The 229,569-nt window shown below is 44.0% G+C and carries 231 protein-coding genes, 2 tRNA genes, 1 other RNA gene, 2 pseudogenes and 1 riboswitch (2 of these 237 cut by a window edge); of the genes and pseudogenes, 134 read left to right on the top strand and 102 right to left on the bottom strand.

All coding sequences use genetic code 11. The annotated features are described in order from the left end of the window. The 7 genes from ICE88_RS02850 to ICE88_RS02820 form a co-directional block, all read left to right on the top strand. Positions 1-1,043, top strand: the 3' portion of a protein-coding gene (locus tag ICE88_RS02850; RefSeq protein ID WP_216249113.1) for a glycosyltransferase. Its footprint begins 100 nt before the window's first position; the window shows 1,043 of its 1,143 coding nt (coding positions 101-1,143); the start codon falls outside the window, past its left edge; it ends in the stop codon at positions 1,041-1,043. A gap of 196 nt (positions 1,044-1,239) precedes the next feature. Next, complete coding sequence (rfbB, locus tag ICE88_RS02845; protein WP_216249111.1) at positions 1,240-2,298, top strand: dTDP-glucose 4,6-dehydratase; 1,059 nt, start codon at positions 1,240-1,242, stop codon at positions 2,296-2,298. 15 nt (positions 2,299-2,313) lie between these two features. After that, entirely contained in the window at positions 2,314-3,306 is a 993-nt protein-coding gene (rfbD, locus tag ICE88_RS02840) for a dTDP-4-dehydrorhamnose reductase (protein ID WP_216249110.1), read from the top strand. Between the two features lie 20 nt (positions 3,307-3,326). Beyond that, the gene (gene rfbA / locus ICE88_RS02835; protein WP_216249108.1) at positions 3,327-4,229 is read left to right on the top strand and encodes a glucose-1-phosphate thymidylyltransferase RfbA; all 903 of its coding nucleotides are present in this window, start codon (positions 3,327-3,329) and stop codon (positions 4,227-4,229) included. 5 nt (positions 4,230-4,234) lie between these two features. Continuing rightward, on the top strand, positions 4,235-4,783 hold the full coding sequence (gene rfbC / locus ICE88_RS02830; RefSeq protein ID WP_216249106.1) for a dTDP-4-dehydrorhamnose 3,5-epimerase: 549 nt from the start codon (positions 4,235-4,237) through the stop codon (positions 4,781-4,783). A gap of 464 nt (positions 4,784-5,247) precedes the next feature. Beyond that, a complete protein-coding gene (locus tag ICE88_RS02825) occupies positions 5,248-5,808 on the top strand; it encodes a sugar transferase (RefSeq protein WP_216249104.1) in 561 nt (186 codons plus the stop codon). Continuing rightward, positions 5,805-7,697 (top strand): nucleoside-diphosphate sugar epimerase/dehydratase, encoded by a 1,893-nt coding sequence (locus tag ICE88_RS02820; protein ID WP_255535180.1) that lies wholly within the window; start codon positions 5,805-5,807, stop codon positions 7,695-7,697. The genes ICE88_RS02825 and ICE88_RS02820 overlap by 4 nt, the downstream gene beginning before the upstream one ends. Here ICE88_RS02820 and ICE88_RS02815 read toward each other — a convergent pair. Genes ICE88_RS02815 through ICE88_RS02805 form a run of 3 tightly spaced genes read right to left on the bottom strand, consistent with a single transcriptional unit; the run spans position 7,662 to position 10,794 of the window. Beyond that, positions 7,662-8,837, bottom strand: coding sequence for a glycosyltransferase (locus ICE88_RS02815; RefSeq protein ID WP_216249102.1), 1,176 nt, complete (start codon positions 8,835-8,837; stop codon positions 7,662-7,664). The genes ICE88_RS02820 and ICE88_RS02815 overlap by 36 nt on opposite strands. Further along, the gene (locus ICE88_RS02810; RefSeq protein WP_216249100.1) at positions 8,834-10,045 is read right to left on the bottom strand and encodes an O-antigen ligase; all 1,212 of its coding nucleotides are present in this window, start codon (positions 10,043-10,045) and stop codon (positions 8,834-8,836) included. The genes ICE88_RS02815 and ICE88_RS02810 overlap by 4 nt, the downstream gene beginning before the upstream one ends. Beyond that, complete coding sequence (locus ICE88_RS02805; protein ID WP_216249099.1) at positions 10,042-10,794, bottom strand: glycosyltransferase family 25 protein; 753 nt, start codon at positions 10,792-10,794, stop codon at positions 10,042-10,044. The genes ICE88_RS02810 and ICE88_RS02805 overlap by 4 nt, the downstream gene beginning before the upstream one ends. A gap of 124 nt (positions 10,795-10,918) precedes the next feature. Here ICE88_RS02805 and galE point away from each other — a divergent pair, with 124 nt between their 5' ends. Further along, the gene (gene galE / locus ICE88_RS02800; RefSeq protein WP_216249097.1) at positions 10,919-11,926 is read left to right on the top strand and encodes a UDP-glucose 4-epimerase GalE; all 1,008 of its coding nucleotides are present in this window, start codon (positions 10,919-10,921) and stop codon (positions 11,924-11,926) included. Between the two features lie 9 nt (positions 11,927-11,935). On the opposite strand, the gene ICE88_RS02795 is transcribed toward galE, so the two are convergent. Continuing rightward, positions 11,936-12,280, bottom strand: a complete 345-nt coding sequence (locus ICE88_RS02795) for a zinc ribbon domain-containing protein YjdM (RefSeq protein WP_216249095.1) — start codon at positions 12,278-12,280, stop codon at positions 11,936-11,938. Positions 12,281-12,356: 76 nt separating this feature from the next. On the opposite strand from ICE88_RS02795, the gene waaC reads away from it, so the two are divergent. The 3 genes from waaC (at position 12,357) to ICE88_RS02780 (ending at position 16,307) form a co-directional block, all read left to right on the top strand. Next, a complete protein-coding gene (gene waaC / locus ICE88_RS02790; protein WP_216249093.1) occupies positions 12,357-13,454 on the top strand; it encodes a lipopolysaccharide heptosyltransferase I in 1,098 nt (365 codons plus the stop codon). Between the two features lie 38 nt (positions 13,455-13,492). Then, a complete protein-coding gene (locus ICE88_RS02785) occupies positions 13,493-15,973 on the top strand; it encodes a Tex family protein (RefSeq protein WP_216249091.1) in 2,481 nt (826 codons plus the stop codon). Positions 15,974-16,043: 70 nt separating this feature from the next. Further along, positions 16,044-16,307, top strand: a complete 264-nt coding sequence (locus ICE88_RS02780; protein ID WP_216249089.1) for a CCDC90 family protein — start codon at positions 16,044-16,046, stop codon at positions 16,305-16,307. 85 nt (positions 16,308-16,392) lie between these two features. Here the strand turns inward: ICE88_RS02780 and ICE88_RS02775 are convergent, their stop codons facing one another. Beyond that, positions 16,393-17,874 carry a TolC family protein gene (locus ICE88_RS02775; protein WP_255535179.1) on the bottom strand — a complete coding sequence of 494 codons (1,482 nt, stop codon included), beginning with the start codon at positions 17,872-17,874 and terminating at the stop codon, positions 16,393-16,395. Between the two features lie 308 nt (positions 17,875-18,182). Between ICE88_RS02775 and ICE88_RS02770 the strand changes: the two genes are divergently transcribed. Genes ICE88_RS02770 through ICE88_RS02755 form a run of 4 tightly spaced genes read left to right on the top strand, consistent with a single transcriptional unit; the run spans position 18,183 to position 22,240 of the window. Then, on the top strand, positions 18,183-19,325 hold the full coding sequence (locus ICE88_RS02770; RefSeq protein ID WP_216249087.1) for an efflux RND transporter periplasmic adaptor subunit: 1,143 nt from the start codon (positions 18,183-18,185) through the stop codon (positions 19,323-19,325). 21 nt (positions 19,326-19,346) lie between these two features. Further along, positions 19,347-20,093: an ABC transporter ATP-binding protein gene (locus ICE88_RS02765; RefSeq protein WP_304608742.1), complete on the top strand. Its 747-nt coding sequence runs from the start codon at positions 19,347-19,349 to the stop codon at positions 20,091-20,093. Then, positions 20,090-21,310, top strand: a complete 1,221-nt coding sequence (locus tag ICE88_RS02760) for an ABC transporter permease (RefSeq protein ID WP_216249085.1) — start codon at positions 20,090-20,092, stop codon at positions 21,308-21,310. Before ICE88_RS02765 ends, ICE88_RS02760 begins: the two co-directional genes overlap by 4 nt. 60 nt (positions 21,311-21,370) lie before the next feature. Beyond that, the gene (locus ICE88_RS02755) at positions 21,371-22,240 is read left to right on the top strand and encodes an undecaprenyl-diphosphate phosphatase (RefSeq protein ID WP_216249083.1); all 870 of its coding nucleotides are present in this window, start codon (positions 21,371-21,373) and stop codon (positions 22,238-22,240) included. Here ICE88_RS02755 and ICE88_RS02750 read toward each other — a convergent pair. Next, positions 22,237-22,677 carry a polymer-forming cytoskeletal protein gene (locus ICE88_RS02750; RefSeq protein WP_216249081.1) on the bottom strand — a complete coding sequence of 147 codons (441 nt, stop codon included), beginning with the start codon at positions 22,675-22,677 and terminating at the stop codon, positions 22,237-22,239. The genes ICE88_RS02755 and ICE88_RS02750 overlap by 4 nt on opposite strands. 116 nt (positions 22,678-22,793) lie before the next feature. Here ICE88_RS02750 and trmB point away from each other — a divergent pair, with 116 nt between their 5' ends. Next, a complete protein-coding gene (gene trmB / locus ICE88_RS02745; RefSeq protein ID WP_216249079.1) occupies positions 22,794-23,594 on the top strand; it encodes a tRNA (guanosine(46)-N7)-methyltransferase TrmB in 801 nt (266 codons plus the stop codon). 45 nt (positions 23,595-23,639) lie between these two features. Here trmB and ICE88_RS02740 read toward each other — a convergent pair whose 3' ends face one another. Then, positions 23,640-25,031 (bottom strand): NAD-dependent succinate-semialdehyde dehydrogenase, encoded by a 1,392-nt coding sequence (locus ICE88_RS02740; RefSeq protein WP_216249076.1) that lies wholly within the window; start codon positions 25,029-25,031, stop codon positions 23,640-23,642. Positions 25,032-25,490: 459 nt separating this feature from the next. Here ICE88_RS02740 and ICE88_RS02735 point away from each other — a divergent pair, with 459 nt between their 5' ends. Continuing rightward, positions 25,491-26,288: a transglycosylase SLT domain-containing protein gene (locus ICE88_RS02735; RefSeq protein WP_216249074.1), complete on the top strand. Its 798-nt coding sequence runs from the start codon at positions 25,491-25,493 to the stop codon at positions 26,286-26,288. A gap of 47 nt (positions 26,289-26,335) precedes the next feature. Here the strand turns inward: ICE88_RS02735 and nusB are convergent, their stop codons facing one another. The 9 genes from nusB to ICE88_RS02690 form a co-directional block, all read right to left on the bottom strand. After that, positions 26,336-26,830 carry a transcription antitermination factor NusB gene (gene nusB, locus ICE88_RS02730; protein ID WP_216249072.1) on the bottom strand — a complete coding sequence of 165 codons (495 nt, stop codon included), beginning with the start codon at positions 26,828-26,830 and terminating at the stop codon, positions 26,336-26,338. A gap of 30 nt (positions 26,831-26,860) precedes the next feature. Beyond that, positions 26,861-27,352, bottom strand: a complete 492-nt coding sequence (gene ribH / locus ICE88_RS02725; RefSeq protein ID WP_216249070.1) for a 6,7-dimethyl-8-ribityllumazine synthase — start codon at positions 27,350-27,352, stop codon at positions 26,861-26,863. A 49-nt stretch (positions 27,353-27,401) separates the two neighbouring features. Further along, complete coding sequence (gene ribBA, locus ICE88_RS02720) at positions 27,402-28,535, bottom strand: bifunctional 3,4-dihydroxy-2-butanone-4-phosphate synthase/GTP cyclohydrolase II (RefSeq protein WP_216249069.1); 1,134 nt, start codon at positions 28,533-28,535, stop codon at positions 27,402-27,404. 98 nt (positions 28,536-28,633) lie between these two features. After that, the gene (locus ICE88_RS02715; protein WP_216249067.1) at positions 28,634-29,266 is read right to left on the bottom strand and encodes a riboflavin synthase; all 633 of its coding nucleotides are present in this window, start codon (positions 29,264-29,266) and stop codon (positions 28,634-28,636) included. Between the two features lie 16 nt (positions 29,267-29,282). Continuing rightward, positions 29,283-30,419: a bifunctional diaminohydroxyphosphoribosylaminopyrimidine deaminase/5-amino-6-(5-phosphoribosylamino)uracil reductase RibD gene (gene ribD / locus ICE88_RS02710; protein WP_216249065.1), complete on the bottom strand. Its 1,137-nt coding sequence runs from the start codon at positions 30,417-30,419 to the stop codon at positions 29,283-29,285. Positions 30,420-30,476: 57 nt separating this feature from the next. Further along, entirely contained in the window at positions 30,477-31,067 is a 591-nt protein-coding gene (locus ICE88_RS02705; protein ID WP_216249064.1) for a Tfp pilus assembly protein FimT/FimU, read from the bottom strand. Continuing rightward, positions 31,064-31,429 carry a hypothetical protein gene (locus ICE88_RS02700; RefSeq protein ID WP_216249062.1) on the bottom strand — a complete coding sequence of 122 codons (366 nt, stop codon included), beginning with the start codon at positions 31,427-31,429 and terminating at the stop codon, positions 31,064-31,066. The genes ICE88_RS02705 and ICE88_RS02700 overlap by 4 nt, the downstream gene beginning before the upstream one ends. Positions 31,430-31,517: 88 nt before the next feature. Next, positions 31,518-32,171: a hypothetical protein gene (locus ICE88_RS02695; RefSeq protein WP_216249060.1), complete on the bottom strand. Its 654-nt coding sequence runs from the start codon at positions 32,169-32,171 to the stop codon at positions 31,518-31,520. Then, the gene (locus tag ICE88_RS02690; RefSeq protein ID WP_216249058.1) at positions 32,168-32,383 is read right to left on the bottom strand and encodes a prepilin-type N-terminal cleavage/methylation domain-containing protein; all 216 of its coding nucleotides are present in this window, start codon (positions 32,381-32,383) and stop codon (positions 32,168-32,170) included. The genes ICE88_RS02695 and ICE88_RS02690 overlap by 4 nt, the downstream gene beginning before the upstream one ends. A 138-nt stretch (positions 32,384-32,521) precedes the next feature. Here ICE88_RS02690 and ICE88_RS02685 point away from each other — a divergent pair, with 138 nt between their 5' ends. Further along, the gene (locus tag ICE88_RS02685; protein WP_216249057.1) at positions 32,522-32,803 is read left to right on the top strand and encodes a BrnT family toxin; all 282 of its coding nucleotides are present in this window, start codon (positions 32,522-32,524) and stop codon (positions 32,801-32,803) included. 10 nt (positions 32,804-32,813) lie between these two features. After that, positions 32,814-33,023: a BrnA antitoxin family protein gene (locus tag ICE88_RS02680; protein WP_089515263.1), complete on the top strand. Its 210-nt coding sequence runs from the start codon at positions 32,814-32,816 to the stop codon at positions 33,021-33,023. Here ICE88_RS02680 and nrdR read toward each other — a convergent pair whose 3' ends face one another. Together nrdR and glyA are read right to left on the bottom strand one after the other, a co-directional pair. Then, positions 33,024-33,470 carry a transcriptional regulator NrdR gene (nrdR, locus tag ICE88_RS02675; protein WP_089515264.1) on the bottom strand — a complete coding sequence of 149 codons (447 nt, stop codon included), beginning with the start codon at positions 33,468-33,470 and terminating at the stop codon, positions 33,024-33,026. 21 nt (positions 33,471-33,491) lie between these two features. Further along, a complete protein-coding gene (glyA, locus tag ICE88_RS02670; protein ID WP_216249056.1) occupies positions 33,492-34,739 on the bottom strand; it encodes a serine hydroxymethyltransferase in 1,248 nt (415 codons plus the stop codon). Between the two features lie 106 nt (positions 34,740-34,845). On the opposite strand from glyA, the gene ICE88_RS02665 reads away from it, so the two are divergent. The 8 genes from ICE88_RS02665 (at position 34,846) to queC (ending at position 41,052) form a co-directional block, all read left to right on the top strand. After that, positions 34,846-35,604, top strand: coding sequence for an SDR family oxidoreductase (locus ICE88_RS02665; protein WP_216251795.1), 759 nt, complete (start codon positions 34,846-34,848; stop codon positions 35,602-35,604). 54 nt (positions 35,605-35,658) lie between these two features. Further along, a complete protein-coding gene (tolQ, locus tag ICE88_RS02660) occupies positions 35,659-36,315 on the top strand; it encodes a protein TolQ (protein ID WP_216249055.1) in 657 nt (218 codons plus the stop codon). 17 nt (positions 36,316-36,332) lie between these two features. Next, positions 36,333-36,755 (top strand): ExbD/TolR family protein, encoded by a 423-nt coding sequence (locus ICE88_RS02655; protein ID WP_215290924.1) that lies wholly within the window; start codon positions 36,333-36,335, stop codon positions 36,753-36,755. 40 nt (positions 36,756-36,795) lie between these two features. Next, on the top strand, positions 36,796-37,596 hold the full coding sequence (gene tolA / locus ICE88_RS02650; protein ID WP_216249054.1) for a cell envelope integrity protein TolA: 801 nt from the start codon (positions 36,796-36,798) through the stop codon (positions 37,594-37,596). 28 nt (positions 37,597-37,624) lie between these two features. After that, positions 37,625-38,911: a Tol-Pal system beta propeller repeat protein TolB gene (tolB, locus tag ICE88_RS02645; protein WP_370624420.1), complete on the top strand. Its 1,287-nt coding sequence runs from the start codon at positions 37,625-37,627 to the stop codon at positions 38,909-38,911. 148 nt (positions 38,912-39,059) lie between these two features. Continuing rightward, positions 39,060-39,536 (top strand): peptidoglycan-associated lipoprotein Pal, encoded by a 477-nt coding sequence (gene pal, locus ICE88_RS02640; RefSeq protein ID WP_216249053.1) that lies wholly within the window; start codon positions 39,060-39,062, stop codon positions 39,534-39,536. Between the two features lie 32 nt (positions 39,537-39,568). After that, entirely contained in the window at positions 39,569-40,312 is a 744-nt protein-coding gene (ybgF, locus tag ICE88_RS02635; protein ID WP_216249052.1) for a tol-pal system protein YbgF, read from the top strand. A gap of 11 nt (positions 40,313-40,323) precedes the next feature. After that, a complete protein-coding gene (queC, locus tag ICE88_RS02630) occupies positions 40,324-41,052 on the top strand; it encodes a 7-cyano-7-deazaguanine synthase QueC (protein WP_255535177.1) in 729 nt (242 codons plus the stop codon). A gap of 67 nt (positions 41,053-41,119) precedes the next feature. On the opposite strand, the gene adk is transcribed toward queC, so the two are convergent. From adk to ICE88_RS02600, 6 genes are all read right to left on the bottom strand, one after another. After that, entirely contained in the window at positions 41,120-41,785 is a 666-nt protein-coding gene (adk, locus tag ICE88_RS02625) for an adenylate kinase (protein WP_216249051.1), read from the bottom strand. A gap of 144 nt (positions 41,786-41,929) precedes the next feature. Next, a complete protein-coding gene (gene kdsB, locus ICE88_RS02620) occupies positions 41,930-42,691 on the bottom strand; it encodes a 3-deoxy-manno-octulosonate cytidylyltransferase (protein ID WP_216249050.1) in 762 nt (253 codons plus the stop codon). 21 nt (positions 42,692-42,712) lie between these two features. Further along, positions 42,713-42,886 carry a Trm112 family protein gene (locus tag ICE88_RS02615; protein WP_216249048.1) on the bottom strand — a complete coding sequence of 58 codons (174 nt, stop codon included), beginning with the start codon at positions 42,884-42,886 and terminating at the stop codon, positions 42,713-42,715. 72 nt (positions 42,887-42,958) lie between these two features. Next, positions 42,959-44,083 (bottom strand): tetraacyldisaccharide 4'-kinase, encoded by a 1,125-nt coding sequence (gene lpxK, locus ICE88_RS02610; protein ID WP_216249045.1) that lies wholly within the window; start codon positions 44,081-44,083, stop codon positions 42,959-42,961. A 10-nt stretch (positions 44,084-44,093) separates the two neighbouring features. After that, positions 44,094-44,555 (bottom strand): biopolymer transporter ExbD, encoded by a 462-nt coding sequence (locus ICE88_RS02605; protein ID WP_216249043.1) that lies wholly within the window; start codon positions 44,553-44,555, stop codon positions 44,094-44,096. A gap of 9 nt (positions 44,556-44,564) precedes the next feature. After that, a complete protein-coding gene (locus tag ICE88_RS02600; protein WP_216249041.1) occupies positions 44,565-45,185 on the bottom strand; it encodes a MotA/TolQ/ExbB proton channel family protein in 621 nt (206 codons plus the stop codon). Between the two features lie 295 nt (positions 45,186-45,480). Here ICE88_RS02600 and xseA point away from each other — a divergent pair, with 295 nt between their 5' ends. Further along, positions 45,481-46,713, top strand: a complete 1,233-nt coding sequence (gene xseA, locus ICE88_RS02595) for an exodeoxyribonuclease VII large subunit (protein WP_216249039.1) — start codon at positions 45,481-45,483, stop codon at positions 46,711-46,713. 49 nt (positions 46,714-46,762) lie between these two features. After that, positions 46,763-47,341 carry a superoxide dismutase [Fe] gene (gene sodB, locus ICE88_RS02590; RefSeq protein ID WP_089515277.1) on the top strand — a complete coding sequence of 193 codons (579 nt, stop codon included), beginning with the start codon at positions 46,763-46,765 and terminating at the stop codon, positions 47,339-47,341. 97 nt (positions 47,342-47,438) lie between these two features. Here sodB and ICE88_RS02585 read toward each other — a convergent pair whose 3' ends face one another. Then, positions 47,439-47,924, bottom strand: coding sequence for a YajQ family cyclic di-GMP-binding protein (locus ICE88_RS02585; RefSeq protein ID WP_089515278.1), 486 nt, complete (start codon positions 47,922-47,924; stop codon positions 47,439-47,441). A 49-nt stretch (positions 47,925-47,973) separates the two neighbouring features. Between ICE88_RS02585 and murB the strand changes: the two genes are divergently transcribed. After that, the gene (gene murB / locus ICE88_RS02580; RefSeq protein WP_216249037.1) at positions 47,974-48,996 is read left to right on the top strand and encodes a UDP-N-acetylmuramate dehydrogenase; all 1,023 of its coding nucleotides are present in this window, start codon (positions 47,974-47,976) and stop codon (positions 48,994-48,996) included. A gap of 77 nt (positions 48,997-49,073) precedes the next feature. Here the strand turns inward: murB and ICE88_RS02575 are convergent, their stop codons facing one another. Further along, positions 49,074-49,964 carry an AEC family transporter gene (locus ICE88_RS02575; protein WP_216249036.1) on the bottom strand — a complete coding sequence of 297 codons (891 nt, stop codon included), beginning with the start codon at positions 49,962-49,964 and terminating at the stop codon, positions 49,074-49,076. Positions 49,965-49,990: 26 nt separating this feature from the next. On the opposite strand from ICE88_RS02575, the gene xerD reads away from it, so the two are divergent. Both xerD and plsY read left to right on the top strand, forming a co-directional pair. Next, entirely contained in the window at positions 49,991-50,986 is a 996-nt protein-coding gene (gene xerD, locus ICE88_RS02570; RefSeq protein ID WP_216249034.1) for a site-specific tyrosine recombinase XerD, read from the top strand. Beyond that, positions 50,983-51,594 (top strand): glycerol-3-phosphate 1-O-acyltransferase PlsY, encoded by a 612-nt coding sequence (gene plsY / locus ICE88_RS02565; RefSeq protein WP_255535176.1) that lies wholly within the window; start codon positions 50,983-50,985, stop codon positions 51,592-51,594. Before xerD ends, plsY begins: the two co-directional genes overlap by 4 nt. Before the next feature lie 110 nt (positions 51,595-51,704). Here plsY and ICE88_RS02560 read toward each other — a convergent pair whose 3' ends face one another. Beyond that, positions 51,705-52,133, bottom strand: a complete 429-nt coding sequence (locus tag ICE88_RS02560; RefSeq protein ID WP_215290949.1) for a universal stress protein — start codon at positions 52,131-52,133, stop codon at positions 51,705-51,707. A 130-nt stretch (positions 52,134-52,263) separates the two neighbouring features. Next, positions 52,264-52,674, bottom strand: a complete 411-nt coding sequence (locus ICE88_RS02555) for a DUF2237 family protein (protein WP_216249032.1) — start codon at positions 52,672-52,674, stop codon at positions 52,264-52,266. Positions 52,675-52,810: 136 nt separating this feature from the next. Between ICE88_RS02555 and ICE88_RS02550 the strand changes: the two genes are divergently transcribed. Continuing rightward, positions 52,811-53,257, top strand: coding sequence for a thiol-disulfide oxidoreductase DCC family protein (locus tag ICE88_RS02550; RefSeq protein WP_216249030.1), 447 nt, complete (start codon positions 52,811-52,813; stop codon positions 53,255-53,257). Positions 53,258-53,404: 147 nt separating this feature from the next. On the opposite strand, the gene ICE88_RS02545 is transcribed toward ICE88_RS02550, so the two are convergent. From ICE88_RS02545 to tsaE, 5 genes are all read right to left on the bottom strand, one after another. After that, positions 53,405-54,085, bottom strand: a complete 681-nt coding sequence (locus tag ICE88_RS02545) for a glycosyltransferase (RefSeq protein ID WP_216862201.1) — start codon at positions 54,083-54,085, stop codon at positions 53,405-53,407. After that, the gene (locus tag ICE88_RS02540) at positions 54,069-55,946 is read right to left on the bottom strand and encodes a tetratricopeptide repeat protein (protein WP_216249028.1); all 1,878 of its coding nucleotides are present in this window, start codon (positions 55,944-55,946) and stop codon (positions 54,069-54,071) included. Before ICE88_RS02540 ends, ICE88_RS02545 begins: the two co-directional genes overlap by 17 nt. A gap of 91 nt (positions 55,947-56,037) precedes the next feature. Further along, positions 56,038-56,113 (bottom strand) — tRNA-Lys (locus ICE88_RS02535). Between the two features lie 43 nt (positions 56,114-56,156). Then, positions 56,157-57,491, bottom strand: coding sequence for an N-acetylmuramoyl-L-alanine amidase (locus ICE88_RS02530; RefSeq protein WP_216249026.1), 1,335 nt, complete (start codon positions 57,489-57,491; stop codon positions 56,157-56,159). Then, positions 57,488-58,045, bottom strand: a complete 558-nt coding sequence (tsaE, locus tag ICE88_RS02525; protein ID WP_255535175.1) for a tRNA (adenosine(37)-N6)-threonylcarbamoyltransferase complex ATPase subunit type 1 TsaE — start codon at positions 58,043-58,045, stop codon at positions 57,488-57,490. Before tsaE ends, ICE88_RS02530 begins: the two co-directional genes overlap by 4 nt. Here tsaE and queG point away from each other — a divergent pair. The 3 genes from queG to ICE88_RS02510 are packed head-to-tail and all read left to right on the top strand — an operon-like array spanning position 58,028 to position 60,322. Then, positions 58,028-59,209 (top strand): tRNA epoxyqueuosine(34) reductase QueG, encoded by a 1,182-nt coding sequence (gene queG / locus ICE88_RS02520; protein ID WP_216249024.1) that lies wholly within the window; start codon positions 58,028-58,030, stop codon positions 59,207-59,209. The two genes, tsaE and queG, sit on opposite strands and share 18 nt — an antisense overlap. Before the next feature lie 41 nt (positions 59,210-59,250). Further along, entirely contained in the window at positions 59,251-59,958 is a 708-nt protein-coding gene (locus ICE88_RS02515; protein WP_216249022.1) for an AzlC family ABC transporter permease, read from the top strand. Beyond that, positions 59,951-60,322 (top strand): AzlD domain-containing protein, encoded by a 372-nt coding sequence (locus tag ICE88_RS02510; RefSeq protein WP_255535174.1) that lies wholly within the window; start codon positions 59,951-59,953, stop codon positions 60,320-60,322. The genes ICE88_RS02515 and ICE88_RS02510 overlap by 8 nt, the downstream gene beginning before the upstream one ends. A gap of 38 nt (positions 60,323-60,360) precedes the next feature. Here the strand turns inward: ICE88_RS02510 and ICE88_RS02505 are convergent, their stop codons facing one another. Further along, on the bottom strand, positions 60,361-60,549 hold the full coding sequence (locus ICE88_RS02505) for a DUF2892 domain-containing protein (protein WP_215291014.1): 189 nt from the start codon (positions 60,547-60,549) through the stop codon (positions 60,361-60,363). Positions 60,550-60,559: 10 nt separating this feature from the next. Then, positions 60,560-60,898, bottom strand: a complete 339-nt coding sequence (locus ICE88_RS02500) for a helix-turn-helix transcriptional regulator (RefSeq protein WP_255535297.1) — start codon at positions 60,896-60,898, stop codon at positions 60,560-60,562. A 194-nt stretch (positions 60,899-61,092) separates the two neighbouring features. Here ICE88_RS02500 and ICE88_RS02495 point away from each other — a divergent pair, with 194 nt between their 5' ends. Both ICE88_RS02495 and ICE88_RS02490 read left to right on the top strand, forming a co-directional pair. Beyond that, positions 61,093-61,500, top strand: coding sequence for a heme-binding protein (locus tag ICE88_RS02495; RefSeq protein ID WP_216249020.1), 408 nt, complete (start codon positions 61,093-61,095; stop codon positions 61,498-61,500). A gap of 68 nt (positions 61,501-61,568) precedes the next feature. Continuing rightward, positions 61,569-62,942, top strand: coding sequence for a DEAD/DEAH box helicase (locus tag ICE88_RS02490; RefSeq protein ID WP_370624419.1), 1,374 nt, complete (start codon positions 61,569-61,571; stop codon positions 62,940-62,942). 61 nt (positions 62,943-63,003) lie between these two features. Here ICE88_RS02490 and gluQRS read toward each other — a convergent pair whose 3' ends face one another. Beyond that, entirely contained in the window at positions 63,004-63,903 is a 900-nt protein-coding gene (gene gluQRS, locus ICE88_RS02485) for a tRNA glutamyl-Q(34) synthetase GluQRS (protein ID WP_216249018.1), read from the bottom strand. A gap of 135 nt (positions 63,904-64,038) precedes the next feature. On the opposite strand from gluQRS, the gene ICE88_RS02480 reads away from it, so the two are divergent. Next, positions 64,039-64,722 carry an FkbM family methyltransferase gene (locus ICE88_RS02480; protein ID WP_216249016.1) on the top strand — a complete coding sequence of 228 codons (684 nt, stop codon included), beginning with the start codon at positions 64,039-64,041 and terminating at the stop codon, positions 64,720-64,722. A 56-nt stretch (positions 64,723-64,778) separates the two neighbouring features. Then, a complete protein-coding gene (gene dnaE / locus ICE88_RS02475) occupies positions 64,779-68,285 on the top strand; it encodes a DNA polymerase III subunit alpha (RefSeq protein WP_216249014.1) in 3,507 nt (1,168 codons plus the stop codon). Between the two features lie 30 nt (positions 68,286-68,315). On the opposite strand, the gene ICE88_RS02470 is transcribed toward dnaE, so the two are convergent. Genes ICE88_RS02470 through ICE88_RS02460 form a run of 3 tightly spaced genes read right to left on the bottom strand, consistent with a single transcriptional unit; the run spans position 68,316 to position 70,963 of the window. Then, positions 68,316-69,419, bottom strand: a complete 1,104-nt coding sequence (locus ICE88_RS02470; RefSeq protein ID WP_216249012.1) for a glycosyltransferase family 9 protein — start codon at positions 69,417-69,419, stop codon at positions 68,316-68,318. After that, on the bottom strand, positions 69,420-70,205 hold the full coding sequence (locus ICE88_RS02465; protein WP_216249009.1) for a glycosyltransferase family 2 protein: 786 nt from the start codon (positions 70,203-70,205) through the stop codon (positions 69,420-69,422). It lies immediately after the preceding gene. Continuing rightward, positions 70,202-70,963, bottom strand: coding sequence for a glycosyltransferase family 2 protein (locus ICE88_RS02460; RefSeq protein ID WP_216249006.1), 762 nt, complete (start codon positions 70,961-70,963; stop codon positions 70,202-70,204). Before ICE88_RS02460 ends, ICE88_RS02465 begins: the two co-directional genes overlap by 4 nt. Positions 70,964-71,002: 39 nt before the next feature. Between ICE88_RS02460 and msbA the strand changes: the two genes are divergently transcribed. After that, positions 71,003-72,805, top strand: coding sequence for a lipid A export permease/ATP-binding protein MsbA (gene msbA / locus ICE88_RS02455; RefSeq protein WP_216249005.1), 1,803 nt, complete (start codon positions 71,003-71,005; stop codon positions 72,803-72,805). A gap of 22 nt (positions 72,806-72,827) precedes the next feature. Here the strand turns inward: msbA and rng are convergent, their stop codons facing one another. The 8 genes from rng to ICE88_RS02415 form a co-directional block, all read right to left on the bottom strand. Next, positions 72,828-74,297 (bottom strand): ribonuclease G, encoded by a 1,470-nt coding sequence (gene rng / locus ICE88_RS02450; RefSeq protein WP_216249004.1) that lies wholly within the window; start codon positions 74,295-74,297, stop codon positions 72,828-72,830. A 52-nt stretch (positions 74,298-74,349) separates the two neighbouring features. Further along, positions 74,350-74,994 carry a nucleoside triphosphate pyrophosphatase gene (locus tag ICE88_RS02445; protein ID WP_216249003.1) on the bottom strand — a complete coding sequence of 215 codons (645 nt, stop codon included), beginning with the start codon at positions 74,992-74,994 and terminating at the stop codon, positions 74,350-74,352. Positions 74,995-75,020: 26 nt separating this feature from the next. Beyond that, positions 75,021-75,464: a 23S rRNA (pseudouridine(1915)-N(3))-methyltransferase RlmH gene (rlmH, locus tag ICE88_RS02440; RefSeq protein WP_216249002.1), complete on the bottom strand. Its 444-nt coding sequence runs from the start codon at positions 75,462-75,464 to the stop codon at positions 75,021-75,023. 29 nt (positions 75,465-75,493) lie between these two features. Continuing rightward, positions 75,494-75,895 (bottom strand): ribosome silencing factor, encoded by a 402-nt coding sequence (rsfS, locus tag ICE88_RS02435; RefSeq protein WP_089515318.1) that lies wholly within the window; start codon positions 75,893-75,895, stop codon positions 75,494-75,496. After that, the gene (locus ICE88_RS02430; RefSeq protein WP_216249001.1) at positions 75,895-76,611 is read right to left on the bottom strand and encodes a nicotinate-nucleotide adenylyltransferase; all 717 of its coding nucleotides are present in this window, start codon (positions 76,609-76,611) and stop codon (positions 75,895-75,897) included. The genes rsfS and ICE88_RS02430 overlap by 1 nt, the downstream gene beginning before the upstream one ends. An 8-nt stretch (positions 76,612-76,619) precedes the next feature. After that, on the bottom strand, positions 76,620-77,549 hold the full coding sequence (gene hemF / locus ICE88_RS02425; protein ID WP_216249000.1) for an oxygen-dependent coproporphyrinogen oxidase: 930 nt from the start codon (positions 77,547-77,549) through the stop codon (positions 76,620-76,622). A gap of 13 nt (positions 77,550-77,562) precedes the next feature. Then, positions 77,563-78,837 (bottom strand): phosphoribosylamine--glycine ligase, encoded by a 1,275-nt coding sequence (purD, locus tag ICE88_RS02420; protein WP_216248999.1) that lies wholly within the window; start codon positions 78,835-78,837, stop codon positions 77,563-77,565. 65 nt (positions 78,838-78,902) lie between these two features. Further along, complete coding sequence (locus ICE88_RS02415; protein WP_216248998.1) at positions 78,903-79,625, bottom strand: YebC/PmpR family DNA-binding transcriptional regulator; 723 nt, start codon at positions 79,623-79,625, stop codon at positions 78,903-78,905. 138 nt (positions 79,626-79,763) lie between these two features. Here ICE88_RS02415 and ICE88_RS02410 point away from each other — a divergent pair, with 138 nt between their 5' ends. From ICE88_RS02410 to ICE88_RS02400, 3 genes are all read left to right on the top strand, one after another. Further along, positions 79,764-80,753, top strand: a complete 990-nt coding sequence (locus ICE88_RS02410; protein ID WP_216248996.1) for a quinone oxidoreductase — start codon at positions 79,764-79,766, stop codon at positions 80,751-80,753. Between the two features lie 36 nt (positions 80,754-80,789). Next, positions 80,790-81,668 (top strand): NAD(P)-dependent oxidoreductase, encoded by an 879-nt coding sequence (locus ICE88_RS02405; protein WP_216248995.1) that lies wholly within the window; start codon positions 80,790-80,792, stop codon positions 81,666-81,668. Between the two features lie 50 nt (positions 81,669-81,718). Beyond that, positions 81,719-81,804: transfer RNA gene (locus ICE88_RS02400), tRNA-Leu, on the top strand. A 55-nt stretch (positions 81,805-81,859) separates the two neighbouring features. Here ICE88_RS02400 and ICE88_RS02395 read toward each other — a convergent pair. Beyond that, positions 81,860-82,081: a hypothetical protein gene (locus tag ICE88_RS02395; RefSeq protein ID WP_216248994.1), complete on the bottom strand. Its 222-nt coding sequence runs from the start codon at positions 82,079-82,081 to the stop codon at positions 81,860-81,862. Positions 82,082-82,191: 110 nt separating this feature from the next. Between ICE88_RS02395 and ICE88_RS02390 the strand changes: the two genes are divergently transcribed. Then, positions 82,192-82,530 carry a hypothetical protein gene (locus ICE88_RS02390; protein WP_215291059.1) on the top strand — a complete coding sequence of 113 codons (339 nt, stop codon included), beginning with the start codon at positions 82,192-82,194 and terminating at the stop codon, positions 82,528-82,530. Between the two features lie 36 nt (positions 82,531-82,566). After that, positions 82,567-83,394, top strand: a complete 828-nt coding sequence (locus tag ICE88_RS02385) for a 23S rRNA (adenine(2030)-N(6))-methyltransferase RlmJ (protein WP_216248992.1) — start codon at positions 82,567-82,569, stop codon at positions 83,392-83,394. Between the two features lie 18 nt (positions 83,395-83,412). On the opposite strand, the gene ICE88_RS02380 is transcribed toward ICE88_RS02385, so the two are convergent. From ICE88_RS02380 to lptF, 3 genes are all read right to left on the bottom strand, one after another. Then, positions 83,413-84,354 carry a CysB family HTH-type transcriptional regulator gene (locus ICE88_RS02380; protein WP_216248991.1) on the bottom strand — a complete coding sequence of 314 codons (942 nt, stop codon included), beginning with the start codon at positions 84,352-84,354 and terminating at the stop codon, positions 83,413-83,415. 123 nt (positions 84,355-84,477) lie between these two features. Further along, a complete protein-coding gene (gene lptG, locus ICE88_RS02375; RefSeq protein ID WP_216248988.1) occupies positions 84,478-85,638 on the bottom strand; it encodes an LPS export ABC transporter permease LptG in 1,161 nt (386 codons plus the stop codon). Between the two features lie 2 nt (positions 85,639-85,640). Then, complete coding sequence (gene lptF / locus ICE88_RS02370) at positions 85,641-86,768, bottom strand: LPS export ABC transporter permease LptF (protein ID WP_216248986.1); 1,128 nt, start codon at positions 86,766-86,768, stop codon at positions 85,641-85,643. Between the two features lie 74 nt (positions 86,769-86,842). On the opposite strand from lptF, the gene ICE88_RS02365 reads away from it, so the two are divergent. The 7 genes from ICE88_RS02365 to ICE88_RS02335 all read left to right on the top strand — a co-directional run bounded on the left by ICE88_RS02365 (position 86,843) and on the right by ICE88_RS02335 (position 94,366). Next, positions 86,843-88,393, top strand: a complete 1,551-nt coding sequence (locus ICE88_RS02365) for a leucyl aminopeptidase (RefSeq protein ID WP_370624418.1) — start codon at positions 86,843-86,845, stop codon at positions 88,391-88,393. Positions 88,394-88,396: 3 nt separating this feature from the next. After that, positions 88,397-88,861, top strand: coding sequence for a DNA polymerase III subunit chi (locus ICE88_RS02360; RefSeq protein ID WP_215291067.1), 465 nt, complete (start codon positions 88,397-88,399; stop codon positions 88,859-88,861). A gap of 58 nt (positions 88,862-88,919) precedes the next feature. Next, a complete protein-coding gene (gene lgt / locus ICE88_RS02355) occupies positions 88,920-89,699 on the top strand; it encodes a prolipoprotein diacylglyceryl transferase (protein ID WP_216248982.1) in 780 nt (259 codons plus the stop codon). Positions 89,700-89,792: 93 nt separating this feature from the next. After that, the gene (locus tag ICE88_RS02350; protein ID WP_216248979.1) at positions 89,793-90,461 is read left to right on the top strand and encodes a GntR family transcriptional regulator; all 669 of its coding nucleotides are present in this window, start codon (positions 89,793-89,795) and stop codon (positions 90,459-90,461) included. Next, the gene (locus tag ICE88_RS02345; protein ID WP_216862200.1) at positions 90,458-91,744 is read left to right on the top strand and encodes a malonyl-CoA decarboxylase; all 1,287 of its coding nucleotides are present in this window, start codon (positions 90,458-90,460) and stop codon (positions 91,742-91,744) included. Before ICE88_RS02350 ends, ICE88_RS02345 begins: the two co-directional genes overlap by 4 nt. 65 nt (positions 91,745-91,809) lie before the next feature. Continuing rightward, complete coding sequence (locus ICE88_RS02340; RefSeq protein ID WP_216248977.1) at positions 91,810-92,814, top strand: tripartite tricarboxylate transporter substrate binding protein; 1,005 nt, start codon at positions 91,810-91,812, stop codon at positions 92,812-92,814. Positions 92,815-92,845: 31 nt separating this feature from the next. Next, positions 92,846-94,366 carry a malonyl-CoA synthase gene (locus tag ICE88_RS02335; RefSeq protein ID WP_216862199.1) on the top strand — a complete coding sequence of 507 codons (1,521 nt, stop codon included), beginning with the start codon at positions 92,846-92,848 and terminating at the stop codon, positions 94,364-94,366. A gap of 80 nt (positions 94,367-94,446) precedes the next feature. Here the strand turns inward: ICE88_RS02335 and ICE88_RS02330 are convergent, their stop codons facing one another. From ICE88_RS02330 to ICE88_RS02315, 4 genes are all read right to left on the bottom strand, one after another. Next, entirely contained in the window at positions 94,447-95,268 is an 822-nt protein-coding gene (locus ICE88_RS02330; RefSeq protein ID WP_215291075.1) for a sulfite exporter TauE/SafE family protein, read from the bottom strand. 11 nt (positions 95,269-95,279) lie between these two features. Beyond that, positions 95,280-95,591, bottom strand: a complete 312-nt coding sequence (locus ICE88_RS02325) for a hypothetical protein (protein ID WP_216862198.1) — start codon at positions 95,589-95,591, stop codon at positions 95,280-95,282. Positions 95,592-95,800: 209 nt separating this feature from the next. After that, on the bottom strand, positions 95,801-96,151 hold the full coding sequence (locus tag ICE88_RS02320) for a cell division protein ZapA (RefSeq protein WP_216248976.1): 351 nt from the start codon (positions 96,149-96,151) through the stop codon (positions 95,801-95,803). After that, positions 96,148-96,384, bottom strand: a complete 237-nt coding sequence (locus ICE88_RS02315; protein ID WP_251370188.1) for a hypothetical protein — start codon at positions 96,382-96,384, stop codon at positions 96,148-96,150. Before ICE88_RS02315 ends, ICE88_RS02320 begins: the two co-directional genes overlap by 4 nt. A 13-nt stretch (positions 96,385-96,397) precedes the next feature. Beyond that, a riboswitch (cobalamin riboswitch) is annotated at positions 96,398-96,624 on the top strand. Positions 96,625-96,706: 82 nt separating this feature from the next. Here ICE88_RS02315 and ICE88_RS02310 point away from each other — a divergent pair. From ICE88_RS02310 to ICE88_RS02300, 3 genes are read left to right on the top strand one after another with little or no spacing between them, the layout of a single operon-like run. Then, positions 96,707-98,713, top strand: coding sequence for a TonB-dependent receptor (locus tag ICE88_RS02310; protein WP_216248974.1), 2,007 nt, complete (start codon positions 96,707-96,709; stop codon positions 98,711-98,713). Further along, entirely contained in the window at positions 98,713-99,672 is a 960-nt protein-coding gene (locus tag ICE88_RS02305) for an iron ABC transporter permease (protein ID WP_216248972.1), read from the top strand. Before ICE88_RS02310 ends, ICE88_RS02305 begins: the two co-directional genes overlap by 1 nt. Continuing rightward, a complete protein-coding gene (locus tag ICE88_RS02300; RefSeq protein ID WP_216248970.1) occupies positions 99,672-100,460 on the top strand; it encodes an ABC transporter ATP-binding protein in 789 nt (262 codons plus the stop codon). The genes ICE88_RS02305 and ICE88_RS02300 overlap by 1 nt, the downstream gene beginning before the upstream one ends. Before the next feature lie 16 nt (positions 100,461-100,476). Here ICE88_RS02300 and ICE88_RS02295 read toward each other — a convergent pair whose 3' ends face one another. From ICE88_RS02295 to metG, 6 genes are read right to left on the bottom strand one after another with little or no spacing between them, the layout of a single operon-like run. Then, a complete protein-coding gene (locus tag ICE88_RS02295; protein ID WP_216248968.1) occupies positions 100,477-101,385 on the bottom strand; it encodes a cobalamin-binding protein in 909 nt (302 codons plus the stop codon). Between the two features lie 5 nt (positions 101,386-101,390). Then, positions 101,391-102,239: a pantoate--beta-alanine ligase gene (panC, locus tag ICE88_RS02290; RefSeq protein ID WP_216248967.1), complete on the bottom strand. Its 849-nt coding sequence runs from the start codon at positions 102,237-102,239 to the stop codon at positions 101,391-101,393. Positions 102,240-102,264: 25 nt separating this feature from the next. Beyond that, positions 102,265-103,101, bottom strand: coding sequence for a ScpA family protein (locus tag ICE88_RS02285; protein ID WP_216248965.1), 837 nt, complete (start codon positions 103,099-103,101; stop codon positions 102,265-102,267). Further along, entirely contained in the window at positions 103,098-103,280 is a 183-nt protein-coding gene (locus ICE88_RS02280; protein ID WP_215291091.1) for a DUF3460 family protein, read from the bottom strand. The genes ICE88_RS02285 and ICE88_RS02280 overlap by 4 nt, the downstream gene beginning before the upstream one ends. Positions 103,281-103,309: 29 nt before the next feature. Beyond that, complete coding sequence (locus ICE88_RS02275) at positions 103,310-105,037, bottom strand: SulP family inorganic anion transporter (protein ID WP_216248963.1); 1,728 nt, start codon at positions 105,035-105,037, stop codon at positions 103,310-103,312. Continuing rightward, positions 105,034-106,701, bottom strand: a complete 1,668-nt coding sequence (gene metG, locus ICE88_RS02270) for a methionine--tRNA ligase (RefSeq protein WP_216248960.1) — start codon at positions 106,699-106,701, stop codon at positions 105,034-105,036. The genes ICE88_RS02275 and metG overlap by 4 nt, the downstream gene beginning before the upstream one ends. A gap of 62 nt (positions 106,702-106,763) precedes the next feature. On the opposite strand from metG, the gene apbC reads away from it, so the two are divergent. The 16 genes from apbC (at position 106,764) to ICE88_RS02190 (ending at position 122,630) form a co-directional block, all read left to right on the top strand. Next, positions 106,764-107,852, top strand: a complete 1,089-nt coding sequence (gene apbC / locus ICE88_RS02265; RefSeq protein WP_216248958.1) for an iron-sulfur cluster carrier protein ApbC — start codon at positions 106,764-106,766, stop codon at positions 107,850-107,852. A 3-nt stretch (positions 107,853-107,855) separates the two neighbouring features. Next, entirely contained in the window at positions 107,856-108,377 is a 522-nt protein-coding gene (locus tag ICE88_RS02260) for a DUF3305 domain-containing protein (RefSeq protein ID WP_216248956.1), read from the top strand. Continuing rightward, the gene (locus ICE88_RS02255) at positions 108,377-109,057 is read left to right on the top strand and encodes a DUF3306 domain-containing protein (protein WP_216248954.1); all 681 of its coding nucleotides are present in this window, start codon (positions 108,377-108,379) and stop codon (positions 109,055-109,057) included. The genes ICE88_RS02260 and ICE88_RS02255 overlap by 1 nt, the downstream gene beginning before the upstream one ends. Positions 109,058-109,137: 80 nt before the next feature. After that, positions 109,138-111,249 (top strand): 4Fe-4S dicluster domain-containing protein, encoded by a 2,112-nt coding sequence (locus ICE88_RS02250; protein WP_216248952.1) that lies wholly within the window; start codon positions 109,138-109,140, stop codon positions 111,247-111,249. A gap of 8 nt (positions 111,250-111,257) precedes the next feature. Beyond that, positions 111,258-111,905, top strand: a complete 648-nt coding sequence (locus tag ICE88_RS02245) for a molecular chaperone (RefSeq protein WP_255535296.1) — start codon at positions 111,258-111,260, stop codon at positions 111,903-111,905. A 215-nt stretch (positions 111,906-112,120) separates the two neighbouring features. After that, entirely contained in the window at positions 112,121-112,318 is a 198-nt protein-coding gene (locus tag ICE88_RS02240; RefSeq protein ID WP_215291104.1) for a formate dehydrogenase, read from the top strand. A 110-nt stretch (positions 112,319-112,428) separates the two neighbouring features. Beyond that, positions 112,429-115,350, top strand: a complete 2,922-nt coding sequence (locus tag ICE88_RS02235; RefSeq protein WP_255535295.1) for a formate dehydrogenase subunit alpha — start codon at positions 112,429-112,431, stop codon at positions 115,348-115,350. Positions 115,351-115,375: 25 nt separating this feature from the next. Further along, a complete protein-coding gene (fdh3B, locus tag ICE88_RS02230; protein ID WP_215291108.1) occupies positions 115,376-116,005 on the top strand; it encodes a formate dehydrogenase FDH3 subunit beta in 630 nt (209 codons plus the stop codon). Then, positions 116,002-116,235: a hypothetical protein gene (locus ICE88_RS02225; RefSeq protein ID WP_216248946.1), complete on the top strand. Its 234-nt coding sequence runs from the start codon at positions 116,002-116,004 to the stop codon at positions 116,233-116,235. The genes fdh3B and ICE88_RS02225 overlap by 4 nt, the downstream gene beginning before the upstream one ends. A gap of 26 nt (positions 116,236-116,261) precedes the next feature. Then, positions 116,262-117,305, top strand: a complete 1,044-nt coding sequence (locus ICE88_RS02220; protein ID WP_216248943.1) for a formate dehydrogenase subunit gamma — start codon at positions 116,262-116,264, stop codon at positions 117,303-117,305. A gap of 18 nt (positions 117,306-117,323) precedes the next feature. After that, positions 117,324-117,617 carry a hypothetical protein gene (locus ICE88_RS02215; RefSeq protein WP_216248934.1) on the top strand — a complete coding sequence of 98 codons (294 nt, stop codon included), beginning with the start codon at positions 117,324-117,326 and terminating at the stop codon, positions 117,615-117,617. A 69-nt stretch (positions 117,618-117,686) separates the two neighbouring features. Beyond that, on the top strand, positions 117,687-118,520 hold the full coding sequence (locus ICE88_RS02210) for a formate dehydrogenase accessory sulfurtransferase FdhD (protein ID WP_370624417.1): 834 nt from the start codon (positions 117,687-117,689) through the stop codon (positions 118,518-118,520). Continuing rightward, positions 118,504-119,100 (top strand): molybdenum cofactor guanylyltransferase MobA, encoded by a 597-nt coding sequence (gene mobA / locus ICE88_RS02205; protein WP_215291118.1) that lies wholly within the window; start codon positions 118,504-118,506, stop codon positions 119,098-119,100. Before ICE88_RS02210 ends, mobA begins: the two co-directional genes overlap by 17 nt. Before the next feature lie 3 nt (positions 119,101-119,103). Continuing rightward, positions 119,104-119,478 carry a DsrE family protein gene (locus ICE88_RS02200; RefSeq protein WP_216248932.1) on the top strand — a complete coding sequence of 125 codons (375 nt, stop codon included), beginning with the start codon at positions 119,104-119,106 and terminating at the stop codon, positions 119,476-119,478. An 88-nt stretch (positions 119,479-119,566) separates the two neighbouring features. Then, positions 119,567-120,136: a dCTP deaminase gene (gene dcd / locus ICE88_RS02195; protein WP_089515362.1), complete on the top strand. Its 570-nt coding sequence runs from the start codon at positions 119,567-119,569 to the stop codon at positions 120,134-120,136. A 244-nt stretch (positions 120,137-120,380) separates the two neighbouring features. Beyond that, positions 120,381-122,630: an arginine/lysine/ornithine decarboxylase gene (locus ICE88_RS02190; protein WP_216248930.1), complete on the top strand. Its 2,250-nt coding sequence runs from the start codon at positions 120,381-120,383 to the stop codon at positions 122,628-122,630. Positions 122,631-122,759: 129 nt separating this feature from the next. On the opposite strand, the gene argH is transcribed toward ICE88_RS02190, so the two are convergent. Next, positions 122,760-124,190: an argininosuccinate lyase gene (argH, locus tag ICE88_RS02185; protein WP_216248927.1), complete on the bottom strand. Its 1,431-nt coding sequence runs from the start codon at positions 124,188-124,190 to the stop codon at positions 122,760-122,762. Positions 124,191-124,231: 41 nt separating this feature from the next. On the opposite strand from argH, the gene hemC reads away from it, so the two are divergent. The 4 genes from hemC to ICE88_RS02165 are packed head-to-tail and all read left to right on the top strand — an operon-like array spanning position 124,232 to position 127,898. Beyond that, positions 124,232-125,176, top strand: a complete 945-nt coding sequence (gene hemC, locus ICE88_RS02180; RefSeq protein ID WP_255535169.1) for a hydroxymethylbilane synthase — start codon at positions 124,232-124,234, stop codon at positions 125,174-125,176. Positions 125,177-125,191: 15 nt separating this feature from the next. Further along, a complete protein-coding gene (locus tag ICE88_RS02175) occupies positions 125,192-125,986 on the top strand; it encodes a uroporphyrinogen-III synthase (RefSeq protein WP_216248924.1) in 795 nt (264 codons plus the stop codon). 8 nt (positions 125,987-125,994) lie between these two features. Then, positions 125,995-126,702, top strand: a complete 708-nt coding sequence (locus tag ICE88_RS02170) for a uroporphyrinogen-III C-methyltransferase (RefSeq protein ID WP_216248922.1) — start codon at positions 125,995-125,997, stop codon at positions 126,700-126,702. Continuing rightward, positions 126,702-127,898, top strand: coding sequence for a heme biosynthesis HemY N-terminal domain-containing protein (locus ICE88_RS02165; RefSeq protein ID WP_216248920.1), 1,197 nt, complete (start codon positions 126,702-126,704; stop codon positions 127,896-127,898). The genes ICE88_RS02170 and ICE88_RS02165 overlap by 1 nt, the downstream gene beginning before the upstream one ends. Before the next feature lie 5 nt (positions 127,899-127,903). Here ICE88_RS02165 and ICE88_RS02160 read toward each other — a convergent pair whose 3' ends face one another. After that, positions 127,904-129,295, bottom strand: coding sequence for an aldehyde dehydrogenase family protein (locus ICE88_RS02160; RefSeq protein ID WP_216248919.1), 1,392 nt, complete (start codon positions 129,293-129,295; stop codon positions 127,904-127,906). A 148-nt stretch (positions 129,296-129,443) separates the two neighbouring features. On the opposite strand from ICE88_RS02160, the gene msrA reads away from it, so the two are divergent. Next, positions 129,444-129,983, top strand: coding sequence for a peptide-methionine (S)-S-oxide reductase MsrA (msrA, locus tag ICE88_RS02155; protein ID WP_216248918.1), 540 nt, complete (start codon positions 129,444-129,446; stop codon positions 129,981-129,983). A 14-nt stretch (positions 129,984-129,997) separates the two neighbouring features. Here the strand turns inward: msrA and pdxH are convergent, their stop codons facing one another. Further along, the gene (gene pdxH, locus ICE88_RS02150; RefSeq protein WP_216248917.1) at positions 129,998-130,633 is read right to left on the bottom strand and encodes a pyridoxamine 5'-phosphate oxidase; all 636 of its coding nucleotides are present in this window, start codon (positions 130,631-130,633) and stop codon (positions 129,998-130,000) included. 65 nt (positions 130,634-130,698) lie between these two features. Between pdxH and ICE88_RS02145 the strand changes: the two genes are divergently transcribed. The 7 genes from ICE88_RS02145 (at position 130,699) to ICE88_RS02115 (ending at position 137,691) form a co-directional block, all read left to right on the top strand. After that, positions 130,699-132,603, top strand: a complete 1,905-nt coding sequence (locus tag ICE88_RS02145; RefSeq protein ID WP_216248916.1) for a DUF294 nucleotidyltransferase-like domain-containing protein — start codon at positions 130,699-130,701, stop codon at positions 132,601-132,603. Between the two features lies 1 nt (position 132,604). After that, a complete protein-coding gene (locus tag ICE88_RS02140) occupies positions 132,605-133,243 on the top strand; it encodes a PolC-type DNA polymerase III (protein ID WP_216248910.1) in 639 nt (212 codons plus the stop codon). 164 nt (positions 133,244-133,407) lie between these two features. Then, on the top strand, positions 133,408-133,704 hold the full coding sequence (locus tag ICE88_RS02135) for a hypothetical protein (protein WP_216248909.1): 297 nt from the start codon (positions 133,408-133,410) through the stop codon (positions 133,702-133,704). Next, a complete protein-coding gene (locus ICE88_RS02130; RefSeq protein WP_216248908.1) occupies positions 133,701-134,279 on the top strand; it encodes a tetratricopeptide repeat protein in 579 nt (192 codons plus the stop codon). The genes ICE88_RS02135 and ICE88_RS02130 overlap by 4 nt, the downstream gene beginning before the upstream one ends. Positions 134,280-134,378: 99 nt before the next feature. Further along, positions 134,379-134,642: a DUF4212 domain-containing protein gene (locus tag ICE88_RS02125; RefSeq protein ID WP_216248899.1), complete on the top strand. Its 264-nt coding sequence runs from the start codon at positions 134,379-134,381 to the stop codon at positions 134,640-134,642. Positions 134,643-134,644: 2 nt separating this feature from the next. After that, complete coding sequence (locus tag ICE88_RS02120) at positions 134,645-136,759, top strand: sodium:solute symporter family protein (RefSeq protein ID WP_216248897.1); 2,115 nt, start codon at positions 134,645-134,647, stop codon at positions 136,757-136,759. A 98-nt stretch (positions 136,760-136,857) separates the two neighbouring features. Continuing rightward, a complete protein-coding gene (locus ICE88_RS02115; RefSeq protein ID WP_370624416.1) occupies positions 136,858-137,691 on the top strand; it encodes a ThiF family adenylyltransferase in 834 nt (277 codons plus the stop codon). Between the two features lie 15 nt (positions 137,692-137,706). Here the strand turns inward: ICE88_RS02115 and cphA (ICE88_RS02110) are convergent, their stop codons facing one another. Then, complete coding sequence (gene cphA, locus ICE88_RS02110) at positions 137,707-140,271, bottom strand: cyanophycin synthetase (RefSeq protein WP_216248893.1); 2,565 nt, start codon at positions 140,269-140,271, stop codon at positions 137,707-137,709. Positions 140,272-140,283: 12 nt separating this feature from the next. Beyond that, positions 140,284-142,428 (bottom strand): annotated as a pseudogene (gene cphA, locus ICE88_RS02105) (cyanophycin synthetase); the annotation flags it as partial. 172 nt (positions 142,429-142,600) lie between these two features. Between cphA (ICE88_RS02105) and ICE88_RS02100 the strand changes: the two are divergent. The 5 genes from ICE88_RS02100 (at position 142,601) to ald (ending at position 149,262) form a co-directional block, all read left to right on the top strand. Continuing rightward, positions 142,601-144,874 carry an ABC transporter transmembrane domain-containing protein gene (locus tag ICE88_RS02100; protein ID WP_216251756.1) on the top strand — a complete coding sequence of 758 codons (2,274 nt, stop codon included), beginning with the start codon at positions 142,601-142,603 and terminating at the stop codon, positions 144,872-144,874. Between the two features lie 4 nt (positions 144,875-144,878). Beyond that, positions 144,879-145,343 (top strand): DUF1854 domain-containing protein, encoded by a 465-nt coding sequence (locus ICE88_RS02095; protein WP_255535167.1) that lies wholly within the window; start codon positions 144,879-144,881, stop codon positions 145,341-145,343. Between the two features lie 7 nt (positions 145,344-145,350). Continuing rightward, positions 145,351-146,496, top strand: coding sequence for a hypothetical protein (locus ICE88_RS02090; protein WP_216248888.1), 1,146 nt, complete (start codon positions 145,351-145,353; stop codon positions 146,494-146,496). 280 nt (positions 146,497-146,776) lie between these two features. After that, complete coding sequence (locus tag ICE88_RS02085) at positions 146,777-148,150, top strand: amino acid permease (RefSeq protein ID WP_216248886.1); 1,374 nt, start codon at positions 146,777-146,779, stop codon at positions 148,148-148,150. Continuing rightward, the gene (ald, locus tag ICE88_RS02080; protein WP_216248884.1) at positions 148,147-149,262 is read left to right on the top strand and encodes an alanine dehydrogenase; all 1,116 of its coding nucleotides are present in this window, start codon (positions 148,147-148,149) and stop codon (positions 149,260-149,262) included. Before ICE88_RS02085 ends, ald begins: the two co-directional genes overlap by 4 nt. 78 nt (positions 149,263-149,340) lie before the next feature. Here ald and ICE88_RS02075 read toward each other — a convergent pair whose 3' ends face one another. From ICE88_RS02075 to ICE88_RS02065, 3 genes are all read right to left on the bottom strand, one after another. Then, complete coding sequence (locus ICE88_RS02075; protein WP_216248883.1) at positions 149,341-150,327, bottom strand: class 1 fructose-bisphosphatase; 987 nt, start codon at positions 150,325-150,327, stop codon at positions 149,341-149,343. 13 nt (positions 150,328-150,340) lie between these two features. After that, positions 150,341-152,953 (bottom strand): aminopeptidase N, encoded by a 2,613-nt coding sequence (gene pepN, locus ICE88_RS02070; protein WP_216248880.1) that lies wholly within the window; start codon positions 152,951-152,953, stop codon positions 150,341-150,343. Positions 152,954-153,016: 63 nt separating this feature from the next. Continuing rightward, complete coding sequence (locus ICE88_RS02065; protein ID WP_216248879.1) at positions 153,017-153,595, bottom strand: TMEM165/GDT1 family protein; 579 nt, start codon at positions 153,593-153,595, stop codon at positions 153,017-153,019. A gap of 199 nt (positions 153,596-153,794) precedes the next feature. Here ICE88_RS02065 and ICE88_RS02060 point away from each other — a divergent pair, with 199 nt between their 5' ends. The 3 genes from ICE88_RS02060 (at position 153,795) to ICE88_RS02050 (ending at position 156,317) form a co-directional block, all read left to right on the top strand. Beyond that, positions 153,795-154,223: a rubrerythrin family protein gene (locus ICE88_RS02060; protein ID WP_089515387.1), complete on the top strand. Its 429-nt coding sequence runs from the start codon at positions 153,795-153,797 to the stop codon at positions 154,221-154,223. Positions 154,224-154,360: 137 nt separating this feature from the next. Then, on the top strand, positions 154,361-155,698 hold the full coding sequence (locus ICE88_RS02055; RefSeq protein WP_216248876.1) for a heterodisulfide reductase-related iron-sulfur binding cluster: 1,338 nt from the start codon (positions 154,361-154,363) through the stop codon (positions 155,696-155,698). A 22-nt stretch (positions 155,699-155,720) separates the two neighbouring features. After that, positions 155,721-156,317 carry a DUF3501 family protein gene (locus tag ICE88_RS02050; protein ID WP_216248874.1) on the top strand — a complete coding sequence of 199 codons (597 nt, stop codon included), beginning with the start codon at positions 155,721-155,723 and terminating at the stop codon, positions 156,315-156,317. 115 nt (positions 156,318-156,432) lie between these two features. Here the strand turns inward: ICE88_RS02050 and ICE88_RS02045 are convergent, their stop codons facing one another. The 3 genes from ICE88_RS02045 to ICE88_RS02035 all read right to left on the bottom strand — a co-directional run bounded on the left by ICE88_RS02045 (position 156,433) and on the right by ICE88_RS02035 (position 158,733). Next, a complete protein-coding gene (locus tag ICE88_RS02045) occupies positions 156,433-157,131 on the bottom strand; it encodes a metal ABC transporter ATP-binding protein (RefSeq protein ID WP_216248866.1) in 699 nt (232 codons plus the stop codon). Further along, on the bottom strand, positions 157,124-157,819 hold the full coding sequence (locus ICE88_RS02040; RefSeq protein WP_216248864.1) for an ABC transporter permease: 696 nt from the start codon (positions 157,817-157,819) through the stop codon (positions 157,124-157,126). Before ICE88_RS02040 ends, ICE88_RS02045 begins: the two co-directional genes overlap by 8 nt. Positions 157,820-157,914: 95 nt before the next feature. Next, positions 157,915-158,733 (bottom strand): extracellular solute-binding protein, encoded by an 819-nt coding sequence (locus ICE88_RS02035; protein WP_216248862.1) that lies wholly within the window; start codon positions 158,731-158,733, stop codon positions 157,915-157,917. 72 nt (positions 158,734-158,805) lie between these two features. On the opposite strand from ICE88_RS02035, the gene ICE88_RS02030 reads away from it, so the two are divergent. Further along, on the top strand, positions 158,806-159,828 hold the full coding sequence (locus ICE88_RS02030; protein WP_216248860.1) for a substrate-binding domain-containing protein: 1,023 nt from the start codon (positions 158,806-158,808) through the stop codon (positions 159,826-159,828). 28 nt (positions 159,829-159,856) lie between these two features. Here the strand turns inward: ICE88_RS02030 and ICE88_RS02025 are convergent, their stop codons facing one another. Continuing rightward, positions 159,857-161,281, bottom strand: a complete 1,425-nt coding sequence (locus ICE88_RS02025) for a bifunctional serine/threonine-protein kinase/universal stress protein (RefSeq protein WP_216248858.1) — start codon at positions 161,279-161,281, stop codon at positions 159,857-159,859. Between the two features lie 11 nt (positions 161,282-161,292). Further along, positions 161,293-162,051 carry a metallophosphoesterase gene (locus tag ICE88_RS02020; protein ID WP_216248856.1) on the bottom strand — a complete coding sequence of 253 codons (759 nt, stop codon included), beginning with the start codon at positions 162,049-162,051 and terminating at the stop codon, positions 161,293-161,295. A 99-nt stretch (positions 162,052-162,150) separates the two neighbouring features. On the opposite strand from ICE88_RS02020, the gene ICE88_RS02015 reads away from it, so the two are divergent. From ICE88_RS02015 to ICE88_RS02005, 3 genes are all read left to right on the top strand, one after another. After that, a complete protein-coding gene (locus ICE88_RS02015; RefSeq protein WP_255535165.1) occupies positions 162,151-162,528 on the top strand; it encodes a DUF2946 domain-containing protein in 378 nt (125 codons plus the stop codon). A gap of 82 nt (positions 162,529-162,610) precedes the next feature. Further along, entirely contained in the window at positions 162,611-164,650 is a 2,040-nt protein-coding gene (locus ICE88_RS02010) for a TonB-dependent copper receptor (RefSeq protein ID WP_216248852.1), read from the top strand. Positions 164,651-164,678: 28 nt separating this feature from the next. After that, a complete protein-coding gene (locus tag ICE88_RS02005) occupies positions 164,679-165,164 on the top strand; it encodes a copper chaperone PCu(A)C (RefSeq protein WP_216248850.1) in 486 nt (161 codons plus the stop codon). Between the two features lie 84 nt (positions 165,165-165,248). On the opposite strand, the gene ilvD is transcribed toward ICE88_RS02005, so the two are convergent. Beyond that, entirely contained in the window at positions 165,249-166,931 is a 1,683-nt protein-coding gene (gene ilvD, locus ICE88_RS02000; RefSeq protein WP_216251730.1) for a dihydroxy-acid dehydratase, read from the bottom strand. 185 nt (positions 166,932-167,116) lie between these two features. On the opposite strand from ilvD, the gene ICE88_RS01995 reads away from it, so the two are divergent. Beyond that, the gene (locus ICE88_RS01995; RefSeq protein ID WP_216248849.1) at positions 167,117-168,364 is read left to right on the top strand and encodes an aminoacetone oxidase family FAD-binding enzyme; all 1,248 of its coding nucleotides are present in this window, start codon (positions 167,117-167,119) and stop codon (positions 168,362-168,364) included. Here the strand turns inward: ICE88_RS01995 and ICE88_RS01990 are convergent. Together ICE88_RS01990 and ICE88_RS01985 are read right to left on the bottom strand one after the other, a co-directional pair. Beyond that, positions 168,350-169,762: an MBL fold metallo-hydrolase RNA specificity domain-containing protein gene (locus ICE88_RS01990; RefSeq protein ID WP_216248847.1), complete on the bottom strand. Its 1,413-nt coding sequence runs from the start codon at positions 169,760-169,762 to the stop codon at positions 168,350-168,352. The genes ICE88_RS01995 and ICE88_RS01990 overlap by 15 nt on opposite strands. Before the next feature lie 31 nt (positions 169,763-169,793). Next, on the bottom strand, positions 169,794-170,345 hold the full coding sequence (locus ICE88_RS01985) for a TIGR00730 family Rossman fold protein (RefSeq protein WP_216248845.1): 552 nt from the start codon (positions 170,343-170,345) through the stop codon (positions 169,794-169,796). Positions 170,346-170,449: 104 nt separating this feature from the next. Between ICE88_RS01985 and crcB the strand changes: the two genes are divergently transcribed. Both crcB and ICE88_RS01975 read left to right on the top strand, forming a co-directional pair. Then, positions 170,450-170,827: a fluoride efflux transporter CrcB gene (gene crcB / locus ICE88_RS01980; protein ID WP_216248844.1), complete on the top strand. Its 378-nt coding sequence runs from the start codon at positions 170,450-170,452 to the stop codon at positions 170,825-170,827. 30 nt (positions 170,828-170,857) lie between these two features. Beyond that, a complete protein-coding gene (locus ICE88_RS01975) occupies positions 170,858-171,157 on the top strand; it encodes an antibiotic biosynthesis monooxygenase (protein WP_216248841.1) in 300 nt (99 codons plus the stop codon). Between the two features lie 17 nt (positions 171,158-171,174). Here the strand turns inward: ICE88_RS01975 and ICE88_RS01970 are convergent, their stop codons facing one another. The 4 genes from ICE88_RS01970 to ICE88_RS01955 all read right to left on the bottom strand — a co-directional run bounded on the left by ICE88_RS01970 (position 171,175) and on the right by ICE88_RS01955 (position 176,201). After that, a complete protein-coding gene (locus ICE88_RS01970; protein ID WP_216248839.1) occupies positions 171,175-172,056 on the bottom strand; it encodes a transglutaminase family protein in 882 nt (293 codons plus the stop codon). Positions 172,057-172,161: 105 nt separating this feature from the next. Next, positions 172,162-173,463 carry a U32 family peptidase gene (locus ICE88_RS01965; protein WP_216248837.1) on the bottom strand — a complete coding sequence of 434 codons (1,302 nt, stop codon included), beginning with the start codon at positions 173,461-173,463 and terminating at the stop codon, positions 172,162-172,164. A 164-nt stretch (positions 173,464-173,627) separates the two neighbouring features. Then, entirely contained in the window at positions 173,628-174,362 is a 735-nt protein-coding gene (locus ICE88_RS01960; protein WP_216248835.1) for a pseudouridine synthase, read from the bottom strand. 60 nt (positions 174,363-174,422) lie between these two features. Continuing rightward, entirely contained in the window at positions 174,423-176,201 is a 1,779-nt protein-coding gene (locus tag ICE88_RS01955) for a cation:proton antiporter (protein ID WP_216248833.1), read from the bottom strand. Positions 176,202-176,242: 41 nt separating this feature from the next. On the opposite strand from ICE88_RS01955, the gene ICE88_RS01950 reads away from it, so the two are divergent. After that, positions 176,243-178,177 carry an ATP-binding cassette domain-containing protein gene (locus tag ICE88_RS01950; protein WP_216248831.1) on the top strand — a complete coding sequence of 645 codons (1,935 nt, stop codon included), beginning with the start codon at positions 176,243-176,245 and terminating at the stop codon, positions 178,175-178,177. Between the two features lie 11 nt (positions 178,178-178,188). On the opposite strand, the gene ICE88_RS01945 is transcribed toward ICE88_RS01950, so the two are convergent. Further along, positions 178,189-179,640 carry a ferric reductase-like transmembrane domain-containing protein gene (locus tag ICE88_RS01945; protein ID WP_216248829.1) on the bottom strand — a complete coding sequence of 484 codons (1,452 nt, stop codon included), beginning with the start codon at positions 179,638-179,640 and terminating at the stop codon, positions 178,189-178,191. 102 nt (positions 179,641-179,742) lie between these two features. On the opposite strand from ICE88_RS01945, the gene ICE88_RS01940 reads away from it, so the two are divergent. The 4 genes from ICE88_RS01940 (at position 179,743) to ICE88_RS01925 (ending at position 183,512) form a co-directional block, all read left to right on the top strand. Beyond that, the gene (locus tag ICE88_RS01940) at positions 179,743-180,711 is read left to right on the top strand and encodes an SLAC1 anion channel family protein (protein WP_216248827.1); all 969 of its coding nucleotides are present in this window, start codon (positions 179,743-179,745) and stop codon (positions 180,709-180,711) included. 43 nt (positions 180,712-180,754) lie between these two features. Beyond that, positions 180,755-181,834: a ChuX/HutX family heme-like substrate-binding protein gene (locus ICE88_RS01935; RefSeq protein WP_370624415.1), complete on the top strand. Its 1,080-nt coding sequence runs from the start codon at positions 180,755-180,757 to the stop codon at positions 181,832-181,834. Positions 181,835-181,888: 54 nt separating this feature from the next. Further along, positions 181,889-182,247, top strand: a transfer-messenger RNA (tmRNA) gene (ssrA, locus tag ICE88_RS01930). 77 nt (positions 182,248-182,324) lie between these two features. Further along, a complete protein-coding gene (locus tag ICE88_RS01925) occupies positions 182,325-183,512 on the top strand; it encodes a hypothetical protein (RefSeq protein ID WP_216248823.1) in 1,188 nt (395 codons plus the stop codon). A gap of 37 nt (positions 183,513-183,549) precedes the next feature. Here ICE88_RS01925 and ICE88_RS01920 read toward each other — a convergent pair whose 3' ends face one another. The 6 genes from ICE88_RS01920 to ompA form a co-directional block, all read right to left on the bottom strand. Further along, positions 183,550-184,764, bottom strand: a complete 1,215-nt coding sequence (locus ICE88_RS01920) for a class I SAM-dependent methyltransferase (RefSeq protein ID WP_216248821.1) — start codon at positions 184,762-184,764, stop codon at positions 183,550-183,552. Continuing rightward, positions 184,757-185,815 (bottom strand): tRNA 2-selenouridine(34) synthase MnmH, encoded by a 1,059-nt coding sequence (gene mnmH, locus ICE88_RS01915; RefSeq protein WP_216248819.1) that lies wholly within the window; start codon positions 185,813-185,815, stop codon positions 184,757-184,759. The genes ICE88_RS01920 and mnmH overlap by 8 nt, the downstream gene beginning before the upstream one ends. 81 nt (positions 185,816-185,896) lie before the next feature. After that, positions 185,897-187,216, bottom strand: coding sequence for a chromate efflux transporter (gene chrA / locus ICE88_RS01910; protein ID WP_216248817.1), 1,320 nt, complete (start codon positions 187,214-187,216; stop codon positions 185,897-185,899). Between the two features lie 6 nt (positions 187,217-187,222). Beyond that, complete coding sequence (locus ICE88_RS01905; protein WP_216248815.1) at positions 187,223-187,927, bottom strand: HAD family hydrolase; 705 nt, start codon at positions 187,925-187,927, stop codon at positions 187,223-187,225. Beyond that, positions 187,927-188,622 carry a bifunctional 2-polyprenyl-6-hydroxyphenol methylase/3-demethylubiquinol 3-O-methyltransferase UbiG gene (ubiG, locus tag ICE88_RS01900; protein ID WP_216248813.1) on the bottom strand — a complete coding sequence of 232 codons (696 nt, stop codon included), beginning with the start codon at positions 188,620-188,622 and terminating at the stop codon, positions 187,927-187,929. The genes ICE88_RS01905 and ubiG overlap by 1 nt, the downstream gene beginning before the upstream one ends. Positions 188,623-188,753: 131 nt before the next feature. Then, positions 188,754-189,323, bottom strand: coding sequence for an outer membrane protein OmpA (gene ompA / locus ICE88_RS01895; RefSeq protein ID WP_216248811.1), 570 nt, complete (start codon positions 189,321-189,323; stop codon positions 188,754-188,756). A gap of 106 nt (positions 189,324-189,429) precedes the next feature. Here ompA and gyrA point away from each other — a divergent pair, with 106 nt between their 5' ends. From gyrA to cysM, 16 genes and pseudogenes are all read left to right on the top strand, one after another. Then, positions 189,430-192,153 carry a DNA gyrase subunit A gene (gene gyrA, locus ICE88_RS01890; RefSeq protein ID WP_216248810.1) on the top strand — a complete coding sequence of 908 codons (2,724 nt, stop codon included), beginning with the start codon at positions 189,430-189,432 and terminating at the stop codon, positions 192,151-192,153. Next, on the top strand, positions 192,146-193,237 hold the full coding sequence (gene serC, locus ICE88_RS01885; RefSeq protein ID WP_216248804.1) for a 3-phosphoserine/phosphohydroxythreonine transaminase: 1,092 nt from the start codon (positions 192,146-192,148) through the stop codon (positions 193,235-193,237). Before gyrA ends, serC begins: the two co-directional genes overlap by 8 nt. Continuing rightward, positions 193,227-194,306 (top strand): prephenate dehydratase, encoded by a 1,080-nt coding sequence (pheA, locus tag ICE88_RS01880; RefSeq protein WP_216248802.1) that lies wholly within the window; start codon positions 193,227-193,229, stop codon positions 194,304-194,306. The genes serC and pheA overlap by 11 nt, the downstream gene beginning before the upstream one ends. A 16-nt stretch (positions 194,307-194,322) precedes the next feature. Next, positions 194,323-195,459 (top strand): histidinol-phosphate transaminase, encoded by a 1,137-nt coding sequence (hisC, locus tag ICE88_RS01875; protein ID WP_216248800.1) that lies wholly within the window; start codon positions 194,323-194,325, stop codon positions 195,457-195,459. A 2-nt stretch (positions 195,460-195,461) separates the two neighbouring features. Next, positions 195,462-196,343 (top strand): prephenate dehydrogenase/arogenate dehydrogenase family protein, encoded by an 882-nt coding sequence (locus ICE88_RS01870; RefSeq protein WP_255535163.1) that lies wholly within the window; start codon positions 195,462-195,464, stop codon positions 196,341-196,343. A 14-nt stretch (positions 196,344-196,357) separates the two neighbouring features. Next, positions 196,358-197,668, top strand: a complete 1,311-nt coding sequence (aroA, locus tag ICE88_RS01865) for a 3-phosphoshikimate 1-carboxyvinyltransferase (protein WP_216251726.1) — start codon at positions 196,358-196,360, stop codon at positions 197,666-197,668. Between the two features lie 11 nt (positions 197,669-197,679). Continuing rightward, the gene (locus tag ICE88_RS01860) at positions 197,680-198,795 is read left to right on the top strand and encodes an NAD(P)/FAD-dependent oxidoreductase (protein WP_216248797.1); all 1,116 of its coding nucleotides are present in this window, start codon (positions 197,680-197,682) and stop codon (positions 198,793-198,795) included. A 74-nt stretch (positions 198,796-198,869) separates the two neighbouring features. Continuing rightward, positions 198,870-199,541 (top strand): (d)CMP kinase, encoded by a 672-nt coding sequence (cmk, locus tag ICE88_RS01855; RefSeq protein WP_216248795.1) that lies wholly within the window; start codon positions 198,870-198,872, stop codon positions 199,539-199,541. A 109-nt stretch (positions 199,542-199,650) separates the two neighbouring features. Then, positions 199,651-201,327, top strand: coding sequence for a 30S ribosomal protein S1 (gene rpsA, locus ICE88_RS01850; protein WP_089515422.1), 1,677 nt, complete (start codon positions 199,651-199,653; stop codon positions 201,325-201,327). An 89-nt stretch (positions 201,328-201,416) separates the two neighbouring features. Continuing rightward, positions 201,417-201,722: pseudogene (locus ICE88_RS01845) on the top strand (integration host factor subunit beta); the annotation flags it as partial. A gap of 26 nt (positions 201,723-201,748) precedes the next feature. Continuing rightward, positions 201,749-201,988: a lipopolysaccharide assembly protein LapA domain-containing protein gene (locus ICE88_RS01840; RefSeq protein WP_216248793.1), complete on the top strand. Its 240-nt coding sequence runs from the start codon at positions 201,749-201,751 to the stop codon at positions 201,986-201,988. A gap of 6 nt (positions 201,989-201,994) precedes the next feature. Next, positions 201,995-203,206: a lipopolysaccharide assembly protein LapB gene (gene lapB, locus ICE88_RS01835; RefSeq protein WP_216251723.1), complete on the top strand. Its 1,212-nt coding sequence runs from the start codon at positions 201,995-201,997 to the stop codon at positions 203,204-203,206. A gap of 66 nt (positions 203,207-203,272) precedes the next feature. After that, on the top strand, positions 203,273-204,214 hold the full coding sequence (gene rfaE1, locus ICE88_RS01830) for a D-glycero-beta-D-manno-heptose-7-phosphate kinase (RefSeq protein ID WP_216248792.1): 942 nt from the start codon (positions 203,273-203,275) through the stop codon (positions 204,212-204,214). Continuing rightward, complete coding sequence (gene rfaD / locus ICE88_RS01825) at positions 204,211-205,230, top strand: ADP-glyceromanno-heptose 6-epimerase (protein WP_216248790.1); 1,020 nt, start codon at positions 204,211-204,213, stop codon at positions 205,228-205,230. The genes rfaE1 and rfaD overlap by 4 nt, the downstream gene beginning before the upstream one ends. 88 nt (positions 205,231-205,318) lie before the next feature. Then, positions 205,319-205,813 (top strand): ComEA family DNA-binding protein, encoded by a 495-nt coding sequence (locus tag ICE88_RS01820; protein WP_370624414.1) that lies wholly within the window; start codon positions 205,319-205,321, stop codon positions 205,811-205,813. Positions 205,814-205,876: 63 nt separating this feature from the next. Further along, on the top strand, positions 205,877-206,794 hold the full coding sequence (cysM, locus tag ICE88_RS01815) for a cysteine synthase CysM (RefSeq protein WP_216248788.1): 918 nt from the start codon (positions 205,877-205,879) through the stop codon (positions 206,792-206,794). Between the two features lie 31 nt (positions 206,795-206,825). Here cysM and mltB read toward each other — a convergent pair whose 3' ends face one another. Further along, positions 206,826-208,052 (bottom strand): lytic murein transglycosylase B, encoded by a 1,227-nt coding sequence (gene mltB, locus ICE88_RS01810; RefSeq protein WP_370624413.1) that lies wholly within the window; start codon positions 208,050-208,052, stop codon positions 206,826-206,828. On the opposite strand from mltB, the gene ICE88_RS08620 reads away from it, so the two are divergent. The 3 genes from ICE88_RS08620 to ICE88_RS01800 all read left to right on the top strand — a co-directional run bounded on the left by ICE88_RS08620 (position 207,988) and on the right by ICE88_RS01800 (position 210,117). Next, a complete protein-coding gene (locus ICE88_RS08620) occupies positions 207,988-208,158 on the top strand; it encodes a DUF3916 domain-containing protein (protein WP_223146537.1) in 171 nt (56 codons plus the stop codon). The two genes, mltB and ICE88_RS08620, sit on opposite strands and share 65 nt — an antisense overlap. Positions 208,159-208,425: 267 nt before the next feature. Continuing rightward, entirely contained in the window at positions 208,426-209,175 is a 750-nt protein-coding gene (locus tag ICE88_RS01805) for an electron transfer flavoprotein subunit beta/FixA family protein (RefSeq protein ID WP_216248783.1), read from the top strand. Then, the gene (locus ICE88_RS01800; protein WP_216248781.1) at positions 209,176-210,117 is read left to right on the top strand and encodes an electron transfer flavoprotein subunit alpha/FixB family protein; all 942 of its coding nucleotides are present in this window, start codon (positions 209,176-209,178) and stop codon (positions 210,115-210,117) included. A gap of 12 nt (positions 210,118-210,129) precedes the next feature. Here ICE88_RS01800 and ICE88_RS01795 read toward each other — a convergent pair whose 3' ends face one another. Together ICE88_RS01795 and ICE88_RS01790 are read right to left on the bottom strand one after the other, a co-directional pair. Next, entirely contained in the window at positions 210,130-210,573 is a 444-nt protein-coding gene (locus ICE88_RS01795; protein ID WP_216248779.1) for a hypothetical protein, read from the bottom strand. A 54-nt stretch (positions 210,574-210,627) separates the two neighbouring features. Then, positions 210,628-211,119 carry an META domain-containing protein gene (locus tag ICE88_RS01790; RefSeq protein WP_216248777.1) on the bottom strand — a complete coding sequence of 164 codons (492 nt, stop codon included), beginning with the start codon at positions 211,117-211,119 and terminating at the stop codon, positions 210,628-210,630. A 78-nt stretch (positions 211,120-211,197) separates the two neighbouring features. Between ICE88_RS01790 and rpsP the strand changes: the two genes are divergently transcribed. The 6 genes from rpsP (at position 211,198) to ICE88_RS01760 (ending at position 215,036) form a co-directional block, all read left to right on the top strand. Beyond that, a complete protein-coding gene (rpsP, locus tag ICE88_RS01785) occupies positions 211,198-211,443 on the top strand; it encodes a 30S ribosomal protein S16 (protein ID WP_216248775.1) in 246 nt (81 codons plus the stop codon). Positions 211,444-211,469: 26 nt separating this feature from the next. Then, entirely contained in the window at positions 211,470-212,036 is a 567-nt protein-coding gene (rimM, locus tag ICE88_RS01780) for a ribosome maturation factor RimM (protein WP_255535160.1), read from the top strand. A gap of 18 nt (positions 212,037-212,054) precedes the next feature. Next, positions 212,055-212,804 carry a tRNA (guanosine(37)-N1)-methyltransferase TrmD gene (gene trmD, locus ICE88_RS01775; RefSeq protein ID WP_216248767.1) on the top strand — a complete coding sequence of 250 codons (750 nt, stop codon included), beginning with the start codon at positions 212,055-212,057 and terminating at the stop codon, positions 212,802-212,804. A 78-nt stretch (positions 212,805-212,882) separates the two neighbouring features. Continuing rightward, positions 212,883-213,269, top strand: coding sequence for a 50S ribosomal protein L19 (gene rplS / locus ICE88_RS01770; RefSeq protein ID WP_089515436.1), 387 nt, complete (start codon positions 212,883-212,885; stop codon positions 213,267-213,269). A gap of 91 nt (positions 213,270-213,360) precedes the next feature. Beyond that, on the top strand, positions 213,361-214,095 hold the full coding sequence (locus ICE88_RS01765) for a CoA pyrophosphatase (protein WP_216248765.1): 735 nt from the start codon (positions 213,361-213,363) through the stop codon (positions 214,093-214,095). Continuing rightward, on the top strand, positions 214,092-215,036 hold the full coding sequence (locus ICE88_RS01760) for a CobD/CbiB family protein (RefSeq protein WP_216248764.1): 945 nt from the start codon (positions 214,092-214,094) through the stop codon (positions 215,034-215,036). The genes ICE88_RS01765 and ICE88_RS01760 overlap by 4 nt, the downstream gene beginning before the upstream one ends. Here the strand turns inward: ICE88_RS01760 and rsgA are convergent. Beyond that, entirely contained in the window at positions 215,014-215,973 is a 960-nt protein-coding gene (gene rsgA / locus ICE88_RS01755; protein ID WP_216248762.1) for a ribosome small subunit-dependent GTPase A, read from the bottom strand. The two genes, ICE88_RS01760 and rsgA, sit on opposite strands and share 23 nt — an antisense overlap. 4 nt (positions 215,974-215,977) lie before the next feature. After that, a complete protein-coding gene (locus tag ICE88_RS01750) occupies positions 215,978-217,234 on the bottom strand; it encodes a M48 family metallopeptidase (protein WP_216248760.1) in 1,257 nt (418 codons plus the stop codon). Between the two features lie 305 nt (positions 217,235-217,539). On the opposite strand from ICE88_RS01750, the gene orn reads away from it, so the two are divergent. Together orn and ICE88_RS01740 are read left to right on the top strand one after the other, a co-directional pair. Continuing rightward, positions 217,540-218,124 carry an oligoribonuclease gene (orn, locus tag ICE88_RS01745; protein ID WP_216248758.1) on the top strand — a complete coding sequence of 195 codons (585 nt, stop codon included), beginning with the start codon at positions 217,540-217,542 and terminating at the stop codon, positions 218,122-218,124. 53 nt (positions 218,125-218,177) lie between these two features. Next, positions 218,178-219,059 (top strand): AEC family transporter, encoded by an 882-nt coding sequence (locus ICE88_RS01740; protein ID WP_216251709.1) that lies wholly within the window; start codon positions 218,178-218,180, stop codon positions 219,057-219,059. 38 nt (positions 219,060-219,097) lie between these two features. On the opposite strand, the gene mog is transcribed toward ICE88_RS01740, so the two are convergent. Continuing rightward, on the bottom strand, positions 219,098-219,736 hold the full coding sequence (gene mog, locus ICE88_RS01735) for a molybdopterin adenylyltransferase (protein WP_216248757.1): 639 nt from the start codon (positions 219,734-219,736) through the stop codon (positions 219,098-219,100). Between the two features lie 26 nt (positions 219,737-219,762). Here mog and pmbA point away from each other — a divergent pair, with 26 nt between their 5' ends. Then, on the top strand, positions 219,763-221,115 hold the full coding sequence (gene pmbA / locus ICE88_RS01730; RefSeq protein WP_216248754.1) for a metalloprotease PmbA: 1,353 nt from the start codon (positions 219,763-219,765) through the stop codon (positions 221,113-221,115). 46 nt (positions 221,116-221,161) lie between these two features. Here the strand turns inward: pmbA and ICE88_RS01725 are convergent, their stop codons facing one another. The 3 genes from ICE88_RS01725 to ICE88_RS01715 are packed head-to-tail and all read right to left on the bottom strand — an operon-like array spanning position 221,162 to position 223,538. After that, positions 221,162-221,641 (bottom strand): dihydrofolate reductase, encoded by a 480-nt coding sequence (locus tag ICE88_RS01725; RefSeq protein ID WP_216248752.1) that lies wholly within the window; start codon positions 221,639-221,641, stop codon positions 221,162-221,164. A gap of 13 nt (positions 221,642-221,654) precedes the next feature. Further along, a complete protein-coding gene (locus tag ICE88_RS01720) occupies positions 221,655-222,449 on the bottom strand; it encodes a thymidylate synthase (protein WP_215291265.1) in 795 nt (264 codons plus the stop codon). Positions 222,450-222,461: 12 nt separating this feature from the next. After that, complete coding sequence (locus tag ICE88_RS01715; protein ID WP_216248750.1) at positions 222,462-223,538, bottom strand: ABC transporter ATP-binding protein; 1,077 nt, start codon at positions 223,536-223,538, stop codon at positions 222,462-222,464. An 18-nt stretch (positions 223,539-223,556) separates the two neighbouring features. Here ICE88_RS01715 and ICE88_RS01710 point away from each other — a divergent pair, with 18 nt between their 5' ends. Next, the gene (locus ICE88_RS01710; RefSeq protein ID WP_255535159.1) at positions 223,557-225,125 is read left to right on the top strand and encodes an iron ABC transporter permease; all 1,569 of its coding nucleotides are present in this window, start codon (positions 223,557-223,559) and stop codon (positions 225,123-225,125) included. On the opposite strand, the gene ICE88_RS01705 is transcribed toward ICE88_RS01710, so the two are convergent. Both ICE88_RS01705 and fdxA read right to left on the bottom strand, forming a co-directional pair. Beyond that, on the bottom strand, positions 225,122-226,165 hold the full coding sequence (locus ICE88_RS01705; protein ID WP_216248747.1) for an NAD(P)-binding domain-containing protein: 1,044 nt from the start codon (positions 226,163-226,165) through the stop codon (positions 225,122-225,124). The genes ICE88_RS01710 and ICE88_RS01705 overlap by 4 nt on opposite strands. A 20-nt stretch (positions 226,166-226,185) precedes the next feature. Further along, positions 226,186-226,509 (bottom strand): ferredoxin FdxA, encoded by a 324-nt coding sequence (gene fdxA / locus ICE88_RS01700; protein WP_216248746.1) that lies wholly within the window; start codon positions 226,507-226,509, stop codon positions 226,186-226,188. A 163-nt stretch (positions 226,510-226,672) separates the two neighbouring features. On the opposite strand from fdxA, the gene ICE88_RS01695 reads away from it, so the two are divergent. Then, entirely contained in the window at positions 226,673-227,653 is a 981-nt protein-coding gene (locus ICE88_RS01695) for a D-glycerate dehydrogenase (RefSeq protein ID WP_216248744.1), read from the top strand. Positions 227,654-227,686: 33 nt separating this feature from the next. On the opposite strand, the gene ICE88_RS01690 is transcribed toward ICE88_RS01695, so the two are convergent. From ICE88_RS01690 to moaA, 3 genes are all read right to left on the bottom strand, one after another. Further along, on the bottom strand, positions 227,687-228,004 hold the full coding sequence (locus tag ICE88_RS01690) for a hypothetical protein (RefSeq protein ID WP_216248742.1): 318 nt from the start codon (positions 228,002-228,004) through the stop codon (positions 227,687-227,689). A 120-nt stretch (positions 228,005-228,124) separates the two neighbouring features. Then, the gene (glp, locus tag ICE88_RS01685) at positions 228,125-229,420 is read right to left on the bottom strand and encodes a gephyrin-like molybdotransferase Glp (RefSeq protein ID WP_216248740.1); all 1,296 of its coding nucleotides are present in this window, start codon (positions 229,418-229,420) and stop codon (positions 228,125-228,127) included. 33 nt (positions 229,421-229,453) lie between these two features. Then, positions 229,454-229,569, bottom strand: partial view of a GTP 3',8-cyclase MoaA gene (gene moaA, locus ICE88_RS01680; RefSeq protein WP_216248738.1) — the final stretch only. The gene runs 1,000 nt beyond the window's last position; 116 of the gene's 1,116 nt are visible here — the last part of the coding sequence; the start codon falls outside the window, past its right edge; its stop codon occupies positions 229,454-229,456.

Raw genomic sequence — 229,569 nt, 5'->3', positions numbered from 1 at the left:
ATTTAACAGTAATTACTAATACTTCTGACCCTATTTTTTTAATAAAAAAAGGAGTAAATGTAAAAGTAATTCCTTTGAAAATTTCTAGACACATAAGTTTAGCTAGTGATTTATTTTGTCTACTTTATTTAATTTATCTTTTTTTAAAAAATAGACCGATGGCAGTCCATTCAATTACGCCTAAATCTGGATTGCTTGCCATGTTGGCCGCATTTCTCACTCGTATTCCTCTGAGAGTGCATAGTTTTACAGGCCAGATTTGGGTTAATGACAGTGGGATTCGAAGATATTTTTTAAAGACTGTTGATTTTTTAATTGGTAAGTTGACAACGATTAATATGATTGATAGTCCATCTCAAAAAGACTTTTTAGTTAAGCAGAATGTATTGTATGAAAAAAAATCAATTGTATTTGGCTCAGGCTCTGTGTCTGGTGTAAATATCAAGCGATTTTTGCCAAATGTCGATATTTTTAATGAGGTTAGGTTTGAGCTTTCAATTCCTCGTGATGCATTTGTATTTATTTATCTGGGAAGGCTTAATAAGAGTAAAGGTATACTTGATTTAGCTGAAGCTTTTTCAAGAATAAATAATAATCTGGCGTACATGCTTATTGTTGGTCCTGATGAGGGGTCCTTTAGGGAACAGGTTAAATCATTAAACCAAGCCCACCTTTTCCGTTTGCGATTTATTGACTTAACTCTTGAGCCTGAGCGATATTTGGCAGCCTCAAATGCATTGTGTTTGCCAAGCTATAGAGAGGGTTTTGGCAATGTTGTTATTGAAGCTGCAGCAACAGGGCTTCCCGCTATAGCATCTAATATTTACGGTATATCAGATGCCATTTTGAATCAAGAGACGGGGTTGTTGCATAAGGTTGGAGATATCGAAGATATTGTCTGCTGTTTAGAGAGATTTTTGAATAATCCGCAGGAAGTGGCTCGTTACTCTTATGCTGCTAGAAGTAGAGTTCTTGATAAATTTAATTCCGATATGCTAACTGAATATTGGCTAAATTTTTATAGGTGTCATTTATCAATTTAATTGGCAAGCAAAAAATATGTTCTGCGAACCATCTTTATATTGAGCCATATATTTTTATATTGTTTCAATAACTTTACCAAATTAACTCCTTGATTTTTTATTATAAAGCGGGATATCCTGAAAATCTAATTCAAATAAATCATTTCTTTATGATAAATTTCTAAATTTTATACACATTTAATCAAGCGTTAAAACTATGATTTTAGTTACTGGCGGTGCAGGTTTTATTGGCGGGAATTTTGTGTTGGATTGGTTGGCTAATCCAAGTGCAGAAGGCGTTGTAAATTTGGATAAGCTAACGTATGCCGGTAACTTGGCAACTCTTCAGTCTCTTGAGAAAGATGCTCGGCATATTTTTGTTCATGGTGATATTGCTGATTGCAATTTAGTCTTATCTTTATTAAATAAATATCAGATTCGAGCAATCATTAATTTTGCTGCTGAGTCTCATGTAGATCGGTCAATTCATGGGCCTGCTGACTTTATTCAGACTAATGTCTTGGCGACTTTTAATCTTCTTGAGGCTAGCCGTACTTATTGGTCTGAATTAGCTCAAAAGAATCAGCAAAATTTTCGGTTCTTACATGTCTCCACTGATGAGGTTTATGGGTCACTTTCTTCCACAGCTCGCCCTTTTTCGGAAAAAAATCCATATGAGCCGAATAGCCCTTATTCAGCCTCTAAGGCAGCTTCCGACCATCTTGTTCGTGCTTGGTATCACACCTATGGTTTGCCTGTATTAACAACCAATTGCTCTAATAACTATGGACCATATCATTTCCCGGAAAAGTTAATACCTTTAGTTATTATGAATGCCTTGGCGGGTAAATCTCTACCGATTTATGGTGATGGTCAGCAGATTCGTGATTGGTTGTATGTTAAGGATCATTGTGCAGCTATTCGTCGAGTCTTAGAAAATGGTAAAACTGGAGAGGTCTATAACGTAGGTGGTTGGAATGAGAAGTCAAACCTTGATGTAGTCAATACCATTTGTAGTATTTTGGATGAATTAAGACCTAAAACAGATGGTGCTCCCTATGCTGCACAAATTACATATGTGAAAGATCGCCCGGGGCATGATCGACGCTATGCCATCGATGCTAGAAAGATTGAGCAAGACTTGGGTTGGAGGCCTTCTGAATCTTTTGAAACTGGAATTCGTAAAACAGTCCAGTGGTACCTCGACAATCAAGATTGGACGGAGGGCGTTCTCAGTGGTGCTTATCGCGATTGGTTAAAAAAACAATACTCATGAGAGATATAAATTTATATGCTTTACTCATCTCTTAAACTGTTTAATTTAAATCAGCCAATACTAATTTTTGGTCGAGATGGCCAAATAGGTAAATCTTTGCAGGAATATTTTAATCATTTAAAGGTGCCTGTCATATTTTTAGGGAGATTAGACTGTGATTTATCTGATGAGCTAGCCATTAAAAAAATTCTTAATCATTATTCTCCAAGCATAATTATTAATGCTGCGGCTTATACAGAAGTTGATAAAGCTGAAAGTGAAATTCAGCTTGCTTTTGCCGTCAATGCCAAAGCTCCGGAGGTTATGGCGCGTTACATTGCAAATGTACCGCATGGAATTTTGGTGCATTATTCTACCGATTATGTTTTCGGAGATACAAAAAAAACAGCCTACTTTGAAACAGATTCAACAGGTCCGATAGAGAAATTAAGTATCTATGGGCAAAGTAAATTAGCTGGGGAAAAAGCTGTGGAGGAGGTATTTAATTTTGGCCAAGATTCTAGGTACGCAAGTGCTCAGGATAATCTTTCCAGATATTTCATCTTGCGAACTTCATGGGTATATGGTGATGGCGGTAATTTCATTCTAACAATGTTACGTTTGGCAGCTGAGAAAGATCAACTAAGAGTGGTGTGTGATCAATTGGGTGTACCTACTTCTGCTAAGTGGTTGGCTGAAATTGGAGTGCAAATAGCTAACTCAAAGAGTGAGTCAGGAATTTATCATGCAGTACCTGATGGCAAAACCTCTTGGTATGAATTAGCTATTTTTATCATTGAGGTGGCTGCTTCTGTTGGTAGGAGAGTTAAGGTCAATGAAAAGAACATCTTTCCTATACCTGCGATAGATTACCCATTGCCTGCCAAAAGACCTTATAACTCTAGTATTAATAACTCTAAGCTAAAGCGAGCTCTATCTAAGTTAGAATTTTCTAGACAATATCCTCATTGGCAAGAGCAAGTCGAAGATTATGTGAGACATCACGTTATTTTTAATATAAAAAATTGATGAATAAAAGATAAGAAATTATGATTACAACACTATCTAATAATAGTAAGCGCAAGGGGATTATTCTGGCTGGTGGCTCAGGTTCACGCTTATATCCAGCAACATTTGCAACTTCTAAGCAACTCATGCCTGTTTACGATAAACCGATGGTCTATTATCCGTTAACAACTTTGATGCTTGCTGGAATTAAAGATATTTTGTTAATTTCAACCCCACACGATACTCCACGTTTCATCGAGCTTTTAGGCGATGGTTCTCAATGGGGTATTCAGATTGGATATGCTGTGCAACTAGCTCCTGATGGCGTAGCCCAAGCTTTTATTATTGGAAAGGATTTTATTGGTAACAATCCCTCAGTTCTAGTGCTTGGCGACAATATTTTTTATGGACATGAGTTGGTTAAGCAGTTACATTTTGCAAACCATCAAACTGCCGGTGCTACGATATTTGCATATCAAGTCAATGATCCTTGGCGTTATGGCGTTGTTGAGTTTGACGAAAGATTTAAAGCAGTTTCTATTGAAGAAAAACCCTCAAAACCTAAAAGTAATTATGCGGTTACAGGTTTGTATTTTTACGATGAACAAGTTTGTGATATTGCCGCGAGTCTTCAGCCAAGTGCTCGTGGCGAACTGGAAATTACGGATATCAATAGTAAGTATATGGAATTAGGTCATTTGCACGTGGAGTTGATGGGGCGAGGTTATGCTTGGTTAGATACAGGCACCCATGATTCTCTTTTAGATGCATCGAGCTTTGTAGCGACTTTACAAAAAAGGCAAGGCTTGATAGTGGCTTGCCCTGAAGAAGTCTCATATCGCCAAGGTTGGATAAACGCAGAGCATGTTTTAAAGTTAGCGGCTTCACTTAAAAAAAATGATTATGGCCGTTATTTAGAAAAAATATTGATGGAGAAGATTTAATGCCAATGACTGTTACACCAACAGCAATACCCGATGTGCTTGTTATTGAACCTAAAGTCTTTAGTGATGGTCGTGGTTGGTTTTTTGAATCATTTAACGAAAGAGATTTTTCTGATGCAGTGGGTCGGCAAATTACTTTTGTCCAAGATAATCATTCCTTTTCAAAAAAGGATGTGCTCCGAGGTTTGCACTATCAAACACGACAAACACAAGGTAAGTTGGTAAGTGTTTATCGAGGGGTGGTCTTTGATGTGGCCGTCGATCTTCGTCAATCATCAAAAACTTATGGTCAATCGGTTGGAATTGAACTTACCTCTGACAATAAAAAAAAACTTTGGGTTCCTGAGGGTTTTGCTCATGGATTTTTGGTGTTATCTGATGAGGCTGAATTCTTATACAAAACAACTGATTATTGGGATCCTGGTAGTGAGCAATGCATTGCTTGGAATGATTCTGCATTGAATATTCAGTGGCCAAAGATTGATGGAGTTCCAATTATGAATATTAAGGACTTGCAAGGTTTGTCATGGAGCCGTGCGCCTAAATTTGATTAGGCTGAATTAATACTGTTTTTAGCTTTAAATCTTAGTATTTCACATAAAATTTGGTGGTATCTAGCCATATCAAACCAGTCGTATTATCAGGAGATTCTAAAACTTGTTTTAGGTCAACTTTGCGCGAGGCTTGTCTTAAGTCATTTGTGCGGCTAATTGAAGATAAAAATATTTTAGGGTTAACAATTGACAGGGTCAAAAAGCGGGGCCTTATCCGAATGTACTAAAAATGGTGATAATTCTTCGTATCTTGAGTATTTATTAGTTTTATCACTCAATGGTAAAATAAGTTTTGATGCTAATTTCTTTTGGAGCTAAATGGTCGTAACACAGCTGCTGGACTTGCTGGTGCAATTCTAACGCTAAGTGTTACTAGTTCTAATTTGCCACTCTTTGTGATTAGGTAATTTTATGCTAGATGTTGATGTATTTTTATCAACAATACAGTCTGACTTTGCTGCAATATGAAAAGACTGTTTGACTTATTTTTATTGCTACTGCTATTACCTTTGGTATTTTTGCCAGCTGTGATTGTTGCTTTGTTGATTTTGATGCAATCCGGATTCCCAATTTTGTATTGGTCAGACAGAGTGGGAAAGGCGAATCAAATATTCAGAATGCCGAAATTCAGAACAATGTTGCTCAATACCCCTGCTGTTTCAACTGATCAACTACATAATCCGACTAATTACTTAATTCCGATGGGTGGTTTAATCAGGAGATTGAGCTTAGATGAATTACCACAACTTTGGTCAATATATAAGGGTGAGATGTCATTTGTAGGACCAAGACCTGCGCTCTTCAATCAATATCATTTGATAGAGGATAGAACCAGGCTTCAAATAAATACTCTACTCCCCGGTTTAACTGGATGGGCTCAAGTCAACGGTCGTGATGACCTAACTGATCAGAAAAAAGTTGCTTATGATCATGAATATCTACAGCGCCAGTCGCTACTGTTTGATATCAAGATTATTGGATTAACTATATTAAAAGTTATGAAAAGTGATGGGGTGGCACATTGAGTAAAAAACAAATGCCAGCTTTTTTACAAAATCTATTTATTGAGATGCCTCGGCCACTAAAGAAGACTTTTGTTTTAGTTGTTGATAGCATGCTGATTTTATTAGCGACTTGGCTCGCTTTTTCGTTGCGACTTGATAGTTGGGAGATTCCAAAAAGCAATCATTATGGGGCCTATTACTTATCACTGTTATTTTCTTTACCAACTTTTATCACTTTTGGATTGTACAAGGCCATTTTCCGTTATGCAGGTCAATTTACAATTATTGCTATAGCAAAGTCCTCAGCTTTTTATGGTTTGATGCTATTTTTTGCACTAAATCTACTCTTCAAGCCTGAAGAAATTCCACGCAGTATTGGTATTATTCAACCATTATTAGCTTTTCTATTGGTTAGTACAAGTAGGTTCTCTGCTAGATTTTTATTAGGTCAGGTCTACCGTAATATTTTTGCGTATCAAGAGAGGCCTAAAGTCTTAATTTACGGGGCAGGTCAATCAGGAAGGCAGGCTGCTTATTCAATCCGGGCAGCGGAGACAATGAAGGTAGTCGGTTTTGTTGATGACAATAAAACATTGCAGGGGGGTACAATTGATGGCTTAAAAGTGTATGGAGCAGAGCAACTCTTGCAATTAAAAGAAGTAGCTGGCGTGAGTGACGTTTTATTGGCACTGCCTTCTACAAAAAGATCACGCAGGTGTGAAATTCTGGCTGAACTATCAAGACATCATGTGCACGTGAGATCTCTTCCTAATCTAGCAGATTTTGCCGATGGCACATTGCATCTCAGTGATTTAAAAGAAGTCGATATAGATGATTTGTTAGGTAGAGATGTGGCTCTTCAGGTAGACGTTAATGACACCCTTCATGAAGATAAAGTTGTTTTAGTTTCTGGTGCTGGCGGTTCGATTGGTAGTGAATTATGCCGACAAATTATTCTTTTGAAACCTCAAAAAATAGTTCTATTAGAACATAGTGAATTTAATTTATATGCCATTGAGCAAGAGCTATCTCACCTGATTAAACAACAAGATTTAAAAATTGACTTGATTCCTAAGTTGGGCAGTGTTTTGGATGTAAAGAATCTAACAGATCTTTTGAAGTCGGAAAAAGTTCAGATTATTTATCATGCCGCGGCTTATAAGCATGTACCCCTGGTTGAATCTAATATTGCTACATCAATTAATAATAATGTTTGGGGAACTCTCAATCTTGCTACGATTGCCCTTGAATTAGGTATTGAGAAGTTTATTCTGATTAGTACTGATAAGGCTGTTAGGCCAACCAATGTAATGGGAGCCAGTAAGCGTATCGCAGAAATGATTCTTCAATCTCTAACTGAGCGCAGCTCAAACACATGTTTTTCAATGGTTCGATTTGGCAATGTGTTGGGTTCATCTGGATCCGTGATTCCTCTATTTAGAAAGCAAATTCAAGATGGTGGCCCAGTCACTTTAACGGACCCTGAGGTCACTAGATACTTCATGACAATTCCCGAGGCGGCACAGCTAGTCTTGCAGGCAGCAAGAATGTCCCAGGGTGGGGAAGTATTTATTTTGGATATGGGTAAACCCGTAAAAATTATAGATTTAGCTAAGAAATTAATCGAATTATCTGGATTAAGTTTAAAAGATGAACTGAATCCTAATGGTGATATAAAAATTCAAATTACTGGATTGAGGCCTGGAGAAAAACTTTATGAAGAATTATTGATTGGAGATAATCCTGAGCCCACTAATCATCCTAGAATCATGAAGGCTAGAGAGAGTTTTATTGCCTGGAATCAATTAGAGTTGGTGCTAGCCGAACTGCATGAAGCTATCTCAATCAATGATGAGTCAGCAATAAAAGTTCATTTAAGACTTCTGGTTGCTGGCTATATCTCTCAATAGACTCATCATTTGCTCAGCTATTTTTGGTGATGAAAATTTTTCTACAAATAGCTTTGATTCTTCCGAATAATTTTTCCTGTGACCAGCATTATTACTCATTTCGAGCATCGCTTTGCCAATCTCATGGGGGTTATCTTCGGTGAACGCAATTAGTTTGCCTAATCTACCATGTTGAAGGATGTCGGTTGGACCAGTTGGGCACGCAAGAGAAATAATTGGGCAGCCTAATGCCATAGCCTCCAATAAGCTAACAGGAAAACCTTCTTCGCGCGAGCTCATTACAAAAGCCCCTGCTTTTGCCAAATATGGATGCGGATTAGTTTGATAACCCAAAAATAAAACATTTTCCATTATTGCTAAATCAGCACTTAGTTGAGTTAAGATATTTTTATCTTCGCCATCCCCAACAATCACTAGCGGCCATGTGCACCCAAGTTCCTTTGCTAATTTGTAAGACCTCAGTAGTAATGCAATATTTTTTTGGTGAGTCAATCTTGCAATTGATATAAAGTATTCGCCAGCGGTAATTTCAGCTGGCAGTTTGACTGGCTCTTCTGACTTTTTAATTAAGAGAGGCAGGTTAATGGGATTAGGTAAAACAATTAATTTATCTTTAAGGTGTGGCCATACATAGCATGCCTCTTGATACATTTCATCACATAAAACTACTAATTTTTGATAATGATGTAGGCGCTCTCCTATTCGACGAAGCTTATTGGCTCCTCCATTTCTGAAGCGTTTAGGCCTAAAATGAAAAACCCCAATTTTTGGTGCATTAATTAGGTGAGCTGATCTTAATAAAGATAAATCATAATCAACAACAATGTCAGCTTGGTGCCGATTGATATTTTCTGCAATTAGGCTATGTATCTTTAGTAATCCAATTGAATCAATTAGTTTATGGAAAATACTTTTTCTTCTGTTCATGTGTAGATTTCCCCAAAAACTTATTCGAGGTAAAGCGCAGTCATGAGTTACGATTGAGTTGATTTCATCTAGAAATTGACTTTTAAAATCAAGCTCATAAATTTGATGAAGAATGTACTGATTAACTGCTGGGGGTAACTCTAATAATATATTAGAAAGGGCACGCTCAATGCCATGTTTACCAAAAACACCGGTATTAAAAATTATCTTCATTTTTCAGGAGAAAGCATAGCGCCAAGCCAAAACCAAATGAAATGGCCTTCATGAAATGTTGAAAAATGTGAGTTAGCAAGGCTTGTGGCACACCAGCTTGTAAGCACTCCTAAACCAATTAATCCAAAAGGTTTCGACACATTTTTTGCAATGAACGCACTAAAAATAATACTTAAGAAAATTACAAGACCAAGAATACCTTGCTCCACAGTTATTTTTAGATATTGATTATGTGGGTCATTTGTTTTTGTAGCGGCAGGACCGGTTAGATTTTTAATTTCATTTTCTAAACCCTTCTCAAAGGAGCCTGTACCGATGCCGAAAATTGGATTTTTCTTAATCATATTTAAACTATGTTGCCACCAGTAGTGACGAACGCCCATTGAGCCAGCATCACCCTCGGTTTTGAGTTGGGTGAATTCATTGACGCCTAATTGAATACGCTCCCTAGAAGTTTTGGAGGACATGAACATTCCTAGTAGCATGGCTAAAACTAGGGTGATTATTATTGATTGCTTATAAAAACTAAATTCACGCACTCTTTGAAGGGTGTAAATCACAATGAGTGTGGCAACTACTAGATATCCACTTCTGCCAAAAGTGATGGTCATGATGTTGAATAGGGTTAGTCCAGTAAATATATAGAGTAAAACTTTGTTTTGACGAGATGTTGTGTTGCCATCTTGAAAAATTAATGCTACGAAAATGGCTATACCGAAAAACATACCTTGGGTTGCATGATTTTTTATAATAATTCCAGGAACATCCTTATGGTAGAAGAGTTCCGGTATAAAGTAACTAAAATACGACCATATTAGGCAAAGTGTTGAAGTTGCTAGAAATGTTTTTAGCAAAAAACTTTTATCTTTTGCTGTAGAAATTGCGCAAAAAACAAATGGAAGAATGATAATTTTTCTCCAGCCAAATACCATCCCCCAGGCTTCATTAATTGGCCCTATACTATACGTTGCACCTATAATAATAATTCCATAGAATGTTAAAGCCGCGACAATAAGTGGTGATTTTAAGTTTTGAACGAATCTAGCTCTCAAGTCCTTTGAGATAATTACTGTAATAATCAAGATGGACTCTAAGATGTTTACTGCCGGCGCTGAAAAAAATAGTGCCACTAAAAGAGCAGCGGAAATCCATGGTGATGCATCTAAGCATATTTTATTAACGGAGTGTGATTGAATAAAGATTTTCATGGCTGTTTGAAGATTTTTATAAAGTTATAGTAAGCCTGCGGAAAAGTTCTGCGTTTAAATTTTTTCCATTTAAAAATAAGATTGTTAATTATTGGACTTTTACGAGCTCTACTTTTATCTAAAGTTGTTCTAAAGAGACCAAAGACACTTCCTTGAGTAACTAAAGATTTTTTAGGCCAATAATGCGCAATAGAGCAATCTTGATCAATTTTTACAGTTGCATGATCGGCTGGAAGTGAAATTTTGTTGATATTTAACCATTCTAACCTGGCTTTTACTGCGTCTAAATCAGTTATGTACGCTTCGGCAGTTGGCATATTTAACTTAAAAAAATAATCATCATTTGAGAAAAAATTTTTAGGGACTTTAGTATCTGCTCCGCCTAAAAAAATTAAGTATTTCTGTGGTATTCCTCTAATTTTTTGTAATATTTCTATAACTTTCTTTGGGAAATCGGCATCTAAAACAACGTCATCTTCAAAAACTAAAATTTGTGGGTGATTTTTCTCTAGACATTTTCTCCATGCAGCAATGTGCTTGAGTGTGATTGATTTGGCAGCTTTAGAGAGCTTGGAGTTTTGTGAAAAATGTTGATAATCATCTGTGGGAGATATTTGATCGATGTCATATTCAAAAATGAATTCAAATTTTAGATCATGCTTTGCCATTTCTTTTTGAATATGGCTAATTCTATCTGTAAATGTTTTTACAGATAGAACATAAATGGGAGGTAGAGGCGGGGATAACACTTTTAAAGTATACGCTTGATGGTTGAAGTATTATAAGGCAAATGTTTTTTTGATTATTTAACTTTAACTCAACACTTATCTGCATTTTTCCTGAAATTTTATTGCCAAACTTTAAAGATTTTTCATGATTTTAATTACGGGTGCAACTGGCTATATTGGATCTCACACATGGGTTGAGCTTCTTAATGCTGGCTATGATGTGGTGGGGATTGACAACTTATGTAATTCTAATATTAAGGTTTTAGATCGCATTGAGGCTATAACGTCTGTTAAGCCCAAATTTATTGAAATGAATGTATGCAATTCGAATGCTTTGAAAAGCCTTTTTAATTTGTATTCAATTGATGCTGTAATACATTTTGCTGCATTAAAGGCTGTTGGTAAGTCTGTAAATAATCCGCTTGAATATTATAAAAATAATTTAGGTGGGATTTTGGAGTTGACTCAAGTGATGAGTGAGAAAAATTGTTTCACTCTTGTTTTTAGCTCTTCAGCAACTGTCTATGATGCAAATAATCCAATTCCTTATCAGGAGGGTATGCCGTTAGGTTCAACCAGTCCTTATGGCTGGACAAAGCTGATGAGTGAGCAAATGCTAAGAGATTTGGAAATTTCTAACCCCAACTTTTCAGTTGCCTACTTAAGGTACTTTAATCCTATTGGAGCCCATGAAAGCGGTTTTATTGGTGAGGATCCTCTTGGTATACCAAATAATTTGATGCCGTACATTACACAAGTTGCAATTGGTAAGAGGCCTCATTTATCTATATATGGCAATGATTGGTTAACTCATGATGGCACTGGTGTTCGTGACTATATTCACGTTGTTGATTTGGCGCGTGGTCACTTAAAAGCGCTCAATTATTTAATGTCTGGTAAGGGGTCTATCTTGGTTAATTTAGGTACCGGTAAAGGATTTAGTGTGCTTGATTTAGTTAAAGCTTTTGAAAAAGCCTCAAACCGTAAAATTCCATATCAGTTTGCTCCTCGTCGTATTGGCGATATTGCTGCTTTTTACTCCGACTCAGCTCGTGCCCAAAAAGATCTCAATTGGAGAGCTGAGTATGATCTATATCGCATGTGCGAGGATAGCTGGCGTTGGCAATCTATGAATCCCAATGGTTATGAATAGATGGCTGATTTAAGCCTTCTTCATAAATTCAGATTTAAGCAACATGCTTTGACCATCGACTTTGCAATCAATGTCATGGTCTCCATCCACCAAGCGGATGTTCTTGATTTTGGTGCCACCTTTGATAACTAAAGAAGAGCCTTTAACTTTTAGGTCCTTGATGAGGGTGACTGTATCGCCATCATTCAAGATGTTGCCATAGGCATCTTTATATATTCTTTTCTCTTCTGCCTCAACTGATGGGGTGTTTGCTGGCCACTCATACGAGCAATCTGGGCAAATGATGTTTTCACCATCAGGGTAAGTATTTTCCATGCCGCAAACAGGGCATGCTGGGATTGAGTTATTAGGCATTGGGTAATTTTAGTCTTTTCAGCTTGCTTATTTGAAAAAATCAATGTCCTTTGATATTTAAGCGAAAATAGACCCCATGAAGATTTTGATCGTTAAATTGTCCTCTTTGGGTGATGTTTTGCACAATTTGCCCATAGTTTGGGATCTGCGTGCCAAATATCCAGATGCCCAAATTGATTGGGTGGTTGAAGAAGGCTATGTGGGCTTATTGGAACCTCTTAAAACAACTGTATCACCTGTTTTTGCTGGCATTGACCGCATCATCCCTTTGTCATTCCGTCGCTGGAAAAAGGCATTGAAGCGCGGTGAATTCATCCGCAGCATTCAGGAGTACATTGCGTTCAAAGCAGATATTGCTGCTACCCAATATGATCTGATCATTGAAACCCAGGGCTTGCTCAAGTCTGCTTGGGTGACCCATTTAGCCAACCCCAAAAAGACTGCTTCAGTCTTTGGTTTGGCGAATCAAACTGAGTTTTCTGGTTATGAGCCTTGGGCTCGTCGTTTCTACACTGATCCAGTGCAAGTGCCGTTTCATTGTCATGCGGTTGATCGTTCGCGCTGGGTAACGGCCTCAGCACTTGATTTACCAGTGCCTGATCGCGTTGCTTCACCTCCTCAGTTTTATCCGCCAGCCTATGTTCAGTCTTTAGTCGATGCTGCTAAGCTAGGTTTTGCATCCACTAGAGTGGATTTGGGGTTTGATGTTTCTAAGCCTTACGTGATGTGTTTTCATGCGACGGCTGGTAAATCAAAGCGTTGGTCAGATGATGCCTGGGTGGCCGTTGGCAAAGAGCTCATCGGGCGGGGTATACAAATAGTTTTACCGTGGGGCAATGACAAAGAAAAAGAAGTCAGTCAGCAATTGGCTAAGAAAATGGCCGGTCAATACACATTGACTGGTTTGGTGGGTTCTAAAGCGATTGTGCCGAATGCGTTTTCAATTGCTGATGCCTTTGGTTTGGTGGCTGGTGCCAAGATAACCATCGGTGTTGATACAGGCTTGACCCATTTGTCTGCCATTTTAGGTGTGCCAACGATTGAGTTGTATTGTGATTCTCCTCGTTGGAAAACTGAAGGCTATTGGTCTTCAAATATTCATAACTTGGGTGATAAGGGTCAGCCACCGACTGCCCAAGAAGTGATCAATATCATCCAGTCTCACTTCCCTTAAATCATCTTTTAATTAATCCCAATCATTTGAGTAAGCCCATGGATTTAAATTTGCCTTCGGCAGAGCAGATTGCTTTGCGCATTAATAACCAAATCGCCACAGAAATGAAAGTGCGACCTCAGCAAATTGGGGTGGCTGTTGGTTTGATGGATGAGGGTGCTACGGTGCCCTTTATTGCGCGCTATCGAAAAGAGGTCACAGGTGGTTTGGATGACACACAATTGCGCAATATTGAAGAACGTTTACTGTATTTGCGTGAGCTTGAAGAGCGTCGTGTGGCGATTCTCAAATCAATTCATGAGCAAGGTAAGTTAACCGATGCTTTGATGACATCTATTGGCGCTGCCGATACCAAGCAGGCTTTAGAAGATCTTTATTTGCCTTATAAGCCAAAACGTCGTACCAAAGCGATGATTGCCCGTGAAGCAGGATTAGAGCCTTTGGCTCGAGCTTTGATGGCTGACCCTACCCTCGACCCTCAAGTTGAAGCCGTGAAATATATCAATATTGATCCTGCTGCCTATGCAGATCTCAGTGCTGAAGATATTAAAAAGTCTCAAGCGGGTGACGAGAGTATTCATGGTGGCAAGCCTTTGGTACCCGATGTAAAGACGGCTTTGGATGGTGCCAGAGATATCTTGGCCGAAGAGTTTTCTGAAATGGCGCCTTTACTAGCCAAGCTTCGTGACTTCTTGTGGTCACAGGGTTTGATGACATCCAAAGTTACTGATGGCAAAGAGATGGCAGAGGAGGAAAAGTTCCGAGATTACTACGCTTATTCTGAACCAGTTCGCTTAGTGCCCTCACACCGTGCTTTGGCTCTTTTTAGAGGACGTCAGTTAGGGGTATTGCAACTCAAGTTGTCTTTAGAAGACTCTCAAGAGGCATTAGTGCCTCATCCTTGCGAAGTGATGATCGCCAAGCATGTGGGCATTGAGTCATTGGGTCGCTCATCAGATAAGTGGTTGGCAGAGGTGTGCCGTTGGACATGGCGTGTAAAAACGTCTTTATCCTTAGAAATGGCATTGTTCACACAATTGCGTGAAGCGGCTGAGACAGAGGCAATCAAAGTTTTTGCACGCAACCTCCACGAACTTCTATTAGCTGCTCCTGCTGGCCCGAAAGTGGTGATGGGGGTTGACCCAGGAATTAGAACAGGCTGTAAAGTGGCTGTTGTTGATGCCACAGGAAAGTTATTAGAGACTTCCACGATTTATCCACATGAACCACGTAAAGACTGGGATGGTTCTTTGGCAGTTTTAGGTGCTTTGTGTGTGAAACATCAGGTGTCTTTGGTGGCTATTGGTAATGGCACTGCCAGTCGTGAGACTGATCGCTTGGTGAAAGACTTGATGAAGTTATTAAATAGTCAAAAGTCATCATCCGGTGATTTTGGTTTGCAAAAAATTGTTGTGTCTGAAGCTGGCGCTTCTGTGTACTCTGCCTCTGAATTGGCGGCCCTTGAGTTTCCGGAGTTAGATGTATCGCTTCGTGGTGCTGTATCGATTGCACGTCGTTTGCAAGATCCTTTGGCGGAATTGGTGAAGATTGAGCCCAAGGCCATTGGTGTGGGTCAGTATCAGCATGATGTGAACCAATTCCAGTTATCTAGAACTTTGGATGCTGTTGTGGAGGATTGTGTGAATGCTGTGGGTGTAGATCTGAATACGGCATCAGTGCCATTGCTGTCTAAAGTGTCTGGTCTGAATGCCGGCTTAGCCAGAAACATTGTTGCTTTTAGAGATAGCAAGGGACGCTTTAATAATCGTGAGGCTTTGAAAGAGGTGCCGCGTTTAGGTGACAAAGCCTTTGAGCAAGCCGCAGGATTTTTGCGTATCAGCGGGGGTGATAATCCGCTCGATCAATCTTCTGTGCATCCCGAGTCTTATCCGCTGGTTGAAAAGATGTTGAAGCAATTGGGTCAGCCCGTGACTGAAGTGATTGGTAACAAAGAATTGCTCAAAAAGGTGGCTGCCAATGATGTGATTCAAAAACTGGTGGATGACAAATTTGGTGTTGTGACCATCAAAGATATTTTGGCTGAGTTAGAAAAGCCTGGTCGTGATCCACGACCAGAATTTAAAACGGCGACCTTCGAAGACGGCGTGGAAGATATCAATCAATTGATTCCGGGCATGATTTTGGAAGGCGTTGTGACCAACGTGGCAGCCTTTGGAGCTTTCATAGACATTGGTGTTCATCAAGATGGTTTGGTGCACGTATCTGCGTTGGCTGATAAGTTCGTCAAAGATCCTCATGAGGTGGTGAAGGCTGGTCAAGTAGTTAAAGTGAAGGTGCTTGAAGTTGATGTAAAGCGTCGACGCATTGGCTTAACGATGAAGTTGAATGATTCTGCGCCGTCGAGTACTGCGGCTCGTTCACAGCCCGGCGAGAGATTTAGTAACAATGGAGCGAAGACTTCAGTAAAGTCCTCGAGTCAAAGACAGCAGACTTCGTCTGCACCATTAGGAAATACTGCTTTTGCTGAGGCGTTTGCGAAGTTGAAGGTAAAAAACTAATACTAGTTTTTATAAGAAGGTTATTGTTTACTTTATGATGAGATCTTAACAATCTCATCATAAATTTTCTATGACAACGTTGTTTGACACATTGAAGTTTAAAAAACAATTAACTGGTGTGGGTTTTTCTCAAACTCACGCAGAGGGGATGACTGAAGCAGTGAGAGACTCATTTGAAAATCTTGCCACTAAAACTGATTTGAATCTGTTGGAAGCAAAGCTACTTTTTTCTCAAGGTGAATTGAAAAACGATCTGATCAAGTGGATGGTGGGTTTATCGTTTATTCAAGTAGGTCTTTGTTTGAGCGTTGTACTAGCCTTCCATGCTGGTTAACTATTTGAAAAAGTGATTGCATCAAATTAAAAAAGCCAAGAATGTTCATCACATTCTTGGCTTTTAAATAACGGCGTTATAAGTTTTACTTTAATAAAGCATTGACAGCCTGTAGGTCTTCGTCGCTGAGCACTGCTGCTTGAGCTTTGAGCTTGAGACCATTCAAGATGGTGTCATAACGGGCCTTCGCCAAGTCTCTGCGAGTCGTGAACAAAGTGTCTTGAGCATTCAGCACATCGATGTTGATGCGCACACCCACTTCGTAGCCAAGCTTGTTAGATTCCAAGGCGCTCAGAGCTGAAATCTCCGCGGCTTCATAAGCTTTTACTTGAGCCAAACCATTGTTGAATCCTAAATACGCTTGGCGTGTGGTTTGCGCTACAGAGCGACGGGTGTTTTCTAAGTCGGCTAATGCTTTATTTGCCAAGGCAGATTTTTCTCGAACCACAGATTGGTTGTAACCACCTGAGAAGAGAGGCACCGTCAATTGAATGATGGCTTGAGTTGAATAAGACCGAGTATTGAGCATCGTGCCATCAGAGGAGAGTGTATTTTCACTATCGCTATAGCCACGCTGGCCAATAAAATCAACGTAGGGTGCATGACCTGCATAAGCGCGTTGCGTTTCTTTCGTAGCCACTTCATAAGTTAATTTGCTGGCTATGATGCTGTAGCTCACATCTTCAGCTTGTTTGACCCAATCCTGAATCGTCTGTCCAGGTTGAACTGCCACCACTTGTTGGACGTTCACAGGAGTAGGCTTTTCACCTTTTTTAAGCTTAACTTTTCTGTCCTTGGCGACCGCATCAATTTTGGCCGTATTGCTCAATGATTTGAGTTGGGCGATTTGTTTGCCAGTGATTTGTTCAAGTGCGCCACGTTTGATCGTTAAATCAGCTTCTGCAGCTAATTCTTGAGCAACAACCAAGTCATAACGAGATTGTGCTTCATGTGTGTCAGTGATGGTCGATGTGCCCACCTCAAAATTACGTTTCGCTTGTTCTAGTTGTTCAGCAATCAACGCTTTTTTATTTCTGGATAGATTTAAAGAGTCTTCGGCATTTAAAACATTGAAATAAGCTTCGGTGACTCGTATCACCAAATCTTGTTCTGCAGCGGCAAATTGAGCCTCTGAAATGTTGGCGTTTAAGTCACCTTGTCTGAACTGAGCCCATTTATCCCAGCTAAAAAGAGGTTGGGTGAGTTTGACAGTCCAAGCTCTGGACATCAAATCATTGCTACGAGTTCCAAGTCTGGCATTGAAGACATCACTTTTTGTTTCGCTACCAGTTGCAACCACCTGAGGAGCTAAAACAGATAAACCTTGCCAACGCTTTTCTTTACCGGCCATGTAACTGTATTTGGCAGCGTTGAATGTTGGGTCATTGAAAGCTGCTTCACGATACAAGCTGAGCAAATCCAACACTTCGGTGTTGAGGTTGTTTTGTTTGACTTGAGGGGGTGGATTGCTTGTGGTCACCGTGCTGGGTGGCACAGTAGACACTGAGCCTTGAGCTAAGACTGAAAGACTGGCCACTGATCCTGCGAAAGCTAATGCAAGCATCATTGCCAGCTTTTTCTGTGCAAGGTGCTGAGGAAGGCAAAGAGTATTTGATTTCATCCTGTCATTTTGCATCAAAAATGAGCTGTTTGCAGTTGAAAAACCCCACCCCAATGCCAAATTTGACCTTTGTCATATGGATTTTCTTATAAAACCCTATACTTGCTAATATGAAGATTCTACTGAGCCGCCTTGGCAGTCAATTGAAAGCAAGGCTAGAACAATTCAAAACCTTTTTGAAGGCCCATATATGGTTTCGCCGAGGGGTTTATTTCACTCTAGCCGTTTTGGTATTTTGGGTACTTTGGAAGATATTGAGTTCAGTTTTTGGTTGGAGTGATCCGGAATACAAAACTGCTCGAATTGAAGAGGGACCTTTGGCTGTAACAATCAGTGCCAGTGGCACACTGAATCCTGTGAAGTCGGTGCAAGTGGGCACGCAAGTATCTGGCATGGTCCAAGAAATTTATGTGGACTTTAATGATGTGGTGAAAAAGGACCAAGTCATTGCACGGATTGATCCACGTGAATGGCAGGCTCGATTTGAGCAGGCTGAAGCCAATTACATTTTGGCTAAACGCAATCACGATAACAATATCAAACTGATTGAGAAAAAATTCATTTCTCCTGCAGCATTTGATCAAACTCTCAGCGCTTATAAAAGTGCCAAAGCTTCTTTGACGATGGCCAAAAAAGCTTTGGATGACACAGTGATTCGTTCACCCGTCAATGGTGTGGTGGTCAAGCGCAGTGTTGAGCGAGGTCAAACCGTAGCAGCCAGTTTGCAGGCTCCAGAGTTATTCATCATTGCGCAAAACTTGGCGGACATGCAAGTTGAAACAGCCATTGATGAATCAGATGTGGGTCGCATTGTGGAAGGTATGGCCGCCACATTCACAGTCGATGCATTTCCTGGCAAGGTGTTTCAAAGTCAGGTCAAGCAAGTGCGCAAGGCACCCATCAATGTTCAAAACGTGATTACTTATACCGTTTTACTCAGTGCTCAAAATACTGATTTGAAACTGTTACCAGGAATGACGGCCAATACTTCGATCATCACAGAGCAAAAAGAAAAAGTTTTACGCATCTCGAATGCTGCTTTGAGATTCAAGATGCCTAATACCAGTGGTTCGGCAAAGAATGAATCAGTCAGCCCATCTAGAAGTTCAGGTGCGACAGGATCTACACCAGCATCTGCACCAATGACTGGTAAGCCATCTGCCATCAGGGATGTCAAAGTGACCACGCGTAAAGTTTGGGTGTTGGAAAAATCAGGCTTAAAAGACAAGCCAGTTCAAAAATCTATTCGGGTAGGTTTGAGTGACGGTAATGCCAGCGAGGTATTACCGGGCGAAGATGCGATAGCCACCCTGCAGGTTGGTGATCTGGTCATCATCGGCGTTTCTGGCGCAGGCAAAGCAGGTGCGAGTCGTCCTTCAGGCCCACGACTCTTCTAAAGACTGACAAAGACCAAGAGCATGACTTTGATCAAAACGCATCATTTGGTGAAAACCTATGGCGTGGGTGAGCAAACAGTTCACGCTTTGGATGATGTGTCGATCACCATTGATCAAGGCGAATTTGTTGCGATTGTTGGCGCATCTGGATCAGGCAAATCAACTTTTATGAACATGATTGGTTGTTTGGATCAGCCAAGCACTGGCTCTTATTTATTGGGTGGAGAAAATGTCGCCACCATGTCCAGTGATGAGTTGGCAGATTTACGCAATCGGCGCATTGGATTTGTGTTCCAACAGTTCAATCTCTTGGCCAGAACTTCTGCCATTGAGAACGTTGCCTTGCCTTTGCTGTATGCCCGTCTGGGTCCTTTGGCAGGACTCACCAAAGAGCAACGGTATGAGCATGCGAAACAACGTTTGGAACAAGTGGGTTTGGGCGAGCGTCTTCATAACACGCCGTCTCAGTTATCAGGTGGTCAGCAACAGCGAGTCGCTATTGCCAGAGCCTTGGTCAATGATCCTGATTTAATTCTGGCGGATGAGCCTACCGGGGCATTGGATTCTAAAACCAGTGCTGAAGTGATGGCGCTCTTAACGCAGCTTAATCAACAAGGGATGACTGTTGTGGTGGTCACTCACGAACCTGATGTGGCAGCTTATGCATCTCGCACCATCACATTCAAAGATGGCAAGGTCTTGAGTGATACTCATTCAAATGGCAAGACTGACGGATCGTCAGCGATCAATTTGGGTGCTCTGTCATGAACTTACCGATTGCTCTTCAGGCACTGCGTGTGAACAAACTGCGTTCTGGTTTGACGATGCTGGGCATCATCATCGGTGTGGCTGCAGTGATTGTGATGATTGCGGTGGGCAGTGGTGCGCAAGCACGGGTGAAAGAGCAAATTGCTGGCTTGGGTTCTAACTTGATGATCCTGTGGGCAGGCTCAGTGACAACCGCTGGTGTGCGAGGTGGAACTGGGACTGCTCAAACATTGGTCGAGGATGACGCTTGGGCTGTCATGCGAGAAATATCAGAAATACAAGTGGCTGCACCTACGCAACGTGGCAGTGGACAGATTGTGTGGGGGAATACGAACTGGTTGGCAGCAATTGTGGGAGCCACGCCCGAGTATTTTGAGGCGCGTGATTGGGCTCTTGTGAGTGGCCGCTTATTTGAAGCTGGTGAAATGTCTAGTGCCGGCAAAGTAGCCATCATTGGTCAAACGGTTGCCAGAGAGTTGTTTGGTGACAATGATCCAGTGGATCAAATCATCCGCGTGCGCGGCGTTCCTTTCACGGTGATTGGATTATTGGAGCGCAAAGGTCAAAGCATGATGGGGCAAGATCAAGATGACATCGTCATCATGCCTTTGTCCACCGCTCGCAACAAAATCTTCGGCGCATTACAAGGGCGCATTGGTCGAGTCAGTTCAATTTTCATTAAAGCGCGTGAGGGCGTTGATATGAAAGAGGCTGAAGAAAAAGTCAGAGATCTTTTACGCCAACGCCATCGTTTGAGTGGTAACACCCCAGATGATTTTTCTTTACGTAATTTGACAGAAATACTTCAAGCTCAAGAAGCTGCGAGCAAAGTGATGGCCATCTTATTAGCAGCAGTTGCATCAGTTAGTTTGTTGGTGGGTGGCATTGGTATCATGAACATCATGCTGGTCTCAGTCACAGAAAGAACCCGAGAAATTGGCTTACGCTTGGCTGTTGGTGCCAGGGGCAAAGATATCTTGTCGCAATTTTTGGTGGAAGCCATCACACTGTCAACGATTGGTGGTGTGCTTGGAATCTTATTGGGAGGCCTCGGAACTTGGTTGGTTGCTGAGTTGGCTGAATGGCCAGTGCAACTTTCAGTTCTGTCAGTGATCTTGGCGGTGGGCTTCTCTGCTGTGATTGGTATTTTCTTTGGCTACTATCCTGCTCGCAAAGCATCATCCATGCAGCCAATACAGGCGTTGCGATACGAATAAGTCTTTAAAACTTTCTAATTCACCGTTCTTGCTGGCAGATTAATTGTTTATCATCACGCCATGGATATCTATTTAATTCTTAAAGCTGTCATCTTGGGCTTGGTAGAGGGTTTTACTGAGTTTTTGCCGATTTCATCGACGGGTCATTTGATCTTGGTGGGTGACCTATTGGATTTTAATGACGACAAGGGTAAAGCTTTTGAGGTCATCATTCAATTTGGTGCGATCTTGGCAGTTTGTTGGGAGTACCGTCATAAACTCATCGGTGTGGTCACTGGTATTGCTTCAAGAAGAGCATCACAACGTTTTGCCGTGAATGTCATCATCGCCACGATTCCAGCCATTGTCTTGGCTTTGCTACTTGGCAAATATATTAAGAGCGCATTATTTTCTCCAATTCCTGTGGCCACAGCATTCATTGTGGGTGGCTTCATTATTTTTTGGGCAGAGGCTCGTCAAAAGAAGTTGGAGTCTGATGCGGGTGACGGCGTACTAATTTCTCGAGACATTGATAGTGTGGATGATCTCAATTGGCGAGATGCATTGAAAATTGGTTTGGCGCAATGCGCTGCTTTGATTCCAGGAACTTCTCGCTCTGGTGCAACCATCATTGGCGGCATGTTGTTTGGTTTACCAAGAAAGGTTGCCACAGAGTTCTCTTTCTTCTTGGCTATTCCAGTGATTGCAGGTGCAACACTCTATGAGTTAATCAAACTGCGTCATGTTTTAGGTGATGCTTCATGGAGTACTTTTGGTCCGACCTTGGGAATTGGCTTCGCAGTCTCTTTTGTGTCTGCCTTTGTGTGTATCCGTTGGTTGATCCGTTATGTGGCCACCCATGACTTCAGGATCTTTGCTTGGTACCGAATTATTTTTGGAGTTTTAGTTTTGCTGACTGCTTGGACGGGCGTCGTCCAGTGGTCACATTAATTTTGAACTGAGGTCATGCTGCTTGCGCTGATATTTGAGCGAAGCTGATTTGATTGTGGGTTTCTAACTTTACGATTAGCTTGAAGCATCGTGCCTTCAATCACTGCACCGGTTGCGATGGTGAATGCTTCAGCGCTGATATCTCCGTGAACCACGGCACACTCAGACAAGACGATTAATTCTTTGGCAAAAATATTGCCGATCACTTTGCCAGCGATATAAGCTTTATTGCAATGAATGTTGCCGGTGACAACTCCACTTGGACCAACCGCAATCGAGCAAGGGTACTTATCTGCTGGCTCTAGGTTGCCGAATACTTTGCCATCAATGCGCAGACTGTCGTGCACAGTCATACGACCATGAATCACTGAGCTTTTACCTAGCAAGGTATCAAAACTCTCCATTCCTTCAGCGCGCGGTTTTTTCTTTTTAAACAAAATATGACAAATCTCTAATAATTGTCATAAGTATAAATCATTAGCTCTATGGGGAATGAGATTGGCCTTGGGGTGAGGATGGAAGGCGATGCAGCTCAGGAGATTAAAATAAGCGCATGTCAGAAAAGAATTCAGAATCTCCGCGTTTACATCAATCCTTTGAGCAAGCCAAAGAAGCATTTGCTAAAGAGCCCAAGGACTCTGGGGACTCTGCGCATTACTTGCATCGCATCAAGTCTTTTGTTTTACGCACCGGCCGTTTGACTCCTGGCCAAGCTCGCGCTATTGAAACCTTGGGCCCTGAATTTTTATTGCCCTTCACTGGTCAAGCAATTGATTGGGATAAAAGTTTTAAATCTAATCCTGCTGATTTAAATAAGACACCAAGGCCAAAAATCCTTGAAATAGGTTTTGGCATGGGGGAGACCACCGCCAAGATCGCTGCCGCCAGACCGGCTGATGATTTTCTGGCCATTGAGGTTCATGAGCCAGGAGTGGGCGCATTACTTAAGTTAATAGGTGAGCAAGGACTCACTAATTTAAGACTCATGCGCCATGATGCAGTAGAAGTTGTTGAAAACATGATTCCAGAATCTTTTTTAGATGGCGTTCATGTTTACTTTCCAGACCCGTGGCATAAAAAACGCCACAACAAGCGTCGTTTGATCCAGCCAGAATTTGTATCACTATTAAGTAGCCGGATTAAACCAGGTGGCTATTGGCACTTGGCCACTGATTGGCAAGAATATGCTGAGCAGATGATGGAAGTTTTATCTGCAGAGCCTACCTTGGTCAATACGGGTGTCTTAGCAGGTGGGTATGCAGAGCGTCCAACTTACCGCCCAGTGACCAAGTTTGAGAATCGAGGTATTCGTCTTGGGCACGGAGTTTGGGATTTGGTGTTCAAGAAAGTATAAAAATTTTGTTTCTAATGATTTGCTTGGCTTGATATAGAGTTGGATTTAGAGCCCAAGGCAAACGTACTTCATTTCTAAGTACTCATCCATTCCCCAAACACTGCCTTCTCTGCCAAGACCAGATTGTTTAACACCGCCAAAAGGTGCCACTTCATTTGAGATCGTGCCGGTATTCACGCCGACCATCCCAAATTCCAAGGCTTCAGCAACTCTCCAAATACGACTGATATCTTTACTGTAAAAATACGAAGCTAAGCCGTACTCACTGTCATTGGCCATTTGAATCACTTCTGACTCTGATGTGAATGGAATCACGGCAGCCACTGGACCAAAGGTTTCCTCTTCAGTGATCAACATGCCTTTTTTAACGCCTGCTAATACAGTGGGTTCATAAAAGGTGCCACCCAAAGTGTGGCGCTTGCCACCAGTCATCACACGGGCGCCTTTTGCGACCGCATCTTGAACGTGTTGCTCAACCTTATCAATAGCTTGTTGATCAATCAATGGACCTAATTGAACGCCTTTATCTAATCCTGGACCAATGACCAAACGTTTGCTGGCTTGAGCTAATTTTTCCACGAATACATCGTGCAAGCTCGCATGTACGTAAAAACGATTGGTGCAAACGCAGGTTTGACCGGCATTACGGTATTTAGATTGCATGGCTCCACTGACCGCTGCGTCTAAGTCTGCATCCTCAAACACAATGAAGGGGGCATGGCCACCCAGTTCAAGGGCCACCTTCTTAATAGTAGGGGCACATTGCTCCATCAAGATTCTGCCAACCGGGGTTGAGCCTGTGAAAGACAGATGACGAACCATAGGAGAGTCGCAAAGGGCTTTGCCAATCGCTACAGAATTCTTTGCATCGGCTGTCACGATATTGATGACGCCATCAGGAATCCCGGCTTCTTTGGCCAGTTCTGCCAGTGCCAGGGCTGATAAAGGGGTTTGCTCCGCCGGTTTGATCACAATCGTGCAGCCAGCAGCAATGGCTGGGGCTACTTTGCGGGTGATCATGGCCAAAGGGAAGTTCCATGGGGTGATCGAAACGCAGACCCCAATGGCTTGCTTGAGGACCATCATGCGTTTATCAGACCAAGGGCTGGCAGGAATAGCGCCCATCACGCGCTTGGCTTCTTCGGCAAACCATTCAATGAATGAAGCCGCATAAGTAACCTCACCTTTGGCTTCCATCAATGCTTTGCCTTGTTCTTCAGTCATCAAGCGGGCCAAGCGATCAGCATCGCGGTTCATGAGTTCGAACCAGCGTCTTAATAGCTGTGCTCTGTCTTTGCCAGTTCTTGCTTTCCAGGCAGGAAGTGCTACGTTAGCCGTATCAACGGCTCGCAAGGCATCTGCTGGGGTCATATTGGGGACCTGAGCAATGATTTGTTGATTGGCCGGGTTGTTTACTTCAAAGAATTGGTTTGTCATAGCTTGAGATTTTGCCCTAAGTTATTGAGTCCTTCTGCATCGATTGAATTTTTTGGATCATTAAGATGCTCCAGTTCAAGAGCGGGCACTCCCTCTGAATACCAGAATGAAAGATCAGTTAAAACCCTGATATTTCAGGATGATTGAATCAATCTATGGTTTTTAATTCAAAAAAAACCACTAAATGTAGTTTTTTCAGAATATAAAATTAGTGCTTACTAACATAAAATTTACCCTTATACGTCAATGAGTCACCCACCTTATCCACAGGGGGTATGATTCTTTATACAGTCTTTTAATAACTAAAAATATTGTAAATAATTTTCTATATGCTTGACAGTGTATATAACCTTTCCTAATATGCATCAACTCAAAGAGATGTTGCAGTGCACAAATTTCAGGGCTTGGTTTGATCCTTGGTTTGAATCGGTGAACGAAACACTTTTTAAGAAGGTAGAAATGAATACAAACACTTTGAAGATGGTTAACACAGGCATACAGGACAGAGACAGCTCTGCGTCCGTTGACTTGCTTTCTATTGCCAAAGCAAAGTTCAAGGGCGTAATGAGCTCCTTGGGCGTTCTAGCTTCCTTCATGGTCTTGGCCATGTGGATGAACCAGCCTTTGCGTGTTGAATTGGCCTCTTGGCTGATCCCAGCTGAGGCTTATCAAATATTCCAGAACAGTTTTGACCCTGTTCCATCTGTGGCACCTCAAGCAGCCAAAATCCCAACAAGCTTGGTGGATGCTGAAGCCTTGGATGCAAAAATCCTAAAGTCTGGAGCAGAGCGTCAAGCCGTTGCTTCATACATATCTAATAAATATAAGATTGCCCATTCTGCGAGCTTAGAGTTTGTTGATAAAGCCATGACAGTGAGTCGTGAGGTGGGTCTAGACCCAACCTTGATTTTGGCTGTCACAGCGGTTGAATCAAGTTTTAATCCTTTGGCCGAGAGCAAAAAGGGTGCCCAGGGTCTGATGCAAGTGATGACCCGGGTTCACGTAGAAAAGTTTGAGTTATTTGGCGGCCATGAAGCAGCCTTGGATCCAGACGCTAATATGCGTGTGGGTTCTTTGATTCTCCGTGAGTACATCGCCAAAGGCGGTTCATTACACGCTGGATTACGTTTGTATGTGGGCGCCTCATCCATCTTTATCAATGATGGTGGTTATGGCGAGAAGGTTTTGGCTGAAAGAAATCGTTTAAGACAAGCTGCAGCTTTGAGAATTGCTAGCTTAGGCCAGAGCCTTAATTAATTTAGTTGTTTAGCTCTATCTCTAGAGCTCCTGGGCCCTTAGCGCTATTAGCGCGGCATCTCATGAGGTCTGAGTTCTTGGGCCAATTTATCTAGAACACCATTCACATACTTGTGGCCATCTGTGCCACCAAATACCTTAGCAAGTTCTACAGCTTCATTGATAGCGACCTTGAACGGTACGCTGATATCTTGGGCTAATTCAAAGGCAGCAATGAGTAAGGCACCATATTCAACCGGTGACAACTCTTCCATTGGGCGATCAATATGTTTCTTGATGTGGTTTTCAAGGATGTCATAGTGGTTCACCACCCCAGAAAACAAATGATCAAATAATTCTTTTTGGGCTTTTTTGAAGCCAGGGTCTTCGCCGAGTTGCTTGGCAATGGTGGCGTGATCTGCAAAGCCACCAGCTGCTTTGATCACCAACCATTGATAAACACCTTGTAGTGCGTATTCGCGTGCACGACGACGTGGCGTCAAAGACCGTTTCACCGTGACAGATGAAATCGGTTTATTGAGTTGTTGGGGATCAAAGTTCATAAGCTGCTAAATATTTATATTTGGTATTGATTAGTCTTCTTCAACTTCATCATCAGGTGTTAGGCCAATGGATAGGTTGGCCATTTCAACAGCAGTGCGCGCACAATCACGACCTTTTTCAAGAACGCGTGCTTGAGCCTGTGCATCTGTTTCACAAGTGAGAACGCCGTTTGCAATAGGAATGCCGTAATCAAGACCAACGCGTGAGATGCCAGCCCCTGATTCATTTGAAACAAGTTCAAAGTGATAAGTTTCACCACGAATCACTGCACCCAAAGCAATCAGCGCATCAAACTCGCCACTCTCAGTGAGTTTTTGAAGTGCCAAAGGAATCTCTAAAGCGCCTGGAACGGTTGTGATCACAATGTCGGGCTCTGCAACACCAAGAGCTAATAATTCTTTAACGCAAGCCTCTGTTAAAGCCTCACAGATAGGAGCATTAAAACGCGCTTGCACAATACCGATGCAAAGGTCTTGACCGTTTAAGTCTGCTTCAATTCGATCAATGTTAGTTAGTGGCATATGAACCTTTGTGTGTGGTGGTGATAAAACTAAAAATCGAGAAAACTAATTATGTTGCTTGATATGGCAAATGTCCGGTGACTTCTAAGTCGTAGCCGGCCATGGTTGGTAACTTGCCTGGCTTGGCCAACAATTTCATTTTGCGGATACCCAAATCTTTCAAAATTTGCGCGCCAATACCGTAGGTACGGAAATCAGTTTTTCTTTGAGGGTTCACTGGGGCAATGCCATCCAACTTACCTAACTGATTGAACCAAGCGTCTGTGTTCACAGCAGCTGTTCCGGCGCAATTCAATAAAACGATCGCGCCAGCTTCACTTTCAGCGATGGTTTTAATCGCCTGAGTCACAGGCCATGAATGACTGGCAGATTCTGTTTCAAGTAAATCAAGAATGGTGGCGGGTTCATGCACACGCACCAAGGTTTCTTGGCTTGGATTTGGTTGACCTTTGATCAAGGCCAAGTGCGCACAACCTGTTGGACTGTCTTTATAAGCAATGCCTTGTAAAGGTCCCCATGGGGTATTGAATACGCGAGTGCCTTGACGACTGATGATGCTCTCATTGCGACTGCGGTAATGGATCAAGTCAACGATGGTGCCAATTTTTAATTGGTGAGCTTTAGCGAATTCAACTAAGTCAGGTAAGCGAGCCATCTCGCCATCGTCTTTCATGATTTCGCAAATCACAGCGGCTGGACTGCATCCTGCTAGTTCTGCTAAATCACAGCCTGCTTCAGTGTGGCCGGAACGAACCAACACACCGCCAGCTTGTGCCATGAGAGGAAAAATGTGGCCAGGCATCACGATGTCACGCGGTTTGGCTGTTGGAGAAACCGCCACTTTGACTGTGTGAGAGCGATCGGCAGCAGAGATGCCGGTGGTAACACCTTCAGCTGCTTCAATCGATACCGTGAAATTAGTGCCTAGAGCTGCCGTGTTGTCACGCACCATCAAAGGTAAATTGAGTTGCTCGCATCGTTCGCGAGTCAGGGTCAAGCAAATCAAGCCTCGACCATGTTTGGCCATGAAGTTAATCGCTTCAGGTGTGACATGATCAGCGGCCAGCACCAAGTCGCCTTCGTTTTCACGATCTTCTTCATCGACTAAAACGACCATCTTGCCGGTACGCATGTCGGCAATGATTTCTTCAGTAGAGGAGAGGGAATAGCTTGTGCTTGGCATAGAGCGGTGATTTTAAAGCTTTTTTGAGTGAAGGCAGGGTTTTTAGCTATCTTTTAGCTAATGCATGAGCCTTTTAGTCGCTCAGGACTCATTCAGGCCTAATTGGGCGCGAGCATGCGCTCAACATATCGAGCAATCAAATCAACCTCTAAATTCACCAAAGAGCCTGCCTTGAGGTATTGAAGGGTGGTGTTTTGAAGTGTGTGAGGGATGAGGTTGATGTGCATCAGGCAGCCATCTTGAAGATCTTCAACTTTATTGACGGTCAACGATGTGCCATTAACCACGATCGAACCTTTGTAGGCCAAGTACTTGGCTAAAGACAGAGGAGCTTTGATGATCAAATGCCATGAGCCTTCATTGTTTTGAGATTCATTCGTTTTAATTTGTTCGACTTGTTCAAAAAGTGTCACCGTGCCCATGCCATCGACGTGACCGCTGACCAAGTGACCGCCCAAGCGATCATTGAAGCGCAATGCTTTTTCAAGATTGATGTGACCAGGTTTATCCAAGCCCGTGGTTTTATCCAAAGACTCTGCTGATATATCGATCGCAAAATGTGAGTCAGTCATTGAGACCACAGTCATGCATGCGCCTTGAAGCGCAATGCTGTCGCCCAATTGAACATCATCCATGTCTAATTTTCCGGCGTTGATGTGTAAGCGAAAGCCATCACCGAGTTTTTCAACGGTGTCGATGTGTCCGATTGCTTGAATGATTCCAGTGAACATAGGTTTTCTTTATAAGTTACTTTTTTATAAGGCGCAAGCGCAAATCATGACCAATGGTTTGATGATCCATCATATCCCAAGCATCAACGCCATCAAGGCTTGTGAGAGTAGGTAGATTGGCCATGCCTTGAGCATCGCCTAAAAGTTTTGGTGCCATGTAGATCAATAGCTCATCGACGCAATTTTCGCGAAGCAGTGAGCCATTGAGTTTGAAGCCCGCTTCAACGTGCACTTCATTGACGTGACATTTTTCTGCCAAGTAAGTGAATAAGGCGGATAAATCAACTTTGCCTTTTGGATTGGATGTGTCAGCCATTTTTATCAAGCGAACATTCTTGGCTTTTAAAGCAGTTTCTATTTGAGCAAAGTGCGCATCATCCACTTGTCCGCAAACAACCAAGGTTTGACCACCGATGGTCTCATCCAAAATTTTTGCGTTGAGCGGAACTTCCAAAAATGAATCAATCAAGACTCGCATTGGTTGTCTTGCAGAAATATCTTTTGGATGAACGTCTCTGACATTTAGTTGTGGATCATCTTCTTTGACGGTGCCGATGCCTGTGAGGATGCAGCAAGCTCTGGCGCGCCACAGGTGACCATCGTGTCTGGCCTCTGCACTGGTGATCCATTGGCTCACGCCATTGTGAAGAGCAGTTTTACCATCGAGACTCGCAGCAATTTTCATGCGCACCCAAGGTTTCTTTTGCGTCATGCGTTTGATGAAGCCAGGATTGAGTTCCGTGGATTCTTTTTCTAAAAGACCGCAACGCACTTCAATGCCTGAGGCTCTGAGTGTTTCTAATCCTTGTCCTGCTACCAAAGGATTGGGATCCGTCATAGCGGCAATCACGGTTGATACTTTGGCAGCGATCAAGCTATCAGTGCAAGGAGGCGTGCGCCCATGATGACAACAAGGTTCTAAAGTGACGTACACCGTTGCACCTGTGACATCTTTGCCTTTGGCTTTGGCATCTTTGAGTGCATTGATTTCTGCATGGTCTGAGCCGACCACTTGTGTATGACCTACTCCCAGAATTTCATTATTTTTAACAATGACACACCCAACCCGAGGATTTGGGTTACTCACGAACATGGATTTCTTGGCTTCTGCCAAGGCCATGGTCATGTAGTCATGATCACTGGGGGTGTACATAAATAGTTTTAATAGAAAGCTGAAGGGATGCTTTATTTTAGAGGTGATTCAAATACTTTACAGACATTTTTGATTATCCCTATTGGGATTGCAGCTTCGCCAACGTCCACCAGGACCGAGAATCACATGCATTTGTAGCTGGGGGTACTGTCGGTGTTGCCAAATGATGCGATTGGCCACAAAGCCTCCATTGCGCAGTTGTGCGATGTTTCCTGATTGAAAGCTGATGTGCCGAGCTTTATACGGTGCACTCATGTCGGTGAATTGCTGACTGTCTTTTAATGAATCCTGAGCTATCTGAATGCGACCTTTTAAATGGCCACCATGCAAAGGATATTGCTTGAGTGTTTTAAATGCTTCTTCTGAAGAAAATATATTTTGAGTGATTTCCCAACCATCAGACCAGTCTCTGAATTCACCATCTCCCAGTGGTTTGAGCGTCACAGTTTGATTGGATTGTCTTGATAGTTGTCGGGCTAATTGCGCATCTTGAATAAATGCTTGGCTGACTTCATCCAGTTGTAAAAGTGCTATTTGTTGACTGAATAAATGTGCGGCAATTGCCGACATAGCAGCCATCATTGCAAGACAGATCAATGCCTCGATCAATGTGAAGCCTTTAGTTGAAATGCCAGTCATTGTAATCATGGCTTTTTCCATTCAAGGCGTTGTACGGTTCTCTCATTTTTTCTCGGTGTTGCAGATGCTTTCTTAGAACTTGAAGAAGTTTCTTTTGGAACATCCACTCTGATGATGCTTTGGATTGTTGTTTTACTGTCAGTCCGCCTCTGCTGCTCTTGAGTGGTGGCCGTCAATTTGAAATGTTGACTATTAATACCAGCTTTGCTTCTAAAGTTCTTTGGTCGGAAGGTCTCTGTTTCAACCAGGTGATTGGCTTCAAGCCCCTGAGCTATCAATCTTTCAGCGCTGATTAACTTTTGCTCGGTTAACCTGAAATTCTCTAAATATGATTTTTCACTACCCAGTATTCTGATCTGAGTGACAGTCATATTGAGGATGGCTGCTATGGATAGGGTGGTCAGCAGAATAAAGCTCAGCACACTGATCAATATAAAACCAGTTGAGTGATTGATGGGCTTATGGATTGATGGCTGGATGACGCAAGGCGTAGATCTTTTCAAGTTCAAGTGAGTGACGTCCTTTCTGAAGTTTTAAATAAATTTTTACTGCTTTGACTTGTTTCCAATGCGGATTGTTTTTGCTCGAGCGCTCGCTGATTTGATAAGGCTCGTACCACTGAATCAAACCATTCTCTTTGATGCCTGCTTGTATTTGCATTGATTGAATATGACCAATCAATGCGTCGTTCTGTAGTTGAGATTTTTTATTTTTGGTTTGTAAATACAGCACGCCATCACGTTGCTGATGATGTCCTTGCATTTGTACAAAAAAGGCTCTGTAGTTCATCTCTTCTTCTTTGTTGGTGCTGAAGAACGCATCAGAGCTGTCCATGCTGGCTGAGCCTTTCCTGATCTGAAATTGACCTGCTTGAGCATTGCTCATCGATGCACTGTCTTTGATCATCAATCGTGGGATCTTCGATCCTTTGGGGCTGCTGGCCATCTGAATGGCTTCTCCCATCATTTGCAAGGCTTGCAGAGCTTCACTTTGTAGGATTGCTTTGGCCGCTTGCTGATCCAGTGATGCATAAATTTGGTGTCCTGATTGAGTCAAGCTCATCAGAATCAAGCTGCCCGCGAGGCTGCAGATCAATATTTCTAGAAGATTCATTGATGGTCCTCATCCATCAGCGCGATTTCTAATTCGTGATCATCACTAGCGCGCAGAATTTCTAGAAATTGGGTCTCCAATTTAAGTGACTGGCTTGCAAGAAATTGTTGTGTGGAAAAAATGACAAAGTAAGAGCCACTCAATAGGCTGAGTGCAATCAAAATCTCAATGAAGGTGAAGCCGAGTGGATTGAAAGAAGTAGTGGGTGACATCAATCAATGATGCCAAATCAGGACCTGCTTGAAAATCAGCTACGGATGATTGGCTTGTAAGAAATTTCTGAAAATATTTTTTTGTGTCGCCACATGTTTTTTTCTTGTATATAATTAAAAAATAACTACAATATAGTTATGAAAAACATAACCTTTGAGTGGGATGAGAAGAAAGCTTTGTTGAATCTTAAAAAACATAAAGTTTCGTTTGAGGAGGCTAAGTCGGCTTTTTATGATGACTGGGCCAGGCTGATGAGTGATCCCGATCACTCTGACCGAGAGCGAAGATATATTTTGTTGGGATTGAGCAAAATTGCCAGATTAATTATCGTGTGCCACTGCTATAGATCGTACGATAGTGTGATTAGAATCATTTCCGCTAGAAAGGCAACAACTTCGGAAGCAAACTTTTATCCATAAAGGTGAATATATGCGTAAGAACTACGACTTCTCTGGGGCTAAGAAAAATAGTTATGCAGCTGCGCTTAAAAAACAAATAACTATTCGACTTGATGAGGACTCAATTTCATACTTCAAAGGAATCTCTGAAGAGGTTGGAATACCTTATCAGAGCTTAATTAATTTGTATCTCAGAGATTGTGCAACGTCTAATCGAAAATTAAATCTTAAGTGGGCTTAATTATTTAAGCTCTTTGAGCGCACTTTCAAATGATTCGATGTCTGCAAAGCTCTTGTAGACAGAGGCAAAGCGGATGTAGGCGACTTTATCAAGGCGCTTGAGTTCGCGCATCACAAGTTCACCTACTCGATCGCTGGCAATTTCTTTTTCGCCAGTAGCTAGTAAGCGCTCTTCGATATTTCTGATCGCCTCTTCAACGGCTTCTGCGGAAACAGGGCGCTTACGCAGTGCAATGCCCATCGAGTCAACAATCTTGCTGCGATTGTATTCAACACGACTGGCATTCTTTTTAACAATCGCTGGAAGTGCTAACTCAGGACGCTCATACGTTGTAAAACGTTTATCGCACTTTTCGCAACGACGACGTCGTTTAATGACGTCACCTTCCTCCGATACGCGAGTGTCTAGAACTTGTGTATCAGAGTGTTTGCAAAAAGGACAATGCATGAGCTTCTTTTATTCCCTGAATTAATTGCTGTAAACAGGGAAGCGTTTAGTGAGAGCTGATACCTGCTCACGCACCTTAGCAATGTTGGCAGCGTCGTTAGGATTATCTAAAACGTCTGCAATCCAGTTAGCCACTTGAATGGCTTCAGCTTCTTTGAAACCGCGGGTGGTCATCGCTGGTGAGCCCAAACGAATACCGCTTGTCACAAATGGTTTCTCAGGATCGTTAGGGATCGCATTTTTATTACATGTGATGTGCGCTTCACCCAAAACACGTTCTGCTTCTTTGCCAGTGATTTTCTTAGCGCGAAGATCCACCAACATCACGTGTGATTGTGTTCCTGAAGAAACGATGCGCAAGCCGCGCTTGATCAATGTTTGTGCCATTGCATTGGCGTTCACCAATACTTGCTTTTGATACTCTTTAAAGCTTGGCTCTAAAGCTTCTTTGAAAGCAACTGCTTTGGCAGCAATCACGTGCATCAATGGACCGCCTTGCAAACCAGGGAAGATCGCTGAGTTAATGGCTTTCTCGTGTTCTGCTTTCATCAAAATGATGCCGCCACGAGGACCGCGCAAACTCTTGTGCGTTGTAGATGTCACGATGTCTGCGTGAGGCACTGGGTTTGGATAAACACCCGCAGCAATCAATCCAGAGTAGTGAGCCATGTCGACCATGAAAATCGCGCCCACTTCTTTAGCCACTTTGGCAAAACGCTCAAAGTCGATGTGCAATGAGTAAGCAGATGCACCAGCAATGATTAATTTTGGTTTGTGCTCACGCGCCAAACGCTCCATCGCGTCGTAGTCGATTTCTTCACGAGCGTTCAAACCATAAGAAATGGCATTGAACCACTTGCCGCTCATATTAAGAGCCATGCCGTGAGTCAAGTGACCACCTTCGGCCAAGCTCATGCCTAGAATCGTGTCACCAGGCTTTAAAAACGCCAAAAACACTGCTTCATTGGCAGATGCGCCACAGTGAGGCTGAACGTTGGCTGCGTCTGCGCCATAAATCTGTTTCAAACGATCAATCGCCAATTGCTCAGCAACGTCTACATACTCGCAGCCACCGTAATAACGCTTGCCAGGGTAGCCTTCGGCATACTTATTGGTTAATTGAGAGCCTTGAGCCTCTAAAACCGCTGGAGAGGTGTAATTTTCTGAGGCAATCAGTTCAATATGGTCTTCTTGACGCTTATTTTCAGCTTGGATGGCATCCCACAATGCGGGATCAGTTTTGGCCAATGTTTCACTACGTTTGAACATGATGTGGGCTTTCTATGGGAATCAAGTAATTTGTCGCAAGCATACGCTAAACTCTGCAGACCTAAATGATACAAAAAAACCAGTAAGGAGACCAAAAATGACTAAGTTGACAGTATTAGTGACAGGCGCCACTGCAGGCTTTGGCCAAGCGATCGCCAAGCGTTATTTGGCTGAAGGCCATAAAGTAGTGGCAGCAGGGCGTCGCGCAGACCGCCTAGAGGCCTTAAAAAAGTCTTTGCCAGCCGATCAGCAGGCCCGTTTACACACTGAAATTTTGGATGTGACCAATAAAGACATGGTTTTTGCCTTGCCAGCAAAACTGCCTAAGGAATTTGCAGGCGTGAATGTTTTGGTGAACAACGCTGGTTTAGCTCTTGGTTTAGAGCCAGCACACCGAGTTGATTTAGATGATTGGGAGCAAATGGTTGATACCAACATCAAGGGTTTGATGTACATGACACGAGCATTTTTGCCAGGCATGGTTGAGCGCGGTGCAGGCCATGTATTCAATTTGGGTTCGATTGCTGGTCGCTACCCATACCCAGGTGGCAACGTTTACGGTGGCACAAAAGCATTTGTGCGCCAATTCAGCTTGAACCTCAAGTCTGATTTATTGGGTACACCTGTGCGCGTGACTGATGTGTCACCAGGATTGTGTTCAGGCACAGAGTTTTCAAACGTGCGCTTCAAGGGCGATGATGAAAAAGCATCTAAGGTGTATGACGGCGTCCAAGCTTTGACTGCGACTGACATCGCTGAATCAGTTTATTGGGCATCAACATTGCCAGCGCATGTGAACATCAACGTCATTGAAATGATGCCAGCGTGTCAGGCATCTGGTCCTTTGGCTGTTCATCGCAAGTAATTAAACGAATCACCTCACTTAACCCTAAGCTCAACCCTACGGAAATTAACGCTCATGCAAGCCACTCAAGATTTATCAATTCTGTCCTTGATTCTGAACGCCAGTATTTTGGTGCAACTGGTCATGTTGTTATTGGTCGGTCTTTCAGTGGCCTCATGGACAATTATTTTTAGAAAAGGTTTGGCTCTTAAAGCGGTTCGTCAAGAGACAGAGCGTTTCGAAAGAGACTTTTGGTCGGGTGGTGATTTGAATACTTTGCTTCAAGGTGCTATGCGCAATAAAGACCAATCAGCGAGTCTTGAGCGTATCTTTGAAAGCGGCATGCAAGAGTTTTTAAAGGGTAAAGAGATTGATGGAGCCCGACGCGCCATGAAAGCTGCTTACCAGCGTGAGATGGATACCTTGGAGGCGAACTTGCCTTTCTTGGCTTCAGTTGGTTCTGTATCACCTTACATTGGTTTGTTCGGAACCGTGTGGGGCATCATGAATTCATTTCGAGGTTTGGCCAATGTGCAGCAAGCTACTTTGGCCAGTGTTGCTCCTGGTATTGCTGAAGCATTGGTAGCCACTGCGATTGGTTTGTTTGCGGCAATTCCTGCGGTGGTTGCATACAACCGCAATGCAGCTGACATTGATCGCTTAGCGATTCGCTTTGAAACTTTCATTGAAGAGTTTTCAAATATTTTGCAGCGTCAACAGCAAGTTCGTTAAACGGAGATTGCTCATTCATGGCTAGTATCTCTAGAAAATCTGGTGGTCGTCGGCGTGCAATGGCTGACATCAACGTGGTGCCATACATTGATGTGATGTTGGTGTTGTTGGTGATCTTCATGGTCACAACTCCAATGGTCAATCCAGGCATTGTCAGTTTGCCAACAGTGGGTGGTGCACAAGTGCAACCAATGCCACCGGTCCTGATCAATATTTCTGCTGAAGAAGTTATTTTGATCAAGAGTGAGGGCAAGGCAGATAAAACTGTCACAAGAGCTGAGCTTGGGGCGTTTGCTCGTGAGCGCGCTGAATTAACACCTGATCAACCGATGGTGATTGCTGCCGATAAATCCATCAAATATGAGATTGTGATGGACGTGATGGCGCGCTTAAAAGAGAACGGTATCAAGCGCGTAGGGTTGGCGGTTAAGAGCAACTGACACATCACTGAGAGATGAATTGAGCGCAGCAGCATTTCCAATGAATCCCCTTAGAAACCGAATTCAGGCAGAACCTGGAACCGGCAAAGCCTTTGTGTGGGCTTTGGGGATGCATCTTTTGTTGTTTGGATTTTTGACCTTTGGTTTGAGTTGGAAAAGCCAAACGCCTGCTGGTCTTGAGGCGGAGATTTGGGACAATGTTCCGGTCATCAAAAGCGCTCCAGCAAACATTGATCCAAAAATCGATGCGGATGAAAAAGCAGACATTGCTTTGAAAAAGAAAAAAGAAGCAGTGAAAAAGCCTGAGCCTAAAGAAGAGGTCAAGGCCGCTAAAAAAGTTGATCCAAAAGAACTACAAAAACAAAAAGCTGAACAAGAAAAACTAGCCAAACAAAAACAAGAGCAAGCCAAAGCGAAGGCCAAAGCCGATGCTGAGCGCAAAGAGGCTTTGGCACAAGAAAAAGCACGCTCTGATCAATTGGCTCGCTTGAGGTCTGCTGCAGGTAAAGAAGGTGCTGCGGGTGGTCGAGGTGGTGTGGTTGGAGACGGTGTGGGTGGCGGCGGTAATGCCAAGCCTGGCTATGCAGATAAAGTGCGTAAAAAGATCTTGCCTTTGATTGTGTTCAATCCATCTTTGGTGGCGGGCAATCCGGCGGTAGAGGTTGGCGTAGAGTTGGCCCCTGATGGCACAATCATGAATAGAAAAGTTTTAAAGAGCAGTGGTGATGCTGCTTGGGATCGTGCTGTTTTAAGAGCTGTTGATGATGCTCAAACTTTGCCTAAAGATGATGATGGCAAGGTGCCTAAACAAATACGATTGACCTTTAAACCCAAAGATTAAATTGATTGATGAGATTGGTGAAGCAAAGATGAAAACAACTCTGACCAAGAACTTTTTGATGATATTTGCTTTGATGGCATTTTCAGTCGGTGTCAAAGCGCAAATGAATATTGAAATCACGGGTGTGGGTCAGTCACTGTTCCCGGTGGCTGTGATGCGCTTTGTTGGTGAAAATCAATTGCCAGTCAAGGTAACGGATGTGGTTCGCTCTAACTTGACTCGCAGTGGAGCGATTCGAAATGTCGAGAGTGGCTCTGCTGAGTTGGGTTGGGACATCAACCCTGACTTCAAGTCATGGTCTGCGCGAGGTGCTGATGCTCTAGCAGTTGGTAATGTCACCAAGTTATCAGATGGTCGTTTTGAGATTCGCTATCGTTTATTTGATATCCGCAAAGGCGAAAGCTTGGGCGGTATTGTTGTCACTGTTGGTGTTGAAGATTTACGTTTAGCAGGACACAAGATTGCTGATGACATCATTCAAAAGATTTTAGGTGAGCGCGGCATTTTTTCAACGCGCTTATCTTATGTGATTCGCTCTGGCAAGAGTCATCGCTTGGTGATCTCGGACTCTGATGGTGAAAATGCTAAACCTGCATTAGCAAGTAATGAACCAATCATTTCGCCTAACTGGTCGCCTGATGGCAAAAAAGTTGCCTACGTTTCTTTTGAGGCGCGCAAGCCAGTGATTTACGTTCATGAGTTGGCAACTGGGCGCCGCACGATTCTTTCTAACCAGAAAGGCAATAACAGTGCGCCTTCTTGGTCAGTGGATGGCAGTCAACTCGCCATGGCTTTATCGAGGGATGGCAATACTCAGATTTATAAAATCAATGCCAATGCCACTGGACTCCAACGTTTGACCAGAGGCTCATCCATTGATACTGAGCCACAGTGGTCGCCAGATGGTAAGTCTATTTATTTCACGAGTGACCGTGGTGGTAGCCCACAGATTTATAGAATGTCGACTGCTGGCGAAGCGGCCGGTGCTGCGCAACGAGTGACTTTTAAACATTCTTTTGTGACAAGTCCGCGCTTATCGCCAGATGGTAAAAATTTAGCTTACATCGCTCGTGTGTCTGGAGCTTATCGCTTGCACCTTCAAGATTTGGCGACTGGTGATGTCACACCCTTGAGTGATGGCACCAGAGATGAAACTCCTACTTTTGCTGCCAATGGACGATACATTCTTTACGCTACTCGCTCAGCAGGCAAACCAGTATTGATGGCGGTATCGATTGACGGTAAAAATAAGCAAACCTTGAGTTTGCCAGGCGCTGATATTCGTGAGCCTGCCTGGGGCCCATTCATGGACTAGTTGTCCAAAAAGTAATACATTCATCTTAATTTGGTACGATAGGGCTTAATTCATCGAATTAAGCCTTTTTTGATGAAAATTAACCAATAGAAACAAGTAAATAATAAGTACACAGATTAATTAATAAATATTTTGACTGGAGAAAATCATGAAACAATTTTCAATCGCTCGTCGTGCAACATTATTGTTGTCAGTAGCTTTGTTAACAGCTTGCGCATCTGGCGTGAAGTTGGATGATGTGAATGGTAAGGGCGGTACGGATTACAGCTCACAACCATGGAACGATCCTAAGAGCCCATTGTTCAAGCGCAGTGTTTACTTTGACTTTGATAGCTACGCTGTTAAAGCTGAGTACCAAGCAACATTACAAGCTCATGCTAATTATTTGAAGGCCAACAAAGATCGCAAGATCAAAATTGAAGGCAACACAGATGAACGCGGTACAACTGAATACAACTTGGCATTGGGCCAACGTCGTTCAGAAGCTGTGCGTAAATCATTGTCATTGCTAGGAGTGCCTGATTCACAGATGGAAGCAGTGAGCTTTGGTAAAGAAAAACCAAAGGCACAGGGTAGCAACGAAGCAGCTTGGCAAGAAAATCGCCGTGCTGATATCGCTTATTAATCGATTTAAATTGATTTAAGAAAAGAATACTCATGCAGCAATCAAAGTGCTTTAGTTTTCTGCACAATTCAACAGCGGCTTTGGCCGCTGTTGTTTTTGTAGGCCTATCTTTCACATCTCCCTCTAGTTTTGCTTTCATAGAGGATGGTGAAGCGCGCCGCGCTATTTTAGATTTGCGAGCGCAACTCTCAGCCAGTCAAAAAGCCCAAGTTGAACTTCAGGGTCGTCTTGACGAACTCAATCAGGAAACCGCTAAATTGCGGGGTCGTTCAGAAGTCTTGGAAAAGCAAGTTGAAGAGTTAACTGCGCAACAAAAAACTTTTTATCAAGATCTCAATGATCGGATGAAAAAACATGAGCCTCAAGTGATGGAGATTGAGGGTGTTCAAGGCAAAGTTCAACCTGGTGAAAAAGAAGCTTATGACGCTGCTTTAAAGGCTTTTCAGGATGGCAATTTAAAGAGAGCTGATACAGGGTTTCAGTCTTTTGTTAAAAAATACCCAAACAGCCCATATTGGCCATTGGCTCAATTCTGGTTAGGTAATTCAGAGTACGCACAAAAAGACCATAAGTCAGCGATTGCAACGCTCCAATCAATGGTTAAACGCTATCCTTTGCATGGACGTGTGCCTGATGCACTGTTAACTTTGGCCAATAGTCAGATTGAAGCAGGTCAGAAACCTGCTGGCAAAAAGACATTGGAAAATTTAATTGCCAAGCATCCAGATACTGAGGCTGCTGATTTGGCTAAACAGGCCCTCAAACGCTTGAAGTAATCGAAGATCGTATGTCCGTTAATTTTGAGATGATGCATGCCAGGAAGCGGAATGCTCCCGCCGTTGTTTTGTTATCGGGTGGTTTGGATTCGGCAACTGTTTTGGCGATTGCAAAAAAACTTGGTTACGCTGTCTATGCCTTGTCGTTTCGTTACGGCCAGAGACATTCTTCTGAGTTAGATGCTGCGACAAGGGTCGCAAAATCTTTGGGTGCAGTTGAGCATCAAATCATTGATTTAGATCTGCGCCGGTTTGTGGGTGGCTCTGCTTTGACAGATGATGCCTACGATGTTCCAACCAGTCCGGGCGCCAACAATGAAATACCTATCACCTATGTGCCTGCACGCAACACCATCATGCTCTCAGTGGCCTTGGGTTGGGCCGAAGCTTTGGGTGGTTTAGATATTTTCTTTGGCGCTAATGCGGTTGATTACTCTGGCTACCCAGATTGTCGCCCTGATTATGTGAAGTCTTTTGAAGCAACGGCCAATTTGGCCACCAAGGTGGGCGTTGAGTCTCATCAAGAGTCCACGCGCTTCAGAGTTCACGCCCCCATCATTCAGATGAGCAAGGCACAAATCATTGAAATAGGTATGTCATTGGGTGTGGATTTCTCGCAAACGGTGTCTTGTTATCAGGCCAGTACCGAGGGTTTGGCTTGCGGCCAATGTGAATCTTGCCGCCTTCGCAAACAAGGCTTTAAAGCATCGGGTGTTCCTGATCCAACTCATTATCTTTAAATTATTAGATATGAAAAAAGCCGGTCAAGCTAATGCTTCACCGGCTTTTTTATTAAGGCTTTTTGATTTATTTCAAAGCAGCAAAAACGCTCGCTGTGATGACATCGACTGAACCAGTGCCTTCAATTTTCCGATAGGCGGGTGCTGAAACTTTGGCTGCTGGATCACCATTCTTAGACCAGCCAGAATAGTACTCAACCAATGGTCTAGTTTGAGCGTCATAAACATCTAAACGCTTTTTGACTGTTTCTTCTTTGTCATCTTCACGCTGAATTAATTCTTCACCAGTTTCATCATCCTTGCCAGCCACTTTTGGCGGGTTGAATGTGACATGGTAAGTACGGCCTGAAGCAACGTGTACGCGACGACCGCTCATGCGATCAATGATGGCGCTGAAAGGCACGTCAATTTCAAGAACGTAATCAATCGGCACGCCCGCATCTTTCATCGCTTGTGCTTGAGGAATGGTGCGTGGGAAACCATCAAATAGATAGCCCTTGGCGCAATCAGCTTGAGTCAGACGATCTTTGACAAGACCAATGATGATTTCATCCGAAACCAAACCACCAGAATCCATGACTTTTTTAGCTTCGATGCCAAGCGGAGTGCCAGCTTTAACAGCTGCACGTAGCATGTCACCAGTAGAAATTTGGGGGATACCAAACTTCTCACAAATAAATTTAGCCTGCGTGCCTTTTCCAGCGCCTGGTGCGCCCAATAGGATCAATCGCATGGTTAACTCCCTTTTTATTATTGAATCAGGTAATACAAAATTTAAAAAAGTATAAGAGTAGGCTGATTGTTTGACAGCTTGCTGACTCTTTCTAATATCTGGGAGATTTTCCCATTATTTGCCCTTGAAGGCTAATTTTTGAGCCTAGGATTTACCCAGGCTGTTAAAAACCTGGCGAACACGCTCTAAATCATCAGCTGTATCAACGCCTGGGGGCGGGGCCTCATCAGTTAGTAAAACTTGTATAAGGTGACCATGCCATAGGGCTCTGAGCTGTTCTAAAGCTTCGGCTTCCTCGATGGGGGCTGGGGGAAGTTGCGAGAATTTCTTCAAAAAACTGGCTCGATAGGCGTACATCCCAATATGTCGATAACACTGCGCTTGGTATTGCTCAGGATTGCGACTAAATGGGATGGCGGAGCGTGAAAAATAAAGTGCCTGTTGAGACTGGTTCATGACCACTTTCACCACATTGGGATTGTTTACTTCAGCAAGATCATGAATCGCTAAAGCTGTGGTCGCAATCGATGCTTGAGGGTGTTGTGAGAGTGTTTGCGCAACATCAGTGATCAAGTCAGGGGGTATCAATGGTTCGTCACCTTGAACGTTGACAATGATTTCATCATCATGCAAATTAAGTTTGGTGACCACTTCACTCAATCGATCAGTACCTGTTGGGTGATCTTTGCTGGTCAGCATCACATCTAAGCTATGAGCTTTACAGGCATCAAAAATACTTTGATCGTCAACCGCAATCACCACTCGTGAGGCCCCAGACATCAGTGCACGCTCCGCCACTCTGACCACCATGGGCTTGCCAGCAATATCAGCCAATGGTTTGTTGGGTAAACGAGTCGAGGCTAAGCGCGCAGGAATCACAACCAAGAATGGGGTGTTAGGCTTCATTAAGTTTTTGCTTATTTGGTTTTATTTAGAAGCGTTCAGTTCACGTGCTTCATTCACCAGCATCACTGGAATGTCGTCACGAATCGGGAAGGCCAGTTGATCGGCTTTGCAAATTAATTCATTGGTCTCAACATCGTGATGTAAAGGAGATTTGCAAATTGGGCAGACCAAAATATCAAGTAAACGTTTATCCATGATGTGTCAGCTAAAGAGTTATTGGATTATCTTAAGAGGCGGTGAATGAATCTAATGCTTTAAGTGTTTGTGTCAAGGTTGGGGTCTTTTTAATATCTCAACCATTTGGGCAACAAAGTCTTTTGGCAAATCCACCGTGATAGGCAAAATCCAGATACGCTCATCATCCTTATAGTCGTTGAGTTGTTTGCATTTTACGGCATCCTTCTCGGTGATGAGTATCACTTTTGCAGTATTTTCTTTGAATGGATTGGTGGAAAAGTCAAAATGATCTGGTAACGCCATTTCTTGAAACTTCAAACCAGTTGATCTTAATAAATCAAAGAATTTCTTCGGATTGCCCAAGCCTGCTGCAGCTAACAACTGTTTCTCGGTATCTTCGTTTGGATCGAGCAGTTGAGTGATTTCACTCAAAGCCATTCGATGACTTGGTGTTGCCAGCTGATAAAGCTGATCGGTCTTAACGGGCAGTACAAAATTTGGGGCATCCTGAAAGTAGGGCGGCAAAGCTTTGCTTGTGTCTTCGGCGCCAACAATGTTCAAGGTAAAGTCGCGTGCACGCTGAGGTTTTTCTCGTAGCGGTCCGGCAGGCATCAGCCATTGATTACCTTCTCCTCTGGCATCGCGAACGACCAGTTCAATGTCTCTGCCACCTTCTCGTGCAGGCCAACGTTTCAGCTTGTAATGCTGAAGGCCATCATCACTGATGATCACATTCACATCAGGATGTTTGATCATCAATGCTTTTGCTGCATTCACGCGATGGCTGTGAACCATCACCGGAATTTTTTGATCAGCTAATTCTTGGGCCATATAGCAAGGCTCATCACCGTGCTCGATTGGTGAAGATTCTGGAGTGACTTCTTCTGGAGCTGACTGAGCATTTGATGAATTGCTTTGATAGCCACGAGAAATGATGCCTGGCTTAAAACCATGAAGATGCAAAGCTTTTGCAATGGCTAAAACTGTGGGTGTTTTTCCGGTGCCACCAACCCGAATATTTCCAACAATCACTAGGGGTACAGAGATTGCTTCGCTTCTAAGTATGCCCACGACATACAGAGCTTTTCTGAGACCAGTGAGCCAGCCAAAAATAAGCGATGCGGGCCACAATAAAAGTGCTTTAAAACCTCTTTTTTCCCAAAAGTTAGGCGCTTGAAGAGCTTGTGTGTTTTGGGTAAGTTTTTGTTGGCTCATATTGCCAATGCTACTTTGACTTTGATTGGGTGGCAAACACGATGTTCGGCAAATTTGCATTGCGCGCAGCTTCCATCACTTGCATCACCGCTTGATGAGGCGCTTTACCGTCGGCAGCAATGATCACCATAGGACCATTGTCGCCACCAGTGTTTTTTGCTGATTGACTCAAGCTTTGGGTCAGTTGCTCCATCGCTACTCTTTTGCCATCAATCGCCACTCGACCATCTGAAGAGATTGCAACAGAGATATCTTTTGGTTTGCTTTTTGATGCAGCACCTTCTGCAGCTGGCAAGGTGATGGATAGTTCTTGATAGCGTGTGAAAGTTGTAGAGATCATCAAGAAAATCAATATCACCAACAGAACATCGATGAAAGCAATTAAATTGATTTCAGGAGCTTGTTGCTGACTATTGGGAGCGCTTGATTTTCCTAAGAAAAAAAGGCTGCGATGATTTTGACGAAAAAGCATGAGGGCTAATTAAATACTGTTCAAGTGAGCGAGTAATTTTTTTGCAGCAACATCACACTCACGTTGGCGCTTTTCAGCCATTGCTTTGAGACCTCTCCAACCAGCATATGCAGGAATCGCAATCAATAAGCCAAAGGCAGTGTTGTACAAAGCAATTGAAATACCGTTGGCCAATTGTTGAGGGTTGGCACCAACGCCTTGCTGGCTGCCAAAAATTTCAATCATGCCAACAACAGTACCAAACAAGCCTAAAAGAGGCGCAATCGTTGCAATCGTTGCCAGGGCACCTAAATAGCGTTCCAACAAAATAGTGACGAATTCGGCGGCATCTTGCATCGCTGCAATGATTTTGTCCTCTGAGCCACCGTTTGCTTTTTCCAATAAGGCTGCCGCCAAAATTTGTCCAAGGGGCGCAGCATCTGATAATGCTTTCGTAGCGTCTTGAGCGGTTTTAGGCTGTTTTAGAGCCCCAGAACTGGCTAATTGGATAGCGCCTTCTAATAATTGGGGTGGTGTGATCCGTTTGGTCTGTAAAAACCAGATTCTTTCCAAAAGAATCGCCAAAGCAAGAATGGATGTGATCAATAAGGGCCAAACTGGCCAGCCAGCGGCAATAAGAATTGTGTACATACCCTATACTTTAAACGATGGAGTTATGTGGGGCTCAAAGGTCTGTGGGAAAAAGCATCAAGCTTGTGGATAACTATGTGAAAAACTTTCTTTAAGATGCGTGCTAAGCCCTTGATTCTTGGTTGTGAGCTTAAATTTTCAAAATTTATAAATTGAATATTTATATTAAAATCAATAAGTTGCATGATGATGATTGATTCTGATCGGAATTATGGGAAGGCACCCTAGTTTTTAATTGGCCCTGTGGATAGTTATTAACCGCGAAGCCATATAGTTACTAATTTGACATGGACAAATGACAGAAATATCAAAAGAAATTATCGGTGTTGGAGATCTGAACCGCGCGATTGCCAGTGTTTTGGAAGAGGGTATCGGTAGCGTCTGGGTTCGAGGGGAGATTTCTAACTTCAAGGCTTATGACAGCGGACATTGGTATTTCTCTTTAAAGGATGCCGAAGGTCAAATTCGTTGCGTCATGTTCCGCGGCAGGAATGGTCAAGTTGGTTTTTTACCCAAAGAAGGGGATTTAGTTGAAGTGGCCGCTAACATTTCTATGTACGTTCCACGCGGAGACATTCAATTAAACGTTGGGATGATGCGTCGAGCCGGTCAGGGTGGTTTGTATGAGGCCTTCTTGAAGCTCAAAGATAAGTTGAGTAAAGAGGGTCTGTTTGATGAGGATGCCAAGCGTTCACTGCCCAAGCACCCTAGACGCATTGCAGTGATCACATCACCGCAAGCAGCCGCTCTGAAAGATGTACTCAGTACCTTGGCTCGAAGGGCGCCTCACATCCCCGTCACAATCTTTCCAAGCTTGGTCCAAGGGGTTGATGCACCCCCAGCTCTGATCAAAGCCCTGGAGGCCGCTTATGCGGTTGCTAAGGCGGATGAAATTGATGTCATCCTCTTGGTCAGAGGTGGTGGCAGTATTGAAGATTTATGGGCGTTCAATGATGAGGGCTTGGCCCGAGTGATTGCGCAATCGCCTGTTCCTTTAGTTTCTGGGGTCGGGCATGAGACAGATTTCACCATCGCAGATTTTGTGGCTGATTTGCGTGCCCCTACACCAACTGGTGCCGCAGAGTTAGTCACTCCTGATCGACAAGCTTTGTTGCAAGACTTGAGTGCGCTTAGTCAAAAAATGTCGACACGGGTCAGTCAAAGAATTGATAAGGAAGCACAACGTTTAGATCAACTGTCATTGAGACTTTCTCATGCCTTGCCCAATGCTGATCGGATGAAAGAAAAGATTGAACAATTGACAATGCGTTTAGATCAATCCTGGCAAGTCAGGATCAATACTTATTCAGAAAAACACCGCAGTTGGGCCAGTCATTTGGAACTTTTAAGCCCACAAAGAACCTTGGATCGTGGGTATGCAGTTCTTTTGAATAAGCAAGGTCAAGCTTTGCGGGATCCTAAAAGCATCGATCAAGGCGATCAAGTGGATGTTCATTTGGCCTTGGGCAGTGCTCAGATTGAAATATCAAAAGTGAGCCTTTCGGCAAAGATAATTTCAAAAGAATAGAATAGCGTTTTAGTTCAGTCACAACACTCAAAGATCAACAGGAGATTTTATGGAACATACATTACCGCAGTTACCTTATGCACTAGATGCATTAGCACCACACATTTCTAAAGAAACTTTGGAATTCCATTACGGTAAGCATCATCAAACCTATGCCACCAACTTGAATAACTTGATCAAGGGCACAGAATTTGAATCAATGAGCTTAGAAGACATCGTTAAAAAATCTTCAGGTGGTGTGTTCAATAACTCCGCTCAAGTGTGGAACCATACTTTTTACTGGATGGGTTTGAAGCCAAACGGTGGCGGTGCTCCAACAGGCGCATTGGCTGATGCCATCAATGCAAAGTTTGGTTCTTTTGATAAATTCAAAGAAGAGTTCACAAAGTGTGCGGTTGGCACATTTGGTTCAGGCTGGGCTTGGTTGGTAAAGAAGTCAGACGGTACTCTTGATTTGGTTTCAACCAGCAATGCTGCAACACCTTTGACAACAGATGCCAAGCCTTTGTTGACTTGTGACGTTTGGGAGCACGCTTACTACGTTGACTACCGCAATGCCCGTCCAAAATATGTTGAGGCATTCTGGAACTTGGTTAACTGGGACTTCGTAGCAAAGAACTTTGCTTAAGGTTTAAATCTTAAGTTTTAAGCACTAAAGAACATTAAGCAAAAAACCTCTTGGTTGAATAGACCAAGAGGTTTTTTATTGCTGAATTTTTTCTAAATTAGTCTCTAAAGTTATTAAAGTTCAGTGGAGCTTCCTCCACATCCTTGCGAAGCATCGCCATGGTTGTCTGAAGATCATCTCTCTTAGCGCCTGTGACACGCACAGCATCACCTTGAATACTCGCTTGGACTTTGATCTTGCTGTCTTTGATGATACGGACAATCTTCTTGGCAAGTTCCGTGCTGATACCTTTTTGAATTTCAACAATTTGCTTGAGCTTGTCGCCTGAAATCTTTTCAAGCTTGCCGTCTTTTAGAAAGCGCACATCAACATTGCGCTTGGCTAATTTGGCCAACAGCACATCACGCACTTGTCGTAACTTAAAGTCATCGTCACCAAAAAGAGTGAGTTCTTCACCTTTGTGTTCAATTCTGGCATCAGAGCCTTTGAAGTCAAAACGCGTAGAAATTTCTTTATTGGCTTGTTCCAGAGCATTTTTTACTTCAATCATGTCTGGTTCACATACAACGTCAAATGAGGGCATGGGTCACCTAAAAATCAATTGAAAAGTTAATCACAGTTAAGATTGTGGCATGAAGATTGAATTAAATGCCACATTACGCGAACACAACACCTTTGGTTTTGATGTGTCTGCCCAATATTTGGTGCATTTGACCGAAGTTGTGGATGTGCCTGAATTGATTCAAAAAGCTCAAAAAGACAATGTCCCTTGGCAAATCTTTGGGGGTGGCAGTAATTTGGTGCTCGCCAAAGATTTGGCTGGCTATACCGGTTTGATGGAAATCAAAGGGCGCCAACTGTTAAAAGAAACTGCCACGCATTTTTATATTGAAGCGATGGCTGGTGAATCTTGGCATGAGTTGGTATCTTGGTCTTTGGATAATAACTATGAGGGGCTTGAGAATCTAGCCCTGATTCCAGGAACAGTGGGTGCAGCACCGATTCAAAATATTGGCGCTTATGGTTTGGAGTTGGCCGAAGTGTTTGATAGTCTTTGCGCGTTTGATACTTTGAGCAATAAGTTCATCAAGCTATCTAAAGAGCAATGTGATTTTTCATACAGAAACAGTGTTTTTAAAAAGCAGCCGGGACGCTATGTAGTTGTTTCAGTTTGCTTTGCGCTTCCCAAAGAATGGAAGGCCAATCTTTCTTATGCAGAGTTGAACAAGGCTTTTCAAGATCAAGCAAAGGTTTGCGCCAAAGATATCTTCGAAAAAGTTTGCTCGATTCGTCAAGCGAAGTTGCCAGATCATCGAGTGATTGGTAACGCAGGTAGTTTTTTCCATAACCCTGTTGTGGGTTATCAGCAGCATCTTGAATTAAAGAAACAATTCCCATTGATGGTGAGCTACCCAACTGATGCAAGTAATCTTGAAGGTGATTGGAAATTAGCTGCGGGCTGGTTGATTGATCAGTGCGGCTTCAAAGGTCAGCGTCAGGGCCATGTGGGTGTGTATGAAAAGCAAGCTTTGGTCTTAGTCAATCATGGCGCTGGCACAGGACTTGAATTGCTTGGCTTGGCTGATGCGATCAAACAAAAAGTTAAAGAAACATTTGGTGTTTCTTTAACGATTGAGCCGATCATTTATCAATGATCTAAGATCTAAGATCTAAGATCTTGTTACTAAGTGCTAGATTGAAAAATCTGTTGATCAGAAAAAGATTTTGATGATTAAAGCAGTAGTAGCCACAGCGGTAGTGTGACTGCAGCAGCAATCGTCATGATTGAAATGCACACTGCCACTAAAGCTCCATCACCACCCATGCGGTTGGCTAAAACATAAGCTGTTGTCGCAGTTGGCATAGCGGCAAATAGCACTACACTGTTCAATTGCGCTTGAGACAAGCCCATATAACGACCCAGAATAAGTGCCACAGCTGGCATAGCCAATAATTTAATCGCGCTCCAATAAGCAATCAGAGCACCATCTTTTTTGCTCTGGATCCACATCAAGCCAGATCCAACGGTGAGTAGGCCCAAGCCAATCGATGCCGCTCCTAAGCGTGACATGCTAAGAGCGATGGGTTCTGGTAGTTTTAAGCCTAGAACGTTGCTGATCAATCCTAAAGTGGTTGCGATGATCAAAGGGTTCTTTAAGAGCTCTTTGAAAATGTGAGATTCGGAATTTTTCGCCAAGGCCCAAACGGCAAAACCATTCGCGACTGGTACAAAGCATCCAGTGGTGATCGCCATCAATGCCACACCTTCTTCACCGGCTAAGCGACCAGCCGCAGCAAAGGCGATGTAAGAATTAAAACGAAACGCTGTTTGAAAACCTGATGACCAACTCATAGAAGATGGTTTGAAAATCCATTTAGCTGCAAAGCTAAGACCCATGGCGCTGAAAAAAGCCACAGCAGCAACCAACAACATATTGCTGGTACCGCCCCAATCAAAATAGGTTTGATTGATGGAGTGGAATAAAAGGGCAGGGAAAAGCACGTAATAAACCAGCTTTTCAACACTCTCCCAGACTGTTTTGTCTAAAACTGTGTAGCGCACCAGCAAGAAACCCAGCAAAATGAGCAGGAAGTCTGGAAGCAGTAAAAATGCAGGATTCACAGTGTCTCTTTTAGAATAAAAGCTCAATGGTAGTCAAAAAAACAACTTCTGGCAGAAAAACTGATATTGGAGAGCAATTTCAGGATGATGCCCCCATGAGTAAAGTCTTGATCAGAAGCATGGAAGCTGTTGATATCTTTTGTGATGCTTGTTGGCTTGAAGATGGTTTATCTAAAAATACATTGAGCGCTTACCGACAAGATTTAAATATTTTTTCCAAGTGGCTGGATGCTGATCGCCAAAAGTTTATTTACGATGCCAACCCGGCTGATGTGATGGCCTACATTGCTCATAGACGATCTGACAAAGCAACCACGGCCAATCGTCGTTTGACTGTCTTAAGACGTTTTTATCGTTTAGGTATTCGCAAGAATTTAATCAAGGCAGATCCCTGTCTTAATTTAAGAGCAGCAAAACAAGCGCCACGTTTTCCGAAAACACTCAGTGAGTCTCAGGTCGAATCTTTATTGGCCGCACCTGATTTAAATACAGCCTTGGGGGTTCGCGACAGAACCATGCTCGAGTTGATGTATGCCAGTGGTTTGCGTGTTTCCGAAATAGTTTCTTTGAAAACCATTGAAGTTGGTTTGAATGAAGGTGTTGTGCGCGTCGTCAGCGGCAAGGGTGGTAAAGAGAGATTGGTGCCTTTTGGGATGGAAGCTGCCACATGGTTAAAGCGCTATCTTGATGAATCAAGACCACAGCTTCTCAGCGCATCAAAACAAAACTCTTCAAGTCAGTATTTGTTTTTGGCTCGTCATACGGGTGACGGCATGACTCGCCAAGCTTTTTGGCACATCATCAAGCGCTATGCCACGATTGCTAATGTCAATGTGCCTTTATCCCCTCATACGCTACGTCATGCCTTTGCCACTCATTTACTGAACCATGGTGCTGATTTGAGGGTGGTGCAATTATTATTAGGTCATGCAGATATTTCAACGACTCAGATATACACTCACGTGGCACGTGAACGTTTAAAAAGTATTCATCAACAGCATCATCCAAGGGCAAGCATATGAACCAATTCATGTTCAGTGGTTTAGTGGTTTTAATGGCGTATTTGATCGGTTCTATTTCTTTTGCAGTAGTTGTTAGCAAGCTCATGGGCTTGCCTGATCCGCACAGTTATGGCTCTGGTAATCCAGGGGCCACCAATGTATTGAGAACAGGTAGCAAGGCTGCGGCTGTGCTAACTCTTTTGGGTGATGCCGCCAAAGGATATATTGCTGTCGTTCTTGCCAGAGCTTTGGTGGGGGTGGATATTGATTCTTGGGTCTTACCAGCAGTGGCCGTGACAGCATTTATAGGCCATCTATTCCCAGTGTTTCATGGTTTCAAAGGTGGCAAGGGTGTTGCGACAGCCTTGGGTATTCTTCTGGCCATTAATTGGGTGTTGGGACTCACAACTCTATCAACTTGGTTGATCGTAGCAGTTTTCTTAAGATACTCATCTTTGGCAGCTTTGATCTCTGCTTTGTTTGCCCCAGTTTATTTTGTTTTCTTATTCGGCATCCAGCCAATGGCCATGGCTATTTTGTTGATGAGTACTTTATTGATTTGGCGTCATCGCTCAAACATTGCAAATTTACTGAATGGCACTGAGGGTCGTTTGGGTAAGAGGAAATAACAAAGTAGTGACAAAGAAGTAACAAAGAATTAACAATGCATTAAAAAAGCCACTTAGTTGACTAAGTGGCTTTTTGTTTACGAGCTTTGGTTCAGCTGTTTTGATTTTAATTATTTAATGATCAAAACTGGTTGCTTAGATTGAGCCAATACTTGAGATGTCACTGAGCCCATCACAAGACTCATCAAAGAGCTGCGGCCATGAGAACCCATCACAATCATTTCTGCTTTGGCTGTTTTAGTTTCAGCGAGGATGGTGTCAGCAACGTGACCAATTTTTTGAACTAATTTATAAGGTACTTTTGCCTTGTCTAATTTAGCTGTTGCTGCTTTGATGGCGGCTTTGCTCTGATCGGCGTACCAATCAGCGATATTTTTTTTGGAAATATATTGAGTAACTTCAGGTGGGATGACGTTTGGTTCAACGTGCAAAACGATCAAACCAGATCCTTTGCCTGAAAACATTGATGCATTTTGAATCAAATAATCAATTGCTTTGATGCTGTGCTTTGAGCCGTCAATCGATACAAGAACTTTCATTGAATCTCCTTTAGTTACTTTATTAATATTTCTACTATTCAATATTAAGCCATATTTATTCAATCTAATCAAAAGATTTGATTTTGATGCGGCTGATTCTTTTGGAGGCTTCTTTTATTGAAAAACTTGATTAAATCAATGCATCTTTCACTGCATATTGCTTGAGAGTTTCAAGGTCAACGTATTCAAGGGCATTGATGTGCGTGCTTTCTAGTTGTATGAGGGGTGCGCAGTTGGCTTTAAGAGCTTCTCTCCAGCGATTCAAACACAAGCACCATTGATCACCTGACACGAGACCAGGGAATGCCCATTCTGGCCGAGGGGTGATCAAATCATTGCCTCTTTGAAGACTGAATTGCAAAAACTCATCGGTAACAACTGCGCAAACTAAATGACTGCCTTTATCTTGAGCATCTGTTTTGCAACAGCCATCTCTAAAAAATCCTGTGAGTGGATCAAATGAGCAGGGAACGATGGGTTCACCAAACACATTGAGAGTGATCTCTTGGGATGCGTGATTGTGAGCTTGCTTCTGTGTCATGAAATTCAATCAATGTATTAACAATGTCACCAGTGTATTGGTTTTATTTTATTTGCGTGGTTGCGCACTAAATTCACTAAAAACCCCTAAAAGCCGCTAAAAGCGAAGGCTCTTAATAAAGATTACACTGATTCACATGAGCTCATCCCATCACTCATCTACTAACTTGCCCATCAATTCACTGAAGCCATTCACGCTTTTTTATGATGGTGCTTGCCCTTTGTGTTTGGCGGAAATCACTTTTTTAAAGTCACGCAATCAAGCTGGTTTGTTGAGTTTTGTGGATATCAATTCTGCGAACTATGATCCCCAAGCGGTGGGAGTATCGTGCAAAGATGCTTTGGCCAAGATGTACGGCCAAGTAGAGGGAGAAGCACCCATCAATGGTGTTGCTGTTTTTGGCGAAGCTTATCGCAGGGCTGATTTGAAAACATTGGCTTGGATTTTTACGAGAGCATGGATGATGCCCATCCTAAAGCCGAGTTATTGGTTCTTTGCCAAGTATCGGCACGGCATTTCTTCTTTATTGGGTCCATGCCTTTTGAGGTTCGTTAAAAAACGCTATTCCACTTTTTATGAGTAAAGTTTTATTTAAGAGAATATAGTTGGGGCCTTGAATCTGGGGTAAGAGGTCTCGTAAATATGTGTAGCATAAACAACTAATTCCAGCGTCATAATGAAGAGAAACTTATATTTTTTGATGGGCAAATTTAACCTCTCGATCAGGTAACTAAGTGCCCATTCCCTCTAATACTTTTTTGTAGGTTTCAAACCACTCTGATGACATGCTGGTTGACTCATATTCTTTAAAGCAGGGGGTTCCTAGGGTGTAGTGAATGAGTTTGGCTTTAGGGTTATCTTCATACTCAATAGCAAGCCAATTCCATTCAATACTTAGTTCGCCAATCTCATTATCTGCGAGCCATGAAAATCTATGAAGGAATGAACCTGACTGATTTTGGACAAATTTTGGAGTCAAAACTTGATGCTTGGGATGTTCGCAATTCCATAATATGACGCTAGACCAATTTTTTCTTGGGTAATTTTCATTTTTATTGCCAAGATATTTGGTTGTGGCTTTGGTTTTATAGTCATGTTTGATAACCTGAACAGCCTTATTGGGATCCCTGAGCTTCCAAAGGCATGCTAAATCCTCTTTGCATATCATGTCGCCATCTGCAAATATTGCCCACCCTTTAAAGTTCATAAGGTATGGAGTTAAGAATCTAGAGTAAATAAAGGTGTTGCTTCCATCTTTATGAGATTCAGCATAGCTGGTCATTAAATTAAGTGCCAAGGGCATAATTTGAACTGGCATTGTTGAGTGTTCGATAACACTCTGACAAAACACATGGTATGCAATTGCCTCTCTTTGGTCAAAGCCAACAACTAAATTAATTTTTTCTAGCAATTTCTTGCTCCAGTTCTTTAGTTATTTCTCTAATTGCATTATTCCACGTGAAGTCACTATCTTGAAAAAATTGCTTAATGCTGGGGTACCAGACGTTGATTTTATCGTAGTGCCAATACCAAATTCTTCCTCGAGAGTAAGGTGCAATAAGTAATGTTTTTTTTCCAATAGATCCAGCAAGATGAGCAGTTATGTTACAGGTGGTGATAATAATATTGCAGCTTTCGATGATTGATAATAGTTCATCAATGTCATTAAATAAGTCAATGCCATTTATCTGACGTATAGGATTTCTACTTAAGCTGGAAACTTTAGCAAGCTCATCTTGAACATTGCCATACTGCAGATTAATAAAATCGGATTCAGAATTATTAAAAATCTCTTTGAGGTCAATAAGATCAATGCTTTTTGCGTTACCAATTTCTTTGTTTGTACTTTTCCATGAAATGCCGCACTTGAATTGGGCGGTATTATTGAATTTATTAGTTGCAAGGGGAGTTGTAGTTAAAAATTGACCACTTAATTTTTCGACGTCAAGTAAATTTTTTATTGTCAATTTCGCGAGGCTTCCCATGGGGATTTGATAGTCAAATGAAGATTTCTCAAGATGAGAGCCTCTACTGAGAAATTTTACTTTTGGGAAAGATCTTGAAAAAATATTTACAAGCCTCTTGTCAACTAATGTGGTTATTTGATTGTCTGTAGCGTGATTGTTTAAAAACCGACTATAAAAAATTTCATCACCCAATCCCTGCTCACCTACTACCAGTATTTGGCTATTCTTTTTTAGCCCATTCCAAACTGGGACTTCATTCAAATCTAGTGGAAATGAAAAATTAATCTTTTTGAATCTGGATTCATAATCTTTAAACCCTGAATCAAAGTTTTTATTTGATAGGTTTATCAGTGATTTATTGTAGATAGTTTCATGGTGGGTTGAATCTATTTTGATGGCCGCGTTGCAACATTGAATAGCTTCTTCAAACCTCTTTAAGTCATTCAAAACTATGGCTTTATTTAGCCACGCTTCAACATATTGAGGATTTAGGGTAATGGCTTTTTCAATACACTCGATTGCTGTATCAAATTGTCTGAGGTTATTTAGTGTGAGGCCCTTATTTGACCAAGCTTCAACATAATCAGAATTTATTCTTAATGCTTCTTCGTAGCATTCAAGAGCTTCGCCATGCCTTTTCATCTCGTTAAGAGCGGCACCTTTATTTCCCCAAGCTTTGAAGTATTCTGGCTGAAGATTTATTGCATGGTCGAAGTGTAGGAGTGCTTCATCATATTTACCAATTTCTTTTAGGCTTACGCCTTTGTTTAGCCAAGCTTGATAATTAGATGAATCAAGTTTGATTGATTCATCATAATTTTTGATTGCGTCTTCATATTTTTCAAGTTGATCGTAAATTAATGCAATATTGAAATAAAGCTCCGGTGAATTTTTATTGCAATTAAATGCCGCCTTGTAATAATTTAGGGCGTCTTGTGTTTTTCCAAGGCGAGAGCAGGCAATTCCAGCGTCGTGCAAGCCTTCAAAAAAATCACCGGCCTTTTCAAGCGAATCTTTAAATGCCTGTAAGGCTTCTTCAAAGCTCTCAATTTTTAATAGGCATGAACCAAGGTAATAAAGAGATTCTGGCGAACAATTTTTTGACTTGGTAGCGTTTCTTAAAAGTTGTAGTGATGTCTCAAAGTCACCTTTTTTACCATAGATGTAAGCTAATAACTCATTAGCTTTTGAGTTTAGGCCATCTACTTTAATTAGGTTTTTTAAAACTTCTTCCGCAAAGGGGTAATTTCCCCTTAGATAATTTTCTTCAGCTAACCTTAGTAAATGCTCGTTGTTTGTGTCCATAAACTCATTTTTCGTAGATGTTTAGGAAGCATTAGATAGCCAACAGTCAAATTGCAGAAATAGCCAGTTTTTAGAATTTACTGTTTTATTCTGGTGGGTCGGGCGAGATTCGAACTCGCGACCAACGGATTAAAAGTCCGCTGCTCTACCGACTGAGCTACCGACCCAATCTTGCCAAAAAAAGATTATAGCGGACTTTTTAAATTAGAGCTAGATTTGTCTACTTTTAGCCACTGGTGGGTTCTTGGCAAAGTAGCTTCGAATGCCTCTCAGAATGGCTTGGGCAATCTGTTCTTGGTATTCATGATCATTTAAGCGAGCCTCTTCTTCAGGATTGCTGATGAATGCAGTTTCAATCAAAATTGATGGAACATCGGGTGCCTTAAGTACAGCAAAACTAGCTTGTTCAACTTGTGGTTTATGTAGTTTTGCGAAGCCACCAATTTGTTTTAGAACAGCATCACCTAACTTCAAGCTGTCTTTGATTTGAGCGGTTGTTGACATATCAAGCAGTAATTGAGCGACTTGCTTGTCTTGAGTTTTGATATTGAGGCCGCCAATCAAGTCAGCACTGTTTTCTTTATTGGCCAACCATCTGGCTGCAGTGCTGGTTGCTCCTTGTTGTGAAAGAGCAAATACCGAAGCACCGCGTGCATGAGGTTTGACAAACGCGTCCGCATGAATCGATACAAACAAATCTGCTTGAACACGACGCGCTTTATTGACGCGCACATGCAGTGGGACGAAGTAATCGCCATCGCGCGTTAAGTAGGAGCGCATATCAGGCTCAGCTTCAATCTTTTGCTTCAATCTGCGTGAGATGGCTAAGACGATATCTTTTTCTCGAGAGCCCCTCTTACCAATCGCGCCAGGATCTTCACCGCCATGCCCAGGGTCAATCGCAATGGTCAAAAGTCTGCGATGACTTGGCTTAGTTGCTTTGCTATCTGGCTTGCTATCAGATTGATTAGGTTTGATAGTTTCAGCTTTTTGAGATTCTCTTTTGGCAATTGCACCAATGGGATCATCTGCATCCAAAGCAGCTTCTTTTTTTGCACTCTGGCGTACCAGCTCCATCAAGGGATCATTTGCAACTGTTGGGTATAGATCAAACACCAAGCGATTTTGATAGCTGCCAACTGGATCTAAAGTAAACAGCTGAGGCTGAATACTTTCTTTGAGATCGAACACCAAGCGCACAACTTTTGGCTGAAATTGACCAACACGAACTTGAGCGATGTACGGGTCGTTGCTATTAACTTTTGCCACCAATTCTTTGATGGTGTTGTTGAGTTCTAGTCCCTCAACGTCTACAACCAGACGATGTGGATTGGTCAGAAGTTGATGGTTTACCTTGAGTACTTGGTCCGACTCTAAGGTCACGCGCGTGTAGTCTTCTGCCGGCCAGATGCGGACCGCCATTAATTTTGCACCCCAAGCAATTTGACTAGGGCCTAAAAAAATGAGTGCGCTGGTTTGAGCAATTCTTTTTAGAAGCTCGCGTCGCTTGAATCTATTTGCTCGATTGCCACCAATGAATTTCATGTTACTTGAAATCCTTTGGCCAGTTCGTCGCCAATAGCTGTTTGACTCGTGATCATGAGTGATCTGGTTTCATCATCATTGGTCGATAAAGTGATGATCCAGTCAGCCAAAGGCAAAGTACCTTCAGCTTTTTCTGGCCACTCAACCATGCAAATACCAGCTTCGCTGAAGACATCTCTAAAGCCAGCATCTATCCATTCTTTGGCATAACTCATGCGGTACAAATCAAAATGATGAAAGGGCAGGATTGTTTGCGCTATTTCATTTGGTTTGTTTTTTAAATTGAGGTTCACTTGGTAGGGCTCGCACAAACCATAGGTAGGGCTTTTGACTTTGCCCATGTGACCCAATGAGCGAAGAATGTGTCTTGTCAGTGTGGTTTTACCAACACCCAGATCACCCACCAAAGAAAAATGAAGAGCTTTACCCAAATGATTACTTTTAGCTTGGAAAAGATGTTGAATCTCTTGGGCAAGTTTTAAAGCAAACGCCTCCGTGTTTTGCTCAGAAGAAAGAGTTCTGGACGGAATCATCAGATGAGTATCTTTTGTCATTGGGCCCTACAATCTCATCATGGAGCAAAAATTGTGACTCAAACCCAAGCAGCCAAAGATGATTTCATCCAAGATATTTCTTGGTTGAGGCGCGAGGCCATCGACTTGGGATTTGGCGATATCAGAGTTTCTGACACAGATTTGAGTGTGGCAGGACCAAGATTGAAAGAGTGGTTGGATGCTGGACGTCACGGTGACATGAATTATATGAGGGAGCGCGCTCATTTGCGACTCAATCCTCAAGAATTGCAGCCAGGCACGGTTCGGATTTTAACGGTTCGGATGGATTACCTACCTGATACCTCTGAAATGCGCCAAGCAGTTGATTGGCGCAATAAAGAAATCGCCCGATGGGATGAGCCTTCCCAGGCGGTGGTGGCCATGTATGCCCGAGGTCGTGACTATCACAAGGTTCTGCGCCAGCGCTTGCAATCTCTGGCTGATGTGATTGAGAAAAAGATAGGCTCTTTTGGTTATCGGGTATTTGTTGATTCAGGCCCAGTCATGGAAGTTGAGTTGGCGAATAAGTCGGGTTTGGGTTGGCGAGGTAAACACACTTTGTTACTCAATCGTGAAGCCGGGTCGATGTTTTTCTTGGGTGAAATCCTCGTGGATGTGCCATTCCCTGTTGATGAACCTATCACCAGTCATTGCGGTGAATGTTCTGCTTGTATTAATATCTGTCCGACACAAGCCATCACAGCCCCTTACCAATTAGATGCGCGTCGTTGTATTTCATATTTGACGATTGAGCATCAAGGGTTTATTCCTGAAGAGCTAAGGCCGCTTATGGGTAACCGGGTTTACGGTTGCGATGATTGTCAGTTGGTTTGTCCTTGGAATAAATTTGCTCAACTAAGTTCAGTACCTGATTTTTTACCAAGGCATGGTTTAGAGCATGCTGATTTATTGAATTTATGGTCATGGTCAGAAGAGGACTTTTTGTCAAAGCACGAAGGCAGTCCGATCCGCAGAATTGGGTATGAAGCTTGGCGACGAAATCTTGCCGTGGGCATGGGAAATGCCCTCAGGTCAGAGACTCTTGATAGTGGTGCCAGAGAAAAAATCATTGGTGGTTTAAAGCAAGTGTTACCCAATGCCAGTGACATGCTGAAAGAGCACATTGAGTGGGCTTTGATGCAGGCAAGTAAAGTATCTAAATAGATCAAATAACCAAAAATTAAAAAACCAATAAACTGCATCCCATGAGTTTGAATAGAGACATCGTTTTTAAGGGCGCCAAAGACGCATTTGGTGCCCCTGCTGCTATTTTGTTTGCGGGGATGTTGGGTTTTGGCGCGATGGGGCAGGCCAATGGTCTAGATATTTGGCTAACCAGCGCCACCAGCTTTTTTATGTTCGCACTCCCTGGTCAGGTGGTACTCGTCGAGTTGCTCGTCTTGAGTGCCTCGGGTGTCACGATTGCGATTGCTGTGACACTCACGGCCACGAGATTCTTTACGATGTGTTTAACGCTCTTTCCACAATTCCCTGAAAAGCAGCGCAGTTCTTTTTATTACTTGGTGGTTCATTTTGTGGCGATGACGGCATGGGCTGTGTCCATGAGAGATTTTCCAAAAATGAAACCTGAAGATCGTCTTTCTTACTTCACCGGATTTGCTTTTGTATGTTGGGCCGTATCAACGCCAGCAACGGTCTTAGGTTACATGGTGGCAGGACAAGTGCCAAGCTATATCAATTTGGGTTTGGTGTTTATCAATCCACTCTTTTTCTTATTAACTTTCACTGAAGTAAAGCCACGAGCAAATCGTATCGCTATCTTGTTGGGTGCACCGATTGGTTTGCTCTCATATCTTTGGTTTCCTGATTACTCCTTATTGATCGCTGGAATTATGGGCGGCACGATTGCCTACATGATTGATAAACATTTTAGGAATAGACAACATGCTTGAGTCATCAGAACTAAGCACCATGTTCAACGATGCTGGTATGTGGGCTGCTTTGATTGCGGCTTGTGTCGGAACTTATTTTTGGCGAGGCTTGGGCGTTTACCTCTCTGGGAAAATAAGCCAAGACAGTGAATTATTTAAATGGTTGTCAGCAGTCACTTATGCGATGGTGGCAGCATTGACTGTCCGAATTATTTTGTTACCGGTTGGTTTGCTTGGTACGGTGCCAATTTATATTCGTTTGGCAGTGAGCATTGTGGCGCTCATCATCATGTATTCAAAGCCAGGTGAGCGCATGATTCCAGCATTGCTGGTGGGAACATTTAGTTTGGTGTTGTTCGGATTGGTGATGAACTTTTTAGGTTGATCACCAACCGTATTTAGCTATAAAGCAATTAATCAAAATCAATCTTTTTTACAAGTTTTAATACCTAGCAATGGGTAGGCCGGGCAAAAACGAAACACACCCGTTGCGATTGGCAATAAACCAATCCAGCCCCAGTTACCAATCACACCAATAATTGCCAAAACAACTAAGAGTGCGCCAATCACGATACGTAAAGTGCGGTCAATTCCGCCGACGTTGCATTGCATAGACTTCTCCTTATTTGCCACAGTAGCTGGCGTACAACAATTCCATCACGGACATCGCGATGGGGCTCGAAATCTTGTAATAAATATGTTTACCATCACGACGTGTTGATACAACGCCTTCTTCACGAAGCACGGCCAACTGTTGTGACAAAGTGGGCTGTTGAATATTGGTGACTTCTTCTAATTCTCCAACGCGCTTTTCACCTTGGCTTAATTGGCATAACAACATCAAGCGGTCACGATTAGCCAGTGTTTTCATCATGCGACAAGCTTTGTCTGCGTTATCTCTCATCGCAGCAATATCAAACTGCATGCCTTCGCTCATGGATAGTTTTTCTTTTGCGTCCATCAAGTTCACCAATTTATTAATTAATTATTTACATTATATATTAATATTAACTATTCATTGAGATTAATAGAGGGTGCTTGGTTACTGTTCTTAATGGCTTCTTGGCTAAATGCGATAGCAATTGGCGGACGAAAAGACCAATTTAAGGTATCGTACAAAGTCTTAAAAAACATAAATCTTCATAGGAGAGCACCATGCCAAGTCAAAAAGCTTATTTAAATCAATCAGATGTACAAAAAATATTGGCCGCAGCCAATGCTCATGCTGAGAAAAATAATTGGGCAGTATCAATCGCAGTGGTAGATGATGGCGGTCATTTATTGGGCTTCACGCGCCGTGACAATTGCCCACCAGTATCCGCTTATATTGCTCAAGAAAAAGGCCGTGCATCAGCTTTAGGACGTCGTGAGAGCAAAATCTATGAAGACGTGATCAATGGTGGTCGTTACTCATTTTTAAATGCCACAGCAGTTCTTCAGGGAACGCTTGAGGGTGGTGTGAACATCGTGGTCGATGGTCAAACCATCGGTGCTGTTGGTGTTTCAGGGGTTAAGTCAAACGAAGACGCTGAAATCGCCAAGGCTGGTATCGCAGCTCTTTAAGAAGCGGTCGACAAGCAGTTAAGCAATAAATCAGTGCTAAATACTCACAGGCCTCATAATAGAGCCCTGTGAGTACAGAACAAACCAATACCCCCCCAAGTTTTACCGATTTCGGATTTTCCGAACCAATCCTGCGCGCTGTTTTAGAGCAGGGCTATACAACGCCTACACCAATTCAAGCGCAAGCGATGCCGCATGTCTTGAAGGGTCAAGATGTGATGGGTGCTGCGCAAACTGGCACAGGCAAAACTGCCGCCTTTGTTTTGCCGATTTTGCAAAACATTTTGCCAATGGCCAGTAGCAGTGCGTCTCCTGCTAGACATCCAATACGTGCTTTGGTTTTAACCCCAACCCGTGAGTTGGCAGACCAGGTGGCTGATAACGCATTCAAATACGCCAAGTACACCGATATCAGAACAGCCGTGGTGTTTGGTGGTGTTGATATGTCGGCTCAAACAAGTTTATTGCGCTCTGGTGTTGAACTATTGATTGCAACACCAGGTCGCTTGCTAGATCACATTGGTCAAAAAACTGCGAATCTATCTCAAGTGCAATTTTTGATTTTGGATGAAGCAGACCGCATGTTGGACATGGGCTTCTTGCCAGATCTTCAACGCATCATTGGCTTGATCCCTGCGAAACGTCAGACACTTTTGTTCTCGGCCACTTTTTCACCGGAGATTAAAAAATTAGCGCAAAGCTATTTGCGTGATCCAGTGACCATTGAGGTCGCAAGACAAAATGCTGCTGCAGATACGGTTCGCCAAGTGATACACATGGTGCCATCTGAGCAAAAGAAAGATGCGGTCATCAAAGTTTTAAAAGCCCGTATTCAGCAAGGGTTGACTCGTCAAGCCATCGTGTTCACCAATAGCCGCATTGGTTGCGGCAAACTGGCCAGTGCTCTTGAGCGCAGCGGTATCAAAGCTGGTGCGATTCATGGAGACAAGAGTCAGATTGAACGCATGCAAATCTTGGAGTCTTTCAAAAAAGGCACGATGGATGTATTGGTTGCAACTGATGTGGCAGCGCGAGGCCTTGATATTGCAGACATGCCTTGCGTGATCAATCATGAGTTGCCATTTAATGCTGAGGATTATGTGCATCGCATCGGTCGTACTGGTCGCGCAGGTGCGCAGGGTGATGCAATTGCATTGGTCGATGCTTCTGAAGAAAGACTGTTGGCTGATATTGAAAAGTTAATGAACCGCAAGCTTTTGCGATTGCCAGTACCGGATCCTGCTAATGGTCCAGCTGGAGATCCATTCTTTTATATGCCTTATCAAGCATCCGCTGCAAAAGACGAAAAACAATCCACACCTGGTCAAGCTGAACCAAGTGCGCAGGCAACAACTCAAACTACCTCTCAGGTAGCTAGCAAGCCATCTATTCAGCCTGGCGGCAAGCCAAGAGCTGCTCTATTGGGCGGTTTTAAAAAATAAGTTGTGGTTAAAGCTGCAGTGAAAGCTGCAGTGAAAGCTGCAATTAAAGCCACATTTACATTTACAAGCGGGTTTTTCTGTAATACTCAACAGCGATTTCTAACCACTGTGTAATCGTTGATTCATGGATTGTTGATTCGCTGAATTGAGTGCTATCAGAGCCCTGTTTAAAAAGTTCTGGCTCATCTAATCCTAAATGTCGCGCAGCTGCTTGAAGAGCCTCTAATGCTTCTTCAGGGGTATTGCAAGCACTCGCAGTTGCATTGGTTTGTTTACTGAGCTTCTCATTGTTGTCATCTCGTACCAACGGCAGGTGAAGGTAATGAGGTTGAGGATAGTTCAATTGTTTTTGTAAATAAATTTGCCTTGCGGTGTTGTCCAATAAATCTTCACCTCTGACAATGTGTGTGATTCCTTGTAAGTAGTCATCCACGACAACCGCCAATTGATAGGTGAACACTCTGTCTGAGCGTTTTAAGACAAAATCACCCACGGATGATTCAACCTCAGAATCTGTGACCAATAAACGCCAAGCGCATGGTTCAGTGACCTCTTTTAAATTTCGGCAGCTTCCTGGGTAGACCAACTCACCATGACGGTCTTTCTTTTTGCCCAAACTCAGTAATTGATCTTCTATTTGTTTGCGCGTGCATCGACAGCCGTAAGCCTTTTTTTCTTGCAACAATTGATTCAGTGCTGATTCGTAGAAATGGCTTCGTTTGGATTGGTATTCAATCTCTCCATCCCAATGTAAACCGCAATTGAGCAGTTGTTGGATGATGATTTTGTCGGCGCCTGGAACGCACCTTGGTAAATCAAGGTCCTCGATCCGTAAAAGCCACTTTCCTTGATGTGCTCGGGCGTCGAGCCAACTGCCTAGGGCGGTTGCGAGCGACCCTGCGTGGAGAGCTCCTGTGGGTGAGGGTGCGAAGCGACCGCAATATTGGGGTTTTAAGCTCATAAATTTTGTAGGCGATGCTTGCGTAGATAAAGCTGGTGAAATGTATTCTTTTTTGAGTGAAATGAGTTAATTTTACTAAGTAGTGCAGGTATGTTTTGGATGTATCATTGAACCATCTTACACAACACAAACACAATGAAAACATTTATTTCGGCTTTTCGAAAGGCTGTTCTTTCCCCCGCAAAAGCTAAAACTTCTTATTCCCAATTTGCTGAAGATTTAATTATTCAATTCGAATTAAAAGATCAGCAATCTGAGCCAATTTATGTCGACGTTGGTTGCAATAATCCTCGCAGAGGGTCGAATACTTTTTTGCTTTACAAAAAAGGATGGAGAGGCTTGTTAATTGATTTAGAGTACGAAAAGATATTGGCTTGTAAATTGGCTCGACCTCGTGATAAAAGTATCCTTGCAGCAGTCAGTGATGTTAGGGAGTTAGTTGACATATACAGCCAAAAATCTTTTTCTACCAACACCACAATTGCGCCAGAGTGTATTTCTGACACAAGTACTTATAAAAAGATTGGCCAAATTGAAACTAAAACATTAAATGAAATTCTTAAGGAAAATCAGATTCCCAAGTGTTTTTCATTTTTGAATATTGATGTTGAGGGAGTTGATTTTAAAGTTTTAAAAAGTCTCAATTTTGATGAATACCAGCCGACTCTTATTTGTATAGAAAACTGGGATTCACGTGGGGGTATTGATAAGATAGTTGCTAGTGAAATACATCAATATATCGTCCAGAAAAATTACACGTTATGTGCTTGGTCTGGTCTTTCAACTATCTATAAAAAAGATCCTAAGTTGTGTATTTAGGATTGCCCGCATTGATTTTATTTTTTTGAAAGTATCTTTGAGTTTCTAGTTACCTAATGTCGCCTATCACTAACTTTGTTCATTTGCGTCTTCACTCCGAATATTCGATTGTGGATGGGGCTGTGCGCATAGATGATGCCATTGCTGCAGTGGTTAAAGATCAAATGGGTGCATTGGCTCTGACCGATTTGAGCAATGTGTTTGGTTTGGTTAAATTCTATCAAGCCGCACGCAAAGAGGGTATTAAACCTATTATTGGTAGTGATGTTTGGATTACCAATGCCGAAGATAGAGATAAACCATTCAGATTACAGTTGTTGGTAAAAAATCATCAGGGTTATTTGAATCTATGCGAGCTATTAACCAAGGCATCGTTAACCAATCAATTCAAAGGCAGATCTGAAATTGATGAAACTTGGTTCAAACAGCATGCTGAAGGTTTGATTGCATTATCAGGTGCAAGGTTGGGTGATGTTGGACAGTATTTATTGGCAGCTCAGCATGATGAAGCAACAGCTTGTGCCAAAAAGTGGGCAAACTACTTTAAAGATTCTTTTTATATTGAGATTCAGCGCGCAGGTCATCCTCAGGACGAAGCTCATCTTCATGAAGCCGTTCATTTGGCAAATGAACTTCAATTACCGGTAGTGGCAACGCATTCAATTCAGTTCATGAAGCCTTCTGACTTCAGAGCACATGAGGCGCGAGTGTGTATTGCTGAAGGAGAAGTGCTCGGTAATCCTAAGCGCGCAAAGAAATTTACTTCTGAGCAGTACTTTAAAACGCAAGAAGAGATGCAAAAACTTTTTGCAGACTTGCCAGCGGCCATCACCAACAGTGTAGAAATTGCCAAACGTTGTAATTTGTCATTGACCTTGGGTAAGCCTCAGTTGCCAGATTTTCCAGTGCCTAAAGGTATGACATTGGATGATTATTTGATGGAAAAAGCCATGGAAGGCTTATCCAAACATTTACTGCATTTATATCCTGATGAAACTGAAAGAGAAAAGCAGCGACCCAGTTATGAGGTGCGCTTAAAGTTTGAAGCAAGAACCATTTCTCAAATGGGTTTCCCAGGTTACTTTTTGATCGTTGCTGATTTTATTAACTGGGCAAAAAATAATGGTGTGCCAGTGGGCCCTGGTCGAGGCTCTGGGGCGGGCTCTCTAGTAGCTTACTCCTTAGGGATTACCGATCTAGATCCATTGAGATACAACTTGCTCTTTGAGCGATTCTTAAATCCTGAGCGCGTCTCGATGCCTGACTTTGATATTGACTTCTGTCAGCACGGTCGCGATCGTGTGATTGCCTATGTAAAAGAAAAGTACGGCAAAGATGCGGTCAGCCAAATTGCCACATTTGGCACGATGGCAGCGCGTGCGGCGATTCGAGATGTGGGACGTGTGCTAGAGCAACCATACGGATTTGTGGATGGCATCTCTAAACTGATTCCTAATAAACCAGGTCAGCAAGTCACGATTGAGCAAGCCAAAAAAGAAGAAAAGCTTTTGGCTGAGCGCGAGTCTCGCGAAGAAGAAGTTAAACAATTATTGGGTTTGGCTCAACAGTTAGAGGGCATGACCCGAAACGTAGGCATGCACGCTGGTGGCGTATTGATTGCTCCAGGCAAGCTCACAGATTTCTGCCCTCTGTATACCCAAGGCAGTAAAGATGGCAAAGAAGGTTCGGATTCTGGAGTGGTCAGTCAGTTTGATAAGGATGATGTTGAAGCAGTCGGCTTGGTCAAGTTTGACTTCTTGGGACTCACAACACTCACGATCTTGGATTGGGCTGAAAGATATATTCATCAGCTATACCCAGAGAAGAAAGATTGGCGTGTTGGTCAAGTGCCACTCGATGATCCTGCTGCATTTGAAATTTTAAAAAATGCCAATACGGTCGCAGTGTTCCAGTTAGAAAGCCGTGGCATGCAAGGCATGTTGCGTGAGGCAAAGCCCGACCGCTTTGAGGACATCATTGCCTTGGTGGCTTTGTATCGGCCAGGTCCGATGGATTTGATCCCATCGTTCATTGCGCGTAAACACGGCAAAGAACAAGTTCATTACCCAGATCCACGTGTTGAACCAGTTCTAAGAGAAACCTACGGCATCATGGTTTATCAAGAGCAGGTGATGCAGATGGCGCAAATCATTGGTGGTTACTCACTGGGTGGCGCTGACTTATTGCGTCGTGCCATGGGTAAGAAAAAGCCTGAAGAAATGGCTGAGCATCGTCAGTTATTCAGGGATGGTGCTGGTAAAAGTGGTCTCAAGGCTGATAAGGCTGATGAAACTTTTGACTTGATGGAAAAATTTGCAGGCTACGGTTTTAATAAATCGCATGCCGCAGCCTATGCTTTGTTGGCTTATCACACGGCTTGGTTAAAGGCACATTACCCAGCTGAATTTATTGCAGCCAATATGTCATTGGCAATGGATGACACCGATAAAGTAAAGATACTTTATGAAGATGCATTGGCCAATAAGATCAAGATACTTCCTCCAGATGTGAACACCAGTGTTTACCGCTTCATGCCATTGCGCGAAGATCCCCAAAATAAAGAGCAGGCTGCCACCATGATCCGTTATGGCTTGGGAGCTATCAGAGGTTCTGGAGAGGGTGCGATTGAGCAAATCATTCAGGCAAGAGCGGATGGTCCTTTCAAAGACTTGTTTGATTTCTGCTCTAGATTAGATCGTCGCGTGGTCAACCGTCGCACGATGGAAGCTTTGATTCGTGCGGGAGCGTTTGATTCTTTGTATGGCGGTTTTGACTCTCGAGCAACACTCTTAGCATCTTTGCCAAGAGCGATGGAAGCTGCTGATCAAGCAGATGCTTCTGCGCAGCAAGTGAGCTTATTTGATATGGCTGGGTCTTCAGATGAGCATAAGCCAGAGTTAATCAAGGAAGATGCTTGGTTCGAGAAGCGTCGCTTGCAAGAAGAAAAAGCTGCCTTGGGTTTGTATTTAACTGGCCACTTGTTTGATGCTTATCGTGATGAGGTTAGTCATTTTGTGAGAACCAAGCTAAATCAATTGACCGAAGGTAAGGACAGATTGATTGCCGGCATCATGACTTCCACCAGAAGCATGATGGGCCCACGGGGCAAATTAATGATTGCAACGATTGATGATGGATCAGCTCAAATAGAGATGACCATTTACAGCGAGCTATTTGAACCCAATAGACATTGGTTGAAAGAAGATGAATTGATCATCGCCAAGGTCGGTGTCACGCCTGATAAATTTTCAGGGGGCATGAGGGTCGTTGCCGAATCAATCATGGATGTGACTACGGCGCGTTTAAAGTTTGCCAGAAGTCTTCACGTTCAATTGCAGCAAGGCATTGATCTTTCTGGGTTCAAGCAGCAAGTCAGTACCTTTGCAGGTAAAAATCAACAAGGCTTGATGATGACTGCAGATGTTATTTCAAATGGAACTGCCTGTTTGGTTCAGTTCCCTGATACCTGGAAGATCTATCCTGATGATGAAAGTATCAGAAACTTGAGCGTGGCTTTGAATAAGTCAGGCGGTCAAGGGATGGTCGAAGTTAAGTACGCTTGATGGGTACACCTATTAGACGTACTTAATTTCTTATTTAAAAGTAATACCGTAAGTACTCACAGCTTCAAGAACCAATCTAACAGGTAAATTGATCAAGCAATCACTTCTGCTGTCAGGCTTATCTTCACAACCAGCTTTTCTGCACGGCACACAATCACCAGGACCTTGGAGTATGGTGATCTTGCCAACCTTTTGAGTGGTAGCTTTTAATGCATATGGTTGCTTACCAACAAATCCATTCGGCCATGGCCCAAAATTTGTGGGTGGTGTCGCACCAAACAGAGTAATGGTAGGGGCGTTGCATGCTGCTGCTAGATGAGTGACTGATGTATCAACTCCAATATAAAGCTTGGCTTGGCGCAACAAGGTGCCTAATTGATCTAACTTTAAGCGACCATCAAGATTCAAAATACTCTTTTTTGCAGAGTCACTCAATAAATCAATGATTGCTTGATTTAGTTCCCTATCTTGAGCAATTGGCGCGCCACTTAAAACAATTTGATGATTTTCGGATAGAGATTCAATCAGCTCCACCCAATTAGCCAGTGGCCAGCGTTTATAAGCTGTCAAAGGTGTTGGGTGAATGACCACGAATGATTCTGATAATTCAGTTTGAATTTCAGAAGGTAATTCTACGGGCTTTGGTGGCCTCACTGATATTGGGTGGCCAAATGAGTCGCCCTCACTGACGAATGGCTCTAAAAGTCGAAGTTTTTCTGTGATCACGTGCTGATGAAAATAGTCAACTTCAACGTTGTGAATTGATATCTTCTTTTTCCACCAATTTAATTTGGGTTCAACTGGAATTACACCCACGCGGTGTTTTGCAGCAATCAATCCATAGATATAAGCTCGGTCACTGGGTTGGGTGATGACGGCCAAGTCATATCTTTTGAATAATAGAAAGAACTGCTTGAGATAATCAATAAATGATAGTTTGGGTCGCGTTCCAATCAGTTGATGGATGTCTGTGTTTCCGCTGAGCATGGATAAACTATTTTCATAGCCAAAGAAGTCAATTTGAGCATCTGGCCAGATTCTTTTCGCTGCTGAAATGAGTGGCGTGGTTATCAGCGTATCGCCAATTTGGCGTGTGGCAATGATCAGGATTTTTTTAATATGTTTTTGACTCAATTAAGAATTCCCTTTTGCCAGAATTTTTGCTCTAACAATGGCTGCATTTTTTTCAGCATTTTCTTTGTTAGCCATTTTGTGCCATAAATGCAGCACTTCAGTACCCCAGGCACCTGATTTTCTGTTAATGCCATTTTGATACATTCTAAAAACAAAATCGGCGTCTTCATGACCCCAGCCAATCAGCGCTTCATCAAAGCCATTTATAAGCATGGCATCTGATTTCCAACATCCTAAGTTACATCCTTTAATTCGACGCCATTGAAATTTTTTATATTTTCTGAGGGGGTGATCTGGAAGCTTAATAAATAATGGTAAAAATTTGTTAATTTGCTTCTTGATTAGATATTTAAAAGAGTTTCTTTTAAATTCTGAAAAATTAAAAAATCTGTCTTTGCAAATTTTTTCTGTAATTTCTTTCTCTAATAGAATTCTACTGCCAGTGACAATAAAACCTTTTTCAGATAATCGTCGATGGCTTTCTATAAAATCTGGCTGAACAGCGCAATCACCATCTAGAAAAATAAGATAACTTCCCGTGGCGGACTGCATTGCTAGATTTCTAATTTTTGATAATCTAAAACCAAGATCTTCATGCCAAACATGCTTGATTAAATTCTTTGTATTTTGAATATGTATTTCTACAAGAGATCTTGTTTCATCATCAGAGCCATCATCGGCAACAATTATTTCAAAATCATTGTCTGTTTGACACTCAAGAGACTGTAAAACTACGTCAAGTGCATCCGGCCTGTTGTAGGTAGCAACAATTACACTGATTTTCATTTAGTATCTTTATCGTGCTCTTCAATAAGCCACATTTTGACGTATTTGTAATAGCTTCCTTCAGCATTCGATATTGCTAAGGCAAGACCTTGGGGGCCGTCTAAAAAGCCTAAGCGTAAGAAATAGGTTCTGATGAACGCCCACACGGCATGCCAAAAAGCTTTGCAAACTGATGATCTTTTACCTTTTTTAAATGCTTGCTCAGCTGAAGCGCTTGAATAGGCGTCAATCTTTCTTAAGACTTGTGAGAAATCTCTAAAACTGTAATGTAAAAAGTGGTTTTTTAGTCTCCCACTCAATCCAGTGGGGAGTAAACGTTCATGAACCAAGTGATCGGAAAATTTTGCAGTGCCTCGTTTAAATAGGCGATCAACGTAATCTGGGTACCAGCCTGAGTGCTTCATGAAGCGGCCGCAGTACCAAGAAGACCTTGGAATTGCATAACAATCTGCAGCACTCGGTGATGCCATGGTGGCCAGAATCTCTTGCTTTAGTTCAGGGGTGACCCTTTCATCGGCATCAATCGATAACACCCAATCTTGCGTGGCTAAATTGAGGGCGCGGTTCTTTTGTGGGCCAAATCCAGGCCAATCTGAGGTAATTTCAAGCTTTGCCCCAAAAGATTGGGCGATTTCTTGAGTTTTATCGCTACTTTGACTGTCTACAACGATAATCTCATCTGCAAAAGAAACACTCTCAAGGCAGTCCTTGAGGTTGGCTTCTTCATTTTTGGTAATTAAGATGACTGATAGGCTCATAGAGCGATGTTAGCACCGGTGTAGGTTACGATTGAGGTTATGGATTCAAATAGCATTGAAATTAAGACGCAAACTGCGCTAACCCGCATTTTAAGGTATGCCTTGCCTCATAAGGTGGCTGTTGTTTTGGCATTGCTGGGTTTGGCGATTGTTGCTGCCACTGAAACAGCCATTCCAGCTCTTCTCAAGCCTTTATTGGATCGTGGCTTCAGTGGAAAGTTGGATGATAAGTTGTGGCATGTACCAGCCTTTTTGGTAGGTTTGGCATTTATCCGAGGTTTTGCTCAATTTGGCTCGAATTACGCCTTAAGTCACATCACCAATTCTGTTTTGTTCAAATTGCGTGAACAAATGTTCAACCGCTTGCTACAGGCTCCTGCTGATCTATTCCAAAATCGCTCAGCAGCATCGCTCATCAATGCGGTGGTATTCGAGGTCAACGCAGTTCTTCAAGTGATCACCAGCATTGCGATGAACCTGGTCAGAGACAGTTTGACGGTCATCGGTCTGATGGCTTATTTGTTCTACCTCAACTGGCGCTTAACACTTTTAATTTTGATCATCTTTCCAATCATTGGTTTTATGGTGAAGTTGATCAATACGCGTTTGCGTAAATTGCACAAAGTCAGTCAAGATATGACCAATGAACTCTCCTATGTTGTTGAAGAGAGTGTTGGTGGTTATAAGGTTGTGAAGTTGCATGGCGGCCAGGCTTATGAAAAACAGCGTTTTGCGCTGATCGCTAACAAACTCAGACGTTATTCGATGAAGATCGCTGTGGCTGGTGGTTTGAATCAACCCATGACTCAATTTGTGGCCTCGATTGCTTTGTCAGGAGTGTTGTTGGTGGCCTTATTCCAATCATCCATGGCAGAAGTCACTGTGGGTGGTTTTGTGGCTTTTGTCACAGCTTTGATTTTGATCATTTCTCCTTTGAAGCATTTGGCTGATATCAATCAACCTTTGCAGCGAGGCATTGCTGCTGCAGACATGATTTTTAAATTGATGGATCAGCCAATTGAAGAAGATTCAGTGCGCAGAGGCGATGCAATTAAGTTAACAAAAGCCCGTGGTGAGCTTGAATTCAAAAAAGTTGGCTTTGGCTACTCTGGTGTGAGGGCTTTGGGCTCTGATGATGAGCAGGCTATCAAAGAAGTACTGAAAGAGATTGATTTAAAAATTCCGGCAGGCGAGGTGGTTGCATTTGTAGGACCGTCTGGCAGCGGTAAATCTACTTTGGTTAATTTATTGCCACGCTTTTTTAATCCAACCAATGGTGCCATTCATTTGGATGGATTAAATATTCAGGACATTGATTTGAAGGATCTACGTCGTCAAATGGCTTTTGTGAGTCAGGACGTGGTTTTATTCAATGACACCATTGCGGCCAACGTGGCGTATGGTGCTGCAAGCCCTGAAGAGATTGATCGCGGCAGAGTTCATGAGGCACTGCAGGCTGCAAACTTAACGGAGTTAATCAGAGAGTTGCCTGAAGGTATTGATTCTGAAGTTGGGGATAACGGTAATCGATTATCCGGTGGCCAAAGACAGCGTTTGGCGATTGCAAGAGCGATTTATAAAGATGCGCCTATATTGATTTTGGATGAGGCCACTTCTGCCTTGGATTCTGAATCAGAGCGTCAGGTTCAAGAGGCCCTTGAGAAGCTCATGGAAGGTAGAACCACCTTGGTCATTGCACACCGACTATCGACGATAGAAAATGCTGATCGCATTGTGGTCTTAGATCATGGAAGAATCGTTGAGAATGGATCGCACGCTGAGTTGATTGCTGAAAATGGTCTGTATGCCAGCTTGCACCGCTTACAGTTCTCGCACGCTTAAATCTAATGAAAGACAGTACGTTTTAACTTAAGACAATATCGTATTGCTCTTGATTGAAGCTTGATTCAGCTTGAAGGCGAATCGGTTTGCCGATGAATTCAATCAACTGCGCAAGGTGAGTGCTTTCTTCTTCTAAGAAGCGGTCAATCACATCAGCGCTGGCAATGATTCTGAATTCTTTCGGGTTGAACTGGCGATGCTCGCGCAATACTTCGCGCAAAACCTCATAGCAAATACTTTGGGCAGTTTTAACTTGACCTTTGCCCTGACAAACTTCACAAGGCTCGCATAAAAGGTGTGCCAATGACTCACGAGTTCTCTTTCGAGTCATTTCGACCAAGCCTAATGAAGAGAAGGGGTTGGCAGAAGTTCTGATTTTGTCTCTGGCTAAGTTTTTATTGAGTTCTTCTAGCACTGCATCTTGATGTTCTTTGCTGTGCATGTCGATGAAATCAATGATGATGATTCCGCCAAGATTGCGTAAACGCAATTGGCGTGCAATGGTTTGAGCAGCTTCTAAATTTGTTTTGTAAATGGTGTCATCAAATGTTCTGGCACCCACATAACTGCCAGTGTTGACATCAATGGTGGTCATTGATTCTGTTTGATCAATCATCAAGTAGCCGCCTGATTTAAGATCAACGCGACGACCCAGAGCGCGATTGATTTCTGATTCTGTGTCGTACAGATCAAACAGTGGGCGTTCCCCACGATAAAGAATCAATTTAGATTCTTGGTTGGGCATAAAGTCTTTGGCAAATGTTTTGAGTTTTTCAAAGTTTTCGGCAGAGTCAACGCGTATTTGGCCGATGGCATCCGACGCCAAATCTCTTAATACTCGCTCAGCAAGGCTTAAGTCTTGATGAAGCAAGCATGGAGCGGGTATCTGCTTGCTGCCATCCTGAATCTTTTTCCAAGTAGCGCTCAGATATCTCAAGTCATTGGATAACTCTTGATCATCTGCATCTTCGGCGCTGGTTCTTAAGATGTAGCTACCAGATTCGTTTTGGTGGTCAGTCAGTAAACCTTGAAATCTTTTCTTTAAAGCATCACGGTCTTCAAGATTTTCAATTTTTTGAGAGATGGCCACTTGTTGGCCATTGTCTTCTTGTGGCAAGAAAACTAAATTGCGACCAGCAATACTGATGTGCGTGCTCAAGCGAGCCCCTTTGGTGCCCAGTGGATCTTTGAGAACTTGAACCAAAATGGTTTGTCCATCGAACACTAGTTTTTCAATGGGGGTGTTATCGGGCTTGGAATTTTTTGGCATCCATAAATCAGCCACGTGAAGAAATGCTGCCTTATCTAAACCAATGTCCACAAATGCAGATTGCATACCTGGTAGCACGCGCGTTACCTTACCTAAATAGACATTACCAACAATGCCTCGACTTTGGCTTCTTTCAATATGAAGCTCTTGCACCACTCCCTGAGCAATGATGGCTACTCGGGTTTCTTGAGGGGTGATGTTTACGAGGATTTCTTCAATCATGGTTGAAACTTATCAATCTATTGAGTCAGTGCGCAGGGGTTTTAAATCAGTTTTAAGGCCTAAGAGAAAACTGTACACCAGTTTCATTTAAGAGTTGGGAGGTCTCAAAAAGAGGTAAGCCCATGATGCCGCTATAGCTGCCTGAGATACTGCTAATCAGACAGCCGCCAATGCCTTGTATGCCATAGGCACCGGCTTTGCCCATGGGCTCATTGCTGGAAATATAAGCATCAATTTCTGCATCACTGAGTGACTTAAAAGTTACTTGTGAGCTTGAGACAAGAAGTTTGGGTTGAGCGTCATTCATGTGAGGCGTTCCCAATACAGCAACCGCTGTGTGGACTTGATGTGTTTTGCCGCTCAAGAGCTGCAAGATTCTTTTGGCATCCTTGCGATCAGTAGGCTTACCCAAAATGATTTCTTTGCCATCTTCCAGCATAAGTGCCACAGTGGTATCAGCGCACAAGATGGGTGCTGAATCTAATCCTCTGGCATGAAGTCGTTGTTTGGCGGCTGATAGCTTTGCCAAAGTGACGCGCTTCACATAAACCAAAGCTGGTTCATTGGATAATTGAGCCTCTAATGATTCGGCATCTTCACTTGAATCGGCCAGGAGTAATTGAAACTTAACGCCTATTTGCTTGAGAAGTTCTTGGCGGCGAGGGCTTTGAGAGGCCAGATAAATCAATGAGTGCATCACACTTACTTTTTAATGAGGCGCTCTTAAACGCGATGATAGGGATGGCCTTGCAAGATGGTCCATGCGCGGTAAAGTTGTTCGACCAATAAAACTCTGGCCATGGCATGTGGAAGGGTCATGCTGGAGAGTCGAATCATCGATGCAGCTTCTTTTTTAAGCTCAGCATCCAAGCCATCCGCACCACCAATCAATAATGCAATGTCTTTGCCATCTTGGCGCCAAGTGCTGAGTTGGTTGGCTAGGTCTTGAGTGGAAAGATCTTTACCTCGCTCATCCAAAGCAATGATATGAACACCCTTTGGCAGGGCTTCACGTATTTTGATTGCCTCTTTGGCAGGGCTGATGTCTGGTTTGAGTTCTTTGATCTGAATCGCGCAATCTGCTGGCATGCGTTTCAAATAATCTTGGGTTGCAGTTTCAGCCCAGGCGGGCATCTTGTGACCCACTGTAATGACCCAAAGTTTCATGATTGAAAAAGGAGTCTTAAACCTGAGGTTTAGTCGTCCTCATCATCCTCAGGTTCGCTAGCGAAACGTTTTGACTTGTTAGCCTTGCTGCCTAATTTGACGCGCACAGGCTTATCACCCCAAATACCTTCGAGTTGGTAGTAAGAGCGCAACATCGGTTGCAAGATGTGAACAATGATGTCGCCACAATCGACCAACACCCATTCACCAGTTTCCATGCCTTCAACAGAAATAACGTCACCACCTTTTTCTTTGACTGATTCCTTGACGGACATCGCTAAAGATTTTGTTTGACGGTTGCTATTACCTGTAGCGATGATCACGCGATCAAATAGATCGCTGATCTTGGTTGTATCAAAAACACGAATGTCTTCTGCTTTGACATCTTCAAGAGCATCAATGATCACGCGTTGTAATTTTGGAATATCCATTATTTATTTCTATAAAGACCTTTGGTTTCGATGTATTCGAGTACCAAGGGTGGTATTGCATCTGCCAATTCATCCCATGATGCGTGGTTGTAAAACCCATCACGAAGTTCATTGGAGGCAAGATTAATCTGCAGGCTTTGATCAAACAAAACATGTCCCTGTGGGCTCAATTGTAACAACTGAGGGTCTTGTGTCTGTTTATCTGAAAAAACGCTGCCAATTGGGCTTTGATCTGCCTGATTAGCAGTCTTGGGACGGCTGGCAACCGCGATGTGCACGTAGTTAGGTAATTCTGGCCACTGATGCCAAGTTTTGATGTTTTCCCAGCTATCGGCACCCATGATCCAGGTGATTGACGCCTGTTCGCCATAAAGTGCACGCAGCTCTTTGGCAGTATCAATCGCATAACTAGGACCTTCTCTAGACATCTCTAGAGTACTGATGTCAATTTTTGTATAAATGTGGTGATCCACAAATAAATCATGCAAGGTTTCGATCGCATATTCGCTCATGGCCAAGCGATGCTTGGCGGAAGTGATGTCATTGCCTTTTTGCCATGGTTGTCCAGCAGGCATCCAGATGATGTGATCGAGTTGTAGCACTCTTGAAAAATGCTCAGCCAGACGCAAGTGACCCCAGTGAGGCGGATCAAACGTGCCGCCCAAGATTCCGACGGATAAACGTTTCTTGCTGGCCATGTTATCCATGTTGCTCATGTTGTCCATCAGCGAGCAATCCAATCAATCGGTTTTAAGAAATTGGTATATAGCAGAGCCTCTGGACTGTTGGCTTCTGGTTTCCAGTCATAGCCCCAGCGAACAATCGGTGGCATAGACATCAAGATTGATTCAGTGCGCCCACCAGATTGAAGGCCAAACAAAGTGCCTCTATCAAAGACCAAATTAAATTCAACGTAGCGACCTCGACGGAAGGCTTGGAATTCTCTTTGGCTTTCTGTGTAAGGGTCGTGTTGATGTTTCTTAACGATTGGCAAGTAGGCTTCTAAGAAAGCATCTCCAACTGAGCGAGTCATGGCGAAACTCTGCTCAAAGCCTAATTCGCTGAAATCATCATAAAAAATACCACCAATACCGCGTGGTTCATCACGGTGCTTGAGATAAAAGTATTCATCACACCATTTTTTAAAGCGTGGGTGTAGTTCTGGCTTGTATGGATCTAATGCGTTTTTACACGTTTGATGAAAATGTTTGCAATCAGCTTCATCACCATAGTAAGGAGTTAAGTCCATGCCGCCTCCAAACCACCAGACAGGATCCTTGCCTTCTGCTTGAGCAATAAAACAACGAACATTCAAGTGAACGGTTGGAATGTGTGGATTGCGTGGATGGAATACCAGTGATACGCCCATGGCTTCAAAGGCTCTGCCGGCAAGCTCTGGTCGGTGAGCTGTTGCTGAAGGTGGCATTGAATCGCCACGCACGTGAGAAAACCCAACGCCACCGCGCTCCAAGATATTGCCTTCTTCAAGAATCATTGAGCGACCATCGCCCTTGAGTTTGGCATCGGCTGGTTTTGTCCAAGAGTCCGTGGCAAAAGATTTGCCATCAAGCTCACTCATGCCTGCGGTGATGCGCTCTTGTAAACCTAAAAAGTATTGACGAATTTGATCGACGTTGATGCTTGTGTTTGACATAGGATTTAATTAATTAAAGTGCGCGATAACCAATGTCGCGACGGAACTGTGCGCCATCAAATTTAATATGATCTAAGTGTGCATAAGCTTTTTGTTGAGCACCTTTTGTGGTGTGGTCTAAGCCCACCACGCACAAGACTCGACCACCCGATGTTTTGAGTACGCCGTTATCCATTGTTGTGCCAGCATGGAATGTCACATGATCCACATCATCTGCAGGAATACCTGTGATCACATCACCTTTGCGCGGAGTCTCTGGATAATTGTGTGCGGCCATCACGACGCCTAAAGCGATTCTGGCATCCCAATCTAATTCCACTTGATCGAGTTTGCCGTCTACTGCGGCATCTAAAGCAATCAAAAAGTCGCTCTTCAGGCGAGCCATGATCGGTTGTGTTTCAGGGTCGCCCATGCGGCAATTAAATTCCAAAGTTTTGACTTGGCCTTTGCCATCAATCATCAATCCAGCATATAAGAAGCCTGTGAATGGAATGCCATCAGCTGCCATGCCTTTAACGGTTGGCATGATGATCTCTCTTAGAGCGCGTGCATGTATTTCTGGGGTGACCACGGGTGCTGGTGAATATGCACCCATGCCACCAGTGTTAGGACCTTGATCGGCATCCAGCAAACGCTTGTGGTCTTGGCTGGTTGCCAAGGTCAAAACATTTTTACCATCGACCATGACGATGAAGCTGGCTTCTTCGCCCTGTAAAAATTCTTCAATCACCACTCTTGCGCCAGCATCACCCAATTTGTTATCAGACAACATCATGTCGATCGCACCGTGAGCTTCTTCTAGGCTCATGGCAACGACCACGCCTTTGCCTGCAGCTAGGCCGTCTGCCTTGATCACAATTGGTGCACCTTTGGCATCAATGTAGGCATGAGCTTCTTGGATGTTTGAGAAGGTTTGATACTCGGCTGTTGGAATTTGATGGCGTTTCATGAACGCTTTTGCAAAATCTTTTGAAGACTCGAGTTGGGCGGCTTTTTGAGTTGGTCCAAAAATACGCAAACCTTGGTTTCTGAAAATATCCACAATGCCACCAGCCAATGGGGCTTCTGGGCCAACCACGGTCATATATATTTGCTCGTCTTTGGCAAAAGATGCCAAAGCATTTAGATCAGTGATGTTGAGGTTCTCAATTCCCATGTTTTTGGCGGCGGCTGTTGCTGTTCCACCATTGCCTGGAGCCACAAATACTTTTTGTACTTTTGGAGACTGAGCCAACTTCCATGCAAGAGCATGTTCACGACCACCAGAACCAATCACTAAAATTTTCATAAAAAACTTTCAAAATCTATTTAAATATTGACTCGATCAAGCTGAAGAGTTGTTGTTTGTTATTGCTATTCCATGGATGCGTTGGTGAACACTTCTTGCACGTCATCCAATGACTCAAGAGCATCCAATAGTTTTTGCATTTTGAGAGCATCCTCACCTGATAGATCAGTTTCAGTATCAGGGCGCATCGTTACCTCACCCATCTCTGGAGAAAAACCTTTGGCAATCAAGGCATCTTTGATTTGTGCGAATTCATAAGGAGGCGTCACCACTTCAATCGAGCCATCTTCCTGAGGAATCACGTCATCTGCACCTGCTTCTAGCGCAGCTTCCATCAAAGCATCTTCAGAAGTTCCTGGTGCAAAGAACATGCGACCGCAATGCTTGAATAAAAAAGCAACTGAGCCATCGCTGCCCAAATTACCACCATGTTTGGTAAACGCATGACGAACTTCGGCCACCGTTCTGGTTCTGTTGTCAGTCAAAGCATCCACGATCACGGCAGCACCATTGAGACCGTAGCCTTCATAACGAATTTCTTCGTAGTTAACACCTTCTAGTGATCCTGTGCCACGTTGAACAGCGCGCTGCACGTTGTCGTTGGGCATATTGGAGTCTTTGGCTTTATCAATCGCCAAGCGCAAGCGAGGGTTTGTTGCAATATCACCGCCACCCATTTTTGCAGCCACTGTGATTTCACGGATCAATTTTGTCCAAATTTTGCCGCGCTTCTCGTCTTGGCGTCCTTTGCGATGCTGAATATTGGCCCATTTGGAATGACCGGCCATAAAGACTCCCTGAATAACTTTTATTGAATAATTGCTATATATTTAGCTAAGATTGTAATTTTAGGCAAATTAGCGCCTGATTAGCCAAAAAACTCAAAAATTAAGCAAAAAACTACTAAATAAAAACAGGAGACAGTCATGAGTGTGATTCAGTCAAAAGCCATCAAAATGATGCAAGTGGGTGGCCCAGAGGTTTTGCAGTGGGTTGATATCGAGGTTGCAGCCCCAGGCCCAGATGAAGTCAGGGTGGTGCATGAAGCCATTGGCCTGAATTTCATTGATGTTTATTTCCGCAAAGGCGTTTATCCACAGCCATTGCCAGGTTGGCTTGGTATGGAAGCTTCGGGCGTGATTGAATCTGTTGGCTCCAATGTGAAACATGTCAAAGCTGGTGATCGCGTGGCTTACGCAGGTAAACCAGCCGGCGCCTATTCTCAAGTACGTGTGATGCCAGCCGAAATCGTGGTGAAGTTGCCGGATGCGATTTCTTTTGAAATGGGCGCTGCCATGATGTTGCAGGGCTTAACGGTTAATTACTTGTTGACTGATAGCTACAAAGTGCAAGCAGGCGATACAGTTTTATTCCACGCTGCTGCTGGTGGCGTTGGCTTGATTGCGATGCAGTGGTTGAAGCTATTGGGTGCCACAGTGATTGGTACAGTGGGCTCAGAAGAAAAAGCAGCCTTAGCAAAATCATATGGTTGTGATCACACGATTTTGTACACCAAAGAAGATTTTGTGGCGCGCACCAAAGAGTTGACCAATGGCAAAGGTGTGAATGTTGTGTATGACTCCATTGGTAAAGACACCTTCATGCAATCTTTGGACTGCATCAAGCCACGCGGCATGATGGTGACCTACGGCAATGCCTCTGGTCCTGTGCCACCGATTGATGTGGGTATTTTGGGTGTTAAAGGTTCATTGAAATTGACTCGTCCAACTGTGATGACTTATGCCCACGATCGAAGCTTGTTAGAACCGATGTCTGCTGATTTATTTGACAAGGTGATCAACGGCAAAATTAAGATCGAAATCAATCAACGCTATCAATTGCAAGATGCAGCTCAGGCTCATCGTGATTTGGAAGATCGTAAAACCACAGGGTCAACGATCTTTTTGCCTCGATAAAAATATCTTCATTCATCAACAAAGGTTTTAAATCAAATGAGCACGATTGCATTTATTGGATTAGGAAATATGGGACGTCCTATGGCCGGCTTTTTATTAAAAGCGGGTCATCAACTGCGTATTTACGCTAGACGTCCTGAGGTTTTTCAAAATGAAGCAAAACATTTGATTGAAGCCGGCGCTGTTGCTTGTTCAAGTCCTGCGGAAGCGGCGCAAGGTGCTGATTTCATCATCACCAATGTGATGGGCACCCAGGATGTGGCAGAAGTCTTACATGCTGGCGCTGATGCAGTTATTCAAACAGCAAAGCCTGGAGCCATTTGCATTGATCACAGCACGATTGACCCTCAGGGTGCCAAAGACATCGCTGCGGTGATGGCCAGCAAAGGCGTGACTTATGTGGATGCGCCTGTGAGTGGAGGCGTGAAAGCAGCCACAGAGGGCACTTTGGTGATGATGATGGGTGGCTCTGATCAGGATGTGGCCAAAGTAAAAGAAATTGTTAAGAACTATGCCAAGACCATCACGCACATTGGTGGCGTGGGTCATGGCCAGGTGGCAAAGTTATGTAATCAGATTGCTCAGGTGATCAATATTCAGGGCGTTGCTGAATCTTTACGTTTTGCCCAAGCGAATGGTGCAGACTTACAAAAAGTATTTGAGGCGATTTCTGGTGGCATGGCCGGTAGCCGAATGCTTGATTTGATGGGTCCTAAGATGGTGTCCAGAGACTTTAAAGCGGGCATTGAGGCAAGGCTTCATGCCAAGGATTTTTTCTTGGTAAAAGATGCTGCTACAAAAAGCCATTTAGACATGCCAGCCTTACAAACAGTGGCTGTGCAACTAGAAAAATTGATGGAGTCTGGGTGGGGCTACGATGACACTTCTTCACTTCTGAAGGTTCTTGAGGCATAATAGCGGTCTTGTTTGCAATTCATTGAAAATTGATGAGCAGCAACACACATGCCGCGGTGGTGAAATTGGTAGACACAGGAGACTCAAAATCTCCCGCCCAAAAGGTGTGACGGTTCGAGTCCGTCCCGCGGCACCAAACTTAAGTTACTTAAGTTGGCAATCTCAAAACACTCAAGCCACTCAAATCTTAATTACTCAAATAGTTTTTTGGCGTTAGCCATTGCCCATTCTTTTAAGTCGATATTTTCGGGCTTTGATAATTCGGCGTGCAATTGATCATGAAATTCAATTTCACCATCTTCACGGAATTTGAGAGGTAGTTCTTCGCCGTTATCAGGCAATTGGTCTGATACCCGACTGATCAAGTCGAGAAGACGCTCAGCTTTTGTATAAAAATCGTCCATCGCGTCCATTGATTTATATTTTATATAAATTGAAAGCCTAATACTAACATTCAGTTTGTTTATACAGGATGAGATTTTTTCTTTCAATTAGCTTCATGGGAGGGTTAGAATGAATAGCTATGAATCTCAATCAGAAAATTCGCCAATATTTGCTTTATCTAAAGCAATGTGACGAAGTAGATGCCAAATACAATTTGGATGCCACAGAGATCAAGCTCCTCAATGAAATTGCCACAGCTCTTTTAGCCGAGGACAGCTTAACCGTATCAGGAGCGCTGGCTTTAAAGAAAATTGCTTCTCCAGCGACTTTGCATGCTGCAATGAAGCGCTTGATTGTGAAAAATTTAATTGTGCAAGTTCCAGCGCAAGACTCGCGTACCAAATACCTTGATTTGAGCAAGTTGGGTTGGAAAAGATATTCTGAACTTTCTGCTATCTCGCCCACTGTTGCCAAGTAAGAAGTTCTTTCAAGCGATTTAATTTACAAATATCCAATGCTTGCATACCGTCACGCCTTCCATGCTGGTAACCATGCTGATGTTTTAAAGCACTGCGTGCTCCAGCAAATTTTGCTCTACATGAATCAAAAAGATAAACCCTATTGGGTGATCGATACTCATGCTGGAGCTGGCATGTATTCACTTGAGTCAGAGTATGCGAACACCAAAGGCGAATATCACAATGGTGTGGCCCGCTTGCAAGGTCGTGATGATTTGCCGCCAGTATTGCAAGAGTATTTGGACTTGGTGAAGGCATGCAATAACAAAGGTGAGTGGACCTTGTATCCTGGTTCTCCTGAAATCATTCGTCGCACCATCAGAGCAGAAGATCGAATGCGCTTATTTGAGCTTCATCCAACCGATCATGATTTGCTTGCTGAACACTTTGATCGCGATCGCCAAGCAAAAATATTCAAGAGCGACGGCTTTGGAGCACTCAAGGCTTTATTGCCACCACCAACCAAGCGCGGTCTTATTTTTATGGATCCGCCCTATGAGATTAAAAGCGATTACGCCAAGGTGATCACTGCTCTTGAAGAAGGCTTGAGTCGCTTTGCTGAAGGAGTTTATGTGGTTTGGTATCCGATACTGACCAGGGGTGATCACATTCCACTGGTAGAGTCGATGAGAGCGCTTTCAGATAAAACCTTGAACGTTTCAATCACTGTTCAAGAGCCTGATGATAGAGGCTTTGGCATGTTGGGTAGTGGTTTGTGTGTGATCAACCCACCGTGGGTGTTAAAAGAAAAACTTCAAAACATCTTGCCTTATCTTGTGGATGCGTTGGCCCAATTCGATGGCGCTCATTACGAGCTTTCATAGCTTCGAGTTCGTAATCTTTTAGATTTGGTAATCAACGCTTTCACCCAACATGGCTTGATCCACTAATTTGCGCGTCAAGCTTGGTGAAAATAATTCTATGAATGTGTAAACAAAAGAGCGCAGATAAGCATTTTGCTTAAGTGCAATTTTTGTCACATTGTTACCAAATAAATGTCCTGCCGGAATAGCTCTTAAATTTTTATCGCGTTCTGCATCGTAGGCAACACCCGCCACAATACCAATGCCCATGCCTGTTTCAACATAGGTTTTGATTACATCGGCGTCAATTGCTTCTAAAACTACGTCTGGTTTTAAATGTTTGCTATCAAATGCTTTATCTATTTTTGAGCGACCAGCGAATGCTTTGTCATAAGTGATGATGGGATATTCCACCAAGTCTTCAAGTGAGATGTTCTTTTTTGAGAGCAGGGGATGCTCGGATTGAACCGCGATCACGTGTTGCCATTGATAGCCTGGCAGTGTGAGCAAACCTTCAACATCTGAGACTCCCTCGGTAGCAATCGCGATGTCGGCTTGGTCATGTAGCAACATGTCTGCGATTTGCTGGGGGCTACCCTGTTGGATGCTGACCCTGACTTTGGGGAAACGCTTGGTGAATTCTGTTAACACCTTGGGTAAGGCATACCTTGCTTGGGTATGGGTGGTAGCAATCACAAAGTTACCCTGGTCTTGAGCGGCAAAATCTTTGCCAACTCTCTTCAAACTCTCAACTTCTACTAGGATTCTTTCTATTGAAGTTAGTATTCGCTTACCTGGTTCGGTAAGATTTCTAATCCTTTTGCCGTGGCGTCGGAAAATATCAACGCCTAATTCGTCTTCAAGCTCCAAAATCGCTTTGGATACGCCGGGTTGAGAGGTGAACAAGGTTTTGGCAGCTTCAGTCAGGTTGAAGTTCTGACGGACAGCTTCTCTGACAAACTTAAATTGATGAAGATTCATGGCTGACCACCCTTATATGTATTTAATCGTATATTAAATACATTCTATATTATTTTTAGAAATTAAGGGGTTTTGGAGCTACTTATTCTTTTTAAGGGGCTTTATTTGCACCGCTAGGACTTTTTAGACCTTAGACACCCAACGAATACCAGCAATCGCCAAGATGAAGTAAATGAGAGCCGGAATGACAGCACTCAAGAATGGTGGCCAGGCTCCGAGTAAGCCGGCGTGTGAGAACAAACTATTAAACAACTGGAAGCTGATGCCCAGCATGATTCCGCCGAAGACTTTGTAGCCAATGCCACCAGAACGTGTTTGTAGGTAGGCAAATGGCAAAGCCAATGCAAGCATCACCAAGATCGTGAATGGATATATGACTTTTTTCCAGAAAGAAATCGCGTAACGTTGATAGTCTTGCTTGTTTTCTTGAAGGTGGTTGATGTAACTGAACAAATTAATGATGGATAAGCGATCAGGCTTGATCAACAAGGCACCTAATAATTCTGGGCTGACATCCGTTTCAATATCCAGTAAATCAGCACGTTTGATGGTGGTTGAAAAGCTTGGGTCTAAGCGATTCGATGAGTTAATTTCAGTGAATCGTGTTTCGGTCACTTTATTTAAGCGCCAAATACCGTTACCCACAAACTGAACTGTTTCAGCCGTGCGACTCAATAACAGACGGTATTCGCCGTCAAATTCATACATCCGAAAGCCGCGAATGATTTCATTGGTTTCTAAAGAACCCACATTGATATAGCGAATTCCTTTTTGGACTTGGCCTTTACCATCATCGCCCCTTAATTTATCTTTGATCCAAGCGCCTGAACGGAACTCCAAAACTTCTTTGCCTTGATTAAGGGCGCTGAGCCGCACATTCTTAGAGACCCCTTCACTCAAGGGGCCTAATACTTCGCTCATCAACAAGATCAAGAAAGCAATTGGTACTGCGACCTTCATTAAAGTGACCAAAGCTTTTTTTGTATCAAGACCTGCAATACGCAAGATGGTGTATTCAGATTGCGCAGCCATATTGGCCATGACGTAGATGCCCGCAATCAAACCCGCAATCGGCATGATTTCAACCAGGCGACTAGGCACTCTGAGAAGAACTGTGATGAATGCTAATAACACTGTGTAGGTGTTGGTGGTGTCACCCATCTCAGCAATGAAATCAAAAAATATGAACAATGAAATCAAGGCAAACAAAATAAAAACAAACGCCAAATAAATTTGTTTTGCCAAATAACGTTCGTAAACGAGTGGAAAGAGCTTATGCCACATATTTATTTCCCCCCATTTTGTTTAGGGGAGCTTTTACTGAGCATCCATTTTTTATAGCGACCAAACAATGTGATTGATCTATTTTGGCGATAAATAATCAAAGTGAGACCAATCAATGCAATCATCACATGAAGCAGCCACCAACCGATAGAGAATGACAGCTTGCCTGTGCTGACCCATGCCTGCATTAATTTCAGCAAATTAGAGTAAGTGAAGTAAAGCAAAACAGCCATGATCAGCGCGGTATATCTACCTCTGCGGGGATCCATGTATGACAGTGGAATGGCGATGATGGCAAAAACAAAGGCCATCAAAGGTAAGCCGATGCGCCAAAGGATTTCACCAAGATGTGCTTTATTGAGATCTTGAATCAAAACCCATGCAGGCATAGTTCTTGGGCCATTGATGATGGGATCTACCACTTTGTCTTCAAGCTTGACGGTGTATTTATCAAATTCGGTGATTCTAAAATCTGTGTTGCCGGGAGTTCCTTCGTAGCGTCTGCCAGTTTCTAGAATCAGTTGCTTTTCGCCAGTGGGCAGATTTTGAATAAAGCCTTCTTTGGCCACAGCCACTAATTGGCGCTCTTTACCAAAATCAGTGACAAAAACATTTTTGATCACATCTGTTTCTGGATTCATGCTCTCGATAAAAAACACACGATTGTTGCCAGAGGACTCTCGGAACTGGCCAGGGGCTAACATCGAAATATCATCACGTTGCTGAAAGCGCTGTTTGATTGTGGCAGATTTTTCACTGGCCCAAGGAGAGGCAAAAATTGATAAAACCGCAATCGCTACAGCTATGGGAGCTGTGAAATTTAAGATGGGGCGCAAGATCTTTAACAAGCTGATGCCGGCAGATTGCCAAATCACCATTTCTGAGTCTTTGTACCAACGAGTCAAGACCATCAAGATAGCCACAAAAACCGAGGCGGTTAATAGGATTGGCAGGTAATTGATCATGCCAAGACCAATTAAAACCAGTGCGTCTTTCGGGTTGGCCGAGCCGCTGGCGGCATTTCCCAAAACCCTGATCATTAAATTGGTTAAAACAAGCGTGACCAAAACCATGAACACCACACCTGTGGTGAAATTGAGTTCTTGGCGAAGGGCTCTTTTAAAGATCATAAAAAGCGAAGCTGGGCGATAATGGTTGTTATTAGAAACTTGCCTTGAGCAAAGGTAAAGCAAAGGAAATCCACATGGAATGTAGCACGAAAGTATATGGAGAGGGCTCTTTAGGAATAAAGGCTCAAATGTCTGCTGTCACCGGTTGCTTGGTGTGGGCTTTCCCTGCCAGCAATATCAAGAATGCCAAGAAGTTATCTGGTGGCTTAGCTGCCTTAAACGCAGCTACCCATGGGGCAATTGCTAGAGCGATTGAGAGCAAAGATCTTGATGCAACATCTGGAAGTACTCTTTTGCTTAATGCAACTGATGCATGGGCCAAATTAGGTCTTAAAGCCGATAGATTGCTATTGGTTTGCTGTGGTGAGGAACAAAAGGCCAAACCAAAACAGGGCAGTAACAATTGTTCTAAGTGGATTGCTGCTGGCTTAAAGTCTTTGCTTGCCACCACTGCCAAGGATGCGGTTTGGGTGTTCGATGATTTTTCTGCCAAAGATGGTTTGACTCAAGTGCGTCTCTTGGTTCAATTGGCGCGTGAGCAAGTGTATAAATTTGGTGCTCGTCATCCTCAATTTAAAACTAAGCCCGTTGAAAAATCTCCAACGCTCAAGAAATTAATCATTGCCAGTGAAGCAAAAAATAACAAAGCCGTGATTGAGGCCGTTGCGGAAGGTCGCGCGATTGCCAACGGTATGGATCTAGCAAAAGATCTTGGCAACTTGCCTCCTAATATTTGCAATCCAACCTATCTATCCACAAGCGCCAAGAAATTGGGCAAAGAGCTTGGTCTAAAGGTTGAAGTTTTAGGTCGTAAAGAAATTGAAGCATTGAAGATGGGCGCATTTTTGGCGGTCACTCAAGGCTCTGTGACTCCTCCTCAGTTCATTGTGATCCGTCATCAGGGTGGTCGTGCCACCGATGCACCAGTTGTGTTGGTCGGCAAGGGCATCACATTTGATACGGGCGGTATTTCATTAAAGCCTGGTGAAGGCATGGATGAAATGAAGTACGACATGTGTGGCGCTGCATCAGTGATTGGCACGATGCGCGCAGTGGCCGAACTCAAATTAAAGAAGAACGTGATCGGCGTTATTCCAACTTGCGAAAACATGCCTTCAGGTCAAGCTACTCGTCCTGGTGACATTGTCACCAGCATGTCTGGTCAAACCATTGAGATCTTGAATACCGATGCAGAAGGTCGTCTCATTTTGTGTGATGCATTGACCTATGTTGAGAGATTTAAACCTGCAGCTGTGATTGATATTGCAACTTTGACAGGTGCTTGTGTGATTGCATTGGGTGCAGTTCACTCAGGCTTGTTCTCCGATGACGATGCATTGGCTGAGAGTTTGCTCAGTGCTGGTCGTACATCACAAGACACTGTTTGGAGAATGCCTCTTGATAGCGCGTACCAAGAGCAACTCAAATCTAACTTTGCAGATATGGCCAACATTGGTGGACGTCCTGCGGGTAGTGTGACGGCCGCTTGTTTCTTAGCCAGATACACTGAGAAATATTCATGGGCACATTTGGATATTGCTGGCACAGCCTGGAAGAGCGGTGCGGCCAAGGGTTCTACTGGTCGACCAGTGCCTTTGTTGGTGAACTATCTTTTGACAAAATAAGTCATGGCCAGAATCGATTTCCACAGTCAAGTTGACAACAAGCCTCTGTACAGTTGTCGCTTGATCAGAAAAATCATGTCAAGTAAGCATGAAGACTTACCCATGAGAAATATCGTGGTGGTGGGGTCTTCTACTTTTTTGAAAGAACTTGATCAGCAACTTTGGTCTTTCAGCGCAACAGAATTTTTGCCACATGCCTGGGGCAAAGATGATGTTGCCAATGAAACGCCGATTGTCTTTGTTGAGAGTTTTGAGTCGCCAGAGTTGGATCATTTACCTCATGGTGATGTCTTGATCCATGTGGGGCAGAATTTACCTGTTTCAGTAGAAGCGCTTGCGCAAAGATTTCCACGCATTGTTGAAATTGTTTCTACCGATGAAGCAGATCGTCAAGCGGGCCGTCAACGTTATAAAGCTTATCGTGATCAAGGTCATGAGCTGCATAACTTTGATCAAACAGGCCAATAACTGTATTTAGCTGAATACCTATCAATCATTTAACACCTGACACTTTAAGAACATTCAAATGGCTTTGATGCACCCTCAGTTCGATCCCATTGCTATCAGCCTAGGGCCTGTTGCGGTTCATTGGTATGGCTTGATGTACTTGTTAGCATTTGCTCAATTTTTACTTTTGGGTAAATTGCGCACCAAGCAAGCTCACTATCAGCACCTCAGTTACAAATACATTGAAGACCTTTTATTCGCAGGCGTGATTGGTGTGATTTTGGGTGGACGTTTGGGTTATGTGATTTTTTATATGCCGGCTCATTATTTAAGTCATCCCTTGGATGCACTAAAAGTGTGGGAAGGTGGTATGTCTTTTCATGGTGGCTTCTTAGGTGTGTTGGTTGCGATGCTTTGGGCTGCTAAAAGAAATAAGCAGACATTCTTTGAAGTAACAGATTTGATTGCACCTTTGATTCCATTTGGACTTGCATTTGGACGTTTGGGTAACTTCATTAATGGTGAGTTATGGGGAAGACCCACAGATATGGCGTGGGGCATGATTTTTCCGCAGGCTGGTGATATGTTGGCAAGACACCCATCGCAACTGTATCAATTCATGGGTGAGGGCATCATTTTGGGCGTTGTGCTTTGGTGGTATGCATGTAAAGCTCGAAGAATTGGTCAGGTATCTGGTTTATTCCTCTTGGGCTATGGCCTCTTTAGATTTTTAGCAGAGTTTGCTCGTGAACCTGATAGCTTCTTAGGACTTTTGAGCTTGGGTTTATCCATGGGTCAGTGGTTATCTCTGCCAATGATTGCTTTTGGTGTTTATTTGCTCAGTCGCAAGACTCAATAAACTCATCGGGTACTGCTTGTAACCCTAGGTAATTTCCCTTTACGAGGGTATTTACCAATGTATTCAATAATGTATACAAAATATATTGAACACATGTCATTAAAAGTAGTTAAAACAGCCCTCTATGTCGAAGTGACCGAGCAATTGCGCTCGATGATCGCTGGCGGTGTTTTATCTCCAGGCACTTGGATTGATGAGCAAAAATTAGCAGAGCAACTAGGGGTCTCTAGAACTCCTTTCAGAGAGGCGATCAGAATTCTGGCATCGGAAGGCTTGCTAAGAATAGAACCGCGTCGTGGCTGCTATGTCACCGAATTGACTGAAAAAGATTTGGACGAAATCTTTCCTTTGATGGCGATGCTTGAAGGTCGTTGTGCATTTGAAGCATCCTCCAAAGCCAGTGATCAAGATTTAAATGCCTTAGAGATGTTGCATAAAAAACTCAAGGCGTATGCCAAAGATAAAGACATTGATCGCTACTACGCCACCAATAGAGAAATCCATTTAGCGATTCAACACCTGGCTGGTAATGAGTGGTTGACGCAAATGGTTCATGATTTGAGAAGAATCTTGAACTTGTCTCGTCATCGCAGCTTGCATCATCGCGGCAGAATTGAAGAGTCTTGCAAAGAGCACATGGCAGTGTTTGAGGCTCTCAAAGCAAGAGATGGCAAGAAGGCTGAGATCTTGATGAAAGATCACATCCAAAATCAACGTGAAGCACTAAGGCAGCTCAAGTCTGAGCAGAGGTTGACAGCATGATTTTGGATAATATGCTCAGAGCCAGGCACATGACTAAAACCATCAGTGCCACTAAAAAATTGTTATCTGAACGCGGAGAGTCAAACGCTGCGAGCATGGCCAGTGATTTGATTGAAAACTTTAAAACGCTGGATGATGAACAAAAATCAGAATACTTTGTACATTTGTCAGAAAAATTTAATCCAAGCCCCGCTGATGTTTTGAGTGCGGCTGAGTTGTACGCAAAGGATCCAACGGCTGATAACTTTGTTTGGTTGATGAAGGTTTCTGAGTCGCCAAGACAAGAACTGTTGCGTCGCTTGAATCGTGCCCCCGGTGGCACGCACATGATCATCAATATGCGTCAACAAGTGCTGAAGTTGTTGCCGAAGAAGCCTGAGTTGAAAGCGGTTGATGCGGACATGCAACATTTATTGAATTCTTGGTTTAATCCAGGCTTCTTGAAAATGCACCAGGTCGATTGGAAGTCGCCGGCGCATATTTTAGAAAAAATCATTCAACATGAAGCTGTTCATGAGATCGATGGTTGGGATGATTTGCGTCGACGTTTACAGCCAGATCGCCGTTGTTTTTCTTTCTTTCATCCGCAGTTACCAGATGAGCCATTGATCTTTGTGGAAGTGGCGCTGCTACCTGATATTCCAGAATCGATTGCACCATTGGTGGATAAGAAATCTCCAGCATTGGAGTGCAGTCAATATAAGTGCGCTATTTTCTATTCAATCAGTAACTGTCAACCTGGCTTGCGCGGAGTTTCTATGGGGAACTTCTTGATCAAGCGAGTGGCTGAGAGTTTGAAAAAAGAATTCCCTTCGCTAAAGACTTTTTGCACTTTATCGCCGATTCCAGGCTTCATGGAGTGGTTGGGCTCACATGCGGACTTACCCCTAGATCATTTGAAGCCTGCTGTTCTTGAGAAGTACCAAGAGGCCATTAAAGTCTTTAATTTAAAAGACAAATCTTGGCATGATCGCTTGCAAAATGGGTGGCATCCAGATCTTTCTTCCTTGAAGGAAAAAGAGGCCTTGATGGCTTTGTGCGCGATTTACTTGCTATATTACTCACCACGAAGAGGTGGTAATTCTGTGGCCAAGTTTCATCTTGGAAATGGTGCAAAATTGCACCGAATCAATTGGTCTGGAGACTTATCTAAAAAAGGTATCAAGCAGTCAGCTGGTTTGATGGTGAACTACCTTTACGACCTCGATAAGGTTGAGGATAACCATGAGCGATTTGTGAATGGTGAAGTGATTTATTCGAGAGCAGTTTCGCAGTTGGTATGAGTTTCAATTTGATGTAATCAGTAATAGTGGTTTTAGATAGTTTAATTAGAGTACGAGGAGACAAAATGAAAAAATCAGTAAATGTAGTGGGTCGCTTGACCTCAATAGTGGGTGCAGTAGCAGCGGTTGCTGCAGTGGGCTTGTCCATGGGCTCGACAGCTGTGATGGCTGACCCTAATTGGCCTAATAAGCCAGTCACGATCATCGTGCCATTCCCAGCCGGTGGCGGTACTGATGCCTTCGCACGTCCTTTATCAACCATGATGAATAAGCAGATGAACAAACAGTTCATTTTGGACTACAAGGGTGGTGCGGGTGGTACGTTGGGCGCAGGTGTTGCTGCTAAAGCAGCTCCAGATGGTTACACATTCTTCATGGGTGCAGTTCACCATGCGATTGCCCCATCTATGTACCCAAAACTAGACTACGATATTGAGAAGAGCTTTGTACCAGTGGCTTTGGTTGCAGCTCCACCACAAATTATTGTGGCCAGCCCAAAATTGCCAGTGAATGATTTAAAAGGTTTGATTGATTACGCCAAAAAGAATCCTGGTAAGTTGAACTTCAGCAGTGCAGGTAATGGCACATCACACCATTTGGCTGGTGAGCAGTTCAAAGAAATGAGCAAGACATTTATCACGCACATTCCTTACCGTGGTGCTGGTCCAGCATTGGTTGATTTGATGGCTGGTCAAGTAGACATCATGTTTGACGGTCTAGGTTCATCTGCTCAGCACATCAGAAGCGGTAAGATCAAAGCGATTGCAGTTGCTTCAAGCAAACGTAATCCTGCTTTCCCAAACATTCCAACAGCAACAGAAGCAGGTTTGCCTGGTTATGAAGTTAGTAGCTGGTATGCCTTGTGGGCGCCAAAAGGCACACCACAGCCAATCATCGACAAGATGACAGCTGAAGTAACAAAAGCGATGAACACACCTGAGCTAAAAACAATTTGGCTTAACAATGGTTCAGAAACTCCGACTTTGACTGGTGATGCATTTGGTAAGTTCGTTAATGCTGAAATCAAGCGTTGGAACCAAGTTGTGAAAGCCTCTGGCGCGAAAATGTAATCCGCGTTTAACAATTTAAGTTGAGATTCAGATGAATTTATATCAGTTACTAGAATCCGGCTTTCCAAAAGATAAACCATCATGCGCAATTGAAACGCATGATGGTTTGTTTTATAGCTGGGATGATTTAGAGAAGGCCACATCAAAAATGGCCAACCTTTTGGCGAGCTTGCGCTTACCTCAGGGATCCAGGGTTGCAGTTCAGGTTGAGAAGTCTCCTGAAGCACTCTTTTTATATTTGGCTACATTAAAAGCAGGTTTGGTTTATTTGCCATTGAATACTGCTTATCAAGCTGCCGAGATTGAGTACTTTATTGGCAATGCTGAACCAGCCGTGATGGTATGCAGTCCTAAGAACTTTTCTTGGGTGTCAAAGGTAGCATTCAAAGCCGGCACTAAAAATGTCTTCACCTTGGGTGACGATAGAACTGGCACACTCCTAGATCGTGCAGCCACACAATCGGATAAGTTCAAAACGGTCAAACGTGATGACGATGATCTTGCGGCCATCTTGTATACCTCTGGTACTACTGGCAGAAGTAAAGGCGCGATGCTGACCCACGGTAACTTGGGTAGCAATGCTGAAGTGCTGAAGAAGTTCTGGGGTTGGAAAAAAGGCGACGTTCTATTGCATGCCTTACCAATTTTCCACGTGCATGGTTTATTTGTTGCTTCCCATGGAGCCTTGCTCAATGGTAGCAAGATGATCTGGTTGCCACGCTTGGATACCAAAGAACTCATCAAGCACATGCCAAGATCAACAGTGATGATGGGCGTGCCAACGTTTTACGTGCGCCTATTGCTAGATAAAGAATTCACCAAGCAAACAGTTAAAAACATGCGCTTGTTTGTTTCTGGTTCTGCTCCGTTGTTGACTGAGACCTTCAATCTTTTCAAAGAAAGAACAGGTCACACGATTCTTGAGCGTTACGGTATGAGTGAAACAGTCATGTTGGTTTCTAATCCATATGAGGGTGCTCGTGTGGGGGGTTCAGTGGGCTTACCTTTGCCTAAAACCAAGGTTCGCATCACAACAGATGACGGTAAGCTATGTGGCGTCAATCAAATCGGCAGTGTTGAAGTCAAGGGTCCGAACGTATTCAAAGGTTACTGGCGCATGCCTGAAAAAACCAAAGAAGAGTTCACCAAAGACGGCTGGTTCAAAACAGGCGATGTTGGACGTTGGGGCGGTGAGACCAGCGCTGGCAAGGTTCCTGATAGCTATCTCTGCATCGTTGGCAGAAGTAAAGACTTGATCATTTCTGGTGGTTACAACGTGTATCCAAAAGAAATTGAGAGTTTTATTGATGACATGGCTGGTGTTGATGAGAGTGCTGTGATTGGCGTGCCTCATCCTGACTTTGGTGAGGCTGTGGTGGCAGTTGTGGTTGCTAAGCCAGGTGCCAAGCTCAATGCAGATGCAATGATTGCTGATCTAAAAGGCAAGATTGCAAACTTTAAGGTACCAAAGAAAATCATCGTTGTTTCTGAGTTGCCTAGAAATGCGATGGGTAAAGTGCAGAAAAATGTTCTGCGCCAAACTTATGCTTAAACCTTAGATTTTTGATTGAGCGGTAAGAGTAGTCAATGCAAGGCCTTCGCAAGAAGGCCTTGTTCTTTTATAAACACTTTTTAATAAAGACCCAAAGTAATCAGACCTTTGTTAAGCATATAGGCTGATAGCGCGAACAGCACCAAGGCAAAGACTTTTTTAAGTTGTGCCACATTGAGTTGGTGAGCTACTTTAGCGCCAAGAGGTGCTGTCACTACGCTGGCCAGTGCAATACAAATAAGGGCTGGCACGTAGATGTAACCAATCGAGCCACTGGGAAGGTTGGGGTTGCCGTAACCACTGATGATGTAAGCAATCGCGCTGGCCAATGCGATTGGAAATCCCAGGGCAGCAGAAGTGGCAACAGCATTGTGCATCGCGACGTTGCACCATGTCATGAAGGGGACTGATATGAAGCCACCGCCAGCACCAACCAAGCTGGATAAAAATCCAATGAAACTGCCAGCACCAAACATGCCAAGTTTGCCTGGTATGGTGCGACTTGGTTTAGGTTTTTTATTGGCCAACATTTGGTAGCCTGAGAAGCCAACGAATAAAGCAAAAATCAAGGATAGCCAAGATGTTTTGAGTAGGGCAAATAATTTACCGCCACCCAAAAGAGCGCCGATCAAGATGCCTGGCACTAAAAGAATGACGATGTCCCAGCGAACTGCGCCACGCTTGTGATGAGCTCTCACGGACGATAGAGAGGTAAAGATGATGGTGGCCATTGATGTGGCAATGGCTATGTGAACCACCACTTCAAGGGGAAAGCCATAGAGTGTGAATAAGAAGGTCAGGAAGGGCACCATGATCATGCCCCCACCAATCCCTAATAAACCGGCCGCAAAGCCTGTGAAACCGCCAAGAACTGCCAGTGCACCGATTTGAACAAGGGTCATTGATTACTCAGTTATTTAAATTTATAAAACTGTTGATTGAGGTAAGCCACTAAATCAGCTTCATCTTCTGGGAATAGGTCCAAGCGTAATTCTGTGTTGCACATACTCACCATGAACTTGAGGCGAGCAGGGTCTTGCACTTTACGATCAGCCCTGGTGTAGATGATGTCGCCATTGCCCAAGCCTGATTTTTCAGCATGGCATTGATAGCATTTGGCTTGATGAAGGGTTTTGCCATTATTCACATCTGCAGAGAATGCTGGTGATGCAATGGTGGTTGATGCAATTAAAAAACTTGCTGTGATGATGGATTTTTTAAACATCGCAATCTCCTTCTAAAGCTCTTTTTAAAGATTCCCCACCTTGGCCGCTAGGCCGTCATCCTGAACCCAGTAGGTTCAAGGTGGCATGGCAATAATGTTTCGGGTGCATCAAGTCTTTCAGGGAGAGTATGACCCAAAGGCTGACTCTGTGAGTAACGAGACGCTCGCGCCCACACTATATGGCCCACGCCTGATGCTTGCGCATCGGTTCAAGGAACTATTGGCCTTGGCGCACCAGGTAGGGAAAGCATTTTCAGCGCAGAATCAACGGATGCTTCAATTTGATCAACTTTGCCCTGCAAGGCAGTCATTTGATCAAGGCTTGCACCAGGATTTTCTGTGTTGCTGAGATTCATTTTGGCTGCTTGAAGGTCGCCCGCTAATTTGATAGCAGTCATGATGGCGGCGCGTTCAATGCTGCGGTTACCAGCTGATAAAGCTGCTTCTAGTTGCTCGTCGACAATCGCAGCTGCTGCTCTTAAGCTGGTTTCATGTTCTGGCGTTGTAGAAAACGCAAACTTTTGACCTGCCAATGTAAGTTCAATGCGGTGTTGGCTCATTGCATATCCTTAGGGTGGACAGAAAGTAAGTCTAATTGGCCGGTATCCGCTTGGCTTGGAAGTTTTTCCAAGATCTGCTGAATGCGTGCTTGAGCATCTTCAATCTTGGTCTCTAGGGCCAAGCGTTCTTTATGGGATTGCTCCACAGCTTCTAGTAAAGCCTTGGTTTTACCCTCTAGGCGCTCTAGACTGTCTTGCAAACGGCTATATGAATTGTTTGTAAGTTCTGACATAGGCATATTGTATATACTACTCTCGTTCTTAGGTGCTCTTGGAAGATAACAATCTACCAAAGTTAAACGGGAAACAGGGGTCTTATTAGTCTAAGGCTAAAGGATAACCTGTGCTGCCCCCGCAACGGTAAGTGAACGCACGCAAGTGCCGGCTCAATCGATATACCACTGGCTTAGGCTGGGAAGGTCATTGAGTTAGTTTCATGAGCCCGGATACCGGCCTGGAATGGTTAATTGAGTTACGGGGACGTTACTCGGTTATGAAGGTTCCGTGCTTGCGGGGGAACAAGCCAGCGACCATTGTTTTTTGAAAGTTCATCCTATGTTTACAAAACCAAGCAAGGTTGCGCTCGCCTGCGCAGGTATTTTTGCAGCCATCACAGTCGTACATGCGCAAACTAACTCAGAATTTAATCCGGTGGTGGTATCGGCAAGTCGATTTGAGCAATCAACAATTGATGTGCCAGCCCTCGTTGAAGTTATTACAAAAGAGCAAATAAAAGAAAGTGGCGTAATTAGCATTCCAGAAGCCTTGTCTCAAATTGGAAATTTAAATGTTAGAAATTTAAATGGCGGGCAGCTAGGCGTTGGCGCCACTGTCGATATGCGCGGATTTGGTGCAAGCGCTCAAGACAATACTTTGATCTTGGTCGATGGTCAAAGAATGAACCCAATTGATAGCGGCTCAGTTCGTTGGGAATCAATCCCCATGAATTCAATCGAAAGAATTGAAATTCTAAATGGCAGTGGTAGCGTTCAGTATGGCGACAAAGCGGTAGGTGGGGTTATAAATATCATTACTCGATCTGATCGAGTTTCTGCCCCTTCAATTTCAGTGACTGCAGGAAGCTTTGGAACAGCAATCGCATCTGGTAACTATGGCAAAAAATTTAACGATACAAAATTTGATGTTAATTTTTCTGCGTCAAATAGTGAGGGATGGAGAGATAACGGTCAGGCCAGTCAAGGCGTAGCAAATGTTGGTTTAACTCATTACCTGAATAAGATTGATAAGGTATTTTTGAATAGCTCATTCAATTCTCAGTCTTATGGCACACCTGGGGGTGTTCTGGGTGAAGTTGGGCAAGGTAATCCACGTGCAACAAAATGGAACAATGTGGGTGATAAAACTGTCACCAACGGAAGTAATCATTTGATTGGGATTGTTAAATCAATTGATAGTCAAAGTTTGTTTGAGGTTGATTTCAATTACAGAGATTCTGGCGCTACCCAGTACACGCCAAACCTATCAGCTAAAACAACAAACTATGACAAATGGAGCTACAACTTAAACCCAAGGCTTAAAAAATCCTGGCAGGATCTTGGTGAATCAGTTTTTGGTTTTGATTACTCTCAAGCCATGGGTTCATTTGTAACAAATACAGGCAATATTCAAAAAGCAAATTTAATAAATCAATCATATTATTTGACACATAGAGTGCCATTATCAAGACAGCTAGATTTGTTGGGTGGATTTAGAAGGCAAACTCAAGATGCGGCTGCATATGATTTAGTAAGTGGTGCTTCAAGAAATGCTAATAAAGAGCAATCAGCTAATGCAAGTGATATAGCTCTTAACTACAAATATGGTCCTTCAGACATGAACAAAGTATTTGTAAGAACTAATAACTCATATAGATTTGCGAATATTGATGAGTATTGGGGTTGGGATCCTGTGACTTATGATCGGGTGTTCTCAGGCATTCTTTCCCCTCAAAAAAATACCACTCTAGAGCTAGGCGGTGATTGGCTTTTGACGGGTAATCAAAAGTTTGGAGCATCCGTCTATCAAATGAATAGTTCAAATGAAATTAGATATGACCATGCTACTGGGATAAATATCAATTCTGCTGATATTAGAAGGTATGGGGTAACTGCAAATGCTGATCTTCTCCTTGCAAAAAATTGGACAATGTCCCCCAAAATTAATTTGCAATCAGCAAAATATACAGCTGGATCATTTGATGGTAAGAGTGTTGCATTAGTGCCAAAAGTTACGTCTTCAATTGGGTTAGCGTATAAGCCTAAATCTCATACAACCTATACAACTTATCTAAATTATGTTGGATCTCAATACTATGAGGGTGATGAGAGTAATACGAAAAATAAAGTACCATCATTTGCTACGGTTGATCTCTCTGCAACGTATAAATATGGTTCTTGGGAATCTGCACTGCGGCTAAAAAATATTTTTGATAAGAGATATGCCAATTATGGCGGGTATGGATTTGTTCATTTGGCGCCTGGAAATAATTATGGAAATAGCTATTACTATTACCCAGCAGACCCTAGGGCTATTTTTATAACGACAAGGTACACCTTTAAATAATGACCTCATCCAAAACCACTCTTTTTGTTTTGCTGGTGATTGCATCACTGGCAGCGGTGGCTTTGGCGCTATCCATTGGCAGTGTCTCTAATGCAGACGCTGCCATCATTTACCAATTGCGCTTACCCAGAGTGTTGGCAGCATTTGCTGTGGGCGGTTTATTGGCAATGTCTGGCAGTCTTTTGCAGGTCTTGACTCGCAATCCTTTGGCTGAACCATCTGTCCTGGGTGTGTCAGGTGGAGCATCTGTGGGTGCTTTGGCTGTCTTGATGATGGGTGGTGCCGGAACTATTTGGGTTGCTGGCAGTGCTTGGATGGGGGCGATCGTTGTGATGCTCCTGTTGTGGTTACTGGTTGGTGGTTACTCTGCTCATCCATCACGGATGTTGTTGGCGGGCGTCATGATTGCCACTGCTTGCGGTGCAATCAGTACTCTCATGATCACCTTCGCTTCAAATGTGGCGATGCCTGGGATGATTCATTGGCTGATGGGTGATTTGGACTCGGTCATCAGCCTTGAAGCTGTGGGCGCCATATTGGGTGTTTGGATATCTGTGTTGATTTTGGTTTGGAAGCTTTCTCCAAAAATCCATTTGCTTCAATTGGGCAGTGATAAGGCTTTGACCTTGGGTGTTGATGTCTCTTACGTCCAATGGATGATGGTGTTGCTGTCTGCTTTATCTGCAGCCGCAGCTGTGTCAATCGCAGGATCGATTGGATTCGTTGGATTATTGGTCCCTCATCTTCTGCGAGCGTGCATCATTAAAAAACACGGCCCTGATCAAAGGTTCTTATTGCCTGCCTCTGCTTTATTGGGCGGTACTTTTTTAGTTTTGGCTGATATGTTTGCTAGAACCATCATTGCTCCGTCTCAGTTACCAGTAGGCATCATTACCGCATTGATCGGAGTGCCGAGTTTCTTATGGATCTTGTCTCGTTTTAGGCATTGGAATACATGATGACTACTCATTCTGTAGAAGATGCAAATATCGTTCTAGAAGCAAAACATTTGGATGTTGATGTTCCAGGGCGAAGCTTGATCAAAGATTTAAATTGGCAAGTGAAAAAAGGTGAGCGCTGGTGTTTGATCGGTCGCAATGGCGCGGGTAAATCAACATTACTAAGAATCATTGCAGGCGTTCAAGCCAATACTTCTGCTGGTGAAATCAATTGGTTGGGTCAAGCACTACTCAGTTATAAGCCAGAAGAACTTGCAAGGATTCGGGCTTATGCGGAACAGTTCCCTTTAGGTGGTGTGGGCTTAAGAGCCATTGATATGGTCTTGGCAGCCCAATGGCCATGGCATCTTGATTTTGCCGATGAGATGCACCAAGCCCAAGCGGCTTTGCGTGCGTGTGATGTTGCTCACTTAGAAAACGCCCAGTGGCAAACCCTATCAGGGGGTGAGCGTCAAAGAGTATCTTTAGCAGCGTGTTTTGCGCAAAATACCCAAGCCATTCTTTTGGATGAACCTACATCTCATTTAGATATTGGTCATCAAGTGAGCCTATTAAAAACACTGACTGAAAGAAGTCAGTCATGTCATCAAACCATCATCGCAAGCTTGCATGAGATTGGTTTGATTCATCGAGGCTTCACACACGCACTCTTGCTCATGAATGATGGCTCTTATTTGGCTGGGTCTTTATCAGAAGTGATCAATCCGATTAATTTGGAAAAATCATTGGATCACCCAATTGCAACTGCTCAAACAGTTGAGGGTCAAGTCGTTTACATCCCAGCTTAATTACTTGGTTAATGGCTTAGCGAAGTCGATTGATTTCAGCGCAAATCTTTTGGGCGCCTTGCATGATTCGAGGTGATGGTCTGCTGATGATGTCGCCATCAAGATCAATAAATGCTTTGTTTTTGGTCGCAGCAAGCTGTGGGAAGGAAGTCCACATCGACCAATCACTGCTCATTTTTTGATTGTCTACTGCGGTAAAAATAATTTCTGGGTTGGCTTTGATGACAGCTTCTCTGCTGACTGTTGGGACCAGAACTTTTTCATTGGCAAATAATTGCTCGCCACCACATAGTTGAATGATGTCACTGATGATGTGATCTTGATTGAGTGTCATCAGGGGTTGTGCCCAGACTTGATAAAACACCCTGACTTTTCTTTGACTGATATTTTTTTTCTTGGTTTGATTATTTTCCTGATTTCTTAGCTCTGTTATTTTGAGTCTAAGACCATCAGCATTCTTTTTGGCAATTAGGTCAGTGCCTAAGGCTTTGCCAATGGATTCAATATCAGTGGCAATGTCCGATAGCTTTTTTGGCTCCACAGCAATGAATTGCACATCCTTATTGAATGTCTTTTTGATTGATTGAATCTGAGATTCAGAGGTGCCACCTCGCCAGTAAATAATCAAATCTGGGCGAAGTGATTTCATTTTTTCAAGATCAATTGATCTTGCATCGCTGGTAATAGGTAATTGTTTGACAGATGCCGGGTGGTTGCTAAAAGCACTAACGCCCACGAGCCGATCAGAGCTTCCGGCTGAATCCACAAGCTCACTCAAGTGTGGTGCCAGTGTGATGATGCGCTGGGGGTAAGGTTGGGTGTAGCGATCTTGTTTGGCAAAGCTGTCATGACTGCTAAAACTTAATGAGATGCCAAGCAGTATTTGAGAGGCAATCAATGCAATTGAAAAGCCTTTTGAGCGCATCTTGATCAGATTTCTAGGTTATCGATGAGGCGAGTTTTACCTAGTTTGGCAGCAGCCAAAACAACCAATGGTTGATTGCTAGAAAGGTCGGCATCGCTGGCGCTTAACAAGTCATTTCGTTTGCGCACAGAGATGTAATCAGGAACCCATCCTCTTGTGCTTAACTTAGCGCAAGCGTCTTGTTCTATCTTCAAGATGTCTGCAGAGCTCAATTTGCCTTGCAATACTTTTTCTTGGATTTCTTTCAAGGTTTGAATCAACTGCACAGCCTCTTGGCGTTCTTCTGTTGATAAGTAACCGTTTCTTGATGAAAGAGCCAAGCCATCTTCTGCGCGAACTGTTTCTGCTGGAACAATGTCTACTGGTAGAGCTAGTTGGCGACACATTTGACGAATCACCATCAACTGCTGATAGTCTTTCTTACCAAACACTGCAACCTTCGGTTGAACGCAAGAGAATAGTTTTAAAACAACCGTACACACGCCTTGGAAAAAGCCCGGACGGAATTCTCCTTCAAGGATCTTGCCTAGATTCTGGGGAGGTTCAACGCGATACTCTTGAGGCTCTGGGTACAAGTCTTTTTCGGTGGGCGCAAATAGCACGTACACACCTTCTTTTTCTAGCTTCTCAACGTCTGCTTCAAAAGTGCGTGGATATTTATCAAAATCTTCATTTGGCCCAAATTGCAAGCGATTCACAAAAATACTGGCAATCACCGGGTCGCCATGCTGCCTGGCTAAGCGCATCAAAGAAAGATGACCTTCATGAAGATTACCCATGGTTGGAACAAACACTGCTCTGTTTTGTCCGCGCAATTGATCACGCAAATCTTGAATGTCGCTGATGATCTTCATGAAAAAATTTCTTTAGAGGACGGTGTTAGTTAGGCGAATATGCCAAACGCACATAAATAGGGGCGTAGGGTTCTGCTTGAGTGATTTCAATCAAAGACTCTCTGGAGAGCTCTAGCATCGCAATGAAGTTAACAACCACCATTGGTGCACCTTGACCGGTGGCAATCGCATCTTCAAATAAATCAGTAAATTCAATGAAGCGCTCACCTTGCAAGCGTCGCAAAATACGCGTCATGAAGTCACGCACAGATAATTGCTCGCGCGTGATGGTGTGATGTTGATTGAGTTTGGCGCGATAAAGAACATCTCTCCAAGCCGCTTGGATGTCGTTTGGATTGATGTCAGGCCAAGTAACCGCCACAGTGGTGTCAACGTGACCGCTGGCTTTATAAAAGTCACGACCCAGTACTGGCATCTTATCGAGCTCTTGAGCTGCTAATTTCATGCGCTCATATTCGAGCAAGCGTCTCACCAATTCTGCGCGAGGATCTTCAACCTCTTCATCACTGTCCGCTTTTTTCATTGGCAAGAGCATGCGTGATTTGATTTCAATCAGCATGGCAGCCATCAATAAATACTCTGCGGCAAGTTCTAGGTTGGTGTGACGAATTTGTTCAATGTAGCCAAGGTACTGCTTGGTAACCTCGGCCATTGGAATATCTAAAACGTTGAAATTCTGTTTACGGATCAAATAAAGCAAAAGATCCAGAGGACCTTCAAAGGCCTCTAAGAAAACTTCTAGAGCATCCGGTGGAATATATAGATCAGAGGGAAGCTGAAATAAAGGCTCCCCATAGAGTCTCGCAAAAGACTCTGACATGCCATCAGTGACATCAGGAATGGCAGTAATTAAATCGCTCATTGATAAACGTACGCTTTTTGCTTCACACGAGCTGCTTTTTGACGCTCTTGCTCTTCTGGGCTGATTGGGGCTTTATCCCATAAAAGGGCACGCCCCTCTTGCTGAGCCTGCTCTAGCTGAGGGTTTTGAGCTTTTAGCTCTTCCAAAAAATGGGTGATATTTGATTTGTATTGGGCCATAGTTTGTCAATTGTAGCGATTTAGCTGAATCAACTACCTACATTTACCTTACAGGCCTCAGCACTCAGCTTTTTAGCTCGTTCAAAGGCCGTCTCCAGGGTTTCTAGACTATTCTCCGGACCAATTTCATCAATGAAGCCACTGCGCACCATCAATGATGATGGTTGGCTATTAGCACAGCAAACCAAGAGTTGGCCGCCATGCTTGTTGAGGGATTTACTCAAGGCTTTTAATGCATCAATGCCGCTGGTATCGATATTGATCAATTGATGCATTTCTAAAATAATTACTTTGGGTTTTAAGCGATTTGGATCTTGAGGATTAAATAAGTCTTCAACTTTATCAACCGCTCCAAAAAATAAAGAACCATAAATGCCATAAGCTTCAACACTGTTTTTTAAATCAAATGAATCATTCAGTGGCAAATCATCTTCATGGGTAAAAGATTCTGGAAGCTCAAGTTTTTCAATGCGAGTCAATGATGAAATTCTGTAGATAAAGAAAATGCACGCTAACACTAGGCCAACTTGCACTGCCACAGTCAGATCAAAAATAATCGTTAAGAAAAATGTACCTAACAAAATCAATTGGTAGGTGATGTGGAATTGTTTTAAGCGTTTGAACTCAGTGCGATCAAACATATTCCAAGCAATGTAGATCAAGATGCCTGCTAAGCATGGCATAGGAATATGGCTGGCAAAAGGTGCAGCAATGATCATGATCAATAAAATCACCACAGCATGAATCACCCCTGACACGGGTGTTTTTGCTCCAGCTTTGGCATTGGTCGCAGTTCTGGCAATGGTTCCTGTCACAGGAAGTCCACCAAAAAATGGCACCACCATGTTCGCAATGCCTTGTCCCATCAACTCTTGATTAGGATCATGTTTGTCGTCACTCAAGTTATCTGCAACGCGAGCACAAAGCAAAGATTCAATTGCTCCAAGAATGGCAATCGTAAGTGTTGGTGCAAACAGTTGTTTGGCTGTTTCCCAGTTCAAGGCTGGCATCTTGGGGCTTGGTATTTGATTGGGAAGTTCGCCAAAGCGACTGCCAATGGTCTCTACAGGTATGTCCAGTATGTAAACCAAGATAGTGATCGACAGAAGGGCGACGATGATGCCAGGAACAAAGCTGATCGGATGCCAAGCACGGGCGATTAAGCTGCTGACTTTGGGCCACACAATGATCAATACCAACGTACTCAAAGCAATCATCAAGGCATATAAATTGGCGGTGTTGGCGTATTGATAAAACGCATGAATTTGAGAAAAGAAATCAGCCGGCAATTTCTCAATTTGTAAACCAAAGGCATCTTTGATTTGAGACAGGCCAATCAATACTGCGATGCCACTGGTGAAACCAATGATGATGGCCACAGGAATGAAGCGAATCAAATTGCCCACGCGAAACAAACCCATGGTGAACAATAAGACTCCGGCAAAGAATGTTGAGAGTATTAAGTTGGGAACGCCATAGCGTTCAACAATCGCGTAAACAATCACGACAAAGGCGCCTGCAGGACCACCAATTTGAACTTTGCTGCCGCCAAAGACTGAAATTAAAAAACCACCAATCACTGCAGAAATTAGGCCCGCTTCAGGTTTAAGTCCGGAGGCAATCGCAAATGCAATCGCTAATGGGAGGGCAATGACACCAACGGTGATGCCGCTGCTTAAATCTCTGACAAATGTTTGGCTGTTATAGCCTTTAGCGGCATTGACGATTTTGGGTCGAAAATGCGCTAAGTTCATCATTGCTGATTGGCCTCAATGAGTTTTTCTATCATCACAGGATCAATGCGAGTCATCAAGTGCTGATAAGGATTGATCGCTTGCTTGGAGGATAGAGATTTGTTCACATCATCCCAAGACATCGCTGGGATGTTGAAGAATTTTTCAACGCCTGCAGCCACATTAGGAACCACGGGCTTGAGGTACAAGGTCAAACGTCTGAACGCTTCTAAAGTGATGCTGCAAATAGTTTGTAGTTCTTGTTCTTTGCTAGGGTCCTTAGCGATTTCCCATGGCTTGTTGCTATCAACAAATCCGTTGACCAAGTCTGCCAATTCCATCACGCGACGCAAAGCTTTGGCGTATTCACGGGTTTCGTATAAATCTGCGATTTCATCTTTGGCATCTGCCAACTGACCGAGCAGTGGATGATTCATTGCTGCATCATCAACGATGCCGCCAAAGCGCTTCACTAAGAATCCAGCACTGCGACTCGCGATGTTGATGTATTTGCCTAATAAATCACTGTTCACGCGAGCAGTGAAGTCTTGTAAGTTCAAATCCAAATCTTCCATGCTGGCATTCAGCTTGGCTGCAAAGTAATAGCGCAACCACTCTGGGTTCAAGCCACATTCAATCACGCTGTGCGCGGTGATGAATGTACCGCGTGACTTACTCATTTTTTCGCCATCAACCGTCAAGAAGCCATGAGCAAAAACATTGGTCGGTGTGCGGTAGCCAGAGAAATGCAAAGTCGCTGGCCAGAACAAAGTATGGAAATACAAAATATCTTTACCAATGAAGTGGTATTGCTCAGTGGTCGTGTCTGGTTTGGTCCATTCGTTAAAGTCCAAACCTTTTTGTTGACATAAATTTAAGAAGCTGGCGTAGTAGCCAATCGGTGCATCTAGCCACACATAGAAATACTTGCCTGGCGCATCTGGAATCTCAAAGCCAAAGTAAGGGGCATCTCTGGAGATATCCCAATCACCTAGTTGGCTCTCACCTGGCTCGCCGACCCATTCTTTCATTTTGTTGCGAGCTTCAGCTTGCAGCGGAGTTTTAACTTGAGTCCACTCTCTGAGGAAGCTTTCGCAACGTGGATCAGATAGCTTGAAGAAGTAGTGATCGGATACTTTGCGAATCGGTGTTGCGCCACTGACCACAGAGAATGGGTTCTTTAGATCTGTGGGGGCGTAAGTCGCGCCACACTTTTCGCAAGAATCGCCATATTGATCTTTGGCGCCACACTTCGGGCACTCGCCTTTGATGAAGCGATCCGGCAAGAACATTTCTTTGACGGGGTCATAGGCTTGTTCAATGGCACGCTTCTCAATCAAGCCAGCTTCACGCAGCTTGATATAAATTTCTTCAGAAAGTGTTTTGTTCTCAGCGCTGTCTGTTGAGTAGTAGTTATCAAAAGAGACCAAGAAATCATCAAAATCTCTTTTATGCTCTTTCCAAACATTGGCAATCAGCTCTTTGGGCGTGATGCCTTCTTTCTCAGCGCGTAGCATGATGGGAGTACCATGCGTATCATCAGCGCCTACGTAGTGAACTTCGTGCCCGCGCATTCTCTGGAATCGCACCCAAATGTCGGTTTGAATGTATTCCACCAAGTGACCAATATGGATTTGACCATTGGCATAAGGGAGGGCTGAAGTGACTAAAATTTGGCGCATAGGCATAGATTTTAGTCTGCGGATATAGTTGAGAGCTGAAAAAACAAAAAAAGCACTAGGAGATAAGAGTGACGGTTACGGTAGAAAACATACAAAATGCGCTTAAAAGCGTTATAGATCCTAATACTGGCAAAGATTTAATTTCTTCTAAATCTGCTAAAAATATCAAGGTTGATGGCTCTGATGTGAGTTTGGACGTGGTTTTGGCCTATCCAGCCAAGAGTCAGATTGACCTTATACGAAAGTTGGTTATTACTGCCTTGCGTGAAGTGCCTGGGGTTAAAAACGTCAGCACCAATGTGACCATGAACATCGTGGCCCACACGGTGCAACGTGGCGTGAAATTATTGCCAAATGTGAAAAATATCATCGCAGTATCCAGTGGTAAAGGTGGTGTGGGTAAATCCACCACGGCTGTTAATTTGGCTTTAGCTTTGGCTGCAGAGGGCGCCACGGTTGGCATTTTGGATGCTGATATCTATGGCCCAAGTCAGCCAATGATGTTGGGTATCACTGGTCGCCCTGAATCAATTGCTGAGAACACTATTGAGCCTATGGAAGGCCATGGCTTACAAGCAAGCTCCATTGGCTTTTTGATTGATCCAGACAGTCCAATGGTTTGGCGTGGTCCGATGGTCACATCTGCGCTTGAGCAGTTACTTCGTCAAACCAATTGGCGTGATGTGGATTATTTGATTGTTGATATGCCACCAGGCACTGGTGACATTCAATTGACCTTATCTCAAAAAGTGCCTGTCACGGGTGCTGTGATTGTGACAACCCCACAAGACATCGCTCTATTGGATGCTCGCAAGGGTCTCAAGATGTTTGAGAAGGTGGGTATTCCAATCATTGGCGTTGTTGAAAACATGAGCATTTATGTCTGCCCTAACTGTGATCATCAAGAACATATCTTTGGTCAAGGCGGTGGTCAAAAAATGTGTACTGACTACGGCATTGATTTCTTAGGCAGTTTGCCTTTGAACTTATCGATCCGTGAACAAGCTGACTCTGGTCGCCCAACTGTGGTGGCTGATCCTGATGGCGCCATCAGTGCTATCTACAAAGGAATTGCTCGCAAAATCGCGATTCAAGTAGCAGAGATGTCCAAGGATATGAGCAGTAAGTTCCCAAGCATTGTTGTGCAGAACACCTAAATCATGAAGTTGAAACTTGCCGTTGTCATGCGCAAAGATTTCATGGATAACCCATGGCAGTCTTACCGCTGGGTTTTGGATGAAGTTGTGTATGACGTCGGCCAGTTCGCACACAAAACCCCTGATCATGTTCTTTCTGATCGCCCTGCAATTTGTATGCGAAGCGATGAGAAAACTGAGCGATGGTTGTACACCGGCTTTGAAATCCAGTTGTACAAGGATGAAGCAGAGGGCTATTACTTAAACTCAACATCAACAAATCCAGCATGGTTTGTGATGTGGCGTCTTGAAGACCATCCAGAGGGTGGTGATCCAATCGCGGTTCCTCACTTCTTGAGCATCAGTTACTACGAAGCAGGTCGTTTGCTCGATGGTGGCGAGACGGTTGAGAATGTTCCTTTAGATCCTGATACTGCAGGATGGTTGGCTAATTTTGTTGCAGAAAACTACAAGCCTGAGCCTAAAAAACGCGCTCGCCCAGTTTCATTCAAGGGTGCGCATAGACCAAAAGATGAGGCGAGTTAATGGCTGGTTTTTTAAATCGTTGGTCGAAAAAGAAATTGGGTGTAGAGCCTGAGTTGTCGACTTCAGAATTGGCTGAGAAACAATCGCCTGCGCAAGATTCAAAAGGTTCAAAAGATCCTGTATTGGGTGAGCAATCATCCGAGAAAAATTTAGAGCCAGTGGCTGGCGCTGCTCAAGCGCAGGAAGTTGCGCCAACGCTTGAAGATGTTCTCAAGCTCACCAAAGATTCTGATTTCTCCGCATACGTCAAGCCAGGCATTGATCCTGAAGTGCAAAAAGCGGCAATGCAAAAGCTATTTTCCGATCCTCGCTACAACATCATGGATGGCTTGGATATTTACATTGATGATTATTCAAAGCCCGATCCAATTCCTTTGGAGATGCTCAAGAGAATGAATCAATCGCAAATGCTTGGTTTATTTAAAACGCCTGAAGAAAAGCTGGCGGATGATGAAGCTGAGCGCATTGAAAGAGCTGAATATCACGAGCGTTTGAAGGTTTTGGAAGACAAAGAAGCTGCAGATCTAAAAGCCCTGTCAGACGAAAATTCACGGACTGATGTAAGCCCTAGTGCTATAAATGACGAAAATTCGGCAAAATCACCAGAATTGACTGATTCTCAAGAGTCAACAGAAGTTCCAGTGGTGAAAGCAGAAGTAAAGACTCAAACAAAAACATAATTAGTTAATCGAACCAGGTCTGGGCCTGGTTATTGAATATAAAAAGCCAGGTGTATTGATTAAATGGCTGAAGGTAGAGGATGACAAAGAAGACGCTCGTTTGTAGCTGTAATCAAACCATGCCCATAGATATCGTGCAGATAGCTAAGGGTATGGGGGTCGACAGCAAAAATATCTCACTCAATAATGCCTTGTGTCGCCAAGAGGTGGGAACTTTCATTGCGGCCTCTCAGGGTTCGGATGAGATTGTGTTGGCTTGTACTCAAGAAAAACGTTTGTTTGATGAAGTTGCCAGCGAACAAGAAAAGCCACTGATTGCCCCAATTAAATTTGTGAACATCCGAGAAACTGGCGGATGGTCGGCAGATGCAAAAAATGCGATGCCAAAGATTGCTGCTTTATTGGCCATGGCCTCATTGCCTGAGCCCGAGCCAGTTAATACAGTCAGCTATCAAAGTGGTGGTCGCGTATTGGTGGTTGGTCCAGGAGATGTTGCTATTCAATGGGCTGAGCGCTTATCAAAAAACATGAGCGTTGGGGTGCTTTGCACTGAGAAGGGTTCTTTGCCACAGCTTCGCGAGTTTCCTGTTTACAGCGGCAAGATCAAAAACCTCAAAGGTTATCTCGGCGCATTCTCTGTTGAGTGGGCTCAGGAGAATCCAATTGATCTTGAGTTGTGTACTCGCTGTGGCGCTTGTGTGGATGCTTGCCCAGAGAATGCAATCGATCTCAGCTATCAAATTGACTTGAATAAATGTAAGAGCCATCGCTCTTGCGTGAAAGCTTGTTCTGCAATCGGCGCCATTAATTTTGACCGTGTTGATACAAGCCGAACTGAATCATGGGATTTGATTTTTGATTTATCAAAAGATCCAATCTTGAAGATGAGCCAACCACCGCAAGGTTATTACGCTCCCAAGGCAGATCCATTAGATCAAGCAATCGCAGCATCCGAGTTGATGGGCATGGTTGGTGAATTCGAAAAGCCTAAGTTTTTTGCCTATAACGAAAAAGTGTGTGCTCATGGACGCAATGGCAAAGTAGGTTGTTCTGCCTGTGTTGATGTTTGTTCAACGAAGGCCATTGAATCTCAATTCAGAGATGGCAAAGGCACGGTCAAGGTCAATCCAAATCTTTGTATGGGTTGTGGTGCTTGCGCGACGGTGTGCCCATCGGGGGCGATGCGTTACAACTACCCAAGTGTTCCTTACCAAGGTCAGCAGATCAAAGTGATGGCCAAAGCTTATCAAGCTGCTGGTGCAAAACTTGCGCCTAGCTTGTTATTGCACAGCAATGGCAAGGGTCAGGAGTTGATTCAATCTTTGGGTCGTCTTGCAGCAACAAACAAAACTAATTTCAAAGGCTTGCCTGCTCATCTAATTCCATTTGGTTTGCATCACAGTGCATCAACCGGCATGGACTTGTGGTTAGGTAGTTTGGCTCATGGTTTTGGCCAAGTGGCCATTTTGTTGAGTGGCGAGGAAGCTCCTGAATACCAGCAAGCTTTGAGCACTCAAGTGACTGTTGCTCAATCCATGCTCGAAGGTTTGGGTTACGCGAAAGACAGTATTGTCTTGTTGCAAGCTGATAGTGCTCAAGCATTAGAAAAACAAACTGCTGCATTGCCTGCAAAAGCAGCGTTATGTCCAGCAGCAACTTTTGCATTTGCTAATGAAAAGCGTGAAACATTAGAGGCTGCTTTAGAGCATTTGATGTTGCATGGATCAATCAAGGTCACAAATGAGAAGCCTTTGCTTTTAGCGGCTGGCTCTCCCATTGGTGGTGTGCTTGTTAATCAAGATGCTTGTACTTTGTGTATGTCTTGTGTGGGCGCCTGCCCTGAAAGTGCTTTGCGCGATAACCCAGATGCGCCACAGCTATCAATGATTGAGCGCAACTGCGTGCAATGTGGTTTGTGTGTTCAAACCTGCCCTGAAAATGCTTTGACTCTGGCGCCGCGTTTGCAAACCACTGAGATCAGAAAAAAGACTGTTGTTCTTAATGAAACAAAGCCATTCCACTGCATCAGTTGTGGCAAAGCATTTGGTACGCTGAAAATGGTTGAGTTGATGGTTGGCAAGTTGTCATTGCACGCTGCGTTCTCGGGTGCGGCCACTGAGCGTCTCAAGATGTGCAGCGACTGTCGCGTGATTGACATGATGAATAAACCTAACGATAACGATGTGGTCTGATGAGTGATATGGAAAAAAAATTAGATGAAGAAGTCACTTCTTTAAGTACTGATGGACTAGAAGAGGACGTAGCTCGCGCAGATCTTTATGGTTTGTTGGCAGCGCTCTTCTACCAAGCGCCTGATGATGATTTATTACATCGTATTGCAGCTTCTGCTGCTTATGGCACAGGGTCTGAAGCACCTGATAACGCAGCCTTGACTCAAGCCTGGGATGAGTTGGTACGCGTTGCTTCATCTTCATCTGCCAAAGAGTGGGCAGATGAGTATCAGGAGCTTTTCATTGGCATTGGTAAGCCAGAAGTATTTTTGTATGGGTCTTATTACCAGTCAGGCTTCATGAATGAAAAGCCACTCGTGCGCTTGCGTGATTCTTTGCAAGAGTTGGGCCTTGAAGCTGCTGAAAACATCACTGAGAGTGAAGATCACATTTCCTCCTTGTGTGAGGTGATGCGTTATTTGATCGCCGGTGATGATTTGGCAATTGCCAATCTAACACAGCAAAAAAAGTTTTTTGATGAGCATTTGCGTTCTTGGGTACAAGAATTGTGCGATGCAACAGATGTACACCCTTTGGCCAATCATTACAGGTCAGTTGCCATGCTCGCTAAAGCCTTTTTTGAGGTAGAGGCTTATGCCATGGACATGGTTGAATAAAGTTATAAAAATTCAATCTATTTTTAACTTAAGCGTTATCGAAAAAGGCTTGTTGATTCAGACTCAGCAAGCCTTTTTGACTTAGGGAAACCCCTAGTCAAGTATTTGATTTGTCGTGTGCAAAAAAAATAATAAAGGTTTATAGTTAGACCATAAATGCAAGTGTTACTTTTGTAATTTAGTGGCAGATTGTTAAGAATTAATAGGAGATAGTTATGAGTGAAAACAAACACAAAGATTCGCGCAGAAAATTCTTTGTTACAGCAGGTGTTACTGCAGGTGCAGTAGCTGTTGTGTCTCAAACCCCATTGGGAACAGCGATTGCTGAGCAAGCCTCTACCATGATGGAAGATAGCAAGGGTTACAAGTTATCTGATCATGTCCGTAAATATTACAAAACTACACTCGTTTAATTTTTAAACGAGTGTTTTTTTATTTCTCTTGAATCTTTGAGGGTTTATCCATGAGTCTGATTCGTAAAACATCACAACAAGCAGTTGCTGCTTCTCGTCACTCTGCCCAAATGGTTGGCAGCTTAGCGCGCAGTTTGCAATCCGCGATCCCAATGATGGATCGTCGTACTTTCCTTAAGCGCTCAGGCGTTGGTGTGGGTGTGGGTTTAGCCGCATCTCAACTAACCTTGGTACAAAAAGCCAAAGCTTCTGCGGGAGCAAAGGTTGACGGTAAGGGCAAAATTGAAGTTAAACGTACTGTTTGTACACACTGTTCAGTTGGCTGCGCCATTGATGCAGTAGTTGAAAACGGCGTTTGGACTCGTCAAGAGCCAGTGTTTGATTCACCAATCAACTTGGGCGCACACTGTGCCAAGGGTGCGGCGATTCGTGAACACGGTCACGGTGAGTTCCGCTTGAAGTACCCAATGAAGCTTGTGAATGGCAAGTACGAAAAAATCAGCTGGGATCAAGCACTTGACGAAATCACTGCAAAAATGAAGAGCTTGAAGAAGACTTCAGGCCCAGATTCAGTATTCTTCATCGGTTCATCAAAGTACAACAACGAGCAAGCTTACTTGCTACGTAAGTTCGTTTCTTTCTACGGTACAAACAACACTGACCACCAAGCGCGTATCTGTCACTCAACAACAGTGGCTGGTGTAGCGAATACTTGGGGTTACGGCGCGATGACCAACAGCTACAACGATATGCAGAACTCTAAAGCTGCTATCTACATTGGTTCAAACGCTGCTGAAGCTCACCCAGTTTCAATGTTGCACATGTTGCACGCTAAAGAAGCCGGTTGCAAAATGATTGTGGTTGATCCACGTTACACACGTACAGCAGCTAAGGCTGATCAATATGTGCGTATTCGTTCTGGTTCAGACATTCCATTCTTGTTCGGTGTGCTTTATCACATCTTCAAAAATGGTTGGGAAGATAAGAAATATCTTAATGACCGTGTTTACGGTATGGAAGATGTTAAGAAGGATGTGCTTGAAAAGTGGACACCTGCAAAAGTTGAAGAAGCTTGCGGTGCAACTGAAGCAGAAGTATTCCAAGTTGCTAAGACTCTTCATGAGAACCGTCCAGGAACAATCGTTTGGTGTATGGGTCAGACTCAACACACGATTGGTAACGCGATGGTTCGTGCCTCATGTATCTTGCAGTTGGCATTAGGTAACGTTGGTAAGACTGGTGGCGGTACAAACATTTTCCGCGGTCACGACAACGTTCAAGGTGCTACTGACGTAGGTCCTAACCCAGACTCATTGCCAGGTTACTATGGCCTAGCAGCTGGTTCATGGAAACACTTCGCTGGAGTATGGGGTGTTGACTACGAGTGGATCAAAGCTCAATACGCGCCAAACATGATGGAGAAATCAGGTACAACAGTTTCACGTTGGGTGGATGCTGTGCTTGAGAAAAATGATCTTGTTGATCAAGACAATAACGTGAAGGGTGTGTTCTTCTGGGGTCATGCTCCAAACTCACAGACTCGCGGTCTTGACATGAAGAAAGCCATGGACAAGTTAGAGCTATTGGTTGTGGTTGATCCATACCCAAGTGCGACTGCTGCGATGGCTGCTATGCAAGTTGAAGGCGCTCAGGTTAATAAGGATCGTGCAGTTTACTTATTGCCTGCTGCAACACAGTTTGAAACAAGTGGTTCTGCCACAGCTTCTAACCGTTCAATTCAGTGGCGTGAAAAAGTTATTGATCCGTTGTTCGAGTCAGTACCTGACCACGTGATCATGCAAGCAATGGCTGACAAGCTTGGCTTTGGCAATGAGTTGTCAAAGAACTACAAGATGTTGAAGAGCAAGTTTGCTGGTAAAGAATGGAAAGAACCAGAAGTTGAATCCATCTTGCGTGAAATCAACAAGTCAGTATGGACAATTGGTTACTCAGGTCACTCACCAGAGCGTCTAAAAGCTCACATGCGCATGATGCACGTGTTTGATGTGAAGACGTTGAAGTCTAAGGGTGGTAAAGACCCAGTGACTGGTTACGATACAACTGGTGATTATTTCGGTTTGCCATGGCCTTGCTACGGTTCACCTGAAATGAAACACCCAGGTAGCCCAAATCTTTATGACACCAGCAAGCACGTGATGGATGGTGGTGGTAACTTCCGCGCTAACTTTGGTGTGGAAAGAGATGGCAAAACACTATTGGCTGAAAACGGTTCTTACTCTAAGGGCGCTGACATCAAGACTGGTTACCCAGAGTTTGACCATGCTCTAGTTAAGAAACTTGGCTGGTGGGATGAGTTGACTGATGCAGAGAAAAAAGCTGCTGAAGGTAAAAACTGGAAGACGGACGTTTCTGGTGGTTTGATCCGTGTGATCATGAAGAACCACGGTTGTCATCCGTTCGGTAACGCTAAGGCACGTGCAGTAGTTTGGAACTTCCCTGATCCAATTCCACAGCACCGTGAGCCTTTGTATGGCACACGTCCTGACTTGGTTGCTAAGTACCCAACTCATGATGACAAGAAAGCTTTCTGGCGTATGCCAACGCTTTACAAGTCAATTCAACAGAAGAACGTTGAAGACAAGTTGTATGAGAAGTTCCCAATCATCCTTACTTCAGGTCGTTTGGTGGAGTACGAGGGTGGTGGTGAAGAGACTCGTTCAAACCCATGGTTGGCTGAGTTGCAACAAGATAACTTTGTTGAAATCAACCCAGCGGCTGCTAACAAGCGTGGCATTCGCAATGGTGAATATGTATGGGTTAAATCTCCTACAGGCGCAAAGATCAAGGTGAAAGCTTTGGTGACTGAGCGTGTTGCTGCAGATACAGCATTCATACCGTTCCACTTCTCTGGATGGTGGCAAGGTAAAGATATGTTGGATGCTTATCCAAAAGGTGCTGCACCGATCGTACGTGGTGAAGCTGTGAACACTGCAACAACTTATGGTTACGACAGCGTGACCATGATGCAGGAAACCAAGACAACAATTTGTCAGATTGAGAAGTTCGCTTAATAGCGGCGGAATTTAGGAGACGATAATGGCAAGAATGAAATTTATCTGCGATTCAGAGCGCTGCATTGAGTGTAATGGTTGTGTGACAGCGTGTAAGAATGAGCATGAGGTACCTTGGGGCGTTAATCGCCGTCGTGTTGTAACAATTAATGACGGTCAAATTGGCGCTGAAAAATCAATCTCAGTAGCATGTATGCATTGTTCAGATGCACCATGTATGGCTGTATGTCCAGTAGATTGCTTCTATAGAACTGATGAAGGTGTAGTGCTTCACGATAAAGATATCTGTATCGGTTGTGGCTACTGTTCATATGCATGCCCATTCGGCGCGCCACAGTTCCCAAGCGCTGGTACATTCGGCCTTCGTGGCAAGATGGACAAGTGCACATTCTGTGCTGGTGGTCCAGAGAAGAACGGTACTCAAGCAGAGTTTGAGAAGTATGGACGTAACCGTTTATCAGAAGGCAAGTTACCAGCCTGTGCTGAAATGTGTTCTACCAAAGCATTGATTGGTGGTGATGGCGATGTGGTTGCAGATATTTTCCGCAATCGTGTTGTTAAGCGTCAATCAAATGGTAAAGCAGCTGGTGCCAACGTATTCGGTTGGGGCACTGCTTACGGTAAACCACAACAAGCTCCAGGAAAAAAATCATGATTAAAAGAATTTCTTTAACTGCAGCTTTAATCGCAACAACATTCACACTTGGGGCATGTTCTGAAGTGCCTCAAACTGTGGTTGCAGCAAAAAAAGGCGATGAAAAAGCTTATGTTGCTGCTGACAACAAATATGTTGAAAAGGGTTGGACTTCGGGTGATCAAGTTAGCTGGGAAAAACAGCTAAAAACTCGTAGCCTAGGTCAAGACGATTACGTTAAAGCTAAGTAAGTTACTCGAGTAATTTAGGAGACGGTATGAGAATTACAATAAGAAACTTACTCGCCAGCGTTGTACTTTCTGTAACAGCTTCAGTGGCATTTGCGCAGGGGGCAGCTCCTGCCGCAAAGCCACAAGTTGAATCTGTGAACATCTTGGAAGTAAGTAAGGATGTTCAGGCTCAGCGTGAGGCCGGTGAAAACAAACCTGGTAGCAACCAACCAATTTGGAAAAATGTTAATTCTGATGTAGCTCACTCAGTTAATTTCCCGAACAAGGAAATGGGTGTGTTGATTCAGAAGTCTGGTCAGCAATGGCGCCTTATCCGTAACGGTGTGATCACTGTTTGGGGTGGTTGGTTGTTGGTGATCATGGCTGGTTTGATCGCCACTGTGTTTGTGATCAAAGGTCAAATCAAGTTGCATGAACCTAAGACTGGTCGCTTAATCAAGCGTTTCAGTGGTTTAGAAAGATTCTCACATTGGTTAATGGCGTTCAGCTTCTTGGCGCTTGCATTCACTGGCATCTTTATTCTTTGGGGCAAGTTCTTCTTGTTGCCTATCATGGGTGGCGCTGCGTACGGCACATTCTTGTTGGTGATGAAGAACATCCACAACTTCACAGGTCCTTTGTTCACAGTTAGCATCCTTTTATTCTTCGTCTTGTACGTTAAAGACAACATTCCGAATAAAGGTGATTTAACTTGGATAGCTTCATTTGGCGGTTTATTGTCAGGTAAGCACATCCCATCTCACCGCTTCAATGCTGGTGAGAAGATTTGGTTCTGGGGTGGTGTAACAGTTCTTGGTTTGGTTGTGTCTGCATCTGGTTGGGTTTTGGATATGATTGTTCCAATTCCGGGTATCGAATACTGGCGCGGCACAATGCAGTTAGCTAACATCATTCACAGTATTGCGGCAATTGTGATGACAGTTATGGCCATGGGTCATATCTATGTTGGTTCAATCGGCATGGAAGGCGCATTGCAAGGCATGAAGACTGGTTACGTTGACGAAGCTTGGGGTAAAGAGCACCATGAACTTTGGTACGACGATATCAAATCTGGAAAAATAAAATCATAGATCCAAGAAAGAACAATCATGAAAAAACTATCATTACTATTGGTCACATTGTTAAGCTCAGGTTTCGTGTTTGCTAAGTTGCCAGCTCCAAGTCCTGAAGCAGCTGCTGCTGCTGAATTGGCTAAAGCCAGAACAGCGCACGGTGATAAAGTTGGTGCTTACAAACTATGCTTGTCACAAAACGAAGTTGCTAACAAGTACAAAAAGGCTGGTGCTCCTGCGCCAGCAGCTTGTACAAATCCTGGTCCATTTGTTGCTCCTACTGCTGCACCGGCTCCAGCGCCAGCGGCTGCACCAGCAGCTAAAAAGTAATCAGCTTTAAAATCCTAATCAGTAACTAAGGTATCTTAGTTACTGATTTTTTCTTTTAAAGAACTAACAGTGGTTAAATTATCCAAAGCCGTCGCCCCCTTGATCAGTGAAGTCAAAGTGATCGATGAGCAGGGCCGCGAGAAGCTAATTCATATTCCAGGTGAGCGACCACTGACGATCTACCTTGATAAAAAAGAATTGGTCACTCTCATGACTCTTGGGGGTGCGCCAGAGGCTTTGATTTTGGGCTATTTGCGTAATCAACGCTTAGTCCCGTCAATTGATTACATTGAAAGCATTCAGGTTGACTGGGACACAGAATCAGCTGCTGTTACCACCAAGGGAAACACGGTTGATATTGAAGAAAAAACTAGTCGCAGGGTAGTAACAACAGGTTGCGGTCAAGGAACTATCTTTGGCGGAATCATGGATGACATTGACTCGATTCAATTGCCAGAGAATGCTCAAATCACGCAACCTGCTATTCATGAAATCGTTGACCACATCAGAACCAGATCATCAATTTATAAACAGGCCGGATCCGTTCACGCCTGCGCTGTTTTTAAAAATAATGGTCAAAGCGTAGAGTTATTGCATTTCATTGAAGATGTGGGTCGTCACAATGCCGTTGATTCAATTGCTGGTTTGATGTGGCTTGATGACCAGTCTGGCGAAGATTTAATTTTTTATACCACTGGCAGATTAACATCCGAGATGGTGATCAAAGGAGCTCAAATGGGCATACCATTTTTATTGTCACGCTCGGGTGTGACAGCAATGGGTTTGGAAATGGCCAACAAGGTCAATATGACATTATTCGGGCGCTGCAGTGGCCAGCATTATTTGGTTTATAGCGGCGTTAATCGTCTTAATACAAAGGAAGTAAATGTTCATTCCGCGTGATGTGATTTCAGGCTTGGTGCTCTCTGGTGGTCAAGGTCGTCGAATGGGCGGTACAGACAAGGGCTTGCAGCAATTCAAAGGAGCACCCATGGCGATGCACACCATCATGCGTTTAGAGCCTCAGGTAGATGTTGTGAAAATTAATGCCAATCGCAATTTGGCAGCTTATGAATCACTCGGTGTTTCAGTTTTGCCAGATGTGATTGGTGATTTCGCAGGTCCTTTGGCTGGTTTTCAGGCGGGTTTAGAAAACTGTGAACATCCTTATTTGGTAACAGTCCCATGTGATTCACCAAGATTCCCGATGGATTTGGTTGAAAAACTTTCCGAGGCATTAATCATTCAGGATTTAGATTTAGCCTATGCCGCCACGATGGAAAATGGAGAGTTAAGAACTCACCCAGTATTCGCCTTGATGAAATCTTCCGTGACTGATAGCTTGTTGCCATTTTTATCAAATGGTGGAAGAAAGATTGATAAGTGGTTTGAAGCCATGAAAACAAATTACGTGGTGTTCGATGATGTTGCTGCTTTTGCCAATGTGAATACCGTGGAAGAGCTTCGAGCACTTCAGGGCTAAGCGTTGAAGCGATTAATTTTGCAGCTTTGGCGCACCAGCCCAGATCAGCCAAATCTTGCAGCAACACCATTTTTAATGGCCAGTACTGCGGCAGCCATGAGCATCGACGTTGAAATCCATGTGATTGGTTCTACCGTGGATTTATTCATCAAAGACAATCCCAAGAATCAGCAAATCATTGCGCCCTCCAATCGACCTTTATCTGCTTTCATTGAGGATGCCATTCGAACGGGCGTAAAAATCAAGGTTTGCAGCACCGCTCTAAGAGACAGGCAGCTAGAGCTTGGTGACTTGGTTGAAGGGGTTAGTGAGGTGATTGGCATGGTGACCATGATTGACCTTGCCACTGATTCAAATACCACCGTTTTGACTTATTAAACCAAGGACAATTGATGGTGTCTAATAAAGAACTGGGCGGGGCATCTGAAAACAGGCAATTCAACTTAGATATGTCAAAATAGAGCTTATGACTATTAAATCTGACCGCTGGATCCGCCGCATGTGCGAAGAGCACGATATGATTTCCCCATTTGAGCCAGGCCAAGTTCGCCAGTCTCCTGAGGGGCAAAAAATCGTGAGTTATGGCACATCAAGTTATGGCTATGACATTCGTTGCGCAAACGAATTTAAGATTTTCACCAATATCAATAGCACCATCGTTGATCCAAAGAATTTTGACGATAAATCCTTCGTTGATTTCAAGGGCGATGTTTGCATCATTCCTCCCAACTCATTCGCCTTAGCGCGCACGGTTGAGTATTTCAAGATTCCAAGAAGTGTTCTGACAGTTTGTTTGGGTAAGAGCACCTACGCTCGCTGCGGCATCATTGTGAACGTGACTCCTTTTGAGCCAGAGTGGGAAGGTTATGTGACTTTGGAGTTCTCAAATACAACGCCATTGCCAGCAAAAATTTATGCAGGCGAAGGCTGTGCTCAGGTCTTATTCTTTGAGAGCGATGAAATTTGTGAAGTGTCTTACAAGGACCGTGGTGGCAAATACCAAGGTCAGGTGGGCGTAACCCTCCCAAAAACCTAAATAGGCCACATAAAGCGTGTAAAAGCCCGCAAAGTCTTATTTAGTATGAGCAGGACTGAAAGCACCTAAATAGGTGCTTTTTTAATTGATTTTTCTGTCCATTCAAGGTGTGAATGGCTAAACTAACCCTCTGGGGCTTATTTTTGTTGAAATAAATTCAGCGAAACATTGGTTTTATCGATATAGTCACGTTTTTAAGAAAAAACCCCCTTCTTTCAGAGGGGTTGCTAGGTAGGGAGTTGCTATGAAATTTCGTTTTCCTGTGGTCATTATTGATGAGGATTTCCGTACTGAAAATATTTCAGGTTCGGGCGCTCGTGCATTGGCACTTGCTATCGAAACCGAAGGTATGGAAGTTCTTGGTTTGACCAGTTATGGAGACTTAACTTCATTTGCTCAGCAGGCTGCCAGAGCCTCTTGTTTTATTCTTTCGATTGACGACGAAGAGTTTGGTACAGGCTCAGTTGCTGAGATTGATTCAGCGCTTGAAGGTTTGCGCGCTTTTGTGATGGAAGTTCGCAAGCGCAATGAAGAAATTCCAATTTTCTTGTACGGCGAAACCAGAACTTCAAGACATATTCCTAATGATGTATTGCGAGAGTTGCATGGCTTCATTCACATGAATGAAGACACGCCAGAGTTTGTGGCTCGTCACATCATCCGTGAAGCCAAGGTTTATTTGGATTCATTGGCACCTCCATTCTTTAAAGCATTGACGCACTATGCCTCTGATGGTTCTTACTCATGGCATTGTCCAGGTCACTCAGGTGGCGTGGCTTTCTTGAAAAGCCCCGTGGGTCAGATGTTCCACCAATTCTTTGGCGAGAACATGCTGCGTGCCGACGTTTGTAATGCCGTTGATGAATTAGGCCAATTGTTAGATCACACCGGCCCTGTGGCTGCGAGTGAGCGCAATGCGGCCCGCATCTTTAATGCGGACCATTTGTTCTTTGTGACGAACGGTACTTCAACATCGAACAAAATCGTTTGGCACTCAACAGTGGCGCCTGGCGACATCGTGATTGTGGATCGTAACTGTCACAAATCAATTTTGCACGCCATCATGATGACCGGTGCTGTGCCTGTTTTCTTAATGCCAACGCGCAATCACTACGGCATCATTGGCCCAATTCCAAAAGAAGAGTTTGACTGGAAAACCATTCAGAAGAAAATTCAGAATAATCCATTCATCACTGATAAAAATGCCAAGCCACGTGTATTAACGATCACGCAAAGTACCTACGATGGTGTTTTGTACAACGTTGAAATGATCAAAGAGATGTTGGACGGCAAAGTTGACACATTGCACTTTGATGAAGCATGGTTGCCTCATGCAACTTTCCATGACTTCTATAAAGATATGCACGCGATTGGTAAAGACCGACCACGTTCAAAAGAGAGCATGGTCTTCTCAACACAATCAACGCACAAGTTATTGGCAGGTCTATCTCAGGCTTCCCAGATTTTGGTGCAAGACTCAGAGTCCAATAAATTGGACAACGATTGCTTCAATGAATCATATTTGATGCACACATCCACCAGCCCGCAGTACGCCATCATTGCTTCTTGCGATGTGGCAGCCGCCATGATGGAGCCACCAGGTGGTACAGCCTTGGTTCATGAATCAATCGCCGAGTCGTTGGACTTCCGTCGCGCTATGCGCAAGGTAGATGAGGAGTGGGGCGCTGACTGGTGGTTCAAGGTTTGGGGCCCAGAGTACCTAGCCGAAGAAGGCATTGGCGAAAGAGATGATTGGGTGCTTCAAGCTGATGAACGTTGGCACGATTTTGGTAAGTTGGCTGCGGGCTTCAACATGCTCGATCCAATCAAGGCCACCATCATCACCCCAGGCTTGGAGATGGATGGTAGCTTTGCAGATACCGGTATTCCAGCCAGCATTGTGACCAAGTATTTATCTGAGCACGGTGTGATTGTTGAGAAGACTGGTCTTTATTCTTTCTTCATCATGTTCACCATCGGTATCACCAAGGGTCGTTGGAACACCATGGTGACGACTTTGCAACAGTTTAAAGATGACTACGATAAGAATCAGCCTTTGTGGCGTGTTCTTCCAGAGTTTGTTGCTAAGTACCCGCGATACGAGCGCATTGGTCTTAAAGATCTGTGCCAGCAAATCCATCAAGTCTACAAAAAGAATGATGTGGCACGCATGACAACAGAGATGTATTTGTCAGACATGATTCCTGCGATGAAGCCATCTGATGCATGGGCAAAAATGGCGCACCGTGACATTGAGCGTGTGGTCATTGATGACTTAGAAGGTCGTGTCACAGCAATGTTGGTAACGCCTTACCCACCAGGCATTCCGCTTTTGATTCCAGGCGAACGTTTCAATAAGCGTATCGTTGATTACTTGCGCTTCACCCGTGACTTCAATGAGCAGTTCCCTGGCTTTGAAACCGATGTTCATGGTTTGGTCAAAGGTGATTTGAATGGTCGCAAAGAGTATTACGTTGACTGCGTTAAAGACTGATTGAAAGATTGATCCAAGATTTGATTTAAAAACGGAATCTTCCTAGTCAAAAAAATGGGCTCACTAACAGTGAGCCCATTTTTATTTGGTTTGTTACATTATCTTTTACTTCGGGTGTTACTTTGTCTTTTACTTCATGTTCTTGCGATAAGCTGCAATAGCTTTCTTTACCTGCTCTGGAGCGGTACCGCCCACATGGTTGCGGCTGTTGATAGATCCTTCAAGGGTCAAGACTTTGAAGGCATCCTCACCAATCAGATTGGCTTTATCTCCAAGGTCGCATGCTGCTCTTAAGTCAGCTAAAGATAAGTCTGCTAAGTCGCAACCTTTGTTAGAGCATGCCTTCACTGCATGAGCAACAGCTTCATGTGCGTCACGGAAGGCCAAACCTTTTTTAACCAAGTAATCGGCTAAATCAGTGGCTGTTGCAAAACCTTGAAGTGCTGCGGCTCTCATCACATCTGCTTTGACTTGAATGTGGGGCACCATGTCAGCAAAAATACGCAAGGTGTCGCGCAAAGTATCTGCTGAATCAAATAATGGTTCTTTGTCTTCTTGATTGTCTTTGTTGTAGGCCAAAGGTTGGCCTTTCATCAAGGTCAATAAAGAAATGAGATTGCCGTTCACGCGACCAGTTTTGCCTCTTGCCAATTCTGGTACATCAGGATTCTTCTTTTGCGGCATGATTGAGCTGCCTGTGCAAAAGCGATCTGGCAGATCCACAAAGCCAACTCTTGGGCTCATCCAAATGATCAACTCTTCTGACAAGCGTGAGATGTGTGTCATCACCAATGAGGCTGTGGCGCAAAACTCAATCGCAAAGTCTCTATCCGAAACCGCATCTAAAGAGTTCCGGCATACGCCATCAAAACCCAAGGTTTTAGCAACACGTTCACGATCAATCGGATAGCTCGTGCCTGCAAGAGCTGCAGCACCCAGAGGTAAACGATTGACACGCTTGCGGCAATCAGCCAAACGTTCAGCATCACGCGCGAACATTTCCGCGTAGGCCATCACATGGTGACCAAAGGTGATCGGTTGGGCTACTTGTAAATGAGTGAAGCCAGGCATGATTGTTTCAGCATGCTTCTCAGCTAGACCAAGCAAGCCTGAACGCAAAGTCGTGAGCTCTGACTGAATCTCATCAATCGCGCCACGCAACCATAAGCGAATATCTGTTGCCACCTGATCGTTTCTTGAGCGACCAGTGTGAAGACGTTTACCTGCATCACCAATGAGTTTGGTCAGGCGTGCTTCGATGTTCAGATGAACGTCTTCAAGAGCGAGTTCCCAAACAAATGAACCTGCTTCGATTTCAGAGCGTATCTCTGCCATGCCTTTTTGGATCGCGGCGAAATCTTCCGCACTGATGATCTTCTGTGCGGTCAACATTTCGGCGTGAGCCAATGAGCCCTGGATATCAACCAAGGCCATGCGTTTATCAAAATCAACAGAAGCGGTATATCGCTGCACGAGTTCCGCCACAGGCTCAGCAAAGCGAGCCGACCAAGCTTGGTCTTTGTTGTCTAAAGAATTCTTGTTTTTATCTAAATCTGCCATAAATATAAGTATATTGCCTCAAAGGCCTTATCCTTATGGTTATGACACAAATTTCTTATCCTAAAAAGCTGGTAATTGCCTCCCGAGAGAGCCGTTTGGCGATGTGGCAGGCTGAATATGTTCGTGATTGCTTGAAAAAGCTCTACCCAGAGTGCGATGTCAGTATTTTGGGTATGACCACCCGGGGCGATCAGATTTTGGATAGAACCCTGTCTAAAGTCGGCGGTAAGGGGCTTTTTGTCAAAGAATTAGAGGTTGCCTTGGAAGAAGGGCGATCAGATTTGGCCGTTCATTCCCTCAAGGACGTGCCGATGCAGTTACCGGTTGGCTTTGAATTGGCTTGCATCATGGAGCGTGAAGATGCCCGGGATGCCTTTGTGTCAAATAACTATGCAACTTTGGCTGATTTGCCTCCTGGAGCAGTTGTGGGAACCGCTAGCTTGCGCCGTGAGGCTTCATTGCGTTCACGCTATCCCCATTTGAATATCCAGCCCCTACGAGGCAATTTGGACACTCGTTTGGGTAAATTAGATAAAGGCGAGTACGCTGCCATCATTTTGGCGGCTGCCGGTCTTAAGCGCTTAGGGATGGCTGAACGCATCCGCAGCTTATTGACTCCTGAAGACAGTTTGCCAGCGGCTGGTCAAGGTGCTTTGGGCATTGAAATCAGATCAGGAAGACCAGAGATGAAGAGCTGGCTGGCTCCTTTGAATCACGCCCCTTCAGCGATGGCAGTGACAGCAGAAAGAGCTGTTTCCAGAGCGCTTGGTGGTTCTTGTGACGTTCCTTTGGCGGCCTATGCCATTTGGGAAGGTACTGATTCTTTGTATCTTCGTTCCTTTGTGGCCAGCACGGATGGGCAAAGTATTTGTCGATCTGAAAAGAAGTTATCAATAGCCAGCATGGATCATGCAGACAAGATGGGTTTACAAGTGGCCGATGAGTTGATTGCTCAGGGTGCTAAAGATTTATTACCCCCAAGATAATCTAGACCAAAACTCATGCCCAACATTGTTCTGACTCGCCCACTAGGACAGTCTCTAAGATTGGGAGAGTTATTGCATCGGAAGTTTCCGATGCTGGAACAAATTCAATTGCCTTTGCTGTCGATTGTTCCCAATGAAAACCCTGCAGATGCCAAGCGTTTAAAAGAACTTTTGCCAGTCAGCGATTTGGCAGTTTTCGTGAGCCCTAATGCGGTTGAATGTTCAATGCGTTTGTTGCAAGCGGCATGGCCAAAAAGCCTTCCTGTAGCGGTCGTCGGCGGAGGCAGTTTAGAAGCATTGAGCCATCATGGCATCACGGCTGAGAATGGGTACACCATTCACGCACCCAATAATCCAAGCGAATGGGACTCAGAAGGATTGTGGAAGATTTTGAATCAATCTCAAGCATCTTGGTCTGGCAAGAAGATCCTCTTTCTCAAGGGCATTGGTGGAAGAGCCTGGCTTGGTGAGCAATTTTTATTGCAAGGTGCTGAAATACATTCAGTGGCCACTTATAAAAGAATGCCTTTGGCCGACGATGCCCCAGCCTGGCTCGGTTTAAAAAAATCACTTCCCAATGACTCAATATGCGTTCTAACTTCTTCTGAAGCCACGCGCCATTTTGCTCAATTTTTAAAAGAAAACTCATCATGGGCAGAGTCTTGGTTAAATGAAGCTATGATGTTATGTACGCATGAGCGAATTGCTCAGGTATGCAATGAACTTGGATTTAAAAATATAGATTGGTGTGCTCCAGGCGATGATTCATTGCTTGTGAAAATTGAACAATGGCACACCAATAAAAATTAGGAATTGAAATGGCTGCAGATCTCGATCAAGTAAATACCAAAACTGCTAAACAATTGCAGTCGGAAGCTTTGGGTAAGGGCTTATGGAGAGCTTTGTGGATCGCCATTGCTATTTGTCTGGTTTGGCTAGTGATTGAAGGTGGCTTTCGTCTTTATCATCGCCCAGCTCAGCTTGATGCCAGAGTTGTTGAATTAGAAACTCAATTGAGCAAAGTATTAACGCAAGAAGCTGAAATCAATCTGGCTTTAAAAAGCTCTTTGGAAAATCAAAAAAATCTTGCTCCAGTAGCCAATCAGTTAAATCAATTGTTGAGCCAAGTGGCTCAGTTGCCAATGAATGCATTGCCTGTGGCAGGGGCGCCAACTGTAGCAATTAATGCAGGAACTCAAACCATTATTCAAAAAGTAATGGCAGCTATTCAGGGATTGGGTGATCAGTTGATGCGTATTCAGGTGGTGGGTGATGTGAAGGATGTTGCCATGACCCCAGCTGCGCAAGATTTGATTCGTCAGCAATTGAGATTGCATTTTTTGAGCGCAAGATTGGCTTGGTTGTCTCAACTGCCCCAAGCAAGTAGGGATGATTTAATCCAAGCAGAACAATTGATTGCAAAACATTTTCAGGCGCAAGCGAGCTCGGTGATCCAGGTTCAAAAAAATATCAGCGAACTGCGCGTTGAAATATCTAAAACAATTCCAATTGGCAAGGGTCAGTGATGATGCGTGGCGCATTGTGGTTGGCTTTCTTATTTGCAGCAGCAGTCTTGCTGGCTTTGTTTGCCAGTGGCAATGCTGGTCATATCACCATTTACTTCCCGCCTTATCGCTTGGACACCAGCCTCAATCTTTTCATTGTGGTGGTTTTGGGTGCCTTGATTGTTAGTTTGTTGGCCTGGCGAACCTTTGCTGCGGTATTGGATTTGCCAAAGCAGGCGGCTTTGTACCGCCGCAAGCAGCGCGAAGCTCGTGCGATTGTTTTACTCTCTGAAGCCGTCGAAGATATCTTTGCGGGGCGCTTTTCAAAGGCGCTTAAAGCAGCAGAGGCTGCCAGTGTTAATCAAGCATTATCAGAGACGGCCGCTTTATTGGCGGCTAGAGCGGCGCACCGCCTGAATCGTTTTGATTTAAGAGATCAGTGGTTATCAAAAATACAGTCAGCCAATAAACAGCAAGCTCGCTTGGTAGCTATGGCAGATATGCAAATGGACTCGAATGATCCAGCCGGCGCACTTGCCACCATTGAGCAATTGCAAAAGGGTGGTGCCAGACAATTATTGGTTCAGCGGATTGCGCTCAAAGCAAATCAACAGTTGAAGCGCTGGGAAGAAGTCTTAAGGTTGAGTCATAGCTTGAGTAAGCGCGAAGCCATTCATCCAGTGTTGGCTCAAAAAACAGTGCAAGAAGCTGTGTCGAAATTGGTTCAAGAAAAATCAACTGATCATCAAGCACTTTTAGCTATTTGGAAGAATTTGCCAAAGGCTGATAGAAAAGCATCTAGAGTTGCTTTGGTGATGGCCAAAGGATTATTGGCAGTCGGTCAGCAAGACATTGCTCGTGGGTTGATTGAGGAATCCTTAGATGAGCAGTGGGATGAGTCATTGATTGCCATTTATCCAGATTGCTTGCCATCAGGATCGACGACCTTGAGCTTGGTTCAGAAGATTGAGGCTTGGATGATGAAGTACCCGAGTGAGCCAGCTCTTTCTTTGGCTTTGGCCAAAGTTTGTTTGGCTCAAAAGTTGTGGGGCAAAGCTAAATCAAGTTTGCAAGGCGTGATAAAAGATCCAAAAACAAAACCTTTGCTTAAAGCCAATGCGCACATGAATATGGCCAAACTGCATGAGGCTTTAGAAGAGCCTCATGAAGCCGCGACTCACTATCAATTAGCTGCGCACATCTACGCATCTAGCTAACTGATTTAGCTAAGCCAGCGCAATAATCGTTCTGTGGTTTTATTGTAAGGAGGGTGAGCTAATTTGCTGCCCATCCAGGCTTTAATGCCAAGCAAGCCACGAACCTGAAGAGTTGGCTTGAAATGGCTGAAAGTATCAAAGCCAGCTTGACCGTGATAAGCACCCATGCCACTGGCGCCGATTCCGCCGAAAGGTATTTGTTCAATACCCGCCTGAAGAAGCGTGTCATTGGCAGTAACACTGCCTGAATGAGTCTTTGAGATTAAATGTCTTAATGCCTTTTTATCTTTACCAAACCAGTAGATGCTCAGTGGATGATCTTTTGAATTGATGAATTCAATCGCGTCTTCTTGGGATGACACGCCGATGATTGGCAAGATGGGGCCAAAAACTTCTTCTTGCATCACTAAACTGTGGGGTGCAACTTGAGTGAGTATCACTGGGGTGAAAGGACGGTTTTCTGATTCGGGCAGAAGGGGGCTGACTTGGGCGCCTTTGCTTGTTGCATCAGAAACGAGTTGTTGCCAACGTGATAGTTGCTCCTGGTCGATTGGATGAGTCAACTCAGAAGGATCTTTGAATAGAGTTTCAGCAGCTTTAACTAAAGCATTTTTAAGTTCTGGAATTAACTCATGCTTGATCAAAATGTAATCTGGGGCAACACAGGTTTGTCCGCCATTGATCAATTTGCCGTAAATGATTCTTGTGGCCGCATCTGCTAAGTTCGCATCTTGATTGATCACCACTGGCGACTTACCGCCTAGCTCTAAAGTCAGTGGCGTGAGGTTCTCTGCGGCAGCTCGCATCACTCGCTTGCCAATGGCCGTTGAGCCTGTGAAAAACAAATGATCAAAAGCTAATTCTGAAAAGTCACGAGCAACGTCTTCTCCACCGGTTGTGACGCAAAGCTCAAGAGGATGAAAGAATTCTCCGATGATGGTGGCAAGGTAGCCTGATGTTCTGGGAGAGCGCTCTGAAAGCTTGAGCCAAACTCTGTTGCCAGCTGCTATGGCTGATATGGCAGGAATCAAGGCCAGTTGAATCGGGTAATTCCAAGGGCTGATGATGCCAACCACTCCTTTGGGCTGAGCTTGCACCCAGGCTTTTGATGGTTTTAGATGCATCGGCATAGAAATGTCGCGCATCTTCATCCAAGACTTGAGATGTTTTATGGCGTATTTGGCTGCCTGACGCACCATGGCTAGTTCAGTTAAGCGTGTTTCAACGTAGTGGCGATTACCAAAGTCGGCATGAACCACCTTGCACAAGTTCTCTTCATATTTATCAATCATTGCAATCACACGCTCAATTCGTTCTTTGCGTTCAGCAAAGCTGGGTGATGGGTCATGAGCAAAGGCTTGCTGCAAATCTTCAAGTTGTAATTGGAGAGCGTTCATTTGGTATTGGAGAAAAGTGAATGTGAGAAGTATATGGGGAATTGCTGGAACAAAAAATCAGGGATTTGACTAATACGGGCTAACTGAATGCCCTTGCTTCAAGCAGGTTAATGCCCAGAGGATTAAGATGACATCATTGATATAGAGGATGAGCATCATGAATCAACAAGCAACGTTGGGCGGTGGATGTTTTTGGTGTTTGGAGGCTGTTTATCAACACGTGAGAGGTGTTCATCGTGTTGAGTCTGGTTACGCTGGCGGCAAGGCTTCTGATGCCAACTACGATGCGGTCTGCAGTGGCAGAACCGATCATGCAGAAGTGGTGCGTTTGGAATTTGATTCTTCTGTGATCAGTTTTAAGCAATTGCTAGAAATTTTTTATGCCATTCATGATCCAACGACGCTTAATCGCCAAGGCAATGATGTGGGCTCACAATATCGCTCAGTCATTTTTACTCATGATGAGAGTCAAAAGACCACCGCTATGGAATTAGTCAAGCATTTAGATGAATCTGGAATTTTTGGCAATAAGATTGTCACTGAAATTTCAGATTTGCCAATCTACTATCCGGCGGAAGAGTATCACCAGAATTATTTCAACTTACATCCTGAGCAGGGTTATTGCGCTTTTGTGGTCAGCCCTAAAGTGGCTAAATTCAGAGAGCAATTCAAAGATCTTTTGATGTAAATCAACTAAAGTAATTACGGAGCAAGGCGATCAATTTTCCAGGTATTTTGCTCGAGTGTGTAACGAATTCTGTCGTGTAAGCGTGAAGGCCTGCCTTGCCAAAACTCTGCAGCCTCGGGCCTGACCCGAAAGCCTCCCCAGTGAGGTGGGCGCGGTGGATTGAGGGCAAACTTAAGAGCGTACTCTGCCGCTTTGGCAACCAATTCACCTCTTCCAGAAATCACTTTGCTTTGTGGTGAGGCCCATGCGCCAATTCTTGAGTCTAGCGGTCTTGAGTCAAAGTATTCATCACTTTCTTTTTCAGAAATCTTTTCAACGCTGCCTTCAATTCGAATCTGTCTTTCTAGCTCTGGCCAAAAGAACAAAAGGGCTGCGTGAGGATTGGCCAATAAAGCTTGACCTTTGCGGCTGTCGTAATTGGTGAAAAAAACAAAGCCTTCTTGAGTCACTTCTTTGATTAAAACTATTCTGGCGCTGGGTTTGCCATTTTCATCAACCGATGCTACTGTCATAGCATTGGGTTCAGGTAATTCTGCATGTTGAGCTTGATCAAACCAAATCTTGAATTGATCAACTGGGTTGGCTTGAACATCCTCTTCAGAGAGGCTGCCTTTCATGTACGATTTTCTGAGATCAGCTAGCTTTGTCATAAGAGAAGTATATATAGTCTTTTGTGGCTTTGCTGGATTGTGCTCGAACTAAAAGGAATGAATTGATGTCAATTGAAGTGCCAAAAGAGGTGACCCCATCAAGAAGCTTGGTGATGAATTTGCGTCAGCAGTTGATGCAGGTGATTCCTTTTTCCGAGATGAAAGCAGAGCACGTTGATTTTTTCATCAAATCAGCTAAAGAACATTACTTCGGTCCAGATGAAATCATTCTTGAACCTGCTCATGGAGAAGTTAAGCAATTATTTTTTATTCGTCAGGGCAGCGTTATTTCAAGACGAGGTATGGCAAATGAAGCGGGTGGTGCGCATGAGATTGAGGCAGGTGAATTATTCCCTGTGAGCGCAGCTGTTGCAGGTCGTGCTGTGACTGCGACCTATGCAGCCTTGGGGGATTGTTTTTGTCTGAGAATTTCAGTCGAAACCATGAAGGAGTTGGCTAACTTATCCAGTCCGTTTGCAGATTACCTAAGTTTGCGAATTTTGAAATTCTTAGAGCAGTCTCGCCAAGTTCTACAAAGAACGTATGCATCACAAATTTTTTCCGAACAATCCTTGGAAACACCTCTTGGGCAATTGCCGCGAAAGAAGCCTTTGTTCGTTTCGCCAGACACTCCGATCAAAGATGCTTTGACTCAAATGCATGAGCGTCGCGTTGGCTCAATTTTGGTGAGCAATCAACAAGATGGTTTATTGGGTATATTGACTCGCTACGATATCTTGGGGCGTGTGACTATTCCGCAGATGAGTCTTGATACGCCGATCAAAGATGTGATGACCACAGGCGTTAAAGCTTTGACCATCACTCATACAGCTCAGGACGCTGCTTTGATGATGTCCAAGTTTGGTATTCGACATGTGCCAGTGGTTGACGGCAAAGAGATTGTGAACATCATCTCTGAACGAGATCTGTTTGCCACTCAACGTCTGTCTTTGAAAAACATCAGTACCTCTATCCGATCAGCCCCAGATTTATCGGACATGATTGTTTGCGCCAAAGACATCAGAAAGTTTGCGAAAAATTTGATTGGCCAAGGTGTTCAGGCAAGACAACTCACGACTTTGATCAGTTATTTGAATGACGTTGTATGTGAAAGATTGGTTGAACTCAATGCCAAGAAACATGGCTTGGATTTGAAAGAGTTCGCCTGGATTGCTTTGGGCTCAGAGGGGCGTTCTGAGCAAACGATTGCCACTGATCAAGATAATGCCCTGGTGTTTTCTGGGCAAGCCAATGATGCAGTCAGGGATAAATATTTGAAATTCGCGCTTGATGTGAATCAAGCCTTGGATGCTTGTGGCTACCCTTTGTGTAAAGGCAATGTGATGGCAAGTAATCCAAAGATTTGCTTGAGTGAAGCCGAGTGGTTGGAGCGATTCTCACAGTGGATTGAGCATGGCACGCCTGAAGATCTGTTGAATGCAAGTATCTATTTTGATTTCCGCTTGGTGGCAGGCAATCCTGATTTGCTGGTAGAAATGAAAAACACCGTGATGCAAAAAGCCAAAGCCATTCCGAGATTCATCAAGTTGCTGGCTGAAAACTCATTGAATATGAAAGTGCCTATCAGTTGGCATGGTGGTATTGATACCATCAAGCTCGAAGACAAAGAATGCATTGATTTAAAACTTCACGGCACTGCCATTTTGGTTGATGCTGCACGTATCTATTCCTTGGCAAATGGCATTGGTGACACTAACACCAGAGACCGATTGATTGCAGTGGGTCTTGCTTTGAATATTCCAGAGCGTGAATACTTGGCTTGGGTTTCTGCTTTTGAATTTTTACAAATGTTGCGTTTATCGGTGCAAATTGATTCGCATGCGATTGGTGGAAATTTCAATGCGCTCGAGTTGAGTAGTTTGAATAACATTGACCGCAGAATTCTCAAGGAGTCTCTGAGAGCTACCAGAGATTTGCAGCAGCGCATTGAATTAGATTACGGTCGTTAAGATGTTTTGGTTAAAACGCTTATTCGGGCAGGCCTCTGTCATCAATCAAAATCGCTGGGTTGTTTTAGATGTTGAAACCAGCGGTCTGGATCCACGGCAGGATCGTTTGCTAGCCATTGCCGCTGTGTGCATTCATGTGAACGATGATCAAAGTCTAAAAATAGATATTTTTGATAGTTTTGAGGCTGTCTTGAAACAAGACTTAGCTTCAGATAAAGACAATATCTTGTTGCATGGCATTGGTGCTCAGGCACAAATGATGGGGGAGGACCCTCAACAGGTATTGCGAAATTTCGAGCGTTGGGCAGGGGATGCCCCTTTATTGGCTTTTCATGCGGCTTTTGATGAATCGATGATTCAAAGAGCCTATCAATACCAGCTTGGATACAAGCTTAAAAATACTTGGATTGACGTTGAGCCCCTCGTTTCAGCTTCCTACCCTGAGGTCAAGGCGAGATCCTTAGATCAATGGATGGGACATTTAGGAATTGAGTGTGCAGTGCGTCATCAAGCAGCCGCAGATACCTTTGCCACAGCTGAGCTAATACTGCAAATTTGGCCTAAGCTCAAGCCATTAGCGCCAACGATTGATTTAATGGAAAGATTGGCCCGAGAGTCGCGTTGGTTACCTCGAAATTGAGAATATATACCTTATTTTCCTTAGGGGAAATATTGCAGTAATTATTTGATTTATATAGATAAATAAATAGGGTAATTACTTATTTTCGAATCGCCAAAAAAAATTCATAGTTCGTGTGTTGTAAGAAATCCCCAAATTCGGGGTTTAAACCTTGAGGTAAGAATTTGATTCAGTTTTTGAATGTGTTGCAGTTGGTTTTGTATATCGGTGGTTTGGCTTTAGTGGGTCAAGCGATTCTTTATGCGATTGTCGGTCACAAAAGAGAAACCAATATGTTCTATCAATTGTTTGTGGTCTTGAATAAACCTTGGACAGCTATTGCCAAGTTAATTTCTCCAAAAATGGTTGCGGAGCGACATATTCCAGTTGTAGCTTTTTGTGTTGTTTCAGTTTTATACATCGCAGTGACTCTGGCAAAAATTGAGCACTGCGTATCGATAGGGATGGTTGGCTGCAGATGATAAAAATTGATCTTAAATGGCAGTTGCACAAGTGGCGAGCAATCACATTCATTGTGCTTGGTCGTAGGGCTTGGGCGATTGAAACATTTGAAGATATGTTGGCTGACTATCCAAATGATGCTTATGCATTAGGTAGCTTGGCTCACCTTTATGCGGAGGTGGGTAACAAGCAAGCCTCCGTCGATATGTATAAAAAACTAGTTGCCAAGCCAGATGCTCCTGCATTTGCTTGGTACAACCTTGGCTATCTCCAAGAAGAACTCAAACAGATTGCTGACGCTGAATTCAGCTTTCGTCGTGCTCTTGAATTAAACGAGAAATTAGATCAAGCCTGGTACGGCTTGGGTCTAACCTTGATTCAACAGCAGCGCTTTGAAGAGGCTATCAAAGCCCTTAAGCGCAACACCCAATTGCAGCCTATGAGCCCTTACGCTTGGTATCAATTAGCGCGGGTTCATGTGGATCGTCAGGAACCTGAAGAGGCGGTGAAGATCATTCGCCATCTCAAAGGGTTTGAGCCTAAATTTGCCGCTCAATTAGAGCGGGAAACTGGGCTTGAAGTGAAAGCTTCTTGACAAATCGCGGTTCGGTTGCAAGCCAGAGGTAAAACTCTGGTGAATCGCAAAAGGTTCCGGGGAAACCTGGTTTTAGAGTAACAACGAGGAGAAACTGTTATGCAATTAACGGAATCGCATCGCCAGTATTGGGCAAAAAACCTAAGAATCACGGCCATTTTGTTGGGTCTTTGGTTTGTTGTCACGTACGTGGTCGCTTATATGGCTCGTGACCTAAGCTTTACATTCTTTGGCTGGCCTTTCAGCTTCTGGATGGGAGCGCAAGGATCATTGATCGCTTACGTTTTAATTATTGTCTACTATGCTCATTACATGAACAATTTAGACAAAGAGCACGGTTGTGCTGAAGAAGTGGAGGACTAATCATGGCTGGAATGTCTCCTGATAGCGGTAGCGCGTTCAGTGGTGGCGGTTCAAACGCTGCTTTTAAAAAACAACTTAACAAGGTTTACGCCTGGTACGTTGGTGGTTTCGTTTCATTTGTTGTGATTCTTGGAATCCTAGAACAAATGGGCTTGACTCGCCAATACATCGGTTACGCCTTCCTTGCAGCAACAGTATTCCTCTATGCCGGTATCGGTTTTATGAGTCGTACAAACGATGCTGCTGAGTACTATGTAGCGGGTCGACGTGTTCCTGCTATGTATAACGGTATGGCGACAGGTGCTGACTGGATGTCTGCAGCTTCCTTTATCGGTATGGCTGGTACTCTTTACTTGACAGGTTACAGCGGTCTTGCCTTCATCATGGGTTGGACAGGCGGTTACTGTTTAGTTGCTTTGTTCCTTGCACCATATCTACGTAAGTTTGGTCAGTTCACAATTCCTGACTTCTTAGGTGCTCGTTATGAAGGTAACTTGCCACGCTTCCTAGGCGTAGTTGCTGCGATCTTGTGTTCATTTGTTTACGTTGTTGCCCAAATCTACGGTGTAGGTTTGATCACAACACGTTTGACAGGTGTTTCATTTGAGCTAGGCATCTTCTTGGGCTTGGGCGGTATCTTGGTTTGCTCATTCTTGGGTGGTATGAAAGCCGTTACTTGGACTCAAGTGGCTCAGTACATCATCTTGATCATTGCTTACATGATTCCTGTGGTTTGGTTGTCAGTGAAACAAACTGGTTTCCCAATCCCACAAATCGTTTACGGCTATCAGCTTGAAAAAGTGACAGCTCGTGAAGCAGAGTTGATGAAGGATCCAAAAGAGTTAGAAGTTATTGCGATTTTCAAAGAGCGTGCAGATGCTTTAGGTGCAAAACTTAAAGATATCCCAACAGCTCTAGCTGCTGACAAAGCTGCTGCAGAGAAGAAAGTGGCTGATCTAAAAGCTGCTAACGCTCCTGCTGCTGATTTGGCTGCTGCTGAAAAAGCATTGGCTGCTGTTCCTAAGGACGAAGCTGCTGCTAAAGCAGATTGGACTAAAGCAAAAGCTGCAAACGAAGCAAGAGCTAAGCCTTTGGCTGGTATGCCTCGTCACGCAGCGCAGTACGCTGGCGATCCAAATGGCGATGAAAAGGCAAAAACTGCTTACGACACATCACGTCGTAACTTCTTAGCCTTGATTTTCTGTTTGATGGTTGGTACAGCTGCATTGCCACACATTTTGATGCGTTTCTACACAACACCATCTGTGAAAGAAGCTCGTGAATCTGTGTCATGGTCATTGTTCTTCATCTTCTTGTTGTACTTCACAGCTCCTGCGTTAGCAGTGCTTGTTAAGTATGAAGTGTTCAACGTTCTCGTTGGCACACCATTCGATAAGCTACCAGCATGGATTTCAAGCTGGGCAGCGGTTGATCCAACTTTGTTGTCAGTATCTGACATTAACAAAGACGGTATCTTCCAATTGGGTGAGATGAGAATCGGTGGCGACATCATCGTGTTAGCAACTCCAGAAATCGGTGGCTTGCCATACGTTATTTCAGGCATGGTTGCTGCGGGTGGTTTGGCTGCTGCGTTGTCTACAGCTGACGGCTTGTTGTTGACAATCGCTAACGCTTTGTCTCATGACTTGTACTACAAGATGATCGATCCAAATGCTTCAACAGGTCGTCGTGTAGCAATTTCTAAGGCATTGTTGTTGGTCGTTGCTCTTGCTGCTGCTTATGTAGCTGCACAGAAACCAGCTGACATTTTGTTCTTGGTTGGCGCTGCGTTCTCATTCGCTGCTGCTGCTTTCTTCCCAGCTTTGACATTGGGTATTTTCTGGAAGCGTGCTTCTAAGTGGGGCGCAGTAGCAGGTATGATCGGTGGTCTTGGTATTACCATTTACTATATGGTTACTACTCAGCCATGGATGCGCGGTGTATTCGGCGTGACATCACCAATTGAACTTTGGTACGGTATTGCACCAATTTCAGCAGGTGTGTTCGGTGTGCCGGTTGGTTTTGCTTTGATTATTTTGGTTAGCTTGGTAACACCAGCTCCGAAGAAAGAAGTTCAAGACTTGATCGACCACGTACGTTACCCAACTTTGAAGTAATCAGTTGATTCTTAATTGATGAAACATTGGTGAAGCCCTTCGGGGCTCACATTAAAACCCGCCTCTCGAGGCGGGTTTTTTCTTATATAGTCATGGCTATGGATACAAATCAGGATACAAATCAAAATAGGCGCTTCGCAGGAGTGGCTCGTTTATACGGCGAGACTGGTTTGCAGGCCTTTGAGAAGGCGCACGTGCTCATTGCTGGATTGGGTGGTGTTGGTTCTTGGGCAGTCGAAGCTCTGGCCAGAAGCGGCATTGGTGAGCTGACATTGATGGACTTTGATCACATTGCTGTGAGCAATGTGAATCGGCAGTTGCATGCGATTGAAGATAACTTCGGGAAGTCAAAATCAGAAGCCATGGCCGAGCGAGTCAGGCAGATCAATCCACTGATCAAGCTTAATATCATCGACGAATTTTTATCACCAGACAATTTGGATGCTCATCTGCGTAAGAACGCTGAGAACCCATATTTTGCAGTGCTTGATGCCACAGATGATGTCAAGATGAAGATTGCCTTGGCGGCCTATTGTGAGGGCAGGGACGAGCTTGGTAGAGCTAGGTTAGCTGAGCAAAAAGAACAAGAAATCACAAAACATAATGGTAAAAAGTCTTTAACAATTCCGTTAATCATTTGCGGTGGCGCTGGTGGCAAGCTAGATCCAAGTCGTATCAAGGCAGTTGACTTGGCTAAAACAACCCAGGATCCAGTCTTATCAAAAATTAGATATTCATTGCGTAAAGAATATGGCTTTAGCAATGATCCTAAGAAGAAGTTGGGTGTGACAGCGATTTACTCTGATGAACCGAGGCAAGGTGTGGCCAGCGGAGGATTGTCTTGCGCAGGATATGGTTCTGCTGTGACTGTCACGGCCACCTTTGGATTTGTTGCCGCTGCTGAAGTATTAAAGCTACTTCAAAAGCGATGACCCCTAGAGCTTTGGTCAGCGAACATTTTTGGCGATGTGGGCCAAAGACTCTTCAACCTGATCAACCAAAATAAGGCAAACGTCGCCTGCTTCAATTTGAGATAAAGCTTGGTCTATGGCTAAAAACTCGCCATGGAATTCTTGAATTTTCTTGACTTGTTTTGAGGCCATCAAGCCTTCTCTCATGATGCCAATCACTTCGCCGTCTGGACGGCCACGTTGGCATTGGTCTTCATAGAGAATCACGTGATCGAAGTACTGTCCAAGGATTTCTGTTTGGCGGCGCAAGTCTTCATCGCGACGATCACCGGCACCACTGATCACAACCATGCGTTTCTTGGCAGGCATGTTGATGATGGTTTCTGATAGGGCTTTGATTGCATCTGGGTTATGGCCGTAATCAGCAATCACTGTGGCACCCTGATGTTTGAATATATTAAAGCGACCAGGCACTGTTTGTGAGTCGCTCACAAATGTTTCTAATGCTTCAGCAATCGTTTCCCAAGAAATATTCAATGCCCATGCAGCTCCAACTGCTGCTAGGACATTTTCTACCTGAAAACTGATGCTGCCATTGACCGTGACAGGTACTTGGTTCAAGTCAATATGGAATTCTTTTTTACCTTCGCTTGCAACGATTTTGTTGTTTTCAACAAAAACCACGCGCTGACCTTGAGCACGATGCTTTGCCATCACTGGGTGCTGAATATCTCTTGCGAAGAAAGTGACTTGGCCAGGGCAAGACTTTGCCATCTTGGCAACCATCGGGTCTGCTGCATTAAGAACAGCCATACCATTGCTGGCCACGTTTTGAACAATCACACGTTTAACAGCGGCTAACTCTGAGGTGGTGTTGATGTAATTCATGCCAAGGTGATCGCCTTCGCCCAAATTAGTCACAATCGCAACCTGGCAACGATCAAAGCCGAGACCCTCACGCAAAATACCGCCCCGTGCCGTCTCTAAAACAGCGGCATCAACGTCTGGGTGCATCAAGACATTGCGTGCGCTCTTAGGGCCGCTACAGTCTCCTGTGTCGATTCTTTTGCCATTCACATAAACACCATCCGTGCCTGTATGGCCAACACGCAAACCTTGTTGCTCAAACAGGTGGCTCATCAATTTAACTGTGGTTGTTTTGCCATTCGTGCCGGTCACTGCCACCACTGGAATTCGGCCATCATCTTCTTTACCAAACATGGTTGAAATAATGGCTTCACCAACTGGTCTACCTTTACCGTAAGAAGGATGCAAGTGCATGCGCAACCCTGGTGCGGCATTGACTTCAACAATGCCGCCACCTTGTTCTTCTAGTGGTCTGTAAACGTTGTCACAAACCACGTCTACTCCACAAATATCCAAGCCAACCATTTGTGCTGCGGCAATGGCTGAAACAGCTAGGTCTGGGTGGACGTCATCAGTCACATCAGTGGCGGTGCCACCGGTGCTTAAGTTCGCATTGTTGCGCAAGGTGACGCGCAAACCTTTTGGAGGAATCGAGTCTGGAGTCAGTTGCTGATTCTTAAGAGTAGCAATAGCGATTTCATCGATACGAATCTTGCTCAGTGAAGTGGCGTGACCATCACCTCTTAAAGGATCTTTGTTCACTTCTTCCACTAATTCGCGAACAGTGTTTTTATTATTACCAATCACGTAGGGCGGTTCACGACGAGCGGCTGCTACTAACTGACCGCCGATGATTAAAAGACGATGATCATGTCCTGGCATGTAACGCTCAACAATCACTTCAGAAGAAATGGCTGAGGCTGCTTTAAAGGCAATCTCTATTTGCTCGCGATTATCAATATTGACTGCAACACCTTTACCTTGATTGCCGTCACGTGGCTTGACTGCTACAGGGGACTTGATTTCTAAATAAGCTTCCCATGCTTCTTCAGCAGTGGTCACAATTTTTCCCATGGGTACTGGCACGCCAGCAGCATGGAGTAAGTCTTTGGTTAACTGCTTATCTTGGGCAATTGATTCAGCAATCGCACTGGTAGAGCTTGTTTCAGCAGCTTGGATGCGGCGTTGTTTACTGCCCCAGCCTAACTGAACCATGCTACCTTCGGTTAAACGACGATAAGGGATGCCGCGCGCAATGGCAGCTTCAACGATTGATCCAGTGCTTGGCCCCAGACGAATATCTTCATCCAAATCTCTTAATTGCTTGAGGTATTCATCGAGGTGTGAGCCGTTATCAATTAGAGCTGAACGACATAACTGCATGGCCAAATCAAGTGCCAAGCGACCGACTTTTTCTTCGGTGTATTCAACGACGACAATGTACACACCATCATCAGGTGTTGACATGGTTCGGCTGAAAGTGATCGGGCATCCTGCTTGAGCTTGCAGGTCTCTTGAGCACACCTCTAATGCATGAGCTAAAGAGACGGTTTCATTTTGTGTGTGTGGGCGCAATGGGCCGAGTTGTGGAAAGCGTTCACGCAAGCGAGTTTCAAAACCAGAAATATTGGTGATGATTTTTTCGTTTTCTTCGCACTTGACCAATGCCTCTAGAGAAGTGTGTTTGCCCCAAAAATTAGGACCTCTGAGAGCGCGTATGCGAATTAATTCCATGATTGACTATTGGTAAGTTTGAAGACCTGCAGCAATGATGTCTTTAGGTATGTTTAAAGACCATGCTGCAGCGACAGCAGCCAGTATGCTTTCTAGAGTATTGGTTTTGCTGCTGGCTTGTAAGAGAGGAATGCTGGCAGTACTGATGAGTGAGTATTGATCAGTGCCCGTTGCCAAGATGATCATATTGTTTTCTGTGAACAGGGCTCGACCACCTTTTTGCAAATGTTTCTTGGTGTGTTCATTGGGTCCATATTTACTAAAGAAAATCACTTCGCCATCTGATAGTTCAGCCATGTTGACGACTGCTTCATCATCGGCATTAAGAACGGTGCATCCCTTGGGTAATACAACGTCTACTTGAGTTCGTAAGACGTTATAAATTTGCTCTGGTTCAGTGATTGAGCACTCAGGTACCGTATCAAGTGGATCAAGATTAGTCACCACACCAACAGTGCAGCGATCGTATGCCAAACCTTCATTCAAAATTGTGCGGCTGTCGTTTTCAAAAACTGCGGCCTCAACCTGGCGGTTTAGCAAGATTCGATTGGCACTGATCCAGTTGGCACAATTGCCCTGGGTTTGGAGTCGATGATTGAAGAAGGCCCCCTTGCTGCAAGCTAAGCCTACTTTCATACCAGTCAATTGCATCAAGTGGGTCGTGAGTTGCGCCACCATGGTTTTGCCGCGTGATCCTGTGATGCCAACAACTGGAATTCGTCCATCCGCATTATTCGGGAAGAGATGATCAACGATTGCGGCGCCGACTGGTTGCGGTTCACCAACACCAGGTTTAAGGTGCATGATCAAGCCAGGTCCGGCATTGACTTCAACAATCGCACCACCTTGATCTTCAAGTGGCTTCGAAATATCTTCAGCCACGATATCAATACCTGCAATATCTAAACCAATCACTCGTGCAGCTAAGGCAGCTTGTTCGGCAACTGATGGATGAACCAAGTGAGTCACTTCAAAAGCCATGTTGCCTGAAGCTTGAACTAAAACATCGTGACCTGCCTTAGGGATTGAGTCCAAGGTGAAGTTTTGACGCGCAAGCTCTAGTTCTAATTTTGTATCAAAGACAACAGGGCTCAATGGCAATATCTCTGCATCACCACGGCGAGGATCGGTATTGATCTCTTCTTCAATCAGTTCGCGGATGCTTCTTTTTCCATCACCTTTGGCCCAAGCTGATTCACCTTTGGCAGCAGCAACTACTTTTTTACCAACCACCAATAAGCGATGCTCATTGCCTGGTATGTAGCGTTCAACAATCACGCCGCTGCCTTCTTTTAAAGCGTCGTCATAGGCTTTTTTAATCTGGGCTTGATCTGATAGGTTGGTGAACACACCCCTGGCGTGATTGCCGTCATAAGGTTTGACCACCACAGAGCCATCGATGTCTTGAGCGGCAGCCCAGGCGTCTTCAGCGCTATCCACCATGCGACCCTCAGGAACCTGAACGCCACATGAGGCTAATAGAGATTTGGTTAAGTCTTTATCTTTTGAAATGCCTTCAGCAATCGCACTGGTCAAATCGGTTTCAGCAGTCCAAATTCTGCGTTGCTTATTGCCATAACCCAATTGAACTAAATTGCCTTCAGATAATCTGGTGGCTGGAATCTTCTTTTCTCTGGCTGCATCAACGATGCAAGCAGTGCTAGGGCCCAAATAAAGACTATCGACCATGTCTTCAATTTCTTTGATGGCAGCTGGCACATCAAATGGGCGATCTTCAATAGCGGCCATCACCAAGTCACGTGCGTGATAAAGCGCTTTTTCAGTGATCTTTTCATGCCAAGCCCGAACCACCACTTTATAAACACCGCGTTTATTGGTCTCACGAGCCTTACCAAAGCCTCCTGGCATACCAGCTAGATTCTGTAGTTCGAGGGTCACGTGCTCAAGGATGTGTGCTGGCCAAGTGCCTTCTTCAAGTCTTTTGATGAAGCCGCCTCGTTCCTCGTAAGAGCAACGATGTTCAATCAGGCTGGGAAGCCAAGCCACCAGCCTATCAGTAAAGCCTGGCAGGGTGTTTGAGGGGTAATCTTCTAGATCATGTATATCGACCCAGGCTTCTAAAACCGGGCGATAGGTCCACATGCTGGGTCCTTTAAGAACCTTTATATCTATGATTTCTATAGTTTTTTTAGTCATGTGGGGCTAAAGTGCCAAAAATACCTAATTGTACGTTGTCGTTTAACGCTTTGGGCAATCTTTGGTTGACAGAAAAAGGTAAATATTTTGATTGGCAAATTTGCGATAATTGCCGACAAATAAAGATATAAAGCCATCCTTGACCACTACTTCTATTACCACCCCCAACGCTATTCATAGCCATCCTGATCCTTTGGAACGATTGCCAAAGGAATGGCGCCGCTCCATTGCTGAAACTTTGAATACCAATGAGTCAGTGATTGCTGTTTTGGAGTTAGATCTCAACGAACAACTGCATTTTGCAAAAGGATTGGTTTGCTTAACCAATCAAGGCCTGATTGCGAGCAAAGAAGACTTTTCGTCATGGTCGAGATGGTCTTTTTCAGAAGACTTGAAATTGCAGTTACATGATCATGCTGGCGTGGCAAATTTAGAGTTGCTCAACCAATCTGGAAGATTGGCTAGCTGGCGATTCACATTGGCACAAAATCCTGTGGCCAATCGCCTGGTTCAACATTTTCATATTGAGTTAGCCAAGTCTTTAGGAAAATTTAATGCTGAGCTTGCTGAAACTACACAGCCACTTTGTCCAACTTGTTGGGTGCCATTACCACCTGATCAGGACGAGTGCCCAGCTTGTAGTTCAGAAAACTTAACGCCACCATCAACTTGGACTTTATTAAGACTCTGGCGCTTTGCTAAGCCTTACAAAGGCCAATTGTTTGCAGGCTTTGTCTTAACGCTTGCCTCTACTGCTGCCACCTTGGTGCCACCTTATCTGACCATGCCATTGATGGATGACATTTTGTTGCCTTATCAAAATGGTCAAGCCATCGATGTCAATTTAACTTTGCTTTATTTGGGCGCCTTGCTGGCTGCCGCAATATTGGCTTGGGTGTTGGGCTGGGCCAAAACCTATATTTTGGCTTTGGTGAGTGAGCGCATCGGTGCCGATCTTCGCACCACCACTTATCAACATTTGATGAAGCTGTCCTTGGAATACTTTGGCGGCAAAAGAACTGGTGATTTGATGGCTCGCATTGGATCTGAGTCAGATCGTATTTGCTTGTTCTTGTCATTACACCTTCTAGACTTTGCAACTGATGTCTTGATGATTTTGATGACAGCTGCCATCTTGATCTCTATCGATCCTTGGTTGGCTTTGGTGACATTGATACCTTTGCCATTCATTGGATGGGCCATTCATGTGGTGCGAGATAAATTGCGTTATGGCTTTGAAAAGATAGACCGCATTTGGTCAGAGGTCACGAGTGTGTTGGCTGACACGATCCCAGGTGTTCGTGTCGTGAAAGCCTTTGCCCAAGAAGAGCGTGAGTCTGACCGTTTTAGATTGGCCAATGAACATAACTTGGCTGTGAATGATCGAGTGAATAAGGTCTGGGCCTTGTTCTCGCCAACCATTACTTTGTTAACAGAAATTGGATTGTTGGTGGTTTGGGCTTTTGGTATCTGGCAAATATCACACGATGCCATCACAGTTGGTATGTTGACGGCGTGCTTGGCATACATTGGGCGTTTCTACACACGTCTTGACTCCATGAGCCGCATTGTTGCTTTCACTCAACAGGCGGCCACGGCATCTAAACGTATTTTTGATATTTTGGATCACGTGTCCAGTGTTCCAGAACCAAGTCAGCCAATCAAGCTAACAAAAGTAGAAGGTCTCATAGAATTAAATAATGTGGGCTTCAGGTACGGTAATCGCTCTGTGACACGAGGGATCAATTTAAAAATTGCTCCTGGTGAAATGATCGGCTTGGTTGGTCATAGTGGCTCTGGTAAGAGTACTTTGGTGAATTTGATTTGTCGTTTTTATGACGCAGCCGAAGGCACGATTCGCTTGGATGGCGTTGATATTCGTTCAATCGCTGTGGCTGACTATCGCAGACACATTGGTTTGGTGCTGCAAGAGCCATTTTTATTCTTCGGCACGATTGCTGAAAATATTGCCTACGGCAAACCAAATGCAAGCCGTGCAGAGATCATTTCTGCTGCAAGAGCAGCTCATGCTCACGAATTTATCTTAAGACTGCCTCACGGTTATGACTCTTTGGTTGGTGAGAGAGGTCAGTCTCTCTCTGGCGGTGAAAGACAGCGTATTTCGATTGCAAGAGCTTTGTTAATTGATCCACAGATCTTGATACTGGATGAGGCAACTTCATCAGTGGATAGCACGACTGAAAAAGAGATTCAAAAGGCTTTGGATAATTTGGTCAAAGGTAGAACCACGATTGCCATTGCACACCGTTTATCAACACTGCGCAAAGCGGATCGCTTGATTGTGTTGGATAAAGGTCAAATCATCGAGCAGGGTGGACATGATCAGCTCATGGATTTAAACGGTGTCTATCGTCGGATGTATGACACTCAAGCTAGGCAAGCGATGGATGCAGTTGATGCGGAGTTGGGGGCGAAGAATGGGTAATTCTATGAAGAACTTCGCCTTATCAAAAAATACTTTTGGCCAGTTGTGCTTGCGGACTGAAGATGGACAGTTTTACGAACAGGTTTTGCCAGTCAAAGCTTTTCCTATCAGCCTGCCAGGAGAATGCATTGCAATCGTTGATCGTGATGGCCATGAATTAATTTGGTTAGACAACTTAAATCAAGTCAGCGCCGAGAATCAGTCAATCATCAAAGAAGAGCTCGCCAACAGAGAGTTCATGCCAGTTTTGACAAAGATTGCTGAAGTTTCTTCATTTGCAACCCCTAGTACTTGGACGGTTGAAACAAGTCGGGGCGCCACTCAGTTTGTTCTAAAGGGTGAGGAAGATATTCGTCGTATCAGTAAAGATACTTATTTGATTTCTGATAATCATGGTGTTCAATACCTTATAGAGAATATTCAGACATTAGACAAACACAGTCGAAGATTGTTGGACAGATTCTTATAAAAAAATAATGACAGCCAATCAAACCAATATTCACTTTGAGTCTCGTGGGATTGAGTTTGTTGTCAAGACCACCGAAGAGTTAAGCGCCCTGCAGACCAGTATGCAAAGACATCTGGAGGCCTTGCAGTTGTGGCAGCACGTCGATGCAGTTATCTTGAGTGGTAACGGCACCTATCAATGTGCCTATAAACTAAAAGAGAGTGCTAGAGAGCAGTGGGCACCCGCTTGGGATACCACTCGCTTGTATTCGACCATGGGCATTGATGGTCAAAAAAATACCGAAGATTTAGAGAAAGAAATCTTGGTTGCAATGTTGATGGCAACCATCCCATTCACTTTTCCTAGTTTTGATGAGTTGGTGTCAGCCATCAGAATTCGTCATTATGTGGTTAATGCTGGCTTTAAGGCAGCCTTGAACTTTGATACTGAAGCCGCTGAGAGACCAACGGATTATTGGCATTATGACGAAGAAGAAGGGTTTTTGTTAAATAAAGGGCAGTCGATCATCGATGGCTTGATCAAGGCCACTCAACCGCCGAGTGCCAAAGAGGCTTACTCTTTTTCTTGTTATCGAGCCACTGAATACGTGATCTTGCTCAGCATTGCTCAAGAGCTAAAAAATGTGAATCCTGACTTATTGAAAAAGCTCGAGTTACGTTCTGAGAGAAGTGCCATCCGCTCCGGTGAGTTTCATGAGATTTTTCTCAAAGAATACGGCACTTTAGATCATCCATTCCCCATGAAGTATTACGTGCCAGGGGACCGCGTATGGTTCCGTAATCCTGATGACCGCTCTTCAGATATTTCTGGGTATGAAGGCTCTTGGGTCATCTATTTGGGCCACAACTTATTCACCAATTTTTGGAAAAGAGATCAGCCATTCAGTTTGGAGGCAAAGTGTGTAGAGGTTTACCACTGGCGGGACGGTGCATTTGTTGGTGATGATGGTGAATTGCATATGAATGAAGAAATTGTTGAATCTTGCGTCAAGCAATCATTGGCAGATCCATCAAAGTATCAGATGATCATTGATCGAATGATGTGTTACCGAGATCCTCAAGGCGTTTACAAAGACGGTGGTTGTATTGATGCATCGAGAGAGTCTCCGCGATATGTTCGCCCATCCACATCAGATTTAAATTTTTCTAATTAGTTAAATTTTAAAACTCTTCTAAATTCCCCCTAAATTCCTCAAATATTTGGATTACTTCCTTGTAGGAATATTCTGATTTCTTTGTAGGAAACTTCCTATTTTCTCGTAAGTAAAAATTACAGCTTTTCTCTCAAGCCTTGATTCTTATTGGCTATTGAAAATTTCGCATTGTTACTTTTCTTAAATTAAGTATTTCATGCATTTTTAGGCCATATACAAGCGATTGATTGCCTCCTATTCTGCCCGTTCAAATTTTTGAATGACACAGTAGAGGTGAAAAATGGTTCATGACAACCATGGTTTAAAAAGAAGTCTTCAGCCACGACATATTCGTCTAATGGCTTTGGGGTCAACAATTGGTGTTGGTTTATTTTTAGGGTCAGCCACAGCCATTCAGCTGGCAGGGCCATCCATCATGTTGGGCTATGTTCTGGCTGGCTTAGTGGCTTTCATAGTTCTGAGAGCACTTGGTGAAATGGCAGTGCATGAGCCTGTAGCAGGATCCTTTGCACATTACGCTGGCAAATACATTGGTCCTCTAGCGGGCTATCTGGTTGGTTGGGGGTATTGGACTTACTGGATTGTGGTGGGCTTGGCTGAAGTCACCGCTGTTGGTATTTACATGATGATGTGGTTCCCGGATGTTCCTCAATGGGTGTGGGCCTTGTCTTCATTGTTGGCCATGGGTGGCATCAACTTTGTGGCAGTAAAAGTTTTCGGTGAATTCGAATTTTGGTTCTCTCTCATCAAAGTGGTCGCGATTGTGACGATGATTGCGATGGGCTGCGGAATGATTTTCTTTGGCCTTGGTGTTGGCGGTGAGCCGATTGGTATAGCCAACCTTTGGCAGCATGGTGGATTTTTTCCTAATGGGGTGAGTGGTTTCTTGTTATCGCTTCAAATGGTTTTATTTGCTTATGTTGGTATTGAAATGATTGGCTTATCAGCAGGTGAAGCTGAAAACCCAATAAAGACTATTCCTATGGCCATTGATTCATTGGCCTGGCGCATATTGATTTTTTACGTCGGAGCCTTGTTTGTTATTTTGGCGATCTTCCCTTGGCATCAAGTCGGTCAGCAAGGTAGTCCATTCGTCGCTATGTTTGAGAGCATTGGCTTAAGAGAAGCAGCCGGCATCATCAATTTTGTGGTGATCACAGCAGCGCTTTCTTCTTGTAATGCAGGCATATTCAGTGGCGGTCGATTGCTCTTGGGTTTATCCAAGATTGGCAATGCACCACAAGCATTGGGCGAAGTGTCTAAATCAGGTGTGCCCATGAAAGCCATCCTTATGACAATTCTGTTGCCAACACTCGGAGTTGCTTTGAACTACTTTGTTCCTGAGAAGGCATTCCAGTGGATCACGGCAGCAGTGACTTTGATTGGCTTATTGGTTTGGATTGCCATCTTATTCACGCAAATCCAATTTAGAAAATCTTTAACTCAGGTACAAAGAGATGCCTTGCCCTACCGCGCAATCATGTGGCCATACGGCTCATGGTTCGCCATCTTCTTTGTGATGTTTGTGATTGGCTTAATGGCTTATTCAGAATCAACTCGCATGGCGTTTTACGTCGGTCCTCCAATTTTGATTGGATTGACGTTGTTGTATTTTATTTTTGGTCTTCATAAAAAAGAGAGGAGTGCATCATGATTGTTGGCGTACCTAAGGAAGTTAAAAATCACGAGTATCGAGTTGGATTAACGCCCGATCAAGTCACCGAATTAAGGCTTTGGGGTCACCAGGTGTTGGTTCAAAAAAATGCAGGGGAAGCCATTGGATTCATGGATGAGCATTATGTGATGGCTGGAGCTCAGATGGTGGATTGTCCAAGTGACATATTTGCCGAGGCTGAGATGATTGTTAAGGTCAAGGAGCCGCAGCCTGAAGAGTGCAAGATGCTTCGCTCAGGCCAGGTTTTATTCACGTATTTACATTTGGCGCCAGACTTACACCAAACCCAAGCTTTGGTTCAGTCCAATGCAATTTGTATTGCCTATGAAACAGTGACCAGTGCTAATGGCCGATTGCCTTTGTTGGCTCCTATGAGTGAAGTGGCAGGCAGAATGTCGATTCAAGCAGCAGCACATCATTTAGAAAAGGCCAATGGTGGTCGAGCATTGCTATTGGCAGGTGTACCAGGTGTTCCCGCAGCTGATGTGGTGATCTTAGGTGCCGGTGTTGTGGGCAGTGCTGCTTTGCAAATGGCTGTTGGCATGGGGTCTCGTGTGACCATCATTGATAAAAACCTTGATCGATTAAGAGAGTTAGATGCTTTGTACGGCAACAAAATTCACACCTTGTATTCAAGCACAGCCAATATTGAGAGATCGGTGTTGAGTGCCGACGTGGTGATTGGCAGTGTGTTGGTTCCAGGTGGCGCCGCACCGAAGTTGGTGACAAGAAGAATGGTGTCTGCCATGAAGTCTGGATCGGTCATTGTGGATGTGGCGATTGATCAGGGGGGTTGTTTTGAGACATCTCACGCAACCACGCACCAAGAACCTACTTATCAAATCGATGATGTGATTCATTATTGTGTTGCCAATATGCCTGGGGCGGTTGCTAGAACTTCAACGATGGCTTTGACCAATGCAACGGCACCATTTGTGATGCAGATTGCAAATAAGGGGGCTCAGCAGGCATTGATTGAAAATCCTCATTTGATGAATGGCTTGAATGTTTATCAAGGTCACATCACATGCAAGGCTGTTGCTTGTGCCCATGGGCTTGATTACATGGATCCCACAACGATGATGCATTGATGATCTTGCCCTAAGAAAAAAGCTTCTGATTGAAATGAATCAGAGGCTTTTTTATTGGATAAGAATTTATGGAATCGACTAGGATCCTTGGTGATATTTCTGAATTAAATCCACTTCATTTTTTGAACCAAGTACAACAGACACGCGTTGGTGTAATTTTTCAGCTGGTAAAGTCATGATGCGGTCTTTGCCGTTGACTGAGGCACCGCCGGCTTGCTCAATCAAAAAGCTCATAGGGTTTGCTTCATACATCAAGCGTAACTTGCCTGGTTTGCTTGGATCACGTTTGTCCCATGGGTACATGAATACACCGCCACGGCAGAGGATGCGATGCACATCAGCCACCATTGAGGCAATCCAGCGCATATTGAAGTCTTTTTTACGAGCACCTTCAGTGCCTGCAAGACACTCATCAACATAGCGTTTCACTGGTTGATCCCAGTGACGCATGTTCGACATATTGATCGCAAATTCTTTGGTGTCTGGTGAGATCGTGATATTTTCTTTGATGAGTAAAAACTCATTTGTTTCATGATCGAGCGTGAACATGTGAACACCTTGACCGGTGGTGTAGACCAAGGTGGTTTGTGGGCCGTAGACCACATAACCTGAAGCAACCTGATCGCATCCAGCCTGAAGAAAATCTTTTTCAGTTAATTCGCCAGTGGTTTGTTTTTTAAGGATCGAGAAAATGGTACCAATAGAAACGTTCACATCAATATTGGATGAGCCATCGAGTGGGTCAAACAAAAGTAGAAAGCTACCATTTTTATTCGCTGGGAAAATGGTTTCCATTTCTTCAGACGCCATGCCCGCCAATGTTTGATCTAATCCACAAGCCTCTAACAATATGTCGTTAGAAATGATGTCTAGTTTTTGCTGGGTTTCACCTTGAACATTGCCACTGCCAGCAGAGCCAATGATGCCGGCAAGTGCACCTTGCTCGACTTGTTTGGCAATTAATTTACAAGCGTTGGCAACAGACACCAACAGTGATGCTGGAATCTGAGGGTTCTTAGAGCCAAGCTCTGTGATGTATTTGGTAAAAGTAGTGCCTTGCGACATATGTATTTCCTGATTAACTATTGAGTGCCTTTTCAATGACTTCAGCCACGTCTGAGGACAAGTTATCTTGCTTAGCTATCAATTCTAGTGCTGATTTCATGTGAACTTGATAATTCGGAGCAAATTGTTTCCAACGATCCAGTCCCCTGGCCAATCTTGCGGCCACTTGAGGGTTGATTTGGTTGAGTTCAATCACGTGCTTGGCCCAAAACTCATAGCTTGCTGCTTCAGGCTGATGGAAGGCTCCCGGATTATTCATGCAAAAGGCGTGTATCAAGCTTCTGACTCGATTTGGGTTTTTAAGGCTGAAATCTGTATGTTGACGCAGAGCCATCACATCTTTCAGTACTGACTGAGGATTGCTTAAATCTGATTGTCTTGTTGCTTGTAAGGAAAACCATTTATCAATGACCAAGGCATCTGATTGGAATGTTTGATGGAAATGTTGCAGGCACTTGGCGGCATGGGTTGATGCAAAGTTAACCATCACTGCCAATGCGCCATATCTTTCAGTCATGTTGTTGGCAACCTCATACTGCTTGAGAGCGAAATCACCCGCACCTGCATGACCAGATTCTGAAAGCATGTGAAGCGCTAAGTTTTTGAGTGAGCGTTTGCCTGCGCTCATGGCATCTGGGTTGAATTTGCCAGGTGTTTGATGGTGCTCGTAAGCCCATAACCAAGCTTCTTGCAAATGATTGGCTAATTGATGGCGTAATTTACGGCGTGATTGATGGATGGCCTGTGGATCAATGACCTTGACTTGTTCATACAAGTAACTCTCAGCAGGCAATGTGAATATCAGATCTTTGAATGCAGGATCTAATTGACCGTCTAAGAGAATTTCTTTGAGGGTGTTGAGCAGGTCTGAAGTGAGGGTTTCACCATTCAGAATACTTCTCATGAAAAGTTTTTGCGCAGCTTCCCAACGGTTGAATGCATCATCATCTTGGCGAAGGAGCGTTAAAAGATCGGATTCTGATTGTTCGAAGTCCAACACAATCGGCGCTGAAAAGTTTCTATTGATTGATAGAGTGGGCTTTTCTTTCAATCCTTCGACTGTGATGGTTTGAGTTGTTTGGGTGAGTTCAAATAATTGCTCTTTGGATGCTTTGCTTGAATGTGAAGATGATTCAGATCCAAGTATTTTGTAGAGCAATGGAATGTGAAACGGCTCTTTTGTATCTTGCCCTGGTGTGGCTGGACAAGATTGCGTGAGTTTGACTTGGTAGGTGTTGCCTGCAAAGCTCTCTTCAACTTTTACCCGAGGTGTTCCAGCTTGGCTGTACCAGCGCTTAAATTGGGTTAAATCCTTTTGATTGGCATCAGACATGGCGGAAACAAAATCATCACAAGTGACCGCTTGGCCATCATGACGTTTGAAATACAAGTCCATGCCTTTGCGAAAACCATCGCGCCCCAAGAGGGTTTGTTGCATGCGAATGATTTCAGCACCTTTTTCGTACACAGTGACTGTGTAGAAGTTGTTGATTTCTTGATAGCTATCAGGTCTGATGGGGTGAGCCATCGGACCGGCGTCTTCCGGAAATTGCACTTGACGAAGTAAGCGCACATCTTCAATGCGCTTAACTGCTTTGCCAGAGGCGCTGCCCATTTGATCGGCTGAAAATTCTTGATCTCTGAAGACAGTCAAACCTTCTTTGAGTGAGAGCTGAAACCAATCTCTGCAAGTAACGCGGTTACCAGTCCAATTATGGAAATACTCGTGTGCCACAACGCTTTCAATGTTGCTGTAATCAACATCACTGGCAGTTTCTGGATTGGCAAGAACGAATTTTGTGTTGAAAATATTCAAGCCCTTGTTTTCCATGGCTCCCATATTGAAGTCACCAACCGCCACAATCATGAACCGATCAAGATCTAGTTCAAGACCAAAGCGCTGCTCATCCCACTTGATGGATGCAATCAATGAATCCATCGCATGCTCTGTTTTATCGAGATCCTTGGCTTCTACCCAGACTTGTAAGAGCTTCTCTTTGCCAGATTGGCTTTTGATGGTGCGTTCAATGGCTTCTAATTTGCCAGCCACCAATGCAAATAAATAAGATGGTTTTGGAAATGGATCTTGCCAAACTGCACTGTGCCAGCCATTGGGTAATTCTTCTTCTTTGATCAGATTGCCATTTGATAGCAAAACAGGAAAATCTTTTTTGATGGCACGCAAGGTCACTTGATAAGTGGTCATGACGTCTGGTCTATCTAAGAAGTAAGTGATTTTTCTGAAGCCTTCAGCCTCACATTGTGTGAAGAAGTTGCCATTGGAAACATACAGCCCCATCAAAGATGTATTTTTCTCGGGAATGTTGGCGCTGGTGATGCTTAATTCAAATTGATCAGGCAGGTTGTGAATGGTCAATGTGTGTGGTGTTAACTCATAGCCACGAATAATTTCACCATTGACTCTTACGCTGATGAGTTCTTGCTCTTCACCATGCAGTACCAGAGATTGGCCCAATTGACCGGCTGCTCGTTGAATCATCATTCGATTCACGACCATCGTCTTGGATGGGTTCAAGGCAATATCTAGGTTGACTGTTTGAATAGTAAAAGCCGGTGCCTTGTATTCACTTCTTAGGAAGGTGATGGGGTTTTCTGTGCGTGCCATTCAATGTCTCTTAGATGATCTTTGGTTAAACAGTTAAAACAATTTGATTGTTATTTGTATTGATTAAAACTTCACAAATAATGTCGCTACGCCAATAGCAATGAAGATGACTGCGGCAATGCCATGCACCCATTTGATTGGTAGAGCTTTCGTGAATTTTTTACCTAACCACACGGCAGGAGCATTTGCGAGCATCATGCCAACGGTCGTGCCCATCACCACAGCCAATAAATCATCATAGCGTGCACCTAAAGCCACAGTGGCAACTTGGGTTTTATCGCCCATTTCAGCAATAAAAAATAGTGAAGTGGTGATCGTGAAGACTTTCCAAGAGCTGCTTGTTGGAGGAGCCTCTTCATCACCATCGAGTTTGTCAGGGATTAAAAGCCATAAACCTAGGGCGATAAAACCACCGCCCAAAATCCATTTCATGACTTCTGGGCTGATCCATGCAGAAATGGTGCTTCCCAGTAGGGCTGCCAAAGCATGATTGAGGAGAGTGGCAATAAAGATTCCCCCAATGATCGCCCAATGATGATCTTTGTATCTGGCAGACAGCATGAGGGATAAAAGTTGGGTTTTATCGCCAATTTCAGCGAGGGCAACAATGCTGGTTGCCAAGAAAAAGTAATTTAAATCCATTTAAAAACAATAGGTTAGTCGATTAATTCTATTTTAGTTAAAAACTATTAGAAAAATTAATAAATACAATTTAACTATCGAGTTGTTTTAGACATAAACTATGTCTGTCTAGTTAGATTGCTGTGTGTATTTGGATGACCAAAGCCATATAGCTATCGTAACCGACTTGGAAGTTAAATCTATCGATAGGAGTAAAAAAATGCCAACATTAAAAGGTAGCAAAACAGAACAGAGCTTGAAAGAAGCTTTTGCTGGTGAGTCAATGGCTAACCGCCGTTACTTGTATTTCGCGAACATGTGCGATATCGCTGGTGAGAACGACACAGCAGCATTGTTCCGTTCAACAGCTGAAGGTGAAACTGGTCACGCCCACGGTCATATGGAATTCTTGATCGAAGGCGGTGCAGGCGAGCCAGGTACAGGTCTTCCAGGCCGTACACCAAAAGAAGCTCTAGAAGCTGCTGTTCACGGTGAAACACACGAGTACACAGATATGTACCCTGGTATGGCTAAGACAGCCCGTGACGAAGGATTCGACGAGATCGCTGATTGGTTCGAAACTTTGGCAAAGGCTGAGCGTTCACACGCTAACCGTTACCAGAAGGCTTTGGATACATTAGGCGCGTAATTCGCTGATGTACTAAAGGCTTTTTAAGGATTCCTGAGATGCAAATCTCGGGAATCTCATAAAGAGTCTTGAGTGAAGTAAAAAAATTAAATTAACAAGTAAGCACACAAAATTAAAAATATAGAAGGTGAATAGTCATGAGTCAGAGAGAAGGTAACTTAGAAGCCCCAACAAGACACGCCCTTGATTGGAAAAATCCTGATTTTTACAATGAAGAATCTCTAAATACTGAATTAGAGCGTGTATTTGATATTTGCCACGGCTGCCGTCGCTGCGTGAGCTTGTGCGGTTCATTCCCAACATTATTTGATTTGGTCGATGCCACTGAAGATGGTGAAGTTCATGGCGTGGATAAGAAAGATTACGACAAAGTAGTTGATCAGTGCTACTTGTGTGACCTTTGCTACATGACCAAGTGCCCATACACACCACCACACGTTTGGAATCTTGATTTCCCTCACTTGATGTTGCGTGCAAAAGCAATCAAGCACAAGAAGGGTGAAACAAGCTTCCGTGACAACCTATTGTCATCAACTGACAAGATGGGCAGCTTTGCTGGTATTCCAATTGTGACTAAAGCTGTTAATGCGGTGAATAGTACAAAAGTGATGCGCTCTGTGATGGAAACAACGTTGGGTGTGGATAAGGATGCATGGATTCCTGAATATGCTCCGCAAACATTCAAGCAAGTGGCCAAAGAGTCTGCAGCATGGCCAGTAAAAGCTGGCGAGAAAACACCTGGCAAGGTTGCTGTGTATTCAACATGCTTTATCAATTACAACGAACCAGGCATTGGCCAAGATTTGTTGAAGCTATTAGCTCACAACGAAATCCCTTACAAGTTGGTTGAAAAGGAAGCTTGTTGCGGTATGCCAAAGTTGGAGATGGGTGACTTAGAGTCTGTTGCTAAAAACAAAGATATCAATATTCCACAATTGGCTAAATTGGCCAAAGAGGGATATGCGATTGTGACTCCGATTCCGTCATGCACATTGATGTTCAAACAAGAGTTGCCTTTGATGTTCCCTGATGAAGCCGATGTTCAGTTGGTCAAGGAAGCCATGTGGGATCCGTTTGAGTACCTTGTTGCGCGTAACAAAGATGGTTTGTTGAAGAATGATTTCAAAGTTGAGTTGGGTAAAGTGAGTTACCACGTACCTTGTCACTTGCGTGTACAAAACGTTGGTAAGAAAACACTGGAAACTCTACAAATGATTCCTGGTACAGAAGTGAATGTGGTTGAGCGTTGCTCAGGTCATGCTGGTACTTGGGGTGTGAAGAAAGAGTTCCACAAGACTGCTATGAAGATTGGTAAGCCAGTATTTAAGAACATGGCAAGCACTGAGCCAGATTTCATCAGCTCAGACTGCCAGTTAGCTGGACACCACATTGAACAAGGTATGGAAGAGGGCGGGATGAAGAAGTCACAAATGGCTCATCCAATTTCTCTTTTAGCTAAGGCATACGGCCTTTAATTGAATCGTTAGGAGTAGTTAGATGGAGATGACAATGGGTAAGATCAAGCGTGAAGAATTATTGTCCTTAGAGGCATATTACAAGGCACGCCCTGAAATGCGTCTTAAGGCAATTGCCGAGCGTAAAAAGAGAACAGTGATTTTGGGCGAGCATCTCAATATGATTTTTGAGAACAAGTATTTGATGCAATACCAAATTCAAGAAATGCTTCGCGTTGAGAAAATCTTCGAAGATGAAGGTATTCAAGATGAGATGGAAACATACAATGCTTTGGTTCCTGATGGCACTAACTTCAAAGTGACCATGAAACTAGAGTACGTGAATGAGGCGGATCGTAAGATTGCTTTGGCCAAGTTAATTGGTGTTGAGCACCGTGTTTTCGTCGAAGTTGAAGGTCAGCCTCGTGTTTACGCGATTGCCAATGAAGATTTGGACCGAACAACTGCTGACAAAACTTCATCAGTTCATTTCTTGAGATTTGAATTGACTCAAGACATGATCAAGTCTTTGAAGGCTGGAGCTCAATTGAAGGTGGGTTGCGATCATAAAGAGTACCCATCACATGTTGAATCTTTGCCTGCTGAGACCTTGGCTTCATTGCTAGAAGATTTGGTTTAAGAAAAGGTGCCCAGTTGATCTAGCTGGACAACTGGTTTGACTTAAAAAATGCCGCTGTTGCGGCATTTTTTACATCTACTTAGTTCAGCTTGATTGCTTCCAGCCTATTTCAAACTTATTTCCAACCCAATTCTCTGGCAATGAACTTTTTGGCTTGTTCTGTTTGCGGGCGCTCAAAAAAATCTTCTGTGCGGCAAGATTCGAGGCATAGGCCTTCATTTAGAAAAATAACTTGATCTGCCAGTGTTTGAACTTGTCCCAGATGATGTGATGTGAAGATGACACCGCACCCATCATTCGCCATTTGCTGAATGATGGCTTCTACTTGTTCTGTGGTGCTAGGGTCTAGATTGGCGGTTGGTTCATCTAAAAGTATCACCTTGGGGCGTTGGCACTTGGCTCTAGCCAAACTCAAACGTTGTCTCTCGCCAGCTGAAAGCTTTAAAGCAGATTGATTTTTAAGATGAGTGAGTCCTACCAAAGCCAATGCTTCATCAATATCACTTTCGGTGATTTTTTGTTTGCCAAGACTGTCTTTAACAATGGCCATGTTGGTTCTAACGCTGGCCTTGATCAGAGGTGTGTGATGAAGTACCAAAGCTGATTGAAGCTCTATCCAGCCAGGTTGATAAATGCCTGAATCCGCTTCTATTGCGCCATGTAAAAGTTTTAGTAGGGTTGTTTTACCCGAACCATTTGGGCCGATTATGGCTGTGATGCCTTGTCTTGGAATTTGGGTTGAAATAGAAAGAATCTTGCGTTCATCACGATGAATCACGATATCTTTTAATTCAATCATCAAGTCTTTATCCATAGCGGCGCTCAGCAAAAGATTTGATGACGGAGGTCAATAAATTCGCCAACAACACTATTCCTAATAGAACCATGCCTAAGGCAAGAGCAAGGGGCAAATCACCTTTGCTGGTTTCTAATGCGATTGCAGTGGTCATGGTGCGTGTCACGCGATCAATATTTCCACCAACAATCATCACCGCGCCAACCTCAGAGATGGCTCTAGCAAAACCAGCAAGCAGAGCAATAGACAAAGAGAAGCGACAGTCCCAGACCAACCATTTAAGCTTTGCAGCGATGGGGAGTCGCAAGGCTGACATGGTTTCACCATGAATGCGCCAGCCATCCTCAATGATTTGGCGGGTGAGGGCAGCAATTAGTGGGGTAGTCAAAACAGACTGGGCCAAGATCATGCCTTTGGGTGTGAACAGCCAATTTAAATCACCCAATGGCCCAGTTCTAGAAAGAAGTAAGTAAATAGCAACGCCCACAATGACAGTGGGCACGCCCATGAGGCTATTTAAGATAACGATGACAATCTGTCGACCTGGAAAATTTTGAATTGCAACGAGGGCGCCAAGAGGCATGCCTAAAACGCAACCAATGACAAGGGCTGAGATGCTGACATGCAAAGAAACAATCACAATTTCCAATAAATTGGAATCGAGTGTTTCTAAGAGGGAAAAAGCATCATTGAAGGCCGATAACATGGCGATAGCTTAATGGTTTTTTCGACCTCGTGTTGAAACGAGGCCGAAAGATATGACGATGTCAGATGAGGTTTATTGAGAGCTGCTAATAAACCTTATTTTTTAGCGTTAGGGAAAAAGCTTTGTTGGCCTTCAACCTTATAGCTGGCGATGGTTTGTTGTCCTTCGCTAGAGATGATCCAGTCAATGAATGCCTGGCCCTCAGTCTTTTTAACGTGAGGATGCTTGCTTGGGTTAACCAACATCACACCATATTGATTGAAAAGTTTTGGGTCACCTTCAACAACAATGGCCAAGTCACCTCTATTTTTAAATGTGAGCCAAGTGGCTCGATCTGAAAGAATGTAACCATTCATGCCTGATGCTGTATTCAAAGCTGGGCCCATGCCTGAACCAGTTTCTTTGTACCAAGGCTGCGTGGCTGAAACTTCCACGCCAGCACCTTTCCAATAGCGAAGTTCTGCAGCATGGGTGCCGCTTTTATCGCCACGAGAAATAAAGGTGGATTTAGCATTTGAAATTTTTTGAAGAGCGGCTTGGATATCCTTGCCTTTGGTCTTTGCTGGGTCAGCTTTAGGGCCAATCAAAACAAAATCGTTGTACATGACTTCAATACGTTTTTCAGCAAAACCTTCAGCCACAAACTTCTCTTCAGCAACTTTATCGTGCACAAAAACCACGTCTGCATCTCCGCGACGACCGATGTCCAAGGCTTGGCCAGTACCAACAGCAACTACCTTGACCTGAATACCTGTTTTTTTCTCAAAGACAGGAAGTAGGTGCTTAAAAAGACCTGATTGCTCTGTTGATGTCGTTGATGACACCACAATGCTCTTTTGAGCATGGCTCATCCCAATGGTGGAAAAAGTCAATACAGCTAAAGCACTGATTTTTAAAATATTACGTCGATTCATCTTGTCTCCTTTATAAATATGGCTATATCATCAACAATCATTTAAACAATATCAATATGTAATTAATTTCATATGCAAATTAAGATTAAGCCCAGTGTTTTTATTCATAAAAAACATAAAGTTCATACTGAACCAGTCGATTTGAGCTGGGTCGCTGGATTGCTGAGGGGCGTTCAAGATGGCCGCTCTTTGCAGTCAGCTGCTGAAATCATGGAGATGTCTTATAGAACCCTTTGGAATCGTTTAAAAGCAGCAGAAAAGGAGTTGGATTGCCGTCTTTTGATGAGTGTGAAGGGACATGGCTCAACTTTGACCGAGGCTGCTAAAACCCTATTGGCCATTGTTGATGAGGTGGAAAAAGAGTTTTCTGGCGTGAGTAAGGAGCAAGAAAAAAGATTGCAGCTTCACCTGGAGAACTTAAACAATGATGACCATAAGAAATGGTTACTTTGTGCAAGTAATGACCCCATCCTTGAAGACTCCGCCCAAGGAATTAATGCTTTTGAGCTTAGAACCATGGGTTCAGGCCAAGCTCTTGAGAGATTGTTATCAGGTGATGCTGATTTAGCTGGTTTTCATGTGCCAGACGATGACAGCATTTCTGCGGTTCGTAAGCGCTTATCCTCTGAAGGCATTCAGGCATATCCAGTGATGAGGCGCAGCCAGGGATTGATTGTTGCTAAAGGCAACCCTCTGGGTATCAAACAATTAAAAGATTTGGCGCGACCTGAGATTCGTTTTATCAATCGTCAACGAGGTGCTGGCACCCGATTAATGTTAGATAAGCTCTTGGATGCACAAGGCCTTCCGGCACAAAAAATCAAAGGGTATCAGCGTGAAGAGTTCACTCACAGCGCCATTGCCACTGCGATTTTGGCGGGTACTGCCGATGTGGGGGTAGGGCTTAAAAGCGTTGCTATTGAGTATGGGCTGAACTTTATCCCCTTGGGCGATGAAACTTATTTCTTGGCCATGTCACCCAGCTTGATTAAGCGCAGTGCGGTGAGTGAATTAATTCGAAAAATCAGAGGTCACGCTCATTCACGCGCTGGATACGAAGAAGTGAAGCTTAGAAAAAAGCAAGTTAACAAATAACTTAACATTTTCTTCGTTATAAATTTGATTAACTTCTTACGATATGAACGCTGCAAGATGCTTCCTCAACAATTTTAGTCATTGAGGTTCGCCAAGGCGCCACCTTATTTGGAATCTTGTGTGAGGCGCCAATCATGATCATCGAAGCGTGGTTATCGTTCGCAAACTCAATGATGCGGGTAGCAGGGTCAATCGCCTCAAGTACATGAAAAGAAACTCTTTCAGTTGGCATGTTCAAGGGCTGTGCCCACTCCATTAACTGTGCCAAGTGATTGCGAACAATGCCTGAGGCAGTTTGTGTTTCTTCATTACCCTCAAATGTTGGTGTGCTAAATATAGTACTCAAGCAAATAATCCGACTCTCTGGATAGCCTTGCAATAAATGTTGCGCCGCATTTTGCATTTTGGAGCGCAATACCTCGTCATGTTGCCTGGTATCAATAGCTACGATCAGTACTGGCGCAGTATCTATTGCATTACTTGGTCTAGGGCATTCAGAGGGCTGATAGCCGGCCGCTTTGATCCATCGTTTGAAATTTGCCCATGGACTATTCGGAAAAATCTTTTCTGAGCGTTCGGTTAGTTGAATACTTTGAGGATTTTTAAGAAGATGCCCCAAACGTTTTGCGCTTTGATACCGTTGATCGGCTAGAGGCTCCAAACAACGAAGAACAACTTCTTGGAGCCAAGGAGGTATTTCTTTTCTGAGAGCTCTTGGAGGTAGTGGTTCACTCCACATTCTTTTTCTGAGGCCATTAATAGAACTGGGAGCGCCAAATGGATGTTCTCCAGTTAGCATTTCATAAAGCAGGACGCCAATAGAGAAAATATCACTGCGCCAATCATTTCTGATGCCCATGATTTGCTCTGGCGAAATATAAGGGGCAGACCCAATACCTTTGATCATCGCCTCAAGAAGTAAATCAGGGAAACGCGCGTGGTGTGCTAACCCAAAATCAATCAAAGCTATTTTGCTATTAGGTTGAACCAAGATATTTTCTGGTTTGATGTCTAGGTGAATCACGTCTTGCGCATGAAGTGACCCTATGGCTGTAGCAATATTTGAAACAATTTCAATAACTTTTTCTATATCACTCAGTTTGCCACCCTCTGCCTCAATGATTTTATCTAGAGGGATGCCATTTAAATGCTCCATAGCTATATAGGGTTTGGTGGCCATGTCACCTGTTCCAAAGACTCTTGGGACAAAAGGGCTGTTAATGGCACTCATGATATTTAACTCAGTTTCAAAACCAATCAGACTTTCGATAGGTTGATCTCGCCCAACGCGGGGAACTTTGATGAGTATTGGATGGTCAATCCCAACTTTAGTGGCTTGGTATAAGACTGCCATGCCGCCTTTGTGAATTGGCTCGCCAATCAAAAAGCCATCAACTTCATTACCTTCTTGAAAAATATCTTTGATGGGATCTAGGTTTTTATATAAGACCATTTTGATAATAATTACTTTGCATTGAGAAGGCGGAGAGCCAGTTTTAGAGGTAGACCAGCCTGTTCAACTTTAGCGGCAGCTTTATGATGGTCGTAGTCTATGCGATTAAAAGTAATTATTTCTTGATCTAGTTCAAATAAGGCGTAATTGGCTGCAGGATTACCGTCTCTTGGTTGCCCCAAAGAGCCTGTGATAGTCACCCATTTCCTGTGTTTAGATACCGGTATTGGGTTTCCAGGTAAGGGCTTAAAGTGCAGTAGTTTTCCAGATGAGCTTTGGTAGTAAAGGGCGGGCTCATGAACGTGACCAACAAATGTGTAGCTTGTACCAGCTGCCTCGCTACACCGCCATGCCGCTAAACTATCTTGAATATAACTCCAGCTCTGTGGATTAGATGCTGTTGCATGTACATATGAAATCTCATCAGTTTGATGTATCAGAGGTAAGTTTTTTAAAAAGTTGACATGATCATCATTGAGTTGTTCTCGGGTCCATTGAATGGCTTGCCAAGCATCAGAATTCATGAACTTTGAATGATCCATAAAAATTGCCTGATCGTGATTACCTAATACGGCTTTTGCTTTTCCTTTATCAATTAATTCGGCAATTTTTTCAATGATTGCAACTGGGTCAGCGTTATATCCGACCAAATCACCTAAAAATATATATTCATCTGCGCCACATTCATTGGCATGCTCTAGACATGCTTCAAAAGCTTCTAGGTTGCTATGAATATCTGCAAAAAGAGCAATCTTGTGGTTATTAGACATTTTGATTGGCGAGTATTAAACACCTACATTTTCAGCCATAAATTAAGGTTTTAGTTGCAATTTATCAAAAAGAATTGAATTCATATAAAATCACTCTTTATGGGAAATTCATTCAAACGCCACTTTTCACATTGGATCGCAATACTTGCGGTTTTAATGAGTTCTGTGGCGCCTACAGTTTCTCAAGCTGTGTCATTGGCTCAGAATGGTCAGGGCATATCCATTGAAGTATGTACCACCACAGGCATCAAAATGACTCAAGTCATTGATGCCAGCGATGCTGATGAGCCAGCTCAGGCAAATGGCCATTGCCCTTTGTGTGTGGTTCATGGCAATTTCGTGCTTCCTCTGAATCACGAGCTTTCATTTGCAAAGCCTGTGAACAGTAATATTTACCCTCAACTTTTCTATCAGTCACCTAAGCCCTTATTTGCTTGGGTTGCACTTCCTTCTAGGGCTCCTCCCTCACTCGTTTGATTCTTAAGGTCGGCAACTATCTTTAGTTGCTCGGTATTGGAATGCGCACGCGCATTCAAAACAGATTCCATGCGAGTAAAAAATGAAAAGAAATTATTTATCACCAAAACCAATCGCTTTAGCAGTTGCGATGATGATTGCAGGTAATTCTGCTTATGCAAATCAAAATGTAACAATTCTTGAAGATGTTGTTGTGACGGCAGCTCAAATGACAACACCTACCACCATTGAATTGGATCCAAAGGTTCCTCGTCAACCTTTGCCAGCACATGATGGCGCTGACTTTTTGAAATCAGTCCCGGGATTTAGCATCATGCGTAAAGCTGGTACAGATGGTGAGCCAAACTTCCGCGGTATGGGTGGTTCACGCGTGAATATCTTGGCTGATGATCAAAATATCTTTGGTGGATGTGGTCAGCGCATGGATGCGCCAACAGCCTATATTTTCCCGGAGATTTACGACAAAGTAACAATTGTGAAAGGTCCTCAAACAGTTCTTTATCCGGGGCATGGTTCAGCCGCCACGGTGCGTTTTGAAAAAGAGCAAAAGACCTATGACAAGCCGGGTTACGATGTTCATGCATCAGGTTTGGTGGGTAGCTTTGGTCGTCATGACGAAGTGGTCGATGCAAATCTTGGTAACAAAGATTACTTCGCCACATTTACAGGTTCAAATTCAAAATCAGATAACTACAAAGACGGTAATGGAACAGAAGTGCATTCCAAATACCATCGCTATAGTGCCTCATCTTCGGTCGGTGTAACACCTGACAACAATAAGCGTTTTGAGTTATCCGCAGGCAGAAGTAATGGCTACGCAGCTTACGCTGATAGAACGATGGATGGCACTAAATTCTTAAGAGAAAACGTTGCTGCCAAAGGTCAAATTAAGAATGTTTCTGACTTGGTTGAAAAAGTTGAGTTCCAGCTTTCAAGAAATACTATTTTTCATACTATGTCTGAGTCTATGAGGGGTAATCCATCCAGCTATATGGATGTAACTCATGATACAAATGCTGCGAGACTAACTTCAGATTTAAATTTAAGAGCCACAACAAAAGCCAAGGTTGGACTTGATTATTCTCAATCGACCCATGGAGGCAATATGCCAGGTATGGGTGCTCTTGCTATTACAGATGATTCAGAGTTTAAAAACACTGCATTATTTGCTGAAATTACTGAAGAATTAAGTAAAGGTAAGAAAATTATTGCTGGGTATCGCGGTGATTACTGGAGCGTTATAGATAAGCGTTCATCTATGAGTTCTGATACTGCTGGTCAAACCAGAACGGAGTTAACTAACAGTGGGTTTGCTAGATTGGAAAATCAATTATCTGGTCTTCAAAATACAAATTCATTTGTTGGTACTGGTCGATCTGAGCGTATGCCAGATTATTGGGAGTTATTTTCTAACCGCAGAGATGGTATTGGTAATTCGGGAGGTAGCAACTATACCAACGACAACAGCGCATTAATGTCGACTAAAACAGAAAAAACATATCAACTTGATGCAGGTTTGATTCATAAATCATCAAAGTTTGAAGCTGGCATTTCAGTGTTTTATAACCAAATAAAAGATTTTATTTTGGTTGATGCTAGAAATGAAACTTATACCTCTGGAGCATATTACACACCAACATCAAGAAATATCGATGCTCAAACACATGGTGCCGAATTAAATGGCAGCTACGCTCTAACAAATACTGTGAAATTTAATTCAAGTGTTGCTTATGTAAAAGGTAAGAACAAAACTGACGGCTTACCTTTAGCTCAATTAGCGCCATTGGAGGGTAGATTGGCGCTTGCTTATGATGATAAAAAACATTCATATGGCGCATTGCTAAGATTGGTTGCACCAAAGGATGAGGTCGCTGTTGGTCAAGGTAATATTTCTGGACAGGACGTTGCCAAATCAGGTGGATTTGGGATCTTCTCTCTAAATGCCGGATATAAGCCTAATAAAAAGACCTTGATTGCAGCTGGTGTTGATAACGTTTTTGATAAAGCATATGCTGAGTTTATAAGCCGAGCAGGTGCTAGTGTGGCTGGTTATACTCAAACCACTCGCGTCAATGAACCAGGTCGCACTGCTTGGTTAAAAGCAACAATTGCACTTGATTAAATAATTTGAATTAATTTAGGAGAAGTAAATGAAAAAAGTAATTAGCTCTGTATTTATTGCATCAGCTTTTATTGCATCAACTGTATTCGCAAGTGGTAACGAAGTGAAGCTTGGTAACTTGAAGATTGAGAACCCTCAAGCAAGAGCGACTGTGCCAGCTCAAAAAATGAGCGGTGGTTTCATGAAGATTGAAAACAAGGGTGGTGCTGATAAGTTGTTGTCAGCATCTTCTCCTGCCTCTAAGAGCATGGAGCTACACACCATGAGCATGGATGGCAATGTCATGAAAATGCGCGAAGTCAAAGCCATTGATATTCCTGCAAATGGTACTGTTGAACTAAAACCAGGTGGTTTGCATTTGATGTTCATTGATCTAAAGAGCCAGTTGAAGCCTGGTCTATCTGTACCTGTCAAACTTAAGTTTGAAAAAGCAGGTGAGGTTGAGGTTAAATTCAAAATAGGTGGTTTCCCAGCTCACGGCGAGCCAGGTCATGATCACTCAAAACATCATTGATTGATTTTTGTACCCAGCAAAAAGGCCGCACACTGTGCGGCCTTTTTCTTACCCTCAATTATTGAGGGAATTATTGATTAGTGCTTAATCTAAGTTTCGATCAGTCACAGCACCTTTGCTTGCAGAGCTGGCAAGGCGTGCATACTTGGCTAATACACCACGTGTGTAGCGTGGCTTAGGTTGCTTCCAAGCAGCGCGACGCTTAGCAATCTCTTCATCGCTCACATTCAATTGAATCAATTGTGTGTGTGCATCAATCGTGATCGAATCACCTTCTTGAATCAGAGCAATTGTGCCGCCCACGTAAGCTTCAGGAGCTACGTGACCAACCACCATGCCCCAAGTGCCGCCTGAGAAGCGACCATCCGTGATAAGACCAACTGATTCACCCAAACCTTGACCCACTAGGGCTGAGGTAGGGGCTAGCATTTCGCGCATACCGGGGCCGCCTTTAGGGCCCTCGTAACGAATCACCATCACATCGCCAGCTTTGATCTTGTTGGCCATGATGGCTGTCATAGCGTCATCTTCAGAATCAAACACTCTTGCTGGACCAGTGATGCTTGGGTTCTTAAGACCAGTGATCTTAGCCACGCAACCTTCAGGAGAAATGTTGCCTTTAAGAATAGCAAGGTGACCTTGAGCGTAAATTGGATTAGCCAAAGTCTTGATCACGTCTTGATCAGCGCGAGGTACTGAAGGAACATCTTTCAATGTCTCAGCAATCGTTTTGCCAGTAATGGTCATGCAGTCACCATGCAACAAACCGCCATCCAACAAAATCTTCATGATTTGTGGAATGCCACCAGCTTGGTGCAAATCAGTGGCCAAATACTTACCAGATGGTTTCATATCAGCAATCACTGGAACGCGGCGACGCACACGCTCAAAGTCATCAATCGTCCAATCCACTTCAGCTGCGCTGGCAATCGCTAAGAAGTGCAACACAGCGTTTGTTGAGCCACCAACGGCCATGATCACGCTCACAGCGTTTTCAATTGATTTCTTCGTGATGATGTCACGTGGTTTTAGATCATTTCTGATGGCTTCAATCAGTACGCGTGCAGATTCAGCTGCGCTATCAACCTTTTCTTGATCAACGTTTGACATGGTTGATGAATATGGCAAGCTCATACCCAAAGCTTCAAAAGAAGAGCTCATGGTATTGGCTGTGTACATACCGCCGCATGAGCCGCTGCCTGGACAAGCGTTTTGCTCAACGCCTTTGAAATCTTCTTCATTTAAACGGCCAGCTGTGAATTCGCCGACAGCTTCAAATGCTGAAACGATGTTCAGTTCTTTACCTTTGTAGTGGCCAGCTTTGATGGTGCCGCCATACACATAAATACTTGGCACATTGGTGCGGGCCATTGCCATCATGCCGCCTGGCATATTCTTGTCGCAACCACCGACCACAACAACGCCATCTTGCCAAAGGCCGTTCACGCAAGTTTCGATTGAATCAGCAATCACTTCACGAGACACCAATGAGTATTTCATGCCCTCTGTGCCCATGCCCATACCATCAGAAATCGTTGGGGTGCCGAAAATTTGAGAGTTGCCGCCACCAGCTTCAATGGCTGCTACAGCAGCATCAGCGATGCGTTGTAAACCACTATTACATGGAGTGATGGTTGAGTGACCATTGGCCACGCCAATCATAGGCTTGTTATCAAAATCAGAATCTTTGTAGCCCATTGCGTAATACATAGAACGGTTAGGCGCACGTGCAACACCTTCAGTGATCATTCTTGAGCGCTCATTCATGCGCTTAGGCTTTTTTTGCTCTGACATACAGTATCTCCAAGGGCTAATTTTTAGCAATTTTGTGTGTAAACCGCTATTTTGCCTTTTTTCCAGACCGAACTCACGTTAAAGGGATAAAGCCTTCAAAATAGAGGGTAAAGTTGAGTGTATTAATCAAGATTAGCCATAAAAACAGAAAGAAATGAATGTCAGTCGAGCAAGCGAATAATTGGGATGCCATTGTTATTGGTGGTGGTGCGGCTGGTTTATTTTGTGCAGGCGTGGCTGGTCAATTAGGGCAGAAAGTCTTGGTTTTAGATCATGCTGAAGTTTTGGGTGAAAAAATCAGGATCAGTGGTGGTGGTAGATGTAATTTCACGAACATGAATAGCTCGCCAGCCAACTTTCTTTCAATGAATCCTAATTTTGTCAAAAGTGCTTTATCCAGATATAAATCAAGTGACTTCATAGAGCTGGTCAAAAGTTACAACATTCCCTTTCATGAAAAGCACAAAGGGCAATTGTTTTGCGATGTATCTGCTAAACAAATCATCGACCTTTTGTTTGAAGAGTGCAAAAAGGGTGGTGTGATCATTAAAAACCCAGTGACGGTGACTGGCATTAAAAAGATCACCCAAGAAGAAGGTGCGTCTCAAGAAAGCTATCCATGGTCAGTCGAGACCTCTGCTGGGACTGAGAAAGCCAAAGCTATTGTGATGGCCACCGGTGGACTTCCTGTACCAGCCATTGGTGCTACCGACTATGCCCTTGATGTGGCAAAGCAATTCAACATGCCTGTGGTCAATGTCAGACCTGCTTTGGTTCCTTTGTCTTTCACTTCTGATGAGTTTGCTAATTTAAGTGAGTTATCAGGCTTGAGCGTTCCTGTGAAGGTGAAATCTGGAACAAAGTCTCAACGTTATGGAGCGTGCCAATTTGATGAAGACTTGTTGCTCACGCACAAAGGCCTGTCTGGCCCTGCAATCCTTCAAGGCAGTAGTTATTGGCATGAGGGAGAAGCCATTCATATCAACTGGTTCAATGATGTTGATATTGACGAGCTGTTTGACGATGATGCCAACCGTTTGAAACTCACTGAAAATATTTTGGGTGCTGTATTGCCACAACGCTTGGCCAAAGCATTTGCCGAACAAAAGAATTTAATGGGGCGCAAGTGGGCTGAAGTTGGTAAGAAAGACCGTCAAGCCTTGAAAGATCTGTTGACTAACTGGGCGGTTAAGCCTGCTGGCACCTTGGGCTGGAAAAAAGCCGAAGTGATGTTGGGTGGTGTTGATACAAAAGCCTTAGATGGGCAAACCATGATGTCCAAAGACAATCCTGGTTTGTACTTCATTGGCGAGTGTGTGGATGTGACCGGTCATTTGGGCGGACACAACTTTCAATGGGCTTGGGCCAGTGGCTTTGTCTGCGCACATTCACTAGCAAGGAAATAGATCACCTTTTTGGGGAATGATCACATTTTCCCAATGTAATTCTTGCTTGATCACTGCTGCAAAATTTGAGCTTGCATGCGATTCACCATGAATCACAAACACTTTACCTGGAGCAGATTTAAATCCCTTGAGCCATCTCAATAAGCCTGCCTGATCAGCGTGAGCTGATAAACCGCCGATGGTGTGCACAGAAGCTTTAACAAATAGCTCTTTGCCAAGCACTTTCACTGGATTGACCTTGTCGACCAAGCGTCTACCCAAGGTGCCCATCGCCTGAAAGCCTGTGATGATGATGGCATTTTGACTGTATGGCAAATTCCAATTCAAGTGGTGAACTACTCTGCCAGCTTCGCACATGCCGCTTGCAGAAATAATGATGGCGCCACCCTTGATTCGATTCAAGGCTTTTGATTCTTCTACGTCTGCCACAAACTTAAGATCGACGACTTGATGATTTTCAGCAAACCATTCCAAAGTATCTTGAGCCTGCTCATCCAGTTCATCAAAATACTTTTCGGTCAAATGGGTGGCTGCCGTGGCCATTGGAGAGTCTAGCCAAATGTTGAGGTGAGGCAAGCGCTTTTGACGAACGAGTTCAATCAACATCAACAGTATTTCTTGGGCACGACCCACGGCAAATGCTGGCATCACAATATTGCCACCATGCTTCATGGTTTCTGAGATAACTGATACCAACTCATCTTTGGTGTCATCGAGGGTGCGGTGCAATCGGTCGCCATAGGTTGATTCAACCAATAAGATATCGGCGGATTCTATTAAATCAGGATCTGGCATCAAGGGTTGTCCATACATGCCCAAATCGCCTGAAGCCACAATGCGCTTCTTATTATCTTCTTGTTCAACATCAATCACTGCGATGGCTGAACCCAAAATATGGCCTGCATTTCTGAAGTGAGCTTCAATGCCATTGATTGGCTCGAATACTTGCCCATAGTCGAAGGCTTTGAGTTGAGAGAGACACTCGGTGGCTTGCTTCACGCTATACAAAACCTGTGGCAAATCTCCATGCCATTTACCTAATTTTTGTTTTCTTTCGGCTCGTGAAAAATCACTTTCTTGAATATGAGCGCTATCGAGCAGAAGAATATTTAATAAGGCTTTGGTGGCTTTGGTGCAATAAATCGTGCCCTTGAATCCTTGTGCACTTAGACGGGGCAGTAGACCGCTGTGATCAATGTGTGCGTGAGTCAAAATCACGAAGTCTAGATCTGCAGGGTTAAAAGGTAGTTCCTCTAGGTTCTTTTCATCTGCGTCTCTGCCACCTTGAAACATCCCGTAATCAATCATGAAGCAAAACTTTTTGCCCTTGATCTCACCCTCTAAATAATGACGAGATCCTGTGACTTCTCCGGCTGCTCCAAAAAACTTGATATGCATTAATTGTCCTATGGCCTTTTGGCTTAATTACTCAGTTGCCCAATGATTTCTTGAGTGCAGACACAATCGCATCAACGTCATTGATGACTTCAGCACCTTTGAGATGATCACCATTTAAAAACCCATGTTCGTCTGCCTGCCTTAAGAAAGACAATAACTGATCGTAATAGTTGCCCCAATTGGCAATGATGATTGGTTTATTGTGGGCTCCAACTTGTAGACCAGTCCAAACTTCGAATAACTCATCAAGAGTGCCAAAGCCGCCGGGCAAAATTAAAAAAGCATCTGATTTCTCTATCATCAAACGTTTTCTTTCGATGATGTCATCGACCACATGCAATTCAGTCAGTTGTTGTTGAATCGGTTCGCGGGAGGTCAAGCCTTTTGGGATGATGCCAATCACTGACCCATTGGCTTCAATCGCGGCTTTGGCAACTGCGCCCATCAGACCTAAACGACCACCGCCAAAGACTATGCCAAATCCTGCATAACTGAGTTCTCTGCCGACTTCTGCAGTTTTAGCAATCATGTCTAAATTATTGCCGTCGCGTGAGCCGCAAAATACACAAATGTTTTTCTTCATGCCTCAAGGATAATCTACTTCGAACACCATTTTGAGTATAGGGGTGTCTCAGAGTAAGATTTAGGTATTGAGGGAATCAGCCCACAAGTATTCAAAGGTAATCAATGCTTTCATCCATATTGGCCATCGGCGCAGGAGCTTCATTGGGAGCAGTCTTGCGCTGGCTATTGAGTTTGGGCTTGAATGCTGTTTGGGCAACCATGCCCTTGGGTACTTTGGCTGCTAATTTGATAGGTGCCTATCTTGTTGGTTTCTTGATGAGTCTCTTAGAGGCTCATGCAGGAATGTCGGCAGAATGGAAACTGTTTCTGATCACAGGTTTTCTGGGTGGTTTGACCACCTTCTCAACCTTCAGTGCGGAAGTTGTGGCTATTTTGCAATCAGGCGCCTATGTTCGTGCATTTGCAACTGTTTCTCTTCATCTCCTTGGCTCGTTAGCTTTGACCATTTTGGGCATCGCTAGCTACCAATGGTTGAAATAATTATTTTTATAAAACTCTAAGGACAAAAGCATGATTTTAGAAATTGTTGATATCAGTATCGATCCAGCCAAAAAAGCTGATTTTGAAAAGGCAGTTGCAGCAGGAGTGGCTGAAGCAATTGCTCCAGCCAAAGGATTTTGTGGATACAAATTAAATGCTGGTATTGAAAAGCCAGGCCGCTATATTTTGATGATCTACTGGACCACTCTTGAAAATCACACAGTTGACTTCAGAGAGTCAGAAGCTTTCACGCGTTGGAGAGGTCACGTGGGACCATTCTTCTTGAGCCCGCCAAACGTTGAGCATTTCACTTTGGCACACAAGTCTTAAGTAATTAATATTAAGACTTAAGGTTTGTGCATGAGAGTTGTGATTTTGTGTGTCATCTGAACGTCACACACATCCAACTCTCCATAAATCGGCATCGCATTACTAGGATCTGGGGCTGCTGCTAAGGGAATGTGTCCCTCAGTTGCTAGCAAACCTGAAGTTGGATCGATGCCCACCCAGCCAGCTCCGGGAATAAAAACTTCGCACCAAGCATGAAGCTCAGCCACGTTTTCTTGGCTTTCGGCAGGACTGTTTAAATTATGCCAATCTGCCGTAGCTTCAATTAAATAGCCTGAAACAAATCGTGCGGCAATGCCCATGTGGCGACATAACTGCACCAATAACCAGCTTGAGTCTCTGCAAGATCCGGAATTTAATCGAAGTGTCTCTTCGGTCGACTGAACGCCAGGTTCGTGTCTGACCATGTAGCGCACTTTATTGAAAACGAGTTGATTGAGGTAAACAATGTATTCAATGGTGCGTCTTTTCTCTTGCGGTACAGTTTTGATGAATGCTTGAAACAATGGCCCACATACTTCAGTTTCTAAGTATGGCGACAATCCTGCAATCAGATTTGGCTCATATTTGAATGGGTGGTGCTCAGCTGATGGCTCAACAAAAAAGTCAAATGGGTTGATTGTTTGTAAGTCTGCCGTTAACTCAACATTGATTTCAAATGAATTGGTTTTTTCGGTAAACACCAATCTGGCCACGTGATTGGAAAAGGGATCTTGCTGCCAGTTAATGAAGTAAGTTGATGGCTTGATATTTAATTGATAAGAGCTGATTGGTGTTCTGCAGTGTGGGGCAGGCCGCAGTTTGATCAATTGCGGTCCCAATTGAACTACTTGGCTGTATTGATAATGGGTGACGTGCTTTAGAGATACTTTCATGTTCATTCAATTATCAATGCAAGTCTTATGCCAAAGTCAGTCAGTTAATAAAAAAGGGCTTAAAAGAGTTAAGCCCTTTTAAACCCTATCAGAATACCAGTCAATTGATGATCAGGCTTCCATGATTGGGATTTGCTCAATCTTGGAGGCATTTTCTTGCTCAACATAACGTGCAATGAATGCACCATTGCTGTTCATTGGAAGTTTTGCCCAGACTGTATAGCCCGCACCTGGCACTACGCGCATCGGCTCACCTTTTTGACTGAAAATTTCTTCAATCACGAAATCAGTGTTACCACTTGGCTGAATGATTTCTAATTTATCGCCAACAGAGAAGCGGTTCTTAACTTCAATCTTGACCAATTGTTTCTCGTTATCAACATCAATCACGTTACCAACATAAAGGCTGCGACCTGAGAGTGAGAAACCGCGCAAGTAATTTTGCTGATCTTTGTCTGGATGACGAACATAGAAACCATCGGTGTAGCCACGATTCGCCAAACCTTCTAGGTGACCCATCAATACTGGATTGAATGGACGGCCAGCCACAGCATCGTCAATCGCAGAGCGATAGGCTTGAGCTGTTCTTGCCACGTAGTAAGGGGATTTGGTTCTGCCTTCAATCTTGAAGGAGTCAATGCCCATTTCTGTGAGGCGTTGAACGTGTTCAATCGCGCGCAAATCTTTTGAGTTCAAAATGTATGTGCCGTGCATGTCTTCTTCGATCGGCATCCATTCGCCAGGGCGATTACCTTCTTCTAGAAGATAGATGTCACCAGTAGCATCTTCATCAGCTCTGGCAACTTTGTAATCCCAGCGGCATGAATTGGTGCATGTGCCTTGGTTAGGGTCGCGATGGTTGAAGTAACCAGACAATAAGCAACGGCCCGAGTAAGCAATACACAAAGCACCGTGAATGAATACTTCGACTTCCATTTCTGGGCAGTCTTGACGAACTGCTTCGATTTCATCAAGAGATAGTTCTCTTGAAAGGATTACTCGGCTAACGCCCACTGAACGCCAAAACTTTGCAGCATGACCATTCACTGTGTTCGCTTGTACTGATAAATGAATCGGCATGTCTGGCCAATTTTCACGAACCAACATGATCAAACCAGGATCTGACATGATCAATGCATCTGGTTTAAGAGCAATCACAGGCTCCATGTCTTTGACATAGGTGCGTGTTTTTGCGCCATGAGGAAAAATGTTTGAAACCAGGTAAAAGTTCTTACCTTGAGCATGAGCTGTTTCAATGCCTTCGCGCAAAACTTCAATGTTGCCAAAGTCATTATTGCGAACACGCAATGAGTATCTTGGCTGACCAGCATAAACGGCCGTCGCACCAAAGTCGAAGGCGGTGTTGAGCATGGTCAGGCTACCAGCAGGGGCTAAAAGTTCAGGTGTTTTCATAGCCCGTATTTTAGGTGTTTTCAGGGCTTTTTGCCCGTTAAGCCTATCTTTTGGCTAGGGGTATTTCAGATTGTGAGCAAAAAAAGCTCTTAATTTAGAGAAATGTCCTTAAAACAGAAGGACGCAAATGAAATTGATTGCTTTGTGAGCTCTCTAGAAGCGCTCTAGAAACGCTCATTCGGACCCAAATGGCGCCACTGACCAACCGGAAGATTGCCAAGAGGGATTTGTCCAATACGAATACGTTTTAAACCAATCACTTTTAAGCCAACCAATTCGCACATGCGGCGAATTTGACGTTTCTTACCTTCACGCAAAACAAAGCGCAATTGGTCGGTATTCTGCCAACTCACTTTGGCAGGTTTGAGAGCCTCATCATCCAGCTTTAAACCATGATTGAGTAGTCTTAAACCTTCTGCAGTCAAAGTGCCTTCGACTCGCACCAAATATTCTTTTTCAATTGGACTGTTTTCACCAATCAATAGTTTGGCAATGCGACCATCTTGAGTCAAAACAAGTAAGCCGCTTGAGTCGATGTCCAAACGACCAGCAGGTGCTAGACCGCGGGTGTTGAATTTGCCTGGAAGATTGGCTGACAACTGGTGCACGAATTGATTTTCTGGCGTGATCAGAGAGGCAGCAGGTTTGTACTCTCTGTCTTCATCGAAGTGAGAGATATACCCAACTGGTTTATTGAGAATGATTGTGTAGCGACGAGCTTGTTGTGCAATCGCCGCTTTCTTTAATTCAATTTTTTGATTTGGGAAAGCTCTTGCGCCTAACTCATTGACAACTTCGCCATCCACCAATACCAAGCCCTGCTCGATATAGTTATCAGCTTCGCGCCTTGAGCAAATTCCTTGCTCAGACATTAGTTTTGATATGCGTACTTTTTCCACGAGGGTAATTATCGCTTACTTAGCAGGACCAAGCCAAAATAATCGATGTCCTGCTGATCATCAAGGTTGGGGAGTTTGACTATTTTCTTTGAACGATTCTGTCAAAGCTATCTGAAGTTTGGTGTGAATCTTCATCAATTGTTTGCGCAATAGATAAATGACGGTACCCATCAATATCGCCAAAACAAAAAGCATGCCCACCGGAGGGAGGATGCTGGAGCTTAATGCCGAAACCAAGACCATCAACGAAACAATCGCCAAAACAGGCATCAGTTGAGTGAACAGCATTTGTGTTGCAGCAGTGTCTTCTGAAGAATGCTGACTGGAGTGAAGTCGAGCATCCGCCAGCAACATTCCAAGAGCCTCTAATTTTTTGTAAATAGCGAATAAAAATGGTGCTGATAGCAATAGGCTTGTGGCCCACATGAATGCTTGTTGATAAATTTCAGTGAACCAAACCAAGTGACCTGTGTCGACATAGCCATTGATGAAGGTGAACACTTTGGTGGCGGACAGGAAAAGGGTGATGACCACGCAAGCATTCACAAAAACGTGGAATGTGATTCTTCTAACAAAAGGTCTGATATCTGAACGCATTTGATCATCAGAGCGAATTTGGCCAAGCCATTCTGAATATTGCACGAAGACATTTTTAATCGGATTTGGAATGCGCTTACCCATCCAATCACTCATTGGATCAGACCCTTTGATCAAATAGGGCGTGAAAAGGGTTGTGATGGTTGAGACTGCTACCACAATGGGGTATAAGAAGTCGCTGGTCACGTTCAGCGTTAAGCCAAGCGATGCGATGATGAATGAGAATTCACCGATTTGCGCTTTACCCATACCAACACGCATCGATGTTCTGCCATCATGGCCGGTGATAAATGTACCCATGCTGCAAGAAACAACTTTGATGGCTATCACGGTGAAGCTGATGAGTGCAATTGGAATAGCGTACTTCCAGATGACACCAGGATCTAGTAGAAGACCAATGGTCACAAAGAAGATTGCAATGAACATGTCTTTGACAGGTTCAATTAATTTCTCAATCGAGTGGATGTGACGAGATTCAGCCATGATGGCGCCAATCAAAAACGCACCCAAAGCAACGCTGTACTCCATCTTGATCACTAAGAGGCAAAAACCAAAGCAAAGGCCCAGTACTGTGACCAACAGCATTTCTTTGCGATGAAACTTTGCCACCACATTCAAAAGTCGTGGAATCAATAATATGCCAGCAGCTAAAGAAATGGTCATGAATAAAATCAACTCGCCAATCGTCATGGCTGCATCAACCGCGGCTAATTGACCGGTTGTGGCGATACCCGTGAGCATCACAATCAAACTGATGGCAAGAATATCTTCAACAATCAAAATGCCATAAATGAGGTGGGCAAACTTTTCTTTTTTTAAGCCAAGCTCTTCGAGAGCTTTGACAGTGATGGTGGTTGAGGAGATGGCCATCATCGCGCCCAAGAAAATAGAATCCATTGGCGACCAGCTAAAGAAGCGGCCAATTTCATAGCCAACCCAAATCAATAAAACAATTTGGGTGATGGCTGCAACAAATGCTGTTGCACCCACTTTAGCGAGCTTTCTTAAGCTAAATTCAAGGCCTAAGCCAAACATCAAGAAGACAACCCCGAGTTCTCCAAGGGTTTTAATGGTCTTTTCGTCAGAAATAAATGGAACAGCGGTGGTATATGGCCCGATAATGAGGCCCGCAATGATGTAACCCAAAACAACCGGTTGTTTTAGGTAATGGAAGATCACCGTGACTACGCCGGCAGTCAGCATGATGACTGCCAAGTCCTTGATGAAATCAACTCCATGCATATGATTGGTCTCTTCTTAAATTTAACCGCGATAATGTGATTATGGCTTTAATTGTTTTAAATGACGCAAAACTGGCTTTTGGCCACGTAGACTTGCTAGCAGGCACCCAATTTTCACTCGAATCCAGTGAGCGGATTGGCTTGATTGGCCGAAACGGCACCGGTAAGTCATCCTTGCTCAAGATTTTAGCGGGTTTAGAAAAACTCGATGACGGAAGCCTTCAGTACCAGCAGGGTTTGCGGATGGCCTATGTTGCCCAAGAACCAATCTTTGATCCGGTTGAAACAGTTTTTCACGCAGTTTCTCAAGGTGTGGCTGAGGTCAAAGCGCTCAGAGAAGAATATGAAGAGCTCAGCGTGGCTGAGTGGAACGATGATTCTCATCATCGTTTAGATGAAATCCAATCTCAATTAGAGTCAATGAGCGGTTGGAACTGGGAGCAGCGCGTTCATGAAACTTTGGATCGTTTGCATTTGGATCCAGACATTGCAATCGGTTCTTTATCGGGTGGTAATCGCAAGCGCGTGGCTTTGGCCCAAGCGTTGGTGGCAGTGCCTGATGTTCTCTTCTTAGATGAACCTACCAACCACCTGGACCTAGATTCAATCACTTGGTTAGAGGAGTTATTAAAAGCATTCAAAGGCTCTGTGGTTTTAATCACCCATGATCGTGCTTTCTTGGATGCTGTGAGTACTCAGATTGTTGAGCTCGATCGCGGTATCTTGAGAAGCTACCCAGGTAACTTCACAGCGTATGAAGCTTTAAAAGAACAAGAAATAGCTTCTGAAGCTATGGCCAATGCCCGGGCTGACAAACTATTGGCACAAGAAGAGGTTTGGATCCGTAAAGGGGTTGAAGCTCGCAGAACCCGAAGTGTTGGTCGTATTGCGCGTCTTGAAAAACTCAGAGAAATAAGAGCTGCGCGCAGAGATGCCATGGGGCAGATCAAGTTATCAGTTGCTTCAGGCAATCGCAGTGGAAAGATCGTGGCTGATTTAGAAAACGTCAGCAAATCTTATGGTCGACCGATTGTTAAAGATTTCACCGCCACCATTTTGCGCGGCGATAAGGTTGGCTTGTTGGGGCCTAATGGAGCTGGCAAAACAACATTGCTTAAGTTGATTCTTGGATCTATTCAGCCTGACAGTGGTACTGCCACCATGGGTTCTCAAATAGACGTGGCTTATTTTGACCAGATGCGCGAAGGCCTTGATCTGAATGCAACGCTAGAGGATTACATCAGTCCTGGTAGTGAATGGATCGAAATTAATGGCGCGCGCAAGCACGTCAAAAGTTATCTGAATGATTTTTTATTCTCTCCAGAGAGAGCAAATTCACCGGTGAGTACTTTATCGGGTGGCGAGCGCAATCGACTCTTGTTGGCTCGATTATTTGCCAGACCGGCCAACGTCTTGGTTCTTGATGAGCCGACCAACGATTTGGATATAGATACCCTGGAACTGTTAGAGCAACTGCTACAAGATTACAAAGGCACTGTTTTCTTGGTCAGTCACGACAGAGCTTTTCTAGATAACGTGGTCACCTCAATCATTGCTTATGAAGGTGATGGCTTCTGGCGTGAATATGAAGGTGGCTATGAGGATTGGAAGATCCAGAAAAAGAGATCAGAAGAGTACCGAAGCAATCAAGCTGGAAGTACTGAGCCTGCTAAGTCAAAGTCTTCAGTATCAGAGCCTGTTAAAGCCTCAGCAAGCAAGGAAGCCCCTAAGCCTCAAAAGTCAGCGGTGCAAAAGTTAAATGGCAAGGAACGTGCCGAGCTTGAGGCTATTCCTTTGCAAATTGATGAGCTTGAAAAAGAGCAGGCAAGTATCAGTGAGAGCTTGGGCGATCCAGAGATTTATAAAAACAGACCGGCTGATGTGATCACTTTACAAGAAAATCTCAAAATCATTGAGGCAAAGTTAAGTACATTGATGACGCGCTGGGAAGATCTCTTGCAACGCTCAAGTTCTTAATGATTCAAGTATCAGTGAAGTGCTGCATAAATTGCTGCTGCAAGAAGTGTGGCGCTTCCTAAAATTGTACTGATCACACAGCGCTTGTTTTTAGGATTCCTTTTCCCAAAATCATATTGAAACTTTTCTGATGCAATGTTTGCCAAAGGAGCGCCAAATTGATCAAGGCTTGTTTCTACAGAATCAATCATCTCTGCGGGACCACAAATCAAAAATTGAGATACTTTCAGATTGATTTGATGGGAGCTCAATATTTTTTCAAGTGTTGTTGAATCCAGCACCCCTTTGAGACCCTGCCAATCGTTGCTTGGCTCAGACACTAATTGAACCACTTCCAGGTTCCTGAATGCTTCAAGATGAACCATGTCCTTGAGATCAATGACTTGCTCTGCGACTCGATTACCGTATATCAATAAGATTTTCTTAGCTAATATTTTGGCGTCTTGATCGCGTTCCATTTGTCGCAAGATACTGACCATTGGGGCTATACCTACGCCACCTGCAATCATGACCAATTGATTGTGCTCAGCTGAAAAGGCTTCAGTGCCAAAATTACCATATGGCCCATCCATGAAGACCTTCTGTCCAACTTGAAGTTGACTGATTTGATGGGTGAAGCCCCCCACATCTTTGATTAGGAATCTGATGTCAGAAGAGTTTTTATTGGAGCAAGAGGCAATTGAAAAGGGGTTTTCAGAAAGAGGTGAGCTGCTGCCAATTTTTAGCCAAGCAAATTGACCTGCCTGGTAATTCATTTTTTTTGTTGCAGGTTGTTTGATCACTAACTCCCAAATGCGCATGGACACTTGCGTGATTGATATCACTTCATGAACATTTTTATTCTGTATAAGAGGTTTAACAACGTAAGTCCAAAACAAACTCAAGAAGGCAAGCCCCAGCATCAACTGCCAATAAGCCTTCATCCAAAATTCTTGAGCAAACCTGCCAGCATCAATGGTGTGAATAAAACCAACTGTCGCGATGGTGAGGGCCAAAATCATGTGACTCAATCTCCAGGCTTCGTAGCTGATTTCAGAACTTTTTCGAGTGAGTGCTAAGCCAATCAGAAAAATCAAGGCAAACAAACTCAACATGCCCGTTAAACCAGATGTGAGAGTCAGACCTATAAAGTTTTGCTGGGCTGCACCCATCATCCAGACCGGTTGACTTGGCAAGGTGTACATGAAAGGGTGAACCAATAAAAACACCAAAGCAGTTCTGGCAAATAGCTGATGCACCTGTAGGACCCAATCAATGCCCAAGATTTTAGAAAGCAACTTCACTCGACCGGATAACCAAAACTCAATGAGAACAATGTTGAAGCCAATCATCGCCAAGCTTGAAGAAAGCTCATCAAGCCATGGCCTATTGGGAAGGTTGATCCCCATGGAAATGCCCAGGGGCAGCAAAACAAGGCTCAGGTAAATCAATAAGCTGATGAAGCTCAACACATTTGTGGTCATATTCCCATTATGATTGCGTACGCAAGTTATTTCTAGCAGAAATGACAAATTTGTAGGTAATAAGAATATCAATCCATTGATTAATCAATTTAACTGGTAGCCATGAGAACATTTTTAGCCGCACCTCCTGTTTCAGCCTTTGCGATGGTCATGGGTTTATCTGGCTTATCTTTGACTTGGTCAAAGTTTTCTCAGGTGGTTCAAGTTGAATTTGCCCAACATGTTTCACTCGCCTTTGGCTTGTTGGCGGTCGGTGTATTTGTGGTGCTTGCCCTGGGCTTGCTGCGCAAGCAATTACAAACACCTGAAAAATTGGTTGAAGAGTGGAATCATCCTGTTAAGTCTTCATTCTTTGGAGCTATTTCAGTGGGCGTTTGTTTATTAGCTGCTGTGATTGTTCCTTATTCATTTCAAATAGCTGAAATTGTTTGGCTTTTGGGAGCGGGCTTACATTTAATTGCTTTATTGGCTGTTGTGAACGCCTGGGTTCATCGTGAAAGTTTGCAAGCGGCCCATGCTTGTCCGGTTTGGTTCATTCCAGCGGTAGGTAATGTGGTCATTCCTTTGGCTGGCGTGAAATTAGGTTATTTTGAAATCTCATGGTTCTTCTTTGGTGTTGGCCTGATTTTTTGGGTTGTGCTTTTATCTTTGGTAATGCACCGCTTGATGTTTGTTCAACCAGCTTTGCCTGATCGACTCAAGCCCACCATGGCGATATTTTTAGCTCCGCCAACAGTGGCTTTCTCATCATGGCTCTTGTTGACTCAAAGAACAGTAGAGCAGGGTCTTGATCCTTTTGCGCATATTTTGATTGCGATTGGATTCTTCTTTGCCTTCTTTTTGATCACGCAATTTAAAAAGTTTGCGCAACTGCCTTTCTTTATGTCATGGTGGGCTTATTCATTTCCATCAGCATCGTTCACCGTGGCTGCATTTAACTATGCTTTATTTGTACCAGCCGCCATATATGTTGCATATATCGCTCTGATTTTTACAACAATTTTGATTGTGGGCTTATTTATCAGAACTTTGATGGCCATCCACATGAAAGACCCTCATTGGGTTGATTGATCATTTACCCCATTCTTATTGTTGAGAATGATTCTCATGTAAGATGGTGTTTGTAGTTCACTCATTTCGCACAAGCCAGCGGTTCTCTCCCTTTAGCAAGCCAGTGCCTATTTTTATAGGAGGGCTTATGTGCAGTACGTTTCAAGATATTCGTAAAAGCTTTGCTTCGTTAAGAGTTGAAAATAAACAACGACATCGAGAGATTGCTTCGTTTCTAAACGTCACCGAAGTTGAGTTAATAGACTCACATGTGGGCGTCACAAAATTAGAATCAATCAAGTCCTTTCCCAATCTTGCCAGGGCTATTAGATTAAAGCCATCATGGTCAAATATCATCCAAGACATTCAAGGTTTTGGTGAGGTCATGAGTCTGACAAGAAATGCTCATGCAGTTCATGAAAACTTATCGTTTTATAAACATGCATCATCCAGTGATGATGTTGGAATGCTCCTATCTGATGAATTAACAGCACGTTTGATGTATGAAAAATGGGAGTTTGGGTATCTCTTTGAAGAGTGCAAATCCCATGTTTTACAACGCAGCATTCAGTTCTTTGATGAGTTTGGAGTGCCAGTTCATAAGATCTTTCTCTTACCGCACAGTCATCACTGGTACTTTGATGAGCTTGCTAAAAGATGGGCAGATTCAAATCAGGAGCCAGGGATTCTGGTTCAAGAAAAATTAGAACCTGATCAACAAACCAACACGGGTGCTTTGACATCCATCATCAAGGAGCGACATACCGATCAAAAAGAGATCGTTGATGCTGAAGTGGCGCAATCCTTATTGCTTTCATCTAAAGAGCTCAAATTGCCTTTGATCATCACCGTTCAAAGTAATGGGGCAAAGCAATCTCACGATGGAGTGTTGGATGAAATTCGATATCACAACGATTGGTTGCATCTCACCAATCAACAATTCAATTGTCATTTGCAATTGAACCGGATGCCTAAAATTTGTATCAACCATCAAGAGAGCCCATTTCTGATAGAGATGTCAGACGATGAAGATTTTCTTTTGGCATCGATTACTTTGTCTACGAAAGCCTCGCCTGGAGATACAGAAGCTTGGGAAGGGCTGCTGGAGCAGGTCAAGGGTAGAGAATTAAGTCTTTTGGAATAAATCAGCAGCTTTTGGGTAAAAGGAATAAAATAGACACACTGATATGCGTATATCGGGGCCGACATGGTTTCGACGTGGATTGCAAAGCATTGAGGGCATACCGAGGACCCGTCATCTCGTAAAACAATGGGAATGCAACAACTGCAAACGACGAACGTTTCGCACTAGCCGCTTAATTGCGGTTGCCCCTGAACTGATTCTCTCTTGGGTCAGCTAACGCAAGTTAGATCAGGGTCATTTACAAGAGATAAGGTTACATAATGTCACGATGTGTAACTCGAAAATTTAGTGAATCGCTAGTCTGTAACGTGTTGGTCCGTGACTGATTGGTTAAATTAAATGACACAACTAAGTATGTAGAACTCTATGTGGAGGATTTGCGGACGCGGGTTCGATCCCCGCCGGCTCCACCAATTAAAAAGCCTCATCTTCGGATGGGGCTTTTTTCTATTTAACGCCACCGTTGGCATCTTTAAATTAACTGTCATTGATGTCACAATCAGTTCATTGCGAGCACATTTTTATGAATTTAAGATCAATCATCTTCTCTTTATTTATTTTGACCCAAGCCACTTCCTTGGCTGCTCAGACCAATGGTGGTGTGATTTTTGAGTGTGGATCAGATAAGCTGAACCAATTAAAGGGTCAACTGAATGCCTATCAACAAGACTTAGGTATTGATACATCCGTTTATAAGGTTCATCAGGGCGAGGGTCGCCTGCGTGTGAGTCTAAAAAACCCATCAGTTTATGGAACCTTGTATTTGCGATGGGATCCTCAATACGGCATCACTGAAGAGCGCATTTCTTTACCGGGTAAAGAAGCATTGCTTGAGGTTGAAACAGTTTCCAAAAAAGAAATCCTGCTGGCTCTGATGCATGAGGGTCGAGAGACTATTTTCAAGGGGGATGCTTGTCATATTGATGCCCTCAAAGAACATATACAAATTAGACAAATGATTGTGGCTTGGTCCGAGCATCTTCATTGGAGTTTTCCTGATGGTGAGCCAGCTCAATGGAATCGACGCTATTGGGATCAAGGTAATTTAAAACCAAAAGCTTCACTAGATGAGGCCATGAGAGATTTTTTTATTAATCCTGATAAGTGTTCTTTGGGATGCTATACCGCCACGAAGATTGTGATTATTCAGGGAATCTTGGATTATTTTCGAAGAATAAAAAAAGATGATGCGATGGCCGACGCCATTATCAAAAGACTGAAATCAGACGATGATGTGTTGGTGGGCATTGAGCCTGGTGCGATGTGGTCTTTTCAAAAGCCAATCAATCTGGATGAGCAAAAGCGTTTAGGCAAGCTCTTAAAGATTCAAACTCGGGTGGCACCCATGAACTTTATCCCGGGTGATTGGGTTTACTTTGTGAATACAGATAAAGACTCTTCAGAGAAAGACGGTTATGAAGGATCTAACTCTATTTATATGGGCAGAGCTTCGTTCGATGATTTTTATAATGACAACGAGCATCATTATCTTTACAACGAAAAAATCCAGAATATCTATAACTGGCGTAATGGCGTATTCAGTCGTTCGCGTGACTATCACCGCATGCAAACACTCTCCGCAGACCAACTTCATCAGTTTGGATTGAGTCCTGAGGAAGGCGGATTCTTAATTAAGAACCGCGCCATTCCCTACTTCTTTGGATTTGAACCTTTTTAGAGATTGATGAGCGTTAAGTGCCTAAGGACCTAAGCGTCTAGACACCTAAGCGCCAAAGAGAAGTCACTTCAGCGGCTCTTGCGCGATACAAAGGATCTTGGGTATCAAGCGCTTTGATATGAGTTGGTCTGACATCATTGCGACCCAATACTTTTAATCCTGCTGCTTCAATCCATGACAGCAATTCTGCACGTGTTCTCAAGCCTAAGTGTTCTGCCAAATCTGACAAAATTAACCATCCTTCACCATCAGAAGTAAGGTGATCTTTTAGACCAGCTAAAAATCCTTTGAGCATTTGACTGTCTGGATCGTAGACGGCATATTCAATCGGTGAGCTTGGTCTTGCTGGCACCCAAGGAGGGTTACAAATAATCAAGGGAGCCTGACCTTCAGGGAAAAGATTGGTTTGTAGTAGTTTGACTTGTTTGCCAATTCCCAGACCTTCAATGTTCTCTGCCGCACATTCAATGGCGCGTTCATCTTGATCTGTTGCGATAATCTTTTGAATGCCACGTTTAGCCAAAACTGCTGCTAGAACACCTGTTCCTGTACCGATGTCAAAAGCCAATGATTGTTTAGTGACAGAAGCTGGGAAAGGAGCTTTTTCTAATAAGCCAATGTATTCATGACGAACTGGTGCAAAGACCCCGTAATGAGGGTGGATGCGCCCATCGCCTAAATCTTTGAGGGCATCGAGTGCCATGCCATTCTTGCGCCACTCCAATGAGCCAATGAAGCCCAGTAAATCTCTCAAAGACATCACGTAGGGCTCAGTAACAGCTCCGTAGACTGCCAAACAAGCTTGACTGACATCTGGTGCTCTTCTGAGTGGAATCGTGTGATCTGGGTCCACTTGTATCAACAGCATGCCGAGTGTTCGGCTTCTTTGTGATTGGGTGAGGCGATGCTTGTGAAAAATTTCTGACATCGGCACAGCAAGAGGGATAACACCTTCTTGTTTGTTCTTTGCAGACTTTAGATTACGAATGCTTTTCTTAGAAGGTTTGTCAGCACGTCGTGACATCGCTTGCAGTAATTGCTTGGCGTTTTGAAAGTCTCCTCGCCAAATGATGCCAGTCCCCTCGCAAGCAACACGGTAGGCTTCGTCAGCCGTGAGGGTGTCATCTGCAATGATCAGTTTTTTAGGCGGTGGCAAACCTTTTTCAGAGCGCCAACGGCAAGAATGTGTGGTTTCACCCTCGTCCCAACTGATGGGTGGGTGAGCGGTTTCGTGAGAGAGATTTTTATACATGATGGTGTCCCATCAATATTTGCTTGGCTAAGATATCAATTCCTTTGGCAGATAAGTCTGCGGTGTTGTAGCTTGTGGCTGTTTCGTAATTCACATAATTTGAGTTCTGTGAGCGACGGTAGAGGGCATCATAGTGCTGTTCAAGTAACTCGCTCACCAATGAAGGCCAGTGACCCTCTTGAGCGAGTAGTTTCCAGCGGGCTAAAGTTTCTTTGCTGTGCAGGTCCTTGAGGTAATCGATGGTGCTGATCAAATGTTTAGGGTCTTGAACAAAGTAATCGTAGTCTGAGATCAAGAATTCAACTCTGGCTTCAATGCTGGCCTCGATCTTGATGCAAGGACTTTTGCGCATGGTTTCTAATAAAACATCGGGCACATGAAGGCTGCCAATTTTTCGGCTTTCAGCTTCGACAAAAACAAGCTTGCTTGGGTCAAATTTTTCCAAAGCTTGAATCAGCTTGGTCTCAAACATCTTTTGACTTGGCTGAGGGATGTTGGGGATATTTCCAAGAACAGAGCCTTTATGAATCGCCAATTGCTCCAAATCTAATACTTGTGATCCCAATTGATTCAGTTTTTCTAGAACACGGCTCTTGGCACTGCCAGTCTGACCAGTGATCACCATGTAGCTGAATTGTTGAGGCAGGGTGTTGAGTTTGGTGACCACTTCTTTGCGGTAAGACTTGTACCCACCATCCAAGATTTGAGCATTCCAACCAATTTGTCGGAGGATGTGCGTCATTGAGCCGCTGCGCTTGCCGCCGCGCCAACAGTAAATCAGGGGATTCCAGTTTTTAGGCTTGTCTTTAAATTCAGTTTCAATATACGAAGCAATTTTTTTTGCAATCAATGCTGCGCCAACTTTCTTCGCTTCAAATGGTGATGCTTGTTTGTACATCGTGCCAACGACGACACGCTCCTCATCAGATAACACTGGGCAGTTGATGGCTCCAGGGATGTGATCCTCGGCATATTCCGCAGGCGTGCGCACATCGATGATTTCATCGAAGCTTGAGCGCTCAAGGATGTCGGCGGTTATGGAGGATTTCATGGGCTTACAAAGTACTTAAGGCAATTGAATGGGCTCAATTTTCCCATGGTATTGACCAACATTCTTAAATTATTGATTTTTTTACAAAACAAATAGTCTGATGCTTGCAAACAAAAGGCAAAGCCCGATGATTTGCATGATGGACCAGCGCCTCATCAACAAGAGGTAAAGCGAGATCAATGTGATGCCAATTGAAAGTAATTCAGGGTTTTGTGTAAAGCCCTTGGGCCAATAAACATGAATCATGAAAAAGCTGCCCAAATGAAGAATCATCCCAACAACTGATGCTGTGATGAATTTCAAGATTTGATTGAGCTTGTCGTATTGTTTGCTGATCTCGACCAGAGGTGCGCCCAATAAGATGAACATGAACGATGGCAAGAATGTGAACCATGTGGCAACAAGGGCACCCAGGGAGCCCGCCCAAAATATATTTTCAATGCCGAGCAACTCTTGTTTAAATGAGCCCAAGAATCCCACGAATGCCACAATCATGATCAGTGGACCAGGCGTGATCTCACCCAGCGCCAAGCCATCCAGTATTTGCGTGGAAGTGAGCCATTGAAATTGTTCAACGCTTGCCTGATACACATAAGGCAATACCGCATATGCACCACCAAAGGTTAAGAAGGCCGCTTTGGTAAAGAACCATGACATTTGACTATAGGTATTGCCCCAGCCAAAGAAGCTGATGAGTAATCCAAAGGGTATTAGCCAAAGCAGTAGGCCGGATAAACCAATTTTAAAAAAGTGTTGAGCGCTTAATTTGGTTTGATTTGCAACCGTAAATTTACTTTCAACTTCAACGGGCTTATTTGGCTTTGCTTTGTGATGAAATAGTCCGGCAAAGATCGCGCCAAATATCACCAGTGGAAAGGGGATATTGAATACAAGCAAAGCTATAAATGTAATCAAACAAACAGTGGTTAATGAAACATTGGTGAGTGTTTTCTTGCCCATCTTGTAGGCGGCAAAAAAGATGATTGCGATCACTGCAGGTTTGACAGTATCAAAGAGAGTGATGAGCCATGCTTGTTCGCCAAAAATCAGATAGACCCAAGACAGGCCAATGAATAAAAACAAGGAAGGCAAAATAAATAAAACACCGGCAATGATGCCGCCCCAAGTTCGATGCATGAGCCAACCCAAATAAGTGGCTAATTGCTGAGCTTCAGGCCCAGGTAGCAACATGCAGTAGTTCAATGCATGAAGAAAGTTTTCTTCAGAAATCCATTTCTTTCTCTCGACCAATTCTTGATGCATGGTGGCAATTTGACCGGCCGGACCACCAAAACTGATGAAACCGAGTTTCAACCAAAACCAAAAAGCTTGGCTTTTGCTCGGAATAGAAATGGTTTGATGATTGAGTGTTTGATCAGGAGTTGATTGAGATGGGTTCATGCTCAATTAACTGGCCAATAAAATGGCACTTAATTCTGATGGGTGTTGGATGATGTGATCGGCACCCCATTCACTGAAGTGCTCATCGCATCCACAGTAGCCATAGGCTGCAGCCACTGTTTTCATGCCAGCAGCTTTGCCGGCTTCAATGTCTCTGAGGTCATCGCCCACATAAATACAATTCGCAGGGTTCACAGAACAAATTTCTGCGGCCTTAAGAATTGGAGCAGGATGGGGTTTTGCAAATGGCGTTGTATCACCACCAATGATGGCTTGACTACGTGTTGCCAAGTTCATCAAGTTCAATAACGGGTGAGTCAAGCGCTCAGACTTGTTGGTCACAATGCCCCAGATGATGGAGTGATTCTCAAGGTCATCCAATATTTCTGAAACGCCATCAAACAACTTGGTGTGAACGCAAATATCTTTTTCGTAGTTTGCTAAAAACTCAAGACGAAGTTCTTCAAATTCTGGATGATCTTTGTCATATCCGAAGGCGCCATAAATTAAGCCCCGAGCTCCAGCTGATGCGCGCGGACGGAGGACTTCATATGGCATGGGATCTAGATTCCTTTTGATGCGCAGAAGATTGGCTGCCGCCACCAAGTCAGGTGCTGTGTCAGCCAAAGTACCATCTAAATCAAAAAAGACTCCCTCATAAAGAGGTGTTTTTCTTGCTTTCGATAAAGACTCTGAATCTGAATTCGCCATTAGGTATTTTTTGAAGTTGCGATCATGTAGTTAACGTCGGTATCGCGACCCAGTGAATAAACTTCTGTGAAAGGGTTGTAGGTCATACCCATCAGTTCATTCATTTGTAAATCAGCTTGTCGAATAAATTGACTGAGCTCTGAAGGCTTGATGAATTTTTTGTAATCGTGAGTACCTTTAGGAAGCAAACGAAGTACATATTCAGCCCCAATGATGGCAAATAAATAAGATTTAGGGTTTCGATTCAAGGTGCTGAAGAAAACATGCCCACCAGGCTTCACCAGAGTTGAGCAAGCTTGAATGATGCTCAATGGGTCAGGTACATGCTCAAGCATTTCCATGCATGTCACCACGTCATATTGGCCAGCTTCTCTTTGCGCCAAATCTTCAGCGCTGATCAATTCATAGTCAACTGGAACAGAGGTTTCTAAGCTATGAAGCTCGGCCACCTGCAAAGCTTTTTTAGAGAGATCAATCCCCTTGGTCTTGGCACCCATCTTGGCCATCGATTCAGCCAAAATGCCACCGCCGCAACCAACATCAAGAACTCGCTTACCTTCTAGACCGATGTGCTGGTTGATCCAGTTCAGGCGGAGAGGGTTGATGGCGTGTAAGGGCTTAAATTCGCTGGTAGGGTCCCACCAGCGATGAGCTAAAGCGCTGAATTTATCTAATTCGGTTTGATCTGCATTCATGCCTCTATTCTAATCAAGTGAATAGAAGTTTGTTGAAAGCTTGGGGTAGCAGATCCTGTGGACCGGTGTGGAGAAAATGTGGACGTAAAAAAACCCGGCAGAACCGGGTTTTTAAATAAAACTAAACTAAATTAGTTCTTACGTGTACCGATAGCTTCGATTTGAACGCGACGGTTCTTAGCGCGACCTTCTTTAGTCTTGTTATCAGCAACTGGCTGTGACTCGCCTTTGCCTTCAACGTAGATACGCTTAGCTTCGATACCTTGGCTTACCAAGTATTTCTTAACTGCTTCAGCGCGACGGATAGACAATTTTTGGTTGTAAGCATCTGTACCGATTGAGTCTGTGTGACCAACAGCAACGATCACTTCAAGAGTCAAGCTCTTTACTTTGCCAGCCAAGCTGTCCAAGCTTGCTTTAGCAGCAGGCTTAAGAACTGATCTATCAAAATCAAACAATGCGTCAGCATTCAAAGTAACTTTTGCAGCTGCCATTGAAGATGCACCGGCAGCAATCGCGCCATCACAACCTGGAGCAGCAGTTGCTGGGGTCCAGTTGGCATTGCGCCAGCAAAGTTCATTTGTACCGTTCTTCCAAACGATACCTGTGCTGTTTACCCAGTTATCAACTGATTTTTGAGCAAAAGCGCTTGAGCTGATAGCGATACCAGCAATAGCAAGTAGTTGTAGTAGTTTTTTCATTTTTATTCCTCAAATTATCTGTGTGGAGGCTGATCCAAATTGGATACCCCGCATTTTAGCACTATAAATCATATAAATAACAGTCTGTGAGTGATAAAATCGCCTGATGGAAATTACACAAAATAACGCTGCTAAAGAGACACTCCCAATATCCCTAGAAGACGAGATGCGTCGGTCCTATTTGGACTATGCCATGAGCGTCATTGTGGGCCGAGCTTTGCCCGATGTGAGGGACGGTTTAAAGCCCGTTCACCGTCGTGTTTTGTTCGCGATGCATGAGCTAAATAACGACTGGAACAGGGCTTATAAGAAGTCTGCCCGTATCGTCGGTGACGTGATCGGTAAGTATCACCCCCATGGCGACTCCGCTGTTTACGACACCATCGTTCGTATGGCGCAGGATTTCTCCTTGCGTTACATGCTGGTTGATGGTCAGGGTAACTTCGGTTCTGTGGACGGTGATAACGCTGCGGCGATGCGTTACACGGAAATCCGTTTGGCGAAGATAGCCCATCAGCTATTAGACGATTTAGATAAAGAAACTGTTGATTTCGGACCGAACTATGACGGTAGCGAAAAAGAGCCATTAATTCTTCCGGCAAAAATACCTAATTTGTTGATCAATGGATCATCAGGTATTGCTGTGGGTATGGCCACCAACATTCCTCCGCACAACTTAGATGAAGTTGTGTCTGCTTGTTTGCATTTACTCAATCATCCAGAGTGCACGATTGATGATTTGATGGAAATCATTCCAGCCCCTGATTTCCCAACAGCTGGAATCATCTACGGTATCCAAGGCGTTAAAGATGGTTACCGAACTGGTCGTGGTCGCGTGGTCATGCGTGCTAAGACTCACTTTGAAGACATGGAGCGCGGTTCACGTCAGGCGATCATCGTTGACGAATTGCCGTACCAGGTCAATAAAAAGACTTTGCTTGAGCGCATCGCCGAACTCATCACTGAGAAAAAGGTTGAGGGTATTTCAGATATTCGTGATGAATCTGATAAATCCGGTATGCGTGTAGTGATTGAATTGAAGCGTGGTGAAGTACCTGAAGTGGTGCTGAACAACTTATATAAATACACGCAGCTGCAAGATACATTTGGTATGAACATGGTGGCCTTGGTTGATAACCAGCCACGCTTGTTGAACTTGAAACAAATGTTGGATTGCTTCTTGTCACACCGCAGAGAAGTGGTGACACGTCGAACTGTTTTCGAACTTCGTAAAGCGCGTGAGCGTGGTCATGTGCTCGAAGGTTTGGCTGTTGCTCTTGCCAATATTGATGAATTCATCAAAATCATCAAAGCAGCACCAACGCCTCCAGAAGCGAAGCGTGAATTGCTATTGAAGTCTTGGGACTCTGAAGTTGTGCGTGAGATGTTGGCGCGTGCAGAAAAAGATGCGCCTGGTGGCCGTAATTCATTCCGTCCTGAAGATTTGGATCCAGCTGCTGGTATGCAAGCAGATGGTTTGTATCGTTTATCAGAAGGTCAGGCTCAAGAGATTCTACAAATGCGCTTGCAGCGCTTAACTGGTCTTGAGCAAGACAAGATTGTTGGCGAATACAAAGAAGTGATGCTTGAGATTGCTAATTTATTAGACATCTTGGCCAAGCCTGAGCGCATCACAGTGATCATCACTGAAGAGCTTCAAGCAGTTCAAGCTGAGTTTGGTCAAGCGGGCAATGACACAGGTCGTCGTTCACGCATTGAGATGAATGCCACTGAACTATTCACAGAAGATTTGATCACTCCACAAGATTTGGTTGTGACCTTGTCTCACGGTGGCTATATGAAGAGCCAACCTTTGTCTGAGTACCGTGCGCAAAAACGCGGTGGTCGTGGCAAGCAAGCTGCTGCAACCAAAGACGAAGACTGGATTGATACATTATTCGTTGCCAACACCCATGACACGATTTTGTGTTTCTCAGATCGCGGCCGTATGTACTGGTTGAAGGTGTGGGAAGTTCCACAAGGTGGTCGTGCATCACGTGGTAAACCAATTGTGAATATCTTCCCATTGGTTGAAGGTGAAAAAATCACAGTGATTCTTCCAATCAAAGCCTACGAAGATGACAAGTATGTGTTCATGTCAACTCGCAAAGGTGTGGTGAAGAAATCACGTTTATCAGATTTCTCTAATCCACGTAAGGCCGGCATCATTGCTGTTGACTTGGATGAGGGCGATCATTTGGTAGGTGCTGCGATCACTGATGGTCGTCACGATGTGATGTTGTTCTCCGATGCTGGTAAAGCAGTTCGTTTTGATGAGAACGATGTGCGACCAATGGGTCGAACAGCTCGTGGTGTTCGCGGTATGAATTTAGATGCTTCACATGAAGTGATCGCCATGTTGGTGGCGCCTGCTGAAGTTGAAGGTCAAACAAATGCTGTTGATGAAAATGGTGCGCCATTGCCGGGTAGTGTTCTAACTGCAACCGCTAACGGTTACGGTAAGCGCACACCAATCGCAGAGTACACCCGTCATGGCCGCGGTACTAAGGGCATGATTGCGATCCAAACAAGTGAGCGCAACGGTAAAGTGGTTGCTGCTGTTTTGGTCTCAGAACAAGATCAAATCATGTTAATCACAACAGGTGGTGTGTTGGTTCGCACGCGTGTTGCTGAGATTCGTGAAATGGGTCGTGCCACTCAAGGTGTGACTTTGATCAACGTTGATGAAGGCACTCAATTGTCAGGTTTGCAGCGCATTGCTGAAAGCGATGATGACGAGGGTGATGAAGTTGATGATGAGTCAGCTGATGGAACAGTGGGTGGCGTAGCGACTCAAGAAGATGAGGGCGGGGAGCCGGAGAATGTTTGATCGCCGCGTTTTTAACTTCGCACCAGGGCCAGCAACGCTTCCTGAAGAAGTTTTAAAACAGGCCGCCGATGAAATGCTCAACTGGAATGGTTTGGGCATGGGCGTGATGGAAGTCAGTCATCGTGGCAAGCCGTTCATGGCTTGTTACGAAGAGACTTTGTCAGACCTTCGCGAGTTAATGAATGTTCCCGATAACTACGCTGTCTTGTTTTTGCAAGGTGGCGCTATCGGTGAGAACGCAGCGATTCCAATGAACTTGATGCCATTGGCCAGCAATGGCCCCAAGGCAGATTTCATCGTCACTGGTATTTGGACAGAAAAATCTGTCAAAGAAGCGGCCAAGTATGGTCAAGCTCACGTTGCAGCTTCAAGTGCCAATACCGGCTTTACAAGCATCCCTGATCAAAAGGATTGGCAGTTGTCGGATGATGCTGCCTATGTGCACATTTGTTCGAACGAAACTGTTGGTGGTGTTGAGTTTCAACAAGTGCCTAAAGTAAAAAAGCCATTAGTGGCCGATGTTTCTAGCAATATTTTGTCCAGAGTTTTCGACATCAATGAATTTGGTGTTTTGTTTGGTGGTGCGCAAAAAAATATTGGTCCTGCTGGTTTGAGTATCGTGATTGTGCGCAAAGATTTATTGGGTCATGCAATGCCTATCACGCCAATGGTGTGGGATTGGGCCAAGCAGGCTGAGAATGATTCAATGCTCAACACGCCGCCAACTTACAGTATTTATTTGGCTGGTTTGGTGTTTAAATGGTTAAAACGCCAAGGTGGTGTTGCTGCCATGGAAAAAATAAATATTGCTAAATCAAATTTGCTTTATGGTGCGATTGATTCAAGTAGTTTGTTCACATCTAAAGTTGATGCAAGTTGTCGCTCACGCATGAACGTTACTTTTTATCTGAAGGATGAAAAGTTAAATGACGCTTTTGTAGAAGGCGCTGCTAAGCAAGGTTTGATGAATATCAAAGGTCACAAGAGTGTTGGCGGAATGCGCGCCAGTATTTATAACGCTATGCCAATGGCTGGTGTGCAAGCATTGGTTGAGTACATGAAGGAGTTTGAACGTGGCTGCTGATGATAAAGATTTAGCTCCTTTGCGCGCTCGGATTGACTCTATAGACCAGCAACTTTTAGAGTTACTGGCGGCTCGTGCCGAAGCTGCTCAAGCAGTAGGCAAAATCAAGCATGATGTGAATGCCCCAGTTTTTCGTCCAGAACGTGAGCGTCAAGTCATTGATGGTTTGATTGCAAAAAACAAAAGTCCTTTGGCGGCTGATGGCATCACCTACATTTGGCGAGAAATCATGTCTGCATGCCGCGCCTTGGAAGCCCCAGTGCGCGTTGCTTATTTGGGGCCTGCGGGTACATTTTCAGAGCAAGCTGCGTTCGCTCAGTTTGGACAGTCGATCAGCAAAGTTCCTTGCTCAAGCATCGATGAGGTGTTTCGTGCAGTGGATGCTGGCGCAGCTGATTTTGGTGTTGCACCTGTTGAAAATTCATCGGAAGGTGCGATTTCAAGAACATTGGATTTGTTACTGGACACTGATTTAAAGATCACTGGTGAAGTGGCTTTGGCCATCAAACATCATTTGTTGACCAAATCAGGGAATTTGGATGGTGTGACACGTGTGATGGCTCACCCTCAAGCTTTGGCACAGTGCCAGCGTTGGTTATCAAGCAATGCTCCTAAATTAGATCGTCAAGCAATGAGCAGTAATGGCGAGGCAGCAAAGCTAGCAGCTCAAGACCCAACGGTTGCTGCCATTGCTGGCGATTCAGCTCAGCAACAGTATGGCTTGCAAGCAGTACAAAGTCAGATTCAGGATGACCCGCACAACCGCACACGTTTCGTGATCGTGAGCCACGGCTCATGTCAGCCTTCAGGTAAAGATCAAACTTCTGTGATTCTTTCCGTAAACAATAAACCTGGTGCTGTGCATCAGTTATTGGCCCCAATGGCTAAACATGGTGTTTCAATGAATCGTCTTGAGTCACGTCCAGCAAGACGTGGCACTTGGGAATATTTCTTTTACATCGACATGGATGGCCATGCCAATGATCCAAAGGTTGCTGCCGCGTTAACTGAATTGCAAGCTGAGGCGGCGTTTTTCAAAAACCTAGGCTCATACCCACGCAGTCATTAATTAGGAAAGATTGATCATGGCCAACGAGGGTGGACAAAACACCGAGCAATTAATTGGACTTCAGCACGTAAGGGACATTGCGCCTTATGTTGGCGGCAAGCCCATCAGTGAAGTTGCTCGTGAATTTGGTCTTGATGAAACCAAGATTGTTAAGTTGGCGTCCAATGAAAACCCATTGGGCATGCCTGAGTCTGCTAAAAAAGCGATGGCAAAAGCGGCTGAAGATTTAGGCCGCTATCCTGATTCCAATGGTTTTGAACTAAAAAATGCCTTGGCAACAAAACTCAATGTATCGGTTGATTGGATCACTTTGGGTAATGGCAGCAATGACATCTTGGAGTTGACTGCCAGAGCTGTTGCGCAAGAAGGTGATGAAGTTGTTTTCTCTAAGCATGCCTTTGCGGTTTATCCATTAGCCACTCAAGCGGTTGGTGCGAAAGCGATTGAAGTTCCTGCCACCACTGATTTTGGTCATGACTTGCCGGCAATGTTAAAAGCCATCACCGCTAAAACTCGTTTGGTGTTTGTGGCCAATCCAAACAATCCCACCGGAACATTTTTAAAAGCATCTGAGATTGACGCTTTTTTACAAAAAGTACCAGAGCATGTGGTTGTTGTGATCGATGAGGCTTACAACGAATTTTTAACCCCAGAACAACAATACGACGCCATTGCTTGGGTCAGAAAATACCCAAATGTGATTGTTTCAAGAAGTTTCTCAAAGGCCTATGGCTTGGCTGGTTTGAGAATTGGCTATGGGATTGCGCAAAACAACATCACTGATTTATTGAATCGTATTCGTCAGCCTTTCAACGTCAACAGTTTGGCTCAGGCAGCTGCGATTGCGGCATTGGCTGACAGCGCATTTTTAAAGAAATGCTATGACCTGAATTGTGCAGGTTATGCACAGTTGACCAAGGCATTTGATTCAATGGGTTTAACGTACATTCCATCATCCGGCAATTTTGTTTTGGTCAAAGTGGGTGATGAGCCCAATGCCGGTGCCAAGGTTAATTTAGAGCTTTTAAAAGCTGGCGTCATTGTTCGTCCAGTGGGTAATTACGGTTTGCCTCAATGGTTGCGCATTTCTATTGGTTTGCCTGAGGAGAATCAGGTCTTCATCGATGCGCTCAAGAAAATACTTGGGCGATGACCATGACGCAAAATACTTCAGCATTAAAACCTTTAACTCTAGGCATTGTTGGCGTTGGTTTGATTGGCGCTTCTATTGGCTTAGCGCACAAACAAGCCAAAAGCTTCGATAAGGTTTTAGGCGTTGGACGTTCAGAAGTAAATTTAAATGAGGCCATCAAGCTTGGTGCGATTGATCAAGCGGTGAGTCTTGAGCAATGTGCTAAAGAATCAGATGTGATCGTGGTGTGCGTACCTGTTGCGCAAACTTTCAGCATCCTTCATGCGATTGAGCCCCACCTAAAACAAAATGCTTTGATCACTGATGCGGGCAGCACTAAGACTGATGTGATCATGGCGGCTAAAACCGCTTTGGGTGACAAAGTGGCGCAATTTATTCCGGCTCACCCAATCGCGGGTGGAGCACAACATGGTGCGAATGCTGCCAAAGCAGATTTGTACCAAGGTAAAGAAGTGATCCTTTGCCCTTTGCAAGAAAACGCACCAGCGGCTGTAGAAGCCATCAATGAATTTTGGTTGGGCACGGGCGCCAACACGCATCGCATGTCTTCTTTGCAGCATGACGCAGTGTTCGCTGCGATTTCACATTTGCCTCACGTTTTGTCTTTTGCTTTGATGTTGCAGGTGGCTAACTCAGAAGACGCGAATGTCAAATTGGGTCATGCAGGTGCTGGCTTCAGAGATTTCACAAGAATTGCTGCGTCTAGTCCTGAGATGTGGCGCGACATCAGTTTGGCCAATAAAACAGCTCTATTGAAAGAGTTGGATCAATACCTCAACTTAACCAAGCAACTCAGAGACATGATTGCCAAGGAAGATGGCGATGCTTTATTAAAAGCTTTTACGCGCGCCAGTGCGGAACGTCAAAAATGGGAAGGTCGTTGATGACTTCTGGTGTGATTGAATTTATTGAATTAGGACCATACATCAAGGCTGAAGGAACAGTTGCTTTACCTGGTTCGAAAAGTATTTCCAATCGAGTTTTACTTCTGTCCGCACTCGCAAAAGGTACAACCACTCTCAAGGGTTTGTTAGATGCTGATGACACGCAAGTGATGCGTGCAGCGCTTAAGACACTTGGCGTGAACATTGAAGAAACAAAAGAAGATTGCATCGTGCACGGATGCTCTGGCAAATTGCCGAAAGATCAAGCTGATTTATTCATGGGTAATGCTGGCACAGCCATACGTCCCCTGACAGCAGCTTTAGCTATTCTGGGTGGTGATTATCGTTTGCACGGTGTGCCACGCATGCACGAAAGACCGATTGGTGATTTGGTCGATGGCTTGCGAATGGTGGGTGCTCAAGTTGCTTATGAGCAACAAGAAGGATATCCCCCACTGAAGATCTCCAAAGGAACGATACGCACCAATGAATTGATCAAAGTACGCGGTGATGTTTCTAGTCAATTCTTAACAGCTTTGTTGATGTCATTACCTCTCGTTGCTAAAAATGAAATTTGTATCGAGGTGATGGGTGAGTTGATCTCAAAACCTTACATTGATATCACTTTGAAGTTGATGAAACGATTTGGTGTTGATGTGCGCAATGACAATTGGCAGAAATTCTATATTCCAGCCAATGATGGTCAACCGTACAGCAGTCCAGGAAAACTGTATGTTGAAGGTGATGCTTCATCCGCTTCCTACTTCTTAGCAGCCGGAGCTATTGCAGAAGGCCCGATGAGAGTCACAGGCGTTGGTAGAAACAGTATTCAAGGAGATGTGGCTTTTGCTGATGCCTTGAATCAAATGGGTGCCAATGTGATGGCGGGTGATGACTGGATTGAAGTCAGGGGAGTTGATACCCCCAGTGGCAAATTACAAGGCATTGAACTCAATTGTTTGGCAATCCCTGATGCGGCGATGACATTGGCTGTGGCAGCTTTATTTGCTGAAGGCCCTACCAAATTGACCGGCATTGCTAGTTGGAAAGTCAAAGAGACAGATCGCATTGCTGCGATGGCCAAAGAATTAAGAAAAGTGGGTGCAATAGTTGATGCGGGTGATGACTATATTCAAATCACCCCACCAAAAAAATGGCAATCTCCTCCTGAAGGTATTGATACCTATGATGACCATCGCATGGCGATGTGTTTTTCTTTGGCCGCTCTTGGACCTTTGCGTATCAGGATCAATGATCCTGCTTGCGTGGCAAAAACATTTCCAGAGTATTTCAAAGAATTTTCTCAAATTGCAAAATCAATCTAATTGACTCAATCATGAAAACCGAACATGACTTTGAATGCGATGTCATCGTTATTGGCGCAGGGGTGATTGGTCTGGCGGTGGCCAGAAAACTTCAGATGGAAGGTCGCGAGGTCATTCTTTTAGAAAGAAATGACGCCTTTGGCATGGAGACCAGCTCTAGAAATTCTGAGGTGATCCATGCAGGTATTTATTACCCAGCAGGTTCTCTCAAGGCGTTTCATTGTGTGCAAGGCAAGCAGATGTTGTATGCCTACGCAAAAGAGAGATCAATTCCCCATCAACAAATCGGCAAGCTGATTGTGGCCAGTCGTGAAGAAGAGTTGGCCAAACTAGATAGTTATATTCAGGCGGCTCAAGTGAATGGTGTGCATGATTTGCGTCATGTCAGCAAGGCTGAATTAAATGAGCTGGAGCCAGAGGTTCATGCTCATGGTGCTGTGTTATCTCCGAGCACTGGCATCATCGACAGTCACGCTTTGATGCTCTCACTGTTGGGTGATTTTGAAAACGCCGGTGGAAATTTCATTGTTAATTCACCGGTTGATTCTGGACGCGCTGTATCGAACGGCATTCAAATTCAATTGGGTGATGCTGATCAAAGTTTGATATTGGCTAAAACGGTCATCAATGCTGCTGGTTTATATGCCTGTGATGTCGCACGATCCATCGAGGGGATTCGAGAGTCGGCGATTCCGAAACCTTACTATGCGATTGGCCATTACTTCACGATGAGTGGCAAAAGCCCATTCAAGCATTTGATTTATCCAGTAGCGGGTCATGGGTATTTGGGTGTTCATGTCACTTTGGACATGGGTGGCCAAGTTCGATTCGGCCCTGACATTGAGTGGATAGATTCTGTTGACTACGCCTTTGATGATTCTCGTCGCCAACGTTTCATCGATGCAGTTGCTCGCTATTACCCAGCCGTACTAAACAAGGAAGTGAACCCTTCGTACACCGGAATTCGTCCAAAAATCAGCGGGCCTCAAGATCCATCGGCTGACTTTTTGATACAGACTGAGCAGGAACATGGTGTGCCAGGCTTGATTAATTTGCTCGGCATGGAATCTCCAGGACTCACTTCTTGCCTATCAATCGCTGATTTTGTGGCTAAATTGCAGCATTGATCATTTCACATTAAGAAATATTTATACTGATAAAAAGTCGCCACTCTGGCTTAAAACCCTAAAAATCATCAAAAATGACCCAAAACCCCAATACTTTTATCCCTGTGATTGCGATCGATGGACCCACTGCCTCTGGTAAGGGAACGGTTGCTCAATTAGTGGCTGAGCGCTTGGGATATCACTATTTGGACAGTGGGGCACTGTATCGTTTGGTTGGTTTGGCCAGCTTCAAGGTGGGTGTTTCAACGGCCTCTGAGGCGGACTTAATCCCCATTGCTGAAAATTTAAATGTTAATTTTCAAGGAGATAGAGTCTTTCTTGCCGGTGAGGATGTGACCGACCAAATACGCCAAGAGGAAATGGGTAAGCGCGCCTCCGAGGTCGCTGTTCATACCGGCGTCAGAAATGCTTTGATCTCAAGACAGCGAGCTTTTAGGCAAAAACCTGGTTTGGTGGCCGATGGAAGAGACATGGCAAGCGTGATTTTTACGGATGCAGTGACCAAAGTCTTTTTGACTGCCAGCGCTGAGGCAAGAGCTGATAGACGCTATAAACAATTGATAGCTAAGGGCTTTTCTGCTAATATTCAAGTCCTTTTGCAGGATTTACGTGAACGGGATGCGCGCGATGCAAATCGCAGCAATTCGCCACTAAAGGCTGTGGAAGGGGCTCATCACCTCGACACCACGTCAATGACAATCGAAGAGGCGGTGAATCAAGTTCTGAAGTGGCATCAAGCTTTTTAAAAAAGCTCGAGACCACCAAAGAAAAACAAGGAGCCAGTCCTTGCCACGCGAGTACTGGTATGTGCAATCTAACCCGTCGAGTCTTTTGACGGCTTTATAGTGAAAACTCATGTCTGAATCTTTTGCAGCTCTATTTGAAGAATCCCTAGCCCGCTCTAATATGAAGGCTGGTCAAGTTATTTCCGCTGAAGTTGTGCGTATTGATCACAACTTCGTGGTGGTAAATGCCGGTTTGAAATCTGAAGCTTTTATCTCTGTTGAGGAATTCCTTAACGATCAAGGTGAAGTTGAAGTTCAACCAGGCGATTTCGTTTCTGTAGCGATTGACGCTCTAGAAAACGGTTACGGCGACACAGTGTTGTCACGTGACAAAGCGAAGCGTTTAGCTTCTTGGTTGAACCTAGAGAAGGCCTTGGAACAAGGCGAACTCGTTACTGGTGCTGTAACAGGCAAAGTAAAAGGTGGTTTGACTGTGATGGTGAATGGTATTCGTGCCTTCTTGCCAGGTTCTTTGTTGGATACGCGTCCTATCAAGGACACATCTCCATACGAAGGCAAAACAATGGAATTCAAAGTTATTAAGCTTGATCGTAAGCGTAATAACGTGGTGTTGTCTCGTCGCGCAGTGGTTGAAGCTAGCCAAGGTGAAGAGCGCGCTAAGTTGCTTCAAAATCTTAAAGAAGGTACTGTGGTTCAAGGTATCGTTAAGAACATCACTGACTACGGCGCGTTCGTGGATCTTGGTGGTGTTGACGGCTTGTTACACATTACTGACTTGGCATGGCGTCGTGTTCGTCACCCGAGCGAGATGTTGACTGTTGGTCAAGAAGTAACAGCAAAAATTCTTAAGTACGATCAAGATAAAAACCGTGTGTCATTGGGCATCAAGCAATTAGGCGATGATCCATGGGTAGGTATCGCACGTCGTTACCCACCAAACACACGTTTGTTCGGTAAGGTCACTAACTTGACTGACTACGGTTCATTCGTTGAGATTGAAACTGGTATCGAAGGTTTGGTACACGTTTCTGAAATGGATTGGACAAACAAGAACGTTGCGCCAAGCAAAGTTGTTCAGTTGGGCGTTGAAGTTGAAGTCATGGTTCTTGACATTGATGAAGACAAGCGTCGTATCAGCTTGGGTATGAAGCAATGCAAACCAAATCCATGGGATGAGTTTGCTCGTGCACACCAAAAAGGTGAGAAGCTAACTGGCGCGATCAAGTCAATCACTGACTTCGGCGTGTTCATTGGCTTGCCAGGTGGTATCGATGGTCTAGTTCACTTATCAGATTTGTCATGGCAAGAGACTGGCGAAGAAGCTGTTCGCAAGTACAAAAAAGGTGACGAAGTTGAGACAGTTGTTTTGGCTATCGACGTTGAAAAAGAGCGTATCTCATTGGGCATCAAGCAGATGTCTGGCGACCCATTCAATAACTACACATCAACCAGCGACAAAGGCAGCATCGTTGACGGTACTGTGAAGAGTGTTGATGCTAAGGGCGCTGTGATTTTGTTGGCAGACGAAGTTGAAGGCTATTTGCGCGCTTCTGAAATCTCAACAGATCGCGTTGAAGATGCCCGTAACTTGCTAAAAGAAGGTGACGCTGTGAATGCAATGATCATCAATATTGACCGCAAGTCACGCAGTATCAATTTGTCTATCAAAGCTAAAGACAGCGCCGATCAGCAACAGACCATGAGTAAGTTGCAGAACGAAGCTAGTGCAGGTACCACGAATCTTGGTGCATTGCTAAAAGCTAAGATGGACAATCAAGGTAGCTAATAACTACTTTGGTGTAATGTAACGGAAAATCCCCGCTCTTTTTAAGGGTGGGGATTCTCAAAACCAATAAAAAAGAATATTGTTGAGTTATGGACGATTTAGAACGCAGTGATTCATCCACAATCACCCGATCAGAATTGGTAGAGCGATTGGCTCAGGCATTCCCACAGCTATTGCCGCGGGATGTAGAGTTGGCCGTTAAGACATTGCTCGACACCATGTCACAAGCATTGGCTGAAGGCAAACGGATTGAGTTACGTGGCTTTGGCAGTTTTGTGATGCACCACCGTCCACCACGTCAAGGACGAAACCCTAAATCTGGTGAAGCTGTGATGGTTCCTGCTAAGCATGTGCCACACTTTAAGCCAGGCAAAGAGTTGCGTGAGAGGGTTGATTTCCCTAAGAAAGACGACTCTAAAGAATGACCGCTTTTCTGAATGCCGCATTCAGAGCATTGCGGATCATTGGCAGAATCCTTATTTTCATATTTTTAGTATTGCTAGCACTTGGCAATACACATCAAGTTAATTTCCATCTAATTCCAGGTATCCATTGGGATGTTCCATTGATACTTGTTTTATTCATCGCATTCATAGCGGGCATCTTGCTGACTTTGCTCAGTGGTTTGACGCTTCGCCGTTTACAACAAGATCGTAGATAAATCGTGTTGCAGATAGAAACCTGGTGGTTATTCGCCCTCCCAATTATTTTTGCTTTGGGTTGGGTGGGTGCGCGCTGGGACATGCGTTTAGAAAAGCGTGAAAATGAAATCGAGCGTTTGGCTCAGCAGAAGTCAACCTTCAAAGGTTTGAATCTTTTGCTCAATGAGGAGCCTGATAAAGCGATTGATGCGCTCGTCCAAATTGCCCAGTTAGACCCTGAGACCACTGAATTACATTTTGCATTGGGCAGTCTGTTCAGAAGGCGTGGTGAAACTGAGCGCGCTATTCGTGTTCATCAACACTTGGCCAACAGAGATGATTTGCCATCAAGGCATCGTGACCATGCGGCTTATGAATTAGGTCGTGACTTTTTAAGAGCAGGTTTATTGGACCGCGCAGAAACCTCTTTGAATCGCGTCAGCCCTCAGAGCAAATTTGGCATTCCTGCTAAAGAAAGTCTTCTTGAGATGTACCAAGTTGAAAAAGACTGGGCCAAAGCCATCGTGGCATCTCAAGAACTAGAGGTATTACAAAACAAGGGTCGTAAGAAAGAAATCGCTCATTTTCATTGTGAGTTGGCTGATGAGGCATTGCGCCGCAAAGATCTTGCTGTTGCCGCAAAGCATGTTGAATTAGCGATGCAAAGCTCACCCAATCATCCACGTGCGATTATTTTGCAAGGCGATTGTCTGGTGGCACAAAACCAACTCACTCAAGCAGTTGAGGCTTGGTCATTGATTGCAAAAAATCACCCAGCCTACCTACATTTATTGGCCAATCGTTGGATCAACGTTCACCAAGTGCTCGGTAAGGTTGAAGAAGGTCTCCAAGTGCTTGTTGATACATTGGAAACTCAAGCTGGTGGAGAGCTTTTAGATATCACCTTTAAACATGTGATGACTTTGCGCGGAGTGCCCCAGGCCGAAACTTTGATGACAGAAGTGATGCGCCACACACCAAGTTTGACTGCTATGGCCCTAAGAGCTCAGGCTCGCTTGACCATGGCTGAAGTGGCGCAAGATACCAAAGCGGCTCAAGAATTTAAGGCATCCTTGGATTTATTGAAACAAAGAACCAATACATTGGCTCGCTATACCTGCGGTAATTGTGGATTCAGAGCCAAACGTTTTTATTGGCAGTGCCCAGGGTGCAATCATTGGGAAGCCTATTCTCCAAGGCGTGGTGAAGGTGCCGCACCTTCCGGCCCATCCATGTGAGCCTGTTATATTGATTCAATATAAATAGCCAAAAGACCCAAAACATTTAAAAGAAAATTAATCGCCATGGACATTCAACTTTCTTCATCAGATATTCAAGCATTTAAAAAGGCTCGCTTATTGATTGTGGGCGATGTCATGTTAGATCGTTATTGGTTTGGAGATACTGAAAGAATTTCTCCGGAAGCTCCTGTGCCAGTGGTTTTGGTGAGTAAAGAAGACGAACGCTTGGGTGGTGCTGCAAACGTTGCCAGAAATGCTGCGAGTGTCGGTGCGCAAATTTCAATATTGGGTGTTGTTGGCGATGATGAGCCTGGTAAAGTGGTTGAGCGCTTGTTACAAGAGCAAGGTGTTAAAAGTTATTTGCAGCGCGATCCCAGCTTAAGAACTACGGTCAAATTAAGAGTGGTTGCTCGTCAACAACAGTTGATTCGTTTGGATTTTGAAAAAGCGCCAACTCATGAAGCATTATTGAGTAAGTTGGAACATTTCAAATCTTTGCTAAATGAAGTGGATGCAGTGATCTTCTCTGATTACGGTAAGGGCGGATTAACTCATGTCACCCAAATGATTGCTGCTGCAAAAGCTGCTGGCAAGTTTGTGCTGGTCGACCCTAAGGGAGATGACTATAGCAAGTACCAATCAGCATCAATGATCACGCCTAATCGCTCAGAACTTCGTGAAGTCGTGGGGCGCTGGAAGGATGAAGCTGATTTGACGAAAAAAGCACAATCATTGAGAGAAACATTAAAGCTGGATGCCTTACTTTTGACTCGCTCTGAAGAGGGTATGAGTTTATTCACTGCCAATGGTGTGGAGCACGTCAAGGCTCAAGCTAGGGAAGTTTTTGATGTCTCTGGTGCGGGTGATACAGTAATCGCCACCATGGCGGTTGCATTAGCTGCAGGCTGGGCGCCGGGTAAGGCCATGAATTTGGCCAATAAGGCTGGTGGTATTGTGGTGGGTAAATTGGGTACGGCAACTGTTTCATTAGAGGAATTGCAATGACATACATTGTGACTGGCGCAGCAGGATTTGTTGGCGCAAATATCATTCAAGGTTTGAATGCCCGAGGCATTAAAAATATCATTGCTGTCGATGAATTAAACCCAGCTGATAAATACCGCAATTTGGCTGATTTAGAAATTGCTGATTATTTCGATAAATCTGAATTTTTATCAGCTTTTTCCAAGGGTCATTTCGGCAAGGTTACAGCCGTGTTTCATGAGGGTGCTTGTTCCGACACCATGGAAACTGATGGTCAATACATGATGGCGAATAACTACCGTTATTCAATTGATTTATTGGATATTTGCACCGAACATCACGTGCCTTTTTTGTATGCCTCATCTGCGGCCACTTATGGTGGTTCTGATGTATTCAAAGAAGATCGTCAATTTGAGAAGCCACTGAATGTCTATGGCTACTCTAAGTTCTTATTTGATCAAGTTGTACGCCAGCGATTACAAGATGAAGCCACCACTGCTCAAGTGGTTGGATTTAGGTACTTTAACGTTTATGGCCCTAGAGAATCACACAAGGGGCGCATGGCCTCAGTGGCTTTCCATCACTATCACCAATTCATGGAAGCCAATTTGGTTAAATTATTCGGTGAATACGATGGCTACAAAGAAGGTGAGCAAAAGAGAGACTTTGTCTCTGTAGAAGATGTGGTCAAAGTGAATTTATTTTTCCATGATCACCCAGAAAAAAGCGGCATATTTAATTTGGGCACTGGACGTGCACAACCATTCAATGATGTGGCCAAATCAGTGATCAACTCGTTGAGAAAAATCCATGGACACGCCGAACTATCTTTGTCTGATTTGGTTGATGAGAGATTGCTTGAGTACGTGCCATTCCCAGAGGCCCTGAAAGGCAAGTACCAGTCATTCACCCAAGCTGATTTAACAAATTTGAGGGCTGCAGGCTACAAAGAAGACTTCCTAACGGTTGAGCAGGGTGTCAGCAAATACATGACGTGGTTGTCAGACAATTCTGATTTTCTTGCGCAGCCCATGTAAGCACTAAAAAAGCGTCAACCACTGCTTGGTCGACTCGTTATGAAAAAGCTCCATCAATCGATGGGGCTTTTTCTTTAAAGGAGTCTGAATGTTTTTAAAAGTATTTCAACCAATCATCAATTTCATCATGGCAGCTTTTGTGGGCCTATTTTTATTGAGCGGTCATGCTTTCGCTAAGGTGGAAATCAATTCTGCTGATCAAGCGGCACTAGAGTCCGTGCGTGGCTTGGGGCCATCTAAAGCAAAGGCTATCTTGCTTGAGCGAAAAAAGAATGGCCCATTCAAAGATTCGGCTGATCTTCATACCCGCGTTAAAGGGATTGGAAAAAAAACTGTTGAACGCTTGATGCAAAATGGTTTAACCATCAACAATAAAACTGTTGCAGGGGCGGGCAAGGATAAGCCCACAAGCAAAGCCAAAGAGACATCTTCTAAAAGAGCCGCTGATAAAGAAAAAGAAGGCGCCAAAAAAGCGAAGTCAGAAAAAGCCGGTTCAGAAAAAACAGCGAAGCAAAGTAGAAAAGCTAAAGAAGACACAAAGGAAGGTAAGCAAAATAATCAGAAAGGTAGAGAAGCTTCCTAAGCCTATAAGCTTATAAGTAATTGGCATATGACCTTGTTCAAAATACATTAAGATAGGGGTCATATGTCTACTTCACGTCCAAACTATCCGACCATTGCCCAAACTGTTGGCCATACACCATTGGTGCGTTTACAGCGTATACCTGGAGCAGGCAATGCAGAACGAAATAACGTTATTTTGGGCAAGTTAGAGGGTAATAATCCAGCTGGTTCGGTCAAAGATCGACCAGCTTTATCCATGTTCATGCGTGCAGAAGAGCGTGGCGATATCAGTCCTGGCGATACCCTGATTGAAGCAACCAGTGGTAACACTGGCATTGCTTTGGCCATGGTTGCAGCGATCTTGGGTTACAAGATGATTTTGGTGATGCCTGAAAATCAAAGTATTGAGCGCCGCCAAAGTATGGCAGCCTACGGCGCTGAATTAATCTTGACTCCGGCCACAGGCGGCATGGAGTATGCGAGAGATTACGCTGAGCAATTACAAAAAGATGGCAAGGGGAAAATTCTTGATCAGTTTGGCAATAAAGATAATCCCAAGGCTCATATTGAATCAACTGGCCCTGAGATTTGGGAAGATACTCAAGGTCAGGTGACACACTTTATTTCAGCGATGGGCACCACTGGAACAATCACTGGTGTTTCAGTCTATCTCAAAGAGAAGAACGCAAATATTCAAATCATCGGAGCTCAACCGGAAGATGGTTCACAAATACCTGGTATTCGTAAGTGGTCTCCTGAATACATTCCTAAAATCTATGCTGATGCAAAGGTTGATCGCATTGAATACGTGAGTCAAGCTGCGGCTGAAGACATGGCGCGTCGCTTGGCAAGGGAAGAGGGTATCTTTTGCGGCATTTCAGCAGCAGGGGCTTTGGTCGTGGCTTTGAGAGTTGCGGAGAGAATTGAAAACGCCACGATCGTATTCATTGTCTGTGACCGCGGTGACCGCTATCTATCAACAGGCGTTTTTCCAGCTTAATTAAATAGTATTTATTTAAATAATATCTAGCTTATTGGCTGATTGATTTATTGCTTGATTTGGCTGTTACTTTGCTACTTGATGAGCCAGAAGAGTTACTTTTTTTGGCAGTCTTTTTGGTATTTTTAGACTTGTTCGTTGCTTTTTTAGCAACCTCGCTCGCCGGTCTCACATCGTCTAAAGCTTCAGCAAATTCTGCTACTGATTGAGCGTAAAAGAAGCTGCGGTTGTAATCGCAGATCGCTAAAAAGTTACGCAGACCAATCACATAACGAACATCGGTGCCACCATTGTTACCAGGGCTTGGTAAGTCAACGATCAAGCTTGGTGTGTTTGTAGGTAGCGAGCTTTGTTTTAATAATCCTTGGTTCACCAGATGACCTAATTGAAGCTTTGCTTTTGGTTCGCCATCAGCTAAACGTGCGGCATTGTTTTCGGCAGCCTGGCTGCTTTCAATCTCAAGGTAAATCGGCTCATCCTGAACCCAACCATGTACTTTTAAGAAGTTGGCCACGCTTGCAATGGCATCTTCTGGTGAATTTCTTAAATCGATCTTGCCATCTTTATTGCCGTCCACAGCAAACCGCCTGATGCTGCCTGGCATGAACTGAGGTAAGCCGATGGCTCCTGCATAGGATCCAGTTTGGTTCAAACATGTTTTGAATGGTTTTGCTTGGCGGTTCTCTGCCCAGCAAAGCAAAATTAAATCCTCGAGCTGATTCTTGAACAGAGTTTCTCTGGCTATCTTGTTAGGAGTATTGGGGTAGTCGAATCCAAGGGTGCTGAGAGTGTCTCGAACAGAGAACCCTCCCATGTGGCGGCCATAGATGGTTTCAACGCCAATGATTGATACGATGATTTCTGCTGGAACACCAGTTTCTTTTTCAGTTTTTTCAATGAAGGAGCGATGAGTTGCCCAAAACTTCTGACCCGCAGCTAAACGTCTGGGTTCAACAAATCTGCTGCGATAGACTTTCCAGTTCTTTTGAAAGCCTGGAGGGGGTGGCATCACCAGTTTTTTGATTGATGGAATAGCTTTTGTATCATCAAAAGCACGCTTTAAATCATTCAGCGGAATTTGATGATTTTTAGAGACCTGTTCTAAAAAGGCTTGCAAAGAATCTGCGTTGATTGATTCCGCTTGCCCCATGCTGTCTGCCGAAGTGCCACTTTGATTTGATGTCGATGCTTGATTGGATCTGTCACCACTGAGATTGGCGCAGGCCGATAACAAAGTAGCGGCAATACCGCTGATCATCAGCTTAGAAAATCTATTTGTGAGTGATGTGGTGTTATTCAAATCGGATATGTCTTTTTTGAGTTTTGGCTATGGGCTAATGAACCCCATTAAAACAGTATTTTAGGGCTCTAATCAATCAGTAATTTCCTGATAATGTCTGAATCTCTATTCAGGATACTCCTATCAGCTTCAAGGATGGCGCCATGTCCTTCTGTGGCTAGGGTGTTTTGGGTATTGATTGGAAGTAATACTTTCTGATGTAAGAACTTTTTAGGCATATTAAAATAAGAGCATTAGACAAGTTATTAAGCAAACCCAGTCGGCAAGCTCAAAATAGTTTTAATTTTTGAAATGACTGGACTTTTGTTAACAATAAAAAATAAGAGTTTTTATGAAAATTTTGGTGGCTGTTAAACGTGTCGTTGATTACAACGTCAAAGTGCGAGTTAAATCTGATCAATCAGGCGTTGATATTGCAAACGTCAAAATGAGCATGAACCCATTTGATGAAATTGCGGTTGAAGAAGCTGTGCGCCTGAAAGAGGCCGGTCTTGCAACTGAAATCATCGCTGTTTCTTGTGGCTTAACTCAATCTCAAGAAACAATTCGCACAGCCATGGCCATCGGTGCCGACAGAGGTATCTTGGTTGAAACAGATGTTGAGTTACAGCCATTGGCAGTTGCTAAATTACTAAAAGCAATCGTTGATAAAGAGCAACCTGATTTAATTATCTTGGGCAAGCAAGCGATTGACGATGACAGCAATCAAACGGGCCAAATGTTGGCAGCTTTATTAAATATCTCTCAGGCGACTTTTGCTTCAAAAGTTCAGCTTGCGGATGGTAAGGCAACCGTTACTCGTGAGGTTGATGGCGGTTTAGAAACTATTTCAATTAAGTTGCCTGCTGTGATCACCACAGATTTACGTTTGAACGAGCCTCGCTACGTCACATTGCCTAACATCATGAAGGCGAAAAAGAAGCCATTAGATATTTTTAAGCCAGAGGATTTATCTGTGGATGTTACTCCTCGCATCACCACACTCAAGGTGGAGGAGCCTCCAGCACGGAGTGCTGGAGTGATGGTTCCAGATATCAAAACATTGGTTGATAAACTTAAAAATGAAGCAAAGGTGATCTAAATGACTATTTTGGTAATAGCAGAACACGACAACCTTTCTTTAAAGGCCGCAACTCTTAATACTGTTACAGCAGCTCTTACATGTGGTGGTGATGTGCATGTTTTGGTTGCTGGGCATCAAGCCGATGCCGCCGCTCAATCAGCATCATTGGTGTCTGGGGTGACAAAGGTCATTCATGTGGATGCGCCGCATCTACAACATCAGCTGGGTGAAAACTTGGCAGAACAAATCTTGGCTCTGACATCAGGCTCTGCTTATTCTCATGTCTTGGCACCAGCCACAGCGATTGGTAAAAATACTTTGCCAAGAGTGGCAGCAAAATTAGATGTGGCTCAAGTGTCTGATATCACCAAGGTGATCAGTGCTGATACTTTTGAGAGACCCATTTATGCAGGTAATGCAATCGCCACAGTTCAATCACGTGATGCTATCAAGGTGATCACTGTGCGCACCACTGGATTTGATCCAGTTGCCAATACTGGCGGTAATGCTTCGATTGAAAAAATTACTGCAGTGGCTGATTCAGCAATTTCTGCATTTGTTTCTAAAGAAATTAACCAGTCAGATCGTCCAGAGTTATCAGCCGCGAAGGTGGTGGTGTCTGGTGGACGTGGTTTGGGCTCTGCAGAAAAGTATCAAGAATTGCTTGAGCCTTTAGCTGACAAGCTGGGGGCTGCTTTGGGTGCCTCTAGAGCAGCGGTTGATGCTGGTTATGTTCCGAACGATTATCAAGTAGGGCAAACTGGAAAAATCGTGGCGCCTCAGCTCTACATTGCTGTTGGTATTTCAGGAGCGATTCAGCACTTGGCTGGTATGAAAGATTCCAAAGTGATCGTTGCGATCAACAAAGATGCTGATGCTGCTATTTTCAGTGTGGCTGATTATGGCCTGGTGGCTGATTTGTTCACAGCAGTTCCAGAACTCATCAAAGAGTTGGGTTGATCCTTCGTTTATCTATTGCTGAGATATCTTTTTAGCAGCCTCAAATTGACTGAGAAAGTGTTGCTCGAAGGCAATCGCCAAGCCAATCATCAAAATGGCTGCGCCAATCATCAAAGAAGCGATCACGCACAAAATAACCAACCAGCCTGATGCACTTTTTTGTCCACTGTTGGCATTGAATTGAGCATCCCATTTTTCATCAGGCCGCAAACCAAATACGATGGTGGTTAGCCAGCTGGCTTCCAGTGCAATAAATCCAGCGGCTGCCAGAATCCAACCGAGGGCAGAGGACATCTCACTGGCACCCAATAATTTCCAGCCCAAGATGCCTGCAAATAAACTGACCATTTGTAACCAGGCCCATGGACTACCAAGACCTTTTAGATAAAAGACATTGAAACCGGTGCCTGGAAAAAAAAGACCCAAGGCGCAAAAGAGAAGTTTGTTTTTATGCATGGACTTATTGTATTGATTTAATCGGTCAGCGTTAAAGCGCCTGTATCAAATCCCTTAGTTTTTAAGTGAAAAACTCAACACTTCATTGTCGCGGGTCATGATCAAGAGTCGATCGCCATCTCGTACCATGCTTCGATAGTTAGCCAGATGACTCAAAAACTTATATTCCAAGTCACTCGCGGCAGGATCACAAGCTTTGCGGGTGCTGGCTATTTTTTCTATGACAAAGCCTTTATCCCCCACCTGAACTTGAGCTGTATAGAGATTACAGCCAGAGTGGCCACTGACAGATTTACCATCAGATGAAAAGTTGAGGCTCAGCTGGGTCTTATTTTCACCATATGGGATTGATCTTTGGCGGGTTTTCCCATCGTTGGGGCTGGTGTAGTGCCACCTGATCAAGGTCCATTGGCTGGCTTGCACATCTTGGATGGCAGGGGCGTTCACGGCGTTACAGGGCGGTATGACTTGGGCGCAGGCACCCAACAATAAGCTGGAACTGGCCAAGAGTGTCAAAAACAGGGTCGATGGTCTTAAATTAGTCATGCTTACCTTTAAATTTTGGTCTTCTGGGCAATTCTGCGATAGAATACGTGGTTTATTTCAGCATTGTAAGGAAATCACATGGTCGTCATTCGACTCGCACGTGGCGGTTCTAAAAATCGTCCATTCTTTAGCATCGTAGCTACAGACAAACGCAATCGCCGTGACTCGAACTTTATCGAGCGCATCGGTTATTACAATCCTAGCGCAGTGGAATCTGAACAAGGTTTCCGTGTTGCTCAGGATCGTTTGACTTATTGGCAAGGTGTTGGTGCTCAGTTGTCACCAACAGTAGCACGTTTACTTAAGGGTGCTCCTAAGGCCTAAGTAAGTCTTGGTTGATGGAGGCTCTCATGAGTACTGCAATGAAAAGTACTGCAACGAGTTCTCCATCTGACCTAGTTCTTGTCGGGCATGTGCTCGACGCTCAAGGGATCAGAGGTTTGGTGAAAATCAAGCCTTATTCAAAAGAGCCCTTAGCTTTATTCTCAGCGCCGCTTGTTTGGTTATCTAAGCCCCCAGCCTTGGCGGACTTAGCACGACCTATGGCAGTTAAAACTGCCAAAGAACACAGTGGGCAAATCCTTCTTGGTTTAGAAGACATCAATGATCGTGATCAAGCCCTTGCCATCAAAGGCATGGCTGTTTACGTCAGTCGTGCCGACTTTCCTGAAGAGGAAGACGATAGTTTCTATTGGGTCGACTTGATTGGTTTACCTGTGATCAATGAGCAAGGCCAAACATTGGGCTTGGTTGTTGACCTGATGGACAACGGGGCGCAATCTATTTTGTGTGTGCGATTTGAAGGACAAAAAGAAGATCGTTTGATTCCATTCATTGAATCTGTCATCAAATCAGTCAACAAAGATGCCAATGATCCAGAACGTCAAATCGTTGTGGATTGGCAGTTGGACTGGTGATTTCTTTATGATGAAGCCATGCGTTTTGACCTTGTAACCATCTTCCCTGAAATGTTCTCTGCATTGACCTCTTGGGGGATCACGAGCAGAGCTTTTGAGCAGGGTTTGGCCAGCATCCACACATGGAACCCAAGAGACTTCACGCAAGACGCTAGACGAACTGTTGATGACCGCGCCTATGGCGGTGGTCCTGGCATGGTCATGATGGCAAAGCCCCTTGAGGACACCCTGGATGCTGTGGCAAAAGACCAAGAAAAATCGGCCAAAAAAGGCCCGGTGATCTTGTTATCTCCTCAAGGTGAGCAATTTACTCAGAAAAAAGCCAAATATATTAATGATTTAGGCGTTGTAACCCTCTTATGCGGGCGTTACGAGGCCATTGACCAGCGTTTGGTGGAGCGCCGCGTCGACGAAGAGCTCAGTTTGGGCGATTTTGTGGTTTCTGGGGGTGAAATACCCGCCATGGCGGTGATGGACGCCGTGATCCGTTTGATCCCTGGAGCCCTTGGAGATGCTGATTCTGTGGCCCAAGATAGCTTTATGGAGGGGCTTTTGGACTGTTTTCACTACACCAGGCCCGAAAATTATGAAAATTTATTGGTTCCGGACGTGCTTTTATGCGGACATCACGCTAAAATAGCGGATTACCGTCGGAAACAATCTTTGGAGCTGACGTTAAAGCGACGACCTGATTTAATTATTCAGGCACGTCAGCAAGGCTTGTTGAGTTCTGCAGATGAAGCTTTTTTAGCCTCTTTGCAAAAATAAGACAGGGTTTTAAACCGCATCCTCTACCAAGTCCGTTTATTCGGAATACAACGTTGGTACGATGCTATAGGAGTTGTAATGAACATTATTGAATCAATTGAGCAAGAAGAGATTGCTCGTCTAACAGCCAACAAAACGCTACCTGCGTTTGCACCTGGCGATACAGTTGTTGTAAACGTTAACGTGGTTGAAGGTACTCGTAAACGTGTGCAGGCTTACGAAGGTGTTGTGATTGCTAAACGCAATCGTGGTTTGAACTCAAGCTTTATCGTTCGCAAGATTTCATCTGGCGAAGGTATCGAGCGTACATTCCAAACTTACTCACCATTGATCGCTAGCGTTGAAGTTAAGCGTCGCGGTGATGTACGTCGTGCTAAGTTGTACTACTTGCGTGATCGTTCTGGTAAATCAGCACGTATCAAAGAGAAGCTACAAGCTCGCACAAAGGAAGTTGTGGCTGAGTAATCAGTTTCAACTTTTATACAAAGGCAGCTTAGGCTGCCTTTGTGCTTTTTAGGCCACTAAAAAATATCCGGCTTCAGATAAACTAGAACTCATGTCACGTTCAAGCGATCGCTCACCTAAAACCACGGGGACTTCTCAAGCTATTTTCGACCCAAGAGAAGTGCCGATTGTGTCGCGCGACAGCCATATGCCTGCGATTGAGCAAGCTTTGTTAAAACCCGATGCATTGCGCTTGAGGTTTACCCAAGAGAAGCATTGGAAAGCTGAGGTGACCGATGAGAATCGGGCGGCCTTGGCCAGAGAGGGGTCGGTCAAGGCAGGTCGTGGAAATGAGCTGACGCCTGCTGCAGTATTGATTCCACTGATCATGTATGAGAATGAATTAAAAATCCTCCTCACACAAAGAACGGCCCATTTGCATGATCATCCAGGGCAAATCAGTTTTCCTGGAGGGCGCTCGGACCCAGGAGACACTTCAGCCATAGATACAGCTTTACGAGAAGCAGAAGAAGAGATTGGACTGCCAGCTAACAGAGTTGAAGTGCTCGGTTCATTGCCCCATTACTTGACCATCACAGGCTATCAAGTGACCCCTGTGGTGAGCTTGATTCATGCAGGACATTCTTACCAGCCTGATGAATTTGAGGTGGCTGATATTTTTGAGGTGCCAATGGCTTATTTGATGAATCCACATCATCATGAGCAAAGGATGTGGGAAAGCCCACAAGGCTACCGTCGTTTTTATGCAATGCCCTATGAAAATAAGTTCATTTGGGGAGCAACTGCGGGTATGCTACGGAATCTTTATCACTTTTTAAAAGCATGACATTTTTCTCACTACTCTTCGCTCTGATTGCTGAGCAATACAAGCCAGTTGAAAAAAATCACTGGGTTCATCGCATCACCCATGGTTGGTTAGATTTCATTGTCAAAAATATCGACACTGGTGCAGAACGCAGTGGTCGTTTGGCCTGCGTGGCTGCGCTGATTCCTCCAGTTGTTTTGGTCTTGGCCATCCACATTGTTTTGCTCGCTACGCAACCAATGTTGGCGTTCATTTGGAGTGTGCTGATTGTTTATTTATTTTTAGGATTTAGACAATTCAGTCATCCATTCACAGCCATTCATGAAGCCTTACTTGAGCGTGATCTAGATACTGCACGACAACTGCTTGCTGAGTGGCAGGGCGCAGGTGTTAACACTGAAACCATGAGCGAATCTGAGGTGATTCGTTTGACTCTTGAGCAAGCCATCATTGGCGCTCACCGCCATGTCTTTGGACCAATCTTTTGGTTCATGTTGCCTTTCGGCCCTGCTGGTGTGGTTTTATATCGCTTAAGTGAATTAGCCGCGCAACGTTGGCCTGCGCAGGCAAGTAGTTCTCTAGGAAGCGCAGCCAGAAGTTTATTCCAGATCATTGATTGGATTCCTGTGCGTTTAACTGCGATTGGCTTTGCCATTGTGGGTAATTTTGAAGACGCGATTTACGGCTGGCGCTTTCATTTGCGTAAATGGAGCAATGAACTTGAGGCCATCATTTTGGCTGCGGGCGCCGGTGCATTAGGAGTTCGTTTAGGGGCTCCACTACCTGAGCCAGACAGTGATGAAGCTTTGCGCATGGCTGAATCAGGGGAGCCACCTATTTATGATTTAGGCATTGAAGCTTCTTTGCGCAGTTTGCGTTCTGCTGTTGGTTTGGTTTGGCGAGCAGTGATTCTTTGGCTAACGCTGATTGCTTTGATGACTATTTCAGTTTGGCTTGGATAGCATCTGCGTTGTGAGATTCATGGCGTAATTGACGAAATAAATCTACTCGCTGGGCTGAGATAGTCCCAGCATCCACAGCAGATCGAACAACGCAGCCAGGCTCATCACCATGGCTGCAGTTATGAAACTTGCATTTCCCTAGCAAGGGTCTGAACTCAATAAAAGCATGTTGAAGCTCACTCTCTGAGAGATGAGCTAAACCAAATTCTTGAAACCCTGGTGAATCAATCAGTGCGCCAGCAAAAGACTTGGTAGAGGTGCTTTCTTTTGCAGGCGGTAAATCGTAATAACGACAAGCAGTCGTGGTGTGTTTGCCACTGTCTAACTTCTTCGAATGTTCTTGAGTTTGAGCTGCCGCATCAGGAATCAATGCATTTAATAGCGTGGACTTGCCCATGCCTGATTGACCAACCAATACTGATACGCGACCCTGAACATGCTGTAGTAAAGCCTCTACTGATGCAAGATCGTGTTTCACAGACATTTCGTGAACAGGGTATCCCATCGCAATATAAGGCTCAAGCATCTTGCGCGCAGCTGGTAACTTGTTAGGCAGATCGCATTTATTGAGAATGATTCGAGGGATGATGCCTGCAGTTTCAGCGGCAATCACTGCGCGACCTAAAAGGTCTGGCGAAAATCCTGGTTCAGTGGCAAGTACGATCAAGATCTGATCGACATTGCTGGCTATTGATTTACTTTTATAAGCATCTGAACGATACAAAAGATTTTTACGTTCAAGAATTTTTTCAATGACCGCTTGCTCAGGCCCAGTTTCTTGAACTTCCAAGATATCGCCAACCGCACCCAAATGTTGTTTGCCGCGGGAGGTGACTTGATACAAAGCTTGTGGACTGATATCCGCTTCACCCTCAATTGCTCTGGCCAAATAATGTCGACCATAGGATGCAACCAGGAGGGCTTTGAATGATTTCATCAAACTATCTTACCGCCATGCTTTGCAAATGAGCAATGCGCAAAGGAGCTGGTGGGTGAGAGTCATAAAACTTTGAATACAGCGGATCCGGTGTGAGCGTTGCTGCATTGTCTTGATACAACTTGACCAAAGCAGTGATCAGATCATTCGCTGATGATTTTTCAGCAGCAAAAGCATCAGCCTCATATTCATGTTTGCGAGAGCCCATGCTGTTGATTGGCGTTAAGAAGAAGCCAAACACAGGTAAGACCAAGCTGAACAATGCCAAGGCCAAACCAGCGTTATAACCGTTCATGTCTGGAGTAATTCCGAGGCTCAAGTAGAACCAAGCTTTGGTTGAGATCCATCCCAATAAGGCGAGCACTAAAAAGCTCAAAGCAAACGATTGAATCAAACGCTTACGAATATGTTGGCGTTTGAAGTGTCCTAATTCATGAGCCAAAACGGCTTCAATTTCTTGCGGGTTTAAACGCTCGATCAAAGTATCAAAAAACACAATTCGTTTGGCCTTGCCCATGCCTGTGAAATAAGCGTTGCCATGAGCACTGCGCTTGCTGCCATCCATGATGAAAAGACCTTGACTGGTGAAGTCGCAACGCTTGAGCAAGTCTTCAATGCGATCTTTTAAAGGACCATCTTCTAAGGGTTTAAATTTATTGAATAGAGGGGCAATGAAAGTGGGGAATAACCACAGCAACAATGCATTGAAGCCTACCCATACAAACCAAGTCCAGACCCACCAATACTGACCTGCTTCAGTCATCAGCGTCAGAACCACCCACAAGAGCGGCAAGCCGATGGCAAGACCCAACAAAATGCCCTTGAGCATATCTGCGAAGAATAGAGCTAGAGTCATTCTGTTAAAGCCAAATTTTTCTTCGATGCCAAATTGACGGTGCCAAGAAAATGGCAAATCAATGATGCCTGTGATCAGGCTGATTGAAACCAATAAAGCCATTTGCTGTGGGATGCCAGGTCCCAATAAATCCAAAGTGAAGTTATGCAGCTGCTGTAGACCGCCCAGCAGGGTGAAGCCAATCAAAATAGCCACTGATAAGGCGATTTCAAATAAACCAAGACGTAATTTGGTCATGGTGTAGTCGGCTGCTTTGTGGTGATCGGTGATTGTTACTTTGCTGGCAAATTCTGCTGGAACCTGATCGCGATGCAATGCAATGTGTCGCATATGGCGAGAGGCCAAGTAGTAACGAGTTGCAACACTGAGGGCTAAGCCCAAAAGAAAGATCAAAGTGAATGTCATGAGTTCGCTAAAAATGTTGAGAATCCAGTTAAAGACTCTAAATAATTAGGCTATTTTTACACAACTATGACATCGGGTAATAAAGGACCTACTGGTATGCAAACATTGAAAAATGAGCGGTGTCCCGATTGAAAATCTCTTCAAATTCTTAAAATAGGACAATTACACCGCAGGTGTAATAATCACCAAAATGCTGTTTTATTGAGGGAAATACTCGTTTTGCATGAAATCTCATGAAACTCAATAAAATCAGATGATTGATAGCAATGATCAGCAGTACAAATAACAGGAATCAGTAAAGACAAATGAGCACAACCAGAAAAAACGATCGCTTGGTGTGGGTGGATATGGAGATGTCAGGTCTTCAACCAGAAACAGACCGTATTTTAGAAATTGCCATGATCGTGACCGATGGAGATTTGAACATTGTTGCTGAAGGACCTGTTTTGGTGGTCCACCAAGAAGACGCTGTTTTAGATCGCATGGATGCTTGGAACAAAGGCACGCATGGTAAATCTGGTTTGATTGATAAAGTGAAGGCATCTACCTTGACTGAAGCCGATGTTGAAGCAGAGTGCTTGGCTTTTTTAAAGCAGCATGTGAAATCAAGTATTTCTCCGATGTGCGGTAATACCATCCATCAAGATCGCCGCTTCATGAATCGTTACATGCCTAAGTTGGAAGCTTACTTCCATTATCGAAACATTGATGTTTCAACCATTAAAGAATTATGTAAGCGCTGGCAACCTGAAATCGCTAAAGGCTTCTCAAAGCAGCAGGCCCACACAGCCTTGGCTGACATCATTGAATCGGTAGAAGAGTTGCGCTATTACCGAGAAAAACTATTCATTCCAACCATTGGTGATGAGCCAATCGTTGAGGGTAACTAAATAAGCAACAAAACAATTTAATCAATAAAAATATGCTTTCTCAAGACGCCAATATGTTTTTAAGAATCGCCGCCATCATCACGCCAGTGGTGTTGATCATTTTGGTGGGTTGGTTGTATGGGCGTAAAGCTCACCCTGACATGTCAGGCATCAATCGTGCAACGCTGGATGTGATTGCGCCACTGTTGGTTGTTTCTGCGTTTGTGAGCAAAGACTTTGAATTATTAGATCAATGGAGTTTGTTGTTGTGTGGTGTTGCTGTTGTTTTAGGCTCAGGTATTCTGGCCTGGCCGATTGCCAAGATATCTGGCATGGATCCCAAAACATTTGTGCCTCCGATGATGTTCAATAACTGCGGCAACATGGGTTTGCCTTTGGCAGTGTTTGCTTTTGGTACTGCTGGCCTTGCTCCTGCTGTGGCATTGTTTGCGATTTCTAATTTGATGCACTTCACTTTAGGGGTCAAGCTGGTGAACCCCAAAGCATCAGTCAAAGGTGTATTCGCAAATCCGATGGTGATCGCCACCATACTGGGCGTCTTCCTTTCAAGCACCAAACATCTTTACACCTTGCCAGAGCCTTTGTATCAATCAATCAAATTATTGGGTGATGCCACAGTGCCTTTGATGTTGTTTTCTTTGGGTGTGCGAATGAAGGATGCCAATCTGAAGCATTGGCGTGAAGGATTTTTAGGCGCTGCGATTTGCCCAATCGTGGGTTTGACTGTCGCATTGATCATTGCACCTTTTGTAGAAATGACAGATCTTCAAAAGGGTCTTTTATTTGTGTTTGCCAGTTTGCCGCCAGCGGTTTTGAATTTCTTGGTGGCTGATCGCAATAAACAAGATCCTGAACTTGTTGCCTCGATTGTTTTGCTCGGCAACTTATCAGCCATGATCTTCGTGCCTATTGGCTTGTACCTTGGCTTGAGATAAGAAGCTCAAGCCAAGTCAAATTTGCTAACTGCGTTAAATTATTTTGCTCTGATTGCTGATTTAGGGCGGAATGCTTTGATCACAGTTTCATTGGTCTCTACATAAGGACCGCCAATCAAATCGATGCAGTAGGGCACGGCTGCAAAAATACCTGGAACGATAGCTTTGCCATCGGCATCCTTCAAGCCCTCCAAGGTTTCTTGAATCGCTTTTGGCTGTCCTGGTAAATTGATGATCAAGGCTGCATGGTTTTCAATTTCTCGAAGGGCGGCCACCTGCCTGGACAAAATAGCTGTAGGAACGAATTTAAGGCTGATTTGGCGCATTTGTTCTGCAAAGCCTGGCATCTCTCTACTCGCAACAGCCAACGTTGCCTCGGGCGTCACATCTCTTCTAGAAGGCCCTGTGCCTCCCGTGGTTAAAACCAAGTCACAACCAACCTCATCCACGAGTTCTTGGATGGTTTTAGAAATCAATTCTTTTTCATCCGGAATCAAACGAGACTCCATGTGCCAAGGGGAGGTCAAGGCTTTGGCAAACCAAGATTCAAGGGCCGGAATGCCTTCATCTTGATAAACCCCGCTGCTGGCACGGTCTGAAATTGAAATTAAGCCAATCCAAATTTCATCTGGATGTTGGCGTTTTGTATTTTTAGTATTGGTATTTTTTGCACTCATACGTCAATTCTAGCTATGATTGCGGAATGTTTTCACATTCACCCACACAATTACAAGAATTAGTCTCTTATTTATTGGCTGAAGCCAAGGCTTTGGGGGCCACAGATGCCGCCGCAGAGCTTTCTGAGGGTAGCGGTTTATCGGTCTCGGTGCGCAAGGGCAACATTGAAACCATTGAGCAAAATCTTGATAAGCAAGCAGGTGTCACGGTGTTCATTGGTCAAAGACGCGGCAATGCTGGGACCAGTGATTTTTCAAAAGAATCTCTCAAGGCCAGCGTGCGAGCAGCTTTTCACATTGCGCAGCACACCGCTGAAGATGATTGTGCTGGATTGGCTGAAGCCGATCTACTAGAAAAAAATCCCAAAGATTTGGATCTCTACCATCCTTGGAACATCAATACTGCCGAAGCTGTAGAAATTGCCAGAGATGCTGAGCGTGGTGCTTTTGCCGTGAGTAAAAATATCACCAACAGCGATGGGGCAACAGTGTCTGCTCAGCAGTCACATTTCATGTTGGGCACTAGCAATGGTTTCATGGGTGGCTATGCCATCTCTCGTCATTACATTGCCTGCACTCCTATCGCCAGTGCAACAAGCAAAAAAGGCGCTGCCATGCAGCGTGATGATTGGCACACAACTGCTCGCGCACCAGAAGACATGGCCAGACCAGCCGACGTTGGTGCTTATGCTGCCAAAAGAGCTTTGGCAAGATTGGGTGCACGTTCAATCTCGACCAGAAATTGCCCAGTTTTATTTGAATCACCATTAGCGGTTGGTTTGGTGGGTGCTTACGTGCAGGCCACCTCTGGAGGAGCTTTGTACAGAAAGTCCAGCTTCTTGCAAGATAGTTTGGGTAAAACCATTTTTCCTAAACACATTGATTTATTGGAAGAGCCGCACATTCCTCGTTTAACAGGCAGTGCACCATTTGATGAAGAGGGTGTGAGAACACGTTCGCGCAAAGTGATTGATGCAGGTGCTGTGCAGGGTTACTTCTTATCCACTTACTCTGCTAGAAAGTTGGGCATGCAAACCACTGGTAATGCTGGTGGCTCTCATCAATTGCAATTCAAAAGCCGCTTAACAAAACCATCTGATGACTTGCCAGCCATGTTGAAGAAAATGGGCACTGGTTTATTGGTCACTGATCTCATGGGTCAAGGTGTTAACTACGTGAACGGTGATTACTCACGCGGAGCGTTTGGATATTGGGTTGAGAACGGTGTGATTGTTCATCCCGTTGAAGAAATCACGATTGCCGGTAACTTAAAAGACATGTTCAAGCAAATCGTGGCCATTGGTGCAGATACTTTGGTGCGTGGCACCAAAGAGACTGGCTCAATACTGATTGAAAATATGACGGTGGGTGGTCGCTAATTCAGCAATCAATTGCTTGCTGGATTTAACTAAGCAGGCTGACTGATTAGAGCTTGCTGGTGTAGGTCACAAAGGCGTAAGCCAAAGTACCATTGTTGTGCTCTTCTCTTGAAACTTCTTCCCAGAGCATGTCGTCGACATCAGGGAAAAATGCATCGCCATCAATCTCGATATCCACTTCAGTGATGATGAGTTTATCGACATACATCAAAGCTTCATCATAGATTTGTGCGCCACCGATGATGAAAGCTTTCTCAACACCAGAGCAGGCATCAATCGCATCTTCTAAAGATGTGAATGTTTCTGCGCCTTCAGCTTTGAATTCTGGATTACGGCTCACAACAATATTGCGTCTGCCAGGCAATGGGCGACCCAACGATACCCAAGTGTTGCGACCCATGATGATCGGGCAGCCCAAAGTGGTATTTTTAAAGTGCTTGAGATCTTCTGGTAAATGCCAAGGCAGTGTGTTGTTCACACCAATCACACCATTTTTAGCGCGCGCAACAATGATGGCTAATTCCACAGCAATCCTTTGATTAAATGGCTACAGGAGCTTTGATAGGGTCGTGGTGTTGATAACCAACGAGTTCAAAGTCTTCGTATTCGTAATCAAAAATAGAAGCCGGTTTGCGGCGAATATTTAGTTTTGGCAAAGGCAATGGCTGACGCGATAACTGGAGGTTCACTTGCTCCATGTGATTGGAATACAAGTGGCAATCGCCGCCTGTCCAAATAAACTCACCAGGCGTTAAGCCAGCTTGCTGAGCAATCATGTGAGTCAACAAGGCATAGCTGGCAATATTAAAAGGCACGCCCAAGAAAATATCAGCGCTGCGCTGATAGAGTTGGCAAGACAACTTACCGTCAGCCACATAAAACTGAAAGAAAGCATGGCAAGGTGGTAAAGCCATGCGCGGAATTTCAGCAACGTTCCAAGCTGAAACAATTAAACGACGTGAATCAGGATTATTTTTAATCTGATCCATCAACTGACTGATTTGATCAACGTGTTCGCCATTGGGTGCTGGCCATGAGCGCCACTGATAGCCATAAATTGGACCGAGTTCACCATCTTCTTTGGCCCACTCATCCCAAATACTCACACCACGTTCTTTTAACCAATTGTTATTGGTACTGCCTTGTAAAAACCAAAGCAATTCAATGATGATGGATTTGAGGTGTAACTTTTTAGTCGTTACAACAGGGAATCCTTCTTGCAAATCAAAACGCATTTGATGGCCGAACACTGAAACAGTGCCCGTGCCAGTGCGGTCTGATTTGTGGGTTCCTTTGGCCAAAACATGGCTCATGAGATCTAGATATTGCTGCATATCAGAATTCTACTACTTGCTAAAAGTAACCACGTGATCGGCCACTAATTTAATGCCGATTTTTTCGCCAATCGCATGATTATGGTGACTTGGCACCATGGTCAGCAGGCGTTGGCCAGAGTCAAGTTCAACTGTGTACAAAAAGTCTCCACCACGGAAGGCTTTGGTGATCACTTCGGCTTGAAGCGGGCTGTCATCATCGTGAACAATGTCGTCTGCACGCAGAAGCACATCCACTTCTTCATTTGGCAAGCCATAGCTTGCTTGAGGGAGGGGTAGCAAGCCCAATTCGATTTCTACTGAAGGACCTGGTTTGGTGACTCCTGGAACAAATACACCGTAACCGACAAAGTCAGCAACAAAGCGCGTAGCAGGACGGTGATAGAGGTTGTAGGCGCTGTCCCATTGGACTAAGCGACCATCGACCATCACACCCACATCATCGGCAATGGCAAATGCTTCAAATTGGTCATGTGTGACCAATAACGCTGTTGTGCCGTTGGCTTTGAGAATGTCTCGGACTTCACCAGCCAAACGCTCACGTAAATCCACATCCAAATTGGAGAATGGTTCATCCAAAAGCAATAACTCTGGTTCTGGGGCCATGGCGCGAGCCAAGGCCACACGTTGCTGTTGACCGCCAGACAATTCATGTGGGTAACGATCACCAACATTATTAAGGCCCACGCGTTCTAGCCATTCTTCTGCTTTGTGCAAGGCTTCTTTTTGACTCAATTCTCTTAAACCAAAAGCCACGTTCTGAGCATTGGTTAAGTGAGGAAACAGGGCGTAGTCTTGAAAAACCACGCCAACCCGCCTTTTTTCTGGGGCGATTGAGAAATTTTTTGAGCTAACAATTTGCTTATCAAGCGTGATGGTGCCATTTTGAATAGGCTCAAAACCACAAATAGCTCGCAAAACTGTTGATTTGCCACACCCTGAAGGCCCAAGCAAACAGCCAATCTTGCCATGGTCTAAATGCATGCTCAAGCCTTGTATGACATGGTTCCAGCTACCAGATTTTTCACCTGGATAACCCACATCAATGGCCTCAATATCTAAATGAATTGGTTGCGTATCGATAATCATTCTTATAATTATCCCATCTTGCGACCACGAATAACACCCATACTCCTATCTTTGGTATTGGCTTTGCCAATATTGGGGATTTTTGCCGCATTGCTGAGCCCTCAGTCCAGCAGTGGTGATGTGCTTGCACACCTTTTAACCACAGTCTTGCCAGGGTATGCCTGGACCACCTTGGTGCTGGCTTTAGGGGTGACCGTTGGTGTTGCCAGCATGGGCATCATCACCGCCTGGTTGGTGGCTACCTGTGAGTTTCCGGGTAAAAGAATCTTTGAATGGGCGTTGATTTTGCCTCTGGCCATGCCTGCTTATGTGATGGCTTATGCCTACACCGATTTCTTTCAATTCTCAGGTCCTATTCAAACACTGTTAAGAGACTTGTTGGGCGTCGATCGCTTGCCTTGGTTCCCAGAACCAAGATCTCTGTGGGGAGCCATTTGTGTCTTGAGCTTGGCTTTGTACCCATATGTTTATCTTTTGTGTCGCACAGCTTTTTTAGAGCGCAGCCCTCGTTTAATTGAAGCAGCACGAACATTGGGCGCTGGACCTTGGGGAGCTTTTTGGCAAGTCGCGTTACCGATGGCAAGACCTGCCACCATGGCAGGGGTTGCTTTGGCATTGATGGAAGCAGTGGCTGATTACGGTGCCATGTCTTACTTCGGCGTGCAAACCATGACCACTGGTATCTACAGAGCTTGGTTGAGCATGGGTGATCGCATGGCAGCCGTGCAATTATCTGCCGCCTTGTTGGGCATCATTTTTTTACTGCTACTGTTAGAACACGCCAGTCGTCGAAAAATGCGCTTTGCTGCGAGTGGTCAACGCTTTAGACAAATCAAACCTTGGCGCTTGCAAGGAAGAAAAGCTTTTTGGGCAAGTTTGGCCTGTTTGTTGCCTTTGTTGTTTGGTTTTATTTTGCCGGTCATCATCATGGCGTATTTGGCCATTTCAAGCGGTGAGAGTTTGAACGAACGTTATTGGAATTGGTTAGGCAATACCATCGGCTTATCCACACTCACAGCGATTTGTGCTGTTGCCATTGCGGTGTGGTTGGCCTACAGCGCAAGACTTGCAAAAGGTGGATTGCAGCAAATGGTGAATCGTATGGTCAGCTTGGGATATGCCGTGCCAGGAGCTGTTTTAGCGGTCGGTATTTTGGTCTTATTGGGGCAGCTTGATATTGCTTGGTTGATTTCTGGTTCAGTGGTGGTTTTGGTTTATGCGTATCTAACTCGCTTTTTATCTTCTAGTTTGCAAACAGTGGAAGCTGGCTTGAGCAAAATCACTCCAAGCATGGATGCCAGTGCCATGAGTTTAGGATCTGGTCGCTGGGAATTATTAAAAAAAATTCATTTGCCATTGTTGCGCCGCAGTTTATTAACAGCTGGCTTACTTGTGTTTGTGGATGTTATGAAAGAGTTGCCAGCGACATTGGTGCTTCGACCATTTAACTTTGATACCTTGGCAGTTGTGACATATCAACTGGCGTCTGATGAGCGCTTGGCTGAAGCAGCGTGGCCAGCATTGACGATTGTGTTGGCAGGTCTTCTGCCGGTGATCATTCTATCGAGAGCAATGTCTAAAGACTAAGCTTGTGGCGTGACGCCAAGAATCTCATGCAGTTTGGGTGAGGTGGTTGTGTATTGCAGATGTATTGCTTGCCCAGGATAAACATGAGCAGCGCATCCATAAGCAGCCAAAGTTGCTTCATGAAAACCACACACGATTAATTTCTTTTTTCCAGGGTAGGTATTGATATCGCCCACGGCAAAAATACCAGCAGTGCTGCTTTGAAACTTTTCCGTATCTACCAATACCTGTTTATTTTCTAAATCAATGCCCCAATCAGCAATAGGTCCTAACTTTGGTGATATCCCAAGTAAAGGAAGAAGGGCATCTAAAGGCAGGTGATGCGTTTGCCCATCAAAGTCTGTGACTTCTAAGCTGCTTATTTTTTCGCCACTTGCTTTGAAATTGGCGACCTGTCCTACTTGAACCTTGATCAAGCCTTCGGCGCATAATTTTTGAAAGCGCTGAATCAAAGACTCTTCAGCTTTAAAAACATCGCGTCTGTGAACCAAGGTGACGCTTTTCGCAATCCCAGCTAATGCAACAGCGGCCTCTAGGGCAGCAGTTTCCCCACCATTGATCACAACATCTTGCTGGGCAAATTGTTTGGCTTGCTTGAATTTATAAAAGACTTGCTTGCCTTCGTAAGCGTCAATGCCAGGCAATGACAATTTGCGAGCTTTGAATGCGCCCACACCCGCAGAAACAACGATGACTTTACTGATGAATGATTCTTGCGATGTCTGCACATCAAAACGACCATCGGCACGTTTTTTCACCAGAGTGACTTCTTGATTGAAATGAGAGGGTGTTTGTAGAACTTTGATTTGCTCTTGCAAGCGATCAATTAATTCTTGACCGGTACAAAATGGAATGCCGGGAATATCGTAAATGGGTTTGTCAGCGTAGAGTTCAACGCATTGACCGCCTGCCTGAGGCAGGGCATCAATTAAATGAACTTTGATGCCCAATAAGCCTAGCTGAAATACTTGATAAAGACCTACCGGTCCTGCGCCGATAACAATTGCATCTGTCTCAATGGGTGCTTGTTTATCAGCCACAGGATCTTTCTAAAGATACTTTAGCGAACTAATTCGCTTAATTTATTTTTCTTATCTTTCCAGTCGTCTGCATCAGCCAAGCCTTCTTTTGACTTGGTGATTGAAGGCCATTTGGCGGCGAGCTCAACGTTGAGTTTGATGTAAGCCTGTTGATCACCTGGCACATCATCTTCGGCATAAATGGCATTGACTGGGCATTCTGGAACGCAGACGGCGCAATCGATGCACTCATCAGGATCAATGACCAAGAAGTTAGGACCCTCACGGAAACAATCGACTGGGCAAACATCAACGCAATCGGTGTATTTACAACGAATACAAGCTTCAGTTACAACATAAGTCATGGCATCAATCTCAAAGAAGACGAAAACCGATATTTTATCTTAGACGGGGCAAAATATTGCAGATAGCCTTATTCTTAGCCGTGTCATCGGCATTTCTATGTGATTTAAATCAATGACATACAATAAAGAAAATCAATAAAACGTATAAAAATAGGAGACAAATATGTCACAAAATGCACAAAAACCGAAGATTTTGGTGGCGCGCGCCATTTTTCCAGATCTTTTGGCTGAATTAGAGAAGGTCGCTATTGTTCAATCAAACCAGGACGATCACCTTTGGAATGCAGTTGATTTGAAAGCTGCTTTGGCCGATAAGGATGCGGCGATTGTGTCAGGCGGTGAGCGCGTTGATGCAGATATTCTGAAGGCTTCCCCAAATTTAAAAATTGTTTCAAACATTGCAGTCGGTTACAACAACTTAGACATGCCAGCATTTAAGGCGGCCAATGTGATGGCCACGAACACACCGGATGTGTTGACAGATACCACAGCTGATTTTGGTTTCACTTTGATGATGGCAACAGCACGTCGTGTCACTGAAAGTGAGCAATGGTTAAGGGCGGGGCATTGGGGTAAGTTCTCAATTTGTGATGCGCCACTATCCATGGATATTCATCACTCGACTTTAGGCATTATGGGCATGGGTCGCATTGGTCAAGCAATTGCCAAGCGTGCGCGCGGTTTCAATATGAATGTGACTTACTTCAATCGTTCACGTTTGTCTGAGGACTTGGAAAAAGAATGCGGTGCTACTTATGTTGATCGTGAGACTTTGCTCAAACAATCTGATCACATTATTTTGGTCATGCCTTACACCCCAGAGAACCATCATCTCTTTGGTGAAAAGGAATTGAATTTAATGAAACCGTCTGCAACCCTTGTGAATATTGCGCGTGGCGGCATCGTTGATGAGTTGGCTCTTGCCAAGGCTCTTAAAGAAAACAGAATTTTTGGTGCAGGCTTGGATGTGTTCGAAGGTGAGCCGAAAGTGATTCCAGAATTATTGGCATTGAAGAATGTGGTGTTAGCTCCGCACATGGCGAGCGCTACAGAGAAAACCAGAAGAGCGATGATTCAGTTAGCGATCAAAAATTGTTTGGCTGGTTTGAATGGTCAAACGCCACCAAATTTATTGAAAGCTTGAAGCTGGAATGATTTAAATTGAGAAGATTAAAACTTAATCTTGAGCAGTAGTGGTTTTGGTGTCATTGATAGTGGTCTCTTTAACAGCCACCTCGATGCCACCAAATCTATCAGCCACCCAGTTGTAAACTTTGCATGCTAACCACAGCAAACCAAAGCCAACCAAGGCATTCAGAATCAATGCTGAAATCACTGTGAAACCAGGCAATTCACCATCTCTTACGAAAGCAACGAAGAGAGCCAACAAAACAACCGGCACTGAAAAACTCAAATACACCAACACCAATGTCTTGGCCGTATGAAGAGGGTCGACATACACAATTTCTCTTTTGGTGTATTTGGTACTTGGCATTTTATTTTTTGGTGAAAAGTAAATATTGGTTGAATTGCACGCAATTCTATACCAAATCTAAAATTAATGTTGCGTTGCAATAAGACTTTTGTGCTCTAAAGCCCTTGCTGTGGGGCTTATTTAGACCAAGCCTTCAAATAAAACCACTCCAACCGTATCGCCCGCCTGGATATTTTCTTGATCGTGCGCCAAAACAATGAAGCAATCTGCTTCACTCATGGAGCGCAGAACCCCTGATCCTTGGGCACCAGTGATGCGCACTGTTCTATTGCCAGTCGCATCAGTAGACAAGATGCCTCGTTGAAACTCAGTACGACCAGGACGTTTACGGATTGCTTCGACCGTTTTTGCTTGCATCATCGGTGGGGCTACTTGAGTTGTACCACTCATGGCCAATAAAGCATTTCTGACAAATTGATAGAAGGTCACCATCACGGCCACGGGATTACCTGGCAAACCAAATAAAACGGCGCGATGTTGATCGCCTTGAATTGAACCGAAAGCCATCGGTCTACCAGGGCGCATGGCAATTTTCCAAAAGCTCACGTCCCCAAGTTCGCGCATGATTTGCTTGGTGTAATCAGCTTCTCCTACAGAGACTCCGCCAGAAGTGATCACTGCATCACAAGTCGCAGCTGCTTGACTGAAGGTGGCGCGCATCGCATCTGGATCATCTTTCACAACACCAAAGTCATGAAGCTCAACATTCAGACGACTCAACATGCCAAAGAGTGTGTAGCGATTGCTGTCATACACGCAACCATCATCTAAGGGCTGACCAATCGAGCGAAGCTCATCACCGGTTGAAAAGAATCCAACTTTGAGGCGGCGTTTGACTGTCACGGAGCCCATGCCTAAAGAAGCGATCAATCCTAAATCTGATGGTCTGATGATCTTGCCAGCAGATAAGGCGGCTTGACCAATCGACAGATCCTCACCTTTTAAGCGTCGGTTGTCGCCTGCTTTGATCACAGAAGATTGAAACTGAATCTGCTCGCCATCAACTTTGACTAATTCTTGAGGAATGGTGGTGTCACAGCCAGCAGGCATCACGGCACCTGTCATGATGCGAACGCATTCGCCTTGATTCACCTTGCCGTCAAATGCATTGCCAGCAAAGCCTTTACCAATCATTGTCAAAGAAGTTACCCCGTCTTTAACAATCGATGCTCCACTGAAGGCATAGCCATCCATGGCTGAATTATCAGCAGAGGGAACATTGATTGGAGAGATGATGTCATTGGCCAGAACACGTCCCAATGAGTCATAGATGGAGACTGTTTCTGTTTCAAGAGCTAATGATGCTGGTCGAACAAATTCATCAACAACTTTACTTGCGACCTCAACCCTTAATGATTCTGGGTCATAGTCAGACATGCAAGTGACTACTGAATTGAGGGTAGGTAATGAACTCATCGAGACATCTCTTGTTTTAGCTGATGAAAATATTTAGCCACCGATATACGACATTTCAACTTTGCGCTTACCTTCCATTTCTGGAGATCCGCGCAATTCAGAATATCGATCGGTGCGATGAGACCAAACTTGCGCAATGGCATTGCTGA

Origin of the sequence: Polynucleobacter sp. AM-26B4 (assembly GCF_018882285.1) — a bacterium.
In the GTDB taxonomy this organism is placed as follows: domain Bacteria; phylum Pseudomonadota; class Gammaproteobacteria; order Burkholderiales; family Burkholderiaceae; genus Polynucleobacter.
Note: the sequence above shows the minus strand (reverse complement) of the source record. Positions and strands in the feature narration are given on the sequence as shown.

Coding starts and splice junctions, on each gene's coding strand:
- rfbB (WP_216249111.1), top strand. CDS start 1,240: ATGATTTTAGTTACTGGCGGTGCAGGTTTTATTGGCGGGAATTTTGTG.
- rfbD (WP_216249110.1), top strand. CDS start 2,314: ATGCTTTACTCATCTCTTAAACTGTTTAATTTAAATCAGCCAATACTA.
- rfbA (WP_216249108.1), top strand. CDS start 3,327: ATGATTACAACACTATCTAATAATAGTAAGCGCAAGGGGATTATTCTG.
- rfbC (WP_216249106.1), top strand. CDS start 4,235: ATGACTGTTACACCAACAGCAATACCCGATGTGCTTGTTATTGAACCT.
- ICE88_RS02825 (WP_216249104.1), top strand. CDS start 5,248: ATGAAAAGACTGTTTGACTTATTTTTATTGCTACTGCTATTACCTTTG.
- ICE88_RS02815 (WP_216249102.1), bottom strand. CDS start 8,837: ATGAAGATAATTTTTAATACCGGTGTTTTTGGTAAACATGGCATTGAG.
- ICE88_RS02810 (WP_216249100.1), bottom strand. CDS start 10,045: ATGAAAATCTTTATTCAATCACACTCCGTTAATAAAATATGCTTAGAT.
- galE (WP_216249097.1), top strand. CDS start 10,919: ATGATTTTAATTACGGGTGCAACTGGCTATATTGGATCTCACACATGG.
- ICE88_RS02795 (WP_216249095.1), bottom strand. CDS start 12,280: ATGCCTAATAACTCAATCCCAGCATGCCCTGTTTGCGGCATGGAAAAT.
- waaC (WP_216249093.1), top strand. CDS start 12,357: ATGAAGATTTTGATCGTTAAATTGTCCTCTTTGGGTGATGTTTTGCAC.
- ICE88_RS02785 (WP_216249091.1), top strand. CDS start 13,493: ATGGATTTAAATTTGCCTTCGGCAGAGCAGATTGCTTTGCGCATTAAT.
- ICE88_RS02780 (WP_216249089.1), top strand. CDS start 16,044: ATGACAACGTTGTTTGACACATTGAAGTTTAAAAAACAATTAACTGGT.
- ICE88_RS02775 (WP_255535179.1), bottom strand. CDS start 17,874: ATGATGCTTGCATTAGCTTTCGCAGGATCAGTGGCCAGTCTTTCAGTC.
- ICE88_RS02765 (WP_304608742.1), top strand. CDS start 19,347: ATGACTTTGATCAAAACGCATCATTTGGTGAAAACCTATGGCGTGGGT.
- ICE88_RS02760 (WP_216249085.1), top strand. CDS start 20,090: ATGAACTTACCGATTGCTCTTCAGGCACTGCGTGTGAACAAACTGCGT.
- ICE88_RS02755 (WP_216249083.1), top strand. CDS start 21,371: ATGGATATCTATTTAATTCTTAAAGCTGTCATCTTGGGCTTGGTAGAG.
- trmB (WP_216249079.1), top strand. CDS start 22,794: ATGTCAGAAAAGAATTCAGAATCTCCGCGTTTACATCAATCCTTTGAG.
- ICE88_RS02740 (WP_216249076.1), bottom strand. CDS start 25,031: ATGACAAACCAATTCTTTGAAGTAAACAACCCGGCCAATCAACAAATC.
- ICE88_RS02735 (WP_216249074.1), top strand. CDS start 25,491: ATGAATACAAACACTTTGAAGATGGTTAACACAGGCATACAGGACAGA.
- nusB (WP_216249072.1), bottom strand. CDS start 26,830: ATGAACTTTGATCCCCAACAACTCAATAAACCGATTTCATCTGTCACG.
- ribH (WP_216249070.1), bottom strand. CDS start 27,352: ATGCCACTAACTAACATTGATCGAATTGAAGCAGACTTAAACGGTCAA.
- ribBA (WP_216249069.1), bottom strand. CDS start 28,535: ATGCCAAGCACAAGCTATTCCCTCTCCTCTACTGAAGAAATCATTGCC.
- ICE88_RS02715 (WP_216249067.1), bottom strand. CDS start 29,266: ATGTTCACTGGAATCATTCAAGCAATCGGACACATCGACACCGTTGAA.
- ribD (WP_216249065.1), bottom strand. CDS start 30,419: ATGTACACCCCCAGTGATCATGACTACATGACCATGGCCTTGGCAGAA.
- ICE88_RS02705 (WP_216249064.1), bottom strand. CDS start 31,067: ATGATTACAATGACTGGCATTTCAACTAAAGGCTTCACATTGATCGAG.
- ICE88_RS02700 (WP_216249062.1), bottom strand. CDS start 31,429: ATGACTGTCACTCAGATCAGAATACTGGGTAGTGAAAAATCATATTTA.
- ICE88_RS02695 (WP_216249060.1), bottom strand. CDS start 32,171: ATGAATCTTCTAGAAATATTGATCTGCAGCCTCGCGGGCAGCTTGATT.
- ICE88_RS02690 (WP_216249058.1), bottom strand. CDS start 32,383: ATGTCACCCACTACTTCTTTCAATCCACTCGGCTTCACCTTCATTGAG.
- ICE88_RS02685 (WP_216249057.1), top strand. CDS start 32,522: ATGAAAAACATAACCTTTGAGTGGGATGAGAAGAAAGCTTTGTTGAAT.
- ICE88_RS02680 (WP_089515263.1), top strand. CDS start 32,814: ATGCGTAAGAACTACGACTTCTCTGGGGCTAAGAAAAATAGTTATGCA.
- nrdR (WP_089515264.1), bottom strand. CDS start 33,470: ATGCATTGTCCTTTTTGCAAACACTCTGATACACAAGTTCTAGACACT.
- glyA (WP_216249056.1), bottom strand. CDS start 34,739: ATGTTCAAACGTAGTGAAACATTGGCCAAAACTGATCCCGCATTGTGG.
- tolQ (WP_216249055.1), top strand. CDS start 35,659: ATGCAAGCCACTCAAGATTTATCAATTCTGTCCTTGATTCTGAACGCC.
- ICE88_RS02655 (WP_215290924.1), top strand. CDS start 36,333: ATGGCTAGTATCTCTAGAAAATCTGGTGGTCGTCGGCGTGCAATGGCT.
- tolA (WP_216249054.1), top strand. CDS start 36,796: ATGAATCCCCTTAGAAACCGAATTCAGGCAGAACCTGGAACCGGCAAA.
- tolB (WP_370624420.1), top strand. CDS start 37,625: ATGAAAACAACTCTGACCAAGAACTTTTTGATGATATTTGCTTTGATG.
- pal (WP_216249053.1), top strand. CDS start 39,060: ATGAAACAATTTTCAATCGCTCGTCGTGCAACATTATTGTTGTCAGTA.
- ybgF (WP_216249052.1), top strand. CDS start 39,569: ATGCAGCAATCAAAGTGCTTTAGTTTTCTGCACAATTCAACAGCGGCT.
- queC (WP_255535177.1), top strand. CDS start 40,324: ATGTCCGTTAATTTTGAGATGATGCATGCCAGGAAGCGGAATGCTCCC.
- adk (WP_216249051.1), bottom strand. CDS start 41,785: ATGCGATTGATCCTATTGGGCGCACCAGGCGCTGGAAAAGGCACGCAG.
- kdsB (WP_216249050.1), bottom strand. CDS start 42,691: ATGAAGCCTAACACCCCATTCTTGGTTGTGATTCCTGCGCGCTTAGCC.
- ICE88_RS02615 (WP_216249048.1), bottom strand. CDS start 42,886: ATGGATAAACGTTTACTTGATATTTTGGTCTGCCCAATTTGCAAATCT.
- lpxK (WP_216249045.1), bottom strand. CDS start 44,083: ATGAGCCAACAAAAACTTACCCAAAACACACAAGCTCTTCAAGCGCCT.
- ICE88_RS02605 (WP_216249043.1), bottom strand. CDS start 44,555: ATGCTTTTTCGTCAAAATCATCGCAGCCTTTTTTTCTTAGGAAAATCA.
- ICE88_RS02600 (WP_216249041.1), bottom strand. CDS start 45,185: ATGTACACAATTCTTATTGCCGCTGGCTGGCCAGTTTGGCCCTTATTG.
- xseA (WP_216249039.1), top strand. CDS start 45,481: ATGACAGAAATATCAAAAGAAATTATCGGTGTTGGAGATCTGAACCGC.
- sodB (WP_089515277.1), top strand. CDS start 46,763: ATGGAACATACATTACCGCAGTTACCTTATGCACTAGATGCATTAGCA.
- ICE88_RS02585 (WP_089515278.1), bottom strand. CDS start 47,924: ATGCCCTCATTTGACGTTGTATGTGAACCAGACATGATTGAAGTAAAA.
- murB (WP_216249037.1), top strand. CDS start 47,974: ATGAAGATTGAATTAAATGCCACATTACGCGAACACAACACCTTTGGT.
- xerD (WP_216249034.1), top strand. CDS start 49,991: ATGGTAGTCAAAAAAACAACTTCTGGCAGAAAAACTGATATTGGAGAG.
- plsY (WP_255535176.1), top strand. CDS start 50,983: ATGAACCAATTCATGTTCAGTGGTTTAGTGGTTTTAATGGCGTATTTG.
- ICE88_RS02560 (WP_215290949.1), bottom strand. CDS start 52,133: ATGAAAGTTCTTGTATCGATTGACGGCTCAAAGCACAGCATCAAAGCA.
- ICE88_RS02555 (WP_216249032.1), bottom strand. CDS start 52,674: ATGACACAGAAGCAAGCTCACAATCACGCATCCCAAGAGATCACTCTC.
- ICE88_RS02550 (WP_216249030.1), top strand. CDS start 52,811: ATGAGCTCATCCCATCACTCATCTACTAACTTGCCCATCAATTCACTG.
- ICE88_RS02540 (WP_216249028.1), bottom strand. CDS start 55,946: ATGGACACAAACAACGAGCATTTACTAAGGTTAGCTGAAGAAAATTAT.
- ICE88_RS02530 (WP_216249026.1), bottom strand. CDS start 57,491: ATGAAATTCATTGGTGGCAATCGAGCAAATAGATTCAAGCGACGCGAG.
- queG (WP_216249024.1), top strand. CDS start 58,028: ATGAGTATCTTTTGTCATTGGGCCCTACAATCTCATCATGGAGCAAAA.
- tsaE (WP_255535175.1), bottom strand. CDS start 58,045: ATGACAAAAGATACTCATCTGATGATTCCGTCCAGAACTCTTTCTTCT.
- ICE88_RS02515 (WP_216249022.1), top strand. CDS start 59,251: ATGAGTTTGAATAGAGACATCGTTTTTAAGGGCGCCAAAGACGCATTT.
- ICE88_RS02510 (WP_255535174.1), top strand. CDS start 59,951: ATGCTTGAGTCATCAGAACTAAGCACCATGTTCAACGATGCTGGTATG.
- ICE88_RS02505 (WP_215291014.1), bottom strand. CDS start 60,549: ATGCAATGCAACGTCGGCGGAATTGACCGCACTTTACGTATCGTGATT.
- ICE88_RS02500 (WP_255535297.1), bottom strand. CDS start 60,898: ATGGACGCAAAAGAAAAACTATCCATGAGCGAAGGCATGCAGTTTGAT.
- ICE88_RS02495 (WP_216249020.1), top strand. CDS start 61,093: ATGCCAAGTCAAAAAGCTTATTTAAATCAATCAGATGTACAAAAAATA.
- gluQRS (WP_216249018.1), bottom strand. CDS start 63,903: ATGAGCTTAAAACCCCAATATTGCGGTCGCTTCGCACCCTCACCCACA.
- ICE88_RS02480 (WP_216249016.1), top strand. CDS start 64,039: ATGAAAACATTTATTTCGGCTTTTCGAAAGGCTGTTCTTTCCCCCGCA.
- dnaE (WP_216249014.1), top strand. CDS start 64,779: ATGTCGCCTATCACTAACTTTGTTCATTTGCGTCTTCACTCCGAATAT.
- ICE88_RS02465 (WP_216249009.1), bottom strand. CDS start 70,205: ATGAAAATCAGTGTAATTGTTGCTACCTACAACAGGCCGGATGCACTT.
- ICE88_RS02460 (WP_216249006.1), bottom strand. CDS start 70,963: ATGAGCCTATCAGTCATCTTAATTACCAAAAATGAAGAAGCCAACCTC.
- msbA (WP_216249005.1), top strand. CDS start 71,003: ATGGATTCAAATAGCATTGAAATTAAGACGCAAACTGCGCTAACCCGC.
- rng (WP_216249004.1), bottom strand. CDS start 74,297: ATGATTGAAGAAATCCTCGTAAACATCACCCCTCAAGAAACCCGAGTA.
- ICE88_RS02445 (WP_216249003.1), bottom strand. CDS start 74,994: ATGCACTCATTGATTTATCTGGCCTCTCAAAGCCCTCGCCGCCAAGAA.
- rlmH (WP_216249002.1), bottom strand. CDS start 75,464: ATGAAACTTTGGGTCATTACAGTGGGTCACAAGATGCCCGCCTGGGCT.
- rsfS (WP_089515318.1), bottom strand. CDS start 75,895: ATGGATATTCCAAAATTACAACGCGTGATCATTGATGCTCTTGAAGAT.
- ICE88_RS02430 (WP_216249001.1), bottom strand. CDS start 76,611: ATGAGCAACATGGATAACATGGCCAGCAAGAAACGTTTATCCGTCGGA.
- hemF (WP_216249000.1), bottom strand. CDS start 77,549: ATGTCAAACACAAGCATCAACGTCGATCAAATTCGTCAATACTTTTTA.
- purD (WP_216248999.1), bottom strand. CDS start 78,837: ATGAAAATTTTAGTGATTGGTTCTGGTGGTCGTGAACATGCTCTTGCA.
- ICE88_RS02415 (WP_216248998.1), bottom strand. CDS start 79,625: ATGGCCGGTCATTCCAAATGGGCCAATATTCAGCATCGCAAAGGACGC.
- ICE88_RS02410 (WP_216248996.1), top strand. CDS start 79,764: ATGAGTGTGATTCAGTCAAAAGCCATCAAAATGATGCAAGTGGGTGGC.
- ICE88_RS02405 (WP_216248995.1), top strand. CDS start 80,790: ATGAGCACGATTGCATTTATTGGATTAGGAAATATGGGACGTCCTATG.
- ICE88_RS02395 (WP_216248994.1), bottom strand. CDS start 82,081: ATGGACGCGATGGACGATTTTTATACAAAAGCTGAGCGTCTTCTCGAC.
- ICE88_RS02390 (WP_215291059.1), top strand. CDS start 82,192: ATGAATCTCAATCAGAAAATTCGCCAATATTTGCTTTATCTAAAGCAA.
- ICE88_RS02385 (WP_216248992.1), top strand. CDS start 82,567: ATGCTTGCATACCGTCACGCCTTCCATGCTGGTAACCATGCTGATGTT.
- ICE88_RS02380 (WP_216248991.1), bottom strand. CDS start 84,354: ATGAATCTTCATCAATTTAAGTTTGTCAGAGAAGCTGTCCGTCAGAAC.
- lptG (WP_216248988.1), bottom strand. CDS start 85,638: ATGTGGCATAAGCTCTTTCCACTCGTTTACGAACGTTATTTGGCAAAA.
- lptF (WP_216248986.1), bottom strand. CDS start 86,768: ATGATCTTTAAAAGAGCCCTTCGCCAAGAACTCAATTTCACCACAGGT.
- ICE88_RS02365 (WP_370624418.1), top strand. CDS start 86,843: ATGGAATGTAGCACGAAAGTATATGGAGAGGGCTCTTTAGGAATAAAG.
- ICE88_RS02360 (WP_215291067.1), top strand. CDS start 88,397: ATGGCCAGAATCGATTTCCACAGTCAAGTTGACAACAAGCCTCTGTAC.
- lgt (WP_216248982.1), top strand. CDS start 88,920: ATGGCTTTGATGCACCCTCAGTTCGATCCCATTGCTATCAGCCTAGGG.
- ICE88_RS02350 (WP_216248979.1), top strand. CDS start 89,793: ATGTCATTAAAAGTAGTTAAAACAGCCCTCTATGTCGAAGTGACCGAG.
- ICE88_RS02345 (WP_216862200.1), top strand. CDS start 90,458: ATGATTTTGGATAATATGCTCAGAGCCAGGCACATGACTAAAACCATC.
- ICE88_RS02340 (WP_216248977.1), top strand. CDS start 91,810: ATGAAAAAATCAGTAAATGTAGTGGGTCGCTTGACCTCAATAGTGGGT.
- ICE88_RS02335 (WP_216862199.1), top strand. CDS start 92,846: ATGAATTTATATCAGTTACTAGAATCCGGCTTTCCAAAAGATAAACCA.
- ICE88_RS02330 (WP_215291075.1), bottom strand. CDS start 95,268: ATGACCCTTGTTCAAATCGGTGCACTGGCAGTTCTTGGCGGTTTCACA.
- ICE88_RS02325 (WP_216862198.1), bottom strand. CDS start 95,591: ATGTTTAAAAAATCCATCATCACAGCAAGTTTTTTAATTGCATCAACC.
- ICE88_RS02320 (WP_216248976.1), bottom strand. CDS start 96,151: ATGAGCCAACACCGCATTGAACTTACATTGGCAGGTCAAAAGTTTGCG.
- ICE88_RS02315 (WP_251370188.1), bottom strand. CDS start 96,384: ATGTCAGAACTTACAAACAATTCATATAGCCGTTTGCAAGACAGTCTA.
- ICE88_RS02310 (WP_216248974.1), top strand. CDS start 96,707: ATGTTTACAAAACCAAGCAAGGTTGCGCTCGCCTGCGCAGGTATTTTT.
- ICE88_RS02305 (WP_216248972.1), top strand. CDS start 98,713: ATGACCTCATCCAAAACCACTCTTTTTGTTTTGCTGGTGATTGCATCA.
- ICE88_RS02300 (WP_216248970.1), top strand. CDS start 99,672: ATGACTACTCATTCTGTAGAAGATGCAAATATCGTTCTAGAAGCAAAA.
- ICE88_RS02295 (WP_216248968.1), bottom strand. CDS start 101,385: ATGCGCTCAAAAGGCTTTTCAATTGCATTGATTGCCTCTCAAATACTG.
- panC (WP_216248967.1), bottom strand. CDS start 102,239: ATGAAGATCATCAGCGACATTCAAGATTTGCGTGATCAATTGCGCGGA.
- ICE88_RS02285 (WP_216248965.1), bottom strand. CDS start 103,101: ATGAGCGATTTAATTACTGCCATTCCTGATGTCACTGATGGCATGTCA.
- ICE88_RS02280 (WP_215291091.1), bottom strand. CDS start 103,280: ATGGCCCAATACAAATCAAATATCACCCATTTTTTGGAAGAGCTAAAA.
- ICE88_RS02275 (WP_216248963.1), bottom strand. CDS start 105,037: ATGATGAACTTAGCGCATTTTCGACCCAAAATCGTCAATGCCGCTAAA.
- metG (WP_216248960.1), bottom strand. CDS start 106,701: ATGCCTATGCGCCAAATTTTAGTCACTTCAGCCCTCCCTTATGCCAAT.
- ICE88_RS02260 (WP_216248956.1), top strand. CDS start 107,856: ATGAAGTTGAAACTTGCCGTTGTCATGCGCAAAGATTTCATGGATAAC.
- ICE88_RS02255 (WP_216248954.1), top strand. CDS start 108,377: ATGGCTGGTTTTTTAAATCGTTGGTCGAAAAAGAAATTGGGTGTAGAG.
- ICE88_RS02250 (WP_216248952.1), top strand. CDS start 109,138: ATGACAAAGAAGACGCTCGTTTGTAGCTGTAATCAAACCATGCCCATA.
- ICE88_RS02245 (WP_255535296.1), top strand. CDS start 111,258: ATGGAAAAAAAATTAGATGAAGAAGTCACTTCTTTAAGTACTGATGGA.
- ICE88_RS02240 (WP_215291104.1), top strand. CDS start 112,121: ATGAGTGAAAACAAACACAAAGATTCGCGCAGAAAATTCTTTGTTACA.
- ICE88_RS02235 (WP_255535295.1), top strand. CDS start 112,429: ATGGTTGGCAGCTTAGCGCGCAGTTTGCAATCCGCGATCCCAATGATG.
- fdh3B (WP_215291108.1), top strand. CDS start 115,376: ATGGCAAGAATGAAATTTATCTGCGATTCAGAGCGCTGCATTGAGTGT.
- ICE88_RS02225 (WP_216248946.1), top strand. CDS start 116,002: ATGATTAAAAGAATTTCTTTAACTGCAGCTTTAATCGCAACAACATTC.
- ICE88_RS02220 (WP_216248943.1), top strand. CDS start 116,262: ATGAGAATTACAATAAGAAACTTACTCGCCAGCGTTGTACTTTCTGTA.
- ICE88_RS02215 (WP_216248934.1), top strand. CDS start 117,324: ATGAAAAAACTATCATTACTATTGGTCACATTGTTAAGCTCAGGTTTC.
- mobA (WP_215291118.1), top strand. CDS start 118,504: ATGTTCATTCCGCGTGATGTGATTTCAGGCTTGGTGCTCTCTGGTGGT.
- dcd (WP_089515362.1), top strand. CDS start 119,567: ATGACTATTAAATCTGACCGCTGGATCCGCCGCATGTGCGAAGAGCAC.
- ICE88_RS02190 (WP_216248930.1), top strand. CDS start 120,381: ATGAAATTTCGTTTTCCTGTGGTCATTATTGATGAGGATTTCCGTACT.
- argH (WP_216248927.1), bottom strand. CDS start 124,190: ATGGCAGATTTAGATAAAAACAAGAATTCTTTAGACAACAAAGACCAA.
- hemC (WP_255535169.1), top strand. CDS start 124,232: ATGACACAAATTTCTTATCCTAAAAAGCTGGTAATTGCCTCCCGAGAG.
- ICE88_RS02175 (WP_216248924.1), top strand. CDS start 125,192: ATGCCCAACATTGTTCTGACTCGCCCACTAGGACAGTCTCTAAGATTG.
- ICE88_RS02170 (WP_216248922.1), top strand. CDS start 125,995: ATGGCTGCAGATCTCGATCAAGTAAATACCAAAACTGCTAAACAATTG.
- ICE88_RS02165 (WP_216248920.1), top strand. CDS start 126,702: ATGATGCGTGGCGCATTGTGGTTGGCTTTCTTATTTGCAGCAGCAGTC.
- ICE88_RS02160 (WP_216248919.1), bottom strand. CDS start 129,295: ATGAACGCTCTCCAATTACAACTTGAAGATTTGCAGCAAGCCTTTGCT.
- msrA (WP_216248918.1), top strand. CDS start 129,444: ATGAGCATCATGAATCAACAAGCAACGTTGGGCGGTGGATGTTTTTGG.
- pdxH (WP_216248917.1), bottom strand. CDS start 130,633: ATGACAAAGCTAGCTGATCTCAGAAAATCGTACATGAAAGGCAGCCTC.
- ICE88_RS02145 (WP_216248916.1), top strand. CDS start 130,699: ATGTCAATTGAAGTGCCAAAAGAGGTGACCCCATCAAGAAGCTTGGTG.
- ICE88_RS02140 (WP_216248910.1), top strand. CDS start 132,605: ATGTTTTGGTTAAAACGCTTATTCGGGCAGGCCTCTGTCATCAATCAA.
- ICE88_RS02130 (WP_216248908.1), top strand. CDS start 133,701: ATGATAAAAATTGATCTTAAATGGCAGTTGCACAAGTGGCGAGCAATC.
- ICE88_RS02125 (WP_216248899.1), top strand. CDS start 134,379: ATGCAATTAACGGAATCGCATCGCCAGTATTGGGCAAAAAACCTAAGA.
- ICE88_RS02120 (WP_216248897.1), top strand. CDS start 134,645: ATGGCTGGAATGTCTCCTGATAGCGGTAGCGCGTTCAGTGGTGGCGGT.
- ICE88_RS02115 (WP_370624416.1), top strand. CDS start 136,858: ATGGATACAAATCAGGATACAAATCAAAATAGGCGCTTCGCAGGAGTG.
- cphA (WP_216248893.1), bottom strand. CDS start 140,271: ATGGAATTAATTCGCATACGCGCTCTCAGAGGTCCTAATTTTTGGGGC.
- ICE88_RS02095 (WP_255535167.1), top strand. CDS start 144,879: ATGAAGAACTTCGCCTTATCAAAAAATACTTTTGGCCAGTTGTGCTTG.
- ICE88_RS02090 (WP_216248888.1), top strand. CDS start 145,351: ATGACAGCCAATCAAACCAATATTCACTTTGAGTCTCGTGGGATTGAG.
- ICE88_RS02085 (WP_216248886.1), top strand. CDS start 146,777: ATGGTTCATGACAACCATGGTTTAAAAAGAAGTCTTCAGCCACGACAT.
- ald (WP_216248884.1), top strand. CDS start 148,147: ATGATTGTTGGCGTACCTAAGGAAGTTAAAAATCACGAGTATCGAGTT.
- ICE88_RS02075 (WP_216248883.1), bottom strand. CDS start 150,327: ATGTCGCAAGGCACTACTTTTACCAAATACATCACAGAGCTTGGCTCT.
- pepN (WP_216248880.1), bottom strand. CDS start 152,953: ATGGCACGCACAGAAAACCCCATCACCTTCCTAAGAAGTGAATACAAG.
- ICE88_RS02065 (WP_216248879.1), bottom strand. CDS start 153,595: ATGGATTTAAATTACTTTTTCTTGGCAACCAGCATTGTTGCCCTCGCT.
- ICE88_RS02060 (WP_089515387.1), top strand. CDS start 153,795: ATGCCAACATTAAAAGGTAGCAAAACAGAACAGAGCTTGAAAGAAGCT.
- ICE88_RS02055 (WP_216248876.1), top strand. CDS start 154,361: ATGAGTCAGAGAGAAGGTAACTTAGAAGCCCCAACAAGACACGCCCTT.
- ICE88_RS02050 (WP_216248874.1), top strand. CDS start 155,721: ATGGAGATGACAATGGGTAAGATCAAGCGTGAAGAATTATTGTCCTTA.
- ICE88_RS02045 (WP_216248866.1), bottom strand. CDS start 157,131: ATGGATAAAGACTTGATGATTGAATTAAAAGATATCGTGATTCATCGT.
- ICE88_RS02040 (WP_216248864.1), bottom strand. CDS start 157,819: ATGTTATCGGCCTTCAATGATGCTTTTTCCCTCTTAGAAACACTCGAT.
- ICE88_RS02035 (WP_216248862.1), bottom strand. CDS start 158,733: ATGAATCGACGTAATATTTTAAAAATCAGTGCTTTAGCTGTATTGACT.
- ICE88_RS02030 (WP_216248860.1), top strand. CDS start 158,806: ATGCAAATTAAGATTAAGCCCAGTGTTTTTATTCATAAAAAACATAAA.
- ICE88_RS02025 (WP_216248858.1), bottom strand. CDS start 161,281: ATGGTCTTATATAAAAACCTAGATCCCATCAAAGATATTTTTCAAGAA.
- ICE88_RS02020 (WP_216248856.1), bottom strand. CDS start 162,051: ATGTCTAATAACCACAAGATTGCTCTTTTTGCAGATATTCATAGCAAC.
- ICE88_RS02015 (WP_255535165.1), top strand. CDS start 162,151: ATGGGAAATTCATTCAAACGCCACTTTTCACATTGGATCGCAATACTT.
- ICE88_RS02010 (WP_216248852.1), top strand. CDS start 162,611: ATGAAAAGAAATTATTTATCACCAAAACCAATCGCTTTAGCAGTTGCG.
- ICE88_RS02005 (WP_216248850.1), top strand. CDS start 164,679: ATGAAAAAAGTAATTAGCTCTGTATTTATTGCATCAGCTTTTATTGCA.
- ilvD (WP_216251730.1), bottom strand. CDS start 166,931: ATGAATGAGCGCTCAAGAATGATCACTGAAGGTGTTGCACGTGCGCCT.
- ICE88_RS01995 (WP_216248849.1), top strand. CDS start 167,117: ATGTCAGTCGAGCAAGCGAATAATTGGGATGCCATTGTTATTGGTGGT.
- ICE88_RS01990 (WP_216248847.1), bottom strand. CDS start 169,762: ATGCATATCAAGTTTTTTGGAGCAGCCGGAGAAGTCACAGGATCTCGT.
- ICE88_RS01985 (WP_216248845.1), bottom strand. CDS start 170,345: ATGAAGAAAAACATTTGTGTATTTTGCGGCTCACGCGACGGCAATAAT.
- crcB (WP_216248844.1), top strand. CDS start 170,450: ATGCTTTCATCCATATTGGCCATCGGCGCAGGAGCTTCATTGGGAGCA.
- ICE88_RS01975 (WP_216248841.1), top strand. CDS start 170,858: ATGATTTTAGAAATTGTTGATATCAGTATCGATCCAGCCAAAAAAGCT.
- ICE88_RS01970 (WP_216248839.1), bottom strand. CDS start 172,056: ATGAACATGAAAGTATCTCTAAAGCACGTCACCCATTATCAATACAGC.
- ICE88_RS01965 (WP_216248837.1), bottom strand. CDS start 173,463: ATGAAAACACCTGAACTTTTAGCCCCTGCTGGTAGCCTGACCATGCTC.
- ICE88_RS01955 (WP_216248833.1), bottom strand. CDS start 176,201: ATGCATGGAGTTGATTTCATCAAGGACTTGGCAGTCATCATGCTGACT.
- ICE88_RS01950 (WP_216248831.1), top strand. CDS start 176,243: ATGGCTTTAATTGTTTTAAATGACGCAAAACTGGCTTTTGGCCACGTA.
- ICE88_RS01945 (WP_216248829.1), bottom strand. CDS start 179,640: ATGACCACAAATGTGTTGAGCTTCATCAGCTTATTGATTTACCTGAGC.
- ICE88_RS01940 (WP_216248827.1), top strand. CDS start 179,743: ATGAGAACATTTTTAGCCGCACCTCCTGTTTCAGCCTTTGCGATGGTC.
- ICE88_RS01935 (WP_370624415.1), top strand. CDS start 180,755: ATGGTGTTTGTAGTTCACTCATTTCGCACAAGCCAGCGGTTCTCTCCC.
- ICE88_RS01925 (WP_216248823.1), top strand. CDS start 182,325: ATGTCACAATCAGTTCATTGCGAGCACATTTTTATGAATTTAAGATCA.
- ICE88_RS01920 (WP_216248821.1), bottom strand. CDS start 184,764: ATGTATAAAAATCTCTCTCACGAAACCGCTCACCCACCCATCAGTTGG.
- mnmH (WP_216248819.1), bottom strand. CDS start 185,815: ATGAAATCCTCCATAACCGCCGACATCCTTGAGCGCTCAAGCTTCGAT.
- chrA (WP_216248817.1), bottom strand. CDS start 187,216: ATGAACCCATCTCAATCAACTCCTGATCAAACACTCAATCATCAAACC.
- ICE88_RS01905 (WP_216248815.1), bottom strand. CDS start 187,927: ATGGCGAATTCAGATTCAGAGTCTTTATCGAAAGCAAGAAAAACACCT.
- ubiG (WP_216248813.1), bottom strand. CDS start 188,622: ATGAATGCAGATCAAACCGAATTAGATAAATTCAGCGCTTTAGCTCAT.
- ompA (WP_216248811.1), bottom strand. CDS start 189,323: ATGAAAAAACTACTACAACTACTTGCTATTGCTGGTATCGCTATCAGC.
- gyrA (WP_216248810.1), top strand. CDS start 189,430: ATGGAAATTACACAAAATAACGCTGCTAAAGAGACACTCCCAATATCC.
- serC (WP_216248804.1), top strand. CDS start 192,146: ATGTTTGATCGCCGCGTTTTTAACTTCGCACCAGGGCCAGCAACGCTT.
- hisC (WP_216248800.1), top strand. CDS start 194,323: ATGGCCAACGAGGGTGGACAAAACACCGAGCAATTAATTGGACTTCAG.
- ICE88_RS01870 (WP_255535163.1), top strand. CDS start 195,462: ATGACGCAAAATACTTCAGCATTAAAACCTTTAACTCTAGGCATTGTT.
- ICE88_RS01860 (WP_216248797.1), top strand. CDS start 197,680: ATGAAAACCGAACATGACTTTGAATGCGATGTCATCGTTATTGGCGCA.
- cmk (WP_216248795.1), top strand. CDS start 198,870: ATGACCCAAAACCCCAATACTTTTATCCCTGTGATTGCGATCGATGGA.
- rpsA (WP_089515422.1), top strand. CDS start 199,651: ATGTCTGAATCTTTTGCAGCTCTATTTGAAGAATCCCTAGCCCGCTCT.
- ICE88_RS01840 (WP_216248793.1), top strand. CDS start 201,749: ATGACCGCTTTTCTGAATGCCGCATTCAGAGCATTGCGGATCATTGGC.
- rfaE1 (WP_216248792.1), top strand. CDS start 203,273: ATGGACATTCAACTTTCTTCATCAGATATTCAAGCATTTAAAAAGGCT.
- rfaD (WP_216248790.1), top strand. CDS start 204,211: ATGACATACATTGTGACTGGCGCAGCAGGATTTGTTGGCGCAAATATC.
- ICE88_RS01820 (WP_370624414.1), top strand. CDS start 205,319: ATGTTTTTAAAAGTATTTCAACCAATCATCAATTTCATCATGGCAGCT.
- cysM (WP_216248788.1), top strand. CDS start 205,877: ATGTCTACTTCACGTCCAAACTATCCGACCATTGCCCAAACTGTTGGC.
- mltB (WP_370624413.1), bottom strand. CDS start 208,052: ATGATCAGCGGTATTGCCGCTACTTTGTTATCGGCCTGCGCCAATCTC.
- ICE88_RS01805 (WP_216248783.1), top strand. CDS start 208,426: ATGAAAATTTTGGTGGCTGTTAAACGTGTCGTTGATTACAACGTCAAA.
- ICE88_RS01800 (WP_216248781.1), top strand. CDS start 209,176: ATGACTATTTTGGTAATAGCAGAACACGACAACCTTTCTTTAAAGGCC.
- ICE88_RS01795 (WP_216248779.1), bottom strand. CDS start 210,573: ATGCATAAAAACAAACTTCTCTTTTGCGCCTTGGGTCTTTTTTTTCCA.
- ICE88_RS01790 (WP_216248777.1), bottom strand. CDS start 211,119: ATGACTAATTTAAGACCATCGACCCTGTTTTTGACACTCTTGGCCAGT.
- rpsP (WP_216248775.1), top strand. CDS start 211,198: ATGGTCGTCATTCGACTCGCACGTGGCGGTTCTAAAAATCGTCCATTC.
- rimM (WP_255535160.1), top strand. CDS start 211,470: ATGAGTACTGCAATGAAAAGTACTGCAACGAGTTCTCCATCTGACCTA.
- trmD (WP_216248767.1), top strand. CDS start 212,055: ATGCGTTTTGACCTTGTAACCATCTTCCCTGAAATGTTCTCTGCATTG.
- rplS (WP_089515436.1), top strand. CDS start 212,883: ATGAACATTATTGAATCAATTGAGCAAGAAGAGATTGCTCGTCTAACA.
- ICE88_RS01765 (WP_216248765.1), top strand. CDS start 213,361: ATGTCACGTTCAAGCGATCGCTCACCTAAAACCACGGGGACTTCTCAA.
- ICE88_RS01760 (WP_216248764.1), top strand. CDS start 214,092: ATGACATTTTTCTCACTACTCTTCGCTCTGATTGCTGAGCAATACAAG.
- rsgA (WP_216248762.1), bottom strand. CDS start 215,973: ATGAAATCATTCAAAGCCCTCCTGGTTGCATCCTATGGTCGACATTAT.
- ICE88_RS01750 (WP_216248760.1), bottom strand. CDS start 217,234: ATGACATTCACTTTGATCTTTCTTTTGGGCTTAGCCCTCAGTGTTGCA.
- orn (WP_216248758.1), top strand. CDS start 217,540: ATGAGCACAACCAGAAAAAACGATCGCTTGGTGTGGGTGGATATGGAG.
- ICE88_RS01740 (WP_216251709.1), top strand. CDS start 218,178: ATGTTTTTAAGAATCGCCGCCATCATCACGCCAGTGGTGTTGATCATT.
- mog (WP_216248757.1), bottom strand. CDS start 219,736: ATGAGTGCAAAAAATACCAATACTAAAAATACAAAACGCCAACATCCA.
- pmbA (WP_216248754.1), top strand. CDS start 219,763: ATGTTTTCACATTCACCCACACAATTACAAGAATTAGTCTCTTATTTA.
- ICE88_RS01720 (WP_215291265.1), bottom strand. CDS start 222,449: ATGCAGCAATATCTAGATCTCATGAGCCATGTTTTGGCCAAAGGAACC.
- ICE88_RS01715 (WP_216248750.1), bottom strand. CDS start 223,538: ATGATTATCGATACGCAACCAATTCATTTAGATATTGAGGCCATTGAT.
- fdxA (WP_216248746.1), bottom strand. CDS start 226,509: ATGACTTATGTTGTAACTGAAGCTTGTATTCGTTGTAAATACACCGAT.
- ICE88_RS01695 (WP_216248744.1), top strand. CDS start 226,673: ATGTCACAAAATGCACAAAAACCGAAGATTTTGGTGGCGCGCGCCATT.
- ICE88_RS01690 (WP_216248742.1), bottom strand. CDS start 228,004: ATGCCAAGTACCAAATACACCAAAAGAGAAATTGTGTATGTCGACCCT.
- glp (WP_216248740.1), bottom strand. CDS start 229,420: ATGAGTTCATTACCTACCCTCAATTCAGTAGTCACTTGCATGTCTGAC.